This window comes from Pseudomonas sp. ADAK21, from assembly GCF_012935735.1.
Taxonomy (GTDB): Bacteria; Pseudomonadota; Gammaproteobacteria; order Pseudomonadales; family Pseudomonadaceae; genus Aquipseudomonas; species Aquipseudomonas proteolytica.
In genome coordinates this window covers 3,617,276-3,843,159 of record NZ_CP052857.1, presented here as the reverse complement: position 1 = coordinate 3,843,159, position 225,884 = coordinate 3,617,276, and the positions used below count along the sequence as shown (strand labels likewise).

Sequence of the window (225,884 nt, the reverse complement as noted above, 5' to 3'; positions counted from 1 at the left end):
ATCGATCACGCCGTTGGGCATGGCTGCCCCGCCGTATTGCTTCACCTCCTCGGCAAAGGCCTGGGGCAGGCCCCAACTGGCGGCCACCACCAGCGCACCGGTCGCACCGACGCCCTTGAGGAAACCACGACGGCTCAGGTTGTTCAGGGCAAAATTGCTTGGCAACTGGTTCATGCCTTGTCCCCCTGCAGATGCGTCGCGGCCTGGCGGATCGCTGTCTTGATGCGGTTGTACGTGCCGCAGCGGCAGATGTTGCCGACCATGGCCTCTTCAATCTGCGCATCGCTGGGATTGGGGTTGGTTTTCAGCAGTGCCGTAGCCGACATGATCTGCCCACCCTGGCAGTAACCACACTGGGCCACTGCCGTGTCCAGCCACGCTTGCTGCACAACCTGGCCAACCGGGTCATTGTGCAGGTTATCGATGGTGCTGACGTTCTGCCCTTTGACCGAGCCAATAGGCGTGATGCAACTGCGGGCCGGCGAGCCATCGATATGGATAGTGCAGGCGCCGCACAGGCCCATGCCGCAACCGAATTTGGTGCCGTTGTAACCCGCCACATCGCGGATCGCCCACAACAGGGGCATGTCCTCGGTGACATCCAGCGGATGATCTTGACCGTTGAGTTTGAGAGTAATCATGGGCACGCCCGCATAGTGATTGGATTATGGGGTCGAGCTATCTGCCGCTTTCAGGGGAGCGGAGTTGGTTCACGCAGATGGCTCAGGCTAATCGGGCTCTCTTGTGAAGACAGGTGTTGCGTCAGGGAATGTGCATCACTGCAGGAGCGAGCCTGCTCACGAAAAACGCCAGGACACCACGTTGATTCAGAGCGCCCACGTCATCGTTGACGATCTTCGCGAGCAAGCTCGCTCCTACCATTCCCTGCACGAACAACACCGACCTTTCACCGGGCCTTTGATAAACAGTATCTATAAAACGATAAACAGGCATCGTTAGCCTGCTAAGTTAACCCAGCATTAACAAAAAAGCCCTGCAATGCAGGGCTTTGTTCAACACGCTAGAAGCGTAGCTCAATAACGATTGGGCTCCATTTCCAGATCGACCTTGAAGCGCTCGGCGATATCGCGCTGGATGCGTTGGGCCAGGCTGGAAATCTCCAGGCCCGTGGCCGCGCCGTAGTTGACCAGCACCAGCGCCTGCAAGCGATGCACACCAGCATCACCGTCGCGAAAGCCTTTCCAGCCGGCCTTTTCAATCAACCAGCCGGCCGCCAGTTTCACTTGGCCATCGGCCTGGGGGTAAGCCACCAGATCGGGATACTGCAGCTTCAATTGCGTCGCCAGCACCTGGGGCACCAGCGGGTTCTTGAAGAAACTACCGGCGTTGCCCAAGACCGCAGGGTCGGGCAGTTTCTCACTGCGAATGCTGCAAATGGCCCGGCTGACATCGCTCGGTGTCGCCTGGGTAATGCCCTGCTCAGCCAGGCGCTGTTGCACCGGGCCATAGCCGAGTTGCAAGTGCGCCACGCGGCTCAAGGTAAAGCGTACGCGCAGGATCAGCCAGCGCCCCACCTCGTGCTTGAACAGGCTGTCGCGGTAGGCGAAGTTGCATTCTGCTAGGCTGAAATCCCGCAACTCGCCGGTCTGGCGGTCGAGGGCGGTCAGGCCGGCGAACACATCCTTGATCTCGACCCCGTAGGCGCCAATGTTCTGCATCGGTGCCGCACCGACCGTACCGGGAATCAGGCTGAGGTTTTCCAGGCCAGAGAACCCTTGTGCAAGGGTCCACAGCACAAAGGGATGCCAGGCCTCCCCCGCCTCGGCTTCCACCACAACCTGCTGGCCGTCGTCGTGCAGCACCCGGATACCCTGGGTCGCCATGCGCAACACCAACGCCGGGATGTCCTGGGTCAGCAGCAGGTTGCTGCCGCCCCCGATCACCAGCAACGGCAGCTGTTGCGCCGCCGCATAGGCCAGGGCCTCGCGCACATCGGCATCGTTATGGGCTTCGGCGAACAACTGCGCACGCACGTCAATGCCAAAACTGTTGAAGGCCTTCAGGGAAACCTGGGGCTGTACATCCAGGCTCATAAACGCCCCTTCAATTCGATCACCAGCAAATCACAGGCGGCCTCGATCAGGTCCAGGACCTGCTCAAAACCTTGCTCGCCGTCGTAATACGGATCCGGCACTTCATCCACCGCCGAGTCGTAGCGGCGCAGGAACAGGTCCAACTCTGCCTTGCCCTGGGCCGGTTGCATGGCCTTGAGGTTACGCAGGTTGCTCTGGTCCATGGCCAGGATCAGGTCGTAGCGCGCAAAGTCGGCGCGCGACACCTGCTGGGCACGCTGGGCCGACAAGTCGTAGCCACGGCGCAGCGCCGCTTGCTGGCTGCGCTTGTCCGGCGCCTTGCCGATATGCCATTCGCCGGTGCCGGCGGAGGCCACCTCGACCTGGTCGGCCAGCCCGGCAGCCCGCAATTTATGGCGCAGGACGCCTTCGGCGGTGGGCGAGCGGCAGATATTGCCCAGGCAAACAAACAGGACTTCCATCAAGCCCCCAGCAACCGACGCACGCGCTCAAGGTCTTCCGGCGTATCGACGCCGGCCGGCGGGGCTTCCATGGCATCGTCGACATGAATGCGCACGCCGTGCCACAGGGCCCGCAGTTGCTCCAAGGCCTCGGTGTTTTCCAGCCAGCATGGGCCCCAGCTGACGAAGTCATGCAGGAAACCGGCGCGGTAGGCGTAGATGCCGATATGGCGGCGATACGGCACGCCGGCCGGCAAGACGTCACGTTGCCTGGCGAATTCATCGCGCGCCCAGGGCAGGGTCGAACGGCTGAAGGTCAAGGCCAGGCCATTGATGTCACTGACCACCTTGACCACATTGGGGTTGAACAAGGTCTCAATGTCTTCGATCGGTTCGGCCAGCGTCGCCATGCGCGCTTCGGCATGGGCGGCCAGGTTGGCGGCGACCTGGTCGATGACACACGGTGGGATCAACGGCTCGTCGCCTTGCACGTTGACCACGATGGCGTCCGGCGCCAGGCCCAGGTGCGTGGCGACTTCCGCCAGGCGGTCGGTGCCGGAGTTGTGGTCTTCACGGGTCAGCACCGCTTCGGCGCCAAAACCCTTGCAGGCCTCGATGATCCGCAGGTCATCAGTGGCCACCACAACGCGCTGGGCGCTGCTTTTGCAGGCCTGTTCCCAGACCAGTTGGATCATCGGCTTGCCGCCGATCATCTGCAAAGGTTTGCCGGGCAGGCGGGTGGAGGCATAGCGCGACGGGATGACAACAGTGAAGGCAGTGGTCATTTATCCAGGCGCTCGTCGGTCGTCAGGGTACGGGCTTCGCTTTCCAGCATCACCGGGATGCCGTCGCGGATCGGGTACGCAAGGCCTGCGCCTTTGCTGATCAGCTCGGTCTTGTCGGCGCTGAGCTTGAGCGGGCCTTTGCAGATCGGGCAAGCGAGGATATCAAGCAGTTTGGTGTCCATGGGGGTTTCCTGGATAAAAGCGTTTTAAGGCAAAAGTCGAGCCGGCAGCAGGCGCATCAGTTGCGTGTCGAACCAGGCGATAAACGCCGCTGACGGTGCCGCATCGACTGCAAGGTACCACCAGTGTGCCTGGGCAAAGGCGCGGCACTTCACCGCGTCCTTTTCGGTCATGACCAACGGCAGTGACGGCGTAAAATTCAGGACCTCGGCGCTGTAGGGCGCATGGTCGGCAAACGCATGGGGTATCGGCAGCCAGTGTAGCGTTTCAAGGGTATTGAAGAAACGTTGCGGGTTGCCGATACCGGCGACCGCATGCACCCGCTGGCCCAGCGGAAAATGGTCCAGTGGCTGGCGCTCGCCGGTCAGCAGGTTGACCAGGGTGGTGGGTAGCAGGCGGAAGGCAAAGCCATCCTCGCGATCAGCCCCGGCGCCGTTGTAGAGCAGCGCATCGACGCTGCGCAGACGCTCGACCGGTTCGCGCAGTGGCCCGGCAGGCAGGCAGCGGCGATTGCCCAGGCCGCGGGCGTTGTCGATCAGCACCAGTTCAAGGTCACGGGCCAGGCGGTAATGCTGCAGGCCATCGTCGGACAGGATCAGGTCCAGGGTGTCGCTGGCGAGCAGGGCCTGCACCGCACGGCTGCGATCAGGGTCGATCACCAGGGGGACGCCACTGCGCTGCACGATCAGCAAGGGCTCGTCACCGGCCACTTGCGCGCTATCGCTGGCTTGCACCCGCCAGGGCAACTGCGGCGGCTTGGCCCCATAGCCACGGCTGACCACGCCAACCCGCAGGCCACTGCGCTGGCAATGGTCGATCAACCACAGGATCAACGGCGTCTTGCCCGTGCCGCCCACGGTGATATTGCCGACCACGACGATGGGCACCGGTGATTGGTAGATCGTCCCCTCGCCCGCCAGGAACCGGTCGCGCTTGCGCTTGACCACCCGTCGATAGAGCGCCTCCAACGGTTGCAGAAGCTTGAGCGCCGGATGGCCCTCGTACCAGGCCTTGAGCAAACGATCGGACAAGGCCATCAAGGCTGCCCCGCCGCCTCGACGGTGGTCATGCGCAAATGGCTGAAACCGAGCTTGCCGGCAGCATCCATTGCGGTGATCACGGCCTGGTGCGGGGTCTTGCCATCGGCGCTGATGGACAGCGGCATTTGCGTATCACCGCCGGACTCCTTCTGCAGCGCGTCCATTACGCTGGCCACGTCGTTCTTCTCAAGCAACTGGTTGTTCACCGAAAACACCCCTTCGGCGCTGATGGTGATCTCCAACTGCTTGAGCTGCTGGTCTTCGGCCGGCGAACCGCTGACCGCTTCCGGCAGTTCGACCCGCAGTTGGGTTTCCCGGGTAAAGGTGGTGGTGACGACAAAAAACAACAACAGGATAAACACCACATCGATCAACGACGCCAGGTTGATATCGACGGTTTCCCGAGGCTTGCGGCGAAATTTCACGCTTTGCCCTCGACCAGGTCGACGTCACGGTCGCCCTGGACCACTTCCACCAGCTTGATCGCCTCCTGCTCCATACCCACCACCAGTTCATCGATGCGGCGCTGCAGGAAGCGGTGGAAGAATACCGCCGGGATACCCACCATCAAGCCCGCAGCCGTGGTGATCAAGGCCTTGGAAATCCCCCCGGCCAATACCGAGGCGTTGGTGGTCATGCCCGAACCGGTAAAGGCGCTGAAGATATCGATCATGCCCAGCACCGTGCCAAGCAAGCCGAGCAACGGTGCCATCGCGGCGATGGTGCCCAGGGCATTGATATAGCGCTCCAGCTCGTGGATGACCCGGGCGGCGGCTTCTTCAATGCACTCCTTCATGATCTCGCGACCGTGCTTGGAGTTGGCAAGGCCGGCGGCGAGGATCTCGCCCAGGGGGGAATTGGCCCGCAATTCCTTGAGTTTTTCCTTGTCCAGTTGCTTGTCCTTGATCCAGCGCCAGACCTGCCCCAGCAGATGATCAGGGGTCACGCGGCTGGCACGCAGGGTCCACAGGCGTTCGGCAACGATGCCGAGTGCGGCGATGGAGCTCAGAATGATCGGCAACATCATCCAGCCGCCGGATTTGACCAATTCCCACACAGTGAATGTCCCCTCGAAAAAGTGCGCCACTTTAGCATATAGGCTGACGAGGAAGGGCCTGCCCGCCGACAGCCATCATGTCGCAGGCACCGGCCTTTGGTAACTGTCAATGACAGGCGCGCGCCAGAAACGACGCTGGCTGCGTGCCATGACCGGCGCCTGGAAAGCCCCCAGGCGCAGGCGGATGGCGCCCTGCTCGGCGCTGTCATAAATGGCGCTGCGCAAATACCGGTAACGCGCCAGTACTTGCGGGTGCGGATGGCCAAAGGAGTTGCCACGCCCGCGGGAGATCAACACGGCCTTGGGGGCGACTCGCTGGACGAACGGCCATGACGAGGAACTGCGACTGCCATGATGGGGCGCTTGCAGCCAATCGGTGGCGACCGCCAGGGGCGTGGCGAGCAAGGCCCGCTCGGCCTCGCGGTCTATATCGCCGGTCAGCAGCAGGCGCTCACCATTGGCCTGGACTTGCAGCACGCAGGACTTCGCATTGCCGTTGCTGGCATCCGCCCATTGCCACAGTTGGAACGCCACACCGTCCCATTCCCATTGCTCACCGCTGACACAGGCCTGGGTCTGGAGGAACGCTGGCAGGCCCTGGGTTTCCCCGCCCACCACCCGCTTGACCGGCCCCCCCCGCGCAACCGCCGCAGCGCCCCCGGCATGGTCGGCGTCGGCGTGACTGAGCAGCATCAAGTCCACTTGGCCAACCCCCAGCTTGCGCAGCGCCGGCAGTACCACGCGCTCACCGAGGTCGAACTCCCCAAGCCGCGGACCGGCGTCATACAACAGCACGTGGTTGCGGGTGCGCAGCACTATCGACAGGCCCTGGCCGACATCCAGTTGCTCCACCGCTACCTGCCCCAACGGGATCGATTCGCGGGGCGGGAACACCGCCAGCAGCAACAGGGGCCAACCCAGCAGGCGAAAGGGAATGCCCTTGGGCATCAATAACAGCAGTGCCCCCAGCAGGCTCAGCAACCAGTAGCCAACGGGCACCTCGGCAGGCATCCAGGCCGGTACGCGCTCGGCCAGCATGGCCAGGGCCATGAACAGCCAATCCAGTGCGCCACCCGCCAGCCACAGCAGGCCGCCGCCCAGCCACGGCAGCGCCAGCAACAGCGTGCCCGCCAGCGCCAACGGCAGCACCAGCAGGCTGATCCACGGCACGGCAAACAGATTGGCCAGCGGCGCGCTCAAGCTGATAGGCAAGCCGAGGATCAGCAGCAGCGGGAACAGACCAATAGCGATCAGCCATTGGGCACGGGTCCAGGCAAGCCAGGCGCGCCATGGCCCCAGGCGGCCGCCGAAGGCCAGCACCAACACGGCCACGGCGGCAAACGACAGCCAAAACCCCGGTTGCAGGCTGGCCAGCGGTTCGATGATCAACACCGCATTCAGGGCCAGCAGTAGTGGCCACCAGATCCCCAGATGGCGAAACCGCAAGCGCCACAGCAGCACCAGCCCCACCATTACACAGGCCCGCTGCACCGGCACTTCAAAACCGGCCAGCACGCCATAGGCCAGCGCCCCGGCAAATGCCAGGCCGCAGGCCCAAGGCAGCCAGGGCAAGCGCCTGGGCCAGCAGCCGTAGCGGGCCAGCCCGGCCACCAGGGCGTAGATCAAGCCCGACAACAGGCCGATATGTTGACCGGAGATGACCAATAGATGCACGGTGCCAGTGGCCTGCAAAATGCGCCAGTCCTCGGCGGCCAGACCGGAGCCGTCGCCCAGCACCAGTGCAGCCAGCCCGGCTTCGCGCCCCAGGGCATCGACTGCCAACAACTGCTGGCGGATCCCATCGCGCCAGGCATGCCGGGCCGGCGCCAGGCGCTGGCCATCCTTGACCGACCCGATCGCCCCCACACGCTGGGCCAACAGCCAGGCCTCCTGGTCGAAGCCATGGAAATTCAGTAGGCCGGCGGGACGCTTGAGGGTCACCGCCAAACGCCAGCGCTCACCGCTGCGCACTGCGGGGCCACCCTGCCAGCTCACGCGAATACGCTGGGGCAGCCGGTCCTGACGTGACCGGCTGTCGCTCAACTCGAAGCGCACCACCCCATTGGCCTGCTGCGCCAGCCCGCTGACGCGCCCTTCCAGCCAGCGGGTCTGGCCGTCCAGCGCGGGGCTGAGCCGATCGTCGAGGGCTCGTTGCGCGCTGAAACAGGCCCACCCCAGGCCCAACAGGAAAAATGCCAGCGGATAAGTTCGAAACGGCAGCAGCATCAACGCCACCACCGGCAACACCAGCAACCAACCGACCGGCGGCAAGGCAGGCAGCAGGCGCAACGCCAGCAGCCCCAACGCCAGCGCAAACATCCCTGTACGCATGGATCATTCCTTGAAAGTGACCCATTGAGTGTTAGCCGAGTGGTTCCGGGCGGACTATGATTTTTTGTCACAAAGTCTGAATTTCCCGTTCGTAGAATACGGGCATACTTGCCCCTCGAACTGACCTGGACCCCCTATGCCACGGCGCTTATTCAAACGGTACATGCCCGATCCGACCAGCATTCGGGAACACAAGTCCTTACGCTTTCTCGGGACGCTGCTCCATGACCCCAACCTTTGGCACCTCAACCGGCACTCGGTTGCCCGGGCCATGGCTGTCGGCCTGTTTGCCGCCTTCATTCCCATCCCGTTGCAGATGCTGCTGGCGGCCGTCCTCGCCATCTGCGTGCGCGGCAATATGCCCATTGCCGTGAGCCTGGTATGGCTGACCAACCCAATTACCATGCCGGTGGTGTTCTTCTGCACCTACATGACCGGCACCTGGCTGATGAACATCCCACCGCGCACCCTGCCCGACGAACTGACCTGGGAATGGATCAGTGGGCAACTGTCGACCATGTGGCAGCCGTTCCTGCTGGGCTCGGTGGTGATGGGGCTGGTCTTGGGCGCGCTGGCGTACTGCCTGACGATGGTGTATTGGCGGTGGTGGGTGGGTCATCAATGGAAAAAGCGCCAGCAGCGTAATCGATAGAAGGCGGCCCCTCAGTTCAGGAGCAGAGGTGTCCCGGCGGGCGCCATCGCGGCATAGGTATCTACACGACTTTGCCGCAACACCTAAATCCAGGCAGATAGCGCAGTTGTGGCGAGCGGGCTTGTCACAGGAGAGTTCGTCAGTTTCTGAAAGTTGCGTAGATACCTATGCTCATCGCATGCAAGCCAGCTCCCACAGGGGAATGCAGCTGCGCGCTCTGGCGGTGCTGTTGTTCTGTTTTTGATCTGGCTTTTGATCTTGGGCGCCCCGTCAAACCACGATGGCCGCAGGCAGGTATTGCGCAGTGGGCACCCCGGCATGGATGCCGGGGTAGCCGCGACACGGCCATGGATGGCCGATCGCGGCGGGCCCACGGAGCAATGCCTGACTGCGGGCATGCCGAGCCTAGGCGAGGCACCGAGTGGTGGGGCAAGAGCGCTTTGGTTACTTTGGACTGGGCCGGCACTCCGGCTCTTCGAAAGTGACCCGCCGTCAGGGCGGAACCCATAGCCGCCGTGACCGCAGCAACGGATATGTACCCAGCCCCAAGAACCACCAAAGAGTTGTGTAGATACTCATGGCCATCGCGGGCAAGCCAGCGCCTACCGAAGTACGCGTACGCTTTAACGATCAGGGAGGCAGCGATACCCGCCGTTACTGCCGCTCAATAATCCCGCCATCGCCCTCTCAAGCATTTTTTGCAAGATTCCAAGCCCCTCATATGGCTACACTGCGCAGGTAGCGCGGGCCGGATGCCTGCGTAGAATGTCGACATCAGTGTGGTAGCGGGAGAGTGGCGTGCTAAGAAGAATGGGGATAAAAGGCCGCGTACTGTTGCTGACCTTATTGCCTACCAGCCTGATGGCATTGCTGCTGGGCGGTTATTTCACCTGGATGCAGCTTTCGGACCTGCAAACCCAGCTGCTCAATCGCGGCGAGATGATCGCCGAACAGTTGGCGCCGCTGGTGGCGCCGGCACTGGGCAGCAAGAACATCGATCTGCTGGAGCGCATCGCGACCCAGTCCCTGGAACAAGTCGATGTGCGGGCCGTGTCCTTCCTGGCGCCCGACCGCTCGTCCCTGGCCCATGCCGGCCCGACCATGCTCAACCCTCCGCCCATCGGCAACAGCTCACACCTGTTGCAACGCACCGACAATGACGCCACCCGCTACCTGCTGCCCGTGTTCGGCCGCCATCGCAACCTCGCCGGCGAGCTGATTCCCGACGAAGCCGACCGCCTGCTGGGCTGGGTCGAGCTGGAACTGTCCCACAACGGCATGTTGCTACGCGGCTATCGCAGCCTGTTCGCCAGCCTCCTGTTGATCGCCGTCGGCCTGATCTGCACCGCGGCCCTGGCATTGCGCATCAGTCGCACGATCAACTCACCCATCGGGCAGATCAAGCAAGCGGTGGCGCAGCTCAAGGATGGCAACCTGGAAACCCGTTTGCCGCCCTTGGGCAGCCAGGAGCTGGATCAACTGGCGTCCGGTATCAACCGCATGGCCGAAACCCTGCAAAACGCCCAGGAAGAACTGCAACACAGTATCGACCAGGCCACCGAAGATGTGCGCCAGAACCTGGAAACCATCGAGATCCAGAATATCGAGCTGGACCTGGCCCGCAAGGAGGCCCTCGAGGCCAGCCGCATCAAGTCGGAGTTCCTGGCCAATATGAGCCATGAAATCCGCACGCCGCTCAACGGCATCCTCGGTTTTACCCACCTGCTGCAGAAAAGCGAGCTGTCGCCCCGTCAGTTGGATTACCTGGGCACCATCGAAAAATCCGCCGACAACCTGCTGGGTATCATCAACGAAATTCTCGACTTCTCGAAAATCGAAGCCGGCAAGCTGGTACTCGACAATATTCCGTTCAACCTGCGCGACCTGCTGCAAGACACCCTGACCATTCTCGCCCCGGCCGCCCACGCCAAACAGCTGGAGCTGGTGAGCCTGGTCTACCGCGATACGCCCCTGTCCCTGGTGGGCGACCCGTTGCGTCTCAAGCAGATCCTCACCAACCTGGTGAGCAATGCCATCAAGTTCACCCGCGAGGGCACTATCGTGGCCCGGGCCATGCTTGAAGACGAGCAGGAAGACAGCGTACAACTGCGCATCAGCGTGCAGGACACCGGCATCGGCCTGTCCAACCAGGATGTACGCGCCCTGTTCCAGGCCTTCAGCCAGGCCGATAACTCACTGTCCCGCCAGCCCGGCGGCACGGGGTTGGGCCTGGTGATCTCCAAGCGCCTGATCGAGCAGATGGGCGGTGAAATCGGCGTCGACAGCACGCCGGGCCAGGGTTCGGAGTTCTGGATCAGCCTCAACCTGCCCAAGACCCGCGACGATATCGAAGACCTGCCCTCCCCGCCGCTGCTGGGCCGGCGCGTGGCGGTGCTGGAGAATCACGAACTGGCGCGCCAGGCCCTGCAACACCAGTTGGAAGACTGTGGCCTGGAGGTCACGCCGTTCAACAGCCTGGAGAACCTCACCAACGGCATCACCAGCGCGCACCAGACCGAACATGCCATCGATCTGGCGGTGTTGGGCATCACCGCCAATGACATTCCGCCAGAACGCCTCAACCAACACCTGTGGGACCTCGAACACCTGGGCTGCAAAGTCCTGGTGCTGTGCCCGACCACCGAGCAATTGCTGTTCAACCTGTCGGTGCCCAACCCCAACAGCCAGCTGCAGGCCAAACCGGCCTGCACCCGCAAATTGCGCCGGGCACTGTCCGACCTGATCAGCCCGCGGCCGTTGCGCAGCGAGCCCGGCGAACCGTTGTCCAGCCGCGCGCCACGGGTGCTGTGTGTCGATGACAACCCGGCCAACCTGCTGCTGGTGCAGACCCTGCTCGAAGACATGGGCGCCAAGGTCCAGGCCGTGGAAAGCGGCTATACCGCCATCGAAGCGGTGAAAAAAGAAGCCTTCGACCTGGTGCTGATGGATGTGCAGATGCCCGGTATGGACGGGCGCCAGAGCACCGAGGCGATTCGCCAGTGGGAAAGCGAGCGCCATGGCACACCGCTGCCTATCGTCGCGCTGACGGCCCATGCCATGGCCAATGAAAAACGCGCCCTGCTGCAAAGCGGCATGGATGACTACCTGACCAAACCCATCAGCGAGCGGCAACTGGCCCAAGTGGTGCTGAAATGGACCGGCCTGGCCTTGCGCAATCAAGGCCCGGAGCGCGCCGTCGAAGGCCACGGCCCCGCCGCCCAACTGCCAGTGCTGGACCATGAGGAAGGCCTGCGCCTGGCGGCCGGCAAGGCAGACTTGGCCGCCGACATGCTGGCCATGCTGCTGGCGTCCCTGGAAGCCGACCGCGAGGCGGTGTGCATCGCCCGCGAAGCCAACGACAATAACGCGCTGATCGAACGGGTCCACCGCCTGCACGGCGCCACCCGCTACTGCGGCGTGCCGCAATTACGCGCCGCCTGCCAGCGCGCCGAAACCTTGCTCAAGCAAGATGACGCCAAGGCCATCGCCGCCCTCGATGAGTTGGACATGGCGATTGCCCGCCTTGCCAGCGAAGCCCGGGTCAACGCCTGACAGAGAACAACACGCCAACCCCCCATGACGGGCAACATACCTGTAGGAGCCGGCTTGCCGGCGCCTACAGGTACCACACGCTATCTTGCAGGGAGCCCTTTGATGCGCATCATTGTATTCAGCAGCCAGACCTATGACCGCGACAGCTTTCTCGCCGAACCGCTGCCCGCAGGCATGGAGCTGCAATTCCAACCGGCACGCCTGAACCTCGATACCGTGGCCCTGGCCGACAAGCACGAAGTGGTCTGTGCCTTTATCAACGACGACCTCAGTACAGCGGTGCTCGAACACCTCGCCGCCGGTGGCACGCTCCTGATCGCCCTGCGCTCGGCCGGCTACAACCATGTGGACCTGGCCGCCGCCAAACGCCTGGGCCTGACCATCGTGCGGGTGCCTGCCTACTCGCCCCACGCGGTGGCCGAACATGCCGTGGCCCTGGTGCTGGCCCTCAATCGTCGCCTGCACCGCGCCTACAACCGCACCCGCGACGGCGACTTCAGCTTGCACGGCCTGACCGGTTTCGACCTGGTAGGCAAGACCGTTGGCGTAGTGGGCACCGGGCAGATCGGCGCGACCTTCGCCAAGATCATGGCCGGTTTTGGCTGCACCTTGCTGGCCTACGACCCCTATCCCAACCCGCAGGTCGAAGCCCTTGGCGCGCGCTATGTCGACCTGCCCCAGTTATTGGCCCAGGCGCAGATCATCAGCCTGCACTGCCCGCTGACCGCCGACAGCAAGCACTTGATCAATGCACAATCCCTGGCCCATATGCAGCCGGGGGCGATGCTGATCAATACCGGGCGCGGCGGCCTGGTGGATACCCCGGCGCTGATCGAAGCGCTCAAGGACGGGCAATTGGGCTACCTGGGCCTGGATGTGTACGAGGAAGAAGCCCAACTGTTTTTTGAGGACCGCTCGGACCTGCCGTTGCAGGACGACGTGCTGGCGCGCCTGCTGACCTTCCCCAATGTGATCATCACCGCGCACCAGGCATTCCTGACACGCGAAGCGCTGGCGGCGATTGCCGGGACCACCCTGGCCAATATCCAGGCCTGGGCCAGCGGTCAACCGCAAAACCTGGTGCACGGATGATCAACGGTCACATACCGCGCGCATGGTAAACAGGCGAGCGTGATAGGATGCCGCGCCTATTTGGAGGATCCATGGCCGAACACGATTTCCGCTTCAGTTTGCTGAGCCCACAACACACCCTGATCGAATGCCGCGCCCTGGTGCCGGGTCGTTACCAAGTCACCGGCAATGGTGGCTCGATCAAGCATGGCGACGTGCTGATCGTCACCTTGCGCGGCAGCAAGACCCTGTCGATGCGCCTGACCGTCGAAGGCGATGCGCGCTACTCCATCCGCCCGGCCGGGCAATGGGTCGCCATGGCGCAAGGGCCGAAGTTCGGCGAGCTGGAAATTCACACCTGGAAGGTCAACTGCGACAGCTGCGACGCGGTGCTGGAGTTTGAGTTCTCGGTGGAGACCAAGCTGACCAAGGAGCCACTGCAACCGGCGGCCACCGCGCGCATTGCCGAGCTGGGCTGGGCCACTGTCGGTGATAAACACCGTTGCCCGAAATGCCAGAAGGCCGCGCAATGAAGCGCCTGCTGGTGCTCGCCGCGCTGGGCGTCGGCCTCGCAGGCTGCGCTAGCGATGAGGTCAAGCTCAAGCAGGATCACAGCTACATCGTCGAATGGATCGGCGAACGGCCGCTGATGGATTACGCCCACCTGACCGTGACCCTCGGCGCCGATGGCCGGGCCTATGGCAATGGCGGCTGCAACCACTGGTTCGCGCCCTACAGCCTGGACGGTGACAAGCTCAGCTTCGGCAAGATCGGCAGTACCCGCAAGCTGTGTGCCGAAGCCCTGATGGAGCAAGAGCAGCGCTTCTTCAAGGCCCTGGAAACCGTGCAGCGCTGGGATATCTCGCCCATCGAGCAAACCCGCTTCTGGCCTGCCGAGGGCAAGCCTCTGCGCCTGTGGCTGGAAGAAGGCTGACCCAACGCCTGTAGGAGCGAGCTTGCTCGCGAAGAACTTCAACAAAAACCCGTGCATCCAGGATGAACGCGGTGCCTGTGAGTGCTTCGCGAGCGAGCTCGCTCCTGCAGATATCGCGAAGCTTCAGCCGCGCAGCTCTTTGAGTTTGGCCAGTACACCTTCCGCCGTCTGCTCACCCAACATCTGCGCCCGCACCTTGCCCTTGTCATCGATGATGTAGGTCACCGGCAACGCTTCGCTGCGCGGGATCTCAAAAATCGCCTCGGGGTTCTGTGCCAACACGGTGAACTTGATGCCCAGCTTCTCGCTCGCGCTCTTGAGTTCTTCACCCTGCACGTTGTCGAAGTTGACGCCGAACACACTCACCGGCTGGCCCTTGAGCTGCTCGGCCAGGGCGTTGAGCTCAGGGATTTCGATGCGGCACGGGCCACACCACTCGGCCCAGTAATTGACCACCAGCCATTGCTTGTCGACGCGTTCGGACGCGACTTTCTGACCGTATTGGTCGACGCCATAATCATTGCCGCAGCCACTGAGCAGGAGGGTGGTGATAACTGCCAGTGCGCCTATCAGTCGCCGTGTCATGGGGTAATCCTTAGCAAAAATGAACGTGGGCTGCGGCCGATCGCCTCTTACGGTTTAAGCACAAGCCACAGCGCAGGTAGAATACCCGCCACCTTACGCAAGATGCGACCCGCACATGACCGATCTGACGCTTTATCACAACCCGCGCTGCTCGAAATCCCGCGGTGCGCTCGAACTGCTGCAAGCCCGTGGCCTGGCGCCCACCGTCGTGCGTTACCTGGAAACCCCACTGGACGCCGCGCAGCTTGAAGCCCTGCTCGGCAAACTGGGGATCAGCGCCCGGCAACTGCTGCGCACCGGCGAAGACGAATACAAGACCCTCAACCTGGCCGACGCCAGCCTCAGCGAGGCGCAATTGATTGCTGCCATCGCCGCCCACCCCAAGTTGATGGAACGGCCGATCCTGGCCACCGCCGACAAGGCCGTGATTGGCCGCCCGCCGGAAAATATCCTGGAGATCCTGCCGTGAGCGCGCCCTACGTCCTGGTGTTGTATTACAGCCGCAACGGCTCGGTCAGCGAAATGGCCCGGCAGATTGCCCGGGGCATCGAGCAAGGCGGCCTGGAGGCGCGCCTGCGCACGGTGCCGGCAATCTCCAGCGAGTGTGAGGCCGTAGCGCCGAGCATCCCGGCCGAAGGTGCGTTGTACGCCAGCCTCGACGACCTGAAGAACTGCGCGGGCCTGGCCCTGGGCAGCCCGACGCGCTTTGGCAACATGGCCGCGCCGTTGAAGTACTTTCTCGACGGCACCAGCAACCTGTGGCTGACCGGCGCCCTGGTCGGCAAGCCAGCCGGGGTGTTCACCTCGACCGCCAGCCTGCACGGTGGCCAGGAAACCACCTTGATGTCGATGCTGCTGCCACTGCTACACCACGGCATGCTGATCACCGGCCTGCCCTACAGCGAACAGGCGTTGCTCGACACCCAGGGCGGCGGTACGCCCTACGGCGCCAGCCACCATTCCGGCGCTGACGGCAAGCGTGCCCTGGACCCCCATGAAATCGCCCTGTGCCGCGCCCTCGGCCTGCGCCTGGCGAAGACGGCAGCGAAACTGGAGAGTGGCCGTGGCCAAGAAGCCTAAAGTCCTGCCGCCCCAGGCCTGGCTCGAACCCCGGGTCAAGGTGGCACGGGCCTTGAGCCTGCTGGCGTTTTTTGGCCTGGTAGGCCTGCTCTGCGTTTACTACCTGCTGGTCGCCGACCTGCATGGCGCCCGGCCCTGGGTGATCCTGCTGATCGAACTGGTGCCGCTGCTGATCCTCGCGCCAGGCATGCTCATGGGCAGTGCGCGCGGGCATTCGTGGATGTGTTTTGTGGTGAACCTGTATTTCATCAAGGGCGCCCTGGCGGCCTATGACCCCAACCGCCAGTGGTTTGGCGTGCTGGAGATGCTGGCGAGCGTGGCGGTATTCTGCACGGCGCTGCTGTATGTGCGTTGGCGGTTCCAGCTCAATCGGCGGTTGGCCATGTAGGAGCGAGCTTGCTCGCGGAAAACGTTAACGATGACGCGGGCATTCAGAATGCACGCGGCGCCCTCAGGTTTTTCGCGAGCAAGCTCGCTCCTACAGGTCAATGGTTGACGGTATAGGCCAGCATCATCGACAACTGGCACATCGGCCGCCCGCTCTCGGCGTGCCACTGGTTGAACGCCGCCTGCACCGTCGCCAGGTCCCGCAGGCTGGTGGGGGCCTTGTCGACAATCTTCTGCGCATTGAGCGCCGCGACCACGTCATAGCTCGGCACAAAAGTGTCCTTGCCTACCATGCGCAAGAAGCGCGGCGCGGACAACCCGCCCAACTGGTGGCCGTGTTTGCTCAGGTATTTCCAAAGCCCAACGATATCGGTCACCGGCCAATCGGCGATCAGTGCGCCGAAGCTGCCCTTTTCCTGCGCGACGTCGAGAATCATCTGCGCATTGCGTGGCACGCTCTTGAGTTTGCCCAGGTGGCGGATGATCCGCGTGTCCTGCATCAGGCGCTCAAGGTGCTCGGCGCCCATCAAAACGACTTTTTCTGGATCAAAACCAAAGAACACCTGCTCGAACGCCGGCCACTTGGCGTCCACCACACTGTGCTTGAGCCCGGCGCGGAATACCCGCAGCGACAGGGTCGACAGGTAGCGATCATCGCTGATCTGGCGCAACTGCGCTGGCGTCTTGGGCACCGGCAGGTGGGCTTCCAGCTCGGCCGCCGAACCAAAGCGGTTCAGACAGTATTCGTGCAGCCATTTGTAATCGCGCATGCCCTCTCCTACGGGTTGAAATGAAAACGGCGCCCATGAGCGCCGTCTGTCAGAGCCTGGAAAAGGCTCAGAGGTTCACAATGTTGACGAAGCGCGAAGCGGCGGTTTCATCGATGCGCAGGCTGGTGAAGTCGAACAGGTTGCGGTCGGCCAACTGCGACGGGATCACATTCTGCAGGCTGCGGAAGATGCTTTCGGTGCGCCCCGGCGTCTTGCGTTCCCACTCCTGGAGCATGTCCTTGACCACCTGGCGCTGCAGGTTCTCTTGGGAGCCGCAGAGGTTGCAGGGGATGATCGGGAACTGCTTGAAGTCGGAGTAGGCCTGGATGTCCTTCTCGTTGCAATACGCCAGCGGGCGGATCACCACGTTGCGCCCGTCATCGGCACGCAGCTTGGGCGGCATGGCCTTGAGGGAGCCGTTGAAGAACATATTGAGGAAGAAGGTCTCGACGATGTCATCACGATGATGCCCCAAGGCCATCTTGGTCGCGCCGATTTCATCGGCAAAGGTGTACAGGGTGCCACGACGCAGGCGCGAGCACAGCGAGCAGGTGGTCTTGCCTTCCGGGATCAGTTCCTTGACCACCGAATAGGTGTCTTTCTCGACGATGTGGTATTCGATGCCGAGAGTCTTGAGATAGGCCGGCAGCACATCCTCGGGGAACCCGGGTTGTTTCTGGTCCATGTTCACGGCAACGATGTCGAACTTGATCGGCGCGACCTTCTGCAGGTGCATCAGCACGTCCAGCATGGTGTAGCTGTCTTTGCCGCCAGACAGGCAGACCATGACCTTGTCGCCCTCCTCGATCATGTTGAAGTCAGCGACAGCCTCACCGGCCAGGCGCCGCAGGCGTTTTTGCAGTTTGTTCTGATTGACGGTAAGGGTGCCCATGGCGCTTGGATCCGCGAAAAGGTGTGTGACGAAAAGCCGGGTATTTTAGCGGTATGGAGCACCGAGTTCCAATGTGGGAGGGGGCTTGCTCCCGATGGCGGTGGATCGATCAATAAATCCGCTGCCTGACCTACCGCTATCGCGGGCAAGCCCGCTCCCACAGGGGACTGCATTCCACGTCACAGACCCAGGCGCGATTAAGCCCAGTGTTTACAGTGCAATTTGCTCTAAAGCCACACACTTTTTCCGGTCATCACTTCCTATACTGCGACTTGAGGTCGCACATATATCCAGACCTTTCAGGCCACTTGGCCGGCGGGCGCTCCGCTTGGGGGGCGATGGTAATAACGACAGGAGTGACTGGCATGATCCATCACGTCGTGGGGCTTTTCACCCATCCCGACCAGGAATGGCGGGAAATTCGTGGCGATAAAGAAGAAAGCATCGGCCACATGTACCTCACTCACACGCTGATTCTCGCGGCGATCCCCGCCATATCGGCTTTTATCGGCACCACCCAGGTTGGCTGGGTCATCGGCAATCGCTCCCCGGTCATGCTGACCCAGGACAGTGCGTTGTGGATGACCATCATGTCGTACCTGGCGATGCTCGGCGGCGTCGCGGTGATGGGCGCCTTCATTCACTGGATGGCGCGCACCTATGACGCCAACCCGAGCATGGCGCGCTGCGTCGCGTTCGCCACCTACACCGCCACGCCGCTATTTATCGGCGGGCTGGCGGCGTTGTATCCACATATGTGGCTGGGCATGGTGGTGGGCACGGCGGCGATTTGCTACACCGTCTACCTGCTGTACGTGGGGTTGCCGACCTTCATGAGCATCGACCCGGACGAAGGCTTCCTGTTTTCCAGCTCGGTGCTGGCGGTAGGCCTGGTGGTACTGGTGGCGATCATGGCCTTTACCGTGATTGTCTGGGGCCTGGGCGTGGGGCCGATCTACACCAACTGACGCGCTTTCAACCGCAGGAAAAGCCACCGCAAGGTGGCTTTGTGCGTTATGCATGACCATTCGGCGCCTGACAGATTCGGAAATACCCTTGGATGCGGCATACTGGACGTCTCTGGAGATATGTACAGCATGCCCGAGCAACTCAATACCCGCGTCGAAGATTGTTTCCTGCAAGCCGAATCCTTTTTCAAACGAAGTTTCAAACGCCCCCAGGTCAGCCTCAAGCTGCGTGGGCAGAAAGCCGGTGTCGCGCATTTGCACGAGAACCTGCTGCGCTTCAACCCCCAGTTGTATCGAGAAAACAGCCAACACTTCCTCAAACAGACGGTGGCCCACGAAGTGGCGCACCTGATCGCCCACCAATTGTTCGGCGAGCGCATCCAGCCCCATGGCGAGGAATGGCAACTGATCATGCGCGGGGTCTACGAACTGCCGCCTGATCGGTGCCACACCTATGAGATCCAGCGACGGCGCGTGACCCGTTACATCTACCGGTGCCCGTGTGCCGACAGTGACTTTGCGTTCTCGGCCCAGCGCCATGGGTTGGTGAACCAGGGGCGGCGGTATTTGTGCCGGCGCTGTCGGGAGACGTTGGTGTTTACTGGGGAGACGCGGGTGGAGTGAGGTTTTGGGGTGCCTGTTCTGGACCCATCGCGGGCAAGCCCGCTTGTATGTTTAGACTTGAAGGGGTGGGCGGCGACTAAAAGCCCGATTCCGACTCTAGCCAGTACGGACCGTGGGAGACTTCTCGTCCCGCCCTTTCTACCCTAAGCGCCGATAAGGAATTCATCGGGAAAACCGACAATAGAGGCAAGCCAGCGCTGGGATAGACCCCGACAAGCCCTTAAACCCTAGCTCCGAGGATTAGTTATGACAATCCTTACTTCACCAACGGTTGTGGGTATCGATGTGGCCAAGGCCGAAATCGTTGCCTACCGCGAAGACCTCAACGCCACTCAAGCCATTGCCAACGACCGCGATGCTCTTGGCCGCTGGCTCAACACATTACCTGCCAACAGCTCAATTGCCCTGGAAGCCACCAGCACTTACCACTTGGACACAGCTGAACTCGCCCATGAAATAGGACATCGGGTTTACGTTGTAGACGCTTATCGGTTGAGCCATTACCGCGAAAGCATTGGCCAGCGGGCGAAAACCGACCCTTGTGATGCACGTTTATTAGCGCGCTACCTGAGCAGCGAGCAGAAACGGCTACGGCTCTGGAGTCCACCTCCGCAGGCTTACAAGTTATTGAAAAGCTTGCTACACCGACGTGCAGAACTTATCAACTTGCGTGTAAGCCTCACACTGAGCTGGTCAGGCGAACCGCTTTTGAAAGACGAGTTGGCCCAGCAGTTAAAGTCCTTCAAACAAGCTGAGCAGGTCATTCAGAAGTTGCTGCACAAGGTCAGCAAAGAGGCGGGCATCACCGAAAATATCAAGCGCTGCAAAGCCATTGAGGGAGTGGGTGATCTTACGGCTACTGGTCTAGCGACAGCCTTCATGCGCGGTCAGTTCGCCAATGGCGATGCATTCATCGCTTTCTTGGGGATGGATCTGAGACCAAAAGACTCCGGAAAAAAGGCCGGCCCTCGGCACTTGAGTAAAAAGGGCGATTCAGAGTTGCGGCGCCTTGCTCACAACGCAGCGATGGCCGCTAGCCGATCTGCGACCTGGAAACCGTACTACGAGTCCTACCTGGCCCGAGGACTGGCAAAGACCCAAGCCCTGGTAATCCTCGCCCGCAAGCTCTGCCGGGTGGCATTCGCGCTGATGAAAAACCAGAGCGAATACCAACCGAACTTAAGGTTGCAGGGTTTACCTGCAACATAGAATCTCCCACATTTTGATTTGTGAATACATTCAGAATGTGAGAGCGGGCTTGCCCGCGATGGGGCCAGAACAGCCACTACCCCACCACCTTGGCCCCCCGCAGTTCGGCAATCCGCTGAAGACTGAAACCCAACTCCCCCAACAACTCATCACTGTGCGCCCCCACCGCCCCCCCAATATGCCTCGGCGCCGGCAACCCCTCGGAAAACTTCAGCGGGCACGCCATCTGCGCCTGGAACGAACCATCCCCGCGGGGCACCTGGCTCACCAGCTCCCGGGCCTGTAACTGCGGGTGTTCAAGGGCTTCGCCCAAACTGAGGACCGGTTCCACGCAGGCATCCACCCCAGCGAACAACGCACACAGCTCCTCAAAACTGTGCCGCTCAAACTCGACCTGCAATGCCTGCTTGAGTGCCTTCTGCTGCTCGGGCTTGGGCGACAACCCCAGGGCCGCCAGTTCCGGGCGCCCCAGCGCGCCACACAGTTGCTGCATAAACCCTGGTTCCAGGCTGCCCACCGACAGCCAGCGCCCGTCCCGCGAGCGGTAGTAATCGTAGAAGCTACCGCCATTGAGCACCTGGTCTTCGCGCCCGGGCTCCACGCCACAGGCCAGGTAGGCCGCGCCGGCCATGGCGTTGAGGCTGAAGGCGCAGTCGGTCATGCTCACATCCAGGTACTGGCCCACCCCGCTGTGCTGCCGGGCAATCACCGCCGCGAGCAGGCCGACCACGGCGTGCAACGAGCCACCGCCCACATCGGCCAATTGCACGCCGAGGGGCAGCGGGCCGCTGTCCTCACGCCCGGTGTAGCTGGCGACGCCAGACAGTGCCAGGTAATTGATGTCATGCCCGGCGCGATCCTTGTAGGGGCCCGTCTGGCCGTAGCCGGTGATGGACACATAGATCAGCTTCGGGTTGATCGCCTTCAGCGCTTCATAACCCAAGCCCAGGCGTTCCATGACCCCGGGGCGGAACTGCTCCAGCACGATGTCGTAGTCGGCGACCAGTTGCCGCACGATCTCCAGCGCCTCGGGCTGCTTGAGGTCCAGGGCCAGGCTGCGCTTGTTGCGGTTGAGGTAGGCATGGCTGGCCGACACGCCACGGTCGTGGGGCGGCAACACGCGCAACAGGTCCATGCGCGTCGGGGATTCGATGCGCAGTACCTCGGCGCCCATGTCCGCCAACAGCAACGAGGCAAAAGGCCCCGGCAACAAGGTCGAGAAATCCAGCACTTTGAGGGACGCCAAGGGGCCTGACATGGGAGCTCCGATTCCAGTTCGATGGGGCACAGAGTAGTCAGCCTTGGGCGCCAGCGGCAATTACCGTAACCATCATCGACAGTGACCGTTGTGCTCGTGCGCCCATAAAAAAACCCATCCGAAGATGGGTTTTTTAGTGTGCCTCAGCGTTTACTTGATCGCTGGCGCCGGGCCTTCGGCTACGCCCAGGTCATCCAGTTCGCGGGTTTCGGAGATACCGGTACCGCCGGAAGCCAGCTCGCTTTGCAGCTTGTCGGTGTCCAGTTCCTTGACCCATTTGGCAACGACGATGGTCGCTACGGCGTTACCCACCAGGTTGGTCAGGGCACGGGCTTCGGACATGAAGCGGTCGATGCCGAGGATCAGCGCCAGGCCGGCAACCGGCAGGTGGCCAACAGCCGACAAGGTTGCGGCCAGTACGATGAAACCACTGCCAGTCACGCCTGCAGCGCCTTTGGAGGACAGCAACAGCACCAGCAACAGGGTGATCTGGTGGGTGATGTCCATGTGGGTGTCAGTCGCCTGGGCGATGAACACGGCAGCCATGGTCAGGTAGATCGAAGTACCGTCGAGGTTGAAGGAGTAGCCAGTCGGGATAACCAGGCCAACCACCGACTTCTTCGCGCCCAGGCGTTCCATCTTGATCAGCATGCGCGGCAGTGCGGATTCAGAGGAGGAAGTACCCAGTACGATCAGCAGTTCTTCACGGATGTAGCGCACCAGTTTCAGGACGCTGAAGCCGTGGGCGCGGCAGATGCCACCCAGTACTACCAGCACGAACAGGATGCAGGTGATGTAGAAGCAGATCATCAACTGGCCCAGTTGCACCAGCGAGCCAACACCGTAGGCACCGATGGTGAACGCCATGGCGCCCAGGGCACCGATTGGCGCGAGCTTCATGATCATGTTGATGATGTTGAACATCACGTGGGCGAAGCGATCGATGAAGTCCAGCACCGGCTTGCCGTAGGCACCCAGGCGATGCAGGGCAAAACCGAAGATCACCGAGAACATCAGCACTTGCAGGATATCGCCGTTGGCGAAGGCGCCGACGATGGTGTTCGGGATCACGTTGAGGATAAAGCCGACGATGCTCTGGTCTTTACCGGCGGTGACATAAGCAGCCACTTTCGAAGCGTCCAGGGTGGCGACGTCGATGTGCATGCCAGCACCTGGCTGTACCACGTTGACCACGATCAGGCCGATCAACAGGGCGATGGTGGAGACGATTTCGAAGTACAGCAGCGCGTAGCCGCCGGTCTTGCCCACCGACTTCATGCTCTGCATGCCGGCGATGCCGCTGACAACGGTACAGAAGATGATCGGGGCGATGACCATTTTGATCAGCTTGATAAAGCCGTCACCCAATGGCTTGAGGGCCACACCGGTCTGCGGGTAGAAGTGACCGAGCAGGATACCGATAACGATGGCAACGATTACCTGGAAGTACAGGGTTTTGTAGAACGGCTGACGAGTCGTCATTGCAAAGTTTCCTCAAGAGTCCCGTGTGGCAAATATCCGCCATTGCCCACGACACTTGAATTGCGAACCCTCCTGCACTGGAGGGATTTGTTTTGGCGATCTGCTGGCTGGCAGGTCTGTACTCCTTATCGCAAACCGCGTGCCACTTTCCTGAAAAACCCTGTAACCCTTGGCTCATAGGGGCTGACGGAAATTCATGGCTGTTTCAGGGGGGCGCGCAGGTGGCGGATATCCGCCCACCCGCCTAATCTCGTCCTACAATTTGGCGGATATCCGCCTTGTCCAGCCCAGACATGATGGCTACCATCGGCCACTCAATGGACGAGGCCCCTGCATGCGCGAACGCACCATCGCCAGTCATTACGCCCGCGCTGCCTTGGGCGGTGCGCACCGGGCCGGCTACGACTGCTCGACGCTGCTGCAGCAACTGGGCATTACCCCGCAATTGCTGGCAGAGCCCCGCGCACGCATCGCGCCGGAGCAGTTCACGCAGCTGTTGCAGAGGCTGTGGCTGGCCCTGGATGACGAGTACCTGGGTTTCGCCGATGGGCCGAGCAAGCGTGGGACCTTCGCCATGATGTGCCACGCGCTGATTCACTGCCGCACCCTGGAGAAGGCGCTGGAGCGCGGCCTGTTGTTCTATAGCCTATTCCCCCAGGGGCCGCGCTGGCGCCTGAGCCGCGAAGGCGATATGGCCTGCCTGAGCCTGGATGACTCGCAACTGTGGGACCCGGATCACTTTTTGAGCGAGTCCCTGCTGGTGATCTGGCATCGCCTCGGCAGTTGGTTGATTGGCCAGCGTATCCGCCTGGAGCAAGCGACGTTCAGCTACCCGGCGCCGGCCCATGCCAGTGAGTACGACCTGCTGTTCCCTTGCCCCCTGGTGTTCAGCGCAGCCCGCAGCAGCCTGGTGTTCCATAGCCGCTACCTGAGCCTGCCGCTGCTGCAGGACGAGCGCACCCTCAAGCATTTCCTCGAGCGCTCCCCCGCCGACCTGCTGTCGCGACCGGACGAAGGCGACAGCCTGAGCAGCCAGTTGCGGCGTCTGTTAAGCCGCGACCGCACACCCTGGCCCGACCTGGAAGCCGTGGCGCAGCACCTGCACATCAGCCCACAGACCCTGCGCCGGCATTTGCGTGAGGAAGGCACCAGCTTCCAGGCACTCAAGGATGAGCTGCGGCGGGATATTGCGATTTTTCATCTGGGGCGGGCGGATCTGTCGTTGCAGGAGATTGCCGAGCAGTTGGGGTTTTCCGAGCCGTCGGCGTTTCACCGGGCGTTCAAGAAGTGGACGGGGGTGACGCCGGGGGCTTATCGAGCGCAGGAAAGTTGAGGATGTATTGTTTGGACGGGCGCCATCGCAGGCAAGCCAGCGATGCGCATAGGTATCTACACGACTTTCAGAAACTGACGCCCCCCGTGGCGAGCGGGCTTGCCCCGCGCTGGGCTGCGAAGCAGCCCCAAAACCAGCCGCTGCGGTGTATCTGGTACAACGCATTCGGCTTATTGGGGCTGCTTCGCAGCCCAGCGCGGGGCAAGCCCGCTCGCCACAACTGCGCTATCTGCCTGGATTTAGGCGTTGCGGCAAAGTTGTGTAGATACCGATGCTGCGATGCGGCCGGTCAATCCAATAAAGATCAAACAGCCGGAAAATGAATCCTGAACGCCGCGCCCCCTAGAGGCGAATCCCCCAGGGTCAACCGTGCGCCGTAGCTTTCAATAATGTCCTTGACCACCGCCAACCCGATCCCCTGCCCCGGATGCTGGCGGTCCAACCGCTCACCGCGCTGCAGGATCCGCGCACGTTGGTCGGGAGGCACACCGGGGCCGTCGTCTTCGATGCACAAGCGCACGCCATCGGCACTTTCATCCAGGGTCACGCGCACCTCACTCAGGCACAGGCGGTAGGCGTTTTCCAGCAGGTTGCCGAGCAACTCCAGCAAGGCGCCTTGCTCGATGGGCACGTCGCACTGCTCTGGTAGCGCGAAAGACACGCGCACGCGCTTGTCGCGGTAGACCTTGTCGAGGGTGTCGCACAGGCTTTGCAGCACCGGGCGCAGGCGCACCTGGTGGCGTACCAGGCCGCTTTTACGCAGGCTGGCGCGCTGCAATTGATAGCTGATCTGCTGGCTCATGCGTTCGATCTGCGACTGCAAGACCCGCGCCTGTTCAAGGTCCTGGGGGCGCTGGGCCATGTCTTCACTCACCCCCTGCAACACCGCCAGCGGGGTTTTCAGGCTGTGGGCCAGGTCGTCCAGGGAGTCGCGGTAACGGGTGCGCTGCTCGCGCTCGCTATGGAGCAGGCGGTTGAGGGAACCGGTCAGGCGCAGCAGCTCCCGCGGGTGTTGCTCGCTGAGGCTTTCCCGGGTGCCGCCTTCGATTTCATCCAGCTCCTGGCTCAGCCGGCGCAAGGCCTGCAAGCCCCAGGTCAGGCCGATCCACAGCAGGCTCAGCAGCACCAGCAAGGCGGCGCCAAACCCCAGGTAGAGGTTCTCCCGCAGGCCTTCAAGGGTCACTTGGTATTCGCGCACCGGTTGCAGGGCGACAATACTGAACGCCGCGCTCTTGCCCCCCAGCAGCTTGACCTCGACGTCATAGACGAAGAATTCCTGGCCGTTGGCTTCGCGGATCTTCGCAAACTCGTTGCCGCGCCCGTCGTAGCGCGGCCGGTAGTTGATGTTTTCTTCCCTGGTCGCCCGCGAACGCCAGACCAGATGGCCTTCACGGTCGTAGATATAGCCCAGCAGGCGGCTATCGGTCAGGTTGAAGCGCTCGTCCGGCAACTGCGCCGGCATCAGCAAACGGTTGTTATCGACCCGCGCGGCAGAGATCAGGGTGGTCACATCGGACGCCAGGCGCTGCTCGATGGAATCCTGCAACGCCAGGCTGAACGCGCCCTGCATCGCCGGTAACAGCCCGAGCATGAACAATACGGCCAAGGTGGTGGCCGCCAGCATCAGGCGCACACGCAGCGAACGAATCAACGGCAGCGCTCGTTAAACATGTAGCCCAGGCCACGCACGGTGTCGATAGGCTTGAACCCGGCCGGGCCTTCGAGCTTGCGACGCAGGCGGCCGACCAGCACTTCGATCACGTTCGGATCACGCTCGTCATCATCGGGATAGAGTTGTTCCATCAACCGATCCTTGGCCACCACTTGCTGGTGATGACGCATCAGGTACTCGAGGATCCGGTACTCATAGGCCGTCAGCGCCAGGGGCTGCTCGTCCAGGGACGCCTGCTTGCGGTTGAGGTCCAGCAGCAAGGGGCCGGCGACGATGGTCGATTGGGTAAAACCGCTGGAGCGGCGCAACAGGGCGTTCATCCGCGCCTCCAGCTCTTCGAACTGGAACGGCTTGACCACATAGTCATCGGCCCCGGCGGCCAGGCCTTCGACCTTGTCCTGCCAGTTGCCGCGCGCGGTGAGGATCAGGATCGGGAAGGTCTTGGCCTGGGCCCGCAGTTGGCGGATCAGGTCCAGGCCGCCCATGCCCGGCAGGCCCAGGTCGATGATCGCCAGGTCATGATTGAATTGCCCAGTCTGGTACAGCGCTTCTTCGGCGTTAGCCACGGCTTCGACCACGTGGCCGCTGTCGCCAAGACGGGTCAGCAGGTGATGGCGCAACAACGCCTCATCTTCGACAACCAGCAATTTCATAACACTCTCCAAGGCCAATCCACCGTCCCGCAGGGAACCATCATAGCGGCCCTGAAGGTATGCTTGCGCAGTTTACGGCGGTTGAACTGAACACAGTCTGAACCGGCGGGCTACCCAGGCAGGTCCCGCCCCGTGCAGAATAGCCGGCATGAACCCGATACCCGCCTGCTGCACCCCACTTGATGACCATTGGCCGCTGCCCGCCACCTTGCCCGGCACGGTGTTCCTGAGCACGCGTTTCGAGCCCAAATTGCTCGAACCCGGCGACTTCCAGCGCTGCGCCGTGCCGCCGCCGGCCAGTATCCAACGCTCGGTGGCCAAGCGGCAGGCGGAGTTTCTGGCGGGCCGGCTGTGCGCCCGCAGCGCCTTGCAACGGCTAGAAGGCCTGGACTTTATCCCCGCCATCGGTGAGGACCGCGCCCCGGTGTGGCCCTCGCATATCAGCGGCTCGATCACCCATAGCACCGGGCATGCCGCCGCCATCGTCGGCCACAAGGCCCAGTGGCGCGGGCTGGGCATGGACCTGGAAAACCTATTGCCCCTTGAGCGGGCCGAGCGCCTGGCCGGGGAAATCCTTACTCCGGATGAGATGCAGCGCATGGCCACAGGGCCAAGGGAGCAGGTTGCGCAGCTGGTGACCCTGACGTTTTCGGCCAAGGAGAGTCTGTTCAAGGCGCTCTACCCGATTGTGCAGAAGCGTTTCTACTTTGAGCATGCCGAGGTGATGGAGTGCTCCGATTCGGGATTTTTGCGCTTGCGATTGCTGACGGATTTGTCCAGTGAGTGGTGTTATGGCAAGGAGCTGGAGGGGCAGTTTGCGGTGGATGACGGGCAGTTGTTGAGCCTGGTGGCCATCGGTGCCTGATATAGCGCTATCGCAGGCAAGCCAGCTCCCACAGTTGACCGAGTACATCCCTTGAAATGCAGTCAACTGTGGGAGCTGGCTTGCCTGCGATGACCACCTCAAGTCTTGTCCTGATCCCGCGGCCAGCTCAGGCTGAAACACGCCCCGCCCAGGTTGTTGCTCTTGCTGATCAATGCCCGGCCGCCGTGCCAGTAGATAATCCGCCGCACAATCGACAAACCCAGGCCATGCCCACCCGAGGCGCGTGTACGGCTGTCATCAAGGCGCAGGAATGGGGTAAAGATCCGCTCCCAGGCGCTTTCCGGCACGCCTGGGCCATCGTCTTCGACGTCGATACGGCAACGCACCTGCCCCACCTGGTAACTGATCAGCACCCGCGACTGCGCATGGCGCATGGCATTGCTCACCAGGTTTTGCAGGGCGCGGTGCAGGTAGCGCGGCTCGGCGTCGACCCAGGCCGCATCCAGGTGCGCCGATGACAGACACACGCCCCGCGCCACCTCGATCTCTGGCCGCAAGGGTGCCAGCTCGCCGATCACCTGGTCGAGCAAGGCACTGAGGTCGACCCGCTGGAAACTCAGGGCCGGCGAACCCTGCTCCAGGCGCGCATAGGTGAGCATTTCATCCACCAGGCCGTCGAGGTCCTGGATATCACTGTCCATGCCTTCCATGTATTTGCGCCGGGCTTCGGGCGTCGCGGCGTCGCCGATCATCTCCAGGCCAAAACGCAGGCGGGCCACCGGGGTGCGTAACTCATGGGACACCGCGCGCACCAGTTCACGCTGAATCGCCAACAGGCGCTGCAAGTGCTCGGCCATGCCGTTGAAGGCCGCCGCCAGGCGCCCTACCGAGTCGGCACCGCGCGCCGGCACCCGCGCTTCCAGGTTGCCCTTGGCGATGCGCGTGGCGGCCGCTTCGAGCCCGCGTAGGCGGCGCTCCAGTTGGCGTACCAGCAAATACACGATCAAGCCGATCAGGGTCAGACCAATCAATGCAATCAGCACCAGCCATTGCGCCGGGTAAGGATTCATCTGGTACAGCGGGCCGATTTCCAGGACCCACGGCGTGCCGACCATGCCGGCAAACACACGGATCGAGTCGCCGCCCTTGCCCAGGGCCATCACCGTGTCGCCTTCGGCCACGCGACGCCGCTGGTCCTCGTCCATGTCCGCTTCGTCGAGCTTGAGCAGGTGCATTTCAAAGCCGAAGCCCTTGGCGTCTTTCAGGTCGGCCAACCGTTGCGGCTGCTCGGCCACAGGAAAACGCACCAGTTCGTCGGCCAGTAAATAAATGGTGGCCCGGGCCAACTGCTCGCTGATCTGCTGCACTTCGCCGGTGAGCAGCAGTTGCTCCTTCTCACTGACCAGGCGCAACACCCGGGCCGCATGGGGCCCGGTCTGCTCCACCAGGACCTGGCCGCGCTGCAGGCGATTGCGCTGGCTCAGGTCCAGGCGGGCATCCGCCACCGTCTGCAATTGCAAGGGAATCCCCAGCAATCGCTCCCACACCGCCAGGGCGCGCTGGCGCTCGATGCTGCTCATCGGCTGCAGGTTGTCGCCCATCAGGGCAAAGGTGCCGTGGGCCAGCCGCTCGCGGTACTGGCCGCTGCGCACCTCATTGAGCAGGTGCAGCGCCAATACGCCAAGCAGGGCCACGAGGATCAGCGCCGCGCACATGCCGCCATAGATACGCAGGAAGATCGAGTTCACGACAGCATATCGGCGGCAGCTTCGGGGACGAACAGGTAGCCTTTGCTGCGAATGGTCTTGATCAGGCGCGGATGGATGGGGTCGTCGCCGATTTTCGGGCGGATCCGCGAGATGCGTACGTCAATGGAGCGGTCCTGGCCGTCGTAGCCGATACCGCGCAAGGCGGTGAAGATCTCTTCCCGGGACAGGATGCGCCCGGCATTGGCCACCAAGAGCCACAACAGATCGAATTCGGCGCTGGTCAGTTCGATGCCGCCATCGTGCAGCCAGGCTTCGCGCAAGGCGTTGTCGACCACCAGGGGGCCGAATTGCAGGCGCCGCTGTTTTTCCGGGGCGGCAGGCTCGGCGCTTTCGCTGCGCCGCAACAGCGCCTGGATCCGCGCCAGCAGCAAGCGCGGGCGCACCGGCTTGCACACATAGTCATCGGCCCCCATGTCCAGGCCCAGAACCTGGTCCATGTCGTCGGTACGCGCGGTGAGCATCAGGATCACCCCGTCGTAGCGCTCGCGCACCTTGCGGCAGATGCTCAGGCCGTCTTCGCCGGGCAGCATCAGGTCGAGGATTACCAGGTCCGGCTGCTCGGCAATGATCCGCGCCACCGCCAGGGCTCCGTCGCCCTCGATGGAGACCCGCAGGCCGTTGCTTTCCAGGTAGTCACGGGTCAACTCAGCCAGCCGCTGGTCGTCCTCGACAATCAGTACCTGCCAGGCTTCTTGCTCCACGGGTGGTCCTCGTTTTTATAAGAGATTTGTCAGGACTGCGCAGGTTCAAATGTAGGAGCGGGCTTGCCCGCGATAGCAGTGTGTCAGGCAACATACCTACTGCTGATCCACCGTTATCGCGGGCAAGCCCGCTCCCACATTTTGATCTTCGCCAGCCGTACCAAATTTGTCATGCATAAAGGGCATAACAGTGTAGGAATAAAGGCCGATTGTAGCCATGGCCTGACCCTGCAACACAAGCCAGGAAATGCATTCGGTGATCGCGATTTTTTGTGATAGGGTTCGCGCCCGCAAAAATCCAACCGGGTGTTTTCAGCTTGGAATATTCGGTGACAAACGGTGCGATGCAGCAGTACTGCGGCCTACACGGCGGTTCCACCTTTCATACACATTTTACCCACAGCGTTATCCACAGGTAGTGCGTTGCTAAGCCCCCCAAAACGCATTATCTTGTACCTCGTCGCAAAAAAAACCCTACATGTAGGGTTTCAAGCGACAAGACCAAACACAAATCAGACAAGAAACTCAAGTGCTTTCTTGCTCCTGTTTGGTGGAACTTAAACCTTTTTCGAAAGCCCAAACCGCGCACGCGGATGGCTGCTGTTTTCAAGCCCCAACGGGAGAAAGCGGTACGGGTGTTGCAATACAAACGACACCCACACAGGAATACGGTAAAGAGCCCAGGGCTTGGAACCGAAGACTTCGGCATGGAAGCGGCGCGAACAGCTCCCTTCCTCCTGTCCCGAGGTTGTTATGCCAGGCCAAGGCCTGTTGTAAGTGCTTCAGGACGGAACGGTGGGCACCGTGATGGTGCCCAAATAAATATAGAATGTGGAGACAACCCCCCATGCAAACCGACACAACTCGCGAGAACCCGCAAGGCTCCGTGCCGCAGGGCGCTGATTCGAATATGGATCTGTCCGCCACCGCGCCCGGCCAATTGCGCGTGATCAAGCGTAACGGCACTGTCGTTCCTTACACCGACGACAAAATCACCGTCGCTATCACCAAAGCGTTTCTTGCAGTTGAAGGCGGCACCGCTGCCGCTTCGTCGCGTATCCACGACACCGTTGCCCGCCTGACCGAACAAGTCACCGCGACCTTCAAGCGTCGCATGCCTTCGGGCGGCACCATCCACATCGAAGAAATCCAGGACCAGGTCGAACTGGCCCTGATGCGCGCCGGCGAGCAGAAAGTGGCCCGCGACTACGTGATCTACCGCGACTCGCGCGCCAAGGAACGTGCCGTACACGCGCCGTCCGCCGAAGCCGTGCAAGCCCACCCGTCGATCCGCATCACCTTGGCTGATGGTTCGTTCGCGCCGCTGGACCTGGGCCGCCTGAACACCATCATCACCGAAGCCTGCGAAGGCCTGGAAGAAGTCGACGGCGACCTGATCCAGCGTGAAACCCTGAAGAACCTGTACGACGGCGTGGCCCTGACCGACGTCAACACCGCCCTGGTGATGACCGCCCGTACCCTGGTTGAGCGTGAGCCGAACTACTCGTTCGTGACCGCGCGCCTGCTGATGGACACCCTGCGTGCCGAAGGCCTGGGGTTCCTGGGCGTGGCCGATAGCGCCACCCACCACGAAATGGCCGACCTGTACGCCAAGGCCCTGCCTGCCTACATCGCCAAGGGTATCGAATTCGAATTGCTGAACCCGATCCTGGCCACCTTCGACCTGGAAAAACTCGGCAAGGCGATCAACCACGAGCGTGACCAGCAGTTCACCTACCTGGGCCTGCAGACCCTGTACGACCGTTACTTCATCCACAAGGACGGGATCCGTTTCGAACTGCCGCAGGTGTTCTTCATGCGTGTGGCCATGGGCCTGGCGATCGAAGAGAAGCACAAAGAAGACCGTGCCATCGAGTTCTACAACCTGCTGTCGTCCTTCGACTACATGTCGTCGACTCCGACCCTGTTCAACGCCGGCACCCTGCGTCCACAGCTGTCGAGCTGCTACCTGACCACCGTGCCGGATGACCTGTCGGGCATCTACCACGCGATCCACGACAACGCCATGCTGTCCAAATTCGCTGGCGGCCTGGGCAACGACTGGACGCCGGTCCGTGCACTGGGTTCGTACATCAAGGGCACCAACGGCAAGTCCCAGGGCGTCGTGCCGTTCCTCAAAGTCGTGAACGACACCGCCGTAGCCGTGAACCAGGGTGGCAAGCGCAAAGGCGCTGTGTGTGCGTACCTGGAAACCTGGCACATGGACATTGAAGAGTTCATCGAGCTGCGCAAGAACACCGGTGATGACCGTCGTCGTACCCACGACATGAACACCGCCAACTGGATCCCTGACCTGTTCATGAAGCGCGTCTTCGATGACGGCCCGTGGACCCTGTTCTCGCCATCGGAAGTGCCTGACCTGCACGACCTGACCGGCAAGGCCTTCGAAGAGCGCTACGAGTACTACGAAGCCCTGTCCCAGTACCCAGGCAAGATCAAGCTGTTCAAGACCATCCAGGCCAAAGACCTGTGGCGCAAAATGCTGTCCATGCTGTTTGAAACCGGCCACCCATGGCTGACCTTCAAGGACCCGTGCAACCTGCGCAGCCCGCAGCAGCACGTGGGCGTGGTCCACAGCTCGAACCTGTGCACCGAGATCACCTTGAACACCAACAAGGACGAGATCGCTGTTTGCAACCTGGGCTCGATCAACCTGCCGAACCACATCGTCAACGGCAAGCTGGACACCGCCAAACTGGAACGTACCGTCAACACCGCCGTTCGCATGCTCGATAACGTTATCGACATCAACTACTACTCGGTGCCACAGGCGCAGAACTCCAACTTCAAGCACCGTCCGGTCGGCCTGGGCATCATGGGCTTCCAGGACGCTTTGTACCTGCAGCACATTCCCTACGGTTCGGATGCTGCGGTCGAGTTCGCCGACAAGTCCATGGAAGCGGTCAGCTACTACGCGATCCAGGCTTCCTGCGACCTGGCCGACGAGCGCGGCGCCTACGAGACGTTCCAGGGTTCGCTGTGGTCCAAGGGCATCCTGCCGCTGGACTCGCAACAGATCCTGATCGAAGCCCGTGGCCAGAAGTACATCGATGTTGACCTCAACGAATCCCTGGACTGGGCGCCGGTACGTGCCCGTGTGCAGAAAGGCATTCGTAACTCCAACATCATGGCCATCGCACCGACCGCGACCATCGCCAACATCACTGGCGTGTCGCAGTCGATCGAACCGACCTACCAGAACCTGTATGTGAAATCGAACCTGTCGGGCGAATTCACCGTGATCAACCCGTACCTGGTCCGCGACCTGAAAGCCCGCGGCCTGTGGGACTCGGTGATGATCAACGACCTTAAGTACTACGACGGTTCGGTACAGCAGATCGAGCGCATCCCGCAAGAACTCAAAGAGCTCTACGCGACCGCGTTCGAAGTGGACACCAAGTGGATCGTTGACGCCGCCAGCCGTCGCCAGAAGTGGATCGACCAGGCGCAGTCCCTGAACCTGTACATCGCCGGCGCATCGGGCAAGAAGCTCGACGTGACCTACCGCATGGCTTGGTACCGTGGCCTGAAAACCACTTACTACCTCCGTGCCCTGGCCGCGACCAGCACCGAGAAGTCGACCATCAACACCGGCAAGCTGAACGCTGTATCCAGCGGTAACCACGGTGATGATTCGGTTCTCGCAGCGCCGGCCGGCCCAGCGCCAGTGCCTAAAGCCTGCGCGATCGACGAGCCGGATTGCGAAGCCTGCCAGTAAGCTGACAGCACCTTGGGTTTAACCCCCCAAGGATGAAAAGCCCCCGATAGGCCTATGGTGTATCGGGGGCTTTCTTTTGCCGTAGAACCAAAGGTTAAACAAAGCCAAAAGCTATACCCTCTGTTGGATATCCACCACGCCCTCCCCAAAGTTCCTTCCTGCCATTAACCACGGCCACCGAATGAATATTCGTATCCGCCGTACCGACTGCTCCCCTCGCCAAGTCACTTAAACTCACCTGTCTAACATGATTCTTCAAACCCAGGCGGTCAAAGGCCTCCTTACTCCACTCGCCATCATTTAACGAATCAATAGCCTGTCCGTAACTCATCCCCACCCTGCCGTCGTTATTTTCTTCCTGTGCACGCTTGGCACTTACAGCAAACATAAAGTTGGCATCCGTCATCATTTCCGGATCGTCACCCTTAAAGTTTGCTCCCCTGGCCGCCTGCTTCAACTCATCTCGACTAAGGTGAAGCTTATATCCATCGCGCATTGTCACGTCATAACCGTTACCCGCCTCCTTGACCTCCTTATAAATGTCAGTTGGCTTCTGGCCAAAATGCATCATTGACGCTTTGATCGCAGAGACTGTTCCACAATTACCCTCCTGTCCCTGACTGAATCCACTCCAGATATTTTTGGGCTTTTTTCCTGCGTTTTCGGCACTGGAGTCAGGTCGATAATCGGTATAACCCGCCCCTACTGACAGAGGCTTGTCGCTCATACGCTCAGCACTTCTTTGGCCGCCACCTACATTGGCATTGCCGCCGCCACCCCCTCCCCCTCTCCTTCCTCCACCGACACCCGAGCCCCCACCGGCATTCCCAGTACCACCATTTCCCAAGGCTGAATCAGATGCTGGGAACCACTCATCCCGCAGGCGCCTGAGAAACTCAAGAAACGACAGAGGCGTTTCATCCGACTCAATCATTTGATTGAGAATATCCTTGAGTTTTTCATCACTGATCTCCTCGCGCTTTGCATTGAGCTTGTCACGCAGATCGCGAGCCAATTGGGTCTTGGAGGTTTGCTCGGCCTCGAACAACTGGTTGAACAACGTCTTGACCGCCGACACGTCACTGACGGGTTCGATGGGAGCAGGCTCCCGACGCGTAACAGTCGGCACCAAAGCCATGCGCCCATTACCTGGCGCGGACACCCCGGAGTTCCACATTTTCAGCTCCCATTGATCGATGAGCCCCCTGGGCTCTTGCCCCGATCAGTGGTGCGGGCCGATTGAAGCGTTCCTTTCCCAAGCATTTCAGTGCGTAACCCAATGCGGCACCGGTGCTTTTCCTACGCCCACAAAAAAGCCCCTCTGACGAGGGGCTTCTTGTGCAGCGCTAACCCATCAGGTCATCTGAATGATGGTCTGCATGATGGTGCTCTGGGTGGAGATGGTCTTGGCGTTCGCCTGGTAGTTGCTCTGGGCCTTGATCAGGTCCACCAGCTCGTTGGTCAGGTTGACGTTGGAGTTCTCCAGGGAGTTGGCCACGATCGAACCCAAAGTCCCGGCTTCTGGTGCATCGTAGCCAGGCTGGCCCGAAGCGAAGGTTTCTTTCCAGGTGGTGCCACCGGCCGGCTGCAAGCCTTGCTCGTTGTTGAAGCTGGCCAGGGAGATCTGGCCAATGGCCTTGCTCTGCTGGTTGCTGAAGGTGGCGAACAGTACACCGCTGCCGTCGATTTTCAGCCCGGTGATTTCGCCGGTGGCGTAGCCATCGGTGATCGGCGGGTTACGGTAGCTGGCCGAGTTGTACTGAGTGATATCGGACATGTTGATCGCGATACCGCCCGGGTTGGCCGCCGCCCCGTTGTCAGGGTTCCACACGCCGTTGTCCATGACGCCCGGCTTCCAGTTGCTGATGGTCAGGGTGGTGTTGGATACAGTGCTCGGCGGGGTGATGATCCCCTTCAGGGTGCCTGATGTATCGAATGTCACCGTGGAGGCCACCGGGGCAACCGCGCCCGTTCCCTTGACCGGCGTACCGTCAGGGTTACGCCCATCGATCAGGGTGTAGGACTTCCAGGTATTGGAGCCGGTTTTCACCATGTACTGCACCATCTCATGGGCATTGCCTTGAGTGTCATACAAAGTGGTGCCGTACTGCTCGGTAAACGAGCTCGCTACCGTCGGGTCAAACGGGCTGGTCGTCTGGTCGATCACCGGCTTGGAGGAGTTCAGGTTGCTGCTGGAGTCAACCTTGGTCGACGCTTTAGGCGGCAAGTTGGACAGGTTGATCCGCAGGTCGGTCAGGCCGCTCTTGGAGATTTTGCCATCTTCATCGGCCGCATAACCCTGCAGGCGCGAGGTGCCGGTGTTGTTGGTGATGTAACCGTCTTTGTTGGCCTGGAACGAGCCATTACGGGTGTACTCCAGCGAACCGTCGCTGCCCTTCTGTACGAAGAAGCCGCCGCCCTGGATGCCCATGTCCAACACGCCACCGCTGCCGTTGACTTCACCCTGGGTGAATTGCTGGGAAACCGCCGCCAGGTTCACGCCGGTACCGATGGTTTTATTGCCTGTGCCCAGGCGGGACGCCGCGTAAATGTCGCCGAACTCTGCGCGGGACGACTTGAAGCCGGTGGTCGCGACGTTGGCGATATTGTTGCCGGTCACGTCCAGTTGTTTGTTGGCCGCATAGAGGCCGCTAAGGCCGATATTAAAAGACATGTTTCTCTCCTCTTGCCGTATTTAGCCGGCTCTATGTACCGATAGTCTGAATTTGCGACAGCTTGATGCTGCCCATGCCGCCAGAAAGATTGAGCAGCATTTCGCCGCCGGTCTGGCTCAAGGTCACGCTGGTGACCGTGGCCGGCAGCGAGGTTTTCAAGGCCACCGGATCACCGGCGTCATTCTTGGTGCTGGCCGCAAAGGTGTAGGTGCCAGAATCAAGCTGCTCGCCCGCTTCGTTCTTGCCGTCCCAGATGAAGTCCGACTTGCCGGCGCTCTGGGCGCCCAGATCGATGGTCTTGACCAGGTTGCCGTCCTTGTCGGTGACCTTGACGGTAACGTTGCCCACCGACGCACCCACGGCGACCGAGCCGGTAAAGCTCTTGCTGGTGTCGACCATGGCCTTGTTGGTTTCAATAATTACCGAACGCCCCACCAGCGACGAGGCTTGCAGCGCCTGCGACGACTTGTAGTTACCGGTGATGGTGTTCACCGAATCGTTCAAGGTGTTGATGCCTTCCAGGCTGCTGAACTGCGCCAGTTGCGCCACGAACGCGCCGTTGTCCTGGGGCGACAGCGGGTTCTGGTTCTTCAACTGGGTGACCAGCAGTTGCAGGAATGCATCCTTGCCCAGGGACTGGTTGCCCGAGGCCGCCTTGGCGGTATCGGCCAGGTTGCCCTGGCTGGACTTGGCATCCTTGACCTTGGAGTCGAACAGACTCTGGATCGTCGATTGACTCGACACATCGTTAGTGACGGACATTCTTTAGCGCCCCTTATCACTGACCGAGGGTCAGGACCTTCTGCATCATGGCTTTGGCGGTGTTCATCATTTCCGCGTTGGTCTGGAACGAACGACTGGCGGAAATCATGTCTGCCATTTCCTCGACCACGTTGACGTTGGGGTAGTACACGTAGCCCTTTTCGTTCGCGGCAGGATGATTGGGTTCGTAGCGCGCATCGAGGTTGCTCTGGTCTTCGACCACACCCAACACCTGTACGCCCTGGCCGGCAGCATCCTGGCTCTGGAACAAAGAATCGCTGCCGCCGTTCTGACCGGCCTGGAACATGGTGGCGAACACCGGATGCCGGGCGCGGTAGGTCTGGTCGATACTCGACGAGACCGTCTCGGCGTTGGCAATGTTACTGGCGACCGTGTTCAGACGCGTGGTCTGGGCGCTCATGCCACTACCGGCAATATTGAAAACACTGGATAGAGACATGGCTTACTCTCCGCGCAGGGCTGACATCAGCCCTTTGAATTTGCTGTTGAGCAGGGTGAAGCTGGCCTGGAAGTTCACCGAGTTCTCGGCGTAGTTCGATTGCTCCAACTGCGCATCGACGGTGTTCTGGTCGATCGACGGCTGCATCGGCGTGCGATACATCAGCGACTCATCGCCACTGCTCAGGCCCTGCGCTTCGATATGACGGTTATTGGTCATGTTCAAGGCGAAGGAGCCGTTCTTGGTCTTGTCGCTCTGTGCGGCGAGCACGGCGGCAAAGTCCAGGTCCCGAGCCTTGTAGTTCGGGGTGTCGGCGTTGGCGATGTTGTTAGCCAGGACTTCGGCACGCTGGGCGCGGAAGCCCAGGGCCTGTTCGTGGATACCGAGCGCTTTATCGAAGCTGATGCTCATGGCGGAAACCTTTAGGGGCTGACCTGCTTTTCGTAACAGGGATATAGCAAGCGCCATGCCAGGTTTATCAAGCCCAATAAATCAAGGGGTTAGGTAGAGGTTGCCGCCGGCAATGGCGGAAAAGCGGCAAGCGCTTTCCGCGAAACGTCAGGAAAGCGGCAATGGGGAGTTGCCGCTTTACAAGGTCTGACACAAAAAAATGTGGGAGCGGCGGTGCGACGGTTCGACTTGCTCGCGAAGGGCGCACTTCAGTGTGTCAGTCAGCTATCAACCAACTTCACTACCGCCTTCGCGAGCAAGCCCGCTTGTATGTTTAGACTTGAAGGGGTGGGCGGCGACTAAAAGCCCGATTCCGACTCTAGCCAGTACGGACCGTGGGAGACTTCTCGTCCCGCCCTTTCTACCCTAAGCGCCGATAAGGAATTCATCGGGAAAACCGACAATAGAGGCAAGCCAGCGCTGGGATAGACCCCGACAAGCCCTTAAACCCTAGCTCCGAGGATTAGTTATGACAATCCTTACTTCACCAACGGTTGTGGGTATCGATGTGGCCAAGGCCGAAATCGTTGCCTACCGCGAAGACCTCAACGCCACTCAAGCCATTGCCAACGACCGCGATGCTCTTGGCCGCTGGCTCAACACATTACCTGCCAACAGCTCAATTGCCCTGGAAGCCACCAGCACTTACCACTTGGACACAGCTGAACTCGCCCATGAAATAGGACATCGGGTTTACGTTGTAGACGCTTATCGGTTGAGCCATTACCGCGAAAGCATTGGCCAGCGGGCGAAAACCGACCCTTGTGATGCACGTTTATTAGCGCGCTACCTGAGCAGCGAGCAGAAACGGCTACGGCTCTGGAGTCCACCTCCGCAGGCTTACAAGTTATTGAAAAGCTTGCTACACCGACGTGCAGAACTTATCAACTTGCGTGTAAGCCTCACACTGAGCTGGTCAGGCGAACCGCTTTTGAAAGACGAGTTGGCCCAGCAGTTAAAGTCCTTCAAACAAGCTGAGCAGGTCATTCAGAAGTTGCTGCACAAGGTCAGCAAAGAGGCGGGCATCACCGAAAATATCAAGCGCTGCAAAGCCATTGAGGGAGTGGGTGATCTTACGGCTACTGGTCTAGCGACAGCCTTCATGCGCGGTCAGTTCGCCAATGGCGATGCATTCATCGCTTTCTTGGGGATGGATCTGAGACCAAAAGACTCCGGAAAAAAGGCCGGCCCTCGGCACTTGAGTAAAAAGGGCGATTCAGAGTTGCGGCGCCTTGCTCACAACGCAGCGATGGCCGCTAGCCGATCTGCGACCTGGAAACCGTACTACGAGTCCTACCTGGCCCGAGGACTGGCAAAGACCCAAGCCCTGGTAATCCTCGCCCGCAAGCTCTGCCGGGTGGCATTCGCGCTGATGAAAAACCAGAGCGAATACCAACCGAACTTAAGGTTGCAGGGTTTACCTGCAACATAGAATCTCCCACACAAGCCCCACCCCAAATGTTGGGTGAGGTGTTATTTAGCCTGGTAGATAATACCGGGGCTGCACTGCACCATCTGGTAATGGTCCGGCAAGCCGTTCAACGCTTCGGACGCGCCGAGGAACAGATAGCCACCGCGCTTGAGCGTGCCGTGGATGCGCAGCAGGATGTCCTTCTTCACTTCAGCCGAGAAGTAGATCAATACGTTGCGGCAAAACACGATGTCGAACTTGCCGAGGCTGGCGTAGCTGTCCAGCAGGTTGAACGAGCGGAACTCCACACGGCTCTTGATCGGCGCCTTGACCGCCCAGCGCCCGGCGCCCTTGGGGTCGAAGTAACGCTGCAGGCGCTCCTGGGACAGGCCGCGACCCAGGGCGAGGCTGTCGTATTCGCCGGTCTTGCAGTTGGTCAGCATGGTACCGGACAAATCAGTGGCAACAATTTGCACACCTGCTTTCAACTGGCCCATGTTGGTCCGCTCGAACTCATCGATGGACATCGACAGCGAATAGGGTTCCTGCCCCGATGAGCACGCCGCCGACCAGATGCGCAAGCGCTGGCCGGGGCTGGCCTTGATGGCCTCGGGCAATACCTTGTTCTTGAGCACCTCGAAGGGGTAGGTATCACGAAACCACAGGGTTTCGTTGGTGGTCATGGCATCGACCACCATCTCCTTCAACCCGCTGCGCGGTTGACCCTGGATGCGCTGCACCAACTCGCCCAGGGACTTGATGCCCTGCTGTTCCATCAATTTGTTGAGACGGCTTGATACCAGGTATTGCTTGTTTTCACCGAGCAATATGCCACAGGCTTTTTCCAGGAATACCCGGAACTGTTCGAAATCCAAATTACCCGTAGACAATGAAACCGCCTCTTAACTCGTGTGACCGCCAGGGAGAAAGCCCCTAGCCGTGATCTGCAGATTTGATCCGTTCGACGACCCGGGAAGCCAGGTCATCAGGACGGAATTTGGCCAGGAAGTCATCGGCACCGACCTTCTTGACCATTGCCTGGTTGAATACACCGGACAATGAAGTATGCAGGATGATATGCAATTTTTGCATGCGTGGGTCGTTACGTATCTCGGCCGTGAGGGTGTAGCCGTCCATTTCCGGCATCTCGATGTCGGAAATCATCATCAGGAATTCTTCTTCCGGCTTCTTGCCTTCGTCCACCAGCTTGCGCAGATAGTCCAGGGCCTGGCGGCCGTCATTGAGTGCCACTACTTCGACACCAACGGTCTGCAGGCAACGGGACACCTGCTTGCGTGCCACAGAGGAGTCATCCACCGTCAACACCCGCAGGGACACGGCCTTCTGCTGGGTCTGCTCATCCACCACACCCACCGAAATATGCTCCGAAGTCGGCGCCACCTCCGCGAGGATCTTCTCCACGTCGATGATTTCCACCAACTGGTTATCGACCCGCGTCACTGCCGTGAGGTAGTGATCACGCCCGGTGCCCTTGGGTGGTGGATGGATCTCTTCCCAGTTCATGTTGACGATACGTTCCACCGAGCGCACCAGGAAACCCTGGGTCTTGGTGTTGTACTCGGTGATGATCACAAACGGACTCTCGCGGTCCTGCAAACCGGCAGAACCGGTAGCCATCGCCAGGTCAAGAATCGGAATCGTCGAGCCACGGATGTTGGCCACGCCACACACCACCGGGTTGGACTTGGGCATTATGGTGAGTTTGGGGCATTGCAGCACCTCCCGCACCTTGAAGACGTTGATGCCATATAGCTGCTTGCCATCGAGTCGAAACAGCAACAACTCCAGGCGATTCTGCCCTACCAGCTGTGTGCGCTGGTTCACTGAATCCATTACACCCGCCATGCCCAGACTCCTACGCTACAAAACTTACGGGTACGACGCGCACCCAACACGAAACGGCACGCGCTTTGCTTTTTATTGGCCATGGACATCAAAACGACAGTTTCCCGACGCCTTCGCTCGCCACAGTACCGCAGATTGCTCTGTGCCTGGATGGCGTTGCTTGCCTTGGGCGCAGGCCATCAGGCCCGTGCCGACAACGTCACCTTGCCTGATCTGCTTATCGGCGTCACTCAAGGCTTTCTTGAGTTCACTGTAGAAGATTATCTGGCGACCACCCAGACACCGGGCCGTTATGAAATCCAGGTCAACCAGTTGGACCCGCGTTTGCGCATGCCCATGTGCGACAAGGAATTGACAGGCTCCCTGGAAAGCCCCGCCCAGCCCATCGGCCGCGTGACCGTGCGCGTGCGCTGCGACGGCAGCTCGCCCTGGACGGTGTTTGTGCCGGCCCAGGTCCGCCTGTTTCGCGACGTAGTGACCGTCACACGCCCGCTCAAGCGTACCGGCATCATCGGTTTTGAAGACGTAGCCCTGCGTGAGCGGGACATCAGCCAGATCAGCCAGGGTTACCTCACCTCCGTGGACCAGGCCGTTGGGCAGAGACTGACCCGACCAATGGTCACCGACCAGGTCATTACCCTGGTTCACCTGGAACAGGCCGAAGTGGTGCGCAAGGGTGACCATGTGGTGATATCCGTCAGCAGCGGCGGCCTGAACGTGAAAATGCCGGGGGAAGCCCTGGCCAACGGCGGGATGAGCGAACAGATTCGCGTGAAGAACCTCAACTCCAAGCGCGTGATCAAGGCCCGGGTGACAGCCCCTGGCCAGGTGGAGGTGGCTTTATAGATCACTGGCGTGGGACGCTGGCTTTTCCTACACTGTGCGCATGATCTCGCTATGCACAGGTTTATTGTCGATCGAGCCTAAAGTTTGTCCGGGTATGGCCGAAAACATGGCAAGCGTCCAAATACCCAGAGGTTTTTTAACATGGTCATTGATTTCAGCCGATTGAACAGCGCCCAGGCAACGCCCGGCGGCACGCGTACCAACGCGGCCAAGGACAGCGTTGAAGCCAAGGCCCCGGCACTGCCTGCCAAGGCAGAACAAACCGCTTCGACCCAAAGTGGCGAATCGGTGCATTTGAGCAACGAGGCTCAACAGTTGCAGAAGATCACGGACTCGCTGCGCGATCAGCCGGTTGTCAATAAAGCCCGCGTGGCCGAATTGAAACAGGCGATTGCTGATGGCAGCTATCAGATCGACAACGACCGTTTAGCCGGCAAAATCATCAAAGCCGAGCGCTAGGCCAAGGCCTGCGCCAGGCTTTTGGACGCTTAAACCCCAAGGCCAGCCATGCACGACGAAAATCTGCTGCAACTGATCAACGAAGACCTGGCTCCGGCGCAACACCTGCTGGAGCTGCTTCAAGAAGAATTCGTGGCCCTCTATGGCCGCGATATGCGCCTGCTGGAAGATATCCTGGCACGCAAGCAATCGCTGATCATCCTGCTCGAACAGCACGGCCAGAAGCGCAGCCAGATCCTGCTCAGCCTGGGCCTGCCCGCTGACCACAGCGGCCTGGAACAGTTGGCCAGCCATTCGTCGGTCGGCGACCAGTTGCTGGCCCAGAGCGCAGCGCTCAATCAGTTGTTGATCAGTTGCCAAGAGGCCAATGTGCTCAATGGCCAGTCGATCCAACTGCAGCAAGCTACCACCGCCAACCAGTTGCGCATCCTGCATGGTGGCGAACCTCCAGCACTGTATAACGCCCAAGGCTCCACCTCACGGCTGGTCAAGCCCAGCACCCTCAGCCAAGCCTGACGCCGGTTTATCGCGCGCCCTATCAAGGCACGCCACATGCTGGCAAAATGCCGGTTCTTGCGTGTAGTCGTATTTTGTCTGGAGATGGAAGAACCGTGTTCAACACCCTTAGCGCGGAAGATGCTCCGCAGCCACCCAAGGTCCTCACCACCCCTCTGGAAATTGCCAGCACCCTGCGGCTGCTGCAAGAGAGCCATGACCCGCTGATCATTACCTTCCACGAACGCAACCAGCGCTTCCAGAGCTACCTGGTGGATGTCGACAAGGACAGCAAGACCCTGAGCCTGGACGAAATGATCCCGCCCGAAGGTGAACGCTACCTGGAGAATGGCGAAGCGTTTCGTATCGAAGGCTTTCATGAAGGTGTACGCGTGGCCTGGGACAGCAATGGCACCCTGACCATTGGCGCAAAGGACGGCCACCGCATCTACAAGGGCAGCCTGCCGGAAGAAGTGGTCTACCATCAGCGGCGCAATGCCTTTCGTGCGGCATTGAAGCTGGCACAACTGGTGAATATCGAATTGGGCGGCGAGAAACTCAAGGCGCCCATCAGCGGCAAGTTGCTGGATATCTCCGCCACCGGCTGCAAGCTGCGCTTTGAAGGCGACATCTCCGAGCGCCTGCAACTGGGCCAGGTCTACGACCGTTTCATCGCCGCCCTGCCCTTTGGCAGCATGACCACGGCGGTGGAGTTGCGCTACCTGCACTTTGAAGAAAGGATCAACACCACCTTTGCCGGCGTGCGCTTCCACAACATGAGCGGCCTGGTGCAGCGCCAGGTCGAGCGTTTTGTCTACCAACTGCAGCGCGAGGCGCGACGGTTCGATAAAGACGACGACATGTAAACGTCGAACCCTCGGCATAAAAAACGGGCAGCTCCTTTGGGAACTGCCCGTTTTTTTTGCTTCAAGGGCGGGCGCGGCTCAGGTCATGCGGGTGATCATCCGGGTCGGGATGCTCCGGCGGCTCGGGCTCGGGTTGCGGCGCAACTTCAGGCTCAGCCTCGGGCTCAGGCTCAGGCACGGCGGTTTGCATCTGGTCCTGGACCACCTGTTCATCGACACGCGGGTCGAGGGCGGCGACCAATGGCGAGCTGGACATGCTGTCGGGCATCGCCACGTGATGCAGCGGCGCGTCGTCCACCTGATGCAGGTTGGTCACAGCCTTGGGTCGAATGCGCCAGACCAGGATCAATGCGCACAAGCTGAAGAACGCATAGAGCATCTGGTTGCCAAACAGCTTCATGACCACACCCGCCAGCAACGGCCCGATACTCGCCCCCACACCGTAGGTCACCAGCAACATTGCCGTGAGGGACACCCGGCGATCACCTTCGACATGGTCGTTGGAAAACGCCACGGCCAGCGGATAGAGGCAGAACTGCACCAATGAACACAGGAAGCCGGCGATAAACAGCACTTCCAGCGGCACCTGGGTCATGATCGCCAGCGGCAACGCAGCCACCGCCAGGGCCAGGGCGAAACAGCGAATCAGCAACGCACGGTCATAGCGATCCGACAGCCAGCCCAATGGCCATTGCACCAACAGGCCGGCAAAAATGCAGCTACCCATGAACAGACCGACCTGCTCGGTACTCAGCCCCTGCTGAGCCGCATACAGCGGCGCCAGGCCGTAGAAGGAACCCACGATCAGGCCGGCCCCCAACACCGTACTAAGGGACTGCGGCACGCGCTTGATAAAGAAGCGCGGCTCCATCGGCGCCGGATGCAAAGGCGCAGGGTGAATACGCCGGGTCATGGCAACCGGCACCAGGCACAAGGCAAAACACAATGCCACCAGCATCAGCAGCTCAAGCCCCAACTGAGGGTGCATGACCAGAATCAACTGGCCCAGCACCAGGCCCAGGTACGACGCGATCATATAACCGCTGAACACCACGCCGCGCTGCTTGGCATCCGCCTGCTCGTTGAGCCAGCTCTCGATGACCATGTACTGGCACATCATGCCCAGGCCGACAATGATCCGCAGGACGATCCAGGCCGGCAGCCAATCCACCAGACCATGACCCAGCACCGCCGCGCCGACGATCCCGGCGCAAGTGGCATAGGCACGGATATGCCCGACCCGGGCGATCAAGCGATGCCCGATCTTGCCACCCAGCACCAAGCCAAAATAGTTGGCAGCCATCAGCGCACCGACCCACAGGCTGTCGACGTTATCCGCTGCCAGGCGCAGGGCCAGGTAAGTACTGAGCAGGCCGGAGCCGATCAGCATCATCAAGGAAGCGAAATAAAGGGCTCGAAAAGATTTCCAGATCTGGCGCATCGGCGGTCCGAGCGGCTCCTTGCAGTGGGTGTCAGGCTATTCAGACTAGCCTGAGGGCGAAGCGTCGTTAAACCCAGGCACCCAACTACATCGGCACCCAGGGGTATTTTGATCCGGCAAACCTCACGATCGTCGAAGCATGCAGCCTTCGATGAACTCGAGACCCAACAGTTCCTTCGCTGTTCAGATACGTGTCAGACGCACCTAGACAGGGGGCGAGGTACAAGGTTTTGACAATATATCTCGCCAACCCGCCCGAAGGCACTGGCCAGACGGCTAAGAAAACTGACCCCCACAAAAAAACCCCGCCAGAGCGATCTGGTCGGGGTTCTTTCACGTCACGGCCGGGTAGGCGGCGCAACTGCAGATGGTGTCCCAGGGCCGGTTCGAACGGCCAACCTTCCCCTTAGGAGGGTCAATTTAGACCCAATGAGTACAGCCATAAGCCCAGCATTACTGGGCCTTTTAGTCCCATTGAGTCCGTGAACATCGAGCGGTATAGTGCTTTTTGCTGCCACCCTGCTGTCACGGTCGAACCCTTGAAAACCAAAATCACTCAGAAGCTTATTGGCAGCCTAGCCGCCGAGGCGAAAGCATACCGCGTGCATGACACCGTGCAACCCGGTTTCTTCATTCGCGTACTGCCCAGCGGTCACAAGTCTTACATGGTCACGTGGGGCCGAAACAAGAACGCCACCCTCGGGCGTGTCGGGGTGCTTACTCTTGACCAAGCCCGAACCGAAGCCGCCCAGTACTTAGCCGATGCGCACGCCCATGGCGAGCCTCTGGCCATCGCCCAGGGTCGCAAGGGGTCAGCCCTGCCCTCGCTGCGCGACTTTGTCGACGACACCTATATGCCGTGGTTCAAAGCCCATCACAAAGGCCATGAGAAGACACAGCACACCCTCAGCAATAACTTCGACCCAATCATGGCCCAGCGCCTGGACGCGATCACCGGACGAGACCTGGAGCAGATCCGCACAGGATGGATGCAGGCCGGCAACAAGGCCTCGACGGTGAATCGAAAAATGGGCTCGATCAGTGGTGTTTTCAGTCGTGCCGTTGAGTGGGAGTACATCGACACACACCCGCTGGCCAAGCTGAAACAGCTTAAAGTCGATTCAAAGGGGGTGATTCGCTACCTGGCTGCCGACGAGACTAAGCGTCTACGCGATGCCCTGGACGCTCGACAGGATGAAATGAGGGCCGAGCGAGAGAGTGCAAACGCCTGGCGGACGGACCGCCACAGAGAGCCGATGCCAAGCCTCCTGGGACTGCCCTTCACCGATCACCTGAAGCCAATGGTGTTGGTATCGTTGAATACCGGCATGAGGCGCGGAGAGCTGTTCGACCTGAAATGGTCATCAGTGAACTTCGATACGAAGACAATCACAGTCGCCGGGGCCACCACCAAGACAAGCGATACACGCCACATCCCGATGAACAAGGAGACCATTGGTGTGCTGGAAGCCTGGAAAAAGCAGGTGAGCGAGTCGCCGTATGTCTTCCCTGGCCAAGGCGGCGGTCGTTTTGAGGACGTGAAAAGCGCCTGGCTCAAATTGCTTGAGCGGGCGCAGATCGACGGGTTCCGCTGGCACGATATGCGTCACGACTTCGCTTCACGCTTGGTAATGGCTGGCGTACCCCTGAACACGGTTCGGGATCTACTGGGGCACGCTGACATCAAAATGACTCTGCGCTACGCGCACTTGGCGCCAGGCACCAAGGCCGCCGCGGTAGAGCTGATTTAGAGAGGCGGCTCAAAGGGCACGATGGTGCGGCTTTCTTTGTTTTCCTCAACGTGAGCCAGCAAATCAGGCCACCAAATTCGGACGCTATGCTTGTCAATGTATCCAACCCCCGGAACATCCCAAAACTGAGCGTTTTCTTCGATGCCATCGGTTAGAAAGACTTTGGACGCTTTAATCGTTTCCCAAATCCGCTGCTCCTCGTAAGTAATCAGAGAAGGAAGGTGGGTGCATAGGTGGATAAAGCGCTCACTTTCATCTGTCGACCATATTTCGCTCACTGCGCTCAGCAGAGACATAGGCCATGGCTCGCCCGCCGATACGACCGGGGCGTCTAAATCAAAAGCGATTTCCTCGATCGCAGCTTCCACCACGCCGGTGATGGACTGTCGTCGAATGCGAGAGATGAGCTCGATCATCAGCTTAACCTTTGGGTCGAGACGTAAAGTCAAGGTCTCTGTCTTCCGTGCGCCCTGGTTGGGCTTGTTCTTAGCCATCTCATCTGCACTCATCAATTTACGCTTAAATCGAATCGTACCTTTTGCGTCCGCCGAAGTCCATGCGCTCACAATCAGCCCATGATTGCAGTTGACTACATGCAAATACGGCAATAGGATTCTCACATTGCCCAATCACTCTCGATGGGCATTTGGAGAATCCTATGGAACAAGCACCTCAAAAAATGTCGCCGCTGTCGTTGAGCGTCGAGGAATCTGCCCGAATCTTGGGCATCTCTCGCTCCGCCACATACGAGCTTATCGCTCAAGGTGAAATCAAGACTTTCAAGATCGGCCGCCGGCGCCTGGCTTTGGCATCCGAGCTGAAGGCGTTCGTCGAGCGCGCAGCAAAGGTCGGCGCACGGTGAAGTGCGAAAAGAATAAGGAGTGGGGATTGCGCAGGACTGCGCGGGAGATTGCCAAGGCGGTGCTAGAACACCGCCTTAGCGAAAACACACTGGATAGCACCAACGTGAAGGGCAAACTATGACACGCCATTCTTCAACTGAGCAAGACCGCAAGATGATGGAGGCCCTGCGAAACGGGCCGGTATCGACCATCGAGGCCGCAAAGGAACTGGATATTGTCCAGCCACCAAACACCATTCGCCGACTCAGGAAAAAGGGTCACGAAATCCGCACCTACTGGACGCATCAGTCCACTGAGCCAGGCCGGCCGCCACACCGCGTTGCCAAGTACATCCTGATGTGCGAAGCGTCGTAATCCGGAGACCACAAAGGACGCCGCTAAATTGCGGCGTCCTTTGTGCCTGCCTGCGAGCTGCTGGCGGGCTTCGGCCCGTTGTTTATCCAGCCGAATTACGCTGAGGTCGATTCAGTGGAATGCCTAGCCACAAAACTACTTAGCCGCGGTGACGCGGTGAGCATTGAGCTTGGGCAGCTCGTCATTCAACCGGCGAGCGGCAAGCCTGTACCGCCTGAGTGGATGAACGCCAATGCGCGGGAGATCTGCCGATCGGTATTGGTTGCGGCAGGCATTGACGCCTACGAGTACGTGGGACACCGCACTGGTCACTACGGGAAGCGCAGAGCTGCAGGCTTGACTCTAATTTTCGCATCGGTGATCACAGGTGAACCCGCATACGCCATCTTCAACGTGGACCTGGCTAGAAAGCGGACCACGGCGGGCGGCAAGGCCGGTGATCCTCTTCCTGCTGGCGAGTTCCGTGTGGGTGAGCGGAGCCACTTCTACAAGTTCTGGCGGGCCATGGGTTTGCAGATGCCAGATCGGATGCAGCGGTTCCACAAATGCATGGGCAAGCTATCCAGTTTCTTGCTGGCGGGCAGCGTAACCAATGAGCGCCTTGACGTGCAGTCAATCCGACACGTGACCATCGGTGCTGATCAAGCGCGGTCGGCGATTTTAGGGCACAAGGAGGGCACAACTAAGGCACAAGGAGGGCACAAGGAGGACACAACTCCAGGGCACAAGGAACCTGCTACAGAGCACGATCTACAAGGGTTTCAGCCGAATTCAACTACGTGCGTTGAAAACCACGGAAACAAGGTAATAAGGGAGGACGGTAACAAGGTACGTCCTTACTCCCCCATACACATACCCAAGCCACCACAGGACCAGAGTGTTGATGAGTGGCTGGAGGCATACAGCTCCACATGATCTACCTTGCCGAAAAGGCCCCCCGCCGCCAGCAAATGAAAAAAGGGCACCACCCTGTTTCCGGGTAGTGCCCTTGATGCTGCAAAGGTTTCGTTGCTTGTCAGCCCTACTCCAACACCACCGCGTGGTATTGCTGATCGCCGCCCAGGTCATCTGAGCCGAACAGAGCCTGATTGACGGCCTTCCTACTCTCAAGCAGAAGGTCATGCTCATCATGAGTGCCAATGTCCGCCGCAACCCATTCAGGGAGCTCCTGACGCCGCCGCATCTCGCTAAGGTGCGTCCACCACCGGGTAGCGTGGCGCCGCTCTGCAAGGATGAGCTCAACCACTAAGGTTCGTTGGTTGTCGGTGAAGATAGGCATGTGTAAGGCGCTAGAGTTGCCCGCCTCAGTGTCTACCAAGCCCTCCCCTTCGAATTCGGACTTATCTTGGCCTTTCAGGGCGTTACTGATATTTTGGTAAAGTTGCATGACGTGTGCCTCTAAGCGTCGTCGTGTGATCGCCAGGCCGCTGTTAGCGCAGCGGCTTGGCACCTCTTCTGTGATGGCCCAAATCTGGAGCATCGATTCAATCGGCTACGGTTTCAGCCGATTACTGCTTAGCCTTCTCGCTTATCCACCCCGCTGCCCAACTCAAGGGGTCTTTCGTGCCCATCGGCTCGAGAGGCTTACCGTCTCGCGCCGCCTGCTTACCCTCCTCCTGTGTTTCCGTGTGAATCCAAACCGTCGCCTGCTTAAAGCCTGCTTCACGTTGGCGGTCTTTATATGCACGTTGCCTCAATGTGTTCGGGTCGAGCATTTCACTCATCACGGCCAGCCTCCATTACCAGTAACGAGAAAATAATGCCTCATAATTACCAGTAACGCAAGCGATACGTGCACCTGAAAATTCTGAAAGGATAATTAAAATAATTTATTCGAGAGGAAGCAGAGGTGCGTATAGAAAGGAAAAAGTCCCAATCATAAACATTCAGAGTGACCAACAATAACTTCGAATCGAAACCTCACACACACTATATTTAACGAGCGCCAGAGAAAAATCTTAAACTCACAAAGCACACCAACCAAATAAAACAAAGCAACTAATATGAAACTAAAACACCGTTAAAGCCTACTTCTCGCGCCCTCAAAACTTAAGCGAAAGCAGATACTATATCGCCCATTCATCCATGCAAAAAAGGTCAGCCGGTTACAGCCGACCTTCTTGATACGGATATTGTGCGGGATCAATGAAGATCCTATTCGCGCGCCATCCGTTTAACCTTGATATCTATTATTACTCTATTTACAGGTGAAAACCCTCCAAAACTCATTACCCTGCTGACCTGTTGATCGATCATAGAAATCAAGCGCCGCTGAATATCCAACTCAATAAGACGATCATATTTCAATTTCACGCCTCGTTTTCTCAAGGAAACTAGAAACCAAGCCGCCCCCAAAAAAAGCAAAAAGGAGCCGACCAATACCGAGCCAAACATGTAAAAATTTTCCTCTGACAGAACAACAGAGTTCCCAGCAAAAAAAACAAAAATACCCGCTACAATTGATAAAACCGCTGAAGCAAAAAGAGCTGCCGCCAGAATTTTAGTATCGTTATTCTGAAGCTCGCTTGATAGCTTATCCAAAGAAAAAGTGGACGACTCAGCCAGCGCTATAAGCTCCTCAAGCTCTTTCACGCGCTCTTGCTGCTCCATAGAGAAACGACCGTTAGTGTGTGGATAGTCATTCATTCATGGATCTCCGCGATTATTGCGATAGTTTTCATAAACTCTCGAAGTATCTCATCCTGTCTATCATGTGGCAGAGAGGATTTCGCTATTTCTCCGTTCCATGTAAAATTCGTTTGCTTAGCGCAAGTCTGAGCAATATATATCGACAGATTATTCTTGCCGACCTCATTCTGTAGCTCTCGTAACGCAGTGCTAAAAACACTATCTCCGTCAGGATGATAATGACTGAGAGCTTCAGCTACCCTATCAGGGTATAGATCAACCTTGTTGACCGCGATAAGTAACCATTTTAAATTCTGGCTTTGAACAAGCAGCCTTCTTATATTAGCCAACTCATGCCTTAGCGCATCAATTTCAAGTTGCAAATTGCGTTGGCGCAGCTCTTCAATGGTGGTGAACCCGTCATTTATCAAAGACTGAGCTAGAACGGCATCTCTCGGAGATGAGTATCCAAAATCAACTACGTGTATGACCCCCTCCAACCCTTTATTCTTCTGATAAGCGTCGATCTCGCCACGAGTTCTATAACCCATCTGACCAGGCAGAACTCTCAAAACTTTAGATAAGTTACCGAGCGTTAAAGATGTAACCTCAACATTTACAGACTCGCCTGGCTTATCAAAATACAGCCCCCTACCCTTCTCATCCATTTGCCCGCTAAGTAAAGTTTTACCTGCCCCAGGCACCCCCGTCATTACTACTTGGGTTGACCCTACATTGAAATAAACTTTGATCCATGTAAAACAACGTTGTAATTTGTGCCGATGATCATAAGCCAGCTTTCCTGCCCGAAGACTGAAACTCAATGGTGTAGTCCATTCCATCATTGCAAATATCTCCCCTGTCAATCAGGTCGAGTATACAGCTACTCCTACAACTCTTCCTCTGATACGTCAATTTTACTGCTCCCCCAATACAGCGTTCGCAAACCAGCTCGCAGGCGACGTTTTTAGGAAAAACTGCATGTTACGGGTAGGGTCGAGCGAGCACCCGATATAGATAGCCTTCAGTGACGCAGCTACCTTCTTGATTACAGGTAGCCTTATCCGTGTGCGAGGTCTTGACGCCCCCTAGAGAGGCAGAGCGTACCTGCTCACAGAGACGTTTTGGTCTCACTGAGCGTGGCGAAAACGCCAAAGAGTGTAGAAAGCAACACATTAGAGACCCTCAGACCCGAGGGATTGCCGAACACCTGGCCAACCTACCAATTCTAGTAATTTCGGTGATTGCGAGACAGACCAAAGGAGCCGACTCGGACCGTTTGGTCTGCTTGGCCGCCGCTCCTCCTGACAGCAGGCTGGAACAGGTGTGATGCAGCGAGTCTCGCGACGATATTGATACCTTAAGAGGGGCTGCTATCCTCAGCGCTCGCCAATTAGAAGGAGCAAAAGGATGTCACGCCAAAATTTTAACTGGGACACATATGCGGCAAAAGCTAAATTTGATGACGTGCGCGAGCTGTGCGCAAGTCATGGCCGGCTTCCGACGATGTACAACCCCGACAGAACGCTGGTCTACCTTTCATCACAAGACCTGGCTGTAGCTGTCGATGATCTGAAAGGGCTGCAGTCACTTCTGGCTGATGTAAAACGCAGCTTTTTCCAAACGCTCAATAATCAAGACCACAGCTACAAAAAGCTTTATGAGTTGGAAACCGATTACGACTTGCTTTCAAATCTGCTAGGCAATCTAGACAGCCCGCCAGATCATTACGGTACTCGCTTGCCGAACCAGATCCAGGATAAGTGACCTATCGCCGCGCCACGTTTTCACATATCGCAAAACGTGGCGCGGAACCTGCCATACCGAAACGGTAGGTCAGCCCTCCCCGCTCCACACTCAATCTGAGATCGGACTGAGCCGAAAAACCGGCCCTGTATCACTTTGCCTACCCCCGACTTACTGCAACAAAAATCCCCTTCTCAATCCGCCGCAAACCAACTATTTCGGTCCCGTTTAATCCGGTTACGTGTATCACCTAGAGTGCACCTAAAAAGCACTGGATAAATGATCAGATCAAGCCTAATGTGAGTTTTTGAGCCACTCAAAACCCATTCGAGGCAGCACCCATGAACACAGCTAAGCCCGCCCGAGGACGCCAGCACAAACCAACTCGATCCGAAGTTGCCGCCGCCTGGGGCCGCCTTCGCGAAGCCGCAGCAGACGGAAGTGTTCAAGCATCCGCCCTGCTGATAGCGCTCGCCGAAAACAAACCGGTCATCGCCATGGAATCGCCCACCGCATGACTGATCGCGATAAAGCCGGCAAATGGAAGCCGGGACAGTCGGGTAATCCCGGTGGTCGTTCTGGCCAGACGCAGGAGCTGCGCGCCCGACTCGCGGAAGGTGCAGACGCCGTGACAAAGAAGGTTCTGACAGCGGCCAAGAAAGGCGATATGCAGGCTTGCCGCCTGATCCTTGAACGCCTGGTACCGCCAATCAAGCCAACTGCCGAGACAGTGTGCTTCGACCTGGACGACACCGACCTGCCCAGCGCAGCCAAATCAATCCTTCGCGCAGTCGCCGCCGGCGAGCTACCGCCCGACCAGGGCAAGGCATTGATCGAAGGGCTAGGCGCTGTTGCCCGAGTCATCGAGGTTGCCGAGCTACAGAAGGCCGTCGAAGAACTCCGCGAACAAATGGAGGGAATGCGGCAATGAGCATTAAGTGGATGCGGGCCGAGCTCAAGCGAATTGCAGAGAAGATCGGCACCGAAGACGAAGAGACAGTGCTCGTTATGTTGACGGTGGTGGACTGCAGGGTTGACGCGGTTGAGGAGGAGATGGACTACCCCAAGACAGTGGGCCATTCGTTCAACTATCCCGTCCTGGGCGTGCAAACGGTGATGCACTTCCCACTGTGCACCATGAACAGCAACGACGCGGCCAATCTGGCAGAGGCGTTCATTCTCCACGTCCGCGCAATTGAAAGCCTCCGCCGTCCCGCTCCGGTAGGCGTGATGGATATGCGGCCATCCCCAAGCGCTGGCGCCTGGATGTTCCCGCCATTGGCTGACGGGCAAGACATCAAAAATCACGTCGCCGAACAGTACCGACTGATCATCGAGGCCCGCCATGAACATCCGTAACCAGGTGGCCAAGCTGCGTCAGCAATCCGGGCTCACTCAATTCAATCGTGACGTACGAGAGATCAGCGCCCTTATGGACGAGTTGCACGTAACAGCAACCGGCGGTGGCGCCCGAGAAAACGTGTTTCTACTCGAAATTCTGAGCGAAGCCTCAGACCAAAACCGGCCGCCCCACGGCCAGACAATCAAAAGGTAACTCAATGAAAATCGGCAAACGCTCCGTCCTCAAAGTTGGCTTGGCCAACCTCCATTACTCCGAATACGAGCACTCTCAGGTAGAGGCCCGAACATTCAATATTCAGCGACCCGATGGCACGAAAGGCACCTGGCAGGCCGGCGGCTTGCTGAAGTCGGTTCGCCATTTGCAGGGCTTGGCGCTGGAGACTTTCAAGGACCTTGGAGAAGAAATTCTCTCGATTCGCGGAAATAAAGACCTGAACGCCGCGGCCATCGAGCGCAAGGGCAAGGAGCAGATTGACGGGATCGTTCCTGCCTTGATGCCGGCTATGGAAAAGGCGGCAAAGGATATGCTGACGCTGGCCCAAACAGTGGTCAACGGCTTTGCTCCGGTCACGCCTCGCGCAAGCTCGGACGTTGTTGGCTTCCTGGCTGATCAGGAGCTACGAGCCATCGTGCGGAGCCTTAAGCCGGAAGAGCGCCAGCGACTAGTCGCGGAGGCACGCGCAGGCAGTCACCCCGACGTTGTAGAGGCGGTGCTCAGGGCAAACCCAATGCTCTCCGGGCTATCGCCAGAGGCGGCTGACAGCCTTTCGCGCGCAGGCATTGCCGCCTCGCGCGCCGAAGACATTGAAGGGCTCAAGCAGATGCTAGCGATCTACGATGACGTGCTGGCCACGGCCTCCAATGCTGGTGTCGCACTGAGCGGTATGGTCGCCAATTCGAATGGGTACACCGGCCGGTTTGAGAAGTGGCGATCGGGCTGTGAGGGCTCCGAAGCACTTCGCGAATGGCTGGCGAAAATGCCCACTCGCACCACCGCAAAAGCGTCTCCTGATCAATCCGAAGCGGCCTAACTGCCCCTCCGTGCGCTACGCAAGTATTGGTAGCGCCGATCAACGGCAGACTCTGTGAGTGTGAAGACATGACCTTTCAAGAGCGTTTTACCGAAGCGTGCAAAACGCAGAAATTCAAACCCTACGAACTGATCCAGGGGCCGGACGCCGGCTATACGGTGTGGGAGGTCCAGCACGTCAGTGGTGGTCAACAGGTAACCGTCGACGGCCCCTTCTTCACCGAGGAAGAGGCCAGGGTGTCGGCCGACCTGATGCGGGGAACATTCCGCGGCGCCCGGGCCAGCGAGGCGATCTACAACCGAGTGTGGAACTACGACCCGCGCCAGGAACAACTGACAATCGACCAGGCGCATATGTCGCGCGCAGTGCTCGCCATTCGCCTTGGGCTTCCAGCCCCTTCCATCAATCCATAGGAGACCCCATGGCCGCTACAGCAATCGAATACGCCCCGCTCACCACCATCAAACTGTACGGGCAGCTAAGGCAGTTCGGTAAGTCCTACCAGTTCTCCGTCCGAACGCCAGCCGAGGCCATCAAAGCACTGTCAGTGCAGATCCCTGGGTTTGAAAGGTTTCTGTCTAACGCGAAGTCTCGCGGGCTTGTATTCGCGGTCTTTCGAGGCAAGAAAAATATCGGTGAGGGCGAGCTTGGGTTTCAAGGCAAAGGCGACATCATCATTGCCCCTGTAATCGTAGGCAGCAAACGCTCGGGAGTTCTGCAAACCGTCATCGGCGCCGTGCTGATCGCAGCGTCATTCTTCACGTTCTGGGCGCCTCCAGTATCAGCCGGCCTGTTTGCATCTGGCGTGGGCATGGTCGCCGGCGGCGTCATTCAAATGCTCAGCCCCCAGGCCGGCGGCCTGAAGACCAGCGCCGCGCCGGAGAACACACCCGGCTACGCCTTCGGCAGCGCCAAGAACACCACGGCATCCGGTAACCCGGTCCCGCTGTGCATCGGTCGCCGTCGGTGGGGCGGCGCAATCATCAGCGCCGCGATTTATGCTGAGGATAAAGTGTAAAATCCAAACCTCGCTACACCGATCTCGATTCTAGTTCAAGACGAGACGGAATAATCTGAGGCAGATTAACCACACGACTAATTTGCCTCACGACTTCAGACAGTGGTTCTACATCACATTTTTTTGAAATACGCATTTTCAGACTGATGTGAGGCATCTTGGTTGGAACCACAGACTTCATCCTCAGCACAATAAGAGGAAGGGTAAAGTCTTTTGCAGAAACATAAGTCTTGACAAAGCACTTCTGTGGATCGATTCGACCATCAACGTAAGCCAGTGCTTTTTCAACCTCAAGTTCGCCGTAACTAATTTTTAGCCCCTCTAATACAGCAGCTTCTATAAGCTTAGACTTTTCAACGTCGACCTCACCTGTCTCACCATTACAAATTGAACCATATCCTCTTGATACCGTTGCAATACCTGATCGCAAAAAATGCGCAGCAGCAAACACGCGAAACAATGAATACAATGATGCAGTGGATCGGTCAAACCAGCCTGCAAAATCAAATCGCCCTCTCAACTCTTCAGAGGCTAAATCGCAATGCTCGTCATCCATCACATCTACAAAAGCTACTTCATCCAGAAGAAAATTTTCAATGCAGTATCTAGGCAAAACTATTACATTATCTGGTATTTCTTCACGTTCGCCCGCCAATATATATAAATCACCATCAACAATGTATACAGCAGGCCGTTCGGTCGCTGCCACTTTCCTTGCCCTAGCTGCAGCTATCACGTCTCCTCTTTGCCCTAAGGGAAAAACACGATCAAGAGTGACCTGACTGGACATAGCACGGGAAAACATAGCAGCAAAAATCTTTCCATATCCTGGCGCTGTATCCTCAATATAAACATCAAAATCGTTAAAGTTTTCGTAAAATACTGAGGCCGCGAACTTAGCAGCTTTACTTCTTTCCATAGCAAACCTCAGCTCAAACGAATGCAGTTGTCGACGTGATATCCCACAATCTCGGGCGAATGTGTTGCAAAAATAAACTGATTGTTTTTGCCGCCTTTCAATAAGGCATCAACCAACATCTCTTGCCAACGCATATGCAACGAAACTTCCGGTTCATCAACCACAAAGGCACTTCTCTTGCTTGATCCAAAGCGAGCGTGAGCAATCAAAATCAAGAGTTGCTTCTCACCCGAAGAAAGGAATTCCAGCTCTACAGGTACAGAATTTTGTGTAACTTTGATTTTACCCAACGAATCGACACTCAACTCTTTTCGTGAGTGTTTAAAAAACTCATTAATTGTGTCGCAAAACTCTTTAATAGGAGCGTAAAATTTTTCGGCTGATTTTTTCTGCCTATCCATTTCAGCCAACACTTTTTGTATTCTACGAATCTGGGCCATATTTAATAGCCACTCTAAACTCCAAGAATCCGCTACCCCATTATCCTTATTAACAACTCCAACCATCTTCTCGAAAAACTTCTCGATCAAGCCCGTTGTCTTCTCCGACCCACCAAGATCCTGAGCAAACTTCTCTAGCTCTTGTCGGCGCTGGCGAAGATCCGACATTTCCAGATAAGGTTTCAAGTTTGGATTTTCTAAAAAGCCAGGCTCAAGCTCAATGTATTCAAACGTAGACTCTACAATAATATTGAGTAAACGATCTAACCTACCATCACTTGCTCTTCGATATTGTTTATAGGCACCTTGAACTAGTCGCTGACAATTATCTAAGCCATCCAAGATTTCTTTTTGCTGGTTTCTAGGTCGGATAAGCCCATCATCTGAGAAAGCCTCATCAGGAAAAGAGTCTTCCTGATATCTTCCTAATCGTCGCTCCAACCCAAGAAACATTGGCCGCGTACCACGCAAAAATCTCTGCATGACGGGACCAGCAGACTTGATAACGTCGTGCCTATTATCTTCCACGCGATGACGAATACGCCCGTTAACGCTTATCGTTTCAACTATACGATTGCCACCAGCGTTAAAGGCCGGACTAATAGAATAGGGAATCTCCTCACCATTGAGTCTAAACGACATCTTGTCAGAAGAAGTATTTACTGAGAAAGAAAATTCCTCACCATCCTTTTCGACCTCGACCTTTAGACTACTAAACCTTATCTCCATCAAAGTAGTGACATCAACTGAAAGCGCAGCCTGCATTAACCTCAACGCAGTAGTTTTACCGGTCCCATTATCTCCTACTAGAAAATTTATATCCGAGTTGAATCTAAAGTTGTAGTCGTAAAAGTCGTGCACTTTTCGTGCAGAAAAACTCTTGATTATCATTTCACTCTTCCATGACTGCATAAAGTTATGAAGCTTACTAACGTTCTAGATAGGTACACAGCATTTTGTGATCCGACTGTACAGATTCCCCTCGTTGTAGCCAAGGTATGCCTATCCAGATACAGGCTTATTTTGCCTTTCTCGGGCTTTTCGCTTGATAAGTAACATCCAAAGTGCAACAGTATTAGTAGAACGCCCTAACTGATACAGGCACCCATCATGTTCATCCGCGCATACCTCCGAGCCTCCACTGAAGAGCAAGACGCCGGCCGCGCCCGTGCCTCGCTCGAGCAGTTCGCCAGCGACCATAACAAGGTCATCGCCAGCGTGTACCTGGAGAACGCCAGCGGCGCCACCGCCGACCGGCCGGAGCTTCTGCGCCTGCTGAAAGATGCGCGCAAGGGTGACGTGCTGCTGGTGGAATCCATCGATCGGCTATCCCGTCTCCCGGTGGAGGACTGGCAAAAGCTGAAGGCCGCTATTGACTCCAAGGGCCTGCGCATCGTCGCGCTCGACCTGCCGACCAGCCACCAGGGAATGCAGGACACGAAGGGGGATGAGTTCACCGGGCGGATGCTTGGGGCCATCAACTCCATGCTGGTGGAAATGATGGCGGCCATTGCACGCAAGGATTACGAACAGCGACGCGAGCGCCAGGCTCAAGGTATCGAAAAAGCGAAGGCCGCTGGTAGGTACCAGGGCCGTCCGATTGACGTTGATCTGCACAAGCGAGTTAAGGAGTTGCTAGCCGCGGGGCTGGGTATACGTGCTGCAGCCAGGCACGCTAGCTGCTCAACCACGACAGTCCTGCGGATCAGAGATAGCCAGAGCTGAATAGATTATTTAGCGTTCCGCGACGGCTGCTGCGGCGCTATAAGCTGTGGCTGGGGAGCGGATGGGGCTGGCTGGCTATAAACCGTTCGTTTTGCCATATCCATGCCGAAATCGATGGCCTTATTGCCCAGGTATCCGCCTATACCGATTACGACCGTGATTACTGCAGTCGCAGCGTAAATCTGCTTTTCCACCGTGGAAAGCTTGGATCTAACTTTTGAGTGCTCGTCCTTAAGCTCCCCTACCTTCTCGCTGAGGTTATTGATGCTTGACTCCATCGACGCCATAGCAATTTTTAGGTCGATGAAAGCCTGCATAGCCCAGTCAGGGCCGGATTTTGGAGGTGTCGAAACTGGTGGTGACGGTGTTGTGTCGTCCTCACGCCGATGTTTGACCATTATGCCTCCCACCGTGATTTGATCCAGTCCCAAATATTCGTCGGAGCACGACCGTAATACGAGCTTATAGCTGCTACTACACCGGTTCCGGTCGTGCCCTCGGAGATGCCTGTGAGATTTGAGAGCTCTTGACTGGTTCCAGAATAGCTAACCGCGAACCCACTGGTAGGCAGCTTGATGTAGTCAACCTTCCCGCTACCTTTCAAGGTCTCGAGCTCTCGCTCGATTAGGTGAGGGTTTGCGATGGGGACAATGAGAAATATAGCCATTGGTTTTGCAGTCCGTTTACTAACTCATCCATGATATTGGGGCAAGTATCGCCTATATCAAAGACATTCTACTATCCCGATTGGGTCAAGATTTTAGACGAGGGGTCTTTGCTTATAGAAAAGCCCCGCCAGGTCATGCCCTGCGAGGCTTTCAATACACTGCTGCTGCCATCCTGCTGTCACAGAAAAAATGACAAATCGCGAGATGGCTTTAAAGGCTTGATTTATATGGTGTCCCAGGGCCGGTTCGAACGGCCAACCTTCCCCTTAGGAGGGGGATGCTCTATCCAATTGAGCTACTGGGACTAATGACAGGCGCAGAGCCAAATTGCACTGCGACAGACGGCGTGCATGTTAACGGCCAAGGTGAGTTTTGTCATGTCGTCCGTCAGCTTTTTAGGCGTAAGACTCCACCACTCCAGACCCACGGCCGGCCCAGGTCCACAGGGCTGCCAAGTCTCATCGTGCAAAATGCACTAACACAAAAGGCCATCATTGCATCTTGCAACGAGCAGCACTTGCGAATCGTTTATAAACTATTGTTTTTAAAGGATATTTATCGATCTAGAAGCTGGCACGATGACTGCACTCTTTACGTTATCAATCTGTCCTGCACATGAACACGGGGAAACACCCATGAACAGCACCCTCCTGCTTCTGAACGCACTGGCCCTGGCCGTCCTGGTGATGTTCCAGTTCCATAACAGTAGCGACAGCGATGCGGCACAGCTCAGCCACACAGGCAGCCACCAGACCCAGCAACGAGCACAATTGGCGGTGATGACAGCCAATGGCCAACCCTCTGTCCAACTGGCACAAGGTGCGCAGGCCGCCAGCACTTCTGAACACTGGATTTTCTAAGCGAGCCGATCATGACCAAGACCACCTGGTTGCTTCTTTCCCTGACAATCGCCACCGGTATCCTGGGGATCAACGCAACGTCGAATTATTGGCAGATCCTTTCTCTGAGCGCCTGCGCCGTCTTCGCCAGCGCATGGGTGATTGCCGCGATTGTCGGGCGCCGCTTCAAATTCGACCCGGTCCTACGCTGAATAGCCGATTCACCCTCCTCGCTCCAGCCCCCGCCTATCGCCCGACCTTATGTCGCCTCGGCTCGCAAATCGGCCATTTGCCACTAGTCTTAAAATTAAGGGCAAAAGGCCACATTGCTATAGGATGTGCGCCCGAAAACCCTCTCGCGTCGAGAGCCCGCGCCGCGTTTACGGCGTGGAAAAGTTTTCCAACCAGTCCGCAAATTTGAAAATGAGTACTGGCATAACGCCTTTAGTAAGTTCAATATTTGTCACAGAATTGACGCCAAGGAACTGGCAAATTTGAGGCATGATGCGGCCTCTTTGCAATTCAGGTTGAACATTTGTTCGCAAGCCTTGTCCTAACACACATCTTGCGGCCAATTCCAAAAACCGCTCCCCTGAACTAACCGGTTAAATATATGCGCCCATTGAAACAGGCAATTTATTCCAGCCGTACGGCTGACAAGTTCGTCGTACGTCTGCCAGACGGAATGCGGGAACGCATTGCCGAGGTGGCTCGCAATCATCACCGCAGCATGAATTCTGAAATCATCGCGCGCATGGAGCAAAGCCTTATTCAGGAAGGCGCGTTGGGTGACGAACTGAGCATGCGCATGGACAGCCCGGAGCTGTCACTGCACGAACGCGAGCTGCTGCAGCGGTTTCGCCAACTGTCCCACCGTCAGCAAAATGCGCTTGTGTCGCTGATTGCCCATGACGTCGAGGCAGCCGCAGAAGCCGAATAATCGGCAACTGAAAGCTGAAGCCAGCTTTGCGCTGGCTTTTTTTTGCCTGGAATTTAGGGGCGACGCGCGAAAACCAAGGGGACCGATTTTCTATTGGTGCCCGACGTTATCGTTAACAGTTTTCTCGAGCAAGCTCGCTCCTACAGAAGTGGGAGCGAGCTGCGGGTCAGAGCAGGAAGATCGTCGCCAAGCCCAGGAAGATGAAGAAGCCACCACTGTCGGTCATGGCTGTGATCATCACACTGGCGCCCATCGCAGGGTCGCGCCCAAGGCGTGCCAGGGTCATGGGGATCAATACCCCCATCAACGCTGCCAGCAACAGGTTGAGCGTCATGGCCGCTGTCATGACCACCCCCAAGGACCAACTGCCATACAGCAGATAGGCCACCACACCAATGACACCACCCCACACCAGGCCATTGATCAGACCCACCGCCAATTCCTTGCGCATCAAGCGCGAAGTATTGCCCGTACTCACCTGATCCAGGGCCATCGCCCGTACGATCATGGTGATGGTCTGGTTACCCGAGTTGCCGCCAATACCCGCCACGATGGGCATCAGCGCTGCCAACGCCACCAGCTTCTCGATAGAGCCCTCAAACAGGCCAATCACCCGCGATGCAATGAACGCAGTGACCAGGTTGACCGCCAGCCACGCCCAACGGTTGCTCAGGGATCGCCAGACTGACGCAAAAATATCTTCCTCTTCACGCAGACCCGCCATGTTGAGGACTTCGTTTTCGCTTTCTTCGCGGATCAGGTCGACCATCTCGTCGATGGTCAAACGGCCGATAAGCTTGCCGTTCTTGTCGACCACCGGGGCCGAGATCAAGTCATAACGCTCAAATGCCTGGGCGGCATCATAGGCATCTTCATCTGGATGAAAACTGACCGGGTCGCTGGCCATGACCTCGGCTACCTGCTTGTCTGGATCATTGACCAGCAGGCGCTTGATCGGCAGCACGCCCTTGAGGATGCCTTCATAGTCGACCACAAACAGCTTGTCTGTGTGCCCCGGCAGTTCCTTGAGGCGCCGCAGGTAACGCAGGACAACTTCCAGGCTGACATCCTCACGGATGGTCACCATTTCGAAGTCCATCAGCGCACCGACCTGCTCCTCGTCATAGGACAACGCGGAGCGCACTCGCTCACGCTGCTGGCCGTCGAGGGTCTCCATCAGCTCATGGACAACGTCACGGGGCAGTTCAGGGGCCAGGTCGGCCAGCTCGTCGGCGTCCATCTCCTTGGCCGCAGCCAGGAGCTCGTGATCGTCCATGTCGGCGATCAGGGTCTCACGCACCGAGTCGGATACTTCAAGGAGGATGTCGCCATCGCGGTCAGCCTTGACCAACTGCCAAAGCGTCAGACGGTCGTCCAGCGGCAGGGCTTCAAGGATGTAGGCAACGTCGGCAGAGTGCAGGTCATCGAGCTTGCGCTGCAATTCGACGAGATTCTGCCGGTGGACCAGGTTCTCGACCCGGTCATGATGAGGACCTTCCTGGCGATGGGTCAGATCTTCGACCACACGCTGGCGATGCAGCAGCTCGACGACTTGCGCCAGGCGATCCTGCAGGCTTTCTTGTGTTTTCTTTACTTCTACTTCGGTCATAGGCGAACTCCACTCCCAGCAGCGGGGCACGCCGGAGGGATCAATCAGTCAATTCATGATTGGTAAAACGGGGTACTGAGTAACTACTGGGTAAGTCCATGGAGGTATTCCACAAGCCCCGGCGGGGCTGACGGGCGCAATGATACACGTTGCGCCCGCTTTAAACGTTAAAAAACTGGAAAGAACAAGCGCTTGCGCAGCAAAGCTGAGTATTGGCCGCACGTATGAAACTGCGACGACACCGACAGAAAAGAAAACACATAGGCGAGAGAAAAACATGCGCGACCGAGATAGGCCCAACAAAAAACACTCGACCCGCAACAGGAAAATAAAAACCCCAGACGGCAAAAAGCCCGCACTAGGCGGGCTTTTTGTTTGTATGGTGCACTCGACAGGATTCGAACCTGTGACCGCTCGGTTCGTAGCCGAGTACTCTATCCAGCTGAGCTACGAGTGCAGATTGTGGTTTTATACCAGATCACAACTGGTTGGAGCCAAGTTACCTGCATTGCTGCAACTAACTCTTAAATGGTGCACTCGACAGGATTCGAACCTGTGACCGCTCGGTTCGTAGCCGAGTACTCTATCCAGCTGAGCTACGAGTGCATTTGTTGCCGCGCATTATAGGCCGTTCAATCTCTATGTAAAGCTATTTTTTCGTTTAATTTCAACAACTTAGCGAAAAAAACCAGATTGCAACGTACTAAGCAAATAATGGCGGAGAACGGGGGATTCGAACCCCCGACACCCTTTTGAGGTGTACTCCCTTAGCAGGGGAGCGCCTTCGGCCACTCGGCCAGCTCTCCGCAACACGGGGCGTATATTAACCAGCTTCATCCCCGTTTGCAAACATAAAAAACGATAAAAATTAATGGCTTGGTTCGTCGTCCTTCTCTTTCTTGATCCGCAGGTAGATTTCCTCACGGTGGACGGCCACCTCTTTGGGGGCATTGACCCCAATCCGCACTTGATTGCCTTTGACGCCAAGCACGGTCACGGTGATTTCGCCATCACCAATAATCAGGCTTTCTGCGCATCGACGAGTCAGAATCAGCATACCTTTCTCCTCACGCATTTCATTTCGGGAACAACAGTCTGCAAAAAAAGGCCTTGGCCCCATGACCCAGCGGCCATGACCCTACATGCCTAAGTATTGTCGAGCGCGGACAAAAGAACAGGCCTGCACCCTCACCCGACAAAAAAGAAAGGCGCGGATCAACCGCGCCTTCCTGGCAACGCGTTACTCGCCCTGTCGAGCCGGCGCGTCCAGTTCGAAAGCGGTATGCAGTGCACGCACAGCCAGCTCCAGGTACTTCTCTTCGATCACCACCGACACCTTGATCTCCGAGGTGGAGATCATCTGGATATTGATGGTCTCCTTGGCCAGGGATTCGAACATGCGGCTGGCAACACCCGCATGGGAGCGCATGCCCACACCGACGATCGACACCTTGGCGATCTTGGTGTCGCCCACCACTTCACGGGCGCCGATCTCCTTGGCAGTGTTCTGCAGGATACGTTCGGCCGCGTCGTACTCGTTGCGGTGCACGGTGAAGGTGAAGTCGGTGGTGTTATCGTGCGCAACGTTCTGCACGATCATGTCGACTTCAATGTTCGCGCCACTGATCGGCCCGAGAATCTTGAATGCCACGCCCGGGGTGTCTGGCACGCCACGGATGGTCAGCTTGGCTTCATCGCGATTAAAGGCGATGCCGGAAATGATCGGCTGTTCCATGGATTCCTCTTCATCAATAGTAATGAGGGTGCCCGGACCCTCTTTAAAGCTGTGCAATACGCGCAGCGGTACGTTGTACTTACCGGCGAACTCCACCGCACGGATCTGCAGCACCTTGGAGCCGAGGCTGGCCATTTCCAGCATCTCTTCGAAGGTGATCTTGTCCAGGCGCTGGGCCACGGACACCACGCGCGGATCGGTAGTGTAGACGCCGTCCACATCCGTGTAGATCTGGCATTCGTCAGCCTTCAAGGCTGCCGCCAGCGCCACACCAGTGGTGTCGGAGCCACCACGGCCCAAGGTCGTGATATTGCCGTGCTCGTCAACGCCCTGGAAACCGGCGACAACCACTACGCGACCGGCCTTCAGGTCACCACGAATCTTCTGGTCGTCAATCTGCAGGATGCGCGCCTTGGTATGCGCGCTGTCTGTCAGGATCCGTACCTGAGAGCCAGTGTAGGACACCGCCGGAACGCCACGCTTGTTCAGCGCCATGGCCAACAGGGCAATGGTCACTTGCTCGCCCGTGGACACGATCACATCCAGCTCACGTGCCAGCGGAGCTTGATCACCGCTGATTTGCTTGGCCAGCTCGATCAGGCGATTGGTCTCGCCGCTCATGGCCGACAGCACCACAACCAGGTCGTCGCCCGCATCGCGGAATTTCTTAACCTTGTCGGCGACCTGCTCGATTCTTTCGACAGAGCCGACCGAGGTGCCTCCAAATTTCTGTACGATCAAAGCCATTTCTAAGCCGCCTCAGCCCGTAAAGGGGCGCCCAATAAACAAATCTTCCAGTACCTAGGCAAGCCCATGCCTTAAGCATGGGCCCGCCGACAGCGCCTTAAATACCGGCTTCGACAAATGGCACGGTCAGGGCCAGCGCCGCGTCCAGGGCTCCAGCGTCTACACCACCGCCTTGCGCCATGTCCGGACGACCGCCGCCCTTGCCGCCCACTGCCGCAGCAGCTTGCTTCATCAAATCACCGGCCTTGAGTTGGCCAGTCAGGTCCTTGGTTACACCGGCAACCAGTACGACCTTTTCCTCATGGACACTGCCGAGCAGGATCACTGCGCGGCCGAGCTTGTTCTTCAACTGATCGACCAAGGCCAACAACGCCTTGCCGTCCTGACCGTCCAGGCGTGCGGCCAGAACCTTCACGCCCTTGATGTCCAGTGCCGAGGCCGACAAGTCGTCGCCCGCTGCGCTGGCCGCCTTGGCTTGCAACTGCTCCAGCTGTTTTTCCAGCAGGCGGTTGCGCTCCAGTACGGCAGAGAGCTTGTCGATCAGATTGTCACGGCTGCCCTTGACCAGGGTCGCCGCTTCCTTGAGTTGTTCTTCGGCCGCATTGAGATAGGCCAGGGCCGCAGCACCGGTCACTGCCTCGATACGCCGTACACCGGAAGCCACACCGCCTTCGCTGATGATTTTCAGCAGGCCGATGTCGCCGGTGCGCTTGGCATGGATACCACCGCACAGCTCCACGGAGAAGCTGCCGCCCATGCTCAGTACGCGTACGTTGTCGCCGTATTTCTCGCCGAACAGCGCCATGGCGCCTTTGGCCTTGGCGGTCTCGATGTCGGTTTCTTCGGTTTCCACCGGGGTGTTCTTGCGCACCTCGGCGTTGACGATATCTTCCAGGGCCTTGATCTGCTCAGGCTTGATCGCTTCGAAGTGGCTGAAGTCGAAGCGCAGGCGCTGGCTGTCGACCAACGAACCCTTCTGCTGGACGTGCTCGCCCAGTACCTGGCGCAGCGCGGCGTGCAGCAAGTGGGTGGCCGAGTGGTTCAGCGCAGTGGCGTGGCGCACGTCGGCGTCCACCTGGGTTTCCACTGGCGCGCCCACCACCAGGCTGCCCGACGCCAGCACACCGTGGTGCAGGAACGCGCCGCCGGTCTTGGTGGTGTCACGCACATCAAAACGACCGGAGGCTGCCTTGAGCACGCCACAGTCGCCAATCTGGCCACCAGATTCTGCGTAGAACGGCGTCTGATCAAGGACCACCACGCCCTCATCGCCTTCATTCAACACATCAACCGATTGGCCTTCTTTATAGAGGGCAACCACCTTGGCCGAACCGTTGGTGGCGGTGTAACCGGTAAATTCGGTGGCCACGTCAACCTTCACCAGGCTGTTGTAGTCCATGCCAAAGGAGCTGGCCGAACGTGCGCGCACGCGCTGGGCTTCCATCTCGCGCTCGAAACCGGCCTCGTCGAGGGTCAGGTTGCGCTCGCGGGCGATATCGCCGGTCAGGTCCATCGGGAAGCCGTAGGTGTCGTAGAGCTTGAACACCACATCACCCGGCACCACGTCGCCTTTCAACTCGGCGAGGTCTTGCTCGAGGATTTTCAGGCCCTGCTCCAGGGTCTTGGCGAACTGCTCTTCTTCAGCCTTGAGCACGCGCTCAATGTGCGCCTGGTTCTGGGTGAGCTCGGGGAACGCCTGGCCCATCTCGGCCACCAGGGCCGCGACGATCTGGTAGAAGAAGCTGCCGCTGGCGCCCAGCTTGTTGCCGTGACGGCAGGCGCGACGAATGATGCGACGCAGCACGTAGCCACGGCCTTCGTTGGATGGCAGCACGCCATCGGCAATCAGGAAGCCGCAGGAACGAATGTGGTCAGCCACCACTTTGAGCGATGCCTGGTCGTCGTTGGCGCAGCCGATGGCCTTGGCCGCCGCCGCCAGCAGGCTTTGGAACAGGTCGATTTCGTAGTTGGAGTGCACGTGCTGCATCACCGCACTGATCCGCTCAAGGCCCATGCCGGTGTCGACCGACGGCGCTGGCAACGGATGCAACACGCCATCAGCGGTGCGGTTGAACTGCATGAACACGTTGTTCCAGATCTCGATGTAGCGGTCGCCGTCTTCTTCTGGCGAGCCCGGTGGGCCGCCCCAGATGTCGGCGCCGTGATCGTAGAAGATCTCGGTGCACGGGCCGCACGGGCCGGTATCGCCCATGGTCCAGAAGTTGTCGGAGGCGTACGGGGCGCCTTTGTTGTCGCCGATACGCACCATGCGCTCGGCCGGCACGCCGACTTCCTTGGTCCAGATGTCGTAGGCCTCGTCATCGCTGGCGTAGACCGTGACCCAGAGTTTTTCCTTCGGCAGTTTCAGCACGCCAGTGAGGAAGGTCCAGGCGAAGTTGATCGCGTCTTGCTTGAAATAGTCGCCAAAGCTGAAGTTGCCGAGCATTTCGAAAAAGGTGTGGTGACGGGCGGTATAGCCGACGTTTTCCAGGTCGTTGTGCTTACCACCGGCGCGCACGCACTTCTGGCTGCTGACAGCACGGGTGTAGGCGCGTTTTTCCTGGCCCAGGAAGCAGTCCTTGAACTGGTTCATCCCCGCGTTGGTGAACAGCAGGGTTGGGTCATTGCCTGGGATCAAAGAGCTGGAGGAGACACGGGTGTGACCTTGCTCTTCGAAGAAGCGAAGGAAGGCTTCACGGATTTCTGCGCTTTTCATTAGGTTCTTCCACGGAGGCTGCGGCCAAAGGCCAGTGCGCAACATCAATCAGACGGAGCGACGGCAAAGGGCCGCATTATATCGGCCCTTTGCCCGTGGTACAGCGTGTTTATACGATAGAAACAGTCAATTAGACGGTCTGCACTGTCATTTCCGGGAAAACTCGACAAATATCGCCAACACTTGTTCGATCTGTGCCCGGCTGACGTCCAGGTGCGTGACCATGCGCAGGCGCGGCGCCGCACTCAACTTGATCCCGCGCTCCTCGGCAAAGGCTTTCAGCGCCTGGGCCTGCTCGCCGATCTGCACGTAGACCATGTTGGTCTGTACCGGCTCCACGCTATAACCGGCCTTGCGCAGCTCGTCGCCCAACCACAAGGCATTGGCGTGGTCTTCGGCCAGGCGTGCCACCTGATGGTCCAGGGCATACAGCCCCGCCGCCGCCAGCGAACCGGCCTGGCGCATGCCACCGCCGACCATCTTGCGCAAACGGCGAGCCTTGGCGATCAACGCATTGGAGCCGCACAGCACCGAGCCCACCGGCGCGCCAAGGCCCTTGGACAGGCATACCGAGACCGAATCGAAATGCTGGGTAATCTCCCCCGCATCCACACCCAGCTTGACCGCTGCGTTGTACAGGCGCGCGCCGTCCAGGTGCAGGGCCAGGCCATGCTCACGGGTAAACGCGCGTGCGGCAGCCAGGTAGCTGATGGGCAGCACTTTGCCCTGCATGGTGTTTTCCAGGGCCAACAGCCGGGTGCGGGCGAAGTGGAAGTCATCCGGCTTGATCGCTTCTGCGACCTGGGCCAGGTCCAGCGAACCGTCGGCCTGGACTTCCAGGGGCTGCGGCTGGATCGAACCCAGCACCGCCGCGCCGCCGCCCTCGTATTTGTAGGTGTGGGCTTGCTGGCCGACGATGTATTCCTCGCCCCGCTCGCAGTGAGCCATCAGCGCCAGCAGGTTGCTCATGGTACCGGTAGGCACGAACAGCGCGGCGGCAAAGCCCAGGCGCTTGGCCAGTTCGGCCTCAAGGTGGTTGACGCTGGGGTCTTCACCGTAGACATCATCGCCGCTCGGCGCGCTGGCCATGGCATCGCGCATGCCTGGGGTGGGTTGGGTCACGGTGTCGCTACGAAGATCAATCACGGACATCAAGCTGGCCTCTGCGTGTGGGGAGTTCCCTGTTGTAACCGATTACTGCGGGTATCACGGGCAAATATCAACCCCTGCCCCTGTAGGATTCGGCTTGCCGGCTCCTACAGGGGCTGCCCGCAAACCTGTCGATAGTCGATATCAACAAGCACCCTATGCAGTTTTTCGAAATGTATGGTAAAAACTCTCCGCTGCCAGGGTTCTGGTGGCAACGTTCTCAGGGCGGGGTGTAATTCCCCACCGGCGGTAATTGCGTGCAATACGCATAGCCCGCGAGCGCTTGGCGCCTCGAACTGCTTATGCAGGACGGCGGCAAGGTCAGCAGACCCGGTGTGATCCCGGGGCCGACGGTCATAGTCCGGATGAAGAGAGAACGGGATTGGCGCCTAAGGGCCGTGTGCGAGAAATCATGCCTGGCATGATCGATTCGGCCGTACCCTTAAATCCCATTCGATTCATAACGCCCTGTTTTTTTCATAAACAGGAGTCAGAACATGCAACCCACCGCAATCGACAGCAAGAGCAAAAACCATCACGGTGAGCGCGTCGCGTTTATCCAGGCTTGCTGGCACAAAGATATTGTTGATCAGAGCCGTAAAGGCTTCCTCGCCGAAATGATCGCCCAGGGCTACCAGGAATCGGATATCGATTTCTTTGAAGTCGGCGGCGCCTTTGAAATGCCCCTGCACGCCAAGCTGCTGGCCAAGTCCGGCCGCTACGCCGGCATCGTCGCCGCCGCGCTGGTGGTGGACGGTGGGATCTATCGCCATGAATTCGTCGCGCAATCGGTGGTCAGCGGCCTGATGCAGGTGCAGCTGGAAACGGAAGTGCCAGTGTTCTCGGTGTCCCTCACCCCGCATCATTTCCACGCGGGCAGCGAGCATCACAACTTCTTCTTTGAGCACTTTGTGCACAAGGGCAAGGAAGCCGCGCAGACCTGTGCCGATACCCTGCACAAGATCCGTGCGATCCGCCGCAATGAGCCACGCGCCTTAGCAGTCTAAGCCGCACCGCAAAACCAATTGTGGGAGCGGGCTTGCCCGCTCCCACATTTGGATCTAGACCAGGCCGGCGTCCGTGGTCGGCACAATCAGGATGCCTGCCCGCAAGCCATTCTTGACCTTGGGGTTGGGGAAGATGATGCGCGCGCCCTCCTCCTCGATCACCCAGCGGGTCTTGGCAATGTCCTCGGCCAGCAGATAGCCCTTCTCCAACTCCGAAAAATTCTCCACGTCCGCCGGCAAATGCAGGGTGAAGGCGTCGCTGTGCTTGATCACTTCCCGGGCCACGCTGAACAACTTCAGGCCGTCCAGGCCCTCGGTGGCCGGCTCGTTGCCTTCGATGATCTGTATGAGGCGGGTTTCCAGGCGCGATACATCCACCCCCTGGTTCTGCCCGAATGGCCGGGCCTTGCCCAACTCCAGGGTGAACGACTCAGCGCCCAGTTGCTCGTAGGTAAACGCGGTGAAGGTAATGGAGGTCTTGTTCTGCAACAGCACCGCTTCCATCCCCGCCGCCCGCAGGCGGGCCAGTTCGGCGCGGGAGTGCTGGCGCCCTTCTTTGAACGGATAAAGCGCGAACTGCTCGATCTTCGAGCCGCGAATCGCCGTATGCAGGTCGTAGTGCAAACGACTACGGTCAGGCACGCTGAAGAAGGTACGGGCCAACTGTTCAAGCTCGGCCGCGCGCATCGCTTCCGGGCCGATGCTTTGTTCGTGACGGCCATTGAACAGCCGGTTGACGTCCTGTTCGAGGTAACGCTCGCCGCGACGCATGGCCTCGGGGTTACCGAACAGGAACAGAATACGGGTGCGGGGCTTGATCTCCCCACGGGCGATGCCATGCAGCAAGCGGTCGGCCAATTCGATCGGCGCGGTTTCGTTGCCATGGATGCCGGACGACAGCAGCACGTCGGCGCCGTTGTCCCGGGCTTGGGGAGGCCGCACTTCGAGTGCGCCCTCACTGAGCCAGCGCATCTGCACGCCGTCGACAGTCAGTTGAATTTTTTGCGCCGGTTCACGACCGGCGAGGGTCAGTTCAAGCAGTTTGCCGAGGGCGAGCATAGAGCAGCTTCCTTAGTGGTTGCAGCCTGGGCCGTGGACGTGATCGTCGTCATCACCTTCAACATCGGCCGGTTCCATTTCCAGCTGCAGGCTCATCAGGTTGGTGGCCAGGGGACGCATCAGCAGGTTGGCGTATTCGGCATCACCTTCTTCCACATCCACGCCGATCAGCAGTTGGCCACGGCCGTCGTGCTGGATCCAGATTTCCTTGCCCTGCCATACCACGGCCAGGCGAGTGCAGGAGGTTTCCAGCTGGGTACCGTCGGTGTCTTCAAGGATCAGCTTCAGGGTATCGGTGGTCATAAATAGGTCTCAGCCGTGGGGTATTAATTGATCTGAAAAGGATAAACCGCGCCCAGTTTAAGGATTTGCGTCAGTTCATCCAATGCCGTGCGACATTCAAGCAGCAACTGCGGGTCAGCCAGGTCGGTTTCGCGCAGGCTGTCGCGGTAGTGCTTGTCGACCCATTGGGTCAACGTTTCATACAGCGGTGCAGTCATGATAACCCCTGGATTGACCGCCGCCAGTTCACTCTCCTTCAACGCTACGCGCAAACGCAGGCAGGCCGGGCCACCGCCGTTCTGCATGCTTTGCTTGAGGTCGAAGACTTTGACTTCGCCGATCGGCCCGCCGGAGCTGGTCAGGCTTTGCAGGTAGTGCCAGACGCGTTCGTTGTTGCGGCACTCTTCGGGCACGATCAGCAACATCGACCCGTCAGCGCGGCTCAGCAACTGGCTGTTGAACAGGTAGGAGCGCACGGCGTCTTCGACACTGACCAGGGCGCGGGGTACGCAGATCGCCTGGAAGTTGCCGCCGACCTTGCCCAGCTTGGCCTGCAGTTCAGCGAGCATCTGGTCGGTATTGAGGAACGCATCCTCGTGATAGAACAGCACTTCACTGTTGCCCACAGCGATCACGTCGTTGTGGAACACCCCGGCATCAATCACCGCCGGGTTCTGCTGGCCGTAGACCACCCCGTCATCCTGCAGGCCGTGCAGGCGCGCAACTGCCTGGGACGCTTCGAGGGTCTGGCGCGCCGGGTACTTTTGCGGCGCCGGGTAGCGGGTGTCGAACGCACTGCGGCCAAACACGAAAAACTCCACGCCCGCCTCGCCATATTCGCGGCAGAAACGCGTGTGGTTGGCCGCGCCTTCGTCACCGAACTGCGCCACCGCCGGCAACGCGGCGTGGTGGGCGAAGTGCTGCTGATCGGCAAACATCGCCCCCAGCACGCGGCTGGTGGTCGGGTGTTCGATGCTGCGGTGGTATTTGCAGTTGAGGTTCGCGGCAGTGAAATGCACACGCCCGTCAACGGTGTCGGCGCTCGGGCTCACAGTGGCCGCATTGGCCACCCACATGCTCGATGCGGAACAGCTGGCAACCAGCAACGGCATGGCTTGCTTGGCCGCCTGCTGGATCACCTGGGCATCGCTGCCGGCAAAGCCAAGGCGGCGCAACGCGGCCACATCCGGACGTTCCTGGGGCGCCAGTACACCTTGCACAAAACCCATGTCCATCAGGGCTTTCATTTTCGCCAGGCCCTGCAGCGCCGCTTCCTTGGGGTTGGAGGATTGCTGGCTGTTGCTCTGGGACGCGACGTTGCCGTAGGACAAACCGCCGTAGTTATGGGTCGGCCCCACGAGACCGTCAAAATTGACTTCACAGGATTTCATCGGCGAGGCTCCACGAACATCTGTTTTTATAGGCATCAAAGGTTTCAAAACACCACAAATCTGTCTTTGCAAACCCGATCAACTGCAGGTGCTGGCTTGTGTGTGGGAGCTGGCTTGCCTGCGATGCGGGCACCTCGGTCTTTCAGCCAGATCGAGGGGATGCCATCGCAGGCAAGCCAGCTCCCACACAAGCCCGCTCCCACATTTTTAGATCAGCGTAATGCCAGGGGTGAGGGTTGCTGGCAGCACCAAACTCGGGGTCTCCAACGACGCCACCGGGTACGCGCAGTAATCCGCCGCGTAATAGGCACTGGCGCGATGATTGCCCGACGCCCCTACCCCACCAAATGGCGCGGTGCTCGCCGCGCCGGTCAGCTGTTTGTTCCAGTTGACGATACCCGCACGGCTTTGCAGCCAGAACTGCTGGTAGCGCGCCTCGGAGTCCGACAGCAACCCTGCGGCCAAACCGTATTGGGTGTTGTTGGCTTCACGGATCGCCGCTTCGAAATCCGCGTAGCGAATCACTTGCAGCAACGGGCCGAACAGCTCTTCGTCCTCACGCTCGGTCACGGCGGTCACGTCGATGATGCCAGGCGTCAGCAAGGCTGCCTGCGCCTGGGGCTGGGTCATTTCCAGCAGCGCCACGGCGCCGTTGGCCAGCATCAGCTCCTGGGCATCCATCAAGGCCTTGGCCGCGCCCAGGGAAATCACCGAACCCATGAAGGGCGGCGGTTGCTGGTCGAAGGCGCCCACGGCAATCGTCGTGCTGACGGCAACCAGGCGCGCCAGCAGTGCATCACCCCAGGCGCCTTCCGGCACCAGCAGGCGCCGGGCGCAGGTGCAGCGCTGGCCGGCCGAAATGAAAGCGGACTGGATGATGGTGTAGACCGCCGCATCGACATCGGCCACTTGATCGACCACCAGCGGGTTGTTGCCGCCCATTTCCAGCGCCAGGATCTTGTCCGGGCGCCCGGCGAATTGCTGGTGCAGGTGGTTGCCGGTGCGGCTGGAGCCGGTGAAGAACAAACCGTCGATCCCCGGGTTGGCGGCCAGGGCAATCCCGGTCTCCCGCGCGCCTTGCAGCAGGTTCAAGACGCCCGCCGGCAGGCCGGCTTCGACCCAGCACTGCACGGTCAGCTCGGCCACTTTAGGGGTCAGCTCGCTCGGCTTGAACAACACGGTGTTGCCCGCAAGCAAGGCCGGCACGATATGCCCGTTGGGCAAGTGGCCGGGGAAGTTGTAGGGACCGAACACCGCGACCACGCCGTGCGGCTTGTGGCGCAACACAGCGGTGGCGTCGCCCAGGGGGCCGCTCTTCTCGCCGGTACGTTCGCGGTAGCTCTGCACCGAGATCGCGATTTTGTTAGCCATGCTGGTGACTTCGGTAGCCGACTCCCACAGCGGCTTGCCGGTTTCTTCGCCGATGCAACGGGCGATTTCATCGGCGCGGCTTTTCAAGGTCGCGGCGAAGGTTTCCAGCACGCCGATACGCTCTTCCAGCGGGCGCATGGCCCAGGCCGGGAAGGCCTGGCGCGCGGCCTGCACGGCGGATTCAACCTGCTCGACGGTGGCGCCATTGCCGGCCCACACCACTTGCTGGGTCACCGGGTTCAGCGACTCAAAGCGTTCACCCTGGCCAGCCAGCCAGCTCCCTGCGATATACAGCGAATTCATTATTTCGACTCCCGGGCAGCAGACAACGATACGGCACGCACTTGATCACCCGCCACCAGTTGCAGGCGCTTGGCGGTCAGCGGATCGACCACCAGGGTGCCAGCCGCCAGGCGCGCCGGTGCGGCGGTGATGCGGCAATCTTCACGTTTACGGTTATGCATCAGGAACGGCGTGGCGTCGTCCCCCGGCGTGCCGATGGCCAGCACCAGCGCCTGGCTGTCACGCACCGCACGGATCTTGCCGGTCTCACACTCCACCGCAGGACCTGCGTCGAAGATATCGACGTAGCCCTGGTAGCTGAAGCCTTCGCTCTTGAGCATGCTCAAGGCCGGCTCGGTGTCGGGATGGACCTTGCCGATCACGTTGCGCGCGTCCTCGGACAAGAAGCAGGTGTACAGCGGGAACTTGGGCATCAGTTCGGCAATAAACGCTTTGTTGCCCACGCCGGTGAGGTAGTCGGCCTGGCTGAACTCCATCTTGAAGAAGTGCCGGCCCAGGCTTTCCCAGAACGGCGAACGCCCGGCCTCGTTGGACACACCGCGCATCTCGGCAATGATCTTGTTGCCGAACAGTTGCGGGAACTCGGCAATGAACAGCATCCGCGCCTTGGCCAGCATGCGGCCGTTGAGGCCGTTGCGGTAATCGGCATGCAGGAACAGCGAGCACAGCTCGGAGTTGCCCGTCAGATCGTTGGCCAGGAATAGCGTGGGGATCTCGCGGTAGATATTCAGCTCCTGGGAGGCGCTGACCGTCAGGCCGACCCGGAAGTTGTACCAAGGCTCACGCAGGCCGACCGCACCGGCGATCGCCGAAATCCCCACCACGCGGCCTTCGTCGTTTTCCAGCACAAACAGGTAGTCGGCATCACCACGCCCGGCTTCGCCGCGAAAGGTCTTTTCAGCCCAGCCAACCCGGTGGGTCAGGCGCTCTTCGTTGGCCGGCAAGGTGGTAAGGCCGGTGCCGGTGCTGCGCGCCAGATCAATCAGGGCCGGTAAATCGCTGCTGCGTACGGGACGAACGATCATGCTATCTCCTCGGACGGGCCGCCTGTTACAGGCCACCCGTTAAACTCTGCTTTAAACCGCTACCAGACGCACACTGGCGCCTTCGCCGACGCCCAGGGCTTCGGCTGCTTCCAGGTCCAGGGTCACTGGCTTGCCTGGCGCGTAGTCCAGTTCCAGCATCACCGCACGGTAATCCTGCAACTGCGCGTTGCTCACCAGGTACTGGCGGCCGACGCCCTTGACCATTTCGCCGACCTTCACCGGCACTACGCGGCTCTGGGCAATCGAGCGGATGCCAGAAACCCGTGCATGCAGGGTCGGGCCACCGTCGAAGATGTCGATGTAATGGTCTGTTTCAAAACCTTCGCGCATCAGGATGTCGAAGGTGATCTGCGCACGCGGGTGCACCTGGCCCATGGCTTCCTGGGCTTCGTCGGGCAACAACGGCACGTAGATCGGGTAATGGGGCATCAGTTCGGCGAGGAACGTGCGGCTCTTCAACCCGCACAGGCGCTCGGCGGCGGCGTAGTTGAGGTCGAAGAAGTTGCGGCCGATGGCATCCCAGAACGGCGAATCACCGTTCTCGTCGCTATAGCCGACAATCTCGGTCACCACCGAGTCCGCAAAGCGCTCGGGATGGCTGGCGACAAACAGCAGGCGGCCACGGGAATTGAGTTCCGACCAGGCCGACCCCACCAGCTCCGGCACCACGTAGAAACTGGTCAGCAAGCTGTTGCCGGTCAGATCGTGGCATTGGGACAGGACGTGGATCTTGTTGTGGATCTTCAGTTCGCGGGACGCGTGGACGAAGGTCTCGTTGCGAAAGCTGTAGAACGGCTCGGAATACCCGGCCGAAGCGACGATGGCCGAACAGCCCACCAGCTTGCCGGCGACGGTGTCTTCAAGGACAAAGAAATAGCTTTCTTCACCATTGAAACTCACTTCGGCGGCGAAGGACGCTTCGCTGGCGGCGATCTTGTCGCTCAGGCGTTCAACGTCATCCGGCAGGGAAGTGACACCAATCGGGCTGTCCGCAGCCAGACGCTGTACCTCGCCCAGATCAGCCATTTGCGCGGGGCGCATCACCAGCATGGTGTCACTCCTTAACTCGAAAACTTCATAAAAAAATGCCGGACACTGAACCTGGAATCACCCAGGTCCCAATGTGGGAGCGGGCTTGCCCGCGATTGCGGTGGGCCAGTCACAACAACGTCGACTGACAGATCGCTATCGCGGGCAAGCCCGCTCCCACATTTGATCCGGTTCGTTAGACAAATGTGTCTCTATCAGGCTTGCGTCAGCGTTTTTACAGCACGTTCAAAACGATCCAGGCCTTCAGTGATATCCGCGTCTTCCACCACCAGGCTCGGGGCAAAACGCACCACGTCCGGGCCGGCTTGCAGGATCATCAGGTTTTCTTTCTCGGCAGCGTTGAACACATCCTTGGCCTTGCCTTTGAACGCGTCGCTCAATACGCAACCGAGCAGCAGGCCCATGCCACGGACTTGGGTGAAGATCCCGTACTGCTTGCCGATCTGCTCCAGGCGGGCCTTGAACAGGTCATGCTTGGCGTTGACACCTGCCAGCACTTCAGGAGTGTTGATCACGTCGATCACCGCTTCGGCTACCGCACACGCCAGCGGGTTGCCGCCGTAGGTGGTGCCGTGGGTACCGACCACCAAGTGCTTGGCCAGGTCTTCACGGGTCAGCATCGCGGCAATCGGGAAACCACCGCCCAGACTCTTGGCGCTGGTCAGGATGTCGGGCACCACGCCGTAGTGCTGGTAGGCAAACAGGTGGCCGCTGCGGCCCATGCCGGTCTGCACTTCGTCGAACACCAGCAGCGCATTGTTGGCATCGCACAGGTCACGGGCGCCTTGCAGGTAGGCAAGTTCGGCCGGCAATACACCGCCTTCGCCCTGGATCGGCTCCAGGACCACCGCGCAGGTCTTGTCCGACACGGCGGCTTTGAGCGCTTCCAGGTCGTTGAACGGAACGTGGGTGATACCGGTGATTTTAGGACCGAAACCGTCGGAGTATTTCGACTGGCCACCGACGTTGACGGTAAACAGGGTGCGGCCGTGGAAGCTGTTCAGGGCGGCGATGATCTCGTATTTCTCGCTGCCGAAACGGTCGAACGCCACGCGACGGGCCAGCTTGAAGGCGGCCTCGTTGGCTTCGGCGCCGGAGTTGCAGAAGAACACGCGCTCGGCAAAGGTCGCATCGATCAGCTTATGGGCCAGGCGCAAGGCCGGCTCATTGGTGAAGACGTTGGAGACGTGCCACAGCTTGTTGGCCTGTTCGGTCAGTGCACCGACCAGCGCCGGGTGGGCGTGGCCCAGCACGTTCACTGCGATGCCGCCGGCAAAGTCGATCAGCTCGCGACCCGCCTGGTCCCACACGCGCGAACCTTCGCCACGCACAGGGATGAAAGCAGCAGGTGCGTAGTTAGGCACCATGACCTGGTCGAAATCGGCACGTTGCACCGGGGCTTGCTCAACGGACATCGGAGTCTCCTGAAGAGGAACGCCTGCCTGGAACTGGCGGGCGATGCAGGGATTGTAAGGACAGTTTTCAGAGCGGCCTTGCCGCCAAGCGACAACTTCTTATAGCGCCAACCCGTGTTTTGCGCGGGTTTACGCCAATGCGACAAATAGCGTCGCAAAGGCGCAGTTTAAACCGTGCAACGGCTTTGTGGGCAGGGGATGACGGGATCTTCGCAAATCCGCAAGACACGCTCGCACTAACTGTCTACCGCCTGCACCGCCTTGCGCACTGGTTTGCTGAAGGAACTTCAAGAGCCATCAAGGACAGGCACCATGGCGCAACCGCTTGCAACCCAATCCCCGCACCTCGACATCCTCAGCAACGCCATCCCCTCCTGGCTGGGCACTGCATCAGCCGCCAAGCGTGCGGCGCTAGCCGAAGGTACGCCGGCCATTGCCGCCTGGTACCTGCGCGCCACCGAGCAGCAGCACGCGCATCTCAAGCACCTGAATGCCGCCGCCTGGACCGCACAAAACCGCGTGGACAAAGCCCTCGCCGCCCTGCAGAGCCCCGAGACCTTTGGCGCCGCACGCCTGCAAGCGGCGCTCAAGGATGAGTTCGGCGTCGACGCCGACGTGCGCACGACCTACCTGCAACTGTATGTACCGCTGACCCTCGCCGGGTTCACCGTCAAGCCGGGGGCGGCGCGCACATGGTCGGTCTCGTTGCTGGACGCGGCCCTGCATAATTTCGAAACCGACGAGCCCTACGAGCAGCACTCCGGATTCAGCACCCAGCCAACGCCGGCGGGCCAGTTCAGCCAACTGCCGGCCCTGGACGCGAAGATCAGCATCGCCCAATTCACCCAACTGTGCCGCCGCCTGGATATCGGCGCGGCCTATCGGCGCTATCTGGATGAATACCTGGACCTGGACAATCCCGTGGCCCGCACCAGCCTGGAATACTGGCTCAAACAAAGCCACCTGGGGGCGCTGCAGCTGGCGTTGTACATGGCCTTGCTGAAGGGCGACCTGCCTGACGCCAGCCATGATGCCGTCCTCAACCTGCTCCACAATGGCCATGCAGCACACAACGGCTGCCCGCCGCTGGTGGCCCATGAACTGCTGATAATGGACTGCCGCCTGACTGGCATTGTGCTGTTTGCTCCGGACCTGGAGGCCAGCCGCGAGGTGGTGCCCTTGATCGCCTACATTCCCGACGACCCGCAAACCCCGGTCAAACACTACCCCAGCAGCGCGGCGTTCATGCAAAGCCTGGTCGCCAGGCTGCGCGCCACCGACTATCAACAGTTTTTCAGCCGTTTTGTGCGCCACGAAGACGCCGCGGTATTTTTTGCCAACCTCAACCAACGCCTCGGCCAGGTCTCGTGGCATCCGCACACCGCAGGCGATCCGCTGCCCAGTTGGCGCGAGAGCCCCACACAGCGCCCCAACCTGCAGTTTCGCGGGCTTAAAATCAGCGGTGATCTGTTCGCTCATCTGTTCCAGATGCAACTGAGCAAGCTGCAAGCCGACAGCCAGAGCCGCGCTGTCGCCACCGCGCGCGTCGACCAGAACGCCCGTTGGCGACGCTGGGCGTTCATTCAGAAGATCGCCGAAAGTGTTTTGCAAGTTATCGCCTTTGTGGCCCTGCCATTCATCCCGCCCCTGGGCGCGCTGATGCTCGCCTACACCGCTTATCAAGTCCTCGACGAAGCCTTCGAAGGGGTTGTCGACTGGACCCAAGGCCTGCAACGCGAAGCCCTGGGCCATGCCTTGGGCTTGATGGAACAACTGGCGCAGCTGGGCCTGTTTGCCACCGGCATTCCCATCGCCACCGAGTTGCTGCGCAAGGCTTTACCCCAACAAATGCTGGATTTTTTCGAAAGTCTGCTGCCCGTCAAGCGCCCCGATGGTCAACACCGCCTGTGGCAACCGGACCTCAGCCCCTATCGCCAGGAGGTGACGCTGCCGGCCGATACCCGCCCTGACGCGCAAGGCCTGCACCGGCACAACGGCAAACCCATCCTTGCCCTCAACGGCGAGCATTACCACGTAGAACAAGACGCCGGGCGCTATTTCATCCAGCACCCCACACGCCCTGGAGCCTACCGCCCGCAGGTCATGACCAATGGCCAGGGCGCCTGGGTCACAGAGCTGGAGAACCCGTTGGGCTGGGACCGCGCCACCCTGATGCGCCGCCTCGGTTACCAGACCGATAGCTTCAGCGATGAGCAACTGGCCCAGGTCCGCGACTGCAGCGCCACCCACGACAATACCCTGCGAAAAGTGCATGCCACCCAGCAGACACCCCCGCCACTGCTGGCTGACACCCTCAAGCGCTTTGGCATCGACCAGCAGTTGCAGGACTTCCTGGCGCAACTGAACAGTGACGATCCGGCGGTCTACGCCAAGGCCGATCCGCAGACCCTGTTGCAGTTACTCATCAGCTACGGACTGTGGCCCTCCAGCAAGACCCTGCGGGTAGTCAATGCCAGCGGCAGAACCCTCTGGCAATTCCCCGGTGACGAGGGGGCCAGCACCGTACAGGTGCTGGAAGCACAGCTGCACAACGGCGATCTATTGCCGACCCTGATCGAGGGCTTGAGTGAGCCGGAGCGCAAACACCTGCTGGAAGAAGAGTTCGGCCTGCCGCCCTCTTCCAGCCGCACCCGCGCCACCGCCTTGCGCAAGCAATTGGCGCGGATCGCCCAGGACAAGCGTTTCTCGTTATTCGAGTCACGCTACCGCGGCCTGGACCGCGCGCCCAATGCCCGGGTGCAGAAAATCATCGACAGTGCCTCGCGCCCCGGCCTGCCCGCGCCGGTGGCCGAGGAACTGCTGTCCAGCGCCAGTGGCGAGGAACTCAAGGCCATCGACGCCGGTACTGTACCCACGCGCCTGGCGGAACTGGCCGAGTGGTCGCTGCATGAAGTGCGCACCACCCGCGCCTATGAAGGGATGTACCTAGACACCGTGGAGAACCCGGACACTTGCCGGTTGGCCCTGCACTCCCTGGAAAACCTCAGCGGCTGGCCGACGTGGATACGCCTGGAACTCAGGGAGTACCGCGCCGAAGGTACGCTGCTCGATGCAATCGGCCCCACCTATGCGTTGACCAAAAGAACCCTGGTGGCGACACCCGACGGCCAATACATCCCGGAAAACGGCCAAGGCGCGCTGTTCGGCAGCACGGATTTTTACACCGCCATCCTGCAAGCCCTGCCTGACAGTGCCCGGGATGCCCTGCAGATCCATATCGGCCAGGGCCCGCGCCTCAAGCAGGCAATCGGCGAACACCCACTGGACCGCCCGAGCCTGCGTACGCTGCTTGATACCGACCCGCCGCGCAAACCCGCCTACGATCCGACTGTCATGCGCCTGCGCGGCGGCATGGACGGCTACCCGCCGGCCCTTCCCGAACAGCCAGGGCCAAGCCGCGGCCCTTCACTGGAGCAGCAACTGCAGACGCTGCGCCCGCAACTGTCGCCGGCAAAAGTCCGCGAAATGATCGCCACCCTGCAAAACACCTTTGGCGGTGCCCAGCCAGTGCTGACGCGCCTGAGGAACGAATACATCCGGCTGGACCTCGCCCTGACGGTCTGGGAATCTCAAACGCCCGACCTGCACCCTCTCACTCGGGCGCCGCTCAGTGCGACTGACAGGGAGTACCTGCGCCGTGATCGCAGCCTGTTCGCCCACCAGTTGCGCCGGGCGTGGCGCCAGGAAACCGCAATCGACAATTTCTACGAGGCACCGGCCACCAACGGCCACATGCTGCGACTGTCCGGCCCACTGCTCGGCGAGCTGCCCGCACTGGCTGCAAACTTCGACCATATCTCGCACCTGGAACTGCAAGGTGCGCACCAGCGCATCGACGTCGACGGTTTCCTGCAGCTTTTTCCAAGGCTGCGCTACTTGAGCATCCGCAATGTAGCCCTGAACGAACTGCCGCCTTGCCTGGCCTCGCTCACTGGCCTCAACGAACTGATCCTGAGCGGTTGCAACATCAGCCTGACCGAGCAAAGCCTGGCCGTCGTCAACGGCATGACGCGCCTATTGACCCTTGACCTCTACAACAACCCCCTGACCTTGCTGCCCAACCTGGAACAGATGCCGCAGTTGCAATACGTGGACTTGGCCAGCACCGGCATCAGCCAACTGCCTCCTGGTCTGTTGAGCCGCACTCATCTGATATACGTGATGCTGTCCAACAACCAGATCAGCGAACTGCCTGCGCAGTTGTTCGACCTGCCCACCGACATCACGCGGCACTTCGACCTGTCCGACAACCCGCTTTCAAACGAGGCGCTGGAGCGCATCAAAATCTACTTCCAGCGTACCCATCACTATCTGGAAGCCACCCCGCCCCAGCCCGACGTGGAGCAGGCCAAACGGTTGTTCCCCTCATTCAACGGCGATCAAATCAACCGCTTCATTTTTGCCCTGCCGGGCGACCTGGCTGCCGGCCGCACCGAGATGAACCGGCTGGAAAGCGAGTTTCCCCTCATCCGCCTGGACACCCTCGACTGGGCCAACGACAGCCGCGTCGATGCGGCAGAACAAGCCTTGCGCCACCGCTTCATTGATGCCCTGGAGACAGGCTGGCGCCGGGATGTGACGTCGGGCGAGCCACCCGAGGGGCAACCTACATCCAGCTACGAATTCAGCCTATTCATCACCGTGAGCGGCACACTGCCCGCCCTGCGTGCATCGTTCAATCACGTGTCGGTGCTGGCGCTCAAAGGTCGCGGGACACACTTGAATCTGGATGCGTTCCTGCAGAGCTTTCCCGCGCTGACCGGGCTGCATATCGAGGACTACGCACTGGGTGAATTGCCGCAGATCAGCCACTTGCCGCAACTCTCCTACCTGGTGCTGGACCGCTGCGCCCTGAGCTTATCGCCCACCAGCACGCAAGCCTTGCAGCGCCTGGCCGAACTCAAACACCTGAACCTGAACAACAACCCTTTGACGACACTGCCGGACTTCAGCCGATTGCCCCAACTGATCAGCCTGTCACTGCGCAACACCGGCTTGACGCAACTGCCCAACTCACTGATTCAACCCGCCACGGTGCGCGCTCGCGTGGACTTGAGCCAAAACCTGCTGCGCGAGCTGCCAGACCAGGCCTTCCTCTTGCCCCCGGCCGTCAGCGCCGCGTTTGACTTGTCGACCAACCCCTTGTCGCCCTCCACCCTGCGACGTGTGAAAGGCTATTGCCAAACCAAGGGAGAGCACTGGAACGCTGATATTCCCACTACCGATCTGCAGCGCCTCAAGGCCCTTTACCCCAGGCTTTCGGAGCGTGACAGCAAGCGCATCTTCTTCGAACTGCCGGGCGAACTGGAGGACGCCGACACCCATATCAATCGCCTGAGCGCCGAGTACGCAGAGTTGGACACCCAGCTGCAGGAGTTCGCCTTGAACGTGCCGCTCATGGATCAACTGCAAGTCCCGGTGCTTAACGAAAACGCGCGTGCCGAGGAGCAGGTTCGCCGCCTGGCATTCAAGGAGTTACTCCTGCGCTGCTGGCGGCGAGAGACGGAACTGGACGAAACTCAAGAGCCGACTCGGCGCAGCTATAAGCTGATCTTCAACAACCCATTGCTCGGCGATCTGCCGTCGCTGAATGTGCGCCTGGAACATGTGACGCTATTGGAACTGATGGGCGACGGTAACCATAAACGTGTAGGCGAGTTCCTGCGCGCTTTCCCCAACCTGACAAGCCTGACGGTGGAGCGCCATGCCCTGCAGCGCATTCCCGAGCGCGTATTTGATCTCAATCACCTGCAGCACCTGAAACTCAACGAAAACTCAATCCACCTGACACCAGACAGCATCGAACAGCTGTCGCGCCTGAACGAGCTCACCTTCCTGGACTTGAGCGACAACCCGCTCACACTGAGCCCGGACCTGCGCAACCTCACACGCCTGGTCATGGTGTACCTGCACAATTGCGGGTTGAGCGAGCCGCCGCCGGGAGTGTTCAAACTGCCGCGCTTGCAGGCCCTGGACTTGAGCGACAACCTGATCCAGCACCTGCCGACAGACCTGCTGGAAATGCACCTGCCACTCAACGACGACTCAGACATGAGCGGCAACCCCTTGTCCGCCGCAAGCATGACGATACTGCGCACTTACTATCGGCAGACCGGTTATGAGTTGGGCGTGGAAGAAGCGATGTTCGACGAAAACCGTGCCGCACTGACACCGCCCAGCACGCCAGAGCCTATGGAAGAGTGAGCCTGCTGCGGTGAGGGAGGCAGTGGTGTTGAAGGCTTGTTGTGGCCAGGGGGCTTGTCCCCTCTCCACAACAAGCGGCGCCTTGTCAGCCGCGCTCGGAGGGTACCGACGACAATTCGAACGGGCTGCTGCTACGGCGCTGGTTGCGATCTTCACGGGGGGTGGCGCCAAAGAAGTTGCGGTAGGCGCTGGAGAAGTGCGGCCCCGAGGAGAAGCCGCAAGACAGGCCGATCTGGATGATCGACTTGCTGGTCTGCATCAACATCTGCCGCGCCTTGTTCAGGCGCAGCTCCAGGTAGTACTGGCTGGGAACGCGATTGAGGTATTGCTTGAAGATCCGTTCCAGTTGTCGTCGGGACACGCATACGTGCTGGGCAATTTCGTCGGTGGTCAGCGGCTCTTCGATATTGGCTTCCATCAACAACACGGCCTGGGTCAGCTTCGGGTGGCTGGAGCCCAGGCGGTTTTGCAGGGGGATTCGTTGGCGCTCGCCGCCTTCGCGGATGCGCTCCACCACCAGTTCTTCGGAAACCGCACCAGCCAGTTCGGCGCCGTGGTCACGGGCCAGCACCGCCAGCAGCAGGTCGAGCACCGACATGCCACCGCAGGCCGTCAGGCGATCACGGTCCCAGTCGAACAAATGGCTGGTGGCGATGACCTTGGGAAAACGCTCGGCGAAATCGTCCTGCCAGCGCCAGTGCACGGCGGCGCGGTAGCCGTCGAGCAGGCCCAGTTGCGCCAGCGGATACACGCCTGCCGACAGGCCGCCGATCACGCAACCGGAACGAACGAGCTGCTTGAGCGCCGAGCTTAGTTGCGAGGCGATCACGGTCGGCGGTTCGTCGGCCAACAGGAACAGTTTCTGGAAGCCTTCGAGCTTGCCGGCCCAGGGTTCGCCCGGCAGTTGCCAGGCGCCTTCGGTTTGCGGCTCGGCCTGCAGGAACGACAGTTCATACACCACATCCGGATGCACACGCTGAGCAACGCGCAAGGCCTCCTCAGCCAGCGCAAGCGTGAGTGCTTTTGTGCTGGGCCAAATCAGGAAACCAATTTTATGGGCGGTCATGGAGTGCTATCCGAAGCGAGTAACGGTAATGAAGACAAAGGCCAATGCTAGCCCGTAAACCAACACAAAGCTTAAAAACGATAAAGACCTGCTTTCCTGTAGGAGCGAGCTTGCTCGCGAAAAACCTGAGAACACCACGGGGTATCAGGCTTCCCGCGTTTTCGTTGACGATCTTCGCGAGCAAGCTCGCTCCTACAGGGGGAGCAACGGCCTTGATTATTTCAAGCTACCGGACAGGAACTGCTGCAACCGCTCGGACTGCGGGTTGACCAGCACTTCACGCGGGTTGCCGCGCTCTTCGACAATGCCTTTATGCAGGAACACCAACTGGTTCGACACCTCGCGGGCAAAGCCCATTTCGTGGGTCACCACCACCATGGTGCGGCCTTCCAGGGCCAGGTCCTGCATGACTTTCAGGACTTCGCCGACCAGCTCCGGGTCGAGGGCCGAGGTCGGCTCGTCAAACAGCATCACCTCAGGCTCCATCGCCAGCGCCCGGGCAATCGCCACGCGCTGCTGCTCGCCACCGGACATATGGCCGGGGAAAGCGTCCTTGCGGTGGGCCACGCCAACTTTGGCCAGGTAGTGCTCGGCCTTTTCACGGGCGTCTTTTTTCGACATGCCCAATACGTGCACCGGTGCTTCCATGACGTTTTCCAGCGCGGTCATGTGCGACCACAGGTTGAAATGCTGAAACACCATCGACAGGCGCGAACGCATGCGCTGCAACTGCTTGGGGTCGGCAGCTTTCATCGCGCCGTCCTTGTTGGCCACCAGCTTCAGCTCTTCGTTATTGAGCAGGATCTTGCCGGCGTGAGGCTGCTCAAGCAGGTTGATGCAGCGCAAAAAGGTACTTTTGCCCGAACCGCTGGAGCCGATGATGCTGATCACATCGCCGGCCGCGGCGGCCAGGGACACCCCTTTGAGCACTTCATGACTGCCATAGCGTTTATGCAGGTCTTGGACTTCAAGTTTGTACATGCGGTCGGTTCTCACAAAAACAGTTGGTCAGTCGTTGAGCAAGCGCCCGTGACGCAGCGCTTCGCGCCCCGCCACCTTGGCCAGCCAGAAACCCGCTTGGGCATAACGTAGCCGTTCAACGGCAAACAACACCCCCGAGGTGCCGGCACAGACAATGCTGACGCGGTCGGCCACAGGGTCAATCACTTCAAAAATCGGTTCGCCGGTTTCCACCCAGTCACCGGCCTTACGCAGGTAACTGATCACTCCGGCATGGGGTGCAAACAGCAATTCGGTGCCCTCGAAGGGCACGCCTTCACACGGTTCGTATTGCGGCGCCGCAAATTCACCGTTGATCAGGCCCTGCTCGGCGAGGAACGCGAGGATGCCTTCGGCATGGAAGATGGCCTCGTCGCGTCCGGTATCGGCCTGGCCACCCAGCTCCAGGGTTGTCGCCAGGCACGCCAGGGGAATCTGCGCCTCGGGAAACGCCCGCGACAAACGCAGCCAGGGCAGCGAGCAGGCTTCATCAAACGAACTGCCACCGGAGTCTTCCGCCAACAGGCCGACTTTTACATTCAAGTGCGCCGACAACGAACGCCATTGTGGCCAGTGCTGGGGCAGCGCGTACATGTGCAGCGCGGCTTCGGCGTCGCAGTGCAGGTCGAGGACCACATCGGCGGTGCAGGCGTGGCTCAGCAATACCCGTTGCATGCCTTGCAGCTGGCTGCTCGGCTCAGGCAGCGCGTTGAGCGTGTCGCTCATCGCCTGGCGGATCATGCGCACGTTGGCGTGGGGATCATCCCCCAGCTTGCCCTCCAGCAAGGCCGCAACCGGCTCGCTCAACTCCACGAAGTCACGGTTGAAGTTCTTGCCGCTGCCAATCTCGAAACGCCCCTGGTGGCTGCCTTGCAGCAGTTGGCCGAGGCCCATCGGGTTGGCCACCGGCACCAACTCGATCACCCCGTTGAGGGCGCCCTGCTGCTCCAGTTCGACCAGGCGCTTTTTCAGCTCCCAGGCCGCGCGCATTCCCGGCAATTCATCGGCGTGCAGGCTGGCCTGGATATACGCCTTGCGCTCGCCGTGGCCGAAACGGAACACCGTCAGTTGGCGCTCGCAGCCCAAGTGGCCCCAGGGCAGTACGTGATCGATGCGTTCCATATCAGTGCTTCCGTGGAGCCAGGTAGCTCAACCAGCGACGCTCGGCCAATTTGAACAGGCGCACCAGGATGAACGTCAGGCACAGGTAGAACAGGCCAGCGGTGATATAGGCTTCGAACGGCAGATAGTACTGGGCGTTGACCGTACGTGCGGCACCGGTGATATCGATCAGGGTGACGATGGAGGCCAGGCTGGTGGTCTGCAGCATCATGATCACTTCGTTGCTGTACTGCGGCAACGCCCGGCGCAGGGCCGAAGGCAGCAGGATGCGGCGGTACAGCTTGTAGCGCGACATGCCCATGGCCTTGGCTGCTTCGATCTCGCCGTGGGGCGTAGCCTTGAGGCTACCGGCAATGATTTCGGCGGTGTAGGCGCTGGTGTTGATGGCAAAGGCCAGGCACGCACAGAACGTTGCGCTGGACAGCCACGGCCAGAGGAAACTCTCGCGCACGGCTTCGAACTGGGCCAGGCCGTAGTAGATCAAAAACAGTTGCACCAGCATCGGTGTACCGCGGATCACGTAGGTGTAGAGCCAGGCCGCGCCGTTGACCAGCGGCTGCTTGGACACCCGCATCAGCCCCAGGGGGACGGCAGCGAGCAAGCCGAAAAACAGCGAAATCAACAGCAGCTTGAGGGTGGTCAGCAGGCCGCCAAGGTACAGCGGCATGGCCTCCCAGATGACGTTGTAGTCGAAGATCATAGATCAGCCGCCTTTACGCCTACCGAGTAGCGCTTCTCAAGATAACGCAGGGCCAGCAACGAGACGCTGGTGATCACCAGGTACATCGCCGCCACTGCGAGGAAGAAGGTAAAAGGTTCGCGGGTGGCATCTGCCGCCTGCTTGGCCTTGAACATCATGTCTTGCAGGCCCACCACCGAAATCAACGCAGTGGCCTTGGTCAATACCAGCCAGTTGTTGGTAAAGCCGGGGATTGCCAGCCGGATCATCTGCGGCACCATCACCCGGAAAAACACCTGGAACGGGCTCATGCCATAGGCCATGCCCGCTTCGGCCTGCCCCTTGGGGATGGCCATGAACGCACCGCGGAACGTTTCCGACAGGTAGGCGCCAAAGATGAAACCCAGGGTGCCGATGCCGGCGGCCAAGGGGTTCAAGTCAATATAGTCGTCGTAGCCCAGTAGCGGCGCGACGCGGTTGAGCAGGTCCTGGCCGCCGTAGAAAATCAGCAGGATCAGCACCAGGTCGGGGATCCCGCGGATCACCGTGGAGTACAGGTCACCCAGCCAAGCCAGCCAGCGTACCGGCGACAGGCGCAATGCAACCCCGATCAGACCCAGAACAATGGCCAAGGCCATGGACGACAAGGCGAGCTGAAGCGTCAACCATGCGCCATCGAGGATAACGGCCCCGTAGCCTTTCAACATGATTCAGGTCCTCGAAAAGGCGGATGAAAAAATGGCGCAAACTTCAGAGACCCTGGTGCTTGCGCCATTCTGGACAGACAACTGCGAAGGTTTACTTGGCGTCAGCGCCGTAAATATCGAAGTTGAAATACTTTTTCTCGATTTCTTTGTACTTGCCATTGGCGCGGATCGCGGCGATGGCAGCATTGATGCGGTCCAGGTTGGCCTTGTCGCCTTTACGTACTGCGATACCGATGCCATCACCGAAGTATTTGGCGTCGGTGAACGCAGGACCTACGAACGCGTAGCCTTTGCCAGAGTCGGTCTTCAGGAAACCGTCTTCGAGCAGGGTCGCATCGGCCACGGTGCCATCAAGGCGACCGGAAGCCACGTCCAGGTAGATTTCGTTCTGGGTGCTGTAAGGAACGATGGTCGCACCTTTAGGCGCCAGGACTTCCTTGGCGAAACGGTCGTGGATCGAACCGCGCTGTACGCCGATGTTCTTGTCCTTGAGCTCAACCAGGCTGTCGCTGACGGTTACGCTGTCCTTCATCACCAGGCGGGCTGGGGTCAGGTAGTAGCGGTTGGTGAAGTCCACGGACTTCTTGCGGTCGTCAGTGATGGACATGGACGACAGGATCGCGTCGATCTTGCGTACTTTGAGGGCCGGGATCAGACCGTCAAATTCTTGCTCGACCCAGGTGCACTTGACCTTCATCTCTTCGCACAGGGCGTTGCCGATGTCGTAGTCAAAACCGACGATGCTGCCATCCGGCGCCTTCGAGGCAAACGGAGGGTAGGCTGCTTCGATACCAATTTTCAGCGGCTTCTCTTCAGCGAAGGCCTGCATGGACAGCACGGACAGCGCCAGGGCGCCCAACAGCACGAGTTTCTTCATCTTGGGACTCCATCGGTATAGGACAAAAACAGCAGTATGAGCCATGGCCCACGATGCGACTGAGTGAAACCGAATAGCGGTGCTGCGTCCTACACCAGTTGAACATGGCGACGACGAGCGAGTGATCGGCATTCTAACGACAGGCCGGAAGCCGATATTTCCTCAATGCGACAACAATTTACAGAAGCACCGAGAAAGCGACCCCAACACATTGACAGCCTCTGATTTTTATGCAGAGGCAAAAGATATTAAACCTATTAACGCTGCAAATTGCGGGCCTATTATTCGCAAACCCTTCTATTCCGGCAAGTGTAGCGTTTGATCTAATTTTACCGGGCGTCTAAAACGGGCGTTTTCGGGGCGCGGATGTAGCACTTTGCCTCATGTTTGGGCGCAAGGTTACACATTTGCACCGCGGGGTAACATTCAGAAACGTCCTACTAGATAAACCGATATTTATTGGCTTGGTGCTGAGGGCGGTCTGTCAGCTCCCCCACCCCATTTGAAACTGACCCACCGCTATCGCAGGCAAGCCAGCTCCCACATCGACCCTATTTCATATTCAAATTCCCACAAAAAAGCCCCACCCGGCCTACGCCGAATGGGGCTTGATCCCATAAACCCGCTTACGCGACGTTCATGGTCTTGTGGGTATCAATCAAATGCTGCACCACGCTTGGATCGGCCAGGGTGGAGATATCCCCCAACCCGTCATACTCGGCCGTGGCAATCTTGCGCAGGATACGGCGCATGATTTTCCCCGAACGGGTCTTTGGCAAACCAGGTGCCCATTGGATCACGTCCGGGGATGCAATCGGGCCGATCTCCTTGCGCACCCAGTTCTTCAGCTCCAGGCGCAGCGCTTCGGTCGGCTCCTCACCGTTTTTCAGGGTGACATACACATAGATGCCCTGGCCCTTGATGTCGTGCGGTACGCCGACCACGGCGGCCTCGGTGACTTTCGGGTGGGCAACCATGGCGCTTTCGATTTCGGCGGTACCCATGCGGTGCCCGGAAACGTTGAGCACGTCATCCACGCGGCCGGTGATCCACCAGTAGCCATCTTCATCGCGACGCGCACCGTCGCCGGTGAAGTACATGCCACGGAAGGTCTTGAAGTAAGTGTCGACGAAACGGTCATGGTCGCCATACAGCGTGCGCGCCTGGCCCGGCCACGAATCGAGGATTACCAGGTTGCCTTCGGCAGCGCCCTCGATGATGTTGCCCAGGTTGTCCACCAACGCTGGCACCACGCCAAAGAACGGACGTGCCGCCGAACCCGGCTTGAGCGCGTGGGCGCCCGGCAATGGGCTCATCAGGGTTGCGCCGGTTTCGGTCTGCCACCAGGTATCGACAATCGGGCAACGGGATTGGCCGACGTTCTTGTAGTACCAGTCCCACGCTTCCGGGTTGATCGGCTCACCCACCGAACCCAACAGGCGCAGGCTGCTGCCATCGGTGCCTTCGCAGGCGGCGGTGCCAGAGGCCATCATCGCGCGGATCGCGGTCGGCGCGGTGTAGAGGATATTGACCTTGTGCTTGTCGACAATTTTCCCGACCCGCGTGATATCCGGGTAGTTCGGCACGCCTTCGAACAGCAGCGTGGTCGCGCCATTGGCCAGCGGGCCGTAGACAATGTAGGTGTGGCCAGTGACCCAGCCGACGTCGGCGGTGCACCAGTAGACTTCGCCCGGACGGTAGTCGAACACGCGCTCGTGAGTCAGGGCCGCATACAACAGGTAGCCGCCGGTGGTGTGCTGCACGCCCTTGGGCTTGCCGGTGGAACCGGAGGTATAAAGGATGAACAGCGCTTCTTCGGCGCCCATCTCTTTTGGCGCGCAGACGGTGCCCGCCACTTTCATCAGGTCTTCGTACCAGATGTCGCGATGCTGGTTCCACTTGATCTGGCCATTGGTGCGCTTGCACACGATGACTTTCTGGATGCTGCTGGTTTCCGGGTTGGTCAGCGCATCGTCGACATTGGCCTTGAGCGGCACCTTCTTGCCGGCACGAATACCTTCGTCGGCAGTGATCACCACTTTGGATTTGCAGTCGATGATGCGACCGGCCAGGGCTTCAGGGGAGAAGCCGCCAAACACCACCGAGTGGATCGCGCCGATGCGGGTACAGGCCAGCATGGCGACCACGGCTTCGGGGATCATTGGCATATAGATGGTCACCACGTCGCCGCGGTGCACATCCTGGCCACGCAGGGCGTTGGCGAATTTGCAGACCTGTTCATGCAGTTCGCGGTAGGTGATGGTGCGGCTCTCGGAAGGGTCGTCGCCCTCCCAGATAATCGCTGCCTGGTCGCCACGCTCGGCGAGGTGACGGTCCAGGCAGTTGTAGGAAACGTTGAGGGTGCCGTCAGCGAACCATTTGATATCCACATGGTGGTCGTCGAACGAGGTCTGCTTGACCGTGGTGAAAGGCTTGATCCAGTCAAGACGCTTGGCTTGCTCGCGCCAGAAGCCGTCGGGGTTGACCACCGACTGCTGGTACATGGCCTTGTAGGTCGCCTCGTCGGTCAGCGTGTTGGCTGCTACTTCGGGGCGAACGGGGTACAGGGAAGCCGCACTCATCTTTCTTACCTCGGTGACAATAGTTGTTGTTGTATGCCCCTGTTTTAGCCGGGGTAGGCCTATAGAACCATTCGACGATGGTAGTAACAAGCCCCTACAAATTACCCTGATATCCCCTTGCAGCGCTCTGGCTCGGCGCCTGTAGCGCATTTTGCAACACTGCAAAAAACCTCTGTCGTGGATTGTTACGAAAACCACCAATAGTGTTTATCAAAAGCACGGGTATATGAATGCAACCCAGGCGCCTAAAATCGGCCTCGCCAACAAGGCACCGTGATTAACCAAGTTGCAGCCCCCACGAAGGCACGTTAATCCGAACTCACTACTCAAGTTACACACGTGACCTCACAAGGGCCCCGTGACCCCCTTCGACTGTAAAAAGGTAAATTGGAAATGAAAGCTTTATTAGTTATGGCCCTTGCCAGCCTGTGCGCTACCGCAGCCCTGGCCGACGAGATCCCGACTGACGTAGCCAGCCAGAGCACCGCCGTTGTTGAGGAATACACCTACTCCACTGATCTGGATATTGCCAAGGTGGTATCCATGAGTTCCATTCCGAATGTCTGCGAAGTTGTTCCAGCGCGCATGGAATATGAAGATCACCAAGGCCAGCGGCATATCCTTAATTACAAAGTCATGGGTAACGGTTGTTCTAACGGATAATTAATTAGTTAGTTGAAACCTATCCTGGCAATGTTCGCCGCAAGGAATTGTCCTTGCGGCAAAGAAACACCCGCAAAATCCTCGCCTTGCCCCCTGCTCCAAAAATACCTCACCGCCCGTCAAAAAAATCCTACCCCGGCAAACCCTTGTAAACCCGCACCCCGGCCGGAAATACCCTCATTTTGGCCCTTGGCTGAGGCTATCCGCCGCAACACAAAGCCAAATTTTTCCCTATAATGCGCGGGTAAATCGGGCCTGCAATATCCCTTTACACGGGGGTAACGAGCCAGACCTGAGGCCCCGCAGGAGTACGACACCGTCGCTCCGCCCCTCAGGCATCATGCAGAGTACCCGTAGCCCTATTCCGTTTAATGCCTGCGCGAGCTGTTGCAACAAACGATTCCTTAAAGATCCACCGCGGCCCTTGGGCCGTGTGAACACCCAACCATCCGGTTTCACACGGGCACCATTGGCCCTCACGCAGGAGACGACACGTCATGCTGAGCTGGGACGAATTCGACAAAGAAGAAGAAGGCGAAGTAGCCGCCAAAGGCGCCAACGCCGGCCACGCCACCGAAGCCAACATGGACCGCCTCGACGGTGCCGGCGCCGCCGCTGCCATCGAAGCCCGCGCCGTGACCGCCAATGACTCCGCCGCCATCGTGCGGGCCAAGGCTGCCTTGGACAAACTCGACGTTGCCGAAGGCCTGGCCGAGCTCGAAGGCGCTTCCGCCCGTGTCGCTGTCGACGAAAAGCGCATGATCAACTGCCGCGCCGACCTCAACCAACTCGTGCCGTTCAAGTACGACTGGGCCTGGCAGAAGTACCTCGACGGCTGCGCCAACCACTGGATGCCGCAAGAGGTCAACATGACCGCCGACATCGCCCTGTGGAAAAACCCCGAAGGCCTGACCGACGACGAACGTCGCATCGTCATGCGCAACCTGGGCTTCTTCTCCACCGCCGATTCCCTGGTGGCCAACAACCTGGTGCTGGCCGTGTACCGCCTGATCACCAACCCGGAGTGCCGCCAGTACATCCTGCGCCAGGCCTTCGAAGAGGCGATCCACACCCACGCCTACCAGTACTGCATCGAATCGCTGGCCATGGATGAAGGCGAGATCTTCAACATGTACCACGAGATCCCATCGGTCGCTAAAAAAGCCGCCTGGGGCCTGAAGTACACCCGTTCGATCTCCGATCCGAAGTTCGAAACCGGCACCGTCGACACCGACAAGGAACTGCTGCGCAACCTGGTCGCCTACTATTGCGTGCTGGAAGGCATCTTCTTCTACTGCGGCTTCACCCAGATCCTGTCCATGGGCCGTCGCAACAAAATGACCGGCGTGGCCGAGCAGTTCCAGTACATCCTGCGCGATGAGTCGATGCACCTGAACTTCGGCATCGATGTGATCAACCAGATCAAAATCGAAAACCCACACCTGTGGGATACCGAGATGAAGGAAGAAGCGACCCAGATGATCCTGCAAGGGACCCAGCTGGAGATCGAATACGCACGCGACACCATGCCGCGCGGCGTGCTGGGCATGAACGCAGCGATGATGGAGGACTACCTCAAGTTCATCGCCAACCGTCGTCTGTCGCAGATCGGCTTGAAGGAAGAATACCCAGGCACCACCAACCCGTTCCCGTGGATGAGCGAAATCATGGACTTGAAGAAAGAGAAGAACTTCTTCGAGACCCGCGTGATCGAGTATCAGACTGGCGGGGCGTTGAGCTGGGATTGATCGGCGCATAGTCGCGACATGAAAAAGCCCTGGGGTCGCACCCAGGGCTTTTTTTATGGGGGCCGGTCACGGCGCATCAACAGTGGGCGGTTTGCCATTTCTTGAAGTACATCACCTCAAGCACCTGGCCCGGAAGGGTTCGGATCCCATCTCCAATGCTGTAGCCTTGTGCCCCAATTGCCATCAGCGTTGTTACCGGTCGACTGATCGGGATGAATTCACCACAGGGTTTTACTCGAAAATCGATAGATTGATATCCGAGTAGACTCCTGCGGTCACAGCGTATGCATTCCAAAAAAATAGTAGATAGGACCGAGGCCACCCCGTGAACCCAGACATGCTAGAAGCCGGCCCAGTGGGCGCCAAGGTACTTTCAGTCTTCGACTTCGACGGCACCCTGACCCGCCACGACAGTTTTGTGCCGTTCCTCAAGTTTGCTTTCGGCAAGCAGGAATTCAACCGCAGGATGCTCAAGCTCGCACTGCCTGGCGTGCGCTTCCTGTTGCGCCAGATGAGCCGCGATGAGCTCAAGGCCCAGTTGATTCGCACCTTTATGACCGGTGTGGACAAGGCTTGGGTCCAGCAAAAAGCCGAGGAGTACTGCAAGGCCTCCTGGAACAAGCTGATGCGTCCTGCCGGCCTGCAGTCGGTGGCCGACGAGATTGGCTCCGGCGCCGAGGTGACGCTGTGCTCGGCGTCGCCGGCAATCGTGTTGCAGCCTTTTGCTGATCGGCTGGGGATCAAGCTGATCGGCACTGAGCTTGAGGTAGTCGATGGGGTGTTGAGTGGGCGCCTTACGGGCAACAACTGCCGCTGTGAGAACAAGGTGCTGCGCCTCGAGGCGATTTATGGCGACTTGGCTGAGTATCGGCTCAGGGCCTGGGGTGACACGCGCGGCGATCGCGAGTTGCTGGCAGCGGCGCAGGATGCCCATTGGCGGCATTTTCATTCGGCCAAGCGCCGTGGCAAGCCGAAGCTGAAAGCCCGGTAATCGCAGGCGCTCTCTTGTAGGGGTAGGCACGCCCCTACACAGTGGAGTGCCGATGGATGTTTGAAGTACCGCCGCGATCCCGCTATTAATAGCGCACCTTCCTACGGATCCGCCTGCGATGAAGTTCGACACAGCCTATTGCCTGAGCCTGGATGAAAAGCTGTCGATCTATGACGTGCGCGACCTGAATTTCGACGAAACCGCCGCCTTCGATTCCGACAAGGACAGCTTCCTGTGCCCCAACGATGACTGCCGTGCGGCGTTTGCGGCGGGCAATGTACTGGGCACGTTCAATGGCAAGAACGTCAACTACCTGCGCACCCCGCATTTCAAGAACCTGCCCAGCACCCGGCATATCGAGGGCTGCCGCTATGCCAGTCACAAAGCCACGGCAGGAGAAACCGAGGATGGGCGCGAGGAGAACTTCCCATCGGAGTTTGTCCTGACTCGGCGTCAGTACGAACGCAAGGCAGCTATCCAAGGCGCCACAGACGTTATCCCGCAGGCTCCGGCGAAAGAGCCCTCGAGAATCTCCAATACTTCCCACAGTGCCAGCGAAACCACCCCGGACAAGACCAGCGTCTTCGCACACCCGGTCGAATGCTACGTGTCCAACATCGATAATAAGGACAAGCTCAAGGGCATGCCGCTGAAGATCGCTGAGCAGACCGCGACCTATTGGGCGTTTTTCAAGAAAATCGAATACCTGCAGGACAACAAAGGCTTGATCTACTGGGGCCGGATCAAGGCAATCAAGGACTACACCAGCAGCTTTCGCATCGACTTCGAAAAGAAGGTGTGGCTCGACAAGAAGCCCTACTCCGTCAACGTGTACCTGAACAAGAAGCTGATCGAGAACTACCGCAAGCGCAAGGCGTTCCTGGAGCAGATCAAGGCCGCCGTAGACAGTGAGCGCCCCTTGTATTGCTTCTTTTATGGCGTGACGCCGGAGTTGAAACAGGTGCCGAGCAAGAAAAACCCCGAGCAGACATTCGGGGTGTTCAGTGCCGATATCCAGAACCTGGACCACCTGCTTATCCGCGAGGCACCGGGTCTGGAGGAGAAATGACCTGAAGCGCCCGCCAATCAAGGGCCGGCCACGGGGGAAGTGAACCAGTTGATGAACGGTCAAAACAACTGTACAAAAACACAGTATAGTTTGTCCTCCCCCGTCGGCATCCTGGAGAAACCCCATGTCCTCTCTGGCAGTGAGCACCACCGTAGATCAGCAAATCGTCCTTCATCAGTTCACCCCACGGCACAGTGTGCAAGCACGCGCTTTGCTGGGCTGGAGCCGGGAAGACCTGGCCCGGCACGCCGGGGTTGGGGTTGACGCCATACAACGCTTTGAAAGCCATCATGAGGTGGACGACGCCATCCGCATCGCCCTGGCGTTTCGCCTGGAGCACGAAGGCCTGGTGTTTTTCCCGGGTTTTGCGCCGGGGTGGGGTATGAGTGGACGCCGCTCCCAAGCGTCACAGGCTGGTGCCGAACCGGGCCGCCGCAGCCTTATTGCGCGGCTGCTGGGCGCAACATCGTCGAACACGCCGCATCCCAACGGCGCATAGGCTCACTGGCCACGCAGCAGGTTCACCTGCCGGGTATGTCGGCACGTGCCTGCATCGCCTGTTGATAAACCCGTATCAAGGCCGACAGTGATTCCCGTGCCCAGCGGGCACCGTAGAACCAGAGCACGACCTTGGTGCCATGCAGATCGTCGTGGAATATCTGGCACACGCCTGGGTATCCGGTTTTGCAGAAGCCATGGAAAGCCGGGCTTTGGCCATCGGACACCAGCGCGTCGAGGCGATGCTCGCTCACCCGCTCATCGATCTCGTTGCTGGACGCCAAGGTGAAATGTGCAGTGGAATCCGGTAGCAGCGCCAGCACTGGCACCACTTCAGCACCGGCGGCCCGTAACACCTCCAAGGCCTGGAGAAATACGCTGGAGTGCTCCACCATTTCACGTGCATTGTTGCGCAGGTATTCGTCGGCATAACCGATACGCCAATCGGCCAGGGCAGGAGCTGATTTCGCGGCATTGTTTTCCATGACGGGCGGGACTTCCACCATAACCGGGCCCACGGGATCGACGCCACTCAGGGCCAAGAGTGATAACGACGGATCACGCACGGTCTTCATCATCGGCCCCGGAATATCGAACCTGGGGCCCTGGACAACAGGCGTTGCCGCAGGCTGGAACTCAATGCCACCCCGAGGCGGCGCCTTATTGTCCGTCGTTCCAGCCGAGGGGTTCAGTGCACAAGGTGCTGTGTCCAGGATGTTGAGCATCGACGGTACTCCCCCAGAACAGGAAGCACCTGGCGCCAAGATCTTCCTACATTTTTCCTCCATCAAGCCCACTCCCAGGAAATGACTTTCCCGAGATCATCGCATCCTTTTCCAGTCGGTTCTCAAGGCGGAAACACCTTGAAAGCCCTTTCACCGACAGCGCATTGCAAACCCCGTCAACTCACCAGCGGTTGCGCCGCCTGGGCCTCGACATCCAGCCACCAGGCATGGCCGCGCTCAGGTGCAGCCAGCATGAAAGCCTGCCCCATGGCTGGCGTGGTAATCGCAACATTACGCTCCCACGCCAGGGCCATGATGCGGTCAAACGGCTCATGCCAGGCATGGAATGCCAGATCAAAGGTGCCGTTGTGGATCGGCAGCAACCAACGCCCCTTCAGATCGATATGGGCCTGCAAGGTTTGTTCAGGCTGCATATGCACATGGGGCCAGTCGACGTTGTAGGCACCCGTCTCCATCAGCGTCAGGTCAAATGGCCCGTACTGCTCGCCAATACGCTTGAAGCCATCGAAATAACCGGTGTCGCCACTGAAAAAGATGCGCCGGGTACCCTCGATCATTACCCACGATGCCCAAAGTGTCTGGTTGCCATCAAACAGACCACGTCCGGAAAAGTGCTGGGCTGGGGTGGCGACAAAACGGATGCCCTCCACTTCAGTGGCCTGCCACCAATCCAGCTGCCGCACCTTGTCTTGCGCAACGCCCCATTTGATCAAGGTGTCGCCGACGCCCAGTGGTGCGAGAAAATAGCGGGTCTTGGCGGCCAGCTGCACGACGGCCTGGCGGTCCAGATGGTCGTAATGGTTGTGCGACAGGATCACCGCCTCAATCGGCGGCAGATCCTCAAGGCTGATGGGCGGCTGGTGAAAGCGCTTGGGCCCCGCCCAACTGAAAGGCGAAGCACGCTCGGCGAACACCGGATCGGTCAGCCAGAACTTGCCGCGCATTTTCAGCAGTACGGTGGAGTGCCCCAGGCGGTACACACTGTGATCCGGGGCACTGAGCAGTTGCTCGCGCGTCAGGCGCTGCACCGGAATCTCCCCCACGGGCCGCGTACTGCGAGGCTTGTGAAAAAGCATTTTCCAGAAAATCTTCAGGGTCTTGCCAAAGCCAGCTCGGTTGACCGGCGCATGATTGTTGAAGTGACCTTGCTGCTGCTCGGATGGTTTGAGCGCTGCCGAGGGGGTGTCGAGGCGGTTAGAAATCGTGGCCATTACAGAGTGACTCCGGTACGTTCTGCTGATGCAGATCAACAACTACACTGCACAGTGTAGTTTCAAGATTGCAACAAAACCCGGACCAAGTAAACTACCGAGTGTAATTTTCTTCCCAGAGCCGAAAAGCCCCATGACTGCACCTCAACGCCTCACCGACCGCAAACGCGAAGCCATCGTGGCAGCGGCCATCGCCGAGTTTCGCGACAACGGCTTCGAGGTCACTAGCATGGACAAAATCGCCGCCACCGCCGGCGTATCCAAGCGTACGGTGTACAACCACTTCCCCAGCAAAGAGGAGTTGTTCACCGAGATCCTGCATAAGCTGTGGGCCAGCAGCGTGGCGCAACTGGATGTCAATTACTGCAGCCAACAACCCCTGCGTGACCAATTGCGCGTATTGCTGCAAGCAAAGATGAAAATGATGTCGGACGCCAACTTCCTCGATCTGGCCCGGGTGGCGATTGCCGCGACCATCCATTCCCCGGAACGCGCACAGGACATCGTCAATCGCCTGAGCGAGCGCGAAGAGGGGTTCACTTTGTGGGTACGTGCCGCCCAGGAAGACGGGCGGCTCAAGCCGGTCGACCCGTGTTTTGCCGCCCATCAGGTGCAAAGCCTGCTCAAGGCGTTCGCCTTCTGGCCGCAAATCACCCTCGGCCAACCTACCCTGGACGCCGCCACCCAGGCCAACGTGATTGAATCGGCGATGGATCTGTTCCTGGCCGGCTACGAGATTGCTACCTGCCCCCGATAAGCCCCCGTGTCGCAATACGACGCAGCAGGTCGTTTTTGCCCTAATCCCTGTGGATCTCCACGCAAATGGCTTGGAAGGACACTGATTATTCCTGCGTAAATCAATGACAATATTCGCCTCTCATCTGGCGTAAATGGCCTTTGGTAAACGTACGCCGTCGCCCCTTAAAAAAAGAAAAACCTGACGCAGGGATCTATGGAAAACCTTCGAGGCAAAGGGCTGTCGTTTGCCCGGCGCATTTATCGGCCGCGCATTATCGGGCTGGGCATTGGCAGCCTGTGCGTGCTGGCCGCCCTGTACCCGCTGGCCATGCCCGGATGGATCTGGGCGTTGTGGCTGCTCAACGCATTTATCTGGCCGCACCTGGCGTACCAGTTATCGAGCCATTCGGCATTTCCCTACCAGGCCGAGCGCCGCAACCTGCTGTATGACTCGCTGTCCGGTGGGTTCTGGGCTGCAGCTACGCAATTCACACCACTGACCGCAGTGACCATCCTCGCGATGATGACCATGCACAACGTCGCGGCGGGCGGCAAGCGGTTGATGGTCCAGGGCATGCTCGCGCAACTGGTGGGCGTGGCACTCGCCTGGCTGATATTCGGCCCTTCATTCAACCCCAACGTCGGCCTGATCCAGGTGTATGCGTGCCTGCCGATGTTGATCCTCTATCCCGTCGCCATCGGCATGGCCAGTTATCGTTTGGCCATCAAGCTGTCGGAACACAAGCGTGCCCTGAGCGCCTTGAGCCGTACCGACAGCCTCACCGGCCTGCTCAATCACGGCTCCTGGAAAGACCTGCTGCAACTGAAGTTCCACAAGTGCCAGCAGCAACAATCCCAGGCCACCATTGCGCTGATCGATATCGACCACTTCAAGCAGATCAACGACGCCTATGGCCATATCGTTGGTGACCGAGTGCTGCGACAACTGAGCAAGGAATTGCAGCGCAACGTGCGGGAAAATGACCTGGCGGGCCGCTACGGTGGCGACGAGTTCTGCGTGATCCTCCCGGACGTTGCGCTGGAACAGGCCAGCTATGTGATGGAGCGTCTGCGGGAAATGTTCAGCCGCTACCGCGACCCGCAGGTCCCGGAGCTGCGGGTCAGCCTGAGCATTGGCCTGGCGGCCTACCAGGTGCAATTTACCCAGGCTCATATGTGGCTCAACGCAGCGGACAAGGCGCTGTACGCCGCCAAGGGCACCGGACGCAATCGGGTGACGGTGGCTGAATCCCTGGTGGCCCGTTCCGCCTGAATAGAACTTCCCTCGGGGGCCAAGACTCAGAGCTCTGATCTGTACTGTCTGCCGGTAGAAGGGAAGCCGGCAATGAGCACGTCTGCCGTGGGCCTGGGGCTACACGGTGAGCAAGCGCAACCATGGATACATTCTCGCACTGTGCATCACTGAGCCCGCGACCATGCTATTTACTGCCCATAAAAAAACCATCACTACCCTGCAAGAAACGATCAGCCAACAAGCCGGCCTGCTCGATGCCCTCGAGCGCTCCATGGCCGTGATCGAGTTCGATCTACAAGGCAGCGTTTTGCGCGCCAATGACAACTTCCTCAAGACCATGGGCTACCGCGCGGATCAAGTCGTCGGCCAACCCCATCGCCTGTTTTGCACCCAGGCGTTTGCCCGCAGCGCCGATTACGGCCAATTATGGACGCAACTGCGCAACGGCCAGTTCCAGTCGGGCACCTTCGAGCGCGTCGCCGCCGATGGCCACTCGGTGTGGCTGGAAGCCAGCTACAACCCGGTGCGCGACCAGGCCGGCCGAGTGGTGAAAGTCATCAAATATGCCCTGGACGTCAGCGCCAGGATGCAGGCTGAAAGCGAAGCCAATGCCAAGCTCGAGGCGATTGACCGTGCCATGGCGGTGATCGAGTTCAACCTCGACGGCACCATCATTACCGCCAACCAGAACTTCCTCCAGCGCCTGGGTTACAGCCTGTCGCAGATCCAGGGCAAACATCATCGCCTGTTCTGCAAACCGGAGCTGGCCACCAGCCAAGAATACAGCGATTTCTGGCGCCGGCTGAACCAGGGTGAGTTATTCAGCGGCCAGTTCGAGCGCATCACTCACACCGGCCAGACGCTGTGGCTGGAAGCCAACTACAACCCGGTCTACGACGCCAGCGGCCGCTTGTGCAAGATTGTGAAGTTCGCGTCGGACGTCACCGCCATGGTGGAAAAACACGCCGAAGATGCCCAGAGCGCCACCCAGGCCTATCACATCTCCCTGCAGACCCGGGAGATCGCCGAAAAAGGCGCCGAGGTGATTCAGCAGACCGCCAGCGGCATCCATGACATTGCCGCCGACATAGAAAGCTCATCCAGACTGATCGCCAAGTTGGGCGAGCGCTCGCAGCAGATCACCGCCATCGTCAACACCATTCGCGCGATTGCCGACCAGACCAACCTGTTGGCCTTGAATGCCGCCATTGAAGCCGCACGCGCAGGTGACCAGGGCCGCGGGTTTGCGGTGGTCGCCGATGAAGTCCGGCAACTGGCCGCCCGCACCAGCGGCTCCACGGCGGAGATTTCGAGCATGATCGAGATGATCCAGAGCGAAACCCGCCAGGCCATCGACAGCATGGACAGCACCCGCGACCGGGCCGCCCAAGGCGTGGACCTGGCCAACCAGGCCGGCACGGTGATCCTGCAGATTCGCGAAGGCACCAGTGATGCCGTGCGGGCAGTGAGTATGTTTGCCAATGACCGGGTGGGGTTGTAGAGACTGGCTTGCCGGCACCTACGAGGGGTGGCGCAAGTGCTGGCCCAGTTCATCGAACAACGTCACCACTGATCGCAGCGCCCGGCAGTCCGGGCGTGTGAGCAACCACAGGGCCGTATCATGCCCCGCGAGTGCTGGCCCCAGTGGCTGCAACCCATGGCCTTCCCCCAACAGAAAATCCGGCAGCGCCGCCACGCCCAGGCCGGCACGTACCAACTCGGTCGCGGACAACATGCTGTTGCAGCGGTAGCTGGGCCTGACGCCGGGCAAGTGCTGGCGACGCCAAGCCACGGTGGGGTGGTCGGGCAGGAAGTCATCCGGCGCGATCCAGGCCAGGCTGGCCAAGTCCTGAATGTCGTGCTGCTGCGCATAGCCGGGGCTGGCGCAGACGCGATAAGACACCGTCCCCAGGCACCGCCCCACCAAATGCTCCGCAGGAGTGCGGGTCAGGCGCAAGGCGATGTCGGCATCGCGCCGACTGAGGTTGGCAAAGTCGTTGGAAGTGCTCAGTTCCAGAGTCAGCGCCGGATAGCCCGGCATGAACCGGGCCAGGGCCGGCAGCAACAGGCCCTGCAACACCGAATCGGTGCAGGTCAGGCGCACTGTGCCGCTGATCACCTCGCCGCCCTGCTCCACCCCAACCCGCGCAGCTTCCAACGCCTGCTCGGCACGTTCGGCCTGCTGGGCGAGTGTGGTGGCCAGGCTGGTCGGCAGGTAACCGGCACGGCTCTTTTCGAACAGCGCCTGGCCCAGTGACGACTCCAGGCGCCGCACAGCCCGAAACACCGTGGACACATCCACCCGCAGCAAGGCCGCCGCCCGGGCCAGGGTGCCACCACGCACCAGGGCAAGGACCAGCGCTAGGTCGGGATAGTCGAGTTGATAGTGCGTGGCTGCATTGAGCATGTGGAGTAACGCCAATATTGATTGCGTGAGCGCCAATCTATAGTGCGCTCCAGGACTCGACAAGCCACTGGACGCCAGCCATGAACCCCACTGCCCTGCACCTCGCCCTGATTGGCGACTACGACCCGCAAGTGACCGCACACCAAGCCATCCCGATTGCGTTGCAACAGGCCAGCGCACAGCTGGGCCTGACGATCCATGCTCAGTGGCTGGCCACTGACACTCTCCTCGACCCCCAATCCCTGCAACCCTTCGACGGATTCTGGTGCGTACCTGCCAGCCCTTATCGCGATATCGACGGTGCCTTGCGGGCGATCCGTTTTGCCCGCGAACAGCGGCGTCCTTTCCTCGGCACATGCGGCGGTTTTCAACATGCCGTGCTGGAATATGCGCGCAATGTGCTGGGCTGGGCCGATGCCGAACATGGCGAACTGGCCCCCGATGCGCCCCGTGCGGTGATCGCCCCCTTGGCATGCGCCCTGGTCGAGACCATCGCCCCGTTACGCCTAATGGCATTCACACGGATTGCCGAAGCTTACGGCACTCCTGAAATTCAAGAGGCTTATCGTTGCCGCTATGGCGTCAATCACGACTTCGAACAGGCATTGCTGGAGGACAATCTGATTGGCAGCGCCCATGACTCCACGGGCGAGGTGCGGGCGATAGAACTGCTGGACCATCCGTTTTTTGTCGCCGCGTTGTTCCAGCCAGAACGCGCGGCACTCAAGGGAGCCAACGTGCCGCTGGTCACGGCATGGCTCAGGGCCTGCCAGGAGCGCTCGGCATGATTGCCCAGACACCCGCCCCGCCCTATTACGCCGTGATCTTCACCTCCCTGCGCACCGATACCGATCCAGGCTACGCACAGGCCGCCGAACGCATGCTCGAACTGGCCCGCCAGCAACCGGGGTTTCTCGGTGTCGAGTCGGCCAGGGGCGAAGAGGGGTTGGGAATTACCGTGTCCTACTGGGCCAGCGAGGCCGCCATCCTGGCCTGGAAACAACACACCGAGCACCGCGAAGTGCGCGAGCAAGGTAGGGCCACCTGGTACTCAGCCTTTCACACACGGGTATGCAAGGTGGAGCGGGCTTACGCCTTCAACACCCTGTAGTTGCAGGGTTGAACTGGCGATCGGTGCCCCCCTGTGGGCGCTGGCTTGCCGGGGCATTCTTGCTGGCGCCATCGCTGCAAGCCAGCGCCTACAAGGGGTGAGCGTGATCAACTGACCAGGCTGCGCACCGCGCTGATCTGCGGGATTTCAACCCGGCGCATGTACACCCGCAGCGGTTCGGTGATGTTGATCCGGTCGTCGATGTTCTGGTCCAGCAGCAGTTGGATGTGCTCGCGGGACAGGGTCATGGCCTGGTCGGCCGCGGGCTGCCAGACGAACTCGCTGGTGGGGATGATGCCGTCGTCGGCGACGTCCATGCCGAACGAGTCTTCGCTGAAACGTACGATGTACTGGCCGGTCTTGCGGTTCAGGCCGACAAAGCCGTTGAGTTGGTCGGCGGCCTGGCAGATGAGTTCTGAAGTGATGCGCATGCTAAACCTCACTGAAAAATCCCACAGGGGAAGTGAACGATGGTTTACACGCGAGGCAGAAAAATAAGGCAATACAGGTTTCCCTCTGGCGGGGAAGCTCGGACCAAGAGTACTGCATAGCACGGCACAAAAGCGCAGAAAAATAGCGCATGCGCACGTTAATGTCGGTTTGGTGATAGCGCGATTTGCATGCAATTGTTAAAAAGGAACCCTTCTTGAAGCTACCTCCACGAAAGGACCTCGCACATGCCTGCTACGTTTACCAAGAGTGCCCTGCTGCTCGCTCTGATGATGGGCCTTGGCCACGCACAGGCTGCAAGCCCCATCAGCCCGGTTGAACTGGCGACCAAGGACGGCATTCCCCACCCTGCCGTGATCGCCCACCGAGGTGCGTCCTTCGATGCCCCGGAGTCCACGGCCGCCGCCTACAAGCTTGCCCGCGACCTGGGTGCCGACTACCTGGAGCTGGATCTGCAACGCAGCAAGGACGGCGTCCTGTTCGCCTTGCATGACAACAATCTGCAACGCACCACCGACGTGGCCACCAAGTTCCCTGAGCGCAAAGACAGCCCGGCCAACGAGTTCACCTGGAAAGAACTGCAAACCCTGGATGCCGGCAGTTGGTTCAACGCCGCCTACCCGGATCGTGCGCGCCCGGGCTTTGTCGGTTTGAAAATCCTCAGCCTGGACGAAATCATCAAGATCGCCGAAGGCAACCCCCAGCACAAACCCGGCCTGTACATCGAAACCAAGGAGCCCAAGCAGTTTCCGGGGATCGAAGCCGATCTGAAAGACAAGCTGCTGGACAAGGGTTGGCTCAGTTCCGTGGGCTCCAAGCTGGGCAAGAGCAACACGGGCGTCGGCCAGGGCAAGGGCCGCGTGGTGCTGCAGACCTTCGAGACCGCCAGCCTCAAGGAACTGCAGAAAGAAATGCCCAACACCCCGAAAATCCTGCTGCTGTGGGTGGGTGAAGGCAGCATCGAGCCCAAGTCCAAGGTGACCTTCGCCGAATCCGGCGAGTCGACCAAGGCGGCCTACTATGCCAAGCAGGAACCCAAGGACGCTGCCGAATTCGAGAAGTGGGTCGATGAAGCCAAGAGCCTCGGGGCGATTGGCACCGGCCCGTCCGCACAGCTGACGAACCTCGGCGACCAGAGCTATTCGGACCTGGTCAAGCCCGAGATGAACCAGCTGACCCACGACAAAGGCCTGCTGGTGCACGTCTATACCGTCGATGAACCGGTGGATTTCGAGAAGGTCATGAGCGCCGGGGTTGATGGCATCTTTACCAACCGCGCCGCCGAACTGCTGAAGTTCTACAAGCGCTGGCCGTCGTCCAGCGTGCAGGACCTGCTGCAGGACAACGGTTACTGAGTGAACGAGTGGTCAGGGCAACTGTGGCTGGGCCGTGACTACGGCCTGATCCTCGGTGAGACGGGGCGCACTGCGCCCCACGCTCATTACGCCCATCAATTTATCCTGTCCTCGGGCAGCCCCGTCACCGTCAGCCTTGATGGGCACCTGCAAACGGCCTATCGCCTGTTCATCCCCTCTCGCCAGCCCCATGCCATCGTCCACGCCCCCGGCACTGTGTTGATGGCTTATGTGGAACCCGGGGCATTCGACCTCGATTCGTTGCAAAAAACCCTGGAGACGGCCGAGTTTTCCCCCGAACGCCTTGAGCAGTCTTTGCGCCAACTGCCACGTCGCCAGGCTGACGATGAGCGGGTGCAACGCGCACTGCACACCCTTGATCAACAGTTGAACGGCAAGGTCTCGGCGCAAGCGTTGGCAGAAGCGGCGCACCTGTCGTTGAGCCAGTTGGAACGCCTGTTCGTCAGCCAACTCGGCGTGCCGGTGCGGCGCCTGGTGATGTGGCGACGCTTGCGCCTGGCCCTGGACCTGGCCCTGAACGGCCACACGTTGACACAAGCTGCCCATGGCGCGGGGTTTGCCGACTCGGCGCATTTTTCCCGGACCATGAAGCAACTGTTTGGCGTGACCGCCGGGGCCTCGTTACGCCATCTGCGGGTACACCTCCTCCCCCTGTAGGAGCGAGCTTGCTCGCGAAGAACTCGAGAGCACCGCATCAAACCAGACAGCTCACGCCTACATTTGGAGAGCGCTTGGGACAGGCGGTTCTTTACTCAACTGGGTCGCCGTAAAGGGGTCACGCAGTTGCCCAAGATAATCCACCGGGAAATCCGGACGGCTACCAATCCCCAGGTCGCCCTCGCCCATTCGATAGTCCTCGGTGTAAAACGCAGTCCCCAACAGCCAGTCCCACAGGTTGAAAAACAAACCGAAATTCACATCCCCCGCGCGCCCGTACTTCATGTGGTGAAAGCGATGCACCGGCGCCCAGGCAAACACCCAGCGCAGCGGCCCCAGGCGCATATCGACATTGGAGTGCTGCAACAGCAACTGCACCGCAATGGCCAGCGCCAGCAACATCGCTACCTCCACTGGAATGCCCAGCAGGATCAGCGGCAGCAAACCCGCCGTAGCCTCAAGCATCTGGTGCAAGGGGTGCTTCATCAAGCCATTGAACCCATAGAGCCGCTGCACGCTGTGGTGCACCGCGTGCAAACGCCAGAGTGCGGCGATGCGGTGACTGGCGTAATGCATCAGCGTGATGCCCGCATCGGCAATCACGATGGCCAGCAGCAATTGCGCCCACAGTGACCAGGCACGCGGCCAGGCGCCCTCGATCGCCAGCCAGGCCGTGAGCAGCGGCAATGCCAGCAACCCCAGGGCATTCAGGCTTTCATTGACCAATGCATGGAGGACATCCCGGCGTCGGTCGCCCAGCGGGCGGTTCCACTGAGGCTCGTAGGGCAAGCACAACTCGGCAATGAACGACACGCCGATGGCCAGCGCAAACACCGCCAGCAACCACTGCGACGCGCCAACCGTGACCAACCAAAGCCCCCCACCTATAAACCCCACCCAGAACACGGGTGCATATAGCCAAGCCAGTATCTGTTTCATGTGTGTCTCCTGAAGTTGAGACACCAGCATGAAATTTCCCGGCGCGGGGCGATTGAACAAACAACGCAAACGTCCTACACAATTAAGGGTGAATTAAGTTGCGCGGGTTAATCTGATCCTACTTAAACAGCTCACCCCAAAGGACACCACCATGAAAAACCTGACCGCTCTGTTCGCCGCTGCTGCCCTGACCCTGACTGCTGGTTTGGCCCAGGCGGATGTTCGCCCGGACCAGATTCCAAGCCTGCTGCAATCGGGTGCCGTGATGCCATTTGAAAAACTGAATGCCGCCGCCCTGGCCCAACACGCCGGCGCGACCATCAACGACACTGAACTGGACAACGAAGCCGGTACCCTGGTCTACGAAGTGGACCTGACCGACACCACTGGCAAGAAATGGGACGTGAAGCTCGACGCCAAGACCGGCAAAGTACTGGAAAACAAGCAAGACACCTGAGTTACCCCAGCACTTCTGGTAACCGGTCCAGGACAAGCCCCCCGTGTCGAGGGGCTTGTCCCGCGGGGCTGCGCAGCAGCCCCAATAAGACCGCAGCGCCTGGGTTCAGGGCTGCTGCGCAGCCCAGCGGGGGACAAGCCCCCTCGCCACAGCACGCTAATTCACCACAACAAGCCGCCGTGCCACAGGCCGCTGGTGACTGACACAAAACTGTCAAATCCCCTTGCAATGATTGCTCGACGCGCACCTGTCGCTTTCCTCTGCGAGCCACCATGAACCACAGCATCGACCACGGCCACCAGGACTCCGACCTGTTTGGCCTGCTTTATGGTTTCCGCTTCAAGCCCGGCGAAAAAGCCGAGCAAATCGACTCAGCGACTGTGCTCAAGGCCTTGCAACAACCGGCTGATCCCGATGAGTTCCTGTGGCTGCACCTGAACCTGGCCCACGCGGCCTGCCAACGCTGGATGCAGGCCCACCTGGAACTGCCCGAAGAGTTCTTCGAGGCGCTGCACGAAGGCTCGCGCTCGACGCGCATCGAGCATGTGGACTCAGCCTTGCTGGCGGTGGTCAACGACGTGGTGTTCAACTTCAGCAGCATGATGTCCTCGGACATTTCCACCTTGTGGGTCTGCGCCCGCAGCCGCCTGCTGATCAGTGCGCGCCTGCAACCCTTGCACTCGGTGGACAAGCTGCGCTCCTCGGTAAAGGCCGGCGAGCACTTCCGCTCGCCGCTGGAGCTGTTGGTGCATCTGTTGCGCGATCAAGGCGAGGTGCTGACACAGATCGTGCGCAAGACCAGCCAGAGTGTGGACCAGATCGAAGACCAGTTGCTGTCCTCGCGCCTGTCCACCAACCGCGCCGAACTGGGGGCCATGCGCCGGGTGCTGGTACGCCTGCAACGCCTGCTGGCGCTGGAGCCGGGCTCGCTGCTGCGCCTGCTCAATCGCCCGCCGCAGTGGCTGCAAAAGGAAGACGTGAAGGAGCTGCGCAAATCCACCGAAGAATTCGCCCTGATCATCAACGACCTCACGGCCCTGGGCGAACGGATCAAGTTGCTGCAGGAAGAAATCGCCGCCAACCTCAACGAACAAAGCAACCGCACGCTGTTTACCCTGACGGTGGTGACGGTACTGGCATTGCCGATCAATATCATCGCCGGCTTCTTTGGCATGAACGTCGGTGGCGTGCCGCTCTCCCAGGACCCCGAAGGGTTCTGGATCCTGGTGGCGTTGGTGGCGACGTTCACCTTGATTGCCGGCCGATGGGCGTTTCGCAAGCGCCGGGACTACTAAGCCGGCTCCTACAGGGATTTGTGGACCGGCGGTGATCTCTATCCACCAAACACTGATTTGACGCAGCATCTCTGTAACATTCTGCAACGATCATGGGAAACATCCTCCCCACACTGGATGCTCCGGCATGGCCACCCCTTCCCTCACTGCCTCCTCCCAGGCAGGCGCCACTGACGCAAAACCGCAATTGGACAAGAAACCCGGCCTGCTCACGGTGATCGTGTTCTTCGCCGTACTCGCCATGGGCCTGTTGTTCACCGCCTACAGCCTGATGCACGACATGCAAGAGTTGGGCACGGTGGTCACCACCTGGACCCCGTTCCTGCTGCTGGGCGTGGCGTTGCTGATTGCCTTGGGGTTCGAGTTCGTCAACGGCTTCCATGACACCGCCAACGCCGTAGCCACGGTGATCTACACCAACTCGCTGCCGCCGCATTTCGCCGTGGTCTGGTCGGGGTTCTTCAACTTCCTCGGGGTGCTGCTGTCCAGTGGCGCGGTGGCCTTTGCCATCATCGCCTTGCTGCCGGTGGAGTTGATCCTGCAGGTCGGCTCATCGGCTGGTTTTGCGATGATCTTCGCCCTGCTGATCGCCGCGATCCTGTGGAACCTCGGCACCTGGTGGCTGGGCCTGCCGGCGTCGTCTTCCCATACGCTGATCGGGTCGATCATCGGTGTTGGCGTGGCCAATGCCCTGATGCACGGCCGCGACGGCACCAGCGGCGTGGACTGGGCGCAAGCGATCAAGATCGGCTACGCGCTGCTGCTGTCGCCACTGATCGGCTTCGGCTTTGCAGCCCTGCTGTTGCTGGCACTGCGGGCCTTTGTGAAAAACCGCTCGCTGTACAAGGCCCCCAAGGGCAACACACCGCCGCCCTGGTGGATTCGCGGCATGCTGATCGTGACCTGCACCGGCGTATCCTTTGCCCACGGTTCCAACGATGGCCAGAAAGGCATGGGCCTGATCATGTTGATCCTGGTGGGCACCCTGCCCATGGCCTACGCCTTGAACCGCACCATGCCGGCCGATCAATCCCTGCAATTTGCCGCGGTGGCAGAAGTCACCCAGCAAGCCTTGGTTAAGAGCGCACCGCAGGCGGCCCCGGCCGACCCGCGACCGACGCTGTCGACCTATGTGCGCACCAAGGACGTCACGCCCGAGTTGATCCCCGCCCTCGCCGCCCTGACCGGGCACATCGGTGAACAAGTGAAAGGCTACGGCTCCCTGGCCAAAGTGCCCGCCGAGGCCATGGGCAACGTGCGTAACGACATGTACCTGACCAGCGAAACCATTCGCCTGATGGACAAGGGCAAGGTCGGCCATTTCGATGCTGACACCCAGGGCAAGCTGCAACTGTTCAAGCAACAGATCGACAACGCCACGCGCTTCATCCCGCTATGGGTGAAGATCGCCGTGGCCATCGCCCTGGGCCTGGGCACCATGGTCGGCTGGAAACGCATCGTGGTGACCGTCGGCGAGAAAATCGGCAAGACCCACCTGACCTACGCCCAGGGCGCCTCGGCGGAAACCGTGGCCATGCTGACCATTGGCGCCGCAGACATGTTCGGCTTGCCGGTATCCACCACCCATGTGCTGTCCTCGGGCGTGGCCGGGACCATGGTCGCCAATGGCGGCGGCTTGCAGATGAAGACCATCCGCAATTTGTTGATGGCCTGGGTACTGACGTTGCCGGCGGCGATTGTGCTGTCGGGTAGCTTGTACTGGTTGTTCACCCAACTCTTCTGACCCTGCCCCCCAAAACTCTGTAGGAGCTGGCTTGCCAGCGATGAGGGCATAACATTCAACACCTCTGTTGATGGTTACCGCTATCGCCGGCAAGCCGGCTCCTACAGCGTTTGGGGGAGTCAGGCGAACAACCCGGCCATCGCTTTGAGCCGCTTCTTGTACACCCGCCGCGCTTGCAGCGCTTCTTCCAACGTCACCGCGACAAACCCCGCGCGCTGGTTGGGCTGCATCTGCCCGATCAAATCAAGGTCGGCGCTGATCACCGTGCCGATCATCGCGTAGCCGCCGCCGGATACGGCATCGCGGTGCAGCACGATGGGTTCCAGGCCGGCCGGGACCTGGATCGAGCCGATGGGGTAGCAGCTGTCGACGATGTTCGATGGGTCAGAGCCTGCGCCAAACGGTTGCTGCCGTGGCTGGAAGCTCAAGGCACTGCCGCCCTTGAAGCGGTAGCCGATCCGGTCGGCTTCGGAGCCCACGGTCCAGGGTTCGGCGAAAAAGCTGCTTTTGGCCTCGGGCGTCAGGCGCTCGTAATACAAGCCCGGCACCACACGCAATGTCACATCGCCGCCCACCGAGCGGCGCAGGGCCATCGGCAAACTGTTGCCGGCCCGGCCTTGCCCGCGGGTCTCGCCGATAGGCAACACATCCCCCTCCTGCAAGCGCCGCCCATGAAACCCGCCCAACCCACCCAAGGTGTAGGTGGAGCGACTGCCCAGCACCAGCGGCACGTCGATCCCCCCGGCCACCGCCAGATAGGTCCGCGCACCGGCCACCGGAAACTCAAAGCGCAGCACCTGCCCGGCACGCACCTGGAATGCCGTGTCCTGGTGCACCACTTCACCGTCCAGGCGCGGCGACATCAGCGCGCCGCTCAGCGCCACCAACCCATCCTGTTGAAACTCCAGCTCCGGGCCGATCAGCGTGCATTCCAACCCCGCCGCGCCCGCCGGGTTGCCCACCAGGTGGTTGGCCGCACTCAAGGCGTACTGGTCCAGGGCGCCGGACGGCGGGATTCCCAAGTGGTAAAAGCCTTCGCGCCCCAGGTCCTGCACGGAAGTCGCCAGGCCAGGCTTGAGCACCTTGATCATAGGAGCGCCTCCTGCAGGGTTTTCGGATAGCCGGTCGGGTCGGCAAAAAAAGCATCCAGGGAGAACTCCACCGGGCGAATGCGTAAGTCAAAACGTCCGGCTTCTACCTCGGCCACAGCCAGGTCGTAGGCATCCCGGTCGATGGGCTTGAACTGCACAATATCGCCTGGGCGAAAGAACACCATGTGCTCCTTGAGGTAGGCCAACTGCTGGGCCGGGTCGTAGATCGGCGCCGGGGTCACGCCAAACATCTGGTAGCCGCCGGCACCGCGCACTGAGTAGATACAACCAAAACAGCCGCCATGGCCAAGTGTCAGCTTCGGCGTGTCGGTGCGTGGGCGCAGGTATTTGGGCACCTGCAACTGGCGCTCGCGCTCGACCATCTGGAACATGAACGGCAGGCCGGCCACAAAGCCGACCATCGACACAAACCACGGCGCGCCACTGTGGGCAGCAACAAACGCCTCGACATCCGCCAGGCCATTGACCCGCGCCGCGTACTCCAGGTCCGTGCCAGTGGGGTCTTGGTGACGGTCGCGAAAACGCATCAGGGTTTCATGGGTCCAGGGGTCGTTGTACAGCACCGGGATCTCGATGATGCGTGTATGCAAGGTACGTTCGGCCACCGCTTGGGCCTCGGCGGTTTGCACCGCGTCGAGCAGCACATGGGGGGCGATCAGGTCCGGGTCGAAGCGGATCTGGAACGAGGCATTGGCCAGGCAGATATCCAGCACGCCGGGCAGTTCCAGGCGCTGCACCGCACGGGTGACAGCCATGCCTTTGAAGAACGCCTCCAGGGACATGCTTTCGCTGACCTCGGCGAACAAATGCTCATCGGCGCCAAAGCTGTAGCGAATCGGGGATGTTTGAGCCATGTCTGTTCCTCTTGGAATCATTGTAGAAAGGCAGGCAAAAAAACCATGTAGATGGCGGGATTCTTGTGGCGAGCGGGCTTGCCCCGCGCTGGGGTGCGAAGCAGCCCCAACAAGACCAATGATTTCTATCAGAAAGATCCGGGTGGCAGGTTTTAGGGCTGCTTCGCACCCCAGCGCGGGGCAAGCCCGCTCGCCACAACAAGCCCGCTCGCCACAGCAGGTCTGCCAGATGCCACGGTGATGCCCGCCTGGTCCAGGGCTGTGCGGGTCGCTTCCACCAGATCCAGGGCGCCCGGTGTATCGCTGTGCAAGCAGATGGAATCGAATTCGATAAACAGGTCTTCGCCTTCGACAGTGCGCACCAAGCCGGTCTGGCAGGCACGCAGCACCCGCGCTGCCACCGTTGCGGGGTCCAGGGCGCGTACGTTGCGGGTAAACACAATGGAACCAGACAGATCGTACTCACGGTCGGCATAAAACTCGCGAACCACCGGCTGCCCCAGCTCCTTGGCAATGCGCCAGATCACCGAACCGGGCATGCAATACAGCAGCAGTTCAGGCTCCAGGCGCTGCAGGTTTTCTACCAGCAGCCGTGCGGCCTCTTCGTCCCGGGCCAGGTGCATGTACAGCGCGCCATGGGGCTTGATGTGCTGCAAGGTCACGCCCTGCACCCGCGCCAATTCGCGCAGGGCACCCAGTTGGTAGAGCATGTCGTCTACCAGTTCCTGGGCCGGGGCGTTGATATGGCGGCGGCCAAACCCCACCAGGTCGCGAAAGCCCGGGTGCGCGCCGATGGCTACGCCCAAGGCCTTGGCGCGCTCGATGGTGCGGCGCATGGTGCCGGGGTCGCCGGCATGGAAGCCGGTGGCCACGTTGGCGGAGCTGATAAACGCCATCAGTTCGTGATCCACACCGTCACCGATGGTCCAGGGGCCGAAGCTTTCGCCCATGTCCGAGTTGAAATCCACTGTTTGCATCGGGGCCTGCTCCGCAAGAGTTCGTGCCATCGAAAATAGGCCGGCCCTTGATCCCTTGGGAAGATCTATTATCAGATAGGGTATCTTCTGAAAATCAGATACCACGACGAGCAATCTGTATGTCCTTGACGTTGCGCCAGGTTCGTTACTTTGTCGCCACCGCCGAAATCGGCCAGATTTCCCAGGCGGCGATCCACCTCAACATCTCCCAGTCGGCGGTGACCACCGCGATCAAGGAGCTGGAAGCCATGCTCGGTGCCCAGCTGTTTGTGCGCTCGGCCCAAGGCATGAACCTGACCGATGCCGGGCGGCATTTTCTCAACCGCGCCTATGTGATTGTGCGCAGTGTCGACGACGCGCTGAACAGTCCGCTGCCAGACTACCGCGCCAGTGGCGTGCTGCGGGTTGCGGCCAGTTACACGGTGTTGGGTTACTTCCTGCCGCACCACCTGCAACGCATGGAACACTGGCATCCGGACGTGACCATCGAGGTCTTCGAGCAGGAGCGCCAGGCGATCGAACAAGGGCTGCTGGATGGCCAGTTCGATATGGCCGTGGTGCTCACCGCCAACCTGACCCACCCGGATATCGTCTCGCAGATCCTGTTCAATTCCGAACGCCGCCTGTGGCTGCCCAGCCACCACCCGCTGTGCGAACGCCGTGCGGTGAGCCTGGCCGATGTGGCGCGCGAGCCCTATATCCTGCTGACCGTGGATGAGGCAGAACAAAGTGCCATGCGCTACTGGGAACAGGCCGGGCAAGCGCCCAAGGTGCGGCTGCGCACCAGTTCGGTAGAAGCGGTGCGCAGTATGGTGGCCAATGGCAGCGGCGTGGCGATTCTGTCCGACCTGGTGCACCGCCCCTGGTCTTTGGAAGGCAAGCGCATCGAGACCCTGAGCGTGACCGACAAGGTCACGCCCATGAGCGTCGGCCTGGCCTGGCACCGCGAACGCGCGTTCACCCCGGCGATGCAAGCATTGCGCGACTACTTCCACGACGCCTTCCTCGCGCCCCAGCAATTATCCACACGCCGTTAAAGCAGGCCCTTCAAGGTGGCCGCCAACCAGTCCATCAGCACCCGCACCCGTAGCGGCAAGTGCCGCTGGCCGGCATACAACATCGACACATCCAGCGCGGGCGCGGGGTAGTCGGGGAGCACCGCCACCAGCTCGCCCTTTTCGAGCAATTCGCGGATGCCCAGCCCCGGCACCTGGATGATCCCGAAACCGGCGAGGCATGCCGACTGGTACGCGTCTGTGCTGCTGACCGTGACCCGCCCGGCCATGGCAATGCGCTGCACCTTGTTGCCCTGCGCATACTCAAAACCCGCTGAACGCGCGCCCAGCGGCCGCACGTAGTGCACCAACTGATGTGCGGCCAGGTCGGCCAGGGTCTTGGGTTCGCCATAGCGTTGCAGGTAGCCGGGGCTTACGCAGTTGATCATCGGCATGCTGCATAACAGCCGTGCGACCACCGACTGGTCCGGCTGTACGCCCACGCGCAGCACACAATCAAAGCCTTCGGCCAGGAGGTCGACCTGACGGTCAGAGCTGCTGATTTCCAACTCGATCAAGGGATGCCGATCCATAAACTCCGGCAGGCGCGGCACGATCACCTTGCGCGCCATCACATTGGGCATGTCGATACGGATCCGCCCGGTCAATTGCGCCTCATCCTGGCGAAACAGCCCTTCCAGCTCCTCCATATCGGCCAGCACGTCCTTGCTGCGCTCATACAGCACCCGCCCGTCCTGGGTGGCCTGCACCTTACGCGTGGTGCGCTGCAACAGACGCGTGCCCAACAGGTCTTCCAGGGCGCGCACCTGCTCGGATACGGTCGAGCGCGGCAGCCCCAGGCTATCGCCGGCCTGGGTGAAGCTCGACAGCTCGGTGACGCGGACAAAGGTGCGCAACAACTCCAGCTTGTTCATGGTGGTGATCCGTGATTGTTCGTCTGATCCGACCAGTGATTCCGGATCAGCCATGTTTATCACGTAATGCCCGGACAAATACACTCAGTCCCAGCGTTACCCACCCGCTCCGAGGACTGCACCATGACCCGTAAAATCGCACTGATCACCGGCGCCAGCCGTGGCTTGGGCAAAAGCACCGCCCTGCACCTGGCCGCCCAAGGCATCGACATTATCGGCACCTACTACAGCAAGGCCGAAGAGGCACAGGCAGTCGTGGCGCAGATTGAACAACTCGGTGGCCGCGCCGCCATGTTGCAATTGGATGTGAGCAAAAGCGCCACATTCGACGGCTTCGTCGGCGAAGTTGGCCGCACGCTGAAGGAAGTTTTCGCACAGCAACAGTTCGATTTCCTGATCAACAACGCCGGTATCGGCACCCACGCCAGTTTTGTCGAGACCACCGAAGAACAGTTCGACCAAATGGTCGCGATCCACCTCAAGGGCCCGTTTTTCCTGACCCAGAAGCTGCTCGCGCGGATCGTCGATGGCGGGCGCATCATCAATATTTCCAGCGGCCTGGCGCGTTTCAGCCTGCCGGGCTATGCCGCCTACGCCTCAATGAAAGGCGCGGTGGAAGTACTGACCCGCTACCAGGCCAAGGAGTTGGGTGCACGAGGGATCAGCGTCAACACGCTCGCCCCTGGCGCCATTGAAACCGACTTCGGCGGCGGCGCGGTGCGCGATAACGCCGGGATCAATGCCTTTGTCGCCAGCAACACGGCCCTGGGTCGGGTCGGCCTGCCGGACGACATTGGCGGGGCGATCTCCACGCTGCTGGCCGATGGCAGCAAGTGGATCAATGGGCAACGCATCGAGGCGTCGGGTGGGATGTTCGTCTGACGGCCCGCGTCATCGTTAACGCCCTTCGCGAGCGAGCTCGCTCCTGCACAGGAATTTTTCCCGCAGCACGTCGTAGACCCAGTGGTACACATAGGTGTACGGCAGGAAGAACAACAGCACGCCGATATCCAGGATAAACGCCTGCATCAGGCTGATATTCAGCCACGCGGCAATCAGCGGCACGGCAAACAGAATCAGCCCGCCCTCGAACAGCAGGGCGTGCACGATCCGGGTCTTGACGCTGTTGGCCAGTTGCAGGCGCACCTTGAGGCGGTCGAATACGCTGTTGAAAATCATATTCCACGTCAGCGCCAACAAACTGATGGCCAGGGTCACCGCGCCCATTTCCAGGGCCGGCCGGCCGGTGATCCAGACGAGCAACGGGGTACAGATCAGCAAGGCCAGGCCTTCGAAGCCAAGGGCCTGGAAAACACGTTCGGTGACGGACTTGGTGGTGTTCATAAGTGTGGCTCTGGGAATGTCTTGGGTTGCCATTATCGATCCCTCACTCGATACTTAATAATCAATAACCATCGATCAAGGCGATAGATGATGGCTTCGCATGAAGTGTTGCAAGCGTTTGTGCAAGCGGCGACCCAAGGCTCGTTTTCGGCGGCGGCGCGCAAACTGGGCAAGAGCCAATCAACGGTCAGCGCCGCAGTGGCCAGCCTGGAGATTGATCTGGACGTGGTGCTGTTCGACCGCAGCAGCCGCAAACCCACCCTGACTCCGGCCGGGCATGTGCTGCTGCAACGGGCCGAACACGTGCTGGAGGCCAGCAGCCGCCTGGAACTCGCCGCTAGCCAGTTGTCCCAGGGGCTGGAGCCCAAGCTCAGTATTGCCATGTCCGATACTTATCAGTCGGGACGCTTCGAAACCCTGCTCAGCGCCCTGGAACAACGCTATCCAGACCTGGAGCTGGAGTGGCTGATTGCCGAATGCGAAGACCTCATCGCCCTGGTGCAAAGCGGGCGGGCGCAGCTCGCGTTTATCGAGGCCCAGGAGGTCTACCCGCCAGACCTGACCCACGCCACCGTCGATGAGGGCGCGCAACTTGCGCTGTTTGTTTCCCCGCGGCATGCACTGGCCAGCCTCGATCCCATCAATCAGCAAAGCCTGCAACAACATCGCGAGCTGCGCCTGGCAAGCATCATCAACCCCAATGAAAACCGGCAGACCGGCCGAGTGTGGTCCGCCCCCAGCTTTTTGATGCTGATGGAAATGGCCATCCTCGGTTTTGGCTGGGCAGCCTTGCCGCCCTGGTTGGTGGAGCGCTTTGCTAATGGCCAACTGGTGGAGCTCAAGGCTCGCGGCTGGCCACGCTCGGTGGCCGTGGATGCCTTATGGTCACGGCAACACCCGCCAGGCCCTGCGGGGAGCTGGCTGCTGGAAAAAATGCTCGAATAGCCGGTTCCTACAAGGAGGTGTCGGTGCAGGTGGCCAGGCGACGTTCGATGAAGCGTTTTTCCGGGGTTTGATGGGTCAGGGCCAGGGCTTTTTCGTAGGCCTGGCGCGCCTCTTTCATACGCCCCAATTGCCGGCAGAACTCCCCACGCGCCGAATGCGCCAGGTGGTAGTCCAGCAACTCGCCACGCGCCAGGATTCCCTCCACTTGCTGCAACCCCGCCAAGGGCCCATCGCGCATGGCCAGGGCAGCAGCGCGGTTGAGTTCGATCACCGGCGACGGCAGCATCCTCAGCAACACGTCATACAAACCAATAATCTGTGGCCAATCCGTCTGCGCCGCGCTCGGCGCTTCGGCGTGCACTGCCGCAATCGCCGCTTGCAGGCAGTAAGGGCCAAAGCGCCGGGTGGCGAGGGCCTGCTGCACCAACGCGCAACCTTGGGCAATCAACCCTGCATCCCATAGCGTGCGGTCCTGTTCATCCAGCAGCACCAGTTCAGCGGCAGGTGATAACCGGGCCGGGCGCCGGGACTCGTGGAGCAGCATCAAGGCCAGCAGGCCCATGACTTCCGGTTCCGGCAGCAACTCCAACAGCAGATGGCCCAGGCGTATGGCCTCGCGGGTCAAGTCATCACGGGTCAGGTCGGCGCCCATGGACGCCGAATAGCCCTCGTTGAACACCAGATAAATCACCCGCAGTACGCTGTCCAGGCGTTCGGGCAACTCCGCCAGGGCAGGCACTTGATAGGGAATCCTCGCTTCGCGGATCTTGCCCTTGGCGCGCACGATGCGTTGGGCGATGGTGGCCGGCGTGACCAGGAAGGCTCGGGCAATTTCCTCGGTGGTGAGGTCACAAATCTCACGCAGGGTCAGCGGCACCTGGGCATCCGCCGCCAGCGCCGGGTGGCAGCACGTAAAGATCAGGCGCAGGCGGTCGTCTTCCACGTCTTCGGTACTCCAGTCAGCCGCTTGCAGCGCATCGGCCTGCTCCTGCAGCAACGGGGTGAAGCGGGCCTGGCGACGCAGACGGTCGATGGCCTTGAAGCGCCCGGTCGAGACCAGCCACGCCCGCGGGTTGTCAGGCACCCCCTCCTGCTGCCAGCGCTCGACCGCGACGAAGAACGCCTCATGCAGGGCTTCTTCGGCGAGGTCGAAATCCCCCAGCAGGCGAATCAAGGTCGCCAGGATGCGCCGGGACTCGCTGCGGTAGATCGCCTCGACCTGGTCTTTGACGGTCAATCGCGCAGGCTCTGGGTCACCAGGCTCACCAACCGATCCAGGCTCTCGCCCCAGCCCTGATGAAAGCCCATGGCTTCATGGGCCTGCTTGTCGGCTTCGCTCCAGTGCATGGCGCGGGCGGTGTAGCGGGTCTTGCCCTCGACCTCCTCGAAGGTCACTTCGGCGCTCATGAACGGCTTGCCCGATGGAATCCAACCCGGCAGGAATGCATCGGTAAACACCAGCCGGCGCGGCGCGTCGATCTCCAGGAATACGCCCTGGGTCGGATACTCGCTGCCATCCGGCGCGCGCATCAGGGTGCGAAACAGGCCACCGACCCACAGGTTCATTTCGCACTCCGGCGTGGTCATGCCGTGAGGGCCCCACCATTGCTGCAACAAGGCCGGCTCGGTCCAGGCGCGAAACACCCGGCTCGGTGGCGCGTCGATCACGCGGCTGATGGACAGTTCGAATGCAGCAGGTTGAGTGTTCATTGGGTAAACCTCCTGAGTCTTGTGATTGTTGGGTTCAGAGATTCAATTCACGCACGGGGCGCACTTCCACACTGCCGACCCGCGCCGCCGGGATACCACCGGCTACCTGCAGCGCCTCATTCAAGTCTTTGGCCTCAATCAGGTAGAAGCCGGCAAGCTGCTCCTTGGTTTCGGCGAACGGCCCATCGGTGATCGACAGCTTGCCGTTGCGCATGCGTACGGTGGTGGCCGTGCTCACCGGCTCCAGGGCCTGCGCCGCGAGCATGCGGCCACTGGCGTGGATCGCTTCGGCGTAGGCGCGGCATTCCGGGTCCTTGGGGCTGTCGGGCAGGCTGTGCAGCAAGGCTTCGGCGCTGTAGACCAGGCACAGGTATTTCATGGCGTTCTCCGTTTGCGGACTACTGACTATAGTTGGCGGCGATCAAGGTTTCAGGTCGAACAGACCGGCGCCGGTTTCCATATCGAACGGTGCAGACCAGTGCTCATGCACCACCTGCCATTGCCCGTTGGTCCGCTGATAACCGGCGGTGACGCGCATCCAGCAGGTCTTGAGCACGCCGTCTGGCCCCGAACCACCACAGTGCGCGAGCCAATGGGCAAAGGCGCTGTTTTCGGCGGCGACGATATGCAGCTCATGGAACTCAAAGATTCCGGGGCCCGGGCAAGACTCCATGCAGGCCTGCCAATGGGCGCGGTAGGCTGCCTTGCCTTTGAACTGCAGGGCATTGACGGCATCGAACGCGACGATATCGTCGGCGTAAAAGCTGACAATCTGCTGGATATCCTTAGCGATGACTGCTTGTTTCCATTGCTCGATCAGGCTGTTGATTGCGTTGTTCATAGCGATGCTCCTCGGGGTGCAAATCACGGAAGACACCTTTGGTCGAATGCCCCGCCGGCAAATCGACAAGCCTGCGAAAAATAATTTCGCCGAGGGTAAAGCCGCTAGAATTCGCGACTTCCCTGTAGGACTTCGGATACCTGCCCGATGGAAACCCGCCTCGCGCCCTATGAGACGCTGACCGCTGTCCAGCAACAGCAACTCGCCACTCTGGAAGTCCACCCCGAGCAACTGCCCTATAGCGGCGACATCTACTGCGCGCTGAACAGCCTGCAGGTCAACCCCAGCCCCGGCATCAGGGGCTTCGCCCTGCTGGCCGACGACATTCCCGTAGCCTTCCTGCTACTCAAGCGCCCGCCCTGCCTGCCCCATTGGGCCAGCGAACACAGCGCCACCCTGCATGCCCTGCAAGTCGATCGCCACCAACAAGGCCGAGGCTTCGGCAAAGCCTGCCTGCAAGCCCTGCCCGCCGCCGCCCGCCAGGCCTGGCCGCAGATCACCGCCCTGGAGTTGTCGGTGGACAGCGACAATGTGGCGGCGATGAGCTTGTACTTGCAGCAAGGCTGGGTAGACCGGGGCGAGGCGTATAAGGGGCGGGTTGGCTATGAGCGGCGGTTGTCGCTACTGTTCTGACGACGCACAAGGAGACTCCCATGCTAACCAGCCTCGAACAGCTCGAAACCCTTTACGGCAAGCCCCACGAGCGCGCCGTGCACAAGGAAATCGGATTTCTCAATGAGGATTACCAGGCGATGGTGAAAGCCTCGCCGCTGGTGATTGTCAGTTCTTGCGGGCCTGATGGCCTCGACGGCTCGCCTCGGGGCGATGTGCCGGGGTTTGTGCGCATCATCGATGAGCGCACCCTGGCGATTCCGGATCGGCCGGGCAATAACCGGCTCGATACCTTGCGCAACCTGCTGGTGGACCCGCGCATCGCCTTGCTGTTTATCATCCCGGGGATCGGTGAGACGTTGCGGGTCAATGGGCGGGCGCAGATCTCCATCGAGCCTCAGTTGCTGGAAAGCTTTGCGGTGAATGGCAAGCCAGCGCGGTCGGTGATTGTGGTGCAGGTGGACGCTGCGTATTTCCACCGCTCCAAAGCCTTTGTGCGCTCCGACTGCTGGAACCCGGACAAGCATCTGCAGCGCACGGCGCTGCCATCAGCGGGCGCCATTCACAAGCGTTTGAATGATGGGCAGTTCGATGCCGAGGCCTATGACCGGGAGATGCCGGAGCGGGTAAAGGCCACGTTGTATTGAGGCCCCAGCGGCGATGGCGCCCTTTGGTTCGCCATCGCCGGCAAGCCGGCTCCTACAGGTTATGCAAACTTTTTGACAGGCAGCCAGATTTCCACGGTGCCGGTGCCCTTATCCACATCGAAGTCGGCGCTGTAGCGCTCGAAATCCGCGCCCGCCACTGTGTAACCCGAGGTCGGCAGCCACTCGTACATGACTCGCTCATAGGTCTGCGACAGCGCATACACCGGCCCGTAATGCGCAAAGACCGCATAATGATTGGCCGGCACTTCGATGGATTCGAAGTTGCTTGGCACATCGCCCTTGGCCGGCACTTCGACCCCGGCGATGTAATCGAATTCTTCTTGCGTGGCGTTATAGCAAACGCCGTAGGTCACGCCGCCGATGCGGTTCTTGATCTCTTTGATGCAGGTGTCGAACAACTCCCATAACTTCGGGATGTCCCCCAGCGTGGCCTTGCCGTAATGACCGCCGACCCCGGCGATCACCATGGCCTTGCCCTCTTCCATGCGGGGTTCGAGGGGTAGCGTTGCCTGTTGGTTCATCTGCACAATCTCCATGGGTGAGTGACCAAAACCATACCGAGTATAGGGGCATACGCACTTCACACTCCAGATGGAAAAATTTCCTACGCCATCTGGACAACCGGCTGTCATCGCCCGTATTGTCTGCCCCGCAGGCCACCGCAGTGGCCGACGTCGCTCGGACGGTTCCGGGCGCTTACGTACTCCGAGGCAACAATGGCTGACCAAGGTTCGCCGCGCCGCTTTGCGCGCATAGATCGACTCCCCCCTTATGTTTTCAATATCACTGCCGAGCTGAAGATGGCTGCGCGTCGGCGCGGCGAAGACATCATCGACTTGAGCATGGGTAACCCCGACGGCCCGACTCCACCGCATATCGTGGAGAAACTGGTGACCGTCGCCCAGCGTGAAGACACCCACGGCTACTCCACCTCCAAAGGCATCCCGCGCCTGCGCCGCGCTATTTCGCGCTGGTACAAGGATCGCTATGAAGTGGATATCGACCCGGAAACCGAAGCCATCGTCACCATCGGTTCCAAGGAAGGCCTGGCGCACTTGATGCTGGCCACCCTGGACCAGGGCGACACGGTCCTGGTGCCCAACCCCAGCTACCCGATCCACATCTACGGTGCCGTGATTGCCGGCGCCCAGGTGCGCTCGGTGCCGCTGATTCCCGGCGTGGATTTTTTTGCCGAGCTGGAACGGGCGATTCGCGGTTCGATCCCCAAGCCCAAGATGATGATCCTCGGCTTCCCGTCCAACCCCACGGCGCAGTGCGTGGAGCTGGATTTCTTCGAGCGGGTGATCGCCCTGGCCAAACAGTACGACGTGCTGGTGATCCACGACCTGGCCTACGCCGATATCGTCTACGACGGCTGGAAAGCCCCGTCGATCATGCAGGTGCCGGGCGCCAAGGACATTGCGGTGGAGTTTTTCACCCTCTCCAAGAGCTACAACATGGCCGGCTGGCGCATTGGCTTTATGGTTGGCAACGCTGAACTGGTCAACGCCCTGGCGCGCATCAAGAGCTACCACGACTACGGCACCTTCACCCCGCTGCAAGTGGCGGCCATTGCCGCGCTGGAAGGTGACCAGCAATGTGTGAAAGACATTGCCGAGCAGTACCGCCAACGCCGCAACGTGCTGGTCAAGGGTCTGCATGAGCTGGGCTGGATGGTGGAGAACCCGAAGGCGTCGATGTACGTCTGGGCGAAGATTCCCGAGGCGTATGCCGCCATGGGCTCCCTGGAATTTGCCAAGAAGTTGCTGCTGGAAGCCAAGGTGTGTGTCTCGCCGGGGATCGGCTTTGGCGAGTATGGCGATGACCATGTGCGCTTTGCGCTGATCGAGAACCAGGACCGCATTCGCCAGGCGGTGCGCGGGATCCGGGCCATGTTCCGGGCTGATGGGCTGGTCACCAAAGCCTGATAGCTGCCCGATAACGAATGTGGGAGCGGGCTTGCCCGCGATTGCTGTGTGTCAGGCAATACATCTTGCACTGATACACCGCAATCGCGGGCAAGCCCGCTCCCACATTTTGCTTGGGTTACACCACCAACGACAGCAACATGATGAAGCCCAGTGCCACGATGGACAGAATGGTCTCCATCGCCGTCCAGGTCTTGAACGTCTCGGCCACGGTCATGTTGAAGTACTGCTTCACCAGCCAGAACCCGGCATCGTTGACGTGCGACAGAATCAACGACCCCGCCCCCGTCGCCAGCACCAGCAACTCCAGGTTGACCCCCGGCACCATCCCCACCACCGGCACCACGATACCCGCGCCAGTAATGGTGGCAACGGTCGCCGAACCCGTGGCAATGCGAATCACCGCCGCCACCAGCCAGGCCAGCAGGATCGGATTGATCTGCGCCGTCACCGCCATATGGCCGATCACGTCACCCACGCCGCTGGTCACCAGCATCTGCTTGAAACCACCGCCGGCACCGATGATCAGGATGATCGCGGCGGTCGGCGCAAGGCTGGCGTCGAGCAGCTTGAGGATCTGCTTGGAGTGGATGCCCTGGCGATGGCCAAAGGTGTAAAGCGACAGCAGCAACGCCAGGAGCAAGGCACTGATCGGGTGGCCGATCATGTCCATCCAGTTGCGCACCACATTGCCTTCGGCAAAGGCGATGTCAGCAAAGGTTTTGAGCAGCATCAGGAACACCGGCAGCAGCACGGTGATCAGGGTGATGCTGAAGCTCGGCAGGTTTTTCGAGTCGGTCTCACGGGCCAGTTGATCCACCAGCTCCTGGGACGGGTTGCCCGGGATGTGCTTGGCAATGAACGTACCGAAGATCGGCCCGGCAATGATGGCGGTCGGCAAGGCAACGATCAGGCCGTAGAGAATGGTCTTGCCAATGTCTGCGCCAAACACGCCGATGGCCAGCAGCGGCCCCGGATGCGGCGGTACCAGACCATGGACCGCCGACAGGCCGGCGAGCAGCGGGATGCCGATCTTGATCAGCGATACACCGGTACGCCGCGCGACGATGAACACCAGCGGGATCAGCAGCACAAAGCCGATCTCGAAGAACAGCGGGATGCCCACCAGGAAGGCGGCGAACATCATCGCCCATTGCACCTTGTCCTTGCCGAAAGCACGGATCAGGGTCTGCGCGATCTGATCGGCACCGCCGGATTCGGCCATCATCTTGCCGAGCATCGTACCCAGCGCCAGGATAATCCCGACAAACCCGAGCACACCGCCGAAACCGTCCTGGAAGGCCTTGATGATCTTGTCCACGGGCATGCCCGAGGTCAGGCCAAGGAAGCCTGCGGCGATGATCAGGGCAATAAAGGGGTGAACCTTGAACCGGGTGATCAACACGATCAGCCCGATGATAGTGACCACTGCATCAAGCAGCAGGTACGACTCGTGGGACATTCCAAACATGGGGATCTCTCCTGTTTGTTGTTGTTATTAAAGCGGGCGTTGAGTTTCGTGCCGCCAGATAGCGCTATCTTTCGGCCAAAAAATCATCGGGAAGGTTCAAAGCCGTGGGTCAGCCACCAGGCGTGGGTCTGCGCGGCCAGGTCCTCGATGCTGTCTTCACTGGCATTGAGGGCCAGGGTCAGCGGCTCGCCGATAGGCGATTCGAGGGTGGCGAACTGGCTGTCGATCAGGCTGGCCGGCATGAAATGGCCGGGGCGATGGGACACGCGGTCGGCGGCCACCTCGCGGGTCAGTTCCAGGAAGACAAAGCCCAGGCCCGGCGCGGCTTCGCGCAGGTGGTCGCGGTATTTTTTCTTCAGCGCCGAACAGGTCAGCACTGGATGCTCGCCAGCCTTGAGCGCACGGCGCAGCTCATCGCAGAGGATGTCCAGCCAGCCGGCACGGTCGTCGTCGTTGAGAGGATGGCCTGCGCTCATCTTTTCGATATTGGCAGCCGGGTGAAAGCTGTCGCCTTCAATGGCGGTGGCGCCGTTCAACAGGCACAGGGCCTCGCTGACACTGGACTTGCCACAGCCGGAAACACCCATGATGACCAGGGCGGTAACAGGTTGACTCATGAAACACCTCAGGACGCAGATAGCGCTACCTTTGCACGCCCTAAGGCTAGTGCAAAAACAGGCTTTTCCCGCGCCTAATTGTCATTTTTATGGAGTGACGCGTGCATCCGCTCCAACCGTTTGAGCAAGGATCAGGCAACCCTTTGCGCAAGTATTTGCAGGCCTTTGGAGACAGCGCTACCTTAGTGCCTCGATTTTTGTTTGGCAAGCCGCCTGATGACCTCCAAGAACGATAAAAATACCCGCACGACGGGTCGCCCTACCCTCAACGAAGTTGCCCGCCTGGCGGGCGTCAGTCCGATCACGGCCTCCCGGGCCTTGCGCGGCATCAGCACCGTGGCCCCCGATCTGGTGGAAAAGGTGCAAAAAGCCGCCGCCGAGCTGAGCTACGTGGTCAACCCGGCCGCCCGCGCCCTGGCCTCTGCACAGAGCCAGTCGGTGGTAGTGCTGGTGCCTTCGCTGTCCAACCTGCTGTTTATCGAAACCCTGGAGGCCATTCACCAGGTGTTGCGACCCAAGGGCTTCGAAGTGCTGATCGGCAATACCCACTATTCCCGGGACGAAGAAGAAAACCTGCTGCGCAACTACATGGCCTATCAGCCGCGGGGCTTGCTGCTGACCGGTTTTGATCGCACCGAAAGCGCCCGGCGCATGGTGGAGTCGAGCAATGTACCTTGCGTGTACATGATGGACCTGGACCCCACGGCCGGCCTCAACTGCGTGGGTTTCTCGCAGATCAGTGCCGGCGAAACCGCCGCCGCCCACCTGATCTCCCGGGGTCGCAAGCGCCTGGCCTATGTTGGCGCACAGCTGGACCAGCGCACGCTGCTGCGCGGCGAAGGCTTCCGCCAAGGCCTGCAGAAGGCCGGTTTGTACGACCCGGCATTGGAACTGCTGACCCCGCGCCCCTCGTCGGTGGGCCTGGGTGGTGAACTGTTCCTGCAACTGCTGGCCAGCCATCCGGACGTGGACGCGATTTTTTTCGGCAACGATGACCTGGCCCACGGCGCCTTGCTCGAAGCCCTGCGCCACGGGATCAAGGTACCGCAGCAAGTGGCGGTGCTGGGCTTCAACGACCTGCCCGCCTCCAGCTTCATGGTGCCGCGCCTGAGCAGCATCAGCACCCCGCGCGAAGCCATTGGCCGACGCGCGGCAGAGCATTTGCTGACAGTGATGGCAGGCAACAAGATCGCCCGGCCGGTGGTGGATATGGGGTTTGAATTGAAGGTGCGCGAGAGTACCTGAACCAATGTGGGAGCGGGCTTGCCCGCGATAGCGGTGTATCAGTGCCAGATGTATTGCCTGACACACCGTTATCGCGGGCAAGCCCGCTCCCACATTTTTGAGCGTGCCCACTTAACTCTATCGCTGTCCTCGCGCGCCCCTGCTAAATTGCCCAACTCACCTTTTGCCAGGGAAGCACCATGGGACACGCGCTGAAAATCTTGGGTCGCACTTCGTCCATCAACGTACGAAAAGTCCTGTGGACCTGCCAGGAACTGGCTATCCCCTACCACCGTGAAGATTGGGGCATCGGCTTCACCCCTACCCAGTCACCCGAATTCCTCGCCCTGAACCCTAACGCCCAGGTACCGGTCATCGTCGATGACAACGGCGTGCTATGGGAATCCAACACCATTTGCCGTTACCTGGTGGGCCTGCACCAACGCCACGACCTGCTGCCCGCCGCCCCTGCGCCACGGGCCAGGGTCGAGCAATGGATGGATTGGCAAGCCACCGAGCTCAACCCCTCCTGGGGCTACGCCTTCCATGCCCTGGTGCGCAACAACCCGGACTTCCAGGACCCGCAGCGCGTTGCCGCCGGCGTGCGCGGCTGGAACGACAAGATGGGACTGCTGGAGCAACAATTGATCAAAACCGGCGCCTATGTGGCCGGGGATAACTTCACCCTGGCCGATATCCTGATCGGCCTGTCAGTGCACCGCTGGCGGATGACGCCCATGGAGCGCCCTGCCTACCCGGCTGTGGACGCGTACTACGCCCTACTCAGCCAGCGCCCAGGTTTCCAGGCTTTTGCCCTCGACGGTCACAACTAAGGACTACACGATGAAAGGACTCAACGTACTGCTCACCGGTGCCTGCGGCAGAATCGGCAAGACCTTCTTCGAAGCCTCGAAAGATCGTTACCGCTTCACCCTCACCGACCGCGTCACACCAGGCTTCGCCCTCGACGGCCATCGCTTCGTGCAGGCCGACTTGAGCGACAAAACCGCACTGCCAGCGCTACTCGACGGCATCGATGTGATCGTGCACCTGTCGGGCATTCCCCACGCCAGCGCGACCTTTGACGAACTGCTACCCAACAATATCCTCGCCACCACCTACCTGTTCGAAGCGGCCGTGGCCGCCCACGTCAAGCGCCTGGTCTTCGCCAGCAGCGCCCAGACCATCGAAGGCTATCCGGTGGACCGGCAAATCACCCCCGGCATGCCGGTGCTGCCGGCCAACCTGTATGGCGTGAGCAAATGCTACGGCGAAGCGCTGTGCGGGTATTACGCGGCCAAAACCCCACTCTCCACTATCGCTCTACGCATTGGGGCCTTTGAATTTGCCGAAACCCACGACCTGAACAACGCTCGCGACCTCAGCGCCTGGCTCAGCCCTCGGGATGCCGTCCAGTTGTTGCAGCGTTCGGTGGAGGCCGAGGGGGTCAAGCACCTGATCGCCCATGGCATTTCCAACAACCGCTTCAAGCGCCTGGATTTGAGCGAGACCACGCGGGTCCTGGGTTATCGACCGGTAGATGACGCATTCCAGCTATTCGAAATTCCCATCACCTACTGAAGCCTGTGGCCGCCGGCGGCAAACATTCGCCGTTGGCGGCACCCCTCATGACTATGCAGCGCCCTCAAAGCCAATGAACCCGGGGGTGTTGGCTCTCGGCACGCTAATTGCTTAATCCTCTGCATCGTTCAAACCCACAGGTGCCCGATCATGTTGGTCAATACCCAAGTCTCGTCCGTGATCCAACAGTCCAAACGCCCCGACCTGGACCCCGCCAACGCCGCCGCCAGTGCGCTGTACAGTGGCGTGATGCAGAACGTGCAGAATGCTGCTGCCGCGACCCAGGTGCAGGCCACGCAAAAGGCCACTGACGCCACCGCAAGCAACGTGGATGCCGCTTTTGCCAAGACCCGCCTGCAACTGCAAGCGACCCCGCCGACCAGTGCCACGCCGACCACCGCGACCAGCACCCAGGCTCGCGCAGAATTCACCGACTATATGACCAAGACCCCGGCCGAACGCATCCGCGATCAGATCCTGCTGGAAAAGGGCCTGACCGAAGACGATGTAAAAGCGATGCCCGTGGAACAACAAGACGCTATTGCCCAGGAAGTGGCTGATCGCCTAAAGATGCAGGTAGCGGAGCAGTTCGCCGAGAAGACTGCGGATCCGCAGATCAAGGCCGTGAAAGACGCCCTGGCGGCGATCTGACTTAGCACAACGCCCTTTGTAGGAGCGAGCTTGCTCGCGAAAAACCTGAGACCGCCACGGGGAACCAGATACCCCGCGTTATCGTTGAAGTTTTTCGCGAGCAAGCTCGCTCCTACACAGAGGCACTATTGCAGTTGCAGGGTGGAGTTGAACTGGCCGATGGCGTCCACCACATGCCGCGAGCCTTCCTGGATCTCCAGGATCACCTGCCCCGCTTCATTGGCCAACTCCACCCCCAGGCCGGTACGACTCAGGCTCGACTGCATGCTCGACACCGCGCTCAGGGACAAGTCGTGGTTCTTGCGCACCACATCGACAATCTCGATTGTCGCCTGGCTGGTACGCGCCGCCAGGCTGCGCACCTCGTCCGCCACCACCGCAAAACCCCGCCCGTGTTCACCGGCCCGTGCCGCTTCAATGGCCGCGTTAAGCGCCAACAGGTTGGTTTGATCGGCAATCCCGCGAATGGTCTGCACGATGGTGCCGATAATGTCCGACTGCTTGCTTACCGCGTCGATGCTGACTGCCGCTTGATTGAGGTCGCGGGAAATTTCTTCGATGATCTGCACCGTCTGCTGCACCACTTCCGACCCCTTGCGGGCACAGGCGTCATTCTGCACCGAGGTGGCATGGGCCGAATCGGCAGCGGTGCGCAAGGTAGTGACCTGGTCGGTGATGTCACTGGCGAACTTCACCACTTTGTACAGACGCCCGTTGGCATCGAAGATTGGGTTGTAGGAGGCTTCCAGAAATAGCGTCTGACCCTGTTTGTTGCGCCGCTCAAAACGATGGGAGTGGAATTCGCCCCGGTTCAGTGACGCCCAGAATGCTTTGTAGGTCGGCGATTCCACCTCGGCGCGATGACAGAACATGCTGTGGTGCTGGCCGACAATTTCACCGAGAGAGTACTGCACCGTCTTCAAGAAGTTCTGGTTGGCATTGAGGATCTGCCCCTGGGGCGTGAACTCGATGACCGCCATGGAGCGGCCTATGGCATCGATCAGGCTTTGGTTTTCGTGCTCGCGGTGAACCCGTTCGGAAATGTCCGCAGCCACCTTGATCACGCTCTGCACTTGTTTATCCGGACCGTAGACCGGCATGTAACTGGCCTCCAGCCACACTTCCTGGCCAGTTTTGGTCAAGCGCATGAACGTGCCGCTGATGGGTTCGCCCTGGCCCAGGTCGCGCCACAATTTGGCGTAGTCATCGCTGCGGTAATAGGACTCTTCACAGAAGATTCGATGGTGTTTACCGCGTACTTCCTCGGCGCTGTAACCCATGACCTTGCAGAAGTTTTCGTTGGCATCCAGTACCACGCCGTCGCGATCAAACTCGATCATCGCCATGGAACGGCTGATGGCCGCCAACTTGGCTTGGGCCTGGGTCAGCGCGCAGGAAAAGCGCTCGATTTCCAACAGGTCGGATTTGTGGTGGAGGTTAAACATGATCGGATCACCTTCAGCGCTGTCTTTGAATGACGGTTAGTTCTTGGATTTGACCCAGTACAACTTTCCACAAAACAGGCAAACGCAGCTGTCCATAAGGCAGGACAAGTGTCAGGCGATAGATAAATGATGGCTAATCGGAGAGTCCATGGGACAACGCTCGTTTCAAGGCATCCTTTTCTTGATGACCCCAGCCGGGGCCCGCTTTAACCGACACACGTAAATCCATTTAACCTGCAGCTCCTTTTTCCGGCGCTTTGACATACGCACTTATCTATTCACAGTTTGTATAGTGCTCATCAACCACTATGCAAACAGCCATCCGAAACGCTTCATATGGCAAGCGACATAAGTGGTTATGGGTGAGCATAGACAGGGCTTGGCGCTATGCAAGGCCATTAATCAGCCAGCATTTATAGACAGGTGTTGGAGGGGATGTGCAGGGGCAGGATGTATCGATGCCGCTGTAGGAGCGAGCTTGCTCGCGAAAAGCTCGAGAGCGCCGTGTTTTTCCTGCGAACACGCGTTTTCGTTAACGCTCTTCGCGAGCAAGCTCGCCCCTACAGTGAAGTACTCAGTGACCGAACAGGCCTGTCTCGGTCTTCTTGGCTTTTTTGTCCGCACGTTTTTCATCAGCGGTCTTTGCCGGTTTTTTCTTCGCGGCTTTCTTTGAATCCATACCTTTGGCCATGCTGCATGCTCCACTAACAGAGGAAGTAACAAGGGGTATAACACCTATTGTCCACCAGAAGGCGCTTTGCCCGACTTATAATCCCCGCCCCTGGATCACACCTGTCATACCACCATGCCCGAGTTGCACATTGATCGATTGGCAGAGCCCCTGTGGCCGCTGCTTAACAAGTTTTATCGCAGCCACGACTCATCGATGAAAGCCCTCAAGGGCGGCCAATTGTGGGTGGCGCGTAATAGCGAGATTGTGGCCGGTCTGTGCCTGAGCCCCGTGGTCGGCGGCCAATGGCTGACCGGGCTGTTTGTCGATCCGGCATTACGTGGGCAAGGGCTGGCGACGCGGCTGATTGCGCAAGCGATCGCGCCTGTCGAAGGCTCGGTATGGCTGCTGTGCCACCCGGACCTGGAAGGGTTTTATGCAGCCCAGGGCTTCAGCCAGCAGACGGTGTTGCCACAGTCCCTGGCCGAGCGCCTGGTGCGCTATAAGCGCAACAAGCCGATGATCGCCATGGGCGTGTGCCGCCAGGCCTAGGCGTCGGCGGCAGGATCCAGTTCAGGGAACATCACCTCGATAAACCCGAACTTGCTGAAATCAGTGATGCGCGAAGGGTACAGGCGACCGATCAAGTGGTCGCATTCGTGCTGCACCACCCGCGCATGGAAACCATCGGCAATCCGCACAATCGGCTCGCCCTTGGGGTCAAACCCTTCGTAGCGAATCTGCTGGTAGCGATCCACTGCACCACGCAGGCCTGGCACCGACAGGCAGCCTTCATAGCCCTCCTCCAACACCGGGCTCAGCGGTGTAATCAGCGGGTTGATCAGGATGGTCTGGGGCACCGCCGGGGCATCCGGGTAGCGCTCGCTGCTTTCGAAGCCGAAGATCACCAGTTGCAGATCGACACCAATCTGCGGCGCGGCCAGGCCGACACCGCCCACATGCTCCATGGTCTGGAACATGTCATCGATCAGTTGCCACAGCTCGGGGCTGTCGAACATTTCCGGTGGTACCGGTGGCGCGATACGCAGCAGGCGTTCGTCGCCCATTTTCAGGATTTCACGAATCATCGGTCAGGTTTCATCAGTGGTGGGCTTGGGAATCGAGTGGTCCCGGCCGAGGCCCGAGACATGCTGTTTTTCATCGGGGTGGTGTTCGCCAAAATCCTTCTCCCCCGGATCCTTGCCTTCGGCGGACATATGTTCGATCACCGCGTTCATTTCCGCACCGAGCAACAATACGGCGGCGGAAATGTAGAAATACAGCAACAGCACGATGATCGCACCGATGCTGCCATACATGGCGTTGTAGTCGGCGAAGGTCTTGACGTAATAGCCAAAGCCCAATGAAGCCACGATCCAGACCACCACCGCCAGCACTGAGCCTGGCGTGATAAAGCGAAATTTCTGCTTCACATCCGGCATCACGTAATACATCAACGCCACGGCGAACATCAGCAGGATCACGATCAAGGGCCACCGCAGGATGGTCCACAGGGTAACGACAAATTCCTGCATGCCGATCTGCCCGGCCAGCCACTCCATCACTTGCGGCCCCAGCACCATCAGCGCAGCAGCGGCCAGCAACATGCCGGCGATGCCCACGGTGTAGAGAATCGACAGCGGGAAGCGCTTCCAGATCGGTCGGCCTTCCACCACGTCGTAGGCGGCATTCATCGCGCTCATCATCAGACGCACGCCGGCCGAGGCGGTCCACAGCGCGATGACGATACCCACCGACAGCAGCCCGCCCTTGGATTGCTGCAATTGGTCGATCACCGGGTTGACCTGCTCCAGGGCCTGGGGCGGCAGCACCAGTTCCGATTGCAGGCGCAGCCAACTGAAGAAATCCGGCAGGTGCAGGAAACCGATCAGGGCAATCAGGAACAGCAGGAAGGGGAACAGCGAAAACAGCATCTGGTAGGCCAGTGCCGAGGCGTAGGTGGGCATCTCGTCATCGATGAATTCTGTGACGGTGCGCATCAATACGCGGTGCAGCGGCAGATCTTTTAATACCGGAAAAATCATAGCGTCTCCTTTCGCCGCAAAAAGGTTGAGTTCGTGGGCGACTCAGGGGCCGTTTTCTACATCAAGGTAGCCTATTTGGCGACCTTGAAACAATTTCGAAACTTTAAACATCGGGCGTGACATAAAAACGGCCATCCGTGGATGGCCGTTGTACTGCGTGTTGCAAATGCTGGAATCAAGCCTTGTCGACGGTATTCTTTACCGCATCCTTGACCTTGCCGACCGCTTGCTGGGCTTCGCCCTTCTTCTCTTGAATCTTGCCTTCGGTCTCAAGTTTGGTGTTGTCAGTGGCTTTGCCGACACCTTGCTTGATGTTGCCGATGGCTTCGTTCGCTAAACCTTTTGCCTTATCCGCTGTGCTGCCCATGGTATTTCTCCGTAAGAACAATCAAGGGTTTTGGTCATTACGTAAGGGTTGACCCTGGGCCTCTGCGCAGAGTTTCAATTATTTGCGTGAGGCATTTCATCACCCCATACAGGTTTGGCTTTATGTTTTGCCGCCAACCCCCGAGAATGCCCGGCAGATTCAGGCTCAATCGCTGAATAACAGATCCCGTAGGAAGGTTATGAAACTCAATAAATCACAGGCCATCGCCCGCAGAAACCTGGAACTGGGCGGTGCCGTGCTCGGCGTCAACAACTGCCATTTCACCGACCTGGACCGCAAGCGCAACATCTGGTGGTTCGACCTGCCGGTGGCCCGCATTGCCATTGGCCAGTACGAGTGGATTCACTTGTTGATGCACAACGCCGAGACTGACCAGTTGCTGCACCTGAAAGTACCGACCGCGTTCCTGCGTGAAAAGCTTGAAGGGTTGGTGGTGCGCAATGCGGGCAAGCGCAAGCCGGAGATTACCCTGGAGCTGAGCGCGGACAAGGACTCGTTCCTCAAGGATGTACGCCCGGCAGGCGCTGGCGTGAGCTTCGCGCAGTTCGCCCTGTAAGCAGGCGCTCAAAAATGTGGGAGCTGGCTTGCCTGCTCCCACATTTGGATTGCAGTCCAATCAGCGCCCAATAAAAAGCCCCGTATTCACGGGGCTTTTTGTTTACTTCTTCAGGCCCAACTTCTTCAGCTCTTCATCACGCAACTCACGACGCAGGATCTTGCCCACGTTGGTGGTCGGCAGCGCTTCGCGGAATTCAACAGCCTTCGGCACTTTGTAGCCGGTGACGTTGGCGCGCATATGCTCCATCACCTGCTCCTTGGTCAGCGTCGCGCCCGGCTTGACCACGATGAACAGCTTGATGTGCTCGCCCGACTTCTCGTCCGGTACACCAATGGCTGCGCACTGCAGCACGCCTGGCAAGCTTGCCAGCACGTCTTCCAGCTCGTTGGGGTAGACGTTGAAACCGGAGACCAGAATCATGTCCTTCTTGCGATCAACGATACGCATGTAGCCGTCTGGCTGGATGATCGCGATATCACCGGTCTTCAACCAGCCTTGGCTGTCGAGGACTTCGGCGGTGGCGTCTTCACGCTGCCAGTAACCTTTCATCACCTGCGGGCCCTTGACGCACAGTTCGCCGATTTCGCCCAGGGGCAACTCGACGCCCTCGTCCGAGATGACCTTGCACAGCGTCGAAGGCACCGGAATGCCGATGGTGCCGATCTGGATATTCTGGATCGGGTTGACCGTGGCCACCGGGCTGGTTTCGGTCATGCCGTAGCCTTCACAGATGTTGCAGCCGGTCACGGCTTTCCAACGCTCGGCCGCCGCCAGTTGCAGGGCCATGCCGCCCGACAGGGTGACCTTGAGCGCCGAGAAATCCAGCTTGCGAAAGCCTTCGTTGTTGCACAAGGCAACGAACAGGGTGTTCAGGCCGACAAAGCCGCTGAACTTCCATTTCGACAACTCCTTGACCATCGCCGGCAAGTCGCGCGGGTTGCTGATCAGGATGTTGTGGTTGCCGATCAGCATCATCGCCATGCAATGAAAGGTGAAGGCATAGATGTGGTAAAGCGGCAGCGGTGTGATCAGGATCTCGCAACCTTCATTGAGGTTGGAGCCCATCAGCGCCTTGCACTGCAGCATGTTGGCCACCAGGTTGCGATGGGTGAGCATCGCGCCCTTGGCTACGCCGGTGGTGCCACCGGTGTATTGCAGCACGGCCACGTCTTCGCTGGCGGGACTGACTTCGTTGACCGGCTGGCCATGGCCCTTGGCCAGGACGTCGTTGAACTTGATCGCCAGGGGCAAGTGATACGCCGGGACCATTTTCTTCACGTACTTGATGACGCTGTTGATCAGCAGCCGCTTGAGCGGTGGCAGCAGGTCAGCCACTTCAGTGACGATCACATGCTTGACGCCAGTCTTGGGTACGACTTTTTCCGCCAGGTGCGCCATATTGGCCAGGCAGATAAGGGCCTTGGCCCCGGAATCGTTGAACTGGTGTTCCATTTCCCGCGCGGTGTACAGCGGGTTGGTGTTGACCACGACCAGGCCGGCACGGATGGCGCCAAACACGGCCACCGGGTATTGCAGGAGGTTGGGCAATTGCACGGCGATTCGATCACCGGGCTGCAAGTCGGTATGCTGTTGCAGGTACGCGGCAAAGGCACCGGACAGTTCGTACAACTCACCGTAGGTGATGGTCTTGCCCAGGTTGCTGAAAGCCGGTTTGTCGGCGAAGCGCTGGCAGGACTGTTTCAGTACCGCCTGAATATTTTGATACTCGTCTGGATTGATGTCTGCAGCAATCCCGGCGGGGTACTTATCCTTCCAAAAGTCTTCGATCATGGAAGCCCACTCCTCAGCGACGCGAATTCATTCACCGCATTTGATGCGATTATTATTTGTGTGTGTTTTTTTAGGTGATTCTGGCTGTTTCAAGCAGGCCGAGAGGTCACAAAGCGCGCCGAGAGTAGCAGCTTTGCAAAGGGCCGCCTAGAGCCAAAAGAGGGCCCTACAGTCATAAACATGACTCAAGAATATGCAGTAGTCATTTTTAGAGCAAAGATTCTATAACCCCTGAAACAGCTCTATTTTGCGGACTTACACCGTAAATGCAGGAGCTGGCTTGCCAGCTCCCACATTTGAATCGCATTTCAGTCCAGGTCAGGCGATGTCGCGCAGCTCCCGGCGCAGGATCTTGCCTACCGGCGTCATCGGCAACGAGTCCCGCAACACAATGTGCTTGGGCACTTTGTAACCGGTGAAGTTGGCCTTGCAGTAGGTCTTCAATTCCTCAAGGCTGACGCCCTGGGCCCGAGCCACCACAAACAGCTTCACGGCCTCGCCGGTGCGTTCGTCGGGCACGCCGATCACCGCGCAGTTGGCGACGTTCGGGTGGGCCATCACTACGTCTTCGATCTCGTTGGGGTACACATTGAAGCCCGAGACGATGATCAGGTCCTTCTTGCGATCGACAATGCGCACAAACCCGTCCGGGTCGATCACCGCAATATCGCCCGTCTTGAGCCAGCCCTCGGCATCCAGGCTCTCGGCGGTGGCCGCCGGTTGCTGCCAGTAGCCCTTCATGACCTGCGGGCCTTTGATGCACAACTCGCCACGCTCGCCCAGCGGCAACTCCACGCCGGCGTCATCGATGACTTTCATCGCCGTGCCTGGCACGGGAATACCCACGGTGCCCAGACGCGATTGATCACCATAGGGGTTGGTGCTGGCCACTGGCGACGTCTCGGTCAGGCCGTAGCCTTCGCCGATGGAACAGCCGGTGATCTGCTTCCAGCGTTCGGCCGTGGCCTTGACCAGGGCGGTGCCGCCGGAGTTGGTGATCTTCAGGTGGGAGAAGTCCAGGGTCTTGAAGTCCGGGTGTTCCATCAGCGCGACAAACAGGGTGTTGAGCCCCAGCAGCCCGGTAAACCGCCACTTCTTCAACTCCTTGATAAAGCCGCCGATGTCCCGGGGATTGGTGATCAGCACGTTGTGGTTGCCGGTGACCATCATGCACATGCAGTTCGCGGTGAAGGCATAGATATGGTAGAGCGGCAACGGCGCGACCATCACCTCCTGCCCTTCCTTGACCAGCGGATGCCCGTCTTCGCGCACCTGTGACATGCACGCCCGCACCTGTTGCATGTTCGCCACCAGGTTGCCGTGGGTCAGCATCGCGCCCTTGGCCAGGCCGGTGGTGCCACCGGTGTATTGCAGCACCGCGATGTCATCCAGGGTGACCGGATGGCGGGTCACGGCCAGGCCTGCGCCCATGTGCAAGGCGCGCTTGAACGACATCGCCCGGGGCAGGCTGTAGGCCGGCACCATCTTCTTCACCTTGTCGACCACAGTGTTGATCAGCCAACCCTTGGCAGTGGGCATGAAGTCGCCCATTTTGGCTTCGATCAGGTATTCGATCTCGGTGTCGGCCGCCACTTCCTGCACCCTGGAGCCGAACAGGTTGAGGTAGACCAGGGCACGAATGCCTGCGTCCTTGAACTGATGACGCATTTCCCGCGGCGTGTACAGCGGGTTGGTATTGACCACCACCAGCCCGGCGCGCAAGGCGCCGAAGACGGCAATCGGATAATGCAGGACGTTGGGCATCTGCACCGCAATACGGTCGCCCGGTTTCAGGTCTGTGTGGTGTTGCAGGTAGCCGGCGAACGCCGCGCTCTGGCGCTCCAGGTCGGCGTAGGTCAGGGTGATCCCCATGTTGCTGAATGCCGGACGGTCGGCAAAGGCCTTGCAGGAACGCTCGAAGACTTCGATTACTGACTTGTACGCCGACAGGTCTAACTCATTGGGCACACCGGCCGCGCGTTTGTCATTCCAGAAATCAGGTTGCATTATTCTTGTCCTCTTACCCGAGTGTGCCCGACCGCTTCCGGCTGTTTACGGGAAGCGGAGCTTCGGGGACGTTAGCAGTTATGGCTAAACAGGCAAATACACAAAAACGTGTCATTGATTGTATGAATCTTGCCCCTGAGGCCAAGGGTGATCAGACGCCCGCCCACAGATGAGCTATACACTGCAACGACCCTGAGCAAAGGAAGCGCCATGAACCACACCACTTTCTGGCTGACCGCGAATGACCGCAGCCGCCTGCACGTCAACCAGTGGCTCCCGGACGAAACGCCCACGGCGCTGGTGATGCTGGCCCATGGCATGGCCGAGCATAGCGGCCGCTATGCGCGCCTGGCCCAGGCCTTGTGTGGCGCCGGCTACGGTGTGTATGCCCCGGACCTGCGCGGGCACGGCCGCACCGCCGACGAAGGTACCCTGGGCCTGTACGCCGAGCGGGATGGCTGGAACAAGGTGGTGGGTGACCTGGCCGCCCTCAACCAGCATATCGGCCAACAGGCCCCCGGTGTGCCGATCATCCTGTTGGGCCACAGCATGGGCAGCTATATCGCCCAGGCCTATCTGCTGCACCACAGCGCCAGCCTGCACGGGGCGATTCTCAGTGGCTCGAATTTCCAGCCGGTGGCCCTGTACCGCGCCGCCCAACTGATCGCCCGCGCCGAACGCTTGCGCCAGGGCCTGCGGGGGCGCAGCGCGCTGATCGAGTTCCTGTCGTTCGGCTCGTTCAACAAGGCCTTCAAACCCAACCGCACGGCATTCGACTGGTTGAGCCGCGATCCGGACGAAGTGGACAAGTACATCAACGACCCCTTGTGCGGCTTTCGCTGCACCAACCAGCTGTGGATCGACTTGCTCGGTGGCTTGCAGCAAATCAGCAAAGCGTCCAATCTCAAACAGATTGATCCGGGCCTGCCGATCCTGGTGATGGGTGGCGAATGTGATCCGGTCAGTGAAGGCAAGCGTCTCACCAGCCTGGCCAACGCGCTGCGCGATGCGGGCTGCCAGAACCTGCAATTGAATATTTACCCGCAGGCCCGGCACGAACTGTTCAATGAAACCAACCGCGATGCGGTCACCGCCGATGTGCTGGCGTGGATGACCCAGGCCGTGAACCATCGCCGGCCGGCACGCTGCGAATGAACAGAAAAATATTTTCGTTTAAAATCAACGAATTAAGACTATCGATTAGCCACAGGATGCACGATTAGATGACCCAGGTTACCAACACGCCTTACGAAGCCCTCGAAGTCGGCCAGAAAGCCACCTACAGCAAAACCGTGGAAGAGCGCGATATCCAGCTGTTCGCGGCGATGTCCGGCGACCATAACCCGGTGCACCTGGATGCGGAGTTTGCCAAGGCGACCATGTTCAAGGAGCGTATCGCCCACGGCATGTTCAGCGGCGCATTGATCAGCGCGGCAGTCGCCTGTGAGTTGCCTGGGCCGGGCACCATCTATATCGGCCAGCAGATGAGCTTCCAGAAACCGGTGAAAATCGGCGACACCCTGACCGTACGTCTGGAAATTCTCGAGAAGCTACCCAAGTTCCGCGTGCGGATTGCCACCCAGGTGTTCAACCAGCGTGATGAGTTGGTAGTGGATGGCGAAGCGGAGATCCTCGCACCGCGCAAGCAACAGGTCGTGACCTTGACCCAATTGCCAGCGATCAGCATCGGCTGAAAATCCCTGGTCCTGTGAAAGCAAAATAATGTGGGAGCGGGCTTGCCCGCGATGGCGGTGAAGCAGTCGATATCTAAATTGACTGATCCACCGCCATCGCAGGCAAGCCAGCTCCCACAGTTGTTTTGGGGTGTGCTCAAACATCCTGCCCGGCACAAACCCCTTGTGGGAGCGGGCTTGCCCGCGATGGCGGTGAAGCAGTCGACATCCAAATTGACTGTTCCACCGCCATCGCAGGCAAGCCAGCTCCCACAGTTATTACTGCGAGGCTACTCAGGACTGGGCGCGGGCCTGGTTACGCAGGGCTTTGACCTGGTCATGGTTGCGCTGTGCGCCGTGGTACTGACGCTCAACCAGGTCACGAATACCGACCAGGTTGTGCTTGTTGATTTTCTCGATGGCTTCTTTGTAAGCCTTCAACGCATGGTCTTCACCACGCTCGGCTTCGTTGAGGACTGCTTCTTCATCCTTGCCAGTCACCAGCGACTTCACGTCAACCCAGCCACGATGCAGGGCGCCAGCAACGCTGCCGGAATCTTCCGGGTCACCACCCAAGGCACGCACGGCTGTCTGCAGTTCGGCAGCCGCCGTGGCGCAGTCAGCTGAACGCTTGGTGAACAGCGCCTTGAGCTCTGGGTGCTTGATGTCTTCTGCGCAGGTCTTGAAGCCTTCCTGGCCGTCTTTACTGGTTTCGATCAGGTCGTTGAGTACGGAGATCGATTCTTTGTTGATGTCAGTCATTTTTCAATTCCTTCACAGGTTTAGAAACGTACTGGGGTAGTTGCAGCGCCCGTGCCAGGTCTCGAATTAAAAATTAAACCTTAATTTTCAACGAGTTATAAATAAACTCCAAATCTGTATCCGCTTTATTTGCATGATCTGTCATTTGGCCTTCATGCAGAATGCCTGTATTTTCCAGGGCATCCTCCTGATTGCCTGAAGCACCTATGAACCCCGAAAAACTCGAACTGCTGATCACCCGCCAAATGCCGTTCGGCAAGTACAAGGGCCGGATCATTGCCGACCTGCCCGGTCCTTACCTGAACTGGTTTGCCCGCGAGGGTTTCCCCCACGGCGAGTTAGGCGGCCTGCTGGCGTTGATGCAGGAAATCGATCACAACGGCCTGTCCGAACTGCTCGAACCGCTGCGCGCCAAACACGGTAAACCTGCCCCTCGCCACTAATCGAGCCCGACCATGCCCTACACCCGCGACGAGGCCTACTGGCAGGCCATTGCCCAGCGCTATGAGCTGGAACCCGGCCCCATCAACCTGGAAAACGGCTACTTCGGCCGTATGAGCCGGGCGGTGCTGGCGCAATATCAGGAGCATGTGGCCTTTATCAATCGCAGCAACTCGGTGCATGTGCGCCAACGTTTCGAGCAAGGAGACAATGTCGAGATTCGCCGGCAACTGGCCGAATTAGTCAATGTCGATCCAGAAGCCATCGCCTTCACCCGCAATGCCACCGAAGCCCTGCAATCGTTGATCCGCAACTACAACCGCCTGCAACCGGGCGACCAGGTGCTGATCAGTGACCTGGAATACGACACGGTCAAGGGCGCCATGCGTTGGCTCGCCGGCTACCGGGGTGTGGAGGTGATAGAAGTGTCCCACGCCCACCCGGCCAGTTTCGACAGCCTGGTGCAGACCTATCGCGATACCTTCAGCCGCTACCCGCGCCTGAAGCTGATGGCGCTGACCCATGTCACCCACCGTACGGGCCTGGTTATGCCGGTAGAGGCCATCGCCCGGGCTGCACGGGAATCTGGCGTCGAAATCATCCTCGATGGCGCCCATGCGTTGGGCCAGATCGACTTCGACCTGGCCCAACTGGGCATCTCGTTCGCAGGTTTTAACCTGCACAAGTGGATCGGTGCGCCGCTGACCCTGGGCTTTTTGTACATAGCCCCTGGGCGCCTGGCCCAGATTGATCCGGACATGGCCGAGTTCCATTACCCGATCACCGATGTGCGTGCCCGTACGCCCTACAGCACACCGAATTTTCCGGCGCTGATGACCTTACCGCTCGTGCTTGAAGAACATCGAGCCTTGGGCGGCGCGCATGCCAAGGGTGCGCGGGTGAAGTACCTGCGTGACCTGTGGGTGAGCCAGGTGCGGCCATTGCCGGGGATCGAGGTGCTGACCTCGGATGATCCACGGTTGTATTGCGCGATTACCGCGTTCAAGTTCATCGGGCGCGACCAGCAGGTAATGGCGGATCGATTGCTCGATGAGTACAACCTGTTTACCACCCTGCGCAGCGGGGCGGCATTTGGCAGTTGTATCCGGGTGACGCCGGGGTTGGTGACCTCGGCGGCGGACATAGGCGTGCTGGTCAACGCGATTACCAAGCTGAATGCCGATTAAAACTGTGCGGGCTTGCTCGCGAATGCGCGGTGACAGTCACTGAATGTGTTGAATGACCCACCGCATTCGCGAGCAAGCCCGCTCCCACAGTTCGATTGCCGTGATTTCAAGGTTTTCTGTAGGCAAAAAAAAGCGGCACACCGACCAAGTGCACCGCAAACATGCCGTGAAGCACAGCAACAACGATTCGGTAAATCAGATCAATCGAGCAGCGCCAGCGCTTCGGCGGTGACTTCCTGGATACGCCCCCAGTCGCCGTCCTTGATCCACTGTGGATCAAGCATCCAGCTACCGCCCACGCACATCACGTTTTTCAACGCCATGTAGTTTTTGATGTTGGCCGGGCCAACGCCGCCAGTCGGGCAGAATTTCACTTCGCCAAACGGCCCACCCAAGGCCTTGATTGCTGCCACGCCGCCGCTGACTTCCGCGGGGAACAGCTTGAAGCGGCGATAGCCCAGGCCATAGCCTTCCATGATGCCGGAGGCATTGCTGATGCCAGGCAGCAGCGGGATCGGGCTGTCGACACTGGCTTCGAGCAGGTCGCGGGTAATGCCGGGGGTGACGATGAACTGCGAACCCGCCGCCTCGGCTGCCGCCAGCATGGTGCGATCGAGCACCGTGCCCGCACCGGTGACCAGCTCCGGACGCTGCTCACGCAGGACCTGGATAGCCTTGAGGCCGAACTGCGAACGCAGGGTCACTTCCAGCGCGGTCAAGCCACCCGCCGCCAGGGCATCAGCCAGGGGCAGAATGTCCTGCTCGCGGGCAATGGTGATCACCGGCAGGATCCGCGCCTTGGCGCAGAGGCTGTCGATCAGGGCAACTTTATCCGCCATGGACACGGTCGGGTGAGGGCTTTTCATAGCGGCTGATCCTTGGCTCATGGGCACCAGTAAATCTCTAGAGTAGGTTGCAAAAACGCGCGAATCGGCATGCCGGCAACATCGTCGCCAGCCAGCGCTTCGCTCAGGGTGTGGAGTTTCGAATCGCCGGCAATCGACAACACGGTGTAACGGCCACTGGCCAGCAACGCACGGCTCATGGTCAGGCGCTGATGGGGCACGCTCGGCGCCAGCATCGGCCAGCAACGACGAGTGCCATCCGGCTTCAAGGCTTCGGCCAGGTTCGGGCTGTTGGGGAACAGGGAGGCGGTATGCCCGTCATCGCCCATGCCCAGCACCAGCACATCAATTGCCGGCAGTTCAGCCAGCAGGCGATCGGCCTGTTCGGCAGCACCGTCCAGGTTCACCGCAGCACTGTAGAGGCTCAAGAACCGGGCCTTGGCCGCCGGGCCTTGCAGCAGATGTTTTTTCAACAGGCCGGCGTTGCTGTCGGCATGCTCGACCGGCACCCAGCGCTCGTCGGCCAGGGTGATCGTCACCTTGGACCAGTCCAGGCCCTGCTTGGCCAGGTTCTGGAAAAACGCCACCGGGCTGCGGCCACCGGACACCACCAGCGTCGCCTCGCCCCGGGCACTGATGGCCGCGCGCAGTTGTTCGGCCACGTCATTGGCCAAGCCTTCGGCCAGCAGTACCGGCGTGCGGTACTCGTGGGGTGTTACGCCTTGCGGCAGTTTCAAATCAGATATCGCCATACCACGACCTCCCATCCCGCGTGATCAGTGCAATGGAGCTCATCGGCCCCCAGGAACCCGCCGCGTACGGCTTGGGTGCATCACCGGACTTCTTCCACCCGGCGATCAACTGGTCACACCACTTCCACGCGGCTTCGATTTCATCTTTACGGACAAACAGGTTCTGATTGCCGCGCATCACTTCCAGCAACAACCGCTCGTAGGCATCGGGGATCCGCGTACTACGGTAGGTGTCGGAAAAATTCAGTTGCAGTGGCCCGCTGCGCAGTTGCATGCCTTTATCCAGGCCCTGCTCCTTGGTCATCACACGCAAGGAAATACCTTCGTCCGGTTGCAGGCGGATGATCAGCTTGTTGCTGATCTGCAGGCGCTGCTCGGGGGCGAAGATATAGTGGGACGGTTCCTTGAAATGGATGACGATCTGCGACAGTTTTTGCGGCATGCGCTTACCGGTGCGCAGGTAGAACGGCACCCCGGCCCAACGCCAGTTGCGGATATCGGCACGCAGGGCAACGAAGGTTTCGGTGTCGCTCTGGGTGTTGGAATTTTCTTCTTCCAGGTAGCCCGGTACCGGTTTGCCGGCGCTGTAGCCGGCGATGTACTGGCCGCGCACTACCTGGGTGGTCAGGCCTTCGGGGCTGATCGGCGCCAGGGCCTTGAGCACCTTGACCTTCTCATCGCGGATGCTATCGGCCGACAGGTCGGCCGGCGGGTCCATGGCAATCAGGCAGAGCAATTGCAGCAGGTGGTTCTGGATCATGTCCCGCAGTTGCCCGGCCTTGTCGAAGTAGCCCCAGCGGCCTTCGATACCCACCTGCTCGGCCACGGTGATTTCCACGTGGGAGATGTAGTGCTGGTTCCACTGGGTTTCAAACAGGCTATTGGCAAAACGCAGGGCGATCAGGTTCTGGACCGTCTCTTTGCCCAGGTAATGGTCGATGCGGTAGGTACGGTTTTCCGGAAAAAACTGCGCCACGGCGTCGTTGACCTTGCGCGAGGATTCCAGGTCCGAACCGATGGGCTTTTCCAGGACAACGCGGGTATTTTCCGCCAGGCCAACCTTGGACAGGTTCTCGCAAATCGCGCCATACACCGCGGCCGGGGTGGCGAAGTAGGCGATCAGGCGTTGTTCGGTGCCGGCCTTGGCGGCCAGGGCCACGTAGTCATCGGCATTCATGAAGTCGACGTGCACGTAGGCCAGACGCGCCAGGAAGCGCGCGGCCACCGCTTCATCCAGCTCTTGGCCGACGTACTTGCGCAGTTCGTGCTCGATGTGGTCCAGGTGCTGCTGCTCGGAACCGGCCTCGCGGGCCAGGGCCAGGATGCGAGTGTCGGCGTGCAAGAGCCCGGCGCCATCGAGTTGATAGAGGGCAGGAAATAACTTGCGCAGCGCCAGATCACCCAAGGCGCCAAACAGGGCAAAGGTGCAGGGTTCCACGGTTATCGAAGGCATGATGTTTGTTCTTTTATCAAGTTAAGCTACAAATACCTTTTTTCAAGGCATCACTCAAGGAAAAATGTAGTAATAACCACAACATTTTCCCAAAAAACGCATTGCGAGTGGTGGTGTTCAACTACCCTCAGTAGGATAGGCCACCGCCAAGGGCCGCTCGTCGACCTTTTACTGGCCCCTACTTGCATCGTCGCCCGAAGGAAAGACTGAATGGACCGCGTGCGAAATCTTCTGGAACAGATCCGGAACCGCCTCGAAGAATTGAACAAGGCCGAGAAAAAAGTCGCCGAGGTCATCCTGCTCAACCCACAGCAGGCGACCCGCTTCTCTATCGCTGCCCTCGCCCAAGCCGCCTCGGTCAGTGAACCGACGGTCAACCGTTTCTGCCGCTCGTTTGGCGTCAGTGGTTACCCTGAACTGAAATTGCAGCTGGCGCAAAGCCTGGCCAGTGGCGCGGCCTATGTCAGCCGCGCGGTGGAGGCCGATGATAACCCCGAGGCCTACACGCAGAAGATTTTTGGCAGCGCCATTGCCTCTCTGGACAGCGCCTGCCAGGCCCTGGACCCCAACCTGATCAGCAAGGCCGTGGACCTGCTGATCCAGGCGCGGCAGATCCACTTCTTTGGCCTGGGGGCTTCGGCGCCGGTGGCCATGGATGCCCTGCACAAATTCTTCCGTTTCAACCTGTCGGTCACGGCCCATGCCGATGTGCTGATGCAACGTATGATCGCTTCGGTGGCCCACACCGGGGAGTTGTTCGTGATCATTTCCTACACCGGCCGTACCCGTGAGTTGGTGGAAGTGGCGCGTATTGCGCGGGAAAACGGTGCTTCGGTGCTGGGCGTAACTGCCGAGAACTCGCCACTGGCCAAGGCCAGTACGGTGAGCCTGAACATCCCGTTGCCGGAAGACACCGACATCTATATGCCAATGACCTCGCGGATCATTCAGTTGACGGTGTTGGATGTACTGGCTACGGGCATGACCTTGCGTCGCGGGGTGGATTTCCAGCCGCATTTGCGCAAGATCAAAGAGAGTTTGAACGACAGCCGGTATCCGGTTGGCGATGAGTTCAACTAAAGCTGGAACCTCCTCAAGCAGGGCCGGCCCTATCGCGGGCAAGCCCGCTCCCACATTTTTGATTGGTGAACACATTCGAATGTGGGAGCGGGCTTGCCCGCAAAGACGCCATCAGCAACACCGCTAAACCCCAGCCCGGGCCTGCAGACTCAAATGCGCCCTCTCCCCCGGCGCCAGGCAGGCCCCGGCCATGGCCGACTCGACACACACAAAGCCCGACGCTTCATTAAAGCTCACCCCCAGCAATGGCCGGCTGCCCGGATGCCAGACCACCGTGTCTGCACTGTCACCCGTATCAATGCACAACTCGCGCTGCCACGCATGGTCCTTGAGCTGCAATTCGCCCTCATGCTGGAACACGCGCTGGCAGCCGCCATCGACGCGCAGCTCACCTTCCTGCTGGCAGGCCTGGCGGCTCAACTGGTCGTAACCTTGCGCACCCTCTAGCCCAGACAGCGCTATCTCACCAACGTGACCAATACGCCAATAAGCGTGCAAAGCGTGGCTCAATTGGCACGGCAGTTCGTCTTGGTGCTCGGTGCTCAAGCGCAATTGCAGGCTTTCACCCAAGTGCGCATGCAGGTCCACCTGCCAATCGCACAACTGCAATTGCCAGTGCAGGCGCACGCCGTCCTCGCCGGTGCTGCTGTCCAGCAGCTTCCAGTCGATCAAGCGCGCCCAGCCATGGGAGGGCCAGGCGTTTTCGCTGGGATGACGGCCATACCACGGCCAGCACACGGGCACGCCGCCACGAATCGCCCCGACTTGCGGCCACTTTGCCGCGCACCACAGCCATGGCTTCTGGCCCGTAGGCTGGAAGTGCAGCAATTGCGCGCCCTGGCGGCTGAACACCGCCTGGCAGAGCGGGTGATCGATCACCAGCACGTCACGCATCTGGAAGCGCTCCCAGGCAAACACCGGTTGCTCGCGCAGGGATTTGAAAAAGCGTTGCAGCGGTTGCTCATGCATGTGCCACGGTCCTGATAATCATGTCGCGCAAATGCGCCCATACCTGTAGGAGCGAGCTTGCTCGCGAAGATCGTTAACGCTGACGCGGGCATCTTGGATGAACGCGGCGCTCTCAAGTTTTTCGCGAGCAAGCTCGCTCCTGCAGGGCTGTTCGCCCTTCGCAAAAAAAAGCGGATAGCCATGGCTACCCGCAAATGCGCACAGAGAGAAGGAGCTTATCGCAACAGCGTTAGAACACCGACTGAATTTTCAGGCCGGCCACCAGCGCGTTGTCGACTTTATCCACGCCGCCCGGTTGGACAACGTATTGCAGGTTGGGACGCACGGTCAGCCAGTTGGTGACGTGGAAGCCGTAGTTGATTTCGAAGTTGTACTCGGTTTCGCGCAGCGGCGAGAACCGCGCATTGTCGTAGTCACTCACACCGTTGGAAATGTTGCGCAGCTCGGCGTTTTTCTTCACGTCGTCGTTGACGTGCAGACGTGCGGCGCCAATCCCTACGTCATCTTTTGGACGCGCGTCGAATGGGCCTTTGTACACCAGCATGATCGACTGGTAGTTATCGACGGTGTTGGTTTCTTTGTCGTGGAACGTGGCGTTGGCAGCGATATTCAGACCACGAGAGGCGTCGCCGTTGTGGGTGGTGAGTTGCTGTTGCGCAACGAACCAATAGCCTTTCTTGCTGCTGCGGGTGCGGTAGTCAGCGCCAGTGGTGGCGGCATCGTTACCGTTGACGTCCTCACGCACATCAGGAGCATCGGCGGCGCTCTTGTAGTAACCCACGCGGTATTCGCCCGGCAGGTTATTGACCTTCGGCGACCAGACCAACTCCACCGGAATCACGGTGCCCTTGGTGCCACTGCCGCTGAGTTTGAAGCCGTTGCCGTGCTCCAGTTGCGACGGGTTCTGGTTGTACGCACCGATCTGCGCATACAGCTCAGGGGTGATGTGGTACTTCACGCGGATCGCGGCCTGGCTGACCGGCCAGTTGTACCAGGTGTTGACGTAGTTACCCACTTGGGAGCCGCAGAACGACAGGTTCTGGAAGTCGCATGGGAAGGTGTTGAAGTCTTCGCCTTCACCGAAGTAACCGAGTTTTACATCCAGCTTGTTGTCGAACATCTGGTGCTGAATCCAGAACTGGGTCAGGCGCACCATATGGCCACGGCCGTACACTTCTTGAGATGAACTCAAGGTGCCTGCACGCGGGTCGCCAATACGGTCATTGGAAATGTTACGACCATTACGGCTGGTCATCTGGATCTTGGCCTGGGTGTTGTCCCAGCCCCACAGCTTTTGCAGGTCCAGCGCTACGCCGAGGCCGAACTGGTCAGCGTAACGACCGGTCTTGTCATCGTTGTAGCCGCCGCGCGCGTTGTAGCCCGCTTCCCCAACGTAGTCGGCCTTGATGTCGATACCCTGCTCGATCAGCTTGGTTCGCTCGCCGCCCCAATCGCCGGTCATCCATTTGGAGTCGGCGCTGAAGGCTTCGTCTGCCATCGCATTGGCGGACAAAACCAGGGCTGCTGCCGCTGACAGTTGGCAGATCAGCCGGGTGTTGTTGTGTTGCTTTTTCATCCCTACATCCTCGTCTTTATTGTTATTAACTGTTTTTATCTAACGCGGTTTACATCTATTTTTATCTGAAGTAGGAGCGAGCTTGCTCGCGAAGATCGTTAACGCTGACGCGGGCATCCTGGATGAACGCGGCGCTCTCACGTTTTTCGCGAGCGAGCTCGCTCCTACAGTTATTGGTCTTCAGCGGCCCTTGAATTAGGTGACGTTGTCGGCATGCGACTGTGCCGGCTGCGCAGCAGCGGTGCCCAGGCGTTCACCGGTCTTGGCGTCGAACAGCAGCACCTTGGCCGGATCGAACTGCAAGGTCAGGCTCTCGCCCACTTGCGGTGCCACGTCCGGCGCCAGGCGGCAGCAGACCTTGGTGTCATTGAGCTGGACAAACACCAGGGTGTCCGGGCCGGTGGGCTCAGTGACCTGGACCTCGGCACGAATGCTCGGCAAACCATTGCCATCACCGGCAGCCAGCACAATCTGTTCCGGACGCAGGCCAAGAATCACATCACGCTCTTCAAGACCGGCGTCGCTCATGCCCAGCGGCAGCTCGCAACGCGCCTGGCCACTGTCGAGCAGGGCCAGCAGACGGCCTTCCTTGCGCTGTAAACGCAGGGGGATGAAGTTCATCGGCGGCGAGCCAATGAAGCTGGCAACAAACAGGTTGGCCGGATCGTTGTAGATCTCTTTGGGCGTGCCGAACTGTTGGATGATGCCGTCCTTCATCACCGCCACTTTGTCGCCCAGGGTCATGGCTTCGATCTGGTCGTGGGTCACGTAGACCGTGGTGGTTTTCAGGCGCTGGTGCATCAGCTTCATTTCGGTGCGCATCTCGACCCGCAGCTTGGCGTCGAGGTTGGACAGCGGTTCGTCGAACAGGTAGATCTTCGGCCGCCGCGCCAGCGCCCGGCCCATGGCCACCCGCTGCTGCTGGCCGCCAGAGAGCTGGCCCGGCTTGCGATTGAGCAAGTGTTCGATCTGCAGCAGCTTGGCCACCCGCGCCACTTCCTCATCGATGGCCGGCTGGCTCATCTTGCGGATTTTCAGGCCGAACTCGATGTTCTCGCGCACGCTCATGGTCGGGTACAGCGCGTAGGACTGGAACACCATGGCGATGTCCCGATCCTTGGGGCTCATGCCGCTGACGTCCTGGTCACCGATCATGATCGCGCCGCCGCTGATGTTTTCCAGGCCGGCGATGCAGTTCATCAAGGTGGATTTGCCGCAGCCCGAGGGCCCGACGAGGATCAGGAATTCGCCGTCCTTGATCGACAGTTCGATATTTTTCAGGGTGTCCGGCAGGCCAGCACCATAGGTCTTGTTTACATTGCGAAGTTCGAGCGTAGCCATGATTACCCCTTGACCGCGCCGGCCGTGAGACCGCGCACGAAATACTTGCCTGCGACCACATAGACCAGCAGGGTCGGCAGCCCGGCGATCATCGCCGCCGCCATATCAACGTTATATTCCTTGGCCCCGGTGCTGGTGTTGACCAGGTTGTTCAGCGCCACTGTGATGGGCTGCGAATCACCGCTGGAGAACACCACGCCAAAGAGGAAGTCGTTCCAGATCTGGGTGAACTGCCAGATCAGACAGACCATGATGATCGGCGTGGACATCGGCAGAATGATCCGACGGAAGATGGTGAAGAACCCTGCACCATCCAGGCGTGCAGCCTTGACCAGCGCATCCGGGATGCTCACGTAGTAGTTACGGAAGAACAGCGTGGTAAACGCCAGGCCGTAGACCACATGCACAAACACCAGGCCGGTGGTGGTGCTGGCCAGGCCCATCTTGCCGAGGGTGAACGAGGCTGGCAGCAAGACCGTCTGGAACGGCAGGAAGCAGCCGAACAGCAACAACCCGAAGAACAGCTGCGAACCACGAAAGCGCCACATCGCCAGCACATAGCCGTTCAATGCGCCGATGGTGGTGGAGATCAGCACCGCCGGGACGGTGATCAGGAACGAGTTCCAGAAGTAACCGTTCACCGTGGCCCAGGCCTTGACCCAGCCGATCCCGGTGATCACCGTCGGCCAGCTCAGCAGGTTGCCGGTGCTGATATCTTCCGGGGTCTTGAAGCTGGTGAGCAGCATGACCACCAGCGGCACCAGGTACAGCACCACGGCCAGGATCAGCACCGCGTGGATTGCGACACGGCTGAAGCTGATGGAAGGTTTGGCGAGACTAGTCATGGCGCTTGGTCCTCAGCTCGGAGTACAGGTAAGGCACGATGATCGCAAGGATCGCCCCGAGCATCAGGATCGCACTGGCCGAGCCCATGCCCATCTGGCCACGGCTGAAGGTGAAGGAGTACATGAACATCGCCGGCAGGTCGGATGAGTAGCCTGGGCCACCGGCCGTCATCGCGGCCACCAGGTCGAAGCTCTTGATCGCGATGTGCGCGAGGATCATCACCGCACTGAAGAACACCGGGCGCAGGCTGGGCAGCACCACGCTCCAGTAGATGCGCGGCAGGCTCGCACCGTCGATCTGTGCGGCACGGATGATTGATTGGTCAACGCCACGCAGGCCGGCGAGGAACATCGCCATGATAAAGCCCGAGGCTTGCCATACCGCCGCGATCACCAGGCAATACACCACGCGGTCCGGGTCGATCAGCCAGTCCAGGCGAAAGCCTTCCCAGCCCCAGTCGCGCAGCAGTTTGTCCAGGCCCATGCCGGGGTTGAGCAGCCATTTCCAGGCGGTACCGGTGACGATCATCGAGAGCGCCATCGGGTACAGGTAAATAGTGCGAATGAAGCCTTCGCGGCGGATACGCTGGTCCAGGAATACCGCCAGCAGCACACCGATCACCAGGGTGATGCCGATAAACATGCCGCCAAACAGCGCCAGGTTTTTGCTCGCCACCCACCATCGATCGTTGTCGAACAACCGCGCGTATTGCGCCAGGCCTACCCACTTGTAGGTCGGCAGGAAGGTGGAGTTGGTGAACGACAGTACGAACGTCCACAGGATGTAGCCATAGAAGCCCACCAGGACGATGAACATGCTCGGGGCCAGCACCAGTTTAGGTAGCCAGCGCTGCAATGCATCGAACGGCGAGGCCTTGCTGAACACAGCAACAGAACTCATGGGGAAATCCAGGGCAGGGAGTAAAGGACTAGTGGATAACCGTGTGGGGGCCGGTTTCAGGTGGGAGCTGGCTGGCCTGCGATGGCATCACCTGGGTATCATAGATACACCGAGGCGCCTGCATCGCGGGCAAGCCCGCTCCCACACTCAAGCCCAGCCTTCCAAGGGTTACTTGGCAGACTTGATCGCCGCACCCAGCTTCTTGGCGGTGTCGGCCGGGTCGGCTTTCGGGTCGTTGATGAAGTTGGTCACCACATCAAAGAACGCGCCCTGTACCGCCAGGGTGGTCGCCATGTTGTGCGCCATGCTTGGTTGCAGGCCGCCAGACTTGGCATCGACCAGGAAGTCCTTGGCCGCAGTCTGGGCGCAGCTGTCAAAGCCGTACTTGGCCATATCGCCGAGCATGTCGTTGCGCACCGGGATCGAGCCCTTGTTGATGCTGAAGACCTTCTGGAAGTTCTCGCCCAGCACCACCTTGGCGATGTCCTGCTGCCCGGCCGAGGTGCCGGCATCTTTCTGCTTGAACACTGCCAGGGAGTCGATGTTGTAGGTGAAGGCCTTGTCGGTGCCCGGGAAGGCTACGCACTCGTAGTCCTTGCCGGCGACTTTCTTGGCGGCAGTCCACTCGCTCTTGGCCCAGTCACCCATGATCTGCATGCCGGCCTTGCCGTTGATGACCTTGGCGGCTTCCAGGTTCCAGTCCTGGCCCTTGCCGTCGGCGTCCATATAGGTCGCGACTTTCTTCAGCTCCGTCAGCGACTTGACCATATCCGGGCCGGTCAGGGCTGCGTTGTCGAGGTCGACCAGGGCTTTCTTGTAGCCATCAGCCCCCATGACCGACAACACCACGGCTTCGAACACCGTGCTGTCCTGCCAAGGCTGACCACCGTGGGCGAGCGGGATGAAGCCTGCGGCCTTGAGCTTGTCGCCGGCGGCGTAGAATTCTTCGAGGGTCGTAGGGTTTTTGGTGATGCCGGCTTTCTTGAAGACTTCCGGGTTGATCCACAGCCAGTTGACGCGGTGGATATTCACCGGCACGGCCACGTAATCGCCTTCGTACTTCACGGTATCGGAGACTTTTTTGTCGAGCAGGCCATCCCACTTCTCGGCCTTGGCCACGTCCTTGAGGACGTCGGTATCGAGCAGCCCGGTGGAGGCCCACTCCTGGATGTCCGGGCCCTTGATCTGGGCAACGCCTGGCGGGTTGCCGGCGACCGCGCGGCTTTTCAGCACGGTCATGGCAGTGGCGCCGCCACCACCTGCAACAGCCCCGTCTTTCCAGGTAAAGCCGTCTTTCTCAACTTGGGCCTTCAGGACATCCACCGCCGCCTTCTCACCACCCGAGGTCCACCAATGCACAACTTCAACCGTCCCTTTCGAGTCGGCGGCAAATGCACTGAGGGGAAACAACGAGGCAATGGAAATAGCAACGGCGAGGCGATTAATCGCGTTCATCTGAGTACCTTTTTCTTGTTGTTATGCATGCAAGTCTGGAGCTTGCGCTGCATAGGATTCTAAACAGGGATTTTTCCCAGGCACGTAACAAAGGGACGGCCAAATGTCACCACTTGGTGACATAAGCACCCGCCCCCAACGCACTGGCCATGCTTGGGGATAAAGGCAGACCCGGCAGCAATACCGCTTGCCAGGCATGGTACAGATCCGGCTTGCCGCCCCAGATCTTGCTGGCGGGCTGGTTGAGCGGGTCGAGTTCATGATGCCAACTGCCCTGGACCCGGTCGATCAGGTGAGTTTCGCAAAACTCCCAGAAACGCCGGTACCAGGTTTCGTAATGCCACTCACCCGTGCGCTTGAGCAGGGCCTGGGCGGCTGCACTGGCTTCGGCGTGGGTCCAATGCAGGCGCTCACGCACCACCGGGCGAAAGTGCCAGTCCAAGGTGTAGACCAGGCCCGGGGCACCGTCCACCGACCAGCCATACTCGCAGGCACTGGCGAACAAACCCTTGGCGTCCTCCAGCAACCACTGCGGCGTGACGAGCCCTGCCTGCTGGCGTGCGGCTTCGAGGTGCAGCACCAGGCGCGCCCATTCGAACCCATGGCCGGGGGTAATGCCGTAGGGACGAAAGCCGTCGGCCGGGTTGTCTTCGTTGTAACGATGCAGGGGCTGCCAATAGCGGTCGAAATGTTCGATCACCATAAATTCATTGGCGCTGGCGTGCTGATGGATCACCCGTTCGACAATGCGCAACGCCCGCCCCAGCCATCGGCTGTCGCCGGTGACATCAGCCAGGGCAAGGAACGCTTCGGTGGCGTGCATATTGCTGTTGGCCCCGCGATAGGCTTCCTCGCCGCTCCAATCCTGGGCGAAGGATTCAAGCATCGCGCCCTCCTCCTCGCACCAGAAATGCTCGTCGATGCATTGGACGGCGTCCGCCAGCAAGGCTTGCGCCCCTGGGGCACCCGCCACTACCGCGGAGCTGGCGGCCAGGGCGACAAAAGCGTGCAGGTAGGCGGCCTTGCCTGTATTGCCATCACGCGCGCCGGCGACGGCGAACCAGCCGCCATGTTCGGCATCGCGCAACGGGCCACTGAGACTGGCCACCCCGTGCTCTACCAACTGTGCATAGCCTGGCAGCCCTTGGGCGTGGGCCATGGCAAAGCTGTGGGTCATGCGGGCGGTGTTCATGGTTTCGGCGCAGGCATCGACGGGCAGGCGGCCCTGGACGTCGAGGTTGCCGAAGCCTTCAGGCAGCCTGGAAGCCTTGGCAAACGCCAGCAGGCGCTGCCCCTCGGCGGCAAGCCAGGCGTGATGGGCAGGTGCGTTCAGCCAACTGCTGGCGGGCAGTGGTTGGATGGTCATGGGTGGCCCTTTTTGTTTTTGTGGGATGACCGCAGTCTAAACAAGGGCCGAGAAGGGACATGTAACGAAAGGGAAGACAAATGTCACTGAACGGTGACACTTGCCGGGGATGGCGGCCCTGGAATCAGCGCAAGGCTACTGGCCCCATCGCCGCATAGGTATCTACACAACTTTCAGAAACTGACGCCCCCCGTGGCGAGCGGGCTTGCCCCGCGCTGGGCTGCGAAGCAGCCCTAAACCCTGCCATCGCGGTTTACCTGAAGAAACGCGGCGGGCTTTTTGGGGCTGCTTCGCAGCCCAGCGCGGGGCAAGCCCGCTCGCCACAACTGCGCTATCTGCCTGGATTTAGGCGTTGCGGCAAAGTTGTGTAGATACCTATGCCCATCGCCGGCAAGCCGGCTCCTACAGCAATTGGCTCATTGGCCCAGGGGCGTAGCCCTGGCCGGTGCGCTGACTTCCCTCTGCAGGTTCTGCATCTGGGTCTGCAAGGTCGTGATGTTGCGGGTGGTCTGAATGCGGAACACATCGAACTCTTTATTCGACGGCCCTTCCGTGGCGGCGCGGTTGTCCAGTTCGCTCTTGATTACCAACAGGTCCTGTTCCAGCCGTGCAACGGCCGTGGCCGGGTTGCCCTGCTTCTTCAACGCTGCCACATCCGTGCTCAGTTCCTTGACTTCGGCATTCAACTTGGCGGCTTCGGCCTGCGCAGCCTTGAGGGCCGTCAGTTCTGTCGCCAGGGTTTGCACCTGGGCCTGCATCTGGGTATTGGCAGTGGTCAGTTCCGTGGTGCTGGCACTCATCTGCGCCAAGCGCTGGTCCAGCTCGGTGGCCTGGCCTGCCACACCCAACTGCTGCTTGCCCTGCTCCAGCAACTGGCTTTCCAACTGTTTGATCTGCAGCTTGAGCGCTTCACTGCCGGTATTGACGTTGGCCTCACTGGCCACCACCTTGCCGGAAATGTCCTGCAAACGGCCGGCAGCTTCTTCGCTGATGCGCGCAAAACTTTCCTGGGTCGCCACCAGTTGCTGCCCCATCAGGGAAATCTGCTGGAAGCTCCACCACGCCAGGCCCACAAAGGCGAACAGCAGCGCCCCGACCAAGGCCCACAACGGCCCGGTGCTGGCGCTCTTGACCTTGACCACCGGCGCCGGACGCGAGCGCATGGACGTGGCGGCGGTCGGCACAAAATCATCGTCATCGCCAATGTCGGCCCGCAGGCTCGGCACATGGTCGAAGTCGTCTTTAATATCGTTACGCATGAATCAACCTTGAAATAGCCGCATAAAAAAACTGAGCGGCGGGAGTATAAACCCCTGGCCCGTCGCCTTGGTCGACCGGCAACCGAAAAATCGGTTCCCGGTGTTGCCAACGCTAGTTCGAGCCCGGCTCCTGGACTTTCCACCAATGGCAGAACTCATCGAGGGCCGTCCACAGGCTGACCTTGGGCTGGTAGTCGAGATAGTGCTGCGCACGGCTGATATCGAGGCTGAAATCCTTGTTCATCACTTGCATCCCCAGGCGTGACAGGGAAGGTTCCGGACGCCCCGGCCACATCGCGCAAAAGGCCTCGTTGAGCGCCGCGATGCTATAAGACAAGCCGTAGGAGCGGTAACGAGTGACCTGGGGCATGTCCATCTGGCGCATCACATAGTTGACCACGTCCCACACCGGCACCGGCGCGCCATTACTGATGTTATAGGCCTTGCCCAGCGCCGAACCGGTGGCCAGCAGGCTGCTGAGCAGGGCCTCGTTGAGGTTGTGCACACTGGTGAAGTCGACCTTGTTCAGGCCATCGCCAACGATGGCGAGACGGTTCTTGCGCTGCATTTTCAACAGGCGCGGGAAGATGCTCATGTCGCCAGCCCCGGTGACAAAACGCGGGCGCAGGGCCAGCACTTCCAGGCCGAATTCCTGGGCACCAAAGACTTTTTGCTCGGCCAGGTACTTGGTCGCCGCATAGGGATGCTTGAAGCGCTTGGGCACTTGCTCTTCGATCAGTCCCAGGTGATCGCGGCCATCGAAATAGATCGATGGCGACGACAGGTGCACCAGACGGCCGACCCGTTGTTTAAGGCAGGCTTCGACCACGTTTTCGGTGACCTGCACATTGCCCTGATAGAAGTCCTGGTAACGTCCCCACAGCCCTACGGCGCCGGCGCAATGAACCACGGCCTCAACGTCGCGGCACAGGTTGCGCGCCAAATCCGGATCATTCAGATCACCCTGGATAAACTCGGCGCCGCGCCGTACCAGGTGCTCGACACCCTCGGCGCGCCGCCCGTTGACCCGCACGTCCAGGCCCTGCTCCAGGGCGAAACGCGCAAAGCGCCCGCCAATGAAGCCGCTTGCGCCGGTGACCAGAATTTTCATGTGTTACCCCGTGTTCTTTCATTTTTTCATCGCAGTTGCGTTGACGCCGACGGTCACTCCAACGGCACCAGCAATTGGCCGGTAGCCCGTGCCAGATGCTCGGTCAACAAACCGAGCAATTGCCCGCCACTGCGCCAATGATGCCAGTACAGCGGCACATCGATGGGTTTATCTGGCAGTAATTCCACCAGCACGCCCCGTTGCAGTTGATCACGCACCTGCAACTCCGGCACCAAGCCCCAGCCCAGGCCGGCCTCGGTCAGGCGGATAAAACCTTCGGAGGACGGGCATAAATGGTGTTCAAAACCACCGTCCACGCCCAGCGACGCCAGGTAGCGATGTTGCAGGAAGTCATCCGGACCAAATACCAGCGCTGGCGTACGCGCCAGTTGATCGGCCCGTACTCCGCCGGGGAAGTGCCGGGCAATAAACGCCGGGCTCGCCAATGCCCGATAACGCATGGCCCCCAGCAACAGGCTGCGGGCACCGGCCACCGGGCGTTCGCTGGCGCAGACGCAAGCCGCCACCTCGCCGGCGCGCATACGCTTGAGGCCGACGGTCTGGTCTTCCACTACCAGGTCGAGCAGCAAGTGCTGCTCGGCGCAAAAATCCCCGACGGCCTGCGCCCACCACGTCGCCAGGCTGTCGGCGTTGATGGCGATGCGCAGCCGCTCGGGCATGCCCTCTTCGTCCAACGCCGGCACCTGGCTTTGCAGGTCGCGCTCCAGCAAGCGCACCTGCTGCACATGGTTGAGCAGGCGGCGGCCGATTTCCGTGGGGGTCGGCGGGGTCGCGCGTACCAGCACCGGCTGGCCGATGCGGGCTTCGAGCAATTTGATGCGCTGGGAAATGGCCGATTGCGACACACCAAGCACCTGGGCCCCGCGCTCGAAACCGGCCTGTTCCACTACTGCCGCCAGGGCGGAGAGCAACTTATAGTCGAACATCAGTTTTCCTAATGAGCGATCAGCAATATTTGTTTTTCTTATACAACCTCAACACCGACAATCGCCAGCATTGATTAGCAAGCAGAGTAAATATTATGTGGCAGAGTTATGTGAACGGCCTGCTGGTCGCCTTGGGGCTGATCATGGCCATCGGCACGCAAAACGCGTTTGTCCTGGCCCAGAGCCTGCGTCGCGAACATCACTTGCCCGTGGCGGCCTTGTGCGTGGTGTGCGATGCGTTGCTGGTGGCTGCCGGCGTATTCGGCCTGGCAACAGTGCTGGCGCATAACCCGCTGTTGCTGGCGATTGCGCGCTGGGGCGGCGCGGCGTTCCTGCTGTGGTATGGCGCCCTGGCCTTGCGCCGCGCCTGTTCACGTCAAAGCCTGGAGCAAGGTGAAGGGCAAAAAGTGCGCTCGCTGCGCGCGGTAATGCTCAGTGCATTGGCCGTGACCCTGCTCAACCCCCACGTCTATCTGGACACGGTGTTGCTGATCGGCTCCCTCGGCGCCCAGCAGACCGAACCCGGCGCTTATGTCGCAGGTGCTGCCAGTGCGTCCTTGCTGTGGTTTTCCGCCCTGGCCCTCGGCGCGGCGTGGCTGGCCCCGTGGCTGGCACGCCCGGCGACCTGGCGCCTGCTGGACCTGCTGGTGGCGGTGATGATGTTCAGCGTGGCCTATCAATTGATCAGCAACTGAGGAATATTCCAAAACGCTCTGGAACCTCTATTCCACACAGTTGTTGCGTGGTTTTGCCGCACCCCCGGTGCTATGATCCAGCCCCTGCGCCGCAAAGAGTACAAACTCCCCGGCGCTTGTTTGGCCGCCCGTGATCGGCCTTGCGCTCACCGCAACTGACCTGATTAGGAGAATTATCATGGCTTTCGAATTGCCGCCGCTGCCGTACGCACACGATGCCCTGCAGCCGCACATCTCCAAGGAAACCCTGGAGTACCACCACGACAAGCACCACAACACCTACGTCGTGAACCTGAACAACCTGGTGCCAGGCACCGAGTTCGAAGGCAAGACCCTGGAAGAGATCGTCAAGTCCTCTTCGGGTGGCATCTTCAACAACGCCGCCCAGGTCTGGAACCACACTTTCTACTGGAACTGCCTGGCACCAAACGCTGGCGGTCAACCAACTGGCGCATTGGCTGAAGCCATCAACGCTGCGTTCGGTTCGTTCGACAAGTTCAAGGAAGAGTTCACCAAGACTTCCGTCGGCACCTTCGGTTCCGGTTGGGGCTGGCTGGTGAAAAAGGCTGACGGTTCCCTGGCCCTGGCCAGCACCATCGGCGCCGGCAACCCGCTGACCAGCGGCGACACCCCGCTGCTGACCTGCGACGTCTGGGAACACGCCTACTACATCGACTACCGCAACGTGCGTCCAAAGTATGTGGAAGCGTTCTGGAACCTGGTCAACTGGAAGTTCGTTGCCGAGCAGTTCGAAGGCAAGACCTTCACTGCGTAAGTGACCCTTGCAGTACAAAGAGCCCGGCAATTGCCGGGCTTTTTCATGCGCTCGATCTGGAACCCGATGTGTCGCTTCTGCCACCTAGTGGATGAGGAATATCCCTCTCATCCCTGTCGGAGATTTCACAATGTCTATGTCAGCACTCGCAGCGCTTCCAGTGGTTGGTGAACTGGCCACAGCAGCTGCCGATATCACCAAATCGATCGCTCCCCTGATCCAACCCTTCGCCGACGTCGCCGCAAAGACCTTGGGCGACACTCTGAAAAACACCAGCGATGGGCAAAACACGTCCATAGATTTCGACGTAGCGAAAAAAGAACAGAGCGCAACAATCACGTTCAGTTGAGAGATCAACCTGCCCATCTGACCGTCCAAACCCGCCTCTTCGTTGAACAGCGCCCACCCCGCTACCGCAAGGCGGATGCAAATCCGCCTTGCGCCATCGATGCCCGCCTCACCAGGAAACGACCCCGCGCCGCTTCAAAGCTGCAACTGCTTCAATGTCCCTTTGACTGCCACCCCGGGATTGCCAATACTCATGGCATATTGAGGCTACCCGAATGGAACAAGGAATGACCCTTTGAAGCTGGAACTCAAAAACAGCTTGTCGGTGAAGTTGCTCCGGGTGGTGCTGTTGTCGGCACTGATTGTGGGCGTGGCACTGAGCGTGGCGCAGATCGTCTTCGATGCCTATAAGACGCGCCAGGCCGTGGCAGGCGATGCCCAGCGCATCCTCGACATGTTTCGCGACCCTTCCACCCAGGCCGTCTACAGCCTGGACCGTGAGATGGGCATGCAAGTCATCGAGGGCCTATTCCAGGATGATGCAGTGCGCATGGCCTCCATTGGCCACCCCAACGAGCCCATGCTTGCCGAAAAGAGCCGGGAACTGCAGCACTCCCCAAGCCGCTGGCTGACGGACGTGATTCTCGGCCAGGAACGCACCTTCACGACGCCCCTGGTGGGGCGCGGGCCCTACAGCGAGTATTACGGCGACCTGAGCATCACCCTCGACACGGCCACCTATGGCCAGGGCTTTATCGTCAATTCGGTGATCATTTTTATCTCCGGGGTGCTGCGCGCCCTGGCCATGGGCCTGGTGTTGTACCTGGTCTATCACTGGCTGCTGACCAAGCCCCTGTCGCGGATCATCAGCCACCTCAGCTCGATCAACCCCGACCGGCCCAGCGAGCACAAGATCCCCCAGCTCAAAGGCCACGAGAAAAATGAACTGGGGCTGTGGATCAACACCGCCAATCAATTGCTGGCCTCTATCGAACGCAACACTCACCTGCGTCATGAAGCCGAAAACAGCCTGCTGCGCATGGCCCAGTACGACTTCCTCACCGGGCTGCCCAACCGCCAGAAGCTGCAGGAGCAACTGGACAAGATCCTCATCGATGCCGGCCGCCGTCAACGCCGGGTCGCGGTGTTGTGCGTGGGGCTGGATGACTTCAAGAGCATCAACGAGCAGTACACCTACCAGGCCGGCGACCAACTGCTGCTGGCCCTGGCCGACCGCCTGCGCGCCCACAGTGGCCGGCTCGGCGCCCTCGCCCGCCTGGGTGGCGACCAGTTCGCCCTGGTCCAGGCCGATATCGAGCAGCCCTACGAAGCCGCCGAGCTGGCGCAAAGTATCCTAGATGACCTGGAAGCCGAGTTCGCCCTCGACCACGAACAGATCCGCCTGCGCGCCACCATCGGTATCACCTTGTTTCCCGAAGACGGCGATAGCACCGAGAAGCTGCTGCAAAAAGCCGAGCAGACCATGACCCTGGCCAAGACCCGCTCGCGCAATCGCTACCAGTTCTATATCGCCAGCGTCGACAGCGAAATGCGCCGGCGCCGCGAGCTGGAGAAAGACCTGCGCGAAGCCCTGGGCCGCGACCAGTTTCATTTGGTGTACCAACCGCAGATCAGCTATGTGGATCATCGCGTGGTCGGCGTCGAGGCGCTGATTCGCTGGCAACATCCGGAACACGGCCTGGTACCACCGGACTTGTTTATCCCGTTGGCGGAACAGAACGGCACCATCATCCCCATTGGCGAGTGGGTACTGGACCAGGCCTGCCGGCAATTGCGCGAATGGCACGACCAGGGTTTTACCGAGCTGCGCATGGCGGTCAACCTGTCCACGGTGCAACTGCACCACGCCGAACTGCCACGGGTGGTCAACAACCTGTTGCAGATCTATCGCCTGCCGCCGCGCAGCCTGGAGCTGGAAGTGACCGAGACCGGCCTGATGGAAGACATCAGCACCGCCGCCCAGCACTTGCTGAGCCTGCGCCGCTCCGGCGCGCTGATTGCCATCGACGACTTCGGTACCGGGTACTCGTCGCTGAGCTACCTCAAAAGCCTGCCCCTGGACAAAATCAAGATCGACAAGAGCTTTGTCCAGGACCTGCTGGACGACGATGACGATGCCACCATCGTGCGGGCGATCATCCAACTGGGCAAAAGCCTGGGCATGCAGGTCATTGCAGAAGGCGTGGAGACGCCCGAGCAAGAGGCCTACATCATCAGCGAAGGCTGCCACGAGGGTCAGGGCTATCACTACAGCAAACCCCTGCCGGCCCGTGAACTGGCGGCCTATCTCAAACAGGCCGAGCGCAACAACGCGGCGATCTTATAGCGCAATGCTGGCCACCCAGGGCAAAGCCTTGGGCGGCCAGGGCGCGAATGTGAAACTTTTACTGCGTTAACTCTTTACAGAAAATGCAAATCTTTCGCATTATGTCGCAGTTTTGCGCGCTGCATTGCGCCCCGATCAACTACCGAAGCAGGATGTTCGCCATGATTCGTATGCCCCTGGCCACCGCCAGTCTGCTGGCCATCGCTATTTCTCTCGCCGGCTGCGGCGAGGGTAAAGACAAGGCCGCCGCTCCTCAGGCGCCAACGCCAGCTGCCAGCACTACCGCTCCAGCGGCTGCCGCTACCGCCGGCCAGGTTGACGAGGCTGCCGCCAAGGCGGTCGTCGCGCATTACGCAGACATCGTGTTCGCGGTGTACAGCGACTCCGAGGCCACTGCAAAAACCCTGCAGACCGCCATCGATACCTTCCTCGCCAACCCCAACGACGAGACCCTGAAGGCCGCTCGCACCGCCTGGATCGCTGCACGCGTACCGTATCTGCAGAGCGAAGTGTTCCGCTTTGGCAACACCATCATTGATGACTGGGAAGGTCAGGTGAACGCCTGGCCGCTGGACGAAGGCCTGATCGACTATGTCGACAAGTCCTACGAACACGCCCTCGGCAACCCGGGCGCCACCGCCAATATCATCGCCAACACCGAGATCCAGGTCGGCGAAGACAAGATCGACGTCAAGGAAATCACCCCGGAGAAACTCGCCAGCCTCAACGAGCTGGGCGGCTCCGAAGCCAACGTCGCCACCGGCTACCACGCCATCGAATTCCTGCTGTGGGGCCAGGATCTGAACGGTACCGGCCCTGGCGCCGGCAACCGTCCAGCGTCGGACTACCTGCAAGGCGAAGGCGCCACCGGCGGTCATAACGAGCGTCGCCGCACTTACCTGCGCGCCGTAACCCAACTGCTGGTCAGCGACCTCGAAGAAATGGTCGGCAACTGGAAACCCAACGTCGAAGACAACTACCGCGCCACCCTGGAAGCCGAACCTGGCACCGACGGCCTGCGCAAGATGCTGTTCGGCATGGGCAGCCTGTCCCTGGGTGAACTGGCGGGCGAGCGGATGAAAGTGTCCCTGGAAGCCAACTCGCCGGAAGACGAGCACGACTGCTTCAGCGACAACACACACTACTCGCACTTCTACGACGCCAAGGGCATCCGCAACGTCTACCTGGGCGAGTACACCCGCACCGATGGCACCAAACTGACCGGCGCCAGCCTGTCGTCCCTGGTGGCCAAGGTTGATCCGGCTGCCGATGAAGCCCTCAAGGCTGACCTCGCTGCCACCGAAGCGAAGATCCAGGTCATTGTCGACCACGCCAACAAGGGTGAGCACTACGACCAACTGATCGCTGCCGGCAACACCGCAGGCAACCAGATCGTGCGCGATGCTATCGCATCCCTGGTCAAGCAGACCGGCTCCATCGAACAAGCTGCTGGCAAGCTGGGCATCGGTGACCTGAACCCGGATACCGCAGATCACGAGTTCTGATCTACGCGGTTTGAATGAGGCGGCCTTCGGGTCGCCTTTTTTGTATTACCCCCACAAAACCCATGTGGGAGCTGGCTTGCCTGCGATGGCGGCGGGTCAGTCAAGCATTCGAACCTGACGCACCACCATCGCAGGCAAGCCAGCTCCCACATCAGATCCGTACCCCCCGGTTTACAAGCCCTGCACCCTAGGTAGAATGGCGCCTCAAACTGTCACCCGAGCGCAATTCATGGCAATGCCGACCCTGCGAATCATTGGTTTCATCATCGGCATCTTCCTGATTACCCTCGCGGTCGCCATGGTAGTGCCCATGGCCACCCTGATGTTTTTCGACCGCACCAGCGACCTGCCGTCCTTTCTCTGGGCAAGCATGATCACCTTTATCGCAGGCCTGGCGCTGGTGATTCCCGGTCGCCCGGAACAAGTCCAGCTGCGCCCCAGGGATATGTACCTGCTGACTGTGAGCAGTTGGGTGGTGGTGTGTATCTTTGCCGCGCTGCCGTTCTTGCTGACCCAGCACATCAGCTATACCGACTCGTTCTTTGAAAGCATGTCCGGCATCACCGCCACCGGCGCCACCGTGCTCAGTGGGCTGGACACCATGTCACCGGGCATCCTGATGTGGCGCTCGATGCTGCACTGGCTCGGCGGCATCGGTTTTATCGGCATGGCGGTGGCGATCCTGCCGCTGCTGCGCATCGGTGGCATGCGCCTGTTCCAGACCGAATCCTCGGACCGCTCCGAGAAGGTCATGCCCCGCTCGCATATGGTGGCGCGCCTGATCGTGGCGGCCTATGTCGGCATTACCATCCTCGGCAGCCTGGGTTTCTGGTGGGCCGGCATGGGCCTGTTCGACGCGATCAACCACGCGATGTCGGCCATTTCCACGGGCGGTTTCTCCACCTCCGACGAATCATTGGCGCACTGGAAACAGCCCGCCGTGCATTGGGTCGCGATAGTCGTGATGATCATGGGCAGCCTGCCGTTTGCCTTGTATGTCGCCACCTTGCGCGGCAACCGCAAGGCGCTGATCAAGGACCAGCAGGTACAGGGCTTGCTGGGCATGCTGTTGGTGACCTGGATCGTGCTCGGCACCTGGTACTGGTGGACCACCAACCTGCACTGGCTGGATGCGCTGCGCCATGTGGCACTGAACGTCACGTCCGTGGTGACCACCACAGGCTTTGCCCTGGGTGACTACAGCCTGTGGGGCAATTTCTCGCTGATGCTGTTCTTTTACCTGGGTTTTGTTGGCGGTTGCTCGGGCTCCACCGCTGGCGGAATCAAGATTTTCCGCTTCCAGGTCGCCTATATCCTGCTCAAGGCCAACTTGAACCAGCTGATTCACCCCAGGGCGGTGATCAAGCAGAAATACAACGGCCATCGCCTCGACGAAGAAATCGTCCGGTCGATCCTGACGTTCTCGTTCTTCTTCGCCATCACCATCTGCATGATCGCCCTGGCCCTATCGTTGCTGGGCGTGGACTGGATGACCGCCCTGACCGGCGCCGCCAGCACCGTTTCCGGCGTGGGCCCGGGGCTGGGCGAAACCATCGGCCCGGCCGGCAACTTCGCCACCCTGCCAGATGCCGCCAAGTGGATCCTGTCCCTGGGCATGCTACTCGGCCGACTGGAGATCATTACGGTGTTTGTACTGTGTATGCCGGCGTTCTGGCGACACTGACACTCGCCGAAGTCTCCAATAACCGCGCCCGGTATTCGCCGGGCGTGGCATCGAACCAGCGGCGAAAAGCGCGGAAGAAGTTGCTCGGGTCGGCAAATCCCAGCAGGTAGGCGATTTCCAGCAAGGTCATGCTCGGCTGCGCCAGGTACTGCTCGGCCAATTCGCGGCGGGTGTCGTCGAGCAAGGTCTGGAAGCTGGTGCCCTCCTCCTGCAAGCGCCGCTGCAGCGTACGCTGGGACAGGTGCAACGTCTGCGCGACCATCTCACGCTTGGGTTCGCCCTGGGGCAGCAACCGGCAGAGCACCTGGCGAGCCTTGTGGGTCACGCGGCTCTCGGAAAACCGCGCCAGGTATTCCCCCGCAAACCGGTCGTGCAGCAGCGCCATCGCTTCATTGGCGGTAGGCAACGGTGCTTCCATATCCGCCCGCTCGAAGATCAGCGCGTCATACGGCGCGTTGAACACCAGCGGCGCATGAAAGGCCTGCCTATAGGGTTCCAGGTCGGCTGGCTGGGCGCCTTGCACCAACACTTTGCGCGGTTGCAACGTGCGCCCGGTCAGCCAGCCACACAACGCCAACGCGCAGGCCAGCGATGCCTCGGCACTTTGCCGGGTGGGCGGCAGATGATCGCCGTGTACCGTAAGGATCAACGCATAGCCTTCGGGCAACAGGCGGAAGCTCAAGTCAGCGCTTTCGGCGATGATCCGCTGGTAGCGCACCAGCCGGGTAAAGCCCTCGGCCAGGGTACTGCTGGACATCAAGGCATAGCCGGCCACATGGAATGACGCCGGGCGCACTACCTTGCCCATATTCAGGCCAATGGCCGGGTTGCCCGAAACCTCCACCGCACGCTGCCAGAGCCGGGTCATGGAGTCCTGGGGAAAGCGCGCGTCGGGGTCATCCAGGGCGCTGTAATCCAGGCCCAGCTGTTTGAACAGCGCGCGGCAATCCAGGCCCTCGAGCTCCAGCGCCTTGACTATCCCCATCGCCCAGCTTGCAGAAGTCGTTCGTTCGTTCATGGCGTTATCTTGCACGCGTTCTATGACGGGACGGCTGAAATCGCAGCCAGGAACCCAAGGATACTAAAGTGGCGTCTATTGTCACTGGCCCTTGCCAGTGATGACTCTAGACTCAAATAAGCTCCCCGCCGAACATCCGTCGGGCACAACAATAACCAGAGGGCCGGCCAACGTGGAAAATGTCAGACAATTCAATAGCTTCGCCGAGTTCTATCCGTATTACCTGAGTGAACACGGCAACAGCACCTGTCGGCGCCTGCACTTTATCGGTACCAGCCTGGTGATTTTTATTCTCGCGTTCGCCATCGGCAAGGGTGCCTGGTGGCTACTGTGGGTACTGCCAGTGGCCGGCTACAGCTTTGCCTGGGTCGGGCACTTTTTCTTTGAAAAGAACCGCCCGGCGACATTCCAGCATCCGTTCTACAGCCTGCTGGGAGATTTCGTGATGTACCGCGACATGATCCTGGGCAAGGTGCCGTTCTAAACCATCCAAAACAATAAGAGACACGCCGATGAGCCAGCAGGCCCGCTTCACCCATATGCAAGACGGCACCCAGGAAGACTGGTCCATCATCGCCGCCGACTTCAGTGCCTATGCCCGCCAGTTGCCCGGGCGGATCCTCGCGCACCTGCGGTTGCTGGAGGGTGACTTCGGTGGCTTCCCGGTGGACCGCCTGACCCACTCCCTGCAGACCGCCAGCCGCGCCTGGCACGATGGCCGCGACGAAGAATATGTGGTCTGTGCGTTGCTCCATGACATCGGCGACACCCTGGGTTCCTACAACCACCCGGACATTGCCGCCGCCATCCTCAAACCGTTCGTCAGCCCGCAAAACCTGTGGATGGTGGAAAAGCACGGGATTTTCCAGGGCTACTATTTCTTTCATCACCTGGGCATGGATCGCCACCTGCGCGAGCAATTTGGTGAACACCCGCAGTATGAGCAAACCATTGAATTCTGCGCGCTGTACGACGCGGCCGCCTTCGATCCGGCCTATGCCACCCTGCCCCTGAGCTTTTTCGAACCCATGCTGGCACGGGTCTTCGCCCAGCCAAAAAACTCCATCTACAAGGCCGCCATGGAGCGCCAGGCCAGCGTGTGACCTCTTGTCACTTGCGTCTTGGGGCGAAAGGTTCGTGCATTTGGCGAGATAAAAGTCTTTTTGTCATTTGCAGTGCTGTATCCTGCCCAGGCTTTGTAAAAAGCGTGGCACATCTGCAATCCCACAACAGACCTTGCGAGGAGCGACGACGATGCACGAGATTCCCAATCTCCCCTTCCCAAGCCTGCACGAGACCGAGCAGCCAACCCCACAACAGGCCGGCAGCGATAAACAAGCGCCAGCACAAGCAGCACCGGTCGACAGCGATAGCGACGACTGACCGCAGTACCCAGACCGTGTGGAAAGCGTGACATTGCGCGCTTTCCACACCGCCTGAATCAAGAGACACGCAACATGCCTGACACTCCCAAGCATTCCCCCGATGACGCGATACTCGGCGCCGCCCTGCAAATGGTCGATGTGTGGAGCCGCCTCAGCCCGGAAAAACAAGCGCTGCTGCTCAAGCGCTTTGGCACCCAGGAAAACGCTCTGGCCGCGCTCGTGACCACGCGCATGCTCAGCCCCGCGCCACTGTAGGCGCCGGCTCGCCAGCGATGGCGGGCGTTCAGCCGCCAAAGGTTTTATGCCCTGTGCGGCGCAAAGCACCGGTATCATAAGCAGCCTATCTTTTACTGCCGCGACAGTGGACCCCTCCCATGCCAGATACCCAGCGCCCCATGGCGGTCACGCTGCAAGTCGTTTCCATCGTGCTGTTCACCTTTATCGGCTATCTGAATATCGGCATACCCCTGGCCGTATTGCCGGGCTATGTCCACAGCGACCTGGGTTTTGGCGCGGTGATCGCGGGCCTGGTGATCAGCGTGCAGTACCTGGCCACCCTGCTGAGCCGGCCCTATGCCGGGCGCATCATCGATAACCGCGGCAGCAAGCGCGCGGTGATGTACGGCCTGGCCGGTTGTGGCTTGAGTGGGGTGTTCATGCTGGTGTCCGCGGCATTGACCCATCTGCCGGCCTTGAGCCTGACCAGTCTGCTGATTGGCCGGCTGGTCCTGGGCAGTGCCGAAAGCCTGGTGGGATCGGGCTCCATTGGCTGGGGGATTGGCCGGGTCGGTGCGCTGAATACCGCCAAGGTCATCTCCTGGAACGGTATTGCCAGCTACGGCGCCCTGGCGATTGGCGCACCGCTGGGGGTGCTGCTGGTCAGCCGGTTCGGGCTGTGGAGCATGGGCGCCAGCATCATGGTGCTGGCGGTGCTGGGCCTGCTGCTGGCCTGGCCGAAAGTCGCGGCGCCCATCGTAGTCGGCGAACGCCTGCCCTTCATGCATGTGCTGGGCCGCGTACTGCCCCACGGCTGCGGGCTGGCCCTGGGCTCCATCGGCTTTGGCACCATCGCCACGTTTATCACCCTGTATTACGCGACCCAGAACTGGGATAACGCGGTGCTGTGCCTGAGCCTGTTCGGGGCCAGCTTTATCGGCGCGCGGTTGCTGTTCGGTAACCTGATCAACCGGATCGGCGGGTTTCGCGTGGCGATCGCCTGCCTGTCGGTGGAAACCCTTGGCCTGCTGCTGTTGTGGCTGGCGCCGAATGCCGAACTGGCGTTGGCGGGCGCGGCCCTGAGTGGCTTTGGCTTTTCCCTGGTGTTTCCGGCGCTGGGCGTCGAGGCGGTCAACCTGGTGCCTGCCTCCAGCCGTGGCGCGGCGGTGGGGGCCTATTCGCTGTTTATCGACTTGTCTTTGGGCATCACCGGGCCATTGGCCGGCGCTATTGCGGCGGGTTTCGGCTTTGCTTCGATCTTTCTGTTTGCCGCACTGGCGGCCTTCGCCGGGCTGCTGTTGAGCCTGTACCTGTATCGCCAGGCCCCCAAATACCGCGACGAACGCAACGCTGGCTAGAAATCCACCTTGCCGCGCCCGGCCTTGATGCTGCCGCGCTTGGTCTTGGATTCCAGGCGACGCTTTTTCGAGCCCAGGGTGGGTTTGGTCGGGCGGCGTTTTTTCTCGACCTTGGTCGCGCTGAGGATCAACTCCACCAGGCGCTCCAGGGCATCGGCGCGGTTCTGTTCCTGGGTCCGGTATTGCTGGGCCTTGAGGATCAATACGCCTTCGCTGGTGATGCGGCTGTCACGCAGTGCCAGCAGGCGCTCCTTGTAGAACGGCGGCAACGATGAAGCGCCGATATCGAAGCGCAAGTGCACCGCGCTGGAAACCTTATTGACGTTCTGCCCCCCGGCGCCCTGGGCGCGGATGGCCGTCAACTCGATTTCAGCATCGGGCAGGTGCACGTTACTGGAGATTACCAACATGGAAAGCGGGTCCGTTGACACCTGCAGGAGCCGGTTTACCGGCTCCTGCAGGGTAGGCTAGTTGTTCAGCGAGGATACCGCACTCAGGTTTTCCCGAGCCTCGCGCTTGCTCTTGAAGAAATAGCAGACCCACATGAACGCCAGCCAGATCGGAATCGCATACACCGACTTCTGAATGCCCGGCGTCATCAGCATGATCGCCAGGATAAACACCACGAACGCCAGGCACACAAAGTTGCCATAGGGGTACCACAGCGCCTTGAACAGCGGCACCTGGCCGGTGCGGTTCATGTGCTGGCGGAACTTGAAGTGCGAGAAGCTGATCATCGCCCAGTTGATCACCAACGTGGCCACCACCAGGGACATCAGCAGTTCCAGGGCGTGCTGCGGGATCCAGTAGTTCATCAACACCGCCACCAGGGTGACTGCCGCCGAGGCCAGGATCGAACGCACGGGCACGCCGCGCTTGTCGATCTTCGCCAACGCCGCCGGGGCGTCGCCTTGTTCGGCCATGCCCAGCAGCATGCGGCTGTTGCAGTAGGTGCCGCTGTTGTACACCGACAGCGCCGCCGTCAACACCACAAAGTTGAGGATATGCGCGGCAGTGTTGCTGCCCAGCATCGAGAACACCTGCACGAACGGGCTGCCGCTATAGGCGTCGCCGGACGCGTTCAAGGTCACCAGCAGGCTGTCCCATGGCGTCAGCGACAACAGCACCACCAGGGCGCCAATGTAGAAAATCAGGATGCGGTAAATCACCTGATTGATCGCCTTGGGGATCACGGTCCGTGGCTGGTCCGCTTCAGCGGCGGTAAAGCCGAGCATTTCCAGGCCGCCAAACGAGAACATGATGATCGCCATGGCCATCACCAACCCACCGACGCCATGGGGGAAGAACCCGCCGTGTTCCCACAGGTTGCTCACCGACGCCTGCGGCCCGCCGGTGCCGCTGACCAGCAGATAACTGCCCAGGGCGATCATGCCGACAATCGCCACCACCTTGATAATCGCAAACCAGAACTCGGCCTCGCCAAACACTTTGACGTTGGCCAGGTTGATCACATTGATCAGCACGAAAAATGCCGCCGCCGAGACCCAGGTCGGAATCTCCGGCCACCAGTAGTGCACGTACTTGCCGACGGCCGTCAGCTCCGACATGCCCACCAGGATATAAAGGATCCAGCAGTTCCAGCCCGACAAAAAGCCCGCGAAACCGCCCCAGTACTTGTGGGCAAAATGGCTGAAGGAGCCGGCTACTGGCTCTTCGACGATCATTTCGCCCAGTTGGCGCATGATCATGAAGGCGATAAAGCCGCAGATGGCATAGCCGAGGATCATCGACGGGCCGGCTGACTTCAGCACCCCCGCCGAGCCCAGGAACAGGCCGGTACCGATCGCGCCACCGAGGGCGATCAATTGGATATGACGATTTTTCAGGCCGCGCTTCAGTTCACCTGAAGGCGAGTTGTTTGCACTCATGAAAAGGGTCTCACGCAAGGTTTGATGATGTTGATTACACGATGCTGCTTTGAAACCGACTCAAGCAGCGCCGATCAAACCCCAGCGCAGGCACCAGGAGTTCAGCGTCTTTCTTACGGTCATGCGTCACCTGTTTGTTTTTATCTGTGACGAAATCGAACCCGTCCGGCTTGTGGCCAGGCGGAGTTAACAAGGCAGCCAGCCTTGAAGGCCTTTTGCATGGGTATGCAAGGGGGGTCACAGTAAAACGCGGCGCATTGTACACCGCTCGATTGGTTAGGGAGCCTTGCCGGGGAGATTGTTGACCGATCGGCAAGTTTTCTTTACAGATAAAAAAACACGAGACCAAGACAGGCGTAGGCTCAGGCCCTGCGTAAAATAATTGTTACAGGGCGGAAGATATTCATGACGACCGGGCTTGCCATCATCTGTAGGAGCAAGCCTACTCGCGGCAAACGCCCGAGCACCGCGTTCATCCTGGATAAGCGTGACAGCTCTGGTTTTTCGCGAGCAAGCTCGCTCCTGCACAAAGTCCGACGCAAAAAAAACGCCAACCCTCAGGGTTGGCGTTTTCTCTTACCGCTCGCAGCTTAAAACTTGCCGCAGCCCTTAAGGCTTCTTGCGACCAAAGCCCGGACGCTGCCCGGAACCTGCCGGTGCACCACGGCGCTTGCCCGATGGCTCGTCAGCCACCAGTTTGAGCCCAGGGCGCTTTTTCGGCGCTGGCTTGGCTGGGCGCTTGGCGCCTTCGGCTGGACGATCGGTCTGCGGCGCACCGCGGCCTGCATCGCCTCGGTTGCTGCGGCCACCTGTTGGCGCTTCGCCACGACCGGCCGGACGTGGAGTACGCGGCGCACGCTCGCCATCCTGACGGGCCGGAGCCGATGGGCGACGATCACCCTCGATCTGCGGCTGACGGGAAATACGACCGCCAGTGGCCGGCGCATCCAGGGCCGGGCGCAGAGTGCGGGCAACGCGCTCGGTGCGAGCCACTGGGCGCGACGATTTACGCTGCATACGCTCCAGCTTGTCTTTGCTCTTGGCGTTCATCTGCGGCATGGCCACCGGGGTCAGGCCCACTTCAGCACTGAGGATGTCGACTTCGTACTGGCTCATTTCGCGCCAGCGACCCATCGGCAGGTCAGAGTTGAGGAACACCGGGCCAAAACGCACGCGCTTCAGGCGGCTGACCACCAGGCCCTGGGATTCCCACAGGCGACGTACTTCACGGTTACGCCCTTCCATCACCACGCAGTGGTACCAGTGGTTGAAACCTTCGCCACCTGGAGCCTGCTTGATGTCGGTGAACTTGGCCGGGCCGTCTTCCAGCACGACGCCAGCCTTGAGGCGCTCGATCATCTCGTCATCGACTTCACCACGTACACGCACTGCGTATTCACGGTCCATCTCGTAGGACGGGTGCATCAGGCGGTTGGCCAGTTCACCGTCGGTGGTGAACATCAGCAAACCGGTGGTGTTGATGTCCAGGCGACCGATGTTGATCCAACGGCCTTCTTTGGGCTTGGGCATCTTGTCGAACACGGTGGGACGGCCTTCCGGGTCGTCACGGGTGCAGATCTCGCCGTCGGGCTTGTTGTACATGATCACGCGGCGCACCGATTCGGCGGCCTCTTCACGCTTGATGACCTTGCCATCAATAGTGATCGCGTCATGCAGGTCGACGCGCTGGCCAAGGGTGGCCTCGACGCCGTTGACCTTGATGCGCTTCTGGGTGATCCAGGCTTCCACGTCGCGGCGCGAGCCGACGCCGATACGGGCGAGGACTTTTTGCAGTTTCTCGCCTGCTGGGCCGATTTCCTGGCTGTCGTTCTGGTCTTGGTCTTTCATCTTAAGCACCTCCCGGTGTGTCGATTCAGGCGTGGCCTGAAGGTATTGAAACTGGGTTCTTGGGCGAACGCATCGCCGAAGGGTCGCGAATCATACGCTCATGGCGCGCATTGCGCATCAGAGACTAGTCGATATGGGCCGGCTCATTTACTTTTCCGCCGACCGGTGGCACCCAGGGCGAGCAGCCGTAACTCGGCTTCGGCCAGCACCGCGCGCTTGTCGACCTTGTCGAGTTTCTTCCAGGCCCGGATCTCACGCTTGCTGCGCCCGCAGCCGAGGCAGATATCGTCGGTGAATTTGCAGATGCTGATGCAGGGGTCTTTGGTGGAGCTCATCACTACCTCACTGCACAGGGCTTATCTGTGGGAGCTGTCAGTCTTCGAATTCGCGGCGTTCGTTTTCGATGGCTTCGGCCAGTGCTCGGGCTTCGGCTTCTTCTTCGCTCAACTCGGGCTGTTCAAGGGCGGCGACGGCGGCCAGCAATTTTTCGCGAGCGGCTGCCACACCCAAGATGTCTTCCAGAGGTTCAGGTTCGACCGCTGGCGTCGTTTCAACGTTCACCGGCGTTTCGGGCTCGGCCGCCCCATCGCGCAGCAAGTCATCAAAATCGGTCTTGATCCCCTGCTCCATATCGTCCAGCTCCAACAGCAGCGTATGGAAACTGGTCTCGTCCTTGGGCTCTTCCGGCTCGGCGCTGGCATCGGCCAGCTCCTGCAAGCCAGCCGGCACTGGCGCATCGTCGAAATCGAGCACCGGTTCGGCCTCGATCTCCCGCAATTCGGCCAATGGCGGCAGGTCGTCGAGGTTTTTCAGGTTGAAGTGATCGAGAAACACCTTGGTGGTGGCAAACATCGCCGGTTTGCCCGGCACGTCGCGGTAACCGACGATACGGATCCACTCGCGCTCCAGCAGCGTCTTGACGATATGACTGTTGACCGCCACGCCACGTACGTCTTCGATCTCGCCACGGGTGATGGGCTGGCGATAGGCGATCAGCGCCATGGTCTCCAGCATCGCCCGGGAGTAACGCTGCGGGCGCTCTTCCCACAGGCGCCCGACCCACGGCGAAAACTTTTCGCGAATTTGCAGGCGGTAACCCGAGGCCACTTCCCGCAGCTCAAAGGCCCGGCCTTCACAGGATTTGCGCAGGATCTCCAAGGCCTTCTTGAATACCGGAGGCTCCGGGCGCTCAGCCTCTTCAAACAGTTCGAACAGGCGCTCCAGTGATTGCGGCTTGCCCGAGGCCAAGAGGAAGGCTTCCAACAGCGGGGCCAGTTCGCGGGGTTCAGTCAGATTCATCGATTCAGCTCGTTATTCGGCTCGCGCCCGCACGTGGATAGCCGCAAAAGGCTCATTCTGTACCAGCTCGACCAAGGACTCCTTGACCAGCTCGAGGATCGCCATAAAAGTCACCACCACCCCCAGGCGCCCTTCTTCAGCGGTGAACAGCTCGACAAACGGCACAAAACCACCGCCCTTGAGGCGCTCCAGCACATCACTCATGCGTTCGCGAGTGGACAAGGCTTCACGGCTGACCTGGTGGCTTTCAAACATATCGCCACGGCGCAGCACCTCGGCCATGGACATCAGCAATTCTTCCAGGCTCACATCTGGCAACAGTTTGCGCGCCCGGGCTTCCGGCGCATCCAGCTTGGGCACCACCACGTCACGGCCCACGCGGCTCAAGCCGTCAATGCCTTCGGCGGCTGCCTTGAAGCGCTCGTACTCCTGCAGGCGGCGGATCAGTTCGGCGCGCGGGTCGTCCTCTTCGGCCTCGATCGTCTCCGAGCGCGGCAGCAGCATGCGCGACTTGATCTCGGCCAGCATCGCGGCCATCACCAGGTATTCGGCGGCCAGTTCCAGGCGCACCGACTGCATCAACTCGACATAGCCCATGTACTGGCGGGTGATTTCCGCCACCGGGATATCGAGGATATTGATGTTCTGTTTGCGGATCAGGTACAGCAGCAAGTCCAGCGGCCCCTCGAAGGCCTCAAGGAAGACTTCCAGGGCATCCGGCGGGATGTACAAGTCCAGGGGCATTTCCATGACCGCCTGGCCGTAGACCATGGCAAATGGCAGCTCCTGCTGGGCGCCGGCCTGGCTGTCGACGGGTTCCACGGCCGACATTCAGGCCTCGACCATGAACGGCGTGGGGTCGCCGCAACCGACGCGCACCACTTCAGGCTCGCCGTCGGCCAGGTTGATCACAGTAGACGCCTTGTTGCCGCCGTAGCCGCCGTCGATGATCAGGTCTACGTGTTTTTCCAGGAGTTGCCGCATTTCGTAAGGGTCGTACAGCGGCTCGGACTCTCCGGGCATGATCAGCGACACGCTCATCAGTGGCTCACCCAGCTCGGCCAGCAATGCCAGGGCGATGGGATGCTCCGGCACCCGCAGGCCGATGGTGCGCTTCTTCGGGTGCAGCAACAGGCGCGGCACTTCGCGGGTGGCATTGAGGATGAACGTGTAGGGCCCTGGCGTATGGGCCTTGAGCAGGCGGAAAGTGCCCGTATCAACCTTGGCGAACAGACCCAGTTGCGACAAGTCGCTACAGATCAACGCGAAGTTGTGGTTCTTATCCAGGTCGCGCAGGCGTCTTACGCGCTCAACCGCATTCTTGTCGCCGATCTGACAACCAATGGCGTAGGAGGAGTCCGTGGGGTAGATCACCACGCCACCGCCACGGATGATCTCCACGGCCTGCTTGATCAGCCGCGCTTGCGGGTTTTCCGGATGAATCTGGAAAAATTGACTCACGTTTTCTACCTGTTCAGACGGTGGCGGTAATGGGGTCATGCTTGAATCGCCCCCACAGGAGCGGCAAGTCTTCCGGGACCGGGCGGTATTCGCCGATCTCCGACCAGCCGCCTGGGCCATGGAAATCACTGCCGGCGCTGACCAGCAGCCCAAATTCACGGGCAAGAATCGCCAGGCTGCCAACCTGTTCGGCGGGTTGATGCCCATTGACCACTTCGATGGCGTGGCCACCTGCTTGAATATAGTCGCCTATCAGCTTGCGGCGTTTACTGCGGGTGAAATCATAGTGCCAGGGATGCGCCAGGCTGACCCAGGCCCCCGAAGCGCGCAGGGTAGCCACGGTGTCTTCGAGGGTCGGCCAGTGCAACTTCACGTCCCCCAGCTTGCCGGCGCCCAGCCATTTGCGGAACGCTTCGGCGCGATCCTTGACGTAACCTGCGCGCACCATCCAGTCGGCAAAATGCGGACGGGCCGGCGCGTTGCCACTGTCGCCCAGCTCCTGCTGGATGGCACGGGCGCCCTCCAGGGCGTTGGGCATGCCTTTGAGCGCCAGTTTGCGGCTTATTTCTTCGGACCGCAGCCAGCGGCCATCGTGCAAACTGGCAATGGCCGCCACCAATGGCGGGGCGTTGACGTCGAAACCGTAGCCCAGTACATGAATGGTCGCCCCGCCCCAGGTGCAGGACAGTTCGACGCCATTGACCAGATGCATCCCCAGTGCCGTGGCGGCGCTGCGCGCCTCGTCCAGGCCTTCGAGGGTGTCGTGATCGGTCAGCGACAGGACTCGCACGCCTTTTTCAAACGCACGCGCAACCAGTACCGCGGGCGCCAGGGCGCCGTCGGAGGCCGTGCTGTGGCAGTGCAAATCAACATTCACGGGAGTGTGTAACCTCAAGTCAGCTGGCGCTATCGCAACCAAGGATGTTTGTTATTATGCCGCCACATCCAGCTTCTGGCTCTTACTGTGAAACAATTCATCGACTTCATCCCGCTGTTGCTGTTTTTCATCGTCTTCAAAACCGACCCACGGGTCTTGGATATCGGCGGCCATGAGCTGTCGTTCGGCGGCATCTACAGCGCCACCGCGGTGCTGATCATCAGTTCCCTGGTGGTCTACGGCGCGATCTTCATCTCCCAGCGCAAGCTGGAAAAAAGCCAATGGCTGACCCTGATCGCCTGCCTGGTCTTTGGCGGCCTGACCCTGGCCTTCCACAGCGAAACCTTCCTTAAATGGAAAGCCCCGGTGGTCAACTGGCTGTTCGCCCTGGCCTTTATCGGCAGCCACTTCATTGGCGATCGCCTGTTGATCAAGCGGATCATGGGCCATGCCCTGAGCCTGCCGGAGCCGATCTGGACCCGCCTGAACATCGCCTGGATCCTGTTTTTCCTGTTCTGCGGCGCAGCCAACCTGTTCGTGGCCTTTACCTTCCAGAGCTACTGGGTCGACTTCAAGGTGTTCGGCAGCCTGGGCATGACCGTAGTATTCCTGGTTGCCCAGGGCATCTACCTGTCGCGCCACCTGCACGACACCGACTCCACCACGCCAAAAACCGAGGACTGACATGCTCTACGCAATCATTGCCACCGACGTCGCCAACTCCCTGGAAAAGCGCCTGGCTGTGCGCCCGGCCCACGTGGAACGCCTCAAGGCGCTGCAAGCCGAAGGACGCATCGTGCTCGCCGGCCCGCACCCGGCAGTCGACAGCAATGACCCGGGTGAAGCCGGCTTCACCGGCAGCCTGATCGTTGCCGAGTTCGCGTCCCTGGCCGATGCCCAAGCCTGGGCCAAGGCCGACCCGTACGTAGCGGCCGGTGTGTATGCCGATGTTGTGATCAAACCCTTCAAGCAAGTCCTGCCTTGATCCGGGTGGCGCTGAACCTATTGGGTTCGGCAAACGCCTGATCGCTCATTATTCTCGGTAACCTGCCGACAACGTTCTGAATATTCGTGTGGAATCAGGAGTTCCGATGCGCTTAAGTCAGTTGTGTCTGTTGGCAGTGTTAACGATCGGGGCCACGGCCCAGGCTGAAGAAACCTCGAACACCGGCAGTTCTACGCCCCTGTCCTTGAGTGCCGGCAGCCAGATCACCGAGTTGCAGCAGCGCTTGAAAGAAAGCGAACGCCTGCGCGAAGAACTGAGCAAACAATTGCAAACTGCCGATGCCGCCCGCGAGAGTGCGCAATTGAGCCGCTTGCGCCAGGAGAACCAGCGCCTGGCCCAGCAACTCAAGGACGCACAAGGCAGCACCCTGCCCCGCTGGCTCACCGACCAGCAGCAATGGTTCGTGATTGGCGCAGGAGTTGCGCTGGTTGCCCTGCTGTGCGGTATCTTCGCCAGTGGCGGGCATCGGCGCCGTCGACAATGGCTAAATTGAGTGAGTCATGAGCGAGCTGTTACTGATAGATGATGACCAGGAGCTCTGTGAGCTGCTGACCAGTTGGTTGAGCCAGGAAGGTTTCCAGGTGCGCGCTTGCCATGACGGCGTGAGCGCCCGCAAGGCCTTGGCCGACGCCGCGCCGGCGGCCGTGGTGCTGGACGTGATGCTGCCCGACGGCAGCGGCCTGGAGCTGCTCAAGCAATTGCGCGCCGACCACCCGGAACTGCCGGTGCTGATGCTCTCGGCACGGGGCGAGCCCCTGGACCGGATCCTCGGCCTGGAGCTGGGCGCCGATGACTACCTGGCCAAGCCCTGCGACCCCCGCGAACTGACCGCCCGCCTACGGGCGGTGTTGCGCCGCAGCCATCCGACGGCTGTGTCGACCCAACTGGAACTGGGCGACCTGTGCTTCAGCCCGGTGCGCGGCGTGGTGATCATCGACCATCAGGAACTGACCCTCACCCTGTCCGAAAGCCGCCTGCTGGAAGCCTTGCTGCGCCAGCCGGGCGAGCCGCTGGACAAGCAGGAACTGGCGCAGATTGCCCTGGGCCGCAAGCTGACCCTGTATGACCGCAGCCTGGACATGCACGTCAGCAACCTGCGCAAGAAAATCGGCCCGCATGCCGACGGCCGTCCGCGGATCGTCGCCCTGCGCAGCCGTGGCTACTACTACACCCCCTGAAATCCCCTGTAGGAGCCGGCTTGCCGGCTCTTACCTGTTTTGTAAGCCCCCACCCAACCCGTCTTTACCCAAGCTTTACCCTCCCCTGACCGCCGCTGACCTTGATCCTCGTAATCTACTCACATCCGGACTCACCGGAACCGAGACAAGGAGAAACACCATGCGCAAGACCCTTATCGCTCTGATGTTCGCTGCTGCCCTGCCTACCGTTGCCATGGCCATGCCAGAAGGCCCAGGCCCGGTGGGCGGTCCAGAAGGCCATATGATGGGCGGCCCGGGCCACGGCGGTGAACACGGCATGCGCGGCAAAGGCGGCCCTTTCAGCCAACTGGACCTGACCCGCGAACAGCGCCAGCAGATCGGCAAGTTGATGGGCGAGCAACGTGAAGGTCGTCAGCAACTGGTCAAAAAGTACCTGGACAAACTTCCGGCCGCTGAGCAGAAAGCCATGAACGACGAGATGGCCGCCGCCAAGCAGAAAACCCAAGCCGATATCCGCGCCCTGCTCAAGCCTGATCAGCAGAAGAAGTTCGACGAAATGGCGAAGAAACGCGCCGAGCGTCAGGCCGAGTGGCAGCAGTTCCAGGCCTGGAAAGCGCAACAACCGCAAAAAGCGCAATAATGCGTTAGCAATCTCCCAGCCCAGTGGCCCGCGCCGCTGGGCTTTTCCTGTTTGAGGGTTTCCTGTGCGTTCACTCTTCTGGCGCATCCTTGCCAGTTTTTGGCTGGCCATCGCCCTGGTTGCCGGGCTGTCGATCCTGCTTGGGCATATGCTCAACCAGGATGCCTGGATTCTCAGCCGCCACCCTGGCCTCAGTAACCTGGCCGAGGAATGGACCCAGCGCTACGAAACCCAAGGCGAGGATGCGGCCCAGGACTTGTTGCAACAGCGCAAGCGCCAATACCACGTCGATGTGCAAGTGCTCAACGAAAGCGGCGACCCGGTGGTACGTGGCACCTTCCCGCGCCGTGCCGCCGCCTTCGAAGCGCGACAGCATGAGAGCCACGAGGGCCGGCTGCCCTGGCGTCGCCTGACGGCCGAATACACCAGCGAGAAGACCGGCGATACCTACCTGCTGATCTACCGCATCGCCCTGCCGGAGCTGGATGCCTGGCACCGCAGCAGCCTGCTCTGGCCATTGAGCGCCCTGGCGATTGCGCTGGTGGTGCTGACCCTGTTTAGCCTGCTGGTGACCCTGTCGATCACGCGGCCTTTGAGCCGCCTGCGCGGCGCGGTGCATGATCTGGGGCAGACCACGTACCAGCAAAACAGCCTGGCGCGCCTGGCCGACCGGCGCGATGAGTTTGGCGTGCTGGCCACCGACTTCAACCGCATGGGCGCGCGCCTGCAAAGCCTGATCGGCAGCCAGCGGCAACTGCTGCGCGACGTCTCCCATGAGCTGCGCTCGCCCCTGGCCCGCCTGCGGATCGCCCTGGCCCTGGCGGAACGGGCCACCCCCGAGGCACGGGAAAAGCTCTGGCCGCGCCTGACCCTGGAATGTGACCGCCTCGAAGCCCTGATCAGCGAGATCCTGGTGCTGGCGCGAGTCGACGCCGACAACGCCAGCGCCGAAGACATCGACCTCAATAGGCTGCTCGAGACCCTGCAAAAGGACGCCCAGCTCGGCGCCCCGGACCAGGAAGTCCGGCTTCACGCCGACCCGGCGTTAAATCTCAAGGGCTGGCCCCATATGATCGAACGGGCGCTGGACAACCTGTTGCGCAATGCCCAGCGCTTCAACCCGCCCACCCAGCCGATTGAAATGCGCGCCCAGCGTGAGGGCGAACGCATTGTGATCAGCGTGCGCGATCACGGCCCGGGCGTGGATGCCGAGTGCCTGCAAAAACTGGGCGAGCCGTTTTACCGTGCCCCCGGGCAAACCGCCCAAGGTCATGGCCTGGGCCTGGCCATCGCCCGGCGCGCCGCCGAGCGTCACGGCGGCAGCCTGAGCCTGGCCAACCACCCCGAGGGCGGTTTTATCGCCACCCTGGATTTGCCCTTGCAACCGGGGATTGCAGGACACCCCTGAAGATCTTCTATGATGGCCCTTCTGTTAAGGAGGGCCCCTGATGACTGATCTGCTCACATCGATCCAACTTGCACTCGATCTGCCGGCCGCACCGCTGGCGACCACAGAGGCCGGTGCCCTGCCGTCGGCCTTCGCCGTCACCGAGTTGGCCTGCGCCAGCATGGGTGCGGCGGGTCAGGCAGTGGCCCGCCTGCTTGAACAACAGACCGCGCGCTTGCCTATGGTCAGCGTCGACCGGCGCCTGGCCTCGTTCTGGTTCTCCAGCTCCCTGCGCCCGCTGGGCTGGAGCGTTCCGCCATTATGGGACCCGATTGCCGGCGACTATGCCTGCGCCGATGGCTGGATTCGCCTGCACACCAACGCCCCACACCATCGTGCCGCCGCCGAGCGAGTACTCGGACAGGCGGCGCAGCGGACGGCGATGGCCCTCAAGGTCGTCCGGTGGAACGCTGGCGAGCTTGAACAAGCGATAGTCGACGAAGCCGGCTGCGCGGCGCAGATGCGCACCTGGCAGGAGTGGCAGGCCCATCCACAAGGGTTGGCGGTCAATCAGGAACCCCTGATCGCATGGGAGCGCTTCGACGCGCGCGGTAAAAGCCGCTGGCTCGGCAGCGTTGCGCGCCCGCTGGCGGGGGTCAAGGTCCTGGACCTGACCCGCGTCCTGGCCGGCCCCGTGGCCAGTCGTTTTCTTGCAGGCCTGGGTGCCGACGTATTGCGCATCGACGCACCCGACTGGAACGAACCCGGGGTCGTCCCGGAAATGACCCTGGGCAAGCGCTGCGCGCGCCTTGACCTTAAACACGCCAACGACCGGCAACTATTCGAAAACCTGCTCAGGGATGCCGACATTCTGCTTCACGGTTATCGGGCAAATGCGCTGGAACACCTGGGTTACCACGCAACCGCACTGCAGCAGATTGCCCCGGGCCTGATCGACGTCAGCCTTAACGCCTACGGCTGGAGCGGCCCGTGGCGCAATCGCCGGGGCTTCGACAGCCTGGTGCAGATGAGCAGCGGCATCGCCCACGCCGGTATGCAGAGCAAACAGGTGGATCAACCCGCGCCGCTGCCGGTGCAGGCTCTGGACCATGCTACCGGCTACCTGATGGCCGCCAGCGCGATACAGGCCTTGGCCCAACGCTTGAACAGCGGGCACGCAGGTTCGGCACGGCTGTCGCTGGCGCGTACGGCAAAATTGTTGGTTGAGGCGGGACACGGCAAGCAGCCCGCATTGCGTGAAGAACAACCCGCTGATCAGGGGTTGCTGGTGGAACAGACGGCCTGGGGGCCGGCACATCGTTTGCTAGCCCCGGTCACTATTACCGGGACACCGCTGCAATGGGACTTGCCGGCCGGGGAATTGGGCGCGCATCGGGCACAGTGGTGACCTTGGGATTGTCATCGCGGGCAAGCCCGCTCCCACAGTTGATTGTGTACAGCTCAGTCAATGTGGGCTTGCCCGCGATGAAGCCCGCACAATCGCTCACAGGCTCAACACACCACTGTACAACCCATACGCCGCCAGGCTCGCCCCAGCGATCACACAGCTGAAAATACCCTTTTCCAACAAGGTAAACAGCGGCTGGCCCTGCTCGCGCTTGGCCTGGGCAAACAGGATGACGCCCGGCGCATACAGCAGCGCTGACAGCAGCAGGTATTTCAAGCCACCGGCATACAGCAGCCAGACCGCATACCCCAGGGCAATCACGCCCACCAGCAGGTCCTTGAGCCGCTCGCCCTGGGCGCCCTCATAGGTTTCCCCGCGCCCGCACAGCAGCACGGCATAGGCCGCCGACCATAAATACGGCACCAGAATCATCGACGAGGCCAGGTAGATCAGCGTGGTGTAGGTGCTGGCGGAAAACAGCGTGATCACCAGAAACAGCTGGATCATCACATTGGTCAGCCACAACGCATTGACCGGCACACGGTTGGCATTTTCCTTTTTCAGGAAGGCCGGCATGGTCTTGTCATGGGCGGTGGCGTAGAGAATCTCGGCGCACAGTAAGGCCCATGACAGCAACGCCCCCAGCAAAGACACCGCCAGGCCGATGCTGATCAACATCGCGCCCCAGGGGCCCACGATATGTTCCAGCACGCCCGCCAGTGACGGGTTCTGCAAGTTGGCTAACTCGGGCTGGCTCATGATCCCCAGGGACAGCACGTTCACCAGCACCAGCAGGGCCAGCACCCCGACAAACCCGATCACCGTGGCGCGCCCCACGTCGGAGCGTTTTTCGGCGCGCGCCGAGTACACACTGGCGCCTTCGATGCCGATAAACACAAACACGGTGACCAGCATCATGTTGCGCACCTGGTCCATCACCCCGCCGAATTGCGGGTTGCCCAGGCCCCAGATATCCCGGGTAAAAATGTCTGCCTTGAAGGCCACGGCGGCGATCACGATGAACATCAGCAACGGCACGATCTTGGCCACAGTCGTGACCTGATTGATAAACGCCGCCTCCTTGATGCCGCGCATCACCAGAAAATGCACGGCCCACAGCAGCAACGACGCGCAACCGATCGCCACGGGCGTGTTGCCCTGGCCGAACACCGGGAAAAAATAGCCCAGGGTGCTGAACAGCAACACGAAGTAGCCGACGTTGCCCATCCAGGCGCTGATCCAGTAGCCCCAGGCCGACGAGAAGCCCATGTAGTCACCAAAACCGGCCTTGGCGTAGGCATACACACCCGAGTCCAAGTTGGGCTTGCGGTTGGCCAGGGTCTGGAACACAAAGGCCAGGGTCAACATGCCAATGGCGGTGATGCCCCAGCCGATCAGGATCGCCCCCACCTCTGCCCGCGCCGCCATGTTCTGCGGCAACGAGAAGATCCCGCCGCCAATCATCGAGCCCACCACCAACGCCACCAGGGCGCTGAGGCGCAGCTTTTGTGCCGGTTGCGACATAGAAACTCCTGCAGATAAAACCGTCATTGAGCTAACAACTGTGCACTCGGCTAATTTATCGAAAACATGCAACGTTTATTATCTATAGCGAATAACACTGCTCGCCTCATAACTTAATGACATTTCAGTTAGTCGAGTTTAGGCAAATTTAGAATTTAAATACCCCTTGTCTTTTATCCTTGAGAGGTATTTGGCAAAGCCTTTTGAAAAAGTTTGCACATCTGCGAAAACGGGCTAGCTTCAAACATCCACGCCTTACGCATATCGCATTAATCCAAACGGATAAAAGCTCTGGGACGCGCTTATCCGAGTAATTATACGCCCGCAGCATTTATTCATAAGTCTTTAATTCACAATGGAATGTGCCAATGAAGTGATCTGAGTCAGCTGTTTGAATAGCGCACAGTTTTATTCTGTGGTCTCTCTTCTCCTGCATTGGAGTCACGCAATGTCTGAATCTCCCGGAAAACTTCGATTAGGCGCCCTTGTTGCTCTAGTTGTGGGCTCAATGATTGGCGGTGGGATCTTCTCGTTGCCGCAAAACATGGCCGCCAGCGCCGATGTTGGTGCGGTATTGATTGGTTGGGTTATCACCGCCGTAGGTATGTTGACCCTGGCCTTTGTGTTCCAGACCCTGGCCAACCGCAAACCCGACCTGGACGGCGGTGTATACGCCTACGCCAAGGCCGGTTTTGGCGACTACATGGGTTTCTCGTCGGCCTGGGGCTACTGGATCAGTGCCTGGCTGGGCAACGTCGGTTACTTCGTGCTGCTGTTCAGCACCCTCGGTTACTTCTTCCCCATTTTCGGCGAAGGCAATACCCCGGCGGCAGTGATTGGCGCCTCGGTGTTGTTGTGGGCCGTGCATTTCCTGGTGCTGCGCGGCATCAAGGAAGCAGCGTTCATCAACCTGGTCACTACGGTCGCCAAGGTCGTGCCGCTGGTGCTGTTCGTATTGATCGCACTGTTCGCGTTCAAGCTGGACATCTTCACCGCGGATATCTGGGGCGTGAAAAACCCCGACCTGGGCAGTGTGATGAACCAGGTGCGCAACATGATGCTGGTTACCGTCTGGGTATTTATCGGTATCGAAGGCGCGAGCATCTTCTCGTCCCGTGCCGAAAAGCGCTCGGATGTGGGCAAGGCCACCGTCATCGGCTTTATCACCGTGCTGCTGTTCCTGATGCTGGTGAACGTGCTGTCCCTGGGGATCATGACTCAACCGGAACTGGCCAAGCTGCAGAACCCGTCGATGGCGGCCGTGCTCGAGCATGTGGTCGGCCACTGGGGCGCGGTGCTGATCAGCGTCGGCTTGATCATCTCCCTGCTCGGCGCGTTGCTGTCGTGGGTGCTGCTGTGCGCAGAGATCATGTTCGCCGCTGCCAAAGACCACACCATGCCGGAGTTCCTGCGTAAGGAAAACGCCAACCATGTGCCGGTCAACGCCCTGTGGCTGACCAACGCCATGGTGCAGATATTCCTGGTAATCACCCTGTTCTCCGCCAGTACCTACCTGTCGCTGATCTACCTCGCCACCTCGATGATCCTGGTGCCTTACCTGTGGTCGGCGGCCTACGCACTGTTGCTGGCGGTACGCGGCGAGACCTACGAGGCGGCCCTGGCCGAGCGCAAGAAAGACCTGTTCATCGGCGCCATCGCCCTGATCTACGCGGTCTGGCTGTTGTATGCCGGCGGCACCAAATACCTGCTGTTGTCCGCCCTGCTCTATGCCCCTGGCGCGATCCTGTTCGCCAAGGCCAAGCGTGAGCTGGGCAAACCGATTTTCACCAACGTCGAGAAGCTGATTTTCGCCGCAGTGGTCATTGGCGCCCTGGTGGCGGCCTATGGGCTCTACGACGGCTTCCTGACCCTGTAACACCTGAATCTTTTGTTCACTGGAGGATCTGTAATGACCACGGAAAAAGTTAAGTACGGCGTACATTCCGAAGCCGGCAAACTGCGCAAAGTCATGGTGTGTTCCCCAGGTCTGGCCCATCAGCGGCTGACCCCCAACAATTGCGACGAACTGCTCTTCGATGACGTGCTCTGGGTGGCCCAGGCCAAGCGCGACCATTTCGACTTCGTCACCAAGATGCGCGAGCGCGATATCGATGTGCTGGAAATGCACAACCTGCTGACCGAGATTGTCGCCATCCCCGAAGCGCTGGACTGGATCCTGGAGCGCAAGATCACCGCCAACACCGTGGGCCTGGGCCTGGTCGATGAAGTCGGCTCGTGGCTGCGCAGCCTGGAGCCACGCAAGATCGCCGAGTTCCTGATCGGTGGCGTGTCGGCCGATGACCTGCCCAGCAGCTTCGGTGGCAAGACCATCGAGATGTTCCGCGACTTCCTCGGCCACGCCAGCTTCATCCTGCCGCCGCTGCCCAACACTCAGTTCACCCGTGACACCACGTGCTGGATCTACGGTGGCGTGACACTCAACCCCATGTACTGGCCGGCGCGACGTCAGGAAACCCTGCTGACCACCGCCATCTACAAGTTCCACCCCGAGTTCACCAACGCCGACTTCCAGATCTGGTACGGCGACCCTGACCAGGAGCATGGCGCTGCCACCCTGGAAGGCGGCGACGTGATGCCGATTGGCAACGGCGTGGTCTTGATCGGCATGGGCGAGCGTTCGTCCCACCAGGCTATCGGCCAACTGGCGCGCAACCTGTTCAAGAACAAGGCCGTGGAAAAGGTCATCGTTGCCGGCCTGCCGAAATCCCGCGCGGCGATGCACCTGGACACCGTGTTTAGCTTCTGCGACCGCGACCTGGTGACCATCTTCCCGGAAGTGGTGAACCAGATCGTGCCCTTCACCCTGCGTCCAGATGAAAGCAAGCCCCACGGCATTGATATCCAACGGGAGAAAACCAACTTCCTCGATACCGTGGCCGCCGCCCTCGGCCTCAAGGCCCTGCGCGTAGTGGAGACCGGCGGCAACAGCTTCGCCGCCGAACGCGAACAGTGGGACGACGGCAACAACGTGGTGGCCGTGGAACCTGGCGTGGTGATCGGCTACGACCGCAACACCTACACCAACACCCTGCTGCGCAAGGCCGGTGTGGAAGTCATCACCATCAGCGCCGGCGAACTGGGGCGCGGCCGTGGCGGCGGCCACTGCATGACCTGCCCGATCATCCGCGACCCTATCGACTACTAAACGACCATCTCCCCGGCGGCGTCCACCCGATGCCGCACGGGCCGATTACCGAATCCAAGGAGAATCATCATGGCGTTCAACATCCACAACCGTAACCTGCTGAGCCTGGAACACCACACCCCGCGCGAACTGCGCTACCTGCTGGACCTGTCCCGCGACCTCAAGCGCGCCAAGTACACCGGCACCGAGCAGCAGCACCTCAAAGGCAACAACATCGCGCTGATCTTCGAGAAAACCTCGACCCGCACCCGATGTGCCTTCGAAGTGGCGGCCTATGACCAGGGCGCCAACGTCACCTACATCGACCCGAACTCGTCGCAGATCGGCCACAAAGAAAGCATGAAAGACACCGCCCGCGTACTTGGGCGCATGTACGACGCCATCGAATACCGTGGCTTCAAGCAGGAAATCGTCGAAGAACTGGCGAAATTCGCCGGCGTGCCGGTATTCAACGGCCTGACCGACGAGTACCACCCAACCCAGATGATCGCCGACGTGCTGACCATGCGTGAACACGCCGACAAGCCGATCCACGACATCAGCTACGCCTACCTGGGCGACGCCCGCAACAACATGGGCAACTCGCTGCTGCTGGTCGGCGCCAAGCTGGGCATGGACGTGCGCATCTGCGCGCCAAAAGCCCTGTGGCCCCATGACGATCTGGTCGGTCGCTGCAAAAAATACGCAGAAGAAAGCGGTGCACGCATCACCCTCACCGAAGACCCGAAAGCGGCGGTCAAGGGTGTGGACTTCATCCATACCGACGTCTGGGTGTCCATGGGCGAGCCAGTAGAGGCCTGGGCCGAACGTATCGAGCAACTGCTGCCATACCAGGTCAATGCCCAGCTGATGAAAGCCACCGGCAACCCACGCACCAAGTTCATGCACTGCCTGCCGGCGTTCCATAACAGCGATACCAAGATCGGCAAGCAGATTGCCGAGCAGTATCCGCACCTGGCCAACGGCATCGAAGTGACCGACGACGTGTTCGAGTCCCCGGCCTGCATCGCCTTCGAGCAAGCGGAAAACCGCATGCATACCATCAAGGCGATCCTGGTTTCGACGCTAGCGGACCTGTAACCCGGCACCGCTTCCACTGATGCAACACGGTCAATGTGGGAGCGAGCTTTATGTGGGAGCTGGCTTGCCTGCGATGGCATCACCTCAATATGTCTGGCAGACCGAGGTGACTGCATCGCGGGTAAGCCCGGCTCCTACATAAAGCCCGTTCCCACACTTGGCCCAGTGTTCACAAGGCAGAATTCTAGAAGGATTGCATTATGCGTATCGTCGTTGCACTGGGCGGTAACGCCCTGCTCCGCCGTGGTGAACCCATGACTGCGGACAACCAACGCGCCAATATCCGGGTCGCCACCGAACAGATTGCCAAGATTCATCCCGGTAATGAGCTGGTGATCGCCCACGGCAATGGGCCGCAAGTCGGCCTGCTGTCGCTGCAAGCGGCCGCCTACACCCAGGTTTCCCCCTACCCGCTGGACGTGCTGGGCGCCGAAACCGAAGGCATGATCGGCTACATCATCGAACAGGAACTGGGCAACCTGCTGGACTTTGAAGTGCCTTTCGCCACCCTGTTGACCCAGGTCGAAGTGGACGCCAAGGACCCGGCCTTCCAGAACCCGACCAAGCCGATCGGCCCTGTCTACTCCAAGGCCGAAGCCGAAAAACTGGCCGCCGAAAAAGGCTGGGCAATTGCCCCCGACGGCGATAAATACCGTCGGGTAGTGGCCAGCCCACGGCCCAAACGCATCTTTGAAATCCGCCCGATCAAGTGGCTCCTGGAAAAGAGCAGCATCGTGATCTGCGCCGGCGGCGGCGGTATCCCGACCATGTACGACGAGAATGGCAAGCTCAAGGGCATCGAAGCTGTGATCGATAAAGACCTGTGTTCCTCGCTGCTGGCCCAGCAACTGGAAGCCGACCTGCTGGTGATCGCCACCGACGTCAATGCGGCCTTTATCGACTTCGGTAAACCGACGCAAAAAGCCATCGGCCAGGCGCACCCTGACGACATGGAAAAACTCGGCTTCGCCGCTGGCTCCATGGGGCCCAAGGTCCAGGCCGCCTGCGAGTTCGCCCGCAACACTGGCAAAACCGCAGTGATCGGTTCACTCTCGGACATCGAAGCCATTGTCCAGGGCACCGCCGGCACCCGTATCAGCACGGCAAAACCTGGCATCACCTACTTATAAATACACCCCAGGCGGTTGTTGCAGCCGCCCTTCTCCAATGCCTTGTTAGGGAGAGACGCCTATGGCCATTTTTGAACCCGGTCACTTGCATATTGAACGCCATGCATTGAATGCCCAGGATCACAGCTACGACCTGTGCATCGACTACGAAGTAAGCCAGGACCCAAAGGAAGGCAAGGGAATGCTCTTCAAGATGCACGGTTCGGTGCAGGGCAAAGACCTCAAGGAAGAATTCTTCCTGCCCAAGGACCAGGCCTTCGACTTTGCCCGCCACGCCATGAACATCGCGCAGAAGTACGGCATGCCGAAAACTGCGGTGCTCAACGGTGGCATGCATAAACAGTACGACCTGATGTTCGAGGATGTGCGCCACCAACTGGATGTAAAACCGGGCGACCCGATCAAGCCAGAGCATCTGGAATAACCTCGGTTCCACTGCCATAACCAGTCAAATGTGGGAGCTGGCTTGCCTGCGATAGGCATGAGTATCTACGCAACTCTTTGATGGTTCTTGGGGATGTGTACATATCCGTTGCTGCGGTCACGGCGGCTAATGGCTCCGCCCTGACGGCGGGTCACTTTCGAAAAGCGCGAAAGTAACCAAAGCGCTCTTGCCCCACCACTCGGTGCCTCGCCTAGGCTCGGCATGCCCGCAGTCAGGCATTGCTCCGTGGGCCCGCCGCGATCGGCCATCCATGGCCGTGTCGCGGCTACCCCGGCATCCATGCCGGGGTGCCCACTGCGCAATACCTGCCTGCGGCCATCGTGGTTTGACGGGGCGCCTAAGATCAAAAGCCAGATCAAAAACAGAGCAACAGCAACAACAAAGCCAGAGCGCGAAGCTGCATTCCCCTGTGGGAGCTGGCTTGCCTGCTCCCACAAGGGGTACGCGCACGCTTCGACGATCAGGTCGGCTGTCAGGCCGCCTCGCTCTGCTTGTGATTTTGATCTTAGGCGCCCCGTTAAACCACGCTGGCCGTAATCCGATATTGATTTGGGGGGTAAACCGGCAGGACGCCGGTTTAGCCGCGCTGGGCCATGGATAGCCCATCGCGGCGGCCCCCCAAATCAATGTCGGATTACGGGCATGCCGAGCCTAAGCGAGGCACCGAGTGGTGGGGCAAGAGCCCTTTGGTTACTTTGGGGCTCTTTTCCAAAGTGAGCCGCCGTAAGGGCGGAACCAATAGCCGCCGTGACCGCAGCAACGGATATGTACACACACCAAGAAGATAGTTGTGTAGATACCTATGCTGCGATAGGGATCTATCAGTCACTCATGGGCTGACCGATCGACCGCTATCGCAGGCAAACCAGCTCCCACATTTTTGATCTCCCCCCCGCTCAGGCATACTGGCCACCCTCCGCATTGCAGAATCAAAGTCCGCCCCATGCGTATCCACGTCAGCTTCATCGACCGCGTCGGCATCACCCAGGAAGTTCTGGCCCTGCTCGGTGGGCGCAATCTCAACCTGGATGCGGTGGAGATGATCCCGCCCAACGTCTACATCGACGCGCCGACCCTGAGCGTGCAAGTGCTGGAAGAATTGCGCGACGCACTGTTCAGCGTCCACGGCGTACAAGCGGTGACGGTGGTGGATATCCTTCCCGGCCAGCGTCGCCACTTGCAACTTGACGCGCTGCTGGCGGCCATGACCGACCCGGTACTGGCCCTGGACAGTGCCGGCAAGGTGCTGCTGGCCAACCCGGCGCTGATTGCCCTGTATGGTCGCGAGCCGGCGGGCGAAAGCATCGCCGAGCTGTTTGACGATCCGGCACTGCTGGACACCTTGCTTGAACATGGCTTTCGCCTGCCCCTGCGCGAGATCAGCGTCAACGGCCAGACCTTGCTGCTGGACGCCACGCCGATTACCGATGCGGGCGCGCTGCTGACCTTGTACCCGCCCAACCGGATCGGTGAGCGGCTGTCAGCCCTGCACCATGACCATGCCGAAGGCTTCGATGCGCTGCTGGGTGAATCCGTGGCCATCCGTACCCTCAAGACCCGCGCGCAACGGGTTGCGGCCCTCGATGCCCCGCTGTTGATCCAGGGCGAAACCGGCACCGGCAAAGAGCTGGTGGCCCGCGCTTGCCATGCCATCAGTGCGCGACATAGCTCGCCGTTCCTCGCGCTCAACTGCGCAGCCCTGCCGGAGAACCTCGCCGAAAGCGAGCTGTTCGGCTACGCCCCCGGCGCCTTCACCGGTGCCCAGCGCGGCGGCAAGCCGGGGCTGATGGAGCTGGCCAACCAGGGCACGGTGTTTCTCGATGAGATTGGCGAGATGTCACCCTACCTGCAGGCCAAGCTCCTGCGTTTTCTCAATGACGGCAGCTTTCGCCGGGTCGGTGGCGACCGTGAGGTCAAGGTCAATGTGCGCATCCTCAGTGCCACCCACCGCGACCTGGAGAAAATGGTCACTGAAGGCACGTTCCGCGAAGACCTGTTCTACCGCCTCAATGTGCTGAATGTCGAAGTCCCGCCGCTGCGCGAGCGTGGCCAGGACATCCTGCTGCTGGCCCGCTACTTCATGCAGCAGGCCTGCGCGCAGATCCAGCGTCCGGTCTGCCGCCTGGCGCCGGGCACCTACCCGGCCCTGCTGGGTAACCGCTGGCCGGGTAACGTGCGCCAGTTGCAGAACGTGATCTTCCGCGCCGCCGCCATTTGCGAAAGCAACCTGGTGGACATTGGCGACCTGGACATCGCCGGCACCTCGGTCGCCCGCCAGAGCGACGGCGAGGTCGACAGCCTGGAGCAAGCGGTGGAGGACTTCGAACGCAGCCTGCTGGAAAAGCTCTACGTCAGCTATCCCTCGACACGCCAACTGGCCAACCGCCTGCAAACATCCCACACGGCGATCGCCCATCGGTTGCGCAAGTACGGTATCCCCGGCAAACCCTGAGCCAGGCACTCACCAGAAGATCCGCCGCCCGCGTTGCATGACCGCCCCCGTGGCGCTGAAAAACAGGCTTTGGGCCATGGCCGCGCTGATCCGCGAATAATAGATGGCGATGACATCGCTGTCGGTCTTGTCGGCCAGGCTGCGAAAGCTCATAAAGCGTTGTTCCGGCCGTTTCAAATGACCGGCGCTGTACTCGGCATTCGGGGTCGCGGGCGTGCGGTAATGAAAATGGGCGTAGGCCAAGACCTTGCCGTCCATGTCCTTGACCGTATATTCCTGTAAAAAATCATTCGCCCGCTTGAGCGCAATGCGCCCCTCTATCGGTACGATCTGCACCTGATTCTGGCTTTGCAGATACGCAATGCCCGCTTCGTCGGGTGGCAGGCGCTTGACCATTTCGATGCGAATCAGCCGGCCTTGCTCGCGCAGGTTGCGCGAGCCCTGGGCCAGCTCACCGAGCAACGGCTCTTGGGTGGCCTGGGAACTGTCCTGCCCCAGGGCTTTGCGGATTTTTTCGGCCACCACGTTCATCTTCTCGCTGTGGCGCGACAACCTGGCCTCGACGCTGGCGGGCAGGCTGGCCTGGAGCGCTTCGTTGCGCGCCTGGTCGAGAACGATCGCCTGGCGCTCCAGCAGTTTGCGCGCATCCCCCAGCAGCTTTTCCAGCGGACGCACGGCTCGCACGGGCGCTGTGCTGGTCTCGGTGAGCGTCTCAAAGGCTTCACTGCCCGGTGTCTGGCGAAAGCTCGCCACCAGGCTCTGATCGACTGGGTTGATGACATCGACAACACCCGTGTCCACCGCCGCAGCAGTACTACGGGCCTGCCCCACCAGGTAGCGGTTCTTGCGATCTCGGATCAAGCGTTTGCCAGCGCCCAGCGCGGGCCCCGGCTTGCGCCCGGGGTGCGCTCGCGCTCGCGCAGCAGTGTGGCCATTGAGCCCCTGACTTCGTGTTCGAGGGCGTTGAGCAGACGGTTTACGTGCCCGATGCTGCCGTCGTACAGCAGGTCGGCCGCGGTGTCGTCGTACTCGCGCAGGCGCGCCTGGGTGTTGTCGTACTCAAGCAGCAGCGCGTCATACCCCTCGATACGCTGCTGCACACTCAGGGGGCCGGCTGCCTGCAAGGTTTTTTGTGACTGGACCGATTGAATCGCCTCATCGATCAACGACCTGATCTGCATGAAGTCGTCATATTCCTCCAGGAGCGGCGGCCTGCGCAGCAGCACGCCACTCAGGGCTTTCAGCTGGACAGACTTCCAGTCCAGCGGCGTCCCGAGCACCGAAGGCGGCACCGCGTCGGGACGTGCGTCGTAACCGGGCACTTGGGCCAGACGCGCATGGTTGTTGCGTTCCAGGATGCTCAACTCGATCAGTTTGTCGTTGTAGCCGATGATCTTCTGCGTCGCCTGGAAAAACGTCTGGTGCGCGGCCTGGGCAACGGCGACGTCTTCATCTTCCAGTTGCGCTTGCAACTGGCTGCGGCGCTCGCCGGTGAACGCCTCGGATGCGCGGCTGGTTATCAGCACCGCCATTTGCATGCGCAGCGTTTCGACGAGGTCTTCGAGTTGCAGGATCTTTTCCTGCTCGAACCGCGCCACCGGTTTGTTGGCGTTACAGGCAATCAATGCATCCAGTTTGGCGAGTTGTGCCTGGGTTTGTTTTTCCAGTTGCACGATAAAACTGGCGCGGATGTCTTGCCGTTCTGCCTCAGTGAAACTTTCCGGTTGGCGCATATGGGCCTTCTGAAAGCGCTTTTGCACGGTAGCGACCGCCGTCTCCTGCGCCACCAGGCGCGTCGTCGCCTCCTGGTAAAGACGTTCCAGCATCTGGTTATGCCGCTGAATGCTCGCGCGACGGCTGGCGACCGAGGGTTTGGGCTGGCCGCCGAGCAACTGCAGGCCCACGTCCGGCTTCCATACCCCGCGCGCATTCTTGCGCAGCCAGGGACCCTGACGCAGCGGTGCTCTGAGGTCGACGATTCGCCAGCGTCCTTCGGCCTGTTTGACCCCGTAGACCTTGCTGTCGAGCAGCAGGTAATCGCCATGGCGAACGGTCCCCTGCGCGTCCCGGACCATGACCTGCCCGCGGACAGGCGTATCTGGCGAAGTGATGGTGGGAGGTCCCGGCCACCGCTCACCGCGCCCCGGCGACCAGTGGAAGGTCTCAAGCTGGGCCTGCTGCGCGGGGTCAAGCCGTAAGCGCGCATTGGCCCAGGAGAAATCCATCCCGGTGACATCCCCTAGCGAGCGCTGCCAGGCGAACGTCGCCGGCGTCTGCCGGGCATGCTTGACCGGCAGGCTGTCGAGCCGCGCAATCGAGCGCTGGGTGACGGGCCTGGTCTCGCTCAGGCGCAGGCGCTCATCGATTCCGACGATGGGGCTCAACAACAGGCCCGCCAGACTGCCCATCAACTCCACCAGCGTCGTGGCGCGGTCTTCTTCACTGGCCGTGGCCGGCAACGCGAGTACTGTGCGAAAGCTGCCCAATACCAGGGTCAGCCACCCGGCCACCGCCACCGGCCCCCTGAGCATGGGTAAGAGCGCGTTGAACAACTGCCAGAGGTCATTTCTGAACAGCGTCCAGCGTAATGCTTCGGTAGAGATGGATTGTTTTTCAGCGGTCTGCCAGAGGCTCCTGGCGTTTTCATCAAAGACGCTCTCAAGAAACACTCCCGGCACCGCCTCGTCACTGAGCAACGCCGGACTGGACGCTGGCTGTGCGCTGTACTCGTCGCCCTGCAGAAAACGCTGGACATGGGGGTGCAGGAAACCGCCATTGGCAAACAGCGCCCGGCTGTTTTCGTCCAGGCGTTCCAGCACCACGGCCTGCAGTTCGCTGCCTGTGCTGGCGATCGCGTCGAGCAACGCCTGGCGGCTGGGGAACTGCTGGAGCGCAGCTTCGACCTGATCGGGCCGATACAGAATATGGGGCAGCTCACTGTTGTCCCGCGGGCCGATGACAAACAGGTTGCTGGCTTTATGGACGACGCCGCCGGCATGGGTCAGAAACGCCAGGGGCCGGCCAACGATAACGGGTTGGTCGGGGCTGCTCTGCAGCAAGGCCTGCACCACCCGCACGCCTGCCGCGGTGAACCCATGGCGTTGACGCAAGCGATTTTCCAAGGCTCGCATCGGCAGTTGCAGCGCCATCTGCTCGACAAACAAACGCCGGCGGCGTGCCGACTCTAGCGGGTCTGACAGTAACGCGGCCTTGAGTCGCGCCGGATAGTGCCGGCCCACATCGACGGTTTCGATGAGTGTTTTCAGGTAGCCGGGCGTGACCCAGCCGCCATGCGCCCCTGGGCTGATCTGTACGCTGGCGTAGTGTGTGGCAAAGGGATTTTCCAGCGACCACAACGTCAGGCTCTTGGTGGTGCGTTCGGTCCAGCCCACCGTTGCGCCTTGGGTGCGTTCAAACGTCAGTTGGCAATCATCCGGATTGACCGGCGTCTGGTGCGGGTAGTCCAGGCGCATCTGGCGTTGCAGCGCCTTGCGCGCGTACACGTCGATCGGATCGAGCCCATCCAGGAACGATGCGCCAGCGCTGCGTTTTTGCAGGTGCGCCAAGCGCTCAAGCCACTGGCCATAGGTGTATCGATCAGCACTGTCAGCGGTCTGCAACCAGAGGGGCAACTGCTCTTCGTGGGGCTGCTGGACATAATCGGCATCGAACCACACCTGAGGCGCGGTGAGCCGGCTGAACAGGCGCTTGTAGCTGTCGACACCGGGCAGCGCCTGCCAATTGACCTGTTGCAGGTTACGCAGTTGGCGCTCCAGCAAGGCCTGGGCCTGTGCATCGAACACATCACCCTGGGGCTCTTTGAGCACCCAGCTGACGAGCAGGCCGGGCCTGTAGTTGCTCATATAGCGCGGCAACAACTGACCCAACTCGTCCTGCGTCGTGAGCTTGAGCACACTCATCACCGGCACATAGACCAGGGTCACCGGCTGCTGCGCCACCTGGCGCTGCAGGACCAACAGCGTCAGCCACTCCCCCGGCTGGCCTTCCTGGGCGGCATAGACTTGATAGATATGCAGCGCATCCGGCTGGCCCAGGGCCTGGCGGTCCGCCAGATAACCCCAAAGCTGCTGCGGGCCGTCGCCCACGCCCAACAACTGCCTGCCCTCCTGCGACGTCAGCGGCGGGTTTTGCCAGGCCGTGAGCAGGCACGCGCGCAGTTGCTTGCCCACCGCGCCCCAGCGACTGAGGCCAGGATCATCCGCCACCGGCGCATTCCAGAAGGCCACCAACCGCGCACTGAAGGCCTCGAACAACCCAGGGGCCAGGGTGTCGAGCATGCGTTCGATATCGTCGACCGAAACCCCGGCGGGGGCCGGTACCAGGTCTCGACTGATGGAGCTGACCAGTAACTGATAGCGACCTGCACTGTCACTCCCCTCCCGAGCCCCCATGCGACGCCGGATCAACGCATCCCCCAGGCAAGTGAGCTGCCCGTAAGTGCCCGGCGCCTGGGTTCGCACGCCGATCCAGGTAGCCGTTGCGCGCAGGCCGGCGCCAGCGAACCCTTCGTCGAGCCAGTCCTGGATCATCGACTCGGCCACCTGCATCAGTGTCGGGCGCTGGGCAAACATACGCCCGAGGTAGTCGCGGGAGGCATATGCCTGTGAAGTGTCGTGAAGTGCCGCCGGTGAATGGCTCATGTCGCGCGTCCTGATGATTCGGAGCGGGGAAAATAGGTCGGCCATGGGCGTGCGGGGCACTACATAAATCAATGCACTGGCGCTTCATCAAGCGGGACGCGTGTATTGAAAACGCTACAGCGGAACGTTTTCAATACACCGCTGATCGTCCTTCGCTATGCAAGGCTTTGATCCGCATAGGCTTTTTTTCTGCCATCGAAGCGTAGCGATTTCGCTACAGCTGTTGGGAACTCACACGCGGCATTATTTTTTAACTTATTGATTTGTAACGACAAAAATATATTGGCCGCATTTTTGCTAAGGACTTACCCATTCCAATCCCGTCCACCAGACGATTCTGGCCCTGAGGAGTTTCCATGAGCGAATTGCGTTTTACTGAAGATCACGAATGGCTGCGTGCCGAAGCCGACGGCAGCGTCACCGTAGGTATTACTGCGTTCGCGCAAAACGCACTGGGTGATGTGGTTTTCGTACAACTGCCTGAGCTGCAGGCCTACGACCAGGGTGCAGAAGCTTCCACCGTAGAGTCGGTCAAGGCCGCCAGCGGTGTGTACATGCCCTTGACCGGCGAAGTGCTGGCAGTGAACGACAAGCTCAGCGACAGCCCGGAACTGGTCAACGAAGACCCGATGGGCGAAGGTTGGTTCTTCCGCTTTAAACCGGCCGATGCCGATGCGGTAGCTAAGCTGTTGGATCAGGATGCGTACGACCGCCTGATCAAAGCCAATGCGCAAGCTTGAGGAGCGTGCCATGACCGTTCAATTGACCACCGCCAACGAATTTATCGCCCGCCATATCGGCCCGCGCCAGGACGACGAGCAGCAGATGCTTGCGACCCTGGGCTTTGATTCCCTCGAAGCCCTGAGCGCCAGCGTGATCCCGGAAAGCATCAAGGGCACCGCCGTGCTGGGGCTGAGCGACGGTCTGAGCGAAGCCGATGCCCTGGCGTCGATCAAGGCCATCGCGGCCAAGAACCAACTGTTCAAGACTTACATCGGCCAGGGCTACTACAACTGCCACACGCCGTCGCCGATCCTGCGCAACCTGCTGGAAAACCCGGCCTGGTACACCGCCTACACGCCGTACCAGCCAGAGATTTCCCAGGGTCGCCTGGAGGCGCTGCTGAACTTCCAGACCCTGATCAGCGACCTCACCGGCCTGCCGATCGCCAACGCATCCTTGCTCGACGAAGCCACCGCCGCCGCCGAAGCCATGACCTTCTGCAAGCGCCTGAGCAAGAACAAAGGCAGCAACGCCTTCTTCGCCTCGGTGCACAGCCACCCGCAGACCCTCGACGTGCTGCGCACCCGTGCCGAGCCGCTGGGCATTGATGTGGTGGTGGGCGATGAGCGCGAGCTGACCGACGTCAGCCCGTTCTTCGGCGCCCTGCTGCAATACCCGGCCAGCAACGGTGACGTATTCGACTACCGCGAACTGACCGAACGCTTCCACGCCGCCAACGCCCTGGTGGCGGTGGCCGCCGACCTGCTGGCCCTGACCCTGCTGACCCCACCGGGCGAGTTCGGTGCCGACGTGGCCATCGGCAGTGCCCAACGCTTCGGCGTGCCGCTGGGCTTTGGTGGCCCGCACGCGGCGTACTTCTCCACCAAGGATGCGTTCAAGCGCGATATGCCGGGCCGTCTGGTCGGGGTGTCCGTGGACCGTTTCGGCAAGCCGGCCCTGCGCCTGGCCATGCAGACCCGCGAGCAACATATCCGCCGCGAGAAAGCCACCAGCAACATCTGCACCGCCCAAGTGCTGCTGGCCAACATCGCCAGCATGTACGCGGTGTACCACGGCCCCAAAGGCTTGGTGCAGATCGCTACGCGTATCCATCACCTGGCCGCGATCCTGGCCAATGGCTTGAGCACGCTGGGCCTCACGGTTGAACAAGAGACGTTCTTCGACACCCTGACCCTGGCCACCGGCGCCAACACTGCTGCCCTGCACGACAAGGCCCGCGCCCAGCGCATCAACCTGCGCGTAGTGGACGCGGCACGCCTGGGCCTGTCGGTGGACGAAACCACCACCCAAGCCGATATCGAAACCCTGTGGAGCGTGTTCGCAGGCGGTAAAGCCCTGCCAGACTTCGCCGCCCTGGCCGCCAGCGTCGACAGCACCCTGCCCGCCGCACTGCTGCGTCAGTCGCCGATCCTCAGCCACCCGGTGTTCAACCGTTATCACTCCGAAACCGAGTTGATGCGCTACCTGCGCAAGCTGGCCGACAAGGACCTGGCACTGGATCGCACCATGATCCCGCTGGGCTCGTGCACCATGAAGCTCAACGCTGCCAGTGAAATGATCCCGGTGACCTGGGCCGAGTTTGGCGCCCTGCACCCGTTCGCCCCGGCCGCACAAAGCGCCGGCTACCTGCAACTGACCAGCGAACTGGAAGCCATGCTCTGCGCGGCCACCGGTTACGACGCCATCTCCCTGCAACCGAACGCCGGTTCCCAGGGTGAGTACGCAGGCCTCTTGGCGATCCGCGCCTATCACCAGAGCCGTGGCGAAGAACGCCGCGATATCTGCCTGATCCCATCGTCGGCCCACGGCACCAACCCGGCCACCGCCAACATGGCCGGCATGCGCGTCGTCGTCACCGCGTGCGACGCCCGTGGCAACGTGGACATTGAAGACCTGCGCGCCAAGGCTATCGAGCATCGCGAACACCTCGCCGCGCTGATGATCACCTACCCGTCGACCCACGGCGTGTTCGAGGAAGGCATCCGCGAAATCTGCGGGATCATCCACGACAACGGCGGCCAGGTGTATATCGACGGCGCCAACATGAACGCCATGGTCGGTCTGTGCGCCCCTGGCAAGTTCGGCGGCGACGTGTCCCACCTGAACCTGCACAAGACCTTCTGCATCCCCCACGGTGGTGGCGGCCCGGGCGTTGGCCCGATTGGCGTCAAGTCACACCTCACGCCGTTCCTGCCCGGCCATGCGGCCATGGAACGCAAGGAAGGCGCGGTGTGCGCGGCGCCATTCGGCAGCGCAAGCATTTTGCCGATCACCTGGATGTACATCAGCATGATGGGCGGCGCGGGCCTCAAGCGCGCTTCTCAGTTGGCGATCCTCAATGCCAACTACATTTCCCGTCGCCTGGAAGAGCACTACCCGGTGCTGTACACCGGTAGCAACGGCCTGGTGGCACACGAATGCATCCTCGACCTGCGCCCGCTCAAGGACAGCAGCGGTATCAGCGTCGATGACGTGGCCAAGCGCCTGATCGACTTTGGGTTCCATGCACCGACCATGTCGTTCCCGGTCGCCGGCACCTTGATGATCGAGCCGACCGAAAGTGAATCCAAGGAAGAACTGGACCGTTTCTGCGACGCCATGATCGCCATCCGCGAAGAAATCCGCGCAGTGGAAGACGGCACGTTGGACAAGGATGACAACCCACTGAAGAACGCACCGCACACCGCTGCCGAAATCGTCGGTGAATGGAGCCATCCGTACAGCCGCGAACAAGCGGTGTACCCGGTGGCGTCGTTGATCGAAGGCAAGTACTGGCCGCCGGTTGGCCGGGTCGATAACGTGTTTGGTGATCGCAACCTGGTGTGTGCGTGCCCGTCGATCGAGAGCTACGCATAACCTGACTGTAGAAACGCAGTCAGTGTGGGAGCTGGCTTGCCTGCGATGCAGACACCTCGGTCTATCAGTAGCTCCGAGGTGAGGCTATCGCAGGCAAGCCAGCTCCCACATTGATCGCATTCCACAGGGCAGCTTGCGTCCAACAATAAGAAACCGGAGAACCACTCATGTCTTTAAGCGTGTTCGACCTGTTCAAGATTGGCATCGGCCCCTCAAGCTCTCACACCGTTGGCCCGATGCGCGCCGCAGCCCGATTCGCCGAAGGCCTCAAGCGTGACGACCTGCTGCACGCCACCACCTGCGTCAAGGTGGAGCTCTATGGATCGCTGGGCGCCACCGGCAAAGGCCACGGCAGCGACAAGGCCGTGTTGCTGGGCCTGGAGGGCGAACACCCAGACACCGTGAACACTGAAACCGTGGCCGCGCGCCTGGCGCAGATGCGCAGCGACGCGCGCTTGAACCTGCTCGGTGAACACAGCATTGCGTTCAACGAGAAAGAACACCTGGCGATGATTCGCAAACCCCTCGCCTATCACCCCAACGGCATGATCTTCCGTGCGTTTGACGCTGCCGGCATCCAGATCCGCAGCCGCGAGTACTACTCGGTCGGCGGCGGTTTTGTGGTGGATGAAGACGCTGCCGGCGCCGACCGGATCGTCGAGGACGCCACGCCCCTGACCTTCCCGTTCAAACATGCCAAGGATTTGCTTGGCCATTGCACCACCTATGGGCTGTCCATCAGCCAGGTGATGCTGACCAATGAAAGCGCCTGGCGCCCGGAAGCCGAGACCCGCAGCGGCCTGCTGAAGATCTGGCAGGTGATGCAGGACTGCGTTGACGCAGGCTGTCGCAATGAAGGAATCCTGCCGGGAGGCTTGAAGGTCAAACGTCGCGCCGCCGCGCTGCATCGTCAGTTGTGCAAGAACCCCGAATCCGCCCTGCGCGATCCGCTGTCGGTGCTGGACTGGGTCAACCTGTACGCCCTGGCGGTCAACGAAGAAAACGCCAACGGCGGGCGCGTGGTCACGGCGCCCACCAACGGCGCTGCGGGGATCGTGCCCGCCGTACTGCATTACTACATGCGCTTTATCCCCGGCGCGAACGAAGACGGCGTGGTGCGTTTTCTGCTCACCGCCGCGGCCATCGGCATTCTGTACAAGGAAAACGCCTCGATTTCCGGCGCCGAAGTCGGTTGCCAGGGTGAAGTTGGCGTGGCCTGTTCGATGGCGGCGGGCGCGCTGTGCGAAGTGTTGGGCGGCAGCGTCTCTCAAGTGGAGAACGCCGCCGAGATCGGCATGGAGCACAACCTCGGCCTGACCTGCGACCCGATTGGCGGCCTGGTGCAGGTGCCCTGCATCGAGCGCAATGCCATGGGTTCGGTGAAGGCGATCAATGCGGTGCGCATGGCCTTGCGCGGCGATGGGCAGCATTTCGTGTCCCTCGACAAGGTGATCCGCACCATGCGCCAGACCGGCGCCGATATGAAAAGCAAATACAAGGAAACCGCCCGTGGCGGTTTGGCCGTCAACATTATCGAGTGCTGATGCTTATAAACGCGCCAGCACGTTTTTCAGGAGCTGAATATGTCCACCGAAACCCTGTTGAAAACCCCACTGCACGCCCTGCATCTTGAACTGGGCGCACGCATGGTGCCGTTCGCCGGCTATGACATGCCGGTGCAATACCCACTGGGTGTGATGAAGGAGCACTTGCACACCCGTGAACAGGCCGGGTTGTTCGATGTGTCGCACATGGGCCAGATCCGCCTGACCGGGGCCAATGCCGCCAAGGCCCTGGAAACCCTGGTGCCCGTGGATATCATCGACCTGCCAGTGGGCATGCAGCGCTACGCCATGTTCACCAACGAGCAGGGAGGCATCCTCGATGACCTGATGGTTGCCAACCTGGGTAACGATGAATTGTTCCTGGTGGTCAACGCCGCTTGCAAGGATCAAGACCTGGCCCACCTGCGCCAGCATATCGGCGAGCACTGCCAGATCGAGCCGCTGTTTGAAGAGCGCGCCCTGTTGGCCTTGCAAGGCCCGGCGGCGGTGAAGGTGCTGGCGCGCCTGGCCCCGGAAGTGACCAAGATGACCTTTATGCAGTTCGCCCCCCTGCGCCTGCTGGGGGTGGAGTGCTATGTCAGCCGTTCCGGTTATACCGGCGAAGACGGTTTTGAAATCTCCGTCCCCGCGGCCAACGCCGAGAGCCTGGCGCGCAGCCTGCTGGCCGAAACGGAAGTAGCTGCCATTGGCCTGGGCGCTCGAGACTCCCTGCGCCTGGAAGCCGGGCTGTGCCTCTATGGGCACGATATGAACAGCGAAACTACCCCGATTGAGGCCAGCCTGCTGTGGGCCATCTCCAAGGTCCGCCGTGCTGATGGTGCGCGTGCCGGAGGTTTCCCGGGCGCAGACCGGATCTTCACCCAGCAGCAGACCGGCATCAGCCGCAAGCGCGTTGGCTTGTTGCCACAGGAGCGCACGCCGGTGCGTGAAGGGGCAGAGATTGTCGACGACCACGGCACCGTGATCGGCACCGTGTGCAGCGGCGGCTTTGGCCCAAGCCTGGGCGGCCCGCTCGCCATGGGCTACCTCGACATGGCCTTCACCGCGTTGGATAGCGAAGTCTCTGCGTTGGTACGTGGGAAAAAGGTGCCACTTCGTGTAAGTAAAATGCCATTCGTGCCACAGCGTTACTATCGTGGCTGATTGACTGTTCCTATAAGTAACGCGGTTGTGTTCACTTGCACTAATCTGTAACACAACCGCCATAAAACAGTGCACCTACGATAGTCAATGTTATGTCGATCAACCTATAACAAGTGACTCAATCTATCGAATAACACCCCGCGGCAATATTGCCCTAAGTGCGAGCAGGGCTAGTAAATACGTGGCTTGCAGAGGGCTTGTTTTTCCTGTGTTAGTTGGCGTAGAGTTTGCCCACTGTGTTTGCATGGGTCGCTTGGAACCTGGACCTGGGCAGTAGCTGAAGTAGTTGTGCTACAACCCGTTCGACGTCTCTTACTTTCCTGCAACCCAGCCCAGTACTCTTTCATGTGAAAGGGGCTGTCATTAATTTTTAGCGTCAAGGAAATAAGAAAATGGCTGAACGTCAGAGCGGTACCGTCAAGTGGTTTAACGACGAGAAAGGTTTTGGTTTTATCACTCCAGAAAGCGGTCCGGATCTGTTCGTGCATTTCCGCGCTATCCAGGGCAACGGCTTCAAGAGCCTCAAAGAAGGCCAGAAAGTGACCTTCATCGCTGTGCAGGGCCAAAAAGGCATGCAAGCGGACGAAGTACAAGCAGAAGCCTGATCCTTACTGCGACAAAAAGCCTCTGATGGTGACATCAGAGGCTTTTTTATGTGCGTTTGTCCGTAAAATGGCTTTTTTCCTCCAGAGAGCCGAGCCATGTCGAAACACCTGCTAAGCCCCCAAGGCGAATTCCCCGCCGTTGGCCTGGGCCGTCGTCTGGCAGCGATGTTCTATGACTTCCTGTTGTGTACCGCCCTGCTGATCGTTACCGCCTTCCTCTACAAGCTGGTGTGGATCGCGTTTGTGGGCGAGGCAAAAATGCGCACGCTCTCGGAGTCCGGCGCTCTGGACGGTGATCCGCTGCTGTCGACGATTCTGTTTTTTGTACTGTTTGGCTTCTTTGCCAAGTTCTGGACCCACTCCGGGCAGACCCTGGGTATGCAAGTGTGGGGCGTGCGCGTGCAGAACGCGGACGGCTCGCGCATCAGCCTGTGGCAGGCGCTGTTGCGGTTTGTGGTATCGATTGCGTCGTGGTTGTGCGCAGGGCTGGGGTTTATCTGGTCGCTGGTGGACAAGAAACAGCGGGCCTGGCATGACATTTATTCGGACACGCAGTTGGTGCGAATCCCGAAGAAAAAGAAATAAAGCAGGCAACACAACTCAAATGTAGGAGCTGGCTTGCCTGCGATAGCGGTTTATCAGTCACTACAATATTGACTGTTATAACGCTATCGCAGGCAAGCCAGCGCCTACAGTTTGGTTGTGGCAGCCTTGGATCAGGCGTTGCCGGCCAGCTTCAGGCGGGCCGCCTGGGTAAAGTCCAGCATGCGCTTGAGCGGGCGTACGGCATGGGGGATCAACGAGGGTTCGACGAAGATCTCGTTGCTGCCTTCACGCAGGCATTGCAACGTGCGCTCCAGGGTATTCATCGCCATCCACGGGCAATGCGCACAACTGCGGCATGCCGCGCCGTTACCGGCGGTGGGCGCCTCGACAAAGACCTTTTCCGGGCACAGCTGCTGCATCTTGTAGAAAATGCCACGGTCAGTGGCGACGATAAACGTCTTGTTCGGCAAACGCTGCGCCGCCGCAATCAACTGGCTGGTAGAACCCACGGCATCGGCCAACTCGATCACCGAGGTCGGTGATTCCGGGTGCACCAGGATCGCTGCATCCGGGTACAGCGCCTTCATGTCTTCCAACTGCTTGGACTTGAACTCTTCGTGGACGATGCACGCACCGTCCCACAGCAGCATGTCGGCACCGGTCTGACGCTGGATATAGGTACCCAGGTGCTTGTCCGGGCCCCAGATGATGGTTTCGCCGTTATCCATCAGGCTTTCGACGATTTCCAGGGCGCAACTGGAGGTCACCACCCAATCCGCACGGGCTTTGACTGCCGCCGAAGTGTTGGCGTAGACCACCACGGTACGCTCCGGATGCTGGTCGCAGAACGCCGAAAACTCTTCCACCGGGCAACCCAGGTCCAGGGAGCACGTGGCTTCCAGGGTCGGCATCAGGATCCGTTTTTCGGGGGTAAGGATTTTCGCCGTCTCGCCCATGAAGCGCACGCCAGCAACCAGCACGGTCTTGGCCGGATGGGCGGCGCCGAAGCGGGCCATTTCCAGTGAGTCGGAAACACAGCCGCCGGTTTCTTCGGCCAGGGCCTGAATCACCGGGTCGCAGTAGAAGTGCGCCACCAGCACCGCATCTTGAGCCTTGAGCTCGGCAGCGATGGCAGAACGTAAGCTTGCCTCTTGCTCGGCACTGAGCACCTTGGGTTGCTTGGCATCGAGGTGGGCTTGGACCAGAAGGCGTTCGGAAATTTGCGTCATGTTCGCAAGACCTACAGGCGCAGTTGCGCGAAAGTCGAGTGTACCACCGGCTCTGGAGCCCTTCGGGCGCCGCCGGACGAAGTGATTGTGTTCATCAAGCACGGGTTTAGGTGAAGCTGCGCAAGGCTACAGAATATCGATTGGATTCAAAAGCCTAATATGGCGCAGGGACATTACCCATTTCCCTGGCCAGATCCAACCAGGCTCGCGCAGCCGGCGGCAAGTGAGCATTACGCCGCCAGGTCAGGGCGATATGCCAGTCCGTCTGGGGCTCATCCAGCGCGATCAAGGCAATGCCGGCATGCAAGTGTTTGTAGGCCAGCATGCGCGGCAGGAAGGCAACGCCCAGGCCCGCGCCGACCAGGTCGACGATAAAGTCGATCTGGGCGCTGCGCACAGAAACCTTCGGCGAGACGCCCCGACGCTCGCAGGCGGAAAGAATGATGCGGTTCAGGGCAAATCCAGCCTCGAAGAGTATGAATGGGGAGTCGGACAAGTCGGAAAAATCCACACTTTTGCGCCCGGCCAATGGATGGCTGCTGGGCAGGACCACCATCAACGGCTCGACGCGCACGTCCTGATACTCAAACTCGCCCTCCACCGGCACCAGCAGGGCAGCCACATCCACCTCCCCCGCTTGCAGGCACTCGCCCAGCTTCTTGCTGCCATGCTCGATCAGCTCGATCTCGATCTGCGGGTAACGCTGGCGGTACTCGGCAAACATCGCCGCAAACAACTCACCACTGCCCACCGGCGGCAGGCCGATGCGCAAGACGCCACGCTTGAGACCCAGCAGGTCATTGATCTCGGCCACCAGGTCGCTGCGCTCGGCGAGCAGCACCAGAGCGCGGCGGTAGGCAATCTCGCCAGCGGCTGTCAGTTCACTCTTATGGCCGATACGGCTGAACAGCGGCGTGCCCAGCTCCTCCTCCAGGGTCTTGACCGCTTTGCTGACGCTCGATTGCGTGAGCGAAACCATCTCGGCCGCTTGTGAGAAACTGCCTTGGCGCACCACTTCGACAAAGGCTCGCAGCGTTCGCAGGTTCATGACTATTCCATTTGCGACTTGAATTAAGTTGTAAAAGTTGTTTTTACCATGAAAAGCCTTTGACTATCCTCCACCCACCGTTTTCCTTATTCCGGGGCCTCACTGTTCATGATCATTTCGTCTGCATCGGATTACCGCGAAGCCGCACGCCGCAAACTGCCGCGTTTCCTGTTCGACTACATTGACGGTGGCGCCTACGCCGAGCACACCCTCAAGGCCAACAGCTCGGACCTGGCAGACATCAGCCTGCGCCAGCGCGTCCTGCGCAACGTCGAGAGCCTGAGCCTGGAAACCACGCTGTTCGACCAACCGCTGGCGATGCCGGTGGTCATGAGCCCGGTAGGCCTGACCGGCATGTTTGCCCGGCGCGGGGAAGTCCAGGTGGCGAACGCGGCGGCCAATAAAGGCATCCCTTTTTGCCTGTCGACCGTTTCCGTGTGCCCGATCGAGGAAGTCGCATCGCAGACCGCGCAATCGATCTGGTTTCAACTCTATGTGCTCAAAGACCGCGGCTTCATGAAGAACGCCCTGGAGCGCGCCCAGGCCGCTGGGGTGAAAACCCTGGTGTTCACCGTCGACATGCCAACCCCCGGTGCCCGCTACCGCGATGCTCACTCCGGGATGTCCGGCCCGTACGCCGCCCAGCGGCGCATGTTGCAGGCCGTGACCAAGCCAGCCTGGGCTTTTGACGTGGGACTTATGGGCCGCCCCCACGACCTGGGCAATATTTCCAAATACCTCGGCAAGCCAACCCACCTTGAAGACTACATCGGCTGGCTGGCCACCAACTTCGACCCGTCCATCAGCTGGAAAGACCTGGAATGGATCCGTGAGTTCTGGAAGGGCCCAATGATCATCAAGGGCATCCTCGACCCACAGGATGCCAAGGATGCGGTGAGCTTCGGGGCCGACGGCATCGTCGTGTCCAACCATGGCGGCCGTCAGCTCGATGGCGTGCTGTCTACCGCCAGGGCGTTGCCTGAGATTGCCCAGGCGGTTGGCAGCGATCTCACGGTGTTGGTGGACTCTGGGGTGCGCTCGGGGCTGGATGTGGTGCGCATGCTCGCCCTGGGCGCCCGGGGTGTGTTGCTGGGACGAGCGCCCGCCTACGCGTTGGCCGCTGATGGCCAGCGCGGCGTGGAGAATCTATTGGATATTTTTGCCAAGGAAATGCGCGTGGCCATGACCCTGACCGGGGTTACGTCGATTGCGCAGATCGATGAGTCAATCCTGGTGCGCGGGCAGATCTGACTCGCCAGGGTCAGGCTTCGCGGATCTGGCTGACACTGGTGATCTGGCCATTCCAGACCATCTCATAATGGGAGGCCTGGACAATCGACGACACCGGCCGGGGTGTCAGCAAGGCCCAGCAGTGATCGCCCTCTGCGCGCACCGACAGGTAGCGAAGGCCGGGACAACCGGCCTTCTTCAACTCGCCACCCAAGCGCTGGGCGTGGCTGTAGTCGTCAGGGTCGTAGATCGGGTCGTTCATAGGCACCGACGTCGCATCCTTCATCGAGTCGCCGGCAAAACTGCACGCCAGTGCGCGAAACACAAAACGCTCATAATTAAGGCCACGGACCCCGGACCAATACTGGTTCTGGTGGTGACGCACCTCTGCCAGTGCCGTCTCGATAGTGGCCGCCAGGTACAGCACACCAAAATCACCCGCGCTGAAACGCGACCCTGCCGGGTTGACGTGGGTAAACGGCGCAATTGCGTAGGAACATCCCACAATCCCGAACGGGATTTCCCTCCGGGCTATCAGCTCGATCCGGCCGACCTCATTGCCCAGTCGCGGGTTGGTCAGGGCCTGGATCTGATAAAGCGCCTCAAACTCCTCGGCATCCGCCACATCATCAAATAAGGCAATCGGCGGGAATTTTGAATTGACCAGGCGATAGGCCTGCAACTGCCCCCCGGGCAGATCGCCCAACTGGCTGGCCCTCACCATTGCGCGCCACGCAGCACATCGATGCGCCGGAAGGTTTCGTACAGGGAAATCATATCGCCCTGGGCCATGATCTCCAGAGGCGAGCGGCCGTTGAAAAACAGGTTGTCGTTGGGCATTGCGGGGAAGCCGTACACGTTCTCGGGGTTATCGAACACCATGCGCAGCGTGGCGTGGATATTCAGCACGAAGCTGATGCGCTGCATCTGATCGGCATCCAGGCTCACGGACCAGGCAGCATCGCGCTGCCGGGCGCGGGTGTAGGTACTACGCGAGATGCGCAAGATGCGGCAGGCCTGGTCGCTGCTGGCCTGCCATTTTTCCAGGATGCTCACGGCCGCCCGTAGTCCGGCGACACATTGCTCGCGGGTAAAGGGCTGTGCTTGGAGGGCCAGGCTCATGGTGCCACCTCAAATTAATCTATAGACTCAAATATAGACGCCTGAGGTCTACAGATCAAACCACTACAACATCCTGTGTCAGCTTTTAAAACCAAAGGTCCTAGTGGCATGCTTTTCGTTATTTCGAATCGCACTTTAACGCCCGATGGGTGAGAATGGTTCCCGTCTACATTTTCTCCAATCCATTGTGTATGAGCCCCCAAGAAATGGAATTCAACGCGCCTTCTTCATCCCGCTGGCTACTGGCCTTGTTCGGTGCAAGCCTACTGTCACTGTCCGGCTGCCAGAGCCAAACGCCAGAGCAGCTAGCAGAACAGGCACAGGGACGACAGGAATACGCAAAGTTCGTCAACTCGTTCAAAACAATACTGCGCAGTTATGCCCTGGCCGCCAATGAACAGGAGCTGACAGGTGTGATGAATATGGTCATGACCGTCGACACGCAGAACCATGTAGTGGACTGCTCAACCCAACGCGGAACCCTGTTGCCCAACGAGGGCCTGAACCAACTGCGTCAGGCCAAGCTGGCCAAACTGGTCACCGAGCTGTGCTGGACCACACTGTTTCCCGAGGTCTCACAAAAGGCCTTCGCTGATAACGAGGATTCCCAGGTGATTGTCGCCCCCATGGTGTTCACCCCTCTGATTGGGCTCTCGGAAGAACAGCAGCAACTGCAGAAAACCCGAATCGACCTCTATAGGCAGATCCGTTTCTTCCGCGAACAACTGTTTGCAGGGCATGACATCCAGAGCATTGGCGTCGCCAGCTTCCACTTCATTGCCGACGCACAGGGCAAAGTGAGTGAGTGCATGGTCAACCTGAATCAAAGCCCGTTCCGCTCACAGGGGTTCAAGGCAGATAGCGCGTTGCAGCAACGCCTCGCCACGCAGTGCAAACGGCTGGACCTGCGCCAGATGCCGGGATTTGCCAACCACCCTAAAGGCCTGCCCCTGGGTTATGTGCAGGTGGACTACAGCCCGTGGATGAATGGGCGCCGGGGCTGAAAGCCAAACAAAGCGGCCGGTTTACCAGCGCAAGTCGTGAGCGGCAATGCGCAACCTACGTGCATCGGCTGGGAAGGTATTATCGGCTCCACACCGGAGTTCAAGGAATTCCCCAACGGCAACAAAGACCCGCGCCGACTCTTGAGAATCAACGCTTACTTCGATAACTCAATTCCAGATGGCAAGGGGGGATATGAAGACAGGGGCGGGTTTTGGGCAAGCGTGGAATGGTGGCACAAGGATGCTGAGCACTATGCCCAGCTTTTTCAGAAAGGCATGCGTGTGATGATTTCTGGTCGTGCGGTGATGGATCGCTGGAAAAACGATGACGGAGAGTTTCAAGCGTTAAAAATCCAAGCCAGTCGGATTGGTATGTTGCCGCATCGGGTCACGATGGTGAACCTGGCGCCGTCGCAGGCTCAAACCTCGCTGCAGTCCAACAGGCCTCAGCCAGCACAGCAACCGACCTCCGGATCTGATGATTATCCGGACCCTGATGAGCTGTTTGATAGGGGGTGAAATTTTTCCGGCCCATTCGTGACGCTGCTGGTGTTAGGGGAGCTGACTCATCGGCTCCTCAACCTTGTTCGCTAACCCCTGAAACTCGGAGCTACGGTTCCTGAGTAATTACCTTCCCCCGATGCCTCGCAATCAATATTAAAAAGCCAGTACGCTGCGTACGATTTGCCTGATACTACACGCCGTCACTCGGCCTAAATCAGGGACTTCCTTTCATGGACGACTTTCTACAAATCTCGGCACTGCTGCGCGCAAGACATCAGCGGCCGCCAGGCTTCAACCTCTTTTCAGTACTGCGCAGTTCAAGTGACGAGGTTCGGCTTCACTCGCGCTTCCTCGCATTCTTGCTCGACCCAAAAGCTAGCCACAATCAGGGAACCGCCCTGCTGAATCTCCTGTTGAAACGAGTGGGAGTCCAGAACTTCGATTCAACGAGTGCGAATGTCGAGGTCGAGTACAAGAACATCGACATCCTCGTTCGCAACCAATCCAATCAAGCCGTGATCATCGAGAACAAGGTCTATGCCCGCGACCGTGACGAGCAGTTGTGGGACTACCATCAGCAAATGCTGGGGGAAGGCTACCGCGATATTTGGACCACGTACCTCACCCTGGATGGTACCGAGCCCAGTGAGCAGAGCAAAAAGTCGCTGCCTGTAATTCTAATCAGCTACGAAGCCGAGATCATCTCTTGGCTGAAGGACTGTATCCCACTGGTAGCCCGCGAGCCCGGCGTGCGGGAAAGCATTTTCCAGTACATCGAACTACTCCAAAAGCTGACATCCAGTGACCAGAGTGAGATCTACATGAGCAAGCTGAAAGAACAGATTCTGCTGGGCGAGAATATTTTCGTGATCGCCGACATCAACCATGCGTTCCAATCTGTACTGGCCGACCTGCAACTCGATATTTGGGAGCGCATGACGGCTTACCAAGAGCGTCAGTATCCGCACCTCGGTAGTCCTGTGGTTTCAGCCACGGAGGAGGCAGTTTCTGACTTTTACAAAAAGGCAAAAAACAACAAATACATCGGACTCACCTTCCCCTTCAGTTTTATGCAAGGTGGCGTGTACATCGAGGTCAACCACCGGCTGTACGTGGGTTACTGCTGTGATGGTGGGCCGTATCCCGAAGATCGTGAACGCTTGTTTGATCTATGCCGGGAAATCGCCCCCCGCAGTCGTAATACGAGCACTCTGTACTGGAGATACTCAAAAATTAATGTGAATTTCCATGCACCATCCAATGAAGACCTGGCGCTCCTTCGAGATCCTGAAATGAGGGAGTCGATTGCCATTAGCTTGATTGATGACGCCAACGAACTTTGGCAGCGTGCTCATCAGAAGTTTGCCTGACCGCAGATATAACCTTCCAGGAGGACCGAATATGGCAAAGGGTTGGAGCAACGAAGAGCTTCTCGCATCTGTCGAGGCCTATCGCCAAATGGCAGAGAAGCAACAAGCCGGAGTTGGCTACTCAAAGAAACAAGTCTACGAGGAGTTAGCTGCTCAGTTTGATCGCACACCAAAGGCTTTCGAATACCGAATGCAGAACATCTCTGCCGTGTTCGATGAGCTGGGTTTACCGTGGATACCCGGCCTAAAACCTGCCGTGAATGTGGGCACTGCGATGAAAGCTACGCTGATCCAACTCATTCAGGGTAAGACGCCCGAGGATGACGCGCAGCCAGGCGGCCTCGAAGACAGTCGCAACTGGGAGAAGGCCCTCGCAGCTGTAGAACAGCTTGGAGGCAGCGCCAGTCGAAAGCAGGTCGAAGCTTGGATTCTCGCCCGTGAACCCGAGTTCAACACCAATAACTTGACCGACCTCTACATGATGTCTGTTAACGCCCGAGCCCGCGGGGGCTATACGCAAAACAAAAAACCTCGACGGACTGATCAGGGCAACCGCTACGACAGGCTGTTCAACGTCGGTAAAGCCACCTTTGAGCTTTATGACCCAGTTCAGCATGGCATTTGGGAGATTTACACCGACGTATCATCGGGGAGCCGATTTGGTGTGTCTGTTCGACAGGTTACGAACCCTGTTGAAGAAGCACTTGCTGTCGCCCAGGCTGCTGCAGAGCAAGCGGACATCTTTGACCCCACAGATGTAGCTGATGCCAGAAAGCGCGTGACCGCCGACATCATCCGTCGTCGAGGGCAGCCCGCTTTCCGCAAAGCGCTATTGCAAGCCTATGGTGAAGCTTGTGCTATCACAGGCTGCAACCTGACCGCTGTGCTCGAAGCCGCGCATATCCACCCTTACAAAGGCGATCACACCAATGTTGTGTCAAATGGGTTGCTGTTACGGACGGATATTCACACGTTGTTCGACCTGGGGTTGATCGCCATAGAATCTGACACATTGGTCGTACGGGTATCGCCACAGTTGGAGGGCACCGATTACGGAAAACTGAATGGTTCCCCGCTTCGCCAGCCAGAACAAAAAGCTCACCGCGTAAGCTCAGAGGCGTTGGATTGGCATTGGAGCCAGAGTGGCTGGTGCGATTGAATCAGAGCTGGGCTACGTGACGCTAACGCTCCAGGTAGCTGCACGCCTCTAACGCTAAGCGAATTGACATGGGCGCGTCCATCGTCGAAATTATCGCCAATAGCGCCCGTCACCAACCCCAAAGCACGCATAGCTCCGGGAAGGGAGTGCGGACCTGGTTGAGGATTCTCCCTGTGTCTCCCTGTTCCAAGCAGACACGCAGCCGTCAACTCGTGAAAAGCGAGTTTCAAAGGCACATAGGGTTCTCTTGAGGTTCGAAGCACGGTAGTCACAGGGCCGCACTGGTGTTGCGGCCCATGCTTTTTAAAGCTCACTCGAAAGGTAGCCTGAAGATCTTGGAAAGGATCATCAGGCTACCTTTTGGGTAGCCGCTTTTCCTGGCCAGTGGCCCGCCGGCGAAACGCAGGGCTCCCTTTGTGCGCGGATGCGTGCCTTCTGCTTACTGGCCTCAGCCACGAAAATTGGCCAGGTGACGAATATGAGACGTCCTGATCACAGCCCAGAGATCAGCGACGCGACATCTCTCACAGGTGGAGTTTTTTCTGAATGCTTTCTCGAATAGAGCCGAGAGTAACTGTTGATTCAGTTACTTTCGGCAGTTTACTTGATGCGTGTGCATTCTTATCCCCTGCGCGCCTGTCGCAAACCCGCAGGATACTGCGCCGCATTTGGTGGAGAAATTCCGCCGGCATCTGAATTCAGATCAGTAAGCACCTGGACATCTCGCTCAGTGTCGCAGGGCGCTAACCGCTAATAAAGTTCTCACACCGCTTATAAGGCTTCAGTGTAGTGCGGGTCGTAGTCATCAGCAGGTTTTACGGTCACCTCTATGACCCCAGCGCCATACTTGTTCGCCAGAAAACGCTCCCGATAAAGGTAGAAAGCCGCATCGCAGACTTTCATGGTGAAGTAGGCGTTGAACCCTCCCCCCACAACAGCACCCACAGCGGGAATTGCTTGTGCAAGCTTTGCTTTTGTGAGGCGTATACCCAGAGCCTTGGCGATTTCTTGTATGATTTTTACGAAAACACTTTTTTCCAGCTCCTGCCAAGTAGCTTTCTTAGCTACATCCTGAGAAATCTTGATCAGCTGCGCCATGGCGAGCGCCTTGGAGCTGTCGGTCGGAGATGAGGCAAGGCCGAGCACGTTGAAGGCAAACAATCGCTCCTCCTGACGCGTGGTATCAAAGCCATAGTAAGCAGCGTACTCACCGATCGCCCGAAGGTTAAGTGTGATCAGAGCTGGGATGTCGACAGCCAGGCCAGGCAAGCCCACTACCCCTGCCCCCGCACCTTCAACCAAAGCGATGCCTTTGTACTTAGCTCCTAGGAAGCCAACGACCTTGTCGATCTGCTCCAGATCCAGGTCTTTTATATCTTCGTGGGTTTTAATCGTGCTGTGCCCATCACCACGAAACTCTTCGAAAATTGCTTCTGGTCTTACGCTCCACTGGGCTGCGTCGTGGCACACACTGGTCAAGCCCTCAATTGCACCCTGGATCGCGGGGCCGACGCCGGGGGCCTTGAATAGAAGGTCGCCTGCTATGTCCAGCGGCTGGTTTATCACCTTCAATGCCTGACCGAACCAACCAATATCAGGCTCCTTCCAGCTGTGAATCTCCTTGAGGGCGTGTTGCTCGTAATTACTCAGCTTTGGCATGCTCGATCCTTGAATAGTGAACTAATAGGCAGTGATTCTGAAATGCCATTATGCCTTGAGTAATGCAAATTCTGTTGCCGACTTTCGTCGGACGTTGACCTTGCCCAAGCTCCAACATCATCCGAGTCCAGACTGTTTTTTGTTACAAAGCACATACCTGGGAATCCTCCACAAGTACCGAGGAAAGTGCGGAATCCTCAATGATGCTCACCTTGATGTTCGGCCTGGGTGGAGTGAGAACTCACAACTGGGGCTGAATACAAACTCACCAGGGCCGTTCAACCAATCGCACCAACTCGCGGGAGGGGAGCGCTCGGCTACGCACAAATTGGCTTAAGAGCTAAGCTTCATGCTCGGTGTGGCTCAACCATCGGGCTTGAGGGGGAGATGCTGGCGACAGTCTGTCTTTTCGTTTATGGGTACCGCGTGGGGTGAAAGCGCAATCGTCCGCCATGCAAAAACACATCCCGCTTTGATCACGGCTGATGTTTTGCGTCTAGATAAGGTCAGAAACGAGCAGAGCTTACGGCGTTGAGGAATTCTCCTAATTAGCCTCAAGACTGCATCTGACAGACTCGCCTCAAATTACCAAAAACACTGACTTTGCTGGCCCTCCCATATTGACATCACCCAATGCCAACACTAGATTTCGCCTCAGACGGCTGCATTCCTGACAGGTTGAATCGGCTTTTCCGAAACCTTCCAGCTCAGTACTCACCAAATCGCGGGCAAAAAAAAACCCGGAAATCCTCACTTGCGTGGGCCTTCCGGATTTTCTAAACCGCCAAAAATGGTGGGTCGTGTGGGATTCGAACCTACGACCAATTGGTTAAAAGCCAACTGCTCTACCAACTGAGCTAACGACCCGCTGTGTGGTGGCGCGTATAATACTGATTTCTAAGGATTATTCAACACCTTATTTTAAATAAATCAGAAATAACGCGTTGGGTCAGTAATTCCGGCCGCTTGGAAGCCTTCTGCACGCAGTCGGCAGCTGTCACATTTCCTACATGCACGACCGTCATTGTCTGCCTGGTAGCAGGAAACAGTCAGCGAGTAGTCGACACCAAGCCTTACACCTGCCTTGACGATATCCGCCTTGCTCAGGTTTTGCAGTGGCGCCTGGATACGGAAGCCGTGCCCTTCTACGCCCGCCTTGGTCGCCAGGTTGGCCATGCGCTCGAACGACTCGACGAACTCTGGACGGCAGTCCGGGTAGCCGGAGTAGTCGACGGCGTTGACGCCGATAAAGATGTCGCGGGCATTGAGTACCTCTGCCCAGCCCAGGGCCAGCGACAGGAACACGGTGTTGCGTGCCGGCACATAGGTGACCGGGATGCCCTCAGTGGGCGCCTCAGGCACGTCGATGGTGCTGTCGGTCAGGGCCGAGCCGCCAATGCCGTTGAGGTTCAGCCCAATCACCTTGTGCTCCACCACGCCGAGGTCGCGGGCGACACGGGCGGCGGCGTGCAACTCGGCATGGGAGCGCTGGCCATAGTCGAAGCTCATGGTATAGCAGCTGTAACCCTCGGCACGTGCCATCGCCACCACGGTGGCGGAGTCGAGGCCGCCAGACAGCAGGATTACGGCACGTTTTTGCTCAGTGGTTTGTTCAGTCATTTCAGCGTCCTGGCTCGTCGTTCCAAAGATATTTATGCAGCTGCAATTGCAGGCGCACCGGCAGATTGTCCGCGACCACCCAGTCAGCCAGGTCGCGAGCGTTCAAGTCATGGTGGCTTGGAGAAAACAGCACCTCGCCGGCGCGTCGGTCCAAACCGTACTGGATCAGCTTGGAATTGGCCCAGTCATAGTCATCCCGTGAACAGATGACGAACTTGACCTGGTCGTTGGCGGTGAGCAACTCGATATTTTCATAGCGATTGCGATGCGCTTCCTTGGAGTCTGGCGTCTTCAGGTCAACCACTCGGCTGACGCGAGGATCGACTGCGGAAATATCCAGGGCACCGCTGGTTTCAAGGGACACCTCGTAACCGGCGTCACACAGCTGCTTGAGCAAAGGAATGGCATTGGGCTGGGCCAACGGCTCGCCGCCTGTAACACAGACGTAGCGCGGCTTGTAGCCTGCCACCTGCTCCAGGATGTCGTCGAGGGTACGAATAGTGCCGCCGCTGAACGCGTAGGCACTGTCACAGTACTGGCAGCGCAACGGGCAACCGGTCAGGCGCACAAATACTGTGGGCAGGCCGGCAGTGCGCGTTTCACCCTGTAACGAGTAAAAAACTTCGGTGATGCGTAATGTGTCTTGCATAGTCGCCACGGGCGTAACAGCTAAACAGGCTGTCCGCCTCCGTCAGGCACTTCATGGGATCCCGGCAAAGCGTGAACCCCAAAAAGCGTATTTCATAAAAGGGCGTGGATTCTAACGAAAAAACCCGCGACAGGCGCGGGTTTCTTCCAAGCGGATCAGCAATGCTTACAAACGCTGCAAATCGCGCTGGGCCAACTGGGCGGCAGATGTGCCCGGGTATTGGGCCACTACTTGCTGCAGAATGCCTTTGACCTTGTCGGTATGACCCAGGCGGCGTTCTACATCAGCCAGTTTGTACAGCGAATCAGGCACCTTGGCGTGCTTGGGGTAAAGCTGGCTGACCTTGGCAAACGCCTGGCCTGCACCCTGCAAATCACCCTTGGCCAGGTTGACCTCACCCAACCAGTACTGGGCATTGCCCGCATACTGGCTGTTTGGATAACGACCCAGGAAAGCGGTGAACGCCTTGCTGGCCTTGTCGAAATCCTTGGCCTTGATCAGGTCGAAGGCTGCGTCGTAATACAGCTTTTCCTTCGCCGGGTCAGCCGGTTCGCTGCTGGCGGCAGGGGCCTGTGTGGCGCCTGCGGCTGCACCACCGGCGGCGCTTGCGGCGCCACCGGCAGAAGAATTATCAGGAGTAGCGGCTGGTGTAACGCCGGTTCCTATACGTCGGTCAAGATCCTGGTAACGCTCCAGGCCTTCTTGCTTGAGCTGACGCACCTCATTCTGCAGAACTTCAATGGTGCCTTGTTGCTGCGCCAATTGATCCTGCATGCGTTGCAGTTGGTTGAACAGTTCGCCCTGTGCCGAAGGAGCGGCCGTGGCCGCTCCCCCCGCATAGGCGCCGTTCGTGCCATAACCTGCAGGTGGATAGCTGCTCCCACTATTGTTATAGCCAGAGTTGCTATCTTCCACGGGAACCGCAGCCCACACCGCAAGCGGTGCGAGGCTGAGAGCCAATACGGTTACAACACGACGGCACGTTCGCATGACGAATTACTTACGCAGTTCGACGCGACGGTTTTGAGCCCAGGATTGCTCGTCGTTGCCGGTAGCAACTGGACGCTCTTCACCGTAGGAAACCAGTTCCAGCTGAGCTGGGGAAACGCCTTGCAGTACCAGGTAGCGCTGAACGGCTTTCGCACGACGCTCGCCCAGTGCCATGTTGTACTCACGAGTACCACGTTCGTCGGTGTTGCCTTCCAGTACAACGCGAGCGCCGTTACCTTTCAGGTCTTTCGCGTGAACGTCCAGAGCGCGCATGGCTTCTGGCTTCAGGTCCGAACTGTCGTATTCGAAGTAGAAAGTGGTGATCGCGCGCAGAGCAGCTTCTTCGCTCAGGGAGCCGTCAACTGCACCAGTGTTGGCGCCGTAACCAGCGTTTGGATCAACAGCTGCGCCTTCACCGGCATTGTCGCCGCCTTTAGACGAGCAACCAACGGCTACGGACAGAGCCAGAGCCAGAGCAGCAAACTTACCAAACTTCAGCATTTCCATCGTGAAACTCCTAATGAACCCCAGTGTGTTAAGTACTTCTTTTTGTAGCGCCGCGTCAGTTCAGGTAAGGGGACCAGGACGGTTCTCTGACTTCGCCTTGTGCGGTAGGAAGCGGGAGCCTTACGCGTCCATTAATGGACACGAGCATCAAGACTCCCCGGCCCTGCTGGCGGGTGGCGTAGATTACCATGGTGCCGTTGGGCGCAACAGTAGGCGACTCATCAAGAGTGCTATCTGTGAGGATTTTTACGCTTCCGCGCTGCAAATCCTGGGCCGCCACCTTGAAATTAGTGAACCCATCCTGGCGATGGATCATTACCAGGGTCTTTTCATCGGCCGAAAGCTTCGGATTGGCGTTGTAGTTGCCGATAAAGGTCACACGTTCTGCACCACCACCGCCAACACTGCTCTTATAGATCTGCGGTTTGCCGCCACGGTCTGACGTGAAGTAGATGGTCGAACCATCCTTGCCCCAGAACGGTTCAGTGTTGATGCCAGGGCCGGAAGTGACACGGGTGATCTGGCGCGAACCGAGGTTCATCACGTAGATATCCGGGTTACCGTCCTTGGACAGTACGAATGCCAGGCGATTGCCATCCGGCGACCAGGCTGGTGCACCGTTCAAACCTTCGAAGTTGGTGATCTGCTCACGGCGGCCGGTGTCGATGTGCTGGACGAAGATGCGCGGACGCTTCTGTTCAAACGACACATAGGCGATACGCTTGCCATCCGGCGCAAAACGCGGCGACAGGATCGGCTCGCGCGATTGCAGCAGGGTCACTGCCCGGGCACCGTCGTAGTCCGAACGCTGCAGGGTGTAGCGCGTGTTGTTCACCGAGAAACGCTCAGCCGTCACGTACAACATGCGGGTAGAGAACGCACCTTTGATACCCACCAGTTTTTCGAACGACTGGTCGGCGATGTAGTGCGCCATGTCCCGCAGTTGGTCGACGCTGCCCGACACGCTACCGGTCAGCACTTGTTGCTCGGTGGCCACGTTGAACAGAGCGTATTGCACCTGCAGGCGACCGCCCGCTGGCACGATGCTGCCTACCATCAGGTACTGGGCGCCCAGGGCTTTCCAGTCACGGTAGATCACTTCGCTGCCTTGGGTCGGCTGGCTGATCATGTTCTGCTTCGGAATAGGCGCGTAGTAACCCGAGTTGCGCAGGTCATTACCAATGATTTCCGCCATATCGTCCGGCAGTACGCTACCGCCCTGCCAACCAAACGGCACTACTGCAATCGGAGTCGCCCGATCGCTACCGCTGGTTACCAGGATGTTCTTTTCATCCGCCGCCGCTATCCCTGCCATACAGCAAATAACGACAAGCATTCCTCGAAGAAGGTTTCTCACAAGGCTAGATCCTCAGGTGTGAATGTCATCTTGAATGAACGATAGGGAGCGAAGTCGCTTGGTTTCATTCCCTGCATCTCGGTCAACCGGCCAATGTTCTTGACCGCTGCAACCGCTGAACTGTCGAACGAACCGTCGCCACTGGACTTGGCCACGCTGACCGAAGTCACCGTACCGTCCGGCAACATGCCGATCTGCAGCACCACTGTCATGCCTTTGCGTGCCGAAGGTGGACGTGTCCAGCCCTCTGCTGCCCGCGCCCGAATCAGGTCGTCGAAACTGCCCGCGACTTCATCACCACGTTCATCGGCCAAGGCTTGCTGACGTTGCGGCGTGTCGGAAAGCAAATCAGCCAAGGCCTGGGCCTTTTTATCTTCGGCGGATTTACGCGCTGCTTCCTGGGCCTTTTTCTTCGAGGCATCGGCGGCAGCTTTCTTCTTCGCGTCATCGGCGATTTTCTTCTTCGCCTCGTCTGCTTCAGCTTTTTTCTTGGCGTCTTCGGCGGCTTTCTTCTTCGCGTCTTCGACTATCTTCTTCTTGGCTTCTTCAGCGGCCTTTTTCTTGGCCTCTTCTTCAGCCGCTTTCTTGGCTTCTTCTTCAGATTTCTTCTTGGCTATATCAGCCAATTGTTTCTCTTCGGCTTTTTTAGCTTCGGCAGCTTTCTCGGCTTTCTTGGCTTCATCAGCCTTTTTCGCCTCGTCGGCCTTCTTGGCTTCGTCAGCCTTTTTCGATTCTTCGGCCTTTTGAGCCGCCTCGTCTTTCTTTTGTTCCGCAGCAGCCTTCACCGCTTCCTGCTCGACCTTCTTCTGTTCCATCTGTTCGACTTCAGTCTGGCGCGCAGCCGACTTCTGGGCCTCACCCGCAATCTTCTGATTGGTCTGGGTGGTGGCCTGACTCTTCGATTTCAGCTGATACAGGGTCGCCTGCACGATCGGCTTGGCTGGCGGCAGCTCCGGCGTCATGGCAAAGCTGACAAACAGCATGCCAAACACCAGAACGTGCAGGGCAATTGCCCAGACGCTAGGCCAGAAGAAGCTTTCCGAGGCGGACGGCTCTCGCTGTTGCTGCATCAGGGCGCCTCGGTAATCAAGCCAACATTACCGACCCCGGCCTTCTGCAGCCCGCCCATGGCGCCCATGACGGAGCCGTAGTCGACCGACTTGTCACCGCGGATGAACACCTGGGTGTGCTTGCCGCCTTCATTGCCGGCGCGGATGATCTTGGTCACCGCGTCGGTCATTTGCGGCAAGGTCATGGCCTTGTCCTGTTGCTTCTGGGTGTCGACTTCGCTGCCAAGGTTCCAGTAATAGGTCTTGTCAGCCTTGATCGAGATGGTCAGGACCTGGGTGTTGTTGTCCTGCGGCAAGGCTTCGCTGGAAACCTTGGGCAGATCAACCTTCACACCCTGATTGAGCATCGGCGCGGTCACCATGAAGATCACCAGCAGCACCAGCATCACGTCGATGTAAGGCACTACGTTCATCTCGGCGACCGGCTTGCGCTTTTTGCGAGCTCGAGCGATTAAAGCCATTGGGAATTACCTGCTTATTCTTCGCTGGTGTGCACTTTACGGTGCAGGATCGCCTGGAATTCATCGGCGAAGGTGTAGTAACGGCCAATCAGGGTTTCGCTGGTGGCGGCGAAACGGTTGTAGGCAATTACTGCGGGGATTGCAGCGAACAGGCCGATGGCAGTGGCGATCAGCGCTTCGGCGATACCCGGCGCCACGGTGGCCAGGGTCGCTTGCTGGGCCGTTGCCAGGCCACGGAAGGAGTTCATGATGCCCCATACGGTACCAAACAGGCCGATATACGGGCTGACCGAACCGACGGTAGCGAGGAACGGCAGGCTCTGTTCGAGCTTTTCTTCCTCACGGGAGATCGCGACGCGCATCGCACGGGCCACGCCTTCCATGACCGCTTCCGGGTCAACGCCGGACTGCTGACGCAGGCGGGAGAACTCCTTGAAACCGGCGCGGAAGATCTGTTCTACGCCCGAATCCGGGTCTGGGTTGCTGCCTGCCTGGCGATACAGCTTGGACAGGTCGATACCCGACCAGAAGCGCTCTTCGAAGCTCTCCAGGGCACGTCGACCGGCACGCAGCAGGTTGCTGCGCTGAAAAATCATGACCCATGAGGTAACCGATGCGGCTACCAGGGTCAGCATCACCAGTTGAACCACGACACTGGCATTGCTGACCAGGCTCCACATGGAGGAATGGTCGACGACGGTAGGTTCCACGCTAAATCTCCTGCTCTGATTGTTTACCGGCGCCGCTCACGCCGGCAAAGGCCGCACGTAAAGCTTCGGGAATGGCCCGGGGTTTCAAACTATTGGTGCGCACACACGCCACCAGGAACTGCCCCTCACAGAGCAGCGTTGCATCCGTTGCCCGCCTGACCTGCTGTTTAAAGCGCAGGCTGACACGGTTCAATTCGATTACTTCGGCGCTGACCAGCAACTCATCGTCCAGTCGCGCCGGCGCGTGGTAACGGGCCTCGCTGGAATGCACGACAAATAACAGGTCCTCCCCTGCAAGCTGGGATTGGGCAAAGCCCAGCTCCCGCAGCCGCTCGGTTCGAGCCCGTTCCATGAATTTCAGGTAGTTGACGTAATACACGATGCCGCCCGCATCGGTGTCCTCGTAATAAACGCGACAGCGATGTGCGAACGACTGATCCCCGTTTTGCGCGCGCATACTCTAGTGCTTACTCCTCAGGTTGCCAATCCGGCCAGGCAACTGTTTTTCATTCTCTGCAACATTTCTAACGAAAGAATGACGACGCCAGCCACTAGGACAGCACAAACGTCGAATAAATCGACTCGCCATGCCTTTTTAATCGTCCACTGCATCGAGGAATTCGTCTACCACAGGCATCTCCCCCAATCGTGACGGAATGTTTAGCCCGAAGTGCAAATACGCATGGCGCGTGACCACACGGCCCCTCGGTGTACGCATGATGTAACCCTGTTGAATCAAGTAAGGCTCCAAAACATCCTCGATGGTATGGCGCTCCTCACTGATGGCAGCGGCCAGGCTGTCCACGCCCACCGGCCCACCATCGAATTTTTCGATCATGGTCAACAGCAGGCGCCGGTCCTGATGATCGAAACCATGTTCATCGACGTCCAGCAGGTTCAGCGCCAGGTCGGCCACGGCCTTGGTGATATGCCCCTTGGCTCGCACTTCGGCAAAGTCCCGTACCCGACGCAGCAAACGGTTGGCGATCCGTGGCGTGCCACGGGCGCGCCGGGCAATCTCAAAGGCACCTTCCGGATCGAGCGGCAAACCGAGAATCCCCGCCGAACGACTGACAATCGTCGCAAGGTCAGCAGTGCTATAGAACTCTAGACGTTGAACAATGCCAAAACGGTCTCGCAACGGGTTGGTCAGCATACCCGCACGGGTGGTGGCGCCAACCAGGGTGAACGGCGGCAGATCCAGCTTGATCGAGCGCGCAGCCGGCCCTTCGCCAATCATGATATCCAGCTGGAAGTCTTCCATAGCCGGGTACAGCACCTCTTCGACGATGGGCGACAACCGGTGGATTTCGTCGATGAACAGCACGTCATGGGGCTCAAGGTTGGTCAACAGCGCGGCCAGGTCGCCCGGGCGCTCCAACACCGGGCCGGAGGTGCTCTTGATCGACACCCCCATTTCCTGGGCGATGATATTGGCCAGGGTGGTCTTGCCCAACCCCGGCGGGCCGAAGATCAACGTGTGGTCCAGGGACTCGGCACGCCCGCGCGCCGCCTGGATGAACAACTCCATCTGCTCGCGCACGGTGGGTTGGCCGATGTAGTCGGCAAGGCTCAGGGGGCGAATGGCCCGATCCTGGACCTCTTCACGGTCGCGAGGGCCGGTGGCTGCAATCAGACGATCAGCTTCAATCACTTAAATCATTCCCTTCAGGGCTCGGCGGATCATGTCTTCGGCGCTCAGGTTCTTGTCCTTGATGGCTGACACTGCCTTGCTGGCTTCCTGGGGTTTGTAGCCCAGGGAAATAAGCGCATTGACGGCGTCGCTTTCGGCACTGGCAACCTGGGCCGCCGGCAGATCCGGCTGGTTGGGTACCAGGGCAAACATGCTTGGCACCACTTCCCAGGCCTTGAAGCGGTCCTTGAGCTCTACCAGCAGGCGTTCGGCGGTTTTCTTGCCGACCCCCGGCACCTTGGTCAGTGCCGAGGTGTCCTGGGCCGAAACGGCACGCACCAACTCGTCCACTTCCAGGCTCGACATCAATGCCAGGGCCAATTTCGGGCCGACACCATTGAGGCGGATCAGCTCGCGGAAGAAGTCCCGGTCGCGCTTGCCAATGAAACCATAGAGTAGTTGCGCGTCTTCGCGCACCACCAGATGGGTGTGCAAGGTTATCGGTTCACCGACCG

The 225,884-nt window shown here is 59.9% G+C and carries 221 protein-coding genes, 5 tRNA genes, 4 pseudogenes and 1 riboswitch (2 of these 231 running past the window's edge); of the genes and pseudogenes, 105 read left to right on the top strand and 125 right to left on the bottom strand.

Features of this window, described 5'->3' with window-relative positions:
• The 10 genes from HKK57_RS17445 to HKK57_RS17400 all read right to left on the bottom strand — a co-directional run.
• Positions 1-174: the 5' end (the start) of a xanthine dehydrogenase family protein molybdopterin-binding subunit gene (locus HKK57_RS17445; protein WP_169390484.1), read on the bottom strand. The gene continues 2,148 nt to the left of window position 1, outside the view; only the first 174 of its 2,322 coding nucleotides appear in the window; it begins with the start codon at positions 172-174; its stop codon lies off the left edge, out of view.
• The gene (locus HKK57_RS17440) at positions 171-641 is read right to left on the bottom strand and encodes a (2Fe-2S)-binding protein (protein ID WP_029299710.1); all 471 of its coding nucleotides are present in this window, start codon (positions 639-641) and stop codon (positions 171-173) included. Before HKK57_RS17440 ends, HKK57_RS17445 begins: the two co-directional genes overlap by 4 nt.
• Positions 642-1,034: 393 nt before the next feature.
• Positions 1,035-2,054 carry a UDP-N-acetylmuramate dehydrogenase gene (gene murB / locus HKK57_RS17435; RefSeq protein ID WP_154906766.1) on the bottom strand — a complete coding sequence of 340 codons (1,020 nt, stop codon included), beginning with the start codon at positions 2,052-2,054 and terminating at the stop codon, positions 1,035-1,037.
• Positions 2,051-2,515 carry a low molecular weight protein-tyrosine-phosphatase gene (locus tag HKK57_RS17430; RefSeq protein WP_029299713.1) on the bottom strand — a complete coding sequence of 155 codons (465 nt, stop codon included), beginning with the start codon at positions 2,513-2,515 and terminating at the stop codon, positions 2,051-2,053. The genes murB and HKK57_RS17430 overlap by 4 nt, the downstream gene beginning before the upstream one ends.
• The gene (gene kdsB / locus HKK57_RS17425) at positions 2,515-3,279 is read right to left on the bottom strand and encodes a 3-deoxy-manno-octulosonate cytidylyltransferase (RefSeq protein WP_070994651.1); all 765 of its coding nucleotides are present in this window, start codon (positions 3,277-3,279) and stop codon (positions 2,515-2,517) included. The genes HKK57_RS17430 and kdsB overlap by 1 nt, the downstream gene beginning before the upstream one ends.
• Positions 3,276-3,461 carry a Trm112 family protein gene (locus tag HKK57_RS17420; protein ID WP_003174668.1) on the bottom strand — a complete coding sequence of 62 codons (186 nt, stop codon included), beginning with the start codon at positions 3,459-3,461 and terminating at the stop codon, positions 3,276-3,278. The genes kdsB and HKK57_RS17420 overlap by 4 nt, the downstream gene beginning before the upstream one ends.
• 24 nt (positions 3,462-3,485) lie before the next feature.
• On the bottom strand, positions 3,486-4,496 hold the full coding sequence (gene lpxK, locus HKK57_RS17415) for a tetraacyldisaccharide 4'-kinase (protein ID WP_169390483.1): 1,011 nt from the start codon (positions 4,494-4,496) through the stop codon (positions 3,486-3,488).
• A complete protein-coding gene (locus tag HKK57_RS17410) occupies positions 4,496-4,924 on the bottom strand; it encodes an ExbD/TolR family protein (RefSeq protein WP_029299722.1) in 429 nt (142 codons plus the stop codon). The genes lpxK and HKK57_RS17410 overlap by 1 nt, the downstream gene beginning before the upstream one ends.
• A complete protein-coding gene (locus tag HKK57_RS17405; RefSeq protein WP_029299724.1) occupies positions 4,921-5,556 on the bottom strand; it encodes a MotA/TolQ/ExbB proton channel family protein in 636 nt (211 codons plus the stop codon). The genes HKK57_RS17410 and HKK57_RS17405 overlap by 4 nt, the downstream gene beginning before the upstream one ends.
• Positions 5,557-5,631: 75 nt before the next feature.
• Positions 5,632-7,887 (bottom strand): DNA internalization-related competence protein ComEC/Rec2, encoded by a 2,256-nt coding sequence (locus tag HKK57_RS17400; protein WP_237150383.1) that lies wholly within the window; start codon positions 7,885-7,887, stop codon positions 5,632-5,634.
• A gap of 136 nt (positions 7,888-8,023) precedes the next feature.
• Between HKK57_RS17400 and HKK57_RS17395 the strand changes: the two genes are divergently transcribed.
• From HKK57_RS17395 to HKK57_RS17375, 5 genes are all read left to right on the top strand, one after another.
• On the top strand, positions 8,024-8,539 hold the full coding sequence (locus HKK57_RS17395) for a DUF2062 domain-containing protein (protein WP_029299728.1): 516 nt from the start codon (positions 8,024-8,026) through the stop codon (positions 8,537-8,539).
• A gap of 798 nt (positions 8,540-9,337) precedes the next feature.
• Complete coding sequence (locus HKK57_RS17390) at positions 9,338-12,091, top strand: response regulator (RefSeq protein WP_029299730.1); 2,754 nt, start codon at positions 9,338-9,340, stop codon at positions 12,089-12,091.
• A 102-nt stretch (positions 12,092-12,193) separates the two neighbouring features.
• Entirely contained in the window at positions 12,194-13,183 is a 990-nt protein-coding gene (locus HKK57_RS17385; RefSeq protein ID WP_169390482.1) for a 2-hydroxyacid dehydrogenase, read from the top strand.
• A 71-nt stretch (positions 13,184-13,254) separates the two neighbouring features.
• Positions 13,255-13,695: a hypothetical protein gene (locus HKK57_RS17380; RefSeq protein ID WP_029299734.1), complete on the top strand. Its 441-nt coding sequence runs from the start codon at positions 13,255-13,257 to the stop codon at positions 13,693-13,695.
• Positions 13,692-14,096 (top strand): META domain-containing protein, encoded by a 405-nt coding sequence (locus HKK57_RS17375; protein ID WP_029299736.1) that lies wholly within the window; start codon positions 13,692-13,694, stop codon positions 14,094-14,096. Before HKK57_RS17380 ends, HKK57_RS17375 begins: the two co-directional genes overlap by 4 nt.
• Before the next feature lie 123 nt (positions 14,097-14,219).
• On the opposite strand, the gene HKK57_RS17370 is transcribed toward HKK57_RS17375, so the two are convergent.
• Complete coding sequence (locus HKK57_RS17370; protein ID WP_169390481.1) at positions 14,220-14,681, bottom strand: TlpA disulfide reductase family protein; 462 nt, start codon at positions 14,679-14,681, stop codon at positions 14,220-14,222.
• Positions 14,682-14,796: 115 nt separating this feature from the next.
• Here HKK57_RS17370 and arsC point away from each other — a divergent pair, with 115 nt between their 5' ends.
• Genes arsC through HKK57_RS17355 form a run of 3 tightly spaced genes read left to right on the top strand, consistent with a single transcriptional unit; the run spans position 14,797 to position 16,149 of the window.
• Positions 14,797-15,150, top strand: coding sequence for an arsenate reductase (glutaredoxin) (arsC, locus tag HKK57_RS17365; RefSeq protein WP_092237613.1), 354 nt, complete (start codon positions 14,797-14,799; stop codon positions 15,148-15,150).
• Positions 15,147-15,761 carry an NAD(P)H:quinone oxidoreductase gene (gene wrbA / locus HKK57_RS17360; protein ID WP_029299742.1) on the top strand — a complete coding sequence of 205 codons (615 nt, stop codon included), beginning with the start codon at positions 15,147-15,149 and terminating at the stop codon, positions 15,759-15,761. Before arsC ends, wrbA begins: the two co-directional genes overlap by 4 nt.
• Positions 15,745-16,149 (top strand): DUF2069 domain-containing protein, encoded by a 405-nt coding sequence (locus tag HKK57_RS17355; protein ID WP_029299744.1) that lies wholly within the window; start codon positions 15,745-15,747, stop codon positions 16,147-16,149. Before wrbA ends, HKK57_RS17355 begins: the two co-directional genes overlap by 17 nt.
• Positions 16,150-16,246: 97 nt before the next feature.
• Here the strand turns inward: HKK57_RS17355 and HKK57_RS17350 are convergent, their stop codons facing one another.
• Together HKK57_RS17350 and ttcA are read right to left on the bottom strand one after the other, a co-directional pair.
• Positions 16,247-16,918, bottom strand: coding sequence for a DNA-3-methyladenine glycosylase I (locus HKK57_RS17350; RefSeq protein ID WP_032861540.1), 672 nt, complete (start codon positions 16,916-16,918; stop codon positions 16,247-16,249).
• Positions 16,919-16,985: 67 nt separating this feature from the next.
• Positions 16,986-17,810, bottom strand: coding sequence for a tRNA 2-thiocytidine(32) synthetase TtcA (gene ttcA / locus HKK57_RS17345; protein ID WP_029299748.1), 825 nt, complete (start codon positions 17,808-17,810; stop codon positions 16,986-16,988).
• Positions 17,811-18,175: 365 nt separating this feature from the next.
• Between ttcA and HKK57_RS17340 the strand changes: the two genes are divergently transcribed.
• From HKK57_RS17340 to HKK57_RS17330, 3 genes are all read left to right on the top strand, one after another.
• Positions 18,176-18,778, top strand: coding sequence for a Yip1 family protein (locus HKK57_RS17340; RefSeq protein WP_029299750.1), 603 nt, complete (start codon positions 18,176-18,178; stop codon positions 18,776-18,778).
• Positions 18,779-18,907: 129 nt separating this feature from the next.
• Positions 18,908-19,402: a SprT family zinc-dependent metalloprotease gene (locus HKK57_RS17335; protein ID WP_029299752.1), complete on the top strand. Its 495-nt coding sequence runs from the start codon at positions 18,908-18,910 to the stop codon at positions 19,400-19,402.
• Between the two features lie 246 nt (positions 19,403-19,648).
• The gene (locus HKK57_RS17330; protein WP_092232475.1) at positions 19,649-20,611 is read left to right on the top strand and encodes an IS110 family transposase; all 963 of its coding nucleotides are present in this window, start codon (positions 19,649-19,651) and stop codon (positions 20,609-20,611) included.
• A gap of 76 nt (positions 20,612-20,687) precedes the next feature.
• On the opposite strand, the gene HKK57_RS17325 is transcribed toward HKK57_RS17330, so the two are convergent.
• The gene (locus HKK57_RS17325; protein ID WP_169390480.1) at positions 20,688-21,869 is read right to left on the bottom strand and encodes a CaiB/BaiF CoA transferase family protein; all 1,182 of its coding nucleotides are present in this window, start codon (positions 21,867-21,869) and stop codon (positions 20,688-20,690) included.
• Positions 21,870-22,019: 150 nt separating this feature from the next.
• A complete protein-coding gene (locus HKK57_RS17320) occupies positions 22,020-23,351 on the bottom strand; it encodes a dicarboxylate/amino acid:cation symporter (RefSeq protein WP_092237622.1) in 1,332 nt (443 codons plus the stop codon).
• 334 nt (positions 23,352-23,685) lie between these two features.
• Here HKK57_RS17320 and HKK57_RS17315 point away from each other — a divergent pair, with 334 nt between their 5' ends.
• Positions 23,686-24,684, top strand: coding sequence for an AraC family transcriptional regulator (locus HKK57_RS17315; RefSeq protein WP_029300716.1), 999 nt, complete (start codon positions 23,686-23,688; stop codon positions 24,682-24,684).
• A gap of 304 nt (positions 24,685-24,988) precedes the next feature.
• Here the strand turns inward: HKK57_RS17315 and HKK57_RS17310 are convergent, their stop codons facing one another.
• Positions 24,989-26,335: an ATP-binding protein gene (locus HKK57_RS17310; RefSeq protein ID WP_070994657.1), complete on the bottom strand. Its 1,347-nt coding sequence runs from the start codon at positions 26,333-26,335 to the stop codon at positions 24,989-24,991.
• A complete protein-coding gene (locus HKK57_RS17305) occupies positions 26,332-27,009 on the bottom strand; it encodes a response regulator transcription factor (RefSeq protein ID WP_029300720.1) in 678 nt (225 codons plus the stop codon). The genes HKK57_RS17310 and HKK57_RS17305 overlap by 4 nt, the downstream gene beginning before the upstream one ends.
• A gap of 148 nt (positions 27,010-27,157) precedes the next feature.
• Here HKK57_RS17305 and HKK57_RS17300 point away from each other — a divergent pair, with 148 nt between their 5' ends.
• The gene (locus HKK57_RS17300) at positions 27,158-27,874 is read left to right on the top strand and encodes a 4'-phosphopantetheinyl transferase family protein (RefSeq protein WP_169390479.1); all 717 of its coding nucleotides are present in this window, start codon (positions 27,158-27,160) and stop codon (positions 27,872-27,874) included.
• 98 nt (positions 27,875-27,972) lie between these two features.
• On the opposite strand, the gene HKK57_RS17295 is transcribed toward HKK57_RS17300, so the two are convergent.
• Together HKK57_RS17295 and HKK57_RS17290 are read right to left on the bottom strand one after the other, a co-directional pair.
• Entirely contained in the window at positions 27,973-29,583 is a 1,611-nt protein-coding gene (locus HKK57_RS17295) for an ATP-binding protein (protein ID WP_070994659.1), read from the bottom strand.
• A complete protein-coding gene (locus HKK57_RS17290) occupies positions 29,580-30,305 on the bottom strand; it encodes a response regulator (RefSeq protein ID WP_029300726.1) in 726 nt (241 codons plus the stop codon). Before HKK57_RS17290 ends, HKK57_RS17295 begins: the two co-directional genes overlap by 4 nt.
• 847 nt (positions 30,306-31,152) lie before the next feature.
• Here HKK57_RS17290 and HKK57_RS17285 point away from each other — a divergent pair.
• The gene (locus HKK57_RS17285; protein WP_029300728.1) at positions 31,153-34,044 is read left to right on the top strand and encodes a ribonucleoside-diphosphate reductase subunit alpha; all 2,892 of its coding nucleotides are present in this window, start codon (positions 31,153-31,155) and stop codon (positions 34,042-34,044) included.
• 94 nt (positions 34,045-34,138) lie between these two features.
• Here the strand turns inward: HKK57_RS17285 and HKK57_RS17280 are convergent, their stop codons facing one another.
• The 5 genes from HKK57_RS17280 to flgB form a co-directional block, all read right to left on the bottom strand.
• Positions 34,139-35,182: a hypothetical protein gene (locus HKK57_RS17280; protein ID WP_169390478.1), complete on the bottom strand. Its 1,044-nt coding sequence runs from the start codon at positions 35,180-35,182 to the stop codon at positions 34,139-34,141.
• Between the two features lie 216 nt (positions 35,183-35,398).
• The gene (gene flgE / locus HKK57_RS17275) at positions 35,399-36,718 is read right to left on the bottom strand and encodes a flagellar hook protein FlgE (protein ID WP_029294493.1); all 1,320 of its coding nucleotides are present in this window, start codon (positions 36,716-36,718) and stop codon (positions 35,399-35,401) included.
• A gap of 31 nt (positions 36,719-36,749) precedes the next feature.
• Positions 36,750-37,481, bottom strand: coding sequence for a flagellar hook assembly protein FlgD (gene flgD, locus HKK57_RS17270; protein ID WP_029294490.1), 732 nt, complete (start codon positions 37,479-37,481; stop codon positions 36,750-36,752).
• A 16-nt stretch (positions 37,482-37,497) separates the two neighbouring features.
• Positions 37,498-37,941, bottom strand: coding sequence for a flagellar basal body rod protein FlgC (gene flgC / locus HKK57_RS17265; RefSeq protein WP_029294486.1), 444 nt, complete (start codon positions 37,939-37,941; stop codon positions 37,498-37,500).
• Between the two features lie 3 nt (positions 37,942-37,944).
• A complete protein-coding gene (gene flgB, locus HKK57_RS17260; protein ID WP_057439685.1) occupies positions 37,945-38,352 on the bottom strand; it encodes a flagellar basal body rod protein FlgB in 408 nt (135 codons plus the stop codon).
• A gap of 508 nt (positions 38,353-38,860) precedes the next feature.
• On the opposite strand from flgB, the gene HKK57_RS17255 reads away from it, so the two are divergent.
• Positions 38,861-39,823: an IS110 family transposase gene (locus tag HKK57_RS17255; RefSeq protein ID WP_092232475.1), complete on the top strand. Its 963-nt coding sequence runs from the start codon at positions 38,861-38,863 to the stop codon at positions 39,821-39,823.
• A 41-nt stretch (positions 39,824-39,864) separates the two neighbouring features.
• Here HKK57_RS17255 and cheR read toward each other — a convergent pair whose 3' ends face one another.
• Together cheR and HKK57_RS17245 are read right to left on the bottom strand one after the other, a co-directional pair.
• Positions 39,865-40,692, bottom strand: a complete 828-nt coding sequence (cheR, locus tag HKK57_RS17250; protein WP_029294484.1) for a protein-glutamate O-methyltransferase CheR — start codon at positions 40,690-40,692, stop codon at positions 39,865-39,867.
• 43 nt (positions 40,693-40,735) lie between these two features.
• A complete protein-coding gene (locus HKK57_RS17245; protein WP_029294483.1) occupies positions 40,736-41,668 on the bottom strand; it encodes a chemotaxis protein CheV in 933 nt (310 codons plus the stop codon).
• Between the two features lie 81 nt (positions 41,669-41,749).
• On the opposite strand from HKK57_RS17245, the gene flgA reads away from it, so the two are divergent.
• From flgA to HKK57_RS17225, 4 genes are all read left to right on the top strand, one after another.
• On the top strand, positions 41,750-42,514 hold the full coding sequence (flgA, locus tag HKK57_RS17240) for a flagellar basal body P-ring formation chaperone FlgA (protein ID WP_169390477.1): 765 nt from the start codon (positions 41,750-41,752) through the stop codon (positions 42,512-42,514).
• Positions 42,515-42,655: 141 nt separating this feature from the next.
• Complete coding sequence (gene flgM, locus HKK57_RS17235) at positions 42,656-42,973, top strand: flagellar biosynthesis anti-sigma factor FlgM (protein ID WP_057960432.1); 318 nt, start codon at positions 42,656-42,658, stop codon at positions 42,971-42,973.
• Positions 42,974-43,021: 48 nt separating this feature from the next.
• Entirely contained in the window at positions 43,022-43,489 is a 468-nt protein-coding gene (locus HKK57_RS17230) for a flagella synthesis protein FlgN (RefSeq protein ID WP_029294480.1), read from the top strand.
• A 95-nt stretch (positions 43,490-43,584) separates the two neighbouring features.
• A complete protein-coding gene (locus HKK57_RS17225) occupies positions 43,585-44,334 on the top strand; it encodes a flagellar brake protein (protein ID WP_029294479.1) in 750 nt (249 codons plus the stop codon).
• A 61-nt stretch (positions 44,335-44,395) separates the two neighbouring features.
• Here HKK57_RS17225 and HKK57_RS17220 read toward each other — a convergent pair whose 3' ends face one another.
• Positions 44,396-45,775, bottom strand: coding sequence for an MFS transporter (locus HKK57_RS17220; RefSeq protein WP_029294478.1), 1,380 nt, complete (start codon positions 45,773-45,775; stop codon positions 44,396-44,398).
• Positions 45,776-46,314: 539 nt separating this feature from the next.
• Here HKK57_RS17220 and HKK57_RS17215 point away from each other — a divergent pair.
• Positions 46,315-47,526: a site-specific integrase gene (locus tag HKK57_RS17215; protein ID WP_169390476.1), complete on the top strand. Its 1,212-nt coding sequence runs from the start codon at positions 46,315-46,317 to the stop codon at positions 47,524-47,526.
• Here HKK57_RS17215 and HKK57_RS17210 read toward each other — a convergent pair.
• On the bottom strand, positions 47,523-48,092 hold the full coding sequence (locus HKK57_RS17210; protein ID WP_169390475.1) for a hypothetical protein: 570 nt from the start codon (positions 48,090-48,092) through the stop codon (positions 47,523-47,525). The genes HKK57_RS17215 and HKK57_RS17210 overlap by 4 nt on opposite strands.
• Before the next feature lie 92 nt (positions 48,093-48,184).
• Between HKK57_RS17210 and HKK57_RS17205 the strand changes: the two genes are divergently transcribed.
• From HKK57_RS17205 to HKK57_RS17195, 3 genes are all read left to right on the top strand, one after another.
• Entirely contained in the window at positions 48,185-48,388 is a 204-nt protein-coding gene (locus HKK57_RS17205) for a helix-turn-helix domain-containing protein (protein WP_169390474.1), read from the top strand.
• A 118-nt stretch (positions 48,389-48,506) separates the two neighbouring features.
• Positions 48,507-48,743 carry a helix-turn-helix domain-containing protein gene (locus HKK57_RS17200; RefSeq protein WP_272899023.1) on the top strand — a complete coding sequence of 79 codons (237 nt, stop codon included), beginning with the start codon at positions 48,507-48,509 and terminating at the stop codon, positions 48,741-48,743.
• A 42-nt stretch (positions 48,744-48,785) separates the two neighbouring features.
• Complete coding sequence (locus HKK57_RS17195; RefSeq protein WP_169390472.1) at positions 48,786-49,658, top strand: hypothetical protein; 873 nt, start codon at positions 48,786-48,788, stop codon at positions 49,656-49,658.
• 106 nt (positions 49,659-49,764) lie between these two features.
• Here HKK57_RS17195 and HKK57_RS27035 read toward each other — a convergent pair whose 3' ends face one another.
• The 4 genes from HKK57_RS27035 to HKK57_RS17175 all read right to left on the bottom strand — a co-directional run bounded on the left by HKK57_RS27035 (position 49,765) and on the right by HKK57_RS17175 (position 52,216).
• The gene (locus HKK57_RS27035) at positions 49,765-50,130 is read right to left on the bottom strand and encodes a hypothetical protein (RefSeq protein ID WP_237150384.1); all 366 of its coding nucleotides are present in this window, start codon (positions 50,128-50,130) and stop codon (positions 49,765-49,767) included.
• A gap of 121 nt (positions 50,131-50,251) precedes the next feature.
• Positions 50,252-50,467, bottom strand: coding sequence for a hypothetical protein (locus tag HKK57_RS17185; protein ID WP_169390471.1), 216 nt, complete (start codon positions 50,465-50,467; stop codon positions 50,252-50,254).
• Positions 50,468-50,897: 430 nt separating this feature from the next.
• A complete protein-coding gene (locus HKK57_RS17180) occupies positions 50,898-51,389 on the bottom strand; it encodes a hypothetical protein (protein ID WP_169390470.1) in 492 nt (163 codons plus the stop codon).
• Complete coding sequence (locus tag HKK57_RS17175) at positions 51,386-52,216, bottom strand: hypothetical protein (RefSeq protein WP_169390469.1); 831 nt, start codon at positions 52,214-52,216, stop codon at positions 51,386-51,388. The genes HKK57_RS17180 and HKK57_RS17175 overlap by 4 nt, the downstream gene beginning before the upstream one ends.
• Before the next feature lie 565 nt (positions 52,217-52,781).
• Here HKK57_RS17175 and HKK57_RS17170 point away from each other — a divergent pair.
• The 7 genes from HKK57_RS17170 (at position 52,782) to HKK57_RS17140 (ending at position 56,528) form a co-directional block, all read left to right on the top strand.
• A complete protein-coding gene (locus tag HKK57_RS17170) occupies positions 52,782-53,138 on the top strand; it encodes a hypothetical protein (RefSeq protein WP_169390468.1) in 357 nt (118 codons plus the stop codon).
• 493 nt (positions 53,139-53,631) lie between these two features.
• Positions 53,632-54,048, top strand: coding sequence for a DUF5681 domain-containing protein (locus tag HKK57_RS17165; protein ID WP_017529439.1), 417 nt, complete (start codon positions 53,632-53,634; stop codon positions 54,046-54,048).
• A complete protein-coding gene (locus HKK57_RS17160; RefSeq protein ID WP_122461645.1) occupies positions 54,045-54,476 on the top strand; it encodes a hypothetical protein in 432 nt (143 codons plus the stop codon). Before HKK57_RS17165 ends, HKK57_RS17160 begins: the two co-directional genes overlap by 4 nt.
• On the top strand, positions 54,463-54,672 hold the full coding sequence (locus HKK57_RS17155; RefSeq protein WP_122461647.1) for a hypothetical protein: 210 nt from the start codon (positions 54,463-54,465) through the stop codon (positions 54,670-54,672). The genes HKK57_RS17160 and HKK57_RS17155 overlap by 14 nt, the downstream gene beginning before the upstream one ends.
• 4 nt (positions 54,673-54,676) lie before the next feature.
• A complete protein-coding gene (locus tag HKK57_RS17150; RefSeq protein WP_169390467.1) occupies positions 54,677-55,510 on the top strand; it encodes a hypothetical protein in 834 nt (277 codons plus the stop codon).
• Positions 55,511-55,578: 68 nt separating this feature from the next.
• Positions 55,579-55,923 (top strand): hypothetical protein, encoded by a 345-nt coding sequence (locus HKK57_RS17145; protein ID WP_169390466.1) that lies wholly within the window; start codon positions 55,579-55,581, stop codon positions 55,921-55,923.
• Between the two features lie 8 nt (positions 55,924-55,931).
• A complete protein-coding gene (locus HKK57_RS17140; RefSeq protein WP_169390465.1) occupies positions 55,932-56,528 on the top strand; it encodes a tail assembly protein in 597 nt (198 codons plus the stop codon).
• Between the two features lie 13 nt (positions 56,529-56,541).
• Here HKK57_RS17140 and HKK57_RS17135 read toward each other — a convergent pair whose 3' ends face one another.
• Positions 56,542-57,447: a DUF4435 domain-containing protein gene (locus HKK57_RS17135; RefSeq protein ID WP_169390464.1), complete on the bottom strand. Its 906-nt coding sequence runs from the start codon at positions 57,445-57,447 to the stop codon at positions 56,542-56,544.
• A gap of 8 nt (positions 57,448-57,455) precedes the next feature.
• On the bottom strand, positions 57,456-58,778 hold the full coding sequence (locus HKK57_RS17130; RefSeq protein ID WP_169390463.1) for an AAA family ATPase: 1,323 nt from the start codon (positions 58,776-58,778) through the stop codon (positions 57,456-57,458).
• A gap of 219 nt (positions 58,779-58,997) precedes the next feature.
• Here HKK57_RS17130 and HKK57_RS17125 point away from each other — a divergent pair, with 219 nt between their 5' ends.
• Entirely contained in the window at positions 58,998-59,612 is a 615-nt protein-coding gene (locus HKK57_RS17125; RefSeq protein WP_169390462.1) for a recombinase family protein, read from the top strand.
• A 5-nt stretch (positions 59,613-59,617) separates the two neighbouring features.
• Here HKK57_RS17125 and HKK57_RS17120 read toward each other — a convergent pair whose 3' ends face one another.
• A complete protein-coding gene (locus HKK57_RS17120; RefSeq protein ID WP_169390461.1) occupies positions 59,618-60,010 on the bottom strand; it encodes a hypothetical protein in 393 nt (130 codons plus the stop codon).
• 498 nt (positions 60,011-60,508) lie between these two features.
• A tRNA-Arg gene (locus tag HKK57_RS17115) sits at positions 60,509-60,585 on the bottom strand.
• A 330-nt stretch (positions 60,586-60,915) separates the two neighbouring features.
• Between HKK57_RS17115 and HKK57_RS17110 the strand changes: the two genes are divergently transcribed.
• The 3 genes from HKK57_RS17110 to HKK57_RS17100 all read left to right on the top strand — a co-directional run bounded on the left by HKK57_RS17110 (position 60,916) and on the right by HKK57_RS17100 (position 62,059).
• A complete protein-coding gene (locus HKK57_RS17110; protein ID WP_169390460.1) occupies positions 60,916-61,140 on the top strand; it encodes a hypothetical protein in 225 nt (74 codons plus the stop codon).
• 11 nt (positions 61,141-61,151) lie between these two features.
• A complete protein-coding gene (locus HKK57_RS17105) occupies positions 61,152-61,331 on the top strand; it encodes a PA3371 family protein (protein ID WP_070994674.1) in 180 nt (59 codons plus the stop codon).
• Positions 61,332-61,732: 401 nt separating this feature from the next.
• Complete coding sequence (locus HKK57_RS17100) at positions 61,733-62,059, top strand: Arc family DNA-binding protein (protein ID WP_029294475.1); 327 nt, start codon at positions 61,733-61,735, stop codon at positions 62,057-62,059.
• Positions 62,060-62,225: 166 nt separating this feature from the next.
• Here the strand turns inward: HKK57_RS17100 and mgtE are convergent, their stop codons facing one another.
• From mgtE to ltaE, 8 genes are all read right to left on the bottom strand, one after another.
• Positions 62,226-63,668, bottom strand: coding sequence for a magnesium transporter (mgtE, locus tag HKK57_RS17095; RefSeq protein WP_029294474.1), 1,443 nt, complete (start codon positions 63,666-63,668; stop codon positions 62,226-62,228).
• A 380-nt stretch (positions 63,669-64,048) separates the two neighbouring features.
• A tRNA-Arg gene (locus HKK57_RS17090) sits at positions 64,049-64,125 on the bottom strand.
• Positions 64,126-64,197: 72 nt separating this feature from the next.
• Positions 64,198-64,274 (bottom strand) — tRNA-Arg (locus HKK57_RS17085).
• Between the two features lie 109 nt (positions 64,275-64,383).
• Positions 64,384-64,474: transfer RNA gene (locus tag HKK57_RS17080), tRNA-Ser, on the bottom strand.
• Between the two features lie 62 nt (positions 64,475-64,536).
• Positions 64,537-64,725 carry a carbon storage regulator CsrA gene (gene csrA / locus HKK57_RS17075; RefSeq protein WP_003178872.1) on the bottom strand — a complete coding sequence of 63 codons (189 nt, stop codon included), beginning with the start codon at positions 64,723-64,725 and terminating at the stop codon, positions 64,537-64,539.
• A gap of 183 nt (positions 64,726-64,908) precedes the next feature.
• Positions 64,909-66,150 (bottom strand): aspartate kinase, encoded by a 1,242-nt coding sequence (locus HKK57_RS17070; protein ID WP_169390459.1) that lies wholly within the window; start codon positions 66,148-66,150, stop codon positions 64,909-64,911.
• A gap of 97 nt (positions 66,151-66,247) precedes the next feature.
• Positions 66,248-68,866 carry an alanine--tRNA ligase gene (alaS, locus tag HKK57_RS17065; protein WP_154906758.1) on the bottom strand — a complete coding sequence of 873 codons (2,619 nt, stop codon included), beginning with the start codon at positions 68,864-68,866 and terminating at the stop codon, positions 66,248-66,250.
• A gap of 147 nt (positions 68,867-69,013) precedes the next feature.
• Positions 69,014-70,018, bottom strand: coding sequence for a low-specificity L-threonine aldolase (gene ltaE, locus HKK57_RS17060; RefSeq protein WP_169390458.1), 1,005 nt, complete (start codon positions 70,016-70,018; stop codon positions 69,014-69,016).
• Positions 70,019-70,227: 209 nt separating this feature from the next.
• A riboswitch (FMN riboswitch) is annotated at positions 70,228-70,397 on the top strand.
• A gap of 115 nt (positions 70,398-70,512) precedes the next feature.
• Between ltaE and HKK57_RS17055 the strand changes: the two genes are divergently transcribed.
• The gene (locus tag HKK57_RS17055) at positions 70,513-71,022 is read left to right on the top strand and encodes a 6,7-dimethyl-8-ribityllumazine synthase (RefSeq protein ID WP_029294462.1); all 510 of its coding nucleotides are present in this window, start codon (positions 70,513-70,515) and stop codon (positions 71,020-71,022) included.
• Between the two features lie 54 nt (positions 71,023-71,076).
• Here the strand turns inward: HKK57_RS17055 and astE are convergent, their stop codons facing one another.
• The 7 genes from astE to HKK57_RS17020 form a co-directional block, all read right to left on the bottom strand.
• Positions 71,077-72,081 carry a succinylglutamate desuccinylase gene (astE, locus tag HKK57_RS17050; RefSeq protein WP_169390457.1) on the bottom strand — a complete coding sequence of 335 codons (1,005 nt, stop codon included), beginning with the start codon at positions 72,079-72,081 and terminating at the stop codon, positions 71,077-71,079.
• Between the two features lie 12 nt (positions 72,082-72,093).
• Positions 72,094-72,384 (bottom strand): hypothetical protein, encoded by a 291-nt coding sequence (locus tag HKK57_RS17045; RefSeq protein ID WP_029294458.1) that lies wholly within the window; start codon positions 72,382-72,384, stop codon positions 72,094-72,096.
• A 23-nt stretch (positions 72,385-72,407) separates the two neighbouring features.
• The gene (gene astB, locus HKK57_RS17040) at positions 72,408-73,754 is read right to left on the bottom strand and encodes an N-succinylarginine dihydrolase (RefSeq protein ID WP_169390456.1); all 1,347 of its coding nucleotides are present in this window, start codon (positions 73,752-73,754) and stop codon (positions 72,408-72,410) included.
• 207 nt (positions 73,755-73,961) lie between these two features.
• The gene (astD, locus tag HKK57_RS17035; RefSeq protein WP_169391201.1) at positions 73,962-75,431 is read right to left on the bottom strand and encodes a succinylglutamate-semialdehyde dehydrogenase; all 1,470 of its coding nucleotides are present in this window, start codon (positions 75,429-75,431) and stop codon (positions 73,962-73,964) included.
• On the bottom strand, positions 75,428-76,453 hold the full coding sequence (gene astA, locus HKK57_RS17030) for an arginine N-succinyltransferase (RefSeq protein WP_070994679.1): 1,026 nt from the start codon (positions 76,451-76,453) through the stop codon (positions 75,428-75,430). The genes astD and astA overlap by 4 nt, the downstream gene beginning before the upstream one ends.
• Before the next feature lie 51 nt (positions 76,454-76,504).
• Positions 76,505-77,524 (bottom strand): arginine/ornithine succinyltransferase subunit alpha, encoded by a 1,020-nt coding sequence (gene aruF, locus HKK57_RS17025; RefSeq protein WP_029294448.1) that lies wholly within the window; start codon positions 77,522-77,524, stop codon positions 76,505-76,507.
• A 194-nt stretch (positions 77,525-77,718) separates the two neighbouring features.
• On the bottom strand, positions 77,719-78,939 hold the full coding sequence (locus HKK57_RS17020; RefSeq protein WP_029294446.1) for an aspartate aminotransferase family protein: 1,221 nt from the start codon (positions 78,937-78,939) through the stop codon (positions 77,719-77,721).
• Positions 78,940-79,251: 312 nt separating this feature from the next.
• On the opposite strand from HKK57_RS17020, the gene HKK57_RS17015 reads away from it, so the two are divergent.
• Complete coding sequence (locus tag HKK57_RS17015; RefSeq protein ID WP_169390455.1) at positions 79,252-85,164, top strand: leucine-rich repeat domain-containing protein; 5,913 nt, start codon at positions 79,252-79,254, stop codon at positions 85,162-85,164.
• 85 nt (positions 85,165-85,249) lie between these two features.
• Here the strand turns inward: HKK57_RS17015 and HKK57_RS17010 are convergent, their stop codons facing one another.
• The 7 genes from HKK57_RS17010 to acs all read right to left on the bottom strand — a co-directional run bounded on the left by HKK57_RS17010 (position 85,250) and on the right by acs (position 93,196).
• On the bottom strand, positions 85,250-86,230 hold the full coding sequence (locus tag HKK57_RS17010) for a GlxA family transcriptional regulator (protein WP_070994681.1): 981 nt from the start codon (positions 86,228-86,230) through the stop codon (positions 85,250-85,252).
• Positions 86,231-86,446: 216 nt separating this feature from the next.
• Positions 86,447-87,211, bottom strand: a complete 765-nt coding sequence (locus tag HKK57_RS17005) for an ABC transporter ATP-binding protein (RefSeq protein ID WP_029294441.1) — start codon at positions 87,209-87,211, stop codon at positions 86,447-86,449.
• Between the two features lie 27 nt (positions 87,212-87,238).
• Entirely contained in the window at positions 87,239-88,351 is a 1,113-nt protein-coding gene (locus tag HKK57_RS17000; RefSeq protein ID WP_029294438.1) for a succinylglutamate desuccinylase/aspartoacylase family protein, read from the bottom strand.
• Between the two features lies 1 nt (position 88,352).
• Entirely contained in the window at positions 88,353-89,051 is a 699-nt protein-coding gene (locus HKK57_RS16995; protein WP_029294436.1) for an ABC transporter permease, read from the bottom strand.
• Complete coding sequence (locus tag HKK57_RS16990) at positions 89,048-89,737, bottom strand: ABC transporter permease (RefSeq protein WP_029294434.1); 690 nt, start codon at positions 89,735-89,737, stop codon at positions 89,048-89,050. The genes HKK57_RS16995 and HKK57_RS16990 overlap by 4 nt, the downstream gene beginning before the upstream one ends.
• Before the next feature lie 91 nt (positions 89,738-89,828).
• Positions 89,829-90,614, bottom strand: a complete 786-nt coding sequence (locus HKK57_RS16985) for an ABC transporter substrate-binding protein (protein WP_169390454.1) — start codon at positions 90,612-90,614, stop codon at positions 89,829-89,831.
• Between the two features lie 626 nt (positions 90,615-91,240).
• On the bottom strand, positions 91,241-93,196 hold the full coding sequence (acs, locus tag HKK57_RS16980; protein WP_029294430.1) for an acetate--CoA ligase: 1,956 nt from the start codon (positions 93,194-93,196) through the stop codon (positions 91,241-91,243).
• Positions 93,197-93,589: 393 nt separating this feature from the next.
• On the opposite strand from acs, the gene HKK57_RS16975 reads away from it, so the two are divergent.
• From HKK57_RS16975 to HKK57_RS16950, 6 genes and pseudogenes are all read left to right on the top strand, one after another.
• On the top strand, positions 93,590-93,859 hold the full coding sequence (locus tag HKK57_RS16975) for a DUF2790 domain-containing protein (protein WP_092237663.1): 270 nt from the start codon (positions 93,590-93,592) through the stop codon (positions 93,857-93,859).
• A 497-nt stretch (positions 93,860-94,356) separates the two neighbouring features.
• Positions 94,357-95,607, top strand: a complete 1,251-nt coding sequence (locus HKK57_RS16970; RefSeq protein WP_092237666.1) for a ribonucleotide-diphosphate reductase subunit beta — start codon at positions 94,357-94,359, stop codon at positions 95,605-95,607.
• An 88-nt stretch (positions 95,608-95,695) separates the two neighbouring features.
• A pseudogene (locus HKK57_RS16965) lies at positions 95,696-95,872 on the top strand (HNH endonuclease); the annotation flags it as partial.
• 72 nt (positions 95,873-95,944) lie between these two features.
• Positions 95,945-96,598 (top strand): HAD-IB family hydrolase, encoded by a 654-nt coding sequence (locus HKK57_RS16960; protein WP_029294421.1) that lies wholly within the window; start codon positions 95,945-95,947, stop codon positions 96,596-96,598.
• Between the two features lie 118 nt (positions 96,599-96,716).
• A complete protein-coding gene (locus HKK57_RS16955) occupies positions 96,717-97,667 on the top strand; it encodes a hypothetical protein (RefSeq protein ID WP_029294419.1) in 951 nt (316 codons plus the stop codon).
• Between the two features lie 124 nt (positions 97,668-97,791).
• Entirely contained in the window at positions 97,792-98,166 is a 375-nt protein-coding gene (locus tag HKK57_RS16950; RefSeq protein WP_029294417.1) for a helix-turn-helix domain-containing protein, read from the top strand.
• Between the two features lie 22 nt (positions 98,167-98,188).
• On the opposite strand, the gene HKK57_RS16945 is transcribed toward HKK57_RS16950, so the two are convergent.
• Entirely contained in the window at positions 98,189-98,890 is a 702-nt protein-coding gene (locus tag HKK57_RS16945) for an amidase family protein (protein ID WP_169390453.1), read from the bottom strand.
• A 176-nt stretch (positions 98,891-99,066) separates the two neighbouring features.
• Positions 99,067-100,122 (bottom strand): MBL fold metallo-hydrolase, encoded by a 1,056-nt coding sequence (locus HKK57_RS16940; protein ID WP_029294413.1) that lies wholly within the window; start codon positions 100,120-100,122, stop codon positions 99,067-99,069.
• Between the two features lie 133 nt (positions 100,123-100,255).
• Between HKK57_RS16940 and HKK57_RS16935 the strand changes: the two genes are divergently transcribed.
• The 4 genes and pseudogenes from HKK57_RS16935 to HKK57_RS27375 all read left to right on the top strand — a co-directional run bounded on the left by HKK57_RS16935 (position 100,256) and on the right by HKK57_RS27375 (position 103,616).
• Positions 100,256-100,879: a TetR/AcrR family transcriptional regulator gene (locus HKK57_RS16935; RefSeq protein ID WP_029294411.1), complete on the top strand. Its 624-nt coding sequence runs from the start codon at positions 100,256-100,258 to the stop codon at positions 100,877-100,879.
• 195 nt (positions 100,880-101,074) lie between these two features.
• Positions 101,075-102,133, top strand: coding sequence for a diguanylate cyclase (locus tag HKK57_RS16930; RefSeq protein WP_029294409.1), 1,059 nt, complete (start codon positions 101,075-101,077; stop codon positions 102,131-102,133).
• 163 nt (positions 102,134-102,296) lie between these two features.
• Positions 102,297-103,064: pseudogene (locus HKK57_RS27380) on the top strand (PAS domain-containing protein); the annotation flags it as partial.
• The gene (locus tag HKK57_RS27375; protein ID WP_224791131.1) at positions 103,065-103,616 is read left to right on the top strand and encodes a methyl-accepting chemotaxis protein; all 552 of its coding nucleotides are present in this window, start codon (positions 103,065-103,067) and stop codon (positions 103,614-103,616) included.
• A gap of 18 nt (positions 103,617-103,634) precedes the next feature.
• On the opposite strand, the gene HKK57_RS16920 is transcribed toward HKK57_RS27375, so the two are convergent.
• Positions 103,635-104,522, bottom strand: coding sequence for a LysR family transcriptional regulator (locus tag HKK57_RS16920; protein ID WP_104910758.1), 888 nt, complete (start codon positions 104,520-104,522; stop codon positions 103,635-103,637).
• A gap of 80 nt (positions 104,523-104,602) precedes the next feature.
• On the opposite strand from HKK57_RS16920, the gene HKK57_RS16915 reads away from it, so the two are divergent.
• Both HKK57_RS16915 and HKK57_RS16910 read left to right on the top strand, forming a co-directional pair.
• Positions 104,603-105,310: a CTP synthase C-terminal region-related (seleno)protein gene (locus HKK57_RS16915; RefSeq protein ID WP_169390452.1), complete on the top strand. Its 708-nt coding sequence runs from the start codon at positions 104,603-104,605 to the stop codon at positions 105,308-105,310.
• Entirely contained in the window at positions 105,307-105,633 is a 327-nt protein-coding gene (locus HKK57_RS16910; protein WP_169390451.1) for an antibiotic biosynthesis monooxygenase family protein, read from the top strand. The genes HKK57_RS16915 and HKK57_RS16910 overlap by 4 nt, the downstream gene beginning before the upstream one ends.
• A 107-nt stretch (positions 105,634-105,740) precedes the next feature.
• Here HKK57_RS16910 and HKK57_RS16905 read toward each other — a convergent pair whose 3' ends face one another.
• Positions 105,741-106,064: a DUF2025 family protein gene (locus HKK57_RS16905; protein WP_029294400.1), complete on the bottom strand. Its 324-nt coding sequence runs from the start codon at positions 106,062-106,064 to the stop codon at positions 105,741-105,743.
• Positions 106,065-106,310: 246 nt separating this feature from the next.
• Here HKK57_RS16905 and HKK57_RS16900 point away from each other — a divergent pair, with 246 nt between their 5' ends.
• The gene (locus HKK57_RS16900; RefSeq protein WP_154906739.1) at positions 106,311-107,438 is read left to right on the top strand and encodes a glycerophosphodiester phosphodiesterase; all 1,128 of its coding nucleotides are present in this window, start codon (positions 106,311-106,313) and stop codon (positions 107,436-107,438) included.
• Entirely contained in the window at positions 107,439-108,116 is a 678-nt protein-coding gene (locus HKK57_RS16895; protein WP_154906738.1) for a helix-turn-helix domain-containing protein, read from the top strand. It abuts the gene before it with no gap.
• 57 nt (positions 108,117-108,173) lie between these two features.
• On the opposite strand, the gene HKK57_RS16890 is transcribed toward HKK57_RS16895, so the two are convergent.
• Positions 108,174-109,055, bottom strand: a complete 882-nt coding sequence (locus tag HKK57_RS16890) for a sterol desaturase family protein (RefSeq protein ID WP_029294395.1) — start codon at positions 109,053-109,055, stop codon at positions 108,174-108,176.
• Positions 109,056-109,206: 151 nt separating this feature from the next.
• On the opposite strand from HKK57_RS16890, the gene HKK57_RS16885 reads away from it, so the two are divergent.
• From HKK57_RS16885 to HKK57_RS16875, 3 genes are all read left to right on the top strand, one after another.
• Entirely contained in the window at positions 109,207-109,512 is a 306-nt protein-coding gene (locus HKK57_RS16885) for a PepSY domain-containing protein (RefSeq protein ID WP_029294393.1), read from the top strand.
• A 272-nt stretch (positions 109,513-109,784) separates the two neighbouring features.
• Positions 109,785-110,807, top strand: coding sequence for a transporter (locus tag HKK57_RS16880; RefSeq protein ID WP_092237684.1), 1,023 nt, complete (start codon positions 109,785-109,787; stop codon positions 110,805-110,807).
• Positions 110,808-110,934: 127 nt separating this feature from the next.
• Positions 110,935-112,551 carry an inorganic phosphate transporter gene (locus HKK57_RS16875; protein WP_029294389.1) on the top strand — a complete coding sequence of 539 codons (1,617 nt, stop codon included), beginning with the start codon at positions 110,935-110,937 and terminating at the stop codon, positions 112,549-112,551.
• 119 nt (positions 112,552-112,670) lie between these two features.
• Here HKK57_RS16875 and HKK57_RS16870 read toward each other — a convergent pair whose 3' ends face one another.
• From HKK57_RS16870 to HKK57_RS16860, 3 genes are all read right to left on the bottom strand, one after another.
• Positions 112,671-113,642, bottom strand: coding sequence for a biotin-dependent carboxyltransferase family protein (locus HKK57_RS16870; RefSeq protein WP_169390450.1), 972 nt, complete (start codon positions 113,640-113,642; stop codon positions 112,671-112,673).
• Complete coding sequence (locus tag HKK57_RS16865) at positions 113,639-114,517, bottom strand: 5-oxoprolinase subunit B family protein (RefSeq protein ID WP_029296493.1); 879 nt, start codon at positions 114,515-114,517, stop codon at positions 113,639-113,641. The genes HKK57_RS16870 and HKK57_RS16865 overlap by 4 nt, the downstream gene beginning before the upstream one ends.
• A 152-nt stretch (positions 114,518-114,669) precedes the next feature.
• On the bottom strand, positions 114,670-115,494 hold the full coding sequence (locus HKK57_RS16860; RefSeq protein ID WP_029296491.1) for a 5-oxoprolinase subunit PxpA: 825 nt from the start codon (positions 115,492-115,494) through the stop codon (positions 114,670-114,672).
• Positions 115,495-115,613: 119 nt separating this feature from the next.
• Between HKK57_RS16860 and HKK57_RS16855 the strand changes: the two genes are divergently transcribed.
• Positions 115,614-116,531, top strand: coding sequence for a LysR family transcriptional regulator (locus HKK57_RS16855; RefSeq protein WP_029296489.1), 918 nt, complete (start codon positions 115,614-115,616; stop codon positions 116,529-116,531).
• Here the strand turns inward: HKK57_RS16855 and HKK57_RS16850 are convergent.
• A complete protein-coding gene (locus HKK57_RS16850) occupies positions 116,528-117,424 on the bottom strand; it encodes a LysR family transcriptional regulator (protein ID WP_029296487.1) in 897 nt (298 codons plus the stop codon). The genes HKK57_RS16855 and HKK57_RS16850 overlap by 4 nt on opposite strands.
• Positions 117,425-117,547: 123 nt before the next feature.
• Between HKK57_RS16850 and HKK57_RS16845 the strand changes: the two genes are divergently transcribed.
• Complete coding sequence (locus HKK57_RS16845) at positions 117,548-118,306, top strand: SDR family NAD(P)-dependent oxidoreductase (protein WP_092237699.1); 759 nt, start codon at positions 117,548-117,550, stop codon at positions 118,304-118,306.
• A 15-nt stretch (positions 118,307-118,321) separates the two neighbouring features.
• On the opposite strand, the gene HKK57_RS16840 is transcribed toward HKK57_RS16845, so the two are convergent.
• Positions 118,322-118,768, bottom strand: coding sequence for a multidrug/biocide efflux PACE transporter (locus tag HKK57_RS16840; RefSeq protein WP_029296483.1), 447 nt, complete (start codon positions 118,766-118,768; stop codon positions 118,322-118,324).
• 90 nt (positions 118,769-118,858) lie between these two features.
• Here HKK57_RS16840 and HKK57_RS16835 point away from each other — a divergent pair, with 90 nt between their 5' ends.
• On the top strand, positions 118,859-119,713 hold the full coding sequence (locus tag HKK57_RS16835; protein WP_154906735.1) for a LysR family transcriptional regulator: 855 nt from the start codon (positions 118,859-118,861) through the stop codon (positions 119,711-119,713).
• Between the two features lie 7 nt (positions 119,714-119,720).
• Here the strand turns inward: HKK57_RS16835 and HKK57_RS16830 are convergent, their stop codons facing one another.
• From HKK57_RS16830 to HKK57_RS16815, 4 genes are read right to left on the bottom strand one after another with little or no spacing between them, the layout of a single operon-like run.
• Positions 119,721-120,950 (bottom strand): RNA polymerase sigma factor, encoded by a 1,230-nt coding sequence (locus HKK57_RS16830; protein ID WP_169390449.1) that lies wholly within the window; start codon positions 120,948-120,950, stop codon positions 119,721-119,723.
• Positions 120,947-121,423 carry an SRPBCC family protein gene (locus HKK57_RS16825; protein WP_070995340.1) on the bottom strand — a complete coding sequence of 159 codons (477 nt, stop codon included), beginning with the start codon at positions 121,421-121,423 and terminating at the stop codon, positions 120,947-120,949. The genes HKK57_RS16830 and HKK57_RS16825 overlap by 4 nt, the downstream gene beginning before the upstream one ends.
• A gap of 34 nt (positions 121,424-121,457) precedes the next feature.
• Positions 121,458-121,802, bottom strand: a complete 345-nt coding sequence (locus HKK57_RS16820; RefSeq protein ID WP_169390448.1) for a YciI family protein — start codon at positions 121,800-121,802, stop codon at positions 121,458-121,460.
• Positions 121,803-121,844: 42 nt separating this feature from the next.
• Positions 121,845-122,264 carry a YybH family protein gene (locus HKK57_RS16815; RefSeq protein ID WP_029296473.1) on the bottom strand — a complete coding sequence of 140 codons (420 nt, stop codon included), beginning with the start codon at positions 122,262-122,264 and terminating at the stop codon, positions 121,845-121,847.
• A gap of 147 nt (positions 122,265-122,411) precedes the next feature.
• Here HKK57_RS16815 and HKK57_RS16810 point away from each other — a divergent pair, with 147 nt between their 5' ends.
• Together HKK57_RS16810 and HKK57_RS16805 are read left to right on the top strand one after the other, a co-directional pair.
• A complete protein-coding gene (locus HKK57_RS16810) occupies positions 122,412-122,897 on the top strand; it encodes a GNAT family N-acetyltransferase (protein WP_029296471.1) in 486 nt (161 codons plus the stop codon).
• 20 nt (positions 122,898-122,917) lie between these two features.
• The gene (locus HKK57_RS16805) at positions 122,918-123,523 is read left to right on the top strand and encodes a pyridoxamine 5'-phosphate oxidase family protein (protein WP_169390447.1); all 606 of its coding nucleotides are present in this window, start codon (positions 122,918-122,920) and stop codon (positions 123,521-123,523) included.
• 59 nt (positions 123,524-123,582) lie between these two features.
• On the opposite strand, the gene HKK57_RS16800 is transcribed toward HKK57_RS16805, so the two are convergent.
• Complete coding sequence (locus tag HKK57_RS16800) at positions 123,583-124,065, bottom strand: GyrI-like domain-containing protein (RefSeq protein ID WP_029296466.1); 483 nt, start codon at positions 124,063-124,065, stop codon at positions 123,583-123,585.
• 195 nt (positions 124,066-124,260) lie between these two features.
• Between HKK57_RS16800 and alaC the strand changes: the two genes are divergently transcribed.
• Positions 124,261-125,472: an alanine transaminase gene (gene alaC, locus HKK57_RS16795; protein ID WP_029296464.1), complete on the top strand. Its 1,212-nt coding sequence runs from the start codon at positions 124,261-124,263 to the stop codon at positions 125,470-125,472.
• Between the two features lie 118 nt (positions 125,473-125,590).
• Here alaC and HKK57_RS16790 read toward each other — a convergent pair whose 3' ends face one another.
• Positions 125,591-126,943: a GntP family permease gene (locus HKK57_RS16790; protein ID WP_029296462.1), complete on the bottom strand. Its 1,353-nt coding sequence runs from the start codon at positions 126,941-126,943 to the stop codon at positions 125,591-125,593.
• A gap of 83 nt (positions 126,944-127,026) precedes the next feature.
• Positions 127,027-127,560, bottom strand: coding sequence for a gluconokinase (locus HKK57_RS16785; protein WP_029296460.1), 534 nt, complete (start codon positions 127,558-127,560; stop codon positions 127,027-127,029).
• Positions 127,561-127,773: 213 nt separating this feature from the next.
• Here HKK57_RS16785 and HKK57_RS16780 point away from each other — a divergent pair, with 213 nt between their 5' ends.
• From HKK57_RS16780 to HKK57_RS16765, 4 genes are all read left to right on the top strand, one after another.
• Positions 127,774-128,805: a LacI family DNA-binding transcriptional regulator gene (locus HKK57_RS16780; protein ID WP_029296458.1), complete on the top strand. Its 1,032-nt coding sequence runs from the start codon at positions 127,774-127,776 to the stop codon at positions 128,803-128,805.
• Positions 128,806-128,984: 179 nt separating this feature from the next.
• A complete protein-coding gene (locus HKK57_RS16775; RefSeq protein WP_029296457.1) occupies positions 128,985-129,617 on the top strand; it encodes a glutathione S-transferase family protein in 633 nt (210 codons plus the stop codon).
• 10 nt (positions 129,618-129,627) lie between these two features.
• Entirely contained in the window at positions 129,628-130,365 is a 738-nt protein-coding gene (locus tag HKK57_RS16770) for an NAD-dependent epimerase/dehydratase family protein (protein WP_029296455.1), read from the top strand.
• 150 nt (positions 130,366-130,515) lie between these two features.
• Entirely contained in the window at positions 130,516-131,016 is a 501-nt protein-coding gene (locus HKK57_RS16765) for a hypothetical protein (RefSeq protein WP_029296453.1), read from the top strand.
• 125 nt (positions 131,017-131,141) lie between these two features.
• Here the strand turns inward: HKK57_RS16765 and HKK57_RS27370 are convergent.
• Together HKK57_RS27370 and HKK57_RS27365 are read right to left on the bottom strand one after the other, a co-directional pair.
• A pseudogene (locus HKK57_RS27370) lies at positions 131,142-131,564 on the bottom strand (methyl-accepting chemotaxis protein); the annotation flags it as partial.
• 120 nt (positions 131,565-131,684) lie between these two features.
• Positions 131,685-132,461 (bottom strand): annotated as a pseudogene (locus tag HKK57_RS27365) (PAS domain-containing protein); the annotation flags it as partial.
• 805 nt (positions 132,462-133,266) lie between these two features.
• Here HKK57_RS27365 and HKK57_RS16755 point away from each other — a divergent pair.
• Positions 133,267-133,683, top strand: coding sequence for a GNAT family N-acetyltransferase (locus HKK57_RS16755; RefSeq protein ID WP_029296449.1), 417 nt, complete (start codon positions 133,267-133,269; stop codon positions 133,681-133,683).
• On the opposite strand, the gene def is transcribed toward HKK57_RS16755, so the two are convergent.
• The 3 genes from def to HKK57_RS16740 form a co-directional block, all read right to left on the bottom strand.
• Positions 133,680-134,219, bottom strand: a complete 540-nt coding sequence (def, locus tag HKK57_RS16750) for a peptide deformylase (RefSeq protein ID WP_029296447.1) — start codon at positions 134,217-134,219, stop codon at positions 133,680-133,682. The two genes, HKK57_RS16755 and def, sit on opposite strands and share 4 nt — an antisense overlap.
• 3 nt (positions 134,220-134,222) lie before the next feature.
• Positions 134,223-135,176, bottom strand: coding sequence for a YihY/virulence factor BrkB family protein (locus tag HKK57_RS16745; protein ID WP_029296445.1), 954 nt, complete (start codon positions 135,174-135,176; stop codon positions 134,223-134,225).
• Between the two features lie 175 nt (positions 135,177-135,351).
• Positions 135,352-135,543: a CsbD family protein gene (locus tag HKK57_RS16740; protein WP_029296443.1), complete on the bottom strand. Its 192-nt coding sequence runs from the start codon at positions 135,541-135,543 to the stop codon at positions 135,352-135,354.
• Positions 135,544-135,742: 199 nt separating this feature from the next.
• On the opposite strand from HKK57_RS16740, the gene HKK57_RS16735 reads away from it, so the two are divergent.
• Positions 135,743-136,120: a hypothetical protein gene (locus HKK57_RS16735; protein WP_029296441.1), complete on the top strand. Its 378-nt coding sequence runs from the start codon at positions 135,743-135,745 to the stop codon at positions 136,118-136,120.
• Between the two features lie 102 nt (positions 136,121-136,222).
• Here the strand turns inward: HKK57_RS16735 and fadD1 are convergent, their stop codons facing one another.
• Together fadD1 and fadD2 are read right to left on the bottom strand one after the other, a co-directional pair.
• Complete coding sequence (fadD1, locus tag HKK57_RS16730; RefSeq protein WP_169390446.1) at positions 136,223-137,914, bottom strand: long-chain-fatty-acid--CoA ligase FadD1; 1,692 nt, start codon at positions 137,912-137,914, stop codon at positions 136,223-136,225.
• A 318-nt stretch (positions 137,915-138,232) separates the two neighbouring features.
• On the bottom strand, positions 138,233-139,921 hold the full coding sequence (gene fadD2, locus HKK57_RS16725) for a long-chain-fatty-acid--CoA ligase FadD2 (protein WP_029296437.1): 1,689 nt from the start codon (positions 139,919-139,921) through the stop codon (positions 138,233-138,235).
• Between the two features lie 210 nt (positions 139,922-140,131).
• Here fadD2 and HKK57_RS16720 point away from each other — a divergent pair, with 210 nt between their 5' ends.
• Together HKK57_RS16720 and HKK57_RS16715 are read left to right on the top strand one after the other, a co-directional pair.
• Positions 140,132-141,076, top strand: coding sequence for an alpha/beta hydrolase (locus tag HKK57_RS16720; protein WP_169390445.1), 945 nt, complete (start codon positions 140,132-140,134; stop codon positions 141,074-141,076).
• 68 nt (positions 141,077-141,144) lie between these two features.
• Positions 141,145-141,615 (top strand): MaoC family dehydratase, encoded by a 471-nt coding sequence (locus tag HKK57_RS16715; RefSeq protein ID WP_029296435.1) that lies wholly within the window; start codon positions 141,145-141,147, stop codon positions 141,613-141,615.
• A gap of 273 nt (positions 141,616-141,888) precedes the next feature.
• On the opposite strand, the gene HKK57_RS16710 is transcribed toward HKK57_RS16715, so the two are convergent.
• Positions 141,889-142,356: a ferritin-like domain-containing protein gene (locus HKK57_RS16710; RefSeq protein ID WP_029296433.1), complete on the bottom strand. Its 468-nt coding sequence runs from the start codon at positions 142,354-142,356 to the stop codon at positions 141,889-141,891.
• A 206-nt stretch (positions 142,357-142,562) separates the two neighbouring features.
• Between HKK57_RS16710 and HKK57_RS16705 the strand changes: the two genes are divergently transcribed.
• Positions 142,563-142,799, top strand: a complete 237-nt coding sequence (locus HKK57_RS16705) for a DUF3820 family protein (RefSeq protein ID WP_008056784.1) — start codon at positions 142,563-142,565, stop codon at positions 142,797-142,799.
• A 12-nt stretch (positions 142,800-142,811) separates the two neighbouring features.
• On the top strand, positions 142,812-143,984 hold the full coding sequence (locus HKK57_RS16700) for an aminotransferase class V-fold PLP-dependent enzyme (protein WP_169390444.1): 1,173 nt from the start codon (positions 142,812-142,814) through the stop codon (positions 143,982-143,984).
• 200 nt (positions 143,985-144,184) lie between these two features.
• Here HKK57_RS16700 and HKK57_RS16695 read toward each other — a convergent pair whose 3' ends face one another.
• The 3 genes from HKK57_RS16695 to zwf are packed head-to-tail and all read right to left on the bottom strand — an operon-like array spanning position 144,185 to position 147,034.
• Positions 144,185-144,850: a bifunctional 4-hydroxy-2-oxoglutarate aldolase/2-dehydro-3-deoxy-phosphogluconate aldolase gene (locus tag HKK57_RS16695; RefSeq protein WP_029296409.1), complete on the bottom strand. Its 666-nt coding sequence runs from the start codon at positions 144,848-144,850 to the stop codon at positions 144,185-144,187.
• Positions 144,851-144,867: 17 nt separating this feature from the next.
• Complete coding sequence (gene pgl, locus HKK57_RS16690) at positions 144,868-145,581, bottom strand: 6-phosphogluconolactonase (protein ID WP_169390443.1); 714 nt, start codon at positions 145,579-145,581, stop codon at positions 144,868-144,870.
• Complete coding sequence (zwf, locus tag HKK57_RS16685) at positions 145,568-147,034, bottom strand: glucose-6-phosphate dehydrogenase (RefSeq protein WP_029296404.1); 1,467 nt, start codon at positions 147,032-147,034, stop codon at positions 145,568-145,570. Before zwf ends, pgl begins: the two co-directional genes overlap by 14 nt.
• 219 nt (positions 147,035-147,253) lie before the next feature.
• On the opposite strand from zwf, the gene HKK57_RS16680 reads away from it, so the two are divergent.
• Positions 147,254-148,114, top strand: coding sequence for a MurR/RpiR family transcriptional regulator (locus HKK57_RS16680; protein WP_169851198.1), 861 nt, complete (start codon positions 147,254-147,256; stop codon positions 148,112-148,114).
• 123 nt (positions 148,115-148,237) lie between these two features.
• Here the strand turns inward: HKK57_RS16680 and HKK57_RS16675 are convergent, their stop codons facing one another.
• The 10 genes from HKK57_RS16675 to HKK57_RS16630 form a co-directional block, all read right to left on the bottom strand.
• A complete protein-coding gene (locus HKK57_RS16675) occupies positions 148,238-149,083 on the bottom strand; it encodes a D-hexose-6-phosphate mutarotase (RefSeq protein ID WP_029296399.1) in 846 nt (281 codons plus the stop codon).
• Between the two features lie 229 nt (positions 149,084-149,312).
• Entirely contained in the window at positions 149,313-150,659 is a 1,347-nt protein-coding gene (locus HKK57_RS16670; RefSeq protein WP_029296397.1) for a carbohydrate porin, read from the bottom strand.
• 195 nt (positions 150,660-150,854) lie between these two features.
• Positions 150,855-152,000 carry an ABC transporter ATP-binding protein gene (locus HKK57_RS16665; RefSeq protein WP_169390442.1) on the bottom strand — a complete coding sequence of 382 codons (1,146 nt, stop codon included), beginning with the start codon at positions 151,998-152,000 and terminating at the stop codon, positions 150,855-150,857.
• A 2-nt stretch (positions 152,001-152,002) separates the two neighbouring features.
• Complete coding sequence (locus HKK57_RS16660) at positions 152,003-152,845, bottom strand: carbohydrate ABC transporter permease (RefSeq protein ID WP_029296393.1); 843 nt, start codon at positions 152,843-152,845, stop codon at positions 152,003-152,005.
• Entirely contained in the window at positions 152,838-153,746 is a 909-nt protein-coding gene (locus tag HKK57_RS16655; RefSeq protein WP_029296391.1) for a carbohydrate ABC transporter permease, read from the bottom strand. The genes HKK57_RS16660 and HKK57_RS16655 overlap by 8 nt, the downstream gene beginning before the upstream one ends.
• A 168-nt stretch (positions 153,747-153,914) precedes the next feature.
• Entirely contained in the window at positions 153,915-155,201 is a 1,287-nt protein-coding gene (locus tag HKK57_RS16650) for an ABC transporter substrate-binding protein (protein WP_070995326.1), read from the bottom strand.
• A gap of 106 nt (positions 155,202-155,307) precedes the next feature.
• Positions 155,308-156,567: a D-mannose isomerase gene (locus tag HKK57_RS16645; protein ID WP_169390441.1), complete on the bottom strand. Its 1,260-nt coding sequence runs from the start codon at positions 156,565-156,567 to the stop codon at positions 155,308-155,310.
• Positions 156,568-156,983: 416 nt separating this feature from the next.
• Positions 156,984-157,826: an ATPase gene (locus HKK57_RS16640; protein WP_169390440.1), complete on the bottom strand. Its 843-nt coding sequence runs from the start codon at positions 157,824-157,826 to the stop codon at positions 156,984-156,986.
• A 112-nt stretch (positions 157,827-157,938) separates the two neighbouring features.
• Positions 157,939-158,937 carry an NAD-dependent epimerase/dehydratase family protein gene (locus HKK57_RS16635; RefSeq protein ID WP_169390439.1) on the bottom strand — a complete coding sequence of 333 codons (999 nt, stop codon included), beginning with the start codon at positions 158,935-158,937 and terminating at the stop codon, positions 157,939-157,941.
• Between the two features lie 53 nt (positions 158,938-158,990).
• On the bottom strand, positions 158,991-159,884 hold the full coding sequence (locus tag HKK57_RS16630; RefSeq protein WP_029296381.1) for a LysR family transcriptional regulator ArgP: 894 nt from the start codon (positions 159,882-159,884) through the stop codon (positions 158,991-158,993).
• A 95-nt stretch (positions 159,885-159,979) separates the two neighbouring features.
• On the opposite strand from HKK57_RS16630, the gene HKK57_RS16625 reads away from it, so the two are divergent.
• The 6 genes from HKK57_RS16625 (at position 159,980) to HKK57_RS16600 (ending at position 167,178) form a co-directional block, all read left to right on the top strand.
• Positions 159,980-160,579, top strand: a complete 600-nt coding sequence (locus HKK57_RS16625; RefSeq protein ID WP_029296379.1) for a LysE/ArgO family amino acid transporter — start codon at positions 159,980-159,982, stop codon at positions 160,577-160,579.
• Positions 160,580-160,757: 178 nt separating this feature from the next.
• Positions 160,758-161,354 carry a superoxide dismutase gene (locus tag HKK57_RS16620; RefSeq protein WP_003212997.1) on the top strand — a complete coding sequence of 199 codons (597 nt, stop codon included), beginning with the start codon at positions 160,758-160,760 and terminating at the stop codon, positions 161,352-161,354.
• Between the two features lie 130 nt (positions 161,355-161,484).
• Positions 161,485-161,703 (top strand): hypothetical protein, encoded by a 219-nt coding sequence (locus tag HKK57_RS16615; protein WP_169390438.1) that lies wholly within the window; start codon positions 161,485-161,487, stop codon positions 161,701-161,703.
• A 234-nt stretch (positions 161,704-161,937) separates the two neighbouring features.
• The gene (locus HKK57_RS16610) at positions 161,938-163,989 is read left to right on the top strand and encodes a putative bifunctional diguanylate cyclase/phosphodiesterase (RefSeq protein ID WP_029296372.1); all 2,052 of its coding nucleotides are present in this window, start codon (positions 161,938-161,940) and stop codon (positions 163,987-163,989) included.
• A gap of 161 nt (positions 163,990-164,150) precedes the next feature.
• The gene (locus HKK57_RS16605; RefSeq protein WP_029296370.1) at positions 164,151-165,494 is read left to right on the top strand and encodes an imelysin family protein; all 1,344 of its coding nucleotides are present in this window, start codon (positions 164,151-164,153) and stop codon (positions 165,492-165,494) included.
• Positions 165,495-165,723: 229 nt separating this feature from the next.
• A complete protein-coding gene (locus tag HKK57_RS16600) occupies positions 165,724-167,178 on the top strand; it encodes a TrkH family potassium uptake protein (protein ID WP_029296368.1) in 1,455 nt (484 codons plus the stop codon).
• Here HKK57_RS16600 and HKK57_RS16595 read toward each other — a convergent pair.
• Positions 167,135-168,196: an AraC family transcriptional regulator gene (locus HKK57_RS16595; protein WP_029296365.1), complete on the bottom strand. Its 1,062-nt coding sequence runs from the start codon at positions 168,194-168,196 to the stop codon at positions 167,135-167,137. The genes HKK57_RS16600 and HKK57_RS16595 overlap by 44 nt on opposite strands.
• Before the next feature lie 172 nt (positions 168,197-168,368).
• Between HKK57_RS16595 and HKK57_RS16590 the strand changes: the two genes are divergently transcribed.
• The 5 genes from HKK57_RS16590 to HKK57_RS16575 all read left to right on the top strand — a co-directional run bounded on the left by HKK57_RS16590 (position 168,369) and on the right by HKK57_RS16575 (position 171,155).
• Positions 168,369-168,680 (top strand): DUF962 domain-containing protein, encoded by a 312-nt coding sequence (locus HKK57_RS16590; protein WP_029296363.1) that lies wholly within the window; start codon positions 168,369-168,371, stop codon positions 168,678-168,680.
• A 28-nt stretch (positions 168,681-168,708) separates the two neighbouring features.
• Positions 168,709-169,299, top strand: a complete 591-nt coding sequence (locus HKK57_RS16585; RefSeq protein WP_029296361.1) for an HD domain-containing protein — start codon at positions 168,709-168,711, stop codon at positions 169,297-169,299.
• 151 nt (positions 169,300-169,450) lie between these two features.
• Entirely contained in the window at positions 169,451-169,579 is a 129-nt protein-coding gene (locus tag HKK57_RS27165; RefSeq protein ID WP_256324357.1) for a hypothetical protein, read from the top strand.
• 74 nt (positions 169,580-169,653) lie between these two features.
• Entirely contained in the window at positions 169,654-169,836 is a 183-nt protein-coding gene (locus HKK57_RS16580) for a hypothetical protein (RefSeq protein WP_070995323.1), read from the top strand.
• A gap of 119 nt (positions 169,837-169,955) precedes the next feature.
• Positions 169,956-171,155, top strand: coding sequence for an MFS transporter (locus tag HKK57_RS16575; RefSeq protein ID WP_029296357.1), 1,200 nt, complete (start codon positions 169,956-169,958; stop codon positions 171,153-171,155).
• Here the strand turns inward: HKK57_RS16575 and arfB are convergent.
• From arfB to HKK57_RS16535, 8 genes are all read right to left on the bottom strand, one after another.
• Positions 171,152-171,565 (bottom strand): alternative ribosome rescue aminoacyl-tRNA hydrolase ArfB, encoded by a 414-nt coding sequence (gene arfB, locus HKK57_RS16570; RefSeq protein WP_029296355.1) that lies wholly within the window; start codon positions 171,563-171,565, stop codon positions 171,152-171,154. The genes HKK57_RS16575 and arfB overlap by 4 nt on opposite strands.
• 57 nt (positions 171,566-171,622) lie before the next feature.
• Positions 171,623-173,044, bottom strand: coding sequence for an amino acid permease (locus HKK57_RS16565; protein ID WP_029296353.1), 1,422 nt, complete (start codon positions 173,042-173,044; stop codon positions 171,623-171,625).
• Between the two features lie 609 nt (positions 173,045-173,653).
• Positions 173,654-174,892, bottom strand: coding sequence for a 23S rRNA pseudouridine(2605) synthase RluB (rluB, locus tag HKK57_RS16560; protein WP_029296351.1), 1,239 nt, complete (start codon positions 174,890-174,892; stop codon positions 173,654-173,656).
• 143 nt (positions 174,893-175,035) lie between these two features.
• A complete protein-coding gene (locus tag HKK57_RS16555) occupies positions 175,036-175,227 on the bottom strand; it encodes a DUF1289 domain-containing protein (RefSeq protein ID WP_159908608.1) in 192 nt (63 codons plus the stop codon).
• 37 nt (positions 175,228-175,264) lie between these two features.
• A complete protein-coding gene (scpB, locus tag HKK57_RS16550; RefSeq protein ID WP_029296346.1) occupies positions 175,265-176,191 on the bottom strand; it encodes an SMC-Scp complex subunit ScpB in 927 nt (308 codons plus the stop codon).
• Positions 176,192-176,203: 12 nt separating this feature from the next.
• Positions 176,204-176,902 carry a segregation and condensation protein A gene (locus tag HKK57_RS16545; RefSeq protein ID WP_169851199.1) on the bottom strand — a complete coding sequence of 233 codons (699 nt, stop codon included), beginning with the start codon at positions 176,900-176,902 and terminating at the stop codon, positions 176,204-176,206.
• A gap of 120 nt (positions 176,903-177,022) precedes the next feature.
• Positions 177,023-177,652: an L-threonylcarbamoyladenylate synthase gene (locus tag HKK57_RS16540; RefSeq protein ID WP_169390437.1), complete on the bottom strand. Its 630-nt coding sequence runs from the start codon at positions 177,650-177,652 to the stop codon at positions 177,023-177,025.
• A 13-nt stretch (positions 177,653-177,665) separates the two neighbouring features.
• On the bottom strand, positions 177,666-178,529 hold the full coding sequence (locus HKK57_RS16535) for a PHP domain-containing protein (protein ID WP_029296341.1): 864 nt from the start codon (positions 178,527-178,529) through the stop codon (positions 177,666-177,668).
• 87 nt (positions 178,530-178,616) lie between these two features.
• On the opposite strand from HKK57_RS16535, the gene HKK57_RS16530 reads away from it, so the two are divergent.
• The 7 genes from HKK57_RS16530 to HKK57_RS16500 all read left to right on the top strand — a co-directional run bounded on the left by HKK57_RS16530 (position 178,617) and on the right by HKK57_RS16500 (position 184,130).
• Complete coding sequence (locus HKK57_RS16530; protein ID WP_029296338.1) at positions 178,617-179,213, top strand: septation protein A; 597 nt, start codon at positions 178,617-178,619, stop codon at positions 179,211-179,213.
• 1 nt (position 179,214) lies between these two features.
• Positions 179,215-179,514 carry a YciI family protein gene (locus HKK57_RS16525; protein WP_070995319.1) on the top strand — a complete coding sequence of 100 codons (300 nt, stop codon included), beginning with the start codon at positions 179,215-179,217 and terminating at the stop codon, positions 179,512-179,514.
• A gap of 106 nt (positions 179,515-179,620) precedes the next feature.
• The gene (locus tag HKK57_RS16520) at positions 179,621-180,028 is read left to right on the top strand and encodes a translation initiation factor 2 (protein ID WP_070995318.1); all 408 of its coding nucleotides are present in this window, start codon (positions 179,621-179,623) and stop codon (positions 180,026-180,028) included.
• Between the two features lie 7 nt (positions 180,029-180,035).
• Positions 180,036-180,713, top strand: a complete 678-nt coding sequence (locus HKK57_RS16515; RefSeq protein ID WP_029296332.1) for a response regulator transcription factor — start codon at positions 180,036-180,038, stop codon at positions 180,711-180,713.
• A 160-nt stretch (positions 180,714-180,873) separates the two neighbouring features.
• Positions 180,874-181,335 (top strand): LTXXQ domain protein, encoded by a 462-nt coding sequence (locus HKK57_RS16510; protein WP_070995317.1) that lies wholly within the window; start codon positions 180,874-180,876, stop codon positions 181,333-181,335.
• A gap of 64 nt (positions 181,336-181,399) precedes the next feature.
• Positions 181,400-182,743 (top strand): sensor histidine kinase, encoded by a 1,344-nt coding sequence (locus tag HKK57_RS16505; protein ID WP_029296327.1) that lies wholly within the window; start codon positions 181,400-181,402, stop codon positions 182,741-182,743.
• A gap of 40 nt (positions 182,744-182,783) precedes the next feature.
• Complete coding sequence (locus tag HKK57_RS16500) at positions 182,784-184,130, top strand: CoA transferase (RefSeq protein ID WP_169390436.1); 1,347 nt, start codon at positions 182,784-182,786, stop codon at positions 184,128-184,130.
• A gap of 96 nt (positions 184,131-184,226) precedes the next feature.
• Here the strand turns inward: HKK57_RS16500 and arcD (HKK57_RS16495) are convergent, their stop codons facing one another.
• Positions 184,227-185,654, bottom strand: coding sequence for an arginine-ornithine antiporter (gene arcD / locus HKK57_RS16495; protein ID WP_029296323.1), 1,428 nt, complete (start codon positions 185,652-185,654; stop codon positions 184,227-184,229).
• A 448-nt stretch (positions 185,655-186,102) separates the two neighbouring features.
• Between arcD (HKK57_RS16495) and arcD (HKK57_RS16490) the strand changes: the two genes are divergently transcribed.
• The 6 genes from arcD (HKK57_RS16490) to HKK57_RS16465 all read left to right on the top strand — a co-directional run bounded on the left by arcD (HKK57_RS16490) (position 186,103) and on the right by HKK57_RS16465 (position 193,927).
• On the top strand, positions 186,103-187,530 hold the full coding sequence (gene arcD, locus HKK57_RS16490) for an arginine-ornithine antiporter (RefSeq protein WP_029296320.1): 1,428 nt from the start codon (positions 186,103-186,105) through the stop codon (positions 187,528-187,530).
• A gap of 33 nt (positions 187,531-187,563) precedes the next feature.
• On the top strand, positions 187,564-188,820 hold the full coding sequence (arcA, locus tag HKK57_RS16485; protein WP_070995314.1) for an arginine deiminase: 1,257 nt from the start codon (positions 187,564-187,566) through the stop codon (positions 188,818-188,820).
• Positions 188,821-188,889: 69 nt separating this feature from the next.
• Positions 188,890-189,900 (top strand): ornithine carbamoyltransferase, encoded by a 1,011-nt coding sequence (locus HKK57_RS16480; RefSeq protein ID WP_029296316.1) that lies wholly within the window; start codon positions 188,890-188,892, stop codon positions 189,898-189,900.
• A 200-nt stretch (positions 189,901-190,100) separates the two neighbouring features.
• Positions 190,101-191,030 (top strand): carbamate kinase, encoded by a 930-nt coding sequence (gene arcC, locus HKK57_RS16475; protein WP_029296314.1) that lies wholly within the window; start codon positions 190,101-190,103, stop codon positions 191,028-191,030.
• Between the two features lie 61 nt (positions 191,031-191,091).
• Positions 191,092-191,454, top strand: a complete 363-nt coding sequence (locus HKK57_RS16470; RefSeq protein ID WP_169390435.1) for a DUF5064 family protein — start codon at positions 191,092-191,094, stop codon at positions 191,452-191,454.
• Positions 191,455-192,418: 964 nt separating this feature from the next.
• Positions 192,419-193,927: a sigma-54-dependent transcriptional regulator gene (locus tag HKK57_RS16465; RefSeq protein ID WP_029300271.1), complete on the top strand. Its 1,509-nt coding sequence runs from the start codon at positions 192,419-192,421 to the stop codon at positions 193,925-193,927.
• Between the two features lie 9 nt (positions 193,928-193,936).
• Here HKK57_RS16465 and HKK57_RS16460 read toward each other — a convergent pair whose 3' ends face one another.
• Complete coding sequence (locus HKK57_RS16460; protein WP_169390434.1) at positions 193,937-194,788, bottom strand: hypothetical protein; 852 nt, start codon at positions 194,786-194,788, stop codon at positions 193,937-193,939.
• Positions 194,785-198,588 (bottom strand): hypothetical protein, encoded by a 3,804-nt coding sequence (locus HKK57_RS16455; RefSeq protein ID WP_169390433.1) that lies wholly within the window; start codon positions 198,586-198,588, stop codon positions 194,785-194,787. Before HKK57_RS16455 ends, HKK57_RS16460 begins: the two co-directional genes overlap by 4 nt.
• 356 nt (positions 198,589-198,944) lie before the next feature.
• On the opposite strand from HKK57_RS16455, the gene gcvH reads away from it, so the two are divergent.
• From gcvH to HKK57_RS16425, 6 genes are all read left to right on the top strand, one after another.
• Positions 198,945-199,328: a glycine cleavage system protein GcvH gene (gene gcvH / locus HKK57_RS16450; protein ID WP_029300273.1), complete on the top strand. Its 384-nt coding sequence runs from the start codon at positions 198,945-198,947 to the stop codon at positions 199,326-199,328.
• A 10-nt stretch (positions 199,329-199,338) separates the two neighbouring features.
• Complete coding sequence (gene gcvP, locus HKK57_RS16445) at positions 199,339-202,188, top strand: aminomethyl-transferring glycine dehydrogenase (protein ID WP_169390432.1); 2,850 nt, start codon at positions 199,339-199,341, stop codon at positions 202,186-202,188.
• A 167-nt stretch (positions 202,189-202,355) separates the two neighbouring features.
• Complete coding sequence (locus HKK57_RS16440) at positions 202,356-203,732, top strand: L-serine ammonia-lyase (RefSeq protein WP_029300275.1); 1,377 nt, start codon at positions 202,356-202,358, stop codon at positions 203,730-203,732.
• Between the two features lie 39 nt (positions 203,733-203,771).
• On the top strand, positions 203,772-204,896 hold the full coding sequence (gcvT, locus tag HKK57_RS16435) for a glycine cleavage system aminomethyltransferase GcvT (protein WP_169390431.1): 1,125 nt from the start codon (positions 203,772-203,774) through the stop codon (positions 204,894-204,896).
• Positions 204,897-205,288: 392 nt separating this feature from the next.
• Positions 205,289-205,501, top strand: coding sequence for a cold-shock protein (locus tag HKK57_RS16430; protein ID WP_029300277.1), 213 nt, complete (start codon positions 205,289-205,291; stop codon positions 205,499-205,501).
• Between the two features lie 96 nt (positions 205,502-205,597).
• Positions 205,598-206,086, top strand: a complete 489-nt coding sequence (locus HKK57_RS16425) for an RDD family protein (RefSeq protein WP_029300279.1) — start codon at positions 205,598-205,600, stop codon at positions 206,084-206,086.
• Positions 206,087-206,217: 131 nt separating this feature from the next.
• Here the strand turns inward: HKK57_RS16425 and nadA are convergent, their stop codons facing one another.
• Together nadA and HKK57_RS16415 are read right to left on the bottom strand one after the other, a co-directional pair.
• Positions 206,218-207,276: a quinolinate synthase NadA gene (nadA, locus tag HKK57_RS16420; protein WP_169390430.1), complete on the bottom strand. Its 1,059-nt coding sequence runs from the start codon at positions 207,274-207,276 to the stop codon at positions 206,218-206,220.
• Positions 207,277-207,430: 154 nt separating this feature from the next.
• Positions 207,431-208,324, bottom strand: a complete 894-nt coding sequence (locus HKK57_RS16415) for a LysR family transcriptional regulator (protein ID WP_029300281.1) — start codon at positions 208,322-208,324, stop codon at positions 207,431-207,433.
• A 108-nt stretch (positions 208,325-208,432) separates the two neighbouring features.
• On the opposite strand from HKK57_RS16415, the gene lldD reads away from it, so the two are divergent.
• Positions 208,433-209,575: an FMN-dependent L-lactate dehydrogenase LldD gene (gene lldD / locus HKK57_RS16410; RefSeq protein ID WP_029300283.1), complete on the top strand. Its 1,143-nt coding sequence runs from the start codon at positions 208,433-208,435 to the stop codon at positions 209,573-209,575.
• Between the two features lie 10 nt (positions 209,576-209,585).
• On the opposite strand, the gene HKK57_RS16405 is transcribed toward lldD, so the two are convergent.
• Both HKK57_RS16405 and HKK57_RS16400 read right to left on the bottom strand, forming a co-directional pair.
• On the bottom strand, positions 209,586-210,278 hold the full coding sequence (locus HKK57_RS16405) for an RES family NAD+ phosphorylase (RefSeq protein WP_169390429.1): 693 nt from the start codon (positions 210,276-210,278) through the stop codon (positions 209,586-209,588).
• Positions 210,272-210,676: an antitoxin Xre-like helix-turn-helix domain-containing protein gene (locus tag HKK57_RS16400; RefSeq protein WP_070994431.1), complete on the bottom strand. Its 405-nt coding sequence runs from the start codon at positions 210,674-210,676 to the stop codon at positions 210,272-210,274. Before HKK57_RS16400 ends, HKK57_RS16405 begins: the two co-directional genes overlap by 7 nt.
• A 206-nt stretch (positions 210,677-210,882) precedes the next feature.
• Between HKK57_RS16400 and HKK57_RS16395 the strand changes: the two genes are divergently transcribed.
• The 4 genes from HKK57_RS16395 (at position 210,883) to HKK57_RS16380 (ending at position 214,713) form a co-directional block, all read left to right on the top strand.
• Positions 210,883-211,680: a hypothetical protein gene (locus HKK57_RS16395; protein ID WP_169390428.1), complete on the top strand. Its 798-nt coding sequence runs from the start codon at positions 210,883-210,885 to the stop codon at positions 211,678-211,680.
• 36 nt (positions 211,681-211,716) lie between these two features.
• Positions 211,717-212,199: a single-stranded DNA-binding protein gene (locus tag HKK57_RS16390; RefSeq protein ID WP_169390427.1), complete on the top strand. Its 483-nt coding sequence runs from the start codon at positions 211,717-211,719 to the stop codon at positions 212,197-212,199.
• Between the two features lie 215 nt (positions 212,200-212,414).
• Positions 212,415-213,554: a PDDEXK-like family protein gene (locus tag HKK57_RS16385; protein WP_169390426.1), complete on the top strand. Its 1,140-nt coding sequence runs from the start codon at positions 212,415-212,417 to the stop codon at positions 213,552-213,554.
• Positions 213,555-213,585: 31 nt separating this feature from the next.
• Positions 213,586-214,713, top strand: a complete 1,128-nt coding sequence (locus HKK57_RS16380; protein WP_169390425.1) for an HNH endonuclease — start codon at positions 213,586-213,588, stop codon at positions 214,711-214,713.
• Positions 214,714-215,484: 771 nt separating this feature from the next.
• On the opposite strand, the gene HKK57_RS16375 is transcribed toward HKK57_RS16380, so the two are convergent.
• From HKK57_RS16375 to ruvA, 13 genes are all read right to left on the bottom strand, one after another.
• Positions 215,485-216,372 (bottom strand): EcsC family protein, encoded by an 888-nt coding sequence (locus HKK57_RS16375; protein ID WP_169390424.1) that lies wholly within the window; start codon positions 216,370-216,372, stop codon positions 215,485-215,487.
• A gap of 791 nt (positions 216,373-217,163) precedes the next feature.
• Positions 217,164-217,239 (bottom strand) — tRNA-Lys (locus HKK57_RS16370).
• A gap of 63 nt (positions 217,240-217,302) precedes the next feature.
• Positions 217,303-217,992, bottom strand: a complete 690-nt coding sequence (gene queC / locus HKK57_RS16365; protein ID WP_029300294.1) for a 7-cyano-7-deazaguanine synthase QueC — start codon at positions 217,990-217,992, stop codon at positions 217,303-217,305.
• A gap of 1 nt (position 217,993) precedes the next feature.
• Complete coding sequence (queE, locus tag HKK57_RS16360) at positions 217,994-218,641, bottom strand: 7-carboxy-7-deazaguanine synthase QueE (protein ID WP_029300296.1); 648 nt, start codon at positions 218,639-218,641, stop codon at positions 217,994-217,996.
• A gap of 165 nt (positions 218,642-218,806) precedes the next feature.
• Positions 218,807-219,631, bottom strand: coding sequence for a tol-pal system protein YbgF (gene ybgF, locus HKK57_RS16355; protein ID WP_092237813.1), 825 nt, complete (start codon positions 219,629-219,631; stop codon positions 218,807-218,809).
• 6 nt (positions 219,632-219,637) lie between these two features.
• A complete protein-coding gene (gene pal, locus HKK57_RS16350; protein ID WP_029300299.1) occupies positions 219,638-220,138 on the bottom strand; it encodes a peptidoglycan-associated lipoprotein Pal in 501 nt (166 codons plus the stop codon).
• Between the two features lie 55 nt (positions 220,139-220,193).
• Positions 220,194-221,474: a Tol-Pal system beta propeller repeat protein TolB gene (gene tolB / locus HKK57_RS16345; RefSeq protein WP_169851059.1), complete on the bottom strand. Its 1,281-nt coding sequence runs from the start codon at positions 221,472-221,474 to the stop codon at positions 220,194-220,196.
• A 17-nt stretch (positions 221,475-221,491) separates the two neighbouring features.
• The gene (gene tolA / locus HKK57_RS16340) at positions 221,492-222,565 is read right to left on the bottom strand and encodes a cell envelope integrity protein TolA (RefSeq protein WP_029300302.1); all 1,074 of its coding nucleotides are present in this window, start codon (positions 222,563-222,565) and stop codon (positions 221,492-221,494) included.
• Positions 222,565-223,017 (bottom strand): protein TolR, encoded by a 453-nt coding sequence (gene tolR / locus HKK57_RS16335; protein ID WP_162473200.1) that lies wholly within the window; start codon positions 223,015-223,017, stop codon positions 222,565-222,567. The genes tolA and tolR overlap by 1 nt, the downstream gene beginning before the upstream one ends.
• Positions 223,018-223,040: 23 nt before the next feature.
• Positions 223,041-223,736: a protein TolQ gene (gene tolQ, locus HKK57_RS16330; RefSeq protein WP_029300305.1), complete on the bottom strand. Its 696-nt coding sequence runs from the start codon at positions 223,734-223,736 to the stop codon at positions 223,041-223,043.
• A gap of 1 nt (position 223,737) precedes the next feature.
• A complete protein-coding gene (ybgC, locus tag HKK57_RS16325; protein WP_029300306.1) occupies positions 223,738-224,193 on the bottom strand; it encodes a tol-pal system-associated acyl-CoA thioesterase in 456 nt (151 codons plus the stop codon).
• A gap of 138 nt (positions 224,194-224,331) precedes the next feature.
• The gene (gene ruvB, locus HKK57_RS16320; RefSeq protein WP_029300308.1) at positions 224,332-225,390 is read right to left on the bottom strand and encodes a Holliday junction branch migration DNA helicase RuvB; all 1,059 of its coding nucleotides are present in this window, start codon (positions 225,388-225,390) and stop codon (positions 224,332-224,334) included.
• Positions 225,391-225,884, bottom strand: partial view of a Holliday junction branch migration protein RuvA gene (ruvA, locus tag HKK57_RS16315; RefSeq protein WP_029300310.1) — the 3' portion only. 118 nt of this gene lie beyond the right edge of the window; the window shows 494 of its 612 coding nt (coding positions 119-612); its start codon lies beyond the right edge, outside the window; it ends in the stop codon at positions 225,391-225,393.

What these genes read in the sequence shown, in the direction of transcription:
- HKK57_RS17440 (WP_029299710.1), bottom strand. Translation starts at nt 641, where the DNA reads ATGATTACTCTCAAACTCAACGGTCAAGATCATCCGCTGGATGTCACC.
- murB (WP_154906766.1), bottom strand. Translation starts at nt 2,054, where the DNA reads ATGAGCCTGGATGTACAGCCCCAGGTTTCCCTGAAGGCCTTCAACAGT.
- HKK57_RS17430 (WP_029299713.1), bottom strand. Translation starts at nt 2,515, where the DNA reads ATGGAAGTCCTGTTTGTTTGCCTGGGCAATATCTGCCGCTCGCCCACC.
- kdsB (WP_070994651.1), bottom strand. Translation starts at nt 3,279, where the DNA reads ATGACCACTGCCTTCACTGTTGTCATCCCGTCGCGCTATGCCTCCACC.
- HKK57_RS17420 (WP_003174668.1), bottom strand. Translation starts at nt 3,461, where the DNA reads ATGGACACCAAACTGCTTGATATCCTCGCTTGCCCGATCTGCAAAGGC.
- lpxK (WP_169390483.1), bottom strand. Translation starts at nt 4,496, where the DNA reads ATGGCCTTGTCCGATCGTTTGCTCAAGGCCTGGTACGAGGGCCATCCG.
- HKK57_RS17400 (WP_237150383.1), bottom strand. Translation starts at nt 7,887, where the DNA reads ATGCGTACAGGGATGTTTGCGCTGGCGTTGGGGCTGCTGGCGTTGCGC.
- HKK57_RS17395 (WP_029299728.1), top strand. Translation starts at nt 8,024, where the DNA reads ATGCCACGGCGCTTATTCAAACGGTACATGCCCGATCCGACCAGCATT.
- HKK57_RS17385 (WP_169390482.1), top strand. Translation starts at nt 12,194, where the DNA reads ATGCGCATCATTGTATTCAGCAGCCAGACCTATGACCGCGACAGCTTT.
- HKK57_RS17380 (WP_029299734.1), top strand. Translation starts at nt 13,255, where the DNA reads ATGGCCGAACACGATTTCCGCTTCAGTTTGCTGAGCCCACAACACACC.
- HKK57_RS17375 (WP_029299736.1), top strand. Translation starts at nt 13,692, where the DNA reads ATGAAGCGCCTGCTGGTGCTCGCCGCGCTGGGCGTCGGCCTCGCAGGC.
- HKK57_RS17370 (WP_169390481.1), bottom strand. Translation starts at nt 14,681, where the DNA reads ATGACACGGCGACTGATAGGCGCACTGGCAGTTATCACCACCCTCCTG.
- arsC (WP_092237613.1), top strand. Translation starts at nt 14,797, where the DNA reads ATGACCGATCTGACGCTTTATCACAACCCGCGCTGCTCGAAATCCCGC.
- HKK57_RS17350 (WP_032861540.1), bottom strand. Translation starts at nt 16,918, where the DNA reads ATGCGCGATTACAAATGGCTGCACGAATACTGTCTGAACCGCTTTGGT.
- ttcA (WP_029299748.1), bottom strand. Translation starts at nt 17,810, where the DNA reads ATGGGCACCCTTACCGTCAATCAGAACAAACTGCAAAAACGCCTGCGG.
- HKK57_RS17340 (WP_029299750.1), top strand. Translation starts at nt 18,176, where the DNA reads ATGATCCATCACGTCGTGGGGCTTTTCACCCATCCCGACCAGGAATGG.
- HKK57_RS17335 (WP_029299752.1), top strand. Translation starts at nt 18,908, where the DNA reads ATGCCCGAGCAACTCAATACCCGCGTCGAAGATTGTTTCCTGCAAGCC.
- HKK57_RS17330 (WP_092232475.1), top strand. Translation starts at nt 19,649, where the DNA reads ATGACAATCCTTACTTCACCAACGGTTGTGGGTATCGATGTGGCCAAG.
- HKK57_RS17325 (WP_169390480.1), bottom strand. Translation starts at nt 21,869, where the DNA reads ATGTCAGGCCCCTTGGCGTCCCTCAAAGTGCTGGATTTCTCGACCTTG.
- HKK57_RS17320 (WP_092237622.1), bottom strand. Translation starts at nt 23,351, where the DNA reads ATGACGACTCGTCAGCCGTTCTACAAAACCCTGTACTTCCAGGTAATC.
- HKK57_RS17315 (WP_029300716.1), top strand. Translation starts at nt 23,686, where the DNA reads ATGCGCGAACGCACCATCGCCAGTCATTACGCCCGCGCTGCCTTGGGC.
- HKK57_RS17305 (WP_029300720.1), bottom strand. Translation starts at nt 27,009, where the DNA reads ATGAAATTGCTGGTTGTCGAAGATGAGGCGTTGTTGCGCCATCACCTG.
- HKK57_RS17300 (WP_169390479.1), top strand. Translation starts at nt 27,158, where the DNA reads ATGAACCCGATACCCGCCTGCTGCACCCCACTTGATGACCATTGGCCG.
- HKK57_RS17285 (WP_029300728.1), top strand. Translation starts at nt 31,153, where the DNA reads ATGCAAACCGACACAACTCGCGAGAACCCGCAAGGCTCCGTGCCGCAG.
- HKK57_RS17280 (WP_169390478.1), bottom strand. Translation starts at nt 35,182, where the DNA reads ATGGCTTTGGTGCCGACTGTTACGCGTCGGGAGCCTGCTCCCATCGAA.
- flgE (WP_029294493.1), bottom strand. Translation starts at nt 36,718, where the DNA reads ATGTCTTTTAATATCGGCCTTAGCGGCCTCTATGCGGCCAACAAACAA.
- flgD (WP_029294490.1), bottom strand. Translation starts at nt 37,481, where the DNA reads ATGTCCGTCACTAACGATGTGTCGAGTCAATCGACGATCCAGAGTCTG.
- flgC (WP_029294486.1), bottom strand. Translation starts at nt 37,941, where the DNA reads ATGTCTCTATCCAGTGTTTTCAATATTGCCGGTAGTGGCATGAGCGCC.
- flgB (WP_057439685.1), bottom strand. Translation starts at nt 38,352, where the DNA reads ATGAGCATCAGCTTCGATAAAGCGCTCGGTATCCACGAACAGGCCCTG.
- HKK57_RS17255 (WP_092232475.1), top strand. Translation starts at nt 38,861, where the DNA reads ATGACAATCCTTACTTCACCAACGGTTGTGGGTATCGATGTGGCCAAG.
- HKK57_RS17245 (WP_029294483.1), bottom strand. Translation starts at nt 41,668, where the DNA reads ATGGCGGGTGTAATGGATTCAGTGAACCAGCGCACACAGCTGGTAGGG.
- flgA (WP_169390477.1), top strand. Translation starts at nt 41,750, where the DNA reads ATGGACATCAAAACGACAGTTTCCCGACGCCTTCGCTCGCCACAGTAC.
- flgM (WP_057960432.1), top strand. Translation starts at nt 42,656, where the DNA reads ATGGTCATTGATTTCAGCCGATTGAACAGCGCCCAGGCAACGCCCGGC.
- HKK57_RS17230 (WP_029294480.1), top strand. Translation starts at nt 43,022, where the DNA reads ATGCACGACGAAAATCTGCTGCAACTGATCAACGAAGACCTGGCTCCG.
- HKK57_RS17220 (WP_029294478.1), bottom strand. Translation starts at nt 45,775, where the DNA reads ATGCGCCAGATCTGGAAATCTTTTCGAGCCCTTTATTTCGCTTCCTTG.
- HKK57_RS17205 (WP_169390474.1), top strand. Translation starts at nt 48,185, where the DNA reads ATGGAACAAGCACCTCAAAAAATGTCGCCGCTGTCGTTGAGCGTCGAG.
- HKK57_RS17200 (WP_272899023.1), top strand. Translation starts at nt 48,507, where the DNA reads ATGACACGCCATTCTTCAACTGAGCAAGACCGCAAGATGATGGAGGCC.
- HKK57_RS27035 (WP_237150384.1), bottom strand. Translation starts at nt 50,130, where the DNA reads ATGCAACTTTACCAAAATATCAGTAACGCCCTGAAAGGCCAAGATAAG.
- HKK57_RS17185 (WP_169390471.1), bottom strand. Translation starts at nt 50,467, where the DNA reads ATGAGTGAAATGCTCGACCCGAACACATTGAGGCAACGTGCATATAAA.
- HKK57_RS17180 (WP_169390470.1), bottom strand. Translation starts at nt 51,389, where the DNA reads ATGAATGACTATCCACACACTAACGGTCGTTTCTCTATGGAGCAGCAA.
- HKK57_RS17175 (WP_169390469.1), bottom strand. Translation starts at nt 52,216, where the DNA reads ATGATGGAATGGACTACACCATTGAGTTTCAGTCTTCGGGCAGGAAAG.
- HKK57_RS17170 (WP_169390468.1), top strand. Translation starts at nt 52,782, where the DNA reads ATGTCACGCCAAAATTTTAACTGGGACACATATGCGGCAAAAGCTAAA.
- HKK57_RS17165 (WP_017529439.1), top strand. Translation starts at nt 53,632, where the DNA reads ATGACTGATCGCGATAAAGCCGGCAAATGGAAGCCGGGACAGTCGGGT.
- HKK57_RS17160 (WP_122461645.1), top strand. Translation starts at nt 54,045, where the DNA reads ATGAGCATTAAGTGGATGCGGGCCGAGCTCAAGCGAATTGCAGAGAAG.
- HKK57_RS17155 (WP_122461647.1), top strand. Translation starts at nt 54,463, where the DNA reads ATGAACATCCGTAACCAGGTGGCCAAGCTGCGTCAGCAATCCGGGCTC.
- HKK57_RS17150 (WP_169390467.1), top strand. Translation starts at nt 54,677, where the DNA reads ATGAAAATCGGCAAACGCTCCGTCCTCAAAGTTGGCTTGGCCAACCTC.
- HKK57_RS17145 (WP_169390466.1), top strand. Translation starts at nt 55,579, where the DNA reads ATGACCTTTCAAGAGCGTTTTACCGAAGCGTGCAAAACGCAGAAATTC.
- HKK57_RS17140 (WP_169390465.1), top strand. Translation starts at nt 55,932, where the DNA reads ATGGCCGCTACAGCAATCGAATACGCCCCGCTCACCACCATCAAACTG.
- HKK57_RS17135 (WP_169390464.1), bottom strand. Translation starts at nt 57,447, where the DNA reads ATGGAAAGAAGTAAAGCTGCTAAGTTCGCGGCCTCAGTATTTTACGAA.
- HKK57_RS17130 (WP_169390463.1), bottom strand. Translation starts at nt 58,778, where the DNA reads ATGATAATCAAGAGTTTTTCTGCACGAAAAGTGCACGACTTTTACGAC.
- HKK57_RS17125 (WP_169390462.1), top strand. Translation starts at nt 58,998, where the DNA reads ATGTTCATCCGCGCATACCTCCGAGCCTCCACTGAAGAGCAAGACGCC.
- HKK57_RS17120 (WP_169390461.1), bottom strand. Translation starts at nt 60,010, where the DNA reads ATGGTCAAACATCGGCGTGAGGACGACACAACACCGTCACCACCAGTT.
- HKK57_RS17110 (WP_169390460.1), top strand. Translation starts at nt 60,916, where the DNA reads ATGAACAGCACCCTCCTGCTTCTGAACGCACTGGCCCTGGCCGTCCTG.
- HKK57_RS17105 (WP_070994674.1), top strand. Translation starts at nt 61,152, where the DNA reads ATGACCAAGACCACCTGGTTGCTTCTTTCCCTGACAATCGCCACCGGT.
- HKK57_RS17100 (WP_029294475.1), top strand. Translation starts at nt 61,733, where the DNA reads ATGCGCCCATTGAAACAGGCAATTTATTCCAGCCGTACGGCTGACAAG.
- mgtE (WP_029294474.1), bottom strand. Translation starts at nt 63,668, where the DNA reads ATGACCGAAGTAGAAGTAAAGAAAACACAAGAAAGCCTGCAGGATCGC.
- csrA (WP_003178872.1), bottom strand. Translation starts at nt 64,725, where the DNA reads ATGCTGATTCTGACTCGTCGATGCGCAGAAAGCCTGATTATTGGTGAT.
- HKK57_RS17070 (WP_169390459.1), bottom strand. Translation starts at nt 66,150, where the DNA reads ATGGCTTTGATCGTACAGAAATTTGGAGGCACCTCGGTCGGCTCTGTC.
- alaS (WP_154906758.1), bottom strand. Translation starts at nt 68,866, where the DNA reads ATGAAAAGCGCAGAAATCCGTGAAGCCTTCCTTCGCTTCTTCGAAGAG.
- ltaE (WP_169390458.1), bottom strand. Translation starts at nt 70,018, where the DNA reads ATGTCCGTGATTGATCTTCGTAGCGACACCGTGACCCAACCCACCCCA.
- HKK57_RS17055 (WP_029294462.1), top strand. Translation starts at nt 70,513, where the DNA reads ATGCAACCCACCGCAATCGACAGCAAGAGCAAAAACCATCACGGTGAG.
- astE (WP_169390457.1), bottom strand. Translation starts at nt 72,081, where the DNA reads ATGCTCGCCCTCGGCAAACTGCTTGAACTGACCCTCGCCGGTCGTGAA.
- HKK57_RS17045 (WP_029294458.1), bottom strand. Translation starts at nt 72,384, where the DNA reads ATGACCACCGATACCCTGAAGCTGATCCTTGAAGACACCGACGGTACC.
- astB (WP_169390456.1), bottom strand. Translation starts at nt 73,754, where the DNA reads ATGAAATCCTGTGAAGTCAATTTTGACGGTCTCGTGGGGCCGACCCAT.
- astA (WP_070994679.1), bottom strand. Translation starts at nt 76,453, where the DNA reads ATGATCGTTCGTCCCGTACGCAGCAGCGATTTACCGGCCCTGATTGAT.
- aruF (WP_029294448.1), bottom strand. Translation starts at nt 77,524, where the DNA reads ATGCTGGTGATGCGCCCCGCGCAAATGGCTGATCTGGGCGAGGTACAG.
- HKK57_RS17020 (WP_029294446.1), bottom strand. Translation starts at nt 78,939, where the DNA reads ATGTCCGTTGAGCAAGCCCCGGTGCAACGTGCCGATTTCGACCAGGTC.
- HKK57_RS17015 (WP_169390455.1), top strand. Translation starts at nt 79,252, where the DNA reads ATGGCGCAACCGCTTGCAACCCAATCCCCGCACCTCGACATCCTCAGC.
- HKK57_RS17010 (WP_070994681.1), bottom strand. Translation starts at nt 86,230, where the DNA reads ATGACCGCCCATAAAATTGGTTTCCTGATTTGGCCCAGCACAAAAGCA.
- HKK57_RS17005 (WP_029294441.1), bottom strand. Translation starts at nt 87,211, where the DNA reads ATGTACAAACTTGAAGTCCAAGACCTGCATAAACGCTATGGCAGTCAT.
- HKK57_RS17000 (WP_029294438.1), bottom strand. Translation starts at nt 88,351, where the DNA reads ATGGAACGCATCGATCACGTACTGCCCTGGGGCCACTTGGGCTGCGAG.
- HKK57_RS16995 (WP_029294436.1), bottom strand. Translation starts at nt 89,051, where the DNA reads ATGATCTTCGACTACAACGTCATCTGGGAGGCCATGCCGCTGTACCTT.
- HKK57_RS16990 (WP_029294434.1), bottom strand. Translation starts at nt 89,737, where the DNA reads ATGTTGAAAGGCTACGGGGCCGTTATCCTCGATGGCGCATGGTTGACG.
- HKK57_RS16985 (WP_169390454.1), bottom strand. Translation starts at nt 90,614, where the DNA reads ATGAAGAAACTCGTGCTGTTGGGCGCCCTGGCGCTGTCCGTGCTGTCC.
- acs (WP_029294430.1), bottom strand. Translation starts at nt 93,196, where the DNA reads ATGAGTGCGGCTTCCCTGTACCCCGTTCGCCCCGAAGTAGCAGCCAAC.
- HKK57_RS16975 (WP_092237663.1), top strand. Translation starts at nt 93,590, where the DNA reads ATGAAAGCTTTATTAGTTATGGCCCTTGCCAGCCTGTGCGCTACCGCA.
- HKK57_RS16970 (WP_092237666.1), top strand. Translation starts at nt 94,357, where the DNA reads ATGCTGAGCTGGGACGAATTCGACAAAGAAGAAGAAGGCGAAGTAGCC.
- HKK57_RS16960 (WP_029294421.1), top strand. Translation starts at nt 95,945, where the DNA reads ATGCTAGAAGCCGGCCCAGTGGGCGCCAAGGTACTTTCAGTCTTCGAC.
- HKK57_RS16955 (WP_029294419.1), top strand. Translation starts at nt 96,717, where the DNA reads ATGAAGTTCGACACAGCCTATTGCCTGAGCCTGGATGAAAAGCTGTCG.
- HKK57_RS16950 (WP_029294417.1), top strand. Translation starts at nt 97,792, where the DNA reads ATGTCCTCTCTGGCAGTGAGCACCACCGTAGATCAGCAAATCGTCCTT.
- HKK57_RS16945 (WP_169390453.1), bottom strand. Translation starts at nt 98,890, where the DNA reads ATGCTCAACATCCTGGACACAGCACCTTGTGCACTGAACCCCTCGGCT.
- HKK57_RS16940 (WP_029294413.1), bottom strand. Translation starts at nt 100,122, where the DNA reads ATGGCCACGATTTCTAACCGCCTCGACACCCCCTCGGCAGCGCTCAAA.
- HKK57_RS16935 (WP_029294411.1), top strand. Translation starts at nt 100,256, where the DNA reads ATGACTGCACCTCAACGCCTCACCGACCGCAAACGCGAAGCCATCGTG.
- HKK57_RS16930 (WP_029294409.1), top strand. Translation starts at nt 101,075, where the DNA reads ATGGAAAACCTTCGAGGCAAAGGGCTGTCGTTTGCCCGGCGCATTTAT.
- HKK57_RS27375 (WP_224791131.1), top strand. Translation starts at nt 103,065, where the DNA reads ATGGTGGAAAAACACGCCGAAGATGCCCAGAGCGCCACCCAGGCCTAT.
- HKK57_RS16920 (WP_104910758.1), bottom strand. Translation starts at nt 104,522, where the DNA reads ATGCTCAATGCAGCCACGCACTATCAACTCGACTATCCCGACCTAGCG.
- HKK57_RS16915 (WP_169390452.1), top strand. Translation starts at nt 104,603, where the DNA reads ATGAACCCCACTGCCCTGCACCTCGCCCTGATTGGCGACTACGACCCG.
- HKK57_RS16910 (WP_169390451.1), top strand. Translation starts at nt 105,307, where the DNA reads ATGATTGCCCAGACACCCGCCCCGCCCTATTACGCCGTGATCTTCACC.
- HKK57_RS16905 (WP_029294400.1), bottom strand. Translation starts at nt 106,064, where the DNA reads ATGCGCATCACTTCAGAACTCATCTGCCAGGCCGCCGACCAACTCAAC.
- HKK57_RS16900 (WP_154906739.1), top strand. Translation starts at nt 106,311, where the DNA reads ATGCCTGCTACGTTTACCAAGAGTGCCCTGCTGCTCGCTCTGATGATG.
- HKK57_RS16890 (WP_029294395.1), bottom strand. Translation starts at nt 109,055, where the DNA reads ATGAAACAGATACTGGCTTGGCTATATGCACCCGTGTTCTGGGTGGGG.
- HKK57_RS16885 (WP_029294393.1), top strand. Translation starts at nt 109,207, where the DNA reads ATGAAAAACCTGACCGCTCTGTTCGCCGCTGCTGCCCTGACCCTGACT.
- HKK57_RS16880 (WP_092237684.1), top strand. Translation starts at nt 109,785, where the DNA reads ATGAACCACAGCATCGACCACGGCCACCAGGACTCCGACCTGTTTGGC.
- HKK57_RS16875 (WP_029294389.1), top strand. Translation starts at nt 110,935, where the DNA reads ATGGCCACCCCTTCCCTCACTGCCTCCTCCCAGGCAGGCGCCACTGAC.
- HKK57_RS16870 (WP_169390450.1), bottom strand. Translation starts at nt 113,642, where the DNA reads ATGATCAAGGTGCTCAAGCCTGGCCTGGCGACTTCCGTGCAGGACCTG.
- HKK57_RS16865 (WP_029296493.1), bottom strand. Translation starts at nt 114,517, where the DNA reads ATGGCTCAAACATCCCCGATTCGCTACAGCTTTGGCGCCGATGAGCAT.
- HKK57_RS16860 (WP_029296491.1), bottom strand. Translation starts at nt 115,494, where the DNA reads ATGCAAACAGTGGATTTCAACTCGGACATGGGCGAAAGCTTCGGCCCC.
- HKK57_RS16855 (WP_029296489.1), top strand. Translation starts at nt 115,614, where the DNA reads ATGTCCTTGACGTTGCGCCAGGTTCGTTACTTTGTCGCCACCGCCGAA.
- HKK57_RS16850 (WP_029296487.1), bottom strand. Translation starts at nt 117,424, where the DNA reads ATGAACAAGCTGGAGTTGTTGCGCACCTTTGTCCGCGTCACCGAGCTG.
- HKK57_RS16845 (WP_092237699.1), top strand. Translation starts at nt 117,548, where the DNA reads ATGACCCGTAAAATCGCACTGATCACCGGCGCCAGCCGTGGCTTGGGC.
- HKK57_RS16840 (WP_029296483.1), bottom strand. Translation starts at nt 118,768, where the DNA reads ATGAACACCACCAAGTCCGTCACCGAACGTGTTTTCCAGGCCCTTGGC.
- HKK57_RS16835 (WP_154906735.1), top strand. Translation starts at nt 118,859, where the DNA reads ATGGCTTCGCATGAAGTGTTGCAAGCGTTTGTGCAAGCGGCGACCCAA.
- HKK57_RS16825 (WP_070995340.1), bottom strand. Translation starts at nt 121,423, where the DNA reads ATGAACACTCAACCTGCTGCATTCGAACTGTCCATCAGCCGCGTGATC.
- HKK57_RS16820 (WP_169390448.1), bottom strand. Translation starts at nt 121,802, where the DNA reads ATGAAATACCTGTGCCTGGTCTACAGCGCCGAAGCCTTGCTGCACAGC.
- HKK57_RS16815 (WP_029296473.1), bottom strand. Translation starts at nt 122,264, where the DNA reads ATGAACAACGCAATCAACAGCCTGATCGAGCAATGGAAACAAGCAGTC.
- HKK57_RS16810 (WP_029296471.1), top strand. Translation starts at nt 122,412, where the DNA reads ATGGAAACCCGCCTCGCGCCCTATGAGACGCTGACCGCTGTCCAGCAA.
- HKK57_RS16805 (WP_169390447.1), top strand. Translation starts at nt 122,918, where the DNA reads ATGCTAACCAGCCTCGAACAGCTCGAAACCCTTTACGGCAAGCCCCAC.
- HKK57_RS16800 (WP_029296466.1), bottom strand. Translation starts at nt 124,065, where the DNA reads ATGAACCAACAGGCAACGCTACCCCTCGAACCCCGCATGGAAGAGGGC.
- alaC (WP_029296464.1), top strand. Translation starts at nt 124,261, where the DNA reads ATGGCTGACCAAGGTTCGCCGCGCCGCTTTGCGCGCATAGATCGACTC.
- HKK57_RS16790 (WP_029296462.1), bottom strand. Translation starts at nt 126,943, where the DNA reads ATGTTTGGAATGTCCCACGAGTCGTACCTGCTGCTTGATGCAGTGGTC.
- HKK57_RS16785 (WP_029296460.1), bottom strand. Translation starts at nt 127,560, where the DNA reads ATGAGTCAACCTGTTACCGCCCTGGTCATCATGGGTGTTTCCGGCTGT.
- HKK57_RS16775 (WP_029296457.1), top strand. Translation starts at nt 128,985, where the DNA reads ATGGGACACGCGCTGAAAATCTTGGGTCGCACTTCGTCCATCAACGTA.
- HKK57_RS16770 (WP_029296455.1), top strand. Translation starts at nt 129,628, where the DNA reads ATGAAAGGACTCAACGTACTGCTCACCGGTGCCTGCGGCAGAATCGGC.
- HKK57_RS16765 (WP_029296453.1), top strand. Translation starts at nt 130,516, where the DNA reads ATGTTGGTCAATACCCAAGTCTCGTCCGTGATCCAACAGTCCAAACGC.
- HKK57_RS16755 (WP_029296449.1), top strand. Translation starts at nt 133,267, where the DNA reads ATGCCCGAGTTGCACATTGATCGATTGGCAGAGCCCCTGTGGCCGCTG.
- def (WP_029296447.1), bottom strand. Translation starts at nt 134,219, where the DNA reads ATGATTCGTGAAATCCTGAAAATGGGCGACGAACGCCTGCTGCGTATC.
- HKK57_RS16745 (WP_029296445.1), bottom strand. Translation starts at nt 135,176, where the DNA reads ATGATTTTTCCGGTATTAAAAGATCTGCCGCTGCACCGCGTATTGATG.
- HKK57_RS16740 (WP_029296443.1), bottom strand. Translation starts at nt 135,543, where the DNA reads ATGGGCAGCACAGCGGATAAGGCAAAAGGTTTAGCGAACGAAGCCATC.
- HKK57_RS16735 (WP_029296441.1), top strand. Translation starts at nt 135,743, where the DNA reads ATGAAACTCAATAAATCACAGGCCATCGCCCGCAGAAACCTGGAACTG.
- fadD1 (WP_169390446.1), bottom strand. Translation starts at nt 137,914, where the DNA reads ATGATCGAAGACTTTTGGAAGGATAAGTACCCCGCCGGGATTGCTGCA.
- fadD2 (WP_029296437.1), bottom strand. Translation starts at nt 139,921, where the DNA reads ATGCAACCTGATTTCTGGAATGACAAACGCGCGGCCGGTGTGCCCAAT.
- HKK57_RS16720 (WP_169390445.1), top strand. Translation starts at nt 140,132, where the DNA reads ATGAACCACACCACTTTCTGGCTGACCGCGAATGACCGCAGCCGCCTG.
- HKK57_RS16715 (WP_029296435.1), top strand. Translation starts at nt 141,145, where the DNA reads ATGACCCAGGTTACCAACACGCCTTACGAAGCCCTCGAAGTCGGCCAG.
- HKK57_RS16710 (WP_029296433.1), bottom strand. Translation starts at nt 142,356, where the DNA reads ATGACTGACATCAACAAAGAATCGATCTCCGTACTCAACGACCTGATC.
- HKK57_RS16705 (WP_008056784.1), top strand. Translation starts at nt 142,563, where the DNA reads ATGAACCCCGAAAAACTCGAACTGCTGATCACCCGCCAAATGCCGTTC.
- HKK57_RS16700 (WP_169390444.1), top strand. Translation starts at nt 142,812, where the DNA reads ATGCCCTACACCCGCGACGAGGCCTACTGGCAGGCCATTGCCCAGCGC.
- HKK57_RS16695 (WP_029296409.1), bottom strand. Translation starts at nt 144,850, where the DNA reads ATGAAAAGCCCTCACCCGACCGTGTCCATGGCGGATAAAGTTGCCCTG.
- pgl (WP_169390443.1), bottom strand. Translation starts at nt 145,581, where the DNA reads ATGGCGATATCTGATTTGAAACTGCCGCAAGGCGTAACACCCCACGAG.
- zwf (WP_029296404.1), bottom strand. Translation starts at nt 147,034, where the DNA reads ATGCCTTCGATAACCGTGGAACCCTGCACCTTTGCCCTGTTTGGCGCC.
- HKK57_RS16675 (WP_029296399.1), bottom strand. Translation starts at nt 149,083, where the DNA reads ATGCATGAGCAACCGCTGCAACGCTTTTTCAAATCCCTGCGCGAGCAA.
- HKK57_RS16670 (WP_029296397.1), bottom strand. Translation starts at nt 150,659, where the DNA reads ATGAAAAAGCAACACAACAACACCCGGCTGATCTGCCAACTGTCAGCG.
- HKK57_RS16665 (WP_169390442.1), bottom strand. Translation starts at nt 152,000, where the DNA reads ATGGCTACGCTCGAACTTCGCAATGTAAACAAGACCTATGGTGCTGGC.
- HKK57_RS16660 (WP_029296393.1), bottom strand. Translation starts at nt 152,845, where the DNA reads ATGACTAGTCTCGCCAAACCTTCCATCAGCTTCAGCCGTGTCGCAATC.
- HKK57_RS16655 (WP_029296391.1), bottom strand. Translation starts at nt 153,746, where the DNA reads ATGAGTTCTGTTGCTGTGTTCAGCAAGGCCTCGCCGTTCGATGCATTG.
- HKK57_RS16650 (WP_070995326.1), bottom strand. Translation starts at nt 155,201, where the DNA reads ATGAACGCGATTAATCGCCTCGCCGTTGCTATTTCCATTGCCTCGTTG.
- HKK57_RS16645 (WP_169390441.1), bottom strand. Translation starts at nt 156,567, where the DNA reads ATGACCATCCAACCACTGCCCGCCAGCAGTTGGCTGAACGCACCTGCC.
- HKK57_RS16640 (WP_169390440.1), bottom strand. Translation starts at nt 157,826, where the DNA reads ATGCGTAACGATATTAAAGACGACTTCGACCATGTGCCGAGCCTGCGG.
- HKK57_RS16635 (WP_169390439.1), bottom strand. Translation starts at nt 158,937, where the DNA reads ATGAAAATTCTGGTCACCGGCGCAAGCGGCTTCATTGGCGGGCGCTTT.
- HKK57_RS16630 (WP_029296381.1), bottom strand. Translation starts at nt 159,884, where the DNA reads ATGTTCGACTATAAGTTGCTCTCCGCCCTGGCGGCAGTAGTGGAACAG.
- HKK57_RS16625 (WP_029296379.1), top strand. Translation starts at nt 159,980, where the DNA reads ATGTGGCAGAGTTATGTGAACGGCCTGCTGGTCGCCTTGGGGCTGATC.
- HKK57_RS16620 (WP_003212997.1), top strand. Translation starts at nt 160,758, where the DNA reads ATGGCTTTCGAATTGCCGCCGCTGCCGTACGCACACGATGCCCTGCAG.
- HKK57_RS16615 (WP_169390438.1), top strand. Translation starts at nt 161,485, where the DNA reads ATGTCTATGTCAGCACTCGCAGCGCTTCCAGTGGTTGGTGAACTGGCC.
- HKK57_RS16605 (WP_029296370.1), top strand. Translation starts at nt 164,151, where the DNA reads ATGATTCGTATGCCCCTGGCCACCGCCAGTCTGCTGGCCATCGCTATT.
- HKK57_RS16600 (WP_029296368.1), top strand. Translation starts at nt 165,724, where the DNA reads ATGGCAATGCCGACCCTGCGAATCATTGGTTTCATCATCGGCATCTTC.
- HKK57_RS16595 (WP_029296365.1), bottom strand. Translation starts at nt 168,196, where the DNA reads ATGAACGAACGAACGACTTCTGCAAGCTGGGCGATGGGGATAGTCAAG.
- HKK57_RS16585 (WP_029296361.1), top strand. Translation starts at nt 168,709, where the DNA reads ATGAGCCAGCAGGCCCGCTTCACCCATATGCAAGACGGCACCCAGGAA.
- HKK57_RS27165 (WP_256324357.1), top strand. Translation starts at nt 169,451, where the DNA reads ATGCACGAGATTCCCAATCTCCCCTTCCCAAGCCTGCACGAGACCGAG.
- HKK57_RS16580 (WP_070995323.1), top strand. Translation starts at nt 169,654, where the DNA reads ATGCCTGACACTCCCAAGCATTCCCCCGATGACGCGATACTCGGCGCC.
- HKK57_RS16575 (WP_029296357.1), top strand. Translation starts at nt 169,956, where the DNA reads ATGCCAGATACCCAGCGCCCCATGGCGGTCACGCTGCAAGTCGTTTCC.
- arfB (WP_029296355.1), bottom strand. Translation starts at nt 171,565, where the DNA reads ATGTTGGTAATCTCCAGTAACGTGCACCTGCCCGATGCTGAAATCGAG.
- HKK57_RS16565 (WP_029296353.1), bottom strand. Translation starts at nt 173,044, where the DNA reads ATGAGTGCAAACAACTCGCCTTCAGGTGAACTGAAGCGCGGCCTGAAA.
- rluB (WP_029296351.1), bottom strand. Translation starts at nt 174,892, where the DNA reads ATGAAAGACCAAGACCAGAACGACAGCCAGGAAATCGGCCCAGCAGGC.
- HKK57_RS16555 (WP_159908608.1), bottom strand. Translation starts at nt 175,227, where the DNA reads ATGAGCTCCACCAAAGACCCCTGCATCAGCATCTGCAAATTCACCGAC.
- scpB (WP_029296346.1), bottom strand. Translation starts at nt 176,191, where the DNA reads ATGAATCTGACTGAACCCCGCGAACTGGCCCCGCTGTTGGAAGCCTTC.
- HKK57_RS16525 (WP_070995319.1), top strand. Translation starts at nt 179,215, where the DNA reads ATGCTCTACGCAATCATTGCCACCGACGTCGCCAACTCCCTGGAAAAG.
- HKK57_RS16520 (WP_070995318.1), top strand. Translation starts at nt 179,621, where the DNA reads ATGCGCTTAAGTCAGTTGTGTCTGTTGGCAGTGTTAACGATCGGGGCC.
- HKK57_RS16515 (WP_029296332.1), top strand. Translation starts at nt 180,036, where the DNA reads ATGAGCGAGCTGTTACTGATAGATGATGACCAGGAGCTCTGTGAGCTG.
- HKK57_RS16510 (WP_070995317.1), top strand. Translation starts at nt 180,874, where the DNA reads ATGCGCAAGACCCTTATCGCTCTGATGTTCGCTGCTGCCCTGCCTACC.
- HKK57_RS16500 (WP_169390436.1), top strand. Translation starts at nt 182,784, where the DNA reads ATGACTGATCTGCTCACATCGATCCAACTTGCACTCGATCTGCCGGCC.
- arcD (WP_029296323.1), bottom strand. Translation starts at nt 185,654, where the DNA reads ATGTCGCAACCGGCACAAAAGCTGCGCCTCAGCGCCCTGGTGGCGTTG.
- arcD (WP_029296320.1), top strand. Translation starts at nt 186,103, where the DNA reads ATGTCTGAATCTCCCGGAAAACTTCGATTAGGCGCCCTTGTTGCTCTA.
- arcA (WP_070995314.1), top strand. Translation starts at nt 187,564, where the DNA reads ATGACCACGGAAAAAGTTAAGTACGGCGTACATTCCGAAGCCGGCAAA.
- HKK57_RS16480 (WP_029296316.1), top strand. Translation starts at nt 188,890, where the DNA reads ATGGCGTTCAACATCCACAACCGTAACCTGCTGAGCCTGGAACACCAC.
- arcC (WP_029296314.1), top strand. Translation starts at nt 190,101, where the DNA reads ATGCGTATCGTCGTTGCACTGGGCGGTAACGCCCTGCTCCGCCGTGGT.
- HKK57_RS16470 (WP_169390435.1), top strand. Translation starts at nt 191,092, where the DNA reads ATGGCCATTTTTGAACCCGGTCACTTGCATATTGAACGCCATGCATTG.
- HKK57_RS16465 (WP_029300271.1), top strand. Translation starts at nt 192,419, where the DNA reads ATGCGTATCCACGTCAGCTTCATCGACCGCGTCGGCATCACCCAGGAA.
- HKK57_RS16455 (WP_169390433.1), bottom strand. Translation starts at nt 198,588, where the DNA reads ATGAGCCATTCACCGGCGGCACTTCACGACACTTCACAGGCATATGCC.
- gcvH (WP_029300273.1), top strand. Translation starts at nt 198,945, where the DNA reads ATGAGCGAATTGCGTTTTACTGAAGATCACGAATGGCTGCGTGCCGAA.
- gcvP (WP_169390432.1), top strand. Translation starts at nt 199,339, where the DNA reads ATGACCGTTCAATTGACCACCGCCAACGAATTTATCGCCCGCCATATC.
- HKK57_RS16440 (WP_029300275.1), top strand. Translation starts at nt 202,356, where the DNA reads ATGTCTTTAAGCGTGTTCGACCTGTTCAAGATTGGCATCGGCCCCTCA.
- gcvT (WP_169390431.1), top strand. Translation starts at nt 203,772, where the DNA reads ATGTCCACCGAAACCCTGTTGAAAACCCCACTGCACGCCCTGCATCTT.
- HKK57_RS16430 (WP_029300277.1), top strand. Translation starts at nt 205,289, where the DNA reads ATGGCTGAACGTCAGAGCGGTACCGTCAAGTGGTTTAACGACGAGAAA.
- HKK57_RS16425 (WP_029300279.1), top strand. Translation starts at nt 205,598, where the DNA reads ATGTCGAAACACCTGCTAAGCCCCCAAGGCGAATTCCCCGCCGTTGGC.
- nadA (WP_169390430.1), bottom strand. Translation starts at nt 207,276, where the DNA reads ATGACGCAAATTTCCGAACGCCTTCTGGTCCAAGCCCACCTCGATGCC.
- HKK57_RS16415 (WP_029300281.1), bottom strand. Translation starts at nt 208,324, where the DNA reads ATGAACCTGCGAACGCTGCGAGCCTTTGTCGAAGTGGTGCGCCAAGGC.
- lldD (WP_029300283.1), top strand. Translation starts at nt 208,433, where the DNA reads ATGATCATTTCGTCTGCATCGGATTACCGCGAAGCCGCACGCCGCAAA.
- HKK57_RS16405 (WP_169390429.1), bottom strand. Translation starts at nt 210,278, where the DNA reads ATGGTGAGGGCCAGCCAGTTGGGCGATCTGCCCGGGGGGCAGTTGCAG.
- HKK57_RS16400 (WP_070994431.1), bottom strand. Translation starts at nt 210,676, where the DNA reads ATGAGCCTGGCCCTCCAAGCACAGCCCTTTACCCGCGAGCAATGTGTC.
- HKK57_RS16395 (WP_169390428.1), top strand. Translation starts at nt 210,883, where the DNA reads ATGGAATTCAACGCGCCTTCTTCATCCCGCTGGCTACTGGCCTTGTTC.
- HKK57_RS16385 (WP_169390426.1), top strand. Translation starts at nt 212,415, where the DNA reads ATGGACGACTTTCTACAAATCTCGGCACTGCTGCGCGCAAGACATCAG.
- HKK57_RS16380 (WP_169390425.1), top strand. Translation starts at nt 213,586, where the DNA reads ATGGCAAAGGGTTGGAGCAACGAAGAGCTTCTCGCATCTGTCGAGGCC.
- HKK57_RS16375 (WP_169390424.1), bottom strand. Translation starts at nt 216,372, where the DNA reads ATGCCAAAGCTGAGTAATTACGAGCAACACGCCCTCAAGGAGATTCAC.
- queC (WP_029300294.1), bottom strand. Translation starts at nt 217,992, where the DNA reads ATGACTGAACAAACCACTGAGCAAAAACGTGCCGTAATCCTGCTGTCT.
- queE (WP_029300296.1), bottom strand. Translation starts at nt 218,641, where the DNA reads ATGCAAGACACATTACGCATCACCGAAGTTTTTTACTCGTTACAGGGT.
- ybgF (WP_092237813.1), bottom strand. Translation starts at nt 219,631, where the DNA reads ATGCGAACGTGCCGTCGTGTTGTAACCGTATTGGCTCTCAGCCTCGCA.
- pal (WP_029300299.1), bottom strand. Translation starts at nt 220,138, where the DNA reads ATGGAAATGCTGAAGTTTGGTAAGTTTGCTGCTCTGGCTCTGGCTCTG.
- tolB (WP_169851059.1), bottom strand. Translation starts at nt 221,474, where the DNA reads ATGCTTGTCGTTATTTGCTGTATGGCAGGGATAGCGGCGGCGGATGAA.
- tolA (WP_029300302.1), bottom strand. Translation starts at nt 222,565, where the DNA reads ATGCAGCAACAGCGAGAGCCGTCCGCCTCGGAAAGCTTCTTCTGGCCT.
- ybgC (WP_029300306.1), bottom strand. Translation starts at nt 224,193, where the DNA reads ATGCGCGCGCAAAACGGGGATCAGTCGTTCGCACATCGCTGTCGCGTT.